The organism is Bradyrhizobium sp. USDA 4516, from assembly GCF_054055915.1.
In genome coordinates this window covers 845,614-1,072,226 of the sequence record NZ_JBSRXT010000001.1, presented here as the reverse complement: position 1 = coordinate 1,072,226, position 226,613 = coordinate 845,614, and the positions used below count along the sequence as shown (strand labels likewise).

Annotated in this window: 205 protein-coding genes, 1 tRNA gene, 9 pseudogenes and 2 riboswitches (2 of these 217 only partly in view); of the genes and pseudogenes, 117 read left to right on the top strand and 98 right to left on the bottom strand. The window is 63.5% G+C overall.

Annotated features, from left to right (window positions below):
- A protein-coding gene (locus tag ACVI1L_RS05070; RefSeq protein WP_026193258.1) for a cytochrome c1 crosses the window boundary here: on the top strand, positions 1-305 show its final stretch. It extends 1,768 nt beyond the left edge of the window; the window shows 305 of its 2,073 coding nt (coding positions 1,769-2,073); its start codon lies beyond the left edge, outside the window; it ends in the stop codon at positions 303-305.
- Positions 306-490: 185 nt separating this feature from the next.
- Positions 491-1,165, top strand: a complete 675-nt coding sequence (locus ACVI1L_RS05065) for a dienelactone hydrolase family protein (RefSeq protein ID WP_057017022.1) — start codon at positions 491-493, stop codon at positions 1,163-1,165.
- A 167-nt stretch (positions 1,166-1,332) separates the two neighbouring features.
- Here ACVI1L_RS05065 and ACVI1L_RS05060 read toward each other — a convergent pair whose 3' ends face one another.
- Positions 1,333-2,331, bottom strand: coding sequence for a VOC family protein (locus ACVI1L_RS05060; protein ID WP_456782432.1), 999 nt, complete (start codon positions 2,329-2,331; stop codon positions 1,333-1,335).
- Positions 2,332-2,687: 356 nt separating this feature from the next.
- Here ACVI1L_RS05060 and ACVI1L_RS05055 point away from each other — a divergent pair, with 356 nt between their 5' ends.
- Both ACVI1L_RS05055 and ACVI1L_RS05050 read left to right on the top strand, forming a co-directional pair.
- Positions 2,688-4,853: an anthranilate synthase component I gene (locus ACVI1L_RS05055; RefSeq protein WP_168855843.1), complete on the top strand. Its 2,166-nt coding sequence runs from the start codon at positions 2,688-2,690 to the stop codon at positions 4,851-4,853.
- A 115-nt stretch (positions 4,854-4,968) separates the two neighbouring features.
- On the top strand, positions 4,969-5,508 hold the full coding sequence (locus ACVI1L_RS05050; protein WP_018273383.1) for an adenine phosphoribosyltransferase: 540 nt from the start codon (positions 4,969-4,971) through the stop codon (positions 5,506-5,508).
- A 157-nt stretch (positions 5,509-5,665) separates the two neighbouring features.
- Here ACVI1L_RS05050 and ACVI1L_RS05045 read toward each other — a convergent pair whose 3' ends face one another.
- From ACVI1L_RS05045 to ACVI1L_RS05010, 8 genes are all read right to left on the bottom strand, one after another.
- Positions 5,666-6,334, bottom strand: coding sequence for a hypothetical protein (locus ACVI1L_RS05045; RefSeq protein ID WP_456782431.1), 669 nt, complete (start codon positions 6,332-6,334; stop codon positions 5,666-5,668).
- Between the two features lie 60 nt (positions 6,335-6,394).
- A complete protein-coding gene (locus ACVI1L_RS05040) occupies positions 6,395-7,138 on the bottom strand; it encodes a P-loop NTPase family protein (RefSeq protein ID WP_016839706.1) in 744 nt (247 codons plus the stop codon).
- A gap of 163 nt (positions 7,139-7,301) precedes the next feature.
- Positions 7,302-8,519, bottom strand: a complete 1,218-nt coding sequence (locus ACVI1L_RS05035) for a M48 family metalloprotease (protein WP_456782430.1) — start codon at positions 8,517-8,519, stop codon at positions 7,302-7,304.
- 167 nt (positions 8,520-8,686) lie between these two features.
- Positions 8,687-9,247 (bottom strand): LemA family protein, encoded by a 561-nt coding sequence (locus ACVI1L_RS05030; protein ID WP_016839704.1) that lies wholly within the window; start codon positions 9,245-9,247, stop codon positions 8,687-8,689.
- Positions 9,248-9,462: 215 nt separating this feature from the next.
- The gene (locus tag ACVI1L_RS05025) at positions 9,463-10,458 is read right to left on the bottom strand and encodes a small ribosomal subunit Rsm22 family protein (RefSeq protein ID WP_168855841.1); all 996 of its coding nucleotides are present in this window, start codon (positions 10,456-10,458) and stop codon (positions 9,463-9,465) included.
- 152 nt (positions 10,459-10,610) lie between these two features.
- Positions 10,611-14,075: a chromosome segregation protein SMC gene (gene smc, locus ACVI1L_RS05020; RefSeq protein ID WP_168855840.1), complete on the bottom strand. Its 3,465-nt coding sequence runs from the start codon at positions 14,073-14,075 to the stop codon at positions 10,611-10,613.
- 334 nt (positions 14,076-14,409) lie between these two features.
- On the bottom strand, positions 14,410-15,066 hold the full coding sequence (locus tag ACVI1L_RS05015) for a DsbA family protein (RefSeq protein ID WP_076830481.1): 657 nt from the start codon (positions 15,064-15,066) through the stop codon (positions 14,410-14,412).
- 121 nt (positions 15,067-15,187) lie between these two features.
- Positions 15,188-15,667 (bottom strand): DUF721 domain-containing protein, encoded by a 480-nt coding sequence (locus tag ACVI1L_RS05010; RefSeq protein WP_028334785.1) that lies wholly within the window; start codon positions 15,665-15,667, stop codon positions 15,188-15,190.
- Between the two features lie 142 nt (positions 15,668-15,809).
- Between ACVI1L_RS05010 and mutY the strand changes: the two genes are divergently transcribed.
- Complete coding sequence (gene mutY / locus ACVI1L_RS05005) at positions 15,810-16,901, top strand: A/G-specific adenine glycosylase (protein WP_456782429.1); 1,092 nt, start codon at positions 15,810-15,812, stop codon at positions 16,899-16,901.
- 147 nt (positions 16,902-17,048) lie between these two features.
- A complete protein-coding gene (locus tag ACVI1L_RS05000; protein ID WP_456782428.1) occupies positions 17,049-17,486 on the top strand; it encodes a PaaI family thioesterase in 438 nt (145 codons plus the stop codon).
- 132 nt (positions 17,487-17,618) lie between these two features.
- Here the strand turns inward: ACVI1L_RS05000 and ACVI1L_RS04995 are convergent, their stop codons facing one another.
- Positions 17,619-18,884, bottom strand: coding sequence for a flavin-dependent oxidoreductase (locus ACVI1L_RS04995; protein ID WP_076830300.1), 1,266 nt, complete (start codon positions 18,882-18,884; stop codon positions 17,619-17,621).
- A gap of 170 nt (positions 18,885-19,054) precedes the next feature.
- Between ACVI1L_RS04995 and ACVI1L_RS04990 the strand changes: the two are divergent.
- Positions 19,055-19,673 (top strand): annotated as a pseudogene (locus ACVI1L_RS04990) (glutathione S-transferase family protein).
- 165 nt (positions 19,674-19,838) lie between these two features.
- Here the strand turns inward: ACVI1L_RS04990 and ACVI1L_RS04985 are convergent.
- Positions 19,839-20,753 carry a LysR family transcriptional regulator gene (locus ACVI1L_RS04985; RefSeq protein WP_456782427.1) on the bottom strand — a complete coding sequence of 305 codons (915 nt, stop codon included), beginning with the start codon at positions 20,751-20,753 and terminating at the stop codon, positions 19,839-19,841.
- Between the two features lie 151 nt (positions 20,754-20,904).
- Here ACVI1L_RS04985 and ACVI1L_RS04980 point away from each other — a divergent pair, with 151 nt between their 5' ends.
- The gene (locus ACVI1L_RS04980) at positions 20,905-21,327 is read left to right on the top strand and encodes a nuclear transport factor 2 family protein (protein ID WP_057016996.1); all 423 of its coding nucleotides are present in this window, start codon (positions 20,905-20,907) and stop codon (positions 21,325-21,327) included.
- 76 nt (positions 21,328-21,403) lie between these two features.
- On the opposite strand, the gene ACVI1L_RS04975 is transcribed toward ACVI1L_RS04980, so the two are convergent.
- From ACVI1L_RS04975 to ACVI1L_RS04965, 3 genes are all read right to left on the bottom strand, one after another.
- Entirely contained in the window at positions 21,404-22,090 is a 687-nt protein-coding gene (locus tag ACVI1L_RS04975; protein WP_028334792.1) for a glutathione S-transferase family protein, read from the bottom strand.
- 136 nt (positions 22,091-22,226) lie between these two features.
- Positions 22,227-22,553 carry a hypothetical protein gene (locus ACVI1L_RS04970; RefSeq protein ID WP_057016997.1) on the bottom strand — a complete coding sequence of 109 codons (327 nt, stop codon included), beginning with the start codon at positions 22,551-22,553 and terminating at the stop codon, positions 22,227-22,229.
- Between the two features lie 187 nt (positions 22,554-22,740).
- A complete protein-coding gene (locus ACVI1L_RS04965; RefSeq protein ID WP_057016998.1) occupies positions 22,741-23,874 on the bottom strand; it encodes a site-specific DNA-methyltransferase in 1,134 nt (377 codons plus the stop codon).
- Positions 23,875-23,982: 108 nt separating this feature from the next.
- Here ACVI1L_RS04965 and ACVI1L_RS04960 point away from each other — a divergent pair, with 108 nt between their 5' ends.
- From ACVI1L_RS04960 to moaB, 3 genes are all read left to right on the top strand, one after another.
- Positions 23,983-24,186: a hypothetical protein gene (locus ACVI1L_RS04960; protein WP_156436184.1), complete on the top strand. Its 204-nt coding sequence runs from the start codon at positions 23,983-23,985 to the stop codon at positions 24,184-24,186.
- 70 nt (positions 24,187-24,256) lie between these two features.
- On the top strand, positions 24,257-25,195 hold the full coding sequence (gene ypfJ, locus ACVI1L_RS04955; protein WP_057016999.1) for a KPN_02809 family neutral zinc metallopeptidase: 939 nt from the start codon (positions 24,257-24,259) through the stop codon (positions 25,193-25,195).
- A gap of 184 nt (positions 25,196-25,379) precedes the next feature.
- The gene (moaB, locus tag ACVI1L_RS04950) at positions 25,380-25,943 is read left to right on the top strand and encodes a molybdenum cofactor biosynthesis protein B (protein WP_456782426.1); all 564 of its coding nucleotides are present in this window, start codon (positions 25,380-25,382) and stop codon (positions 25,941-25,943) included.
- Between the two features lie 114 nt (positions 25,944-26,057).
- Here moaB and ACVI1L_RS04945 read toward each other — a convergent pair whose 3' ends face one another.
- Positions 26,058-26,999 (bottom strand): bifunctional helix-turn-helix transcriptional regulator/GNAT family N-acetyltransferase, encoded by a 942-nt coding sequence (locus ACVI1L_RS04945; RefSeq protein ID WP_076830312.1) that lies wholly within the window; start codon positions 26,997-26,999, stop codon positions 26,058-26,060.
- Between the two features lie 45 nt (positions 27,000-27,044).
- Positions 27,045-27,614, bottom strand: a complete 570-nt coding sequence (locus ACVI1L_RS04940; RefSeq protein ID WP_168855837.1) for a glycosyltransferase family protein — start codon at positions 27,612-27,614, stop codon at positions 27,045-27,047.
- Positions 27,615-27,778: 164 nt separating this feature from the next.
- On the opposite strand from ACVI1L_RS04940, the gene ACVI1L_RS04935 reads away from it, so the two are divergent.
- From ACVI1L_RS04935 to ACVI1L_RS04920, 4 genes are all read left to right on the top strand, one after another.
- Positions 27,779-28,945 carry a PA0069 family radical SAM protein gene (locus ACVI1L_RS04935; protein WP_253625579.1) on the top strand — a complete coding sequence of 389 codons (1,167 nt, stop codon included), beginning with the start codon at positions 27,779-27,781 and terminating at the stop codon, positions 28,943-28,945.
- A gap of 116 nt (positions 28,946-29,061) precedes the next feature.
- Positions 29,062-29,508, top strand: a complete 447-nt coding sequence (locus tag ACVI1L_RS04930) for a VOC family protein (protein ID WP_057017003.1) — start codon at positions 29,062-29,064, stop codon at positions 29,506-29,508.
- Positions 29,509-29,602: 94 nt separating this feature from the next.
- Positions 29,603-30,379 carry a ribonuclease HII gene (locus ACVI1L_RS04925; RefSeq protein ID WP_076830319.1) on the top strand — a complete coding sequence of 259 codons (777 nt, stop codon included), beginning with the start codon at positions 29,603-29,605 and terminating at the stop codon, positions 30,377-30,379.
- A gap of 321 nt (positions 30,380-30,700) precedes the next feature.
- Entirely contained in the window at positions 30,701-32,209 is a 1,509-nt protein-coding gene (locus ACVI1L_RS04920; RefSeq protein WP_229192999.1) for a glycosyltransferase family 39 protein, read from the top strand.
- Positions 32,210-32,602: 393 nt separating this feature from the next.
- Here the strand turns inward: ACVI1L_RS04920 and ACVI1L_RS04915 are convergent, their stop codons facing one another.
- On the bottom strand, positions 32,603-33,631 hold the full coding sequence (locus tag ACVI1L_RS04915) for an IS110 family RNA-guided transposase (RefSeq protein ID WP_057016162.1): 1,029 nt from the start codon (positions 33,629-33,631) through the stop codon (positions 32,603-32,605).
- 158 nt (positions 33,632-33,789) lie between these two features.
- The gene (locus tag ACVI1L_RS04910) at positions 33,790-34,620 is read right to left on the bottom strand and encodes a uracil-DNA glycosylase (RefSeq protein ID WP_456782425.1); all 831 of its coding nucleotides are present in this window, start codon (positions 34,618-34,620) and stop codon (positions 33,790-33,792) included.
- 185 nt (positions 34,621-34,805) lie between these two features.
- Between ACVI1L_RS04910 and ACVI1L_RS04905 the strand changes: the two genes are divergently transcribed.
- From ACVI1L_RS04905 to ACVI1L_RS04880, 6 genes are all read left to right on the top strand, one after another.
- On the top strand, positions 34,806-36,464 hold the full coding sequence (locus tag ACVI1L_RS04905; RefSeq protein WP_253589323.1) for an electron transfer flavoprotein-ubiquinone oxidoreductase: 1,659 nt from the start codon (positions 34,806-34,808) through the stop codon (positions 36,462-36,464).
- A gap of 434 nt (positions 36,465-36,898) precedes the next feature.
- Positions 36,899-38,683, top strand: a complete 1,785-nt coding sequence (locus ACVI1L_RS04900; protein ID WP_456782424.1) for a tetratricopeptide repeat protein — start codon at positions 36,899-36,901, stop codon at positions 38,681-38,683.
- Between the two features lie 321 nt (positions 38,684-39,004).
- The gene (locus ACVI1L_RS04895; RefSeq protein WP_253589326.1) at positions 39,005-39,892 is read left to right on the top strand and encodes a 4-(cytidine 5'-diphospho)-2-C-methyl-D-erythritol kinase; all 888 of its coding nucleotides are present in this window, start codon (positions 39,005-39,007) and stop codon (positions 39,890-39,892) included.
- A gap of 445 nt (positions 39,893-40,337) precedes the next feature.
- Entirely contained in the window at positions 40,338-41,264 is a 927-nt protein-coding gene (locus tag ACVI1L_RS04890) for an SMP-30/gluconolactonase/LRE family protein (protein WP_057019121.1), read from the top strand.
- 146 nt (positions 41,265-41,410) lie between these two features.
- The gene (locus tag ACVI1L_RS04885) at positions 41,411-42,004 is read left to right on the top strand and encodes a GNAT family N-acetyltransferase (RefSeq protein WP_057019122.1); all 594 of its coding nucleotides are present in this window, start codon (positions 41,411-41,413) and stop codon (positions 42,002-42,004) included.
- Between the two features lie 28 nt (positions 42,005-42,032).
- Positions 42,033-43,676, top strand: a complete 1,644-nt coding sequence (locus ACVI1L_RS04880) for a GMC family oxidoreductase (RefSeq protein ID WP_057019123.1) — start codon at positions 42,033-42,035, stop codon at positions 43,674-43,676.
- Between the two features lie 171 nt (positions 43,677-43,847).
- Here the strand turns inward: ACVI1L_RS04880 and ACVI1L_RS04875 are convergent, their stop codons facing one another.
- Positions 43,848-45,350, bottom strand: coding sequence for a flavin-containing monooxygenase (locus tag ACVI1L_RS04875; protein WP_057019124.1), 1,503 nt, complete (start codon positions 45,348-45,350; stop codon positions 43,848-43,850).
- Between the two features lie 90 nt (positions 45,351-45,440).
- Entirely contained in the window at positions 45,441-46,283 is an 843-nt protein-coding gene (locus ACVI1L_RS04870; RefSeq protein ID WP_016847781.1) for an AAA family ATPase, read from the bottom strand.
- 365 nt (positions 46,284-46,648) lie between these two features.
- Between ACVI1L_RS04870 and ACVI1L_RS04865 the strand changes: the two genes are divergently transcribed.
- The 3 genes from ACVI1L_RS04865 to sseA all read left to right on the top strand — a co-directional run bounded on the left by ACVI1L_RS04865 (position 46,649) and on the right by sseA (position 49,327).
- Positions 46,649-47,824 (top strand): vWA domain-containing protein, encoded by a 1,176-nt coding sequence (locus ACVI1L_RS04865; RefSeq protein ID WP_016847779.1) that lies wholly within the window; start codon positions 46,649-46,651, stop codon positions 47,822-47,824.
- Between the two features lie 132 nt (positions 47,825-47,956).
- Positions 47,957-48,370: a rhodanese-like domain-containing protein gene (locus tag ACVI1L_RS04860; RefSeq protein WP_016847778.1), complete on the top strand. Its 414-nt coding sequence runs from the start codon at positions 47,957-47,959 to the stop codon at positions 48,368-48,370.
- Positions 48,371-48,469: 99 nt separating this feature from the next.
- Positions 48,470-49,327 (top strand): 3-mercaptopyruvate sulfurtransferase, encoded by an 858-nt coding sequence (sseA, locus tag ACVI1L_RS04855; RefSeq protein ID WP_253607152.1) that lies wholly within the window; start codon positions 48,470-48,472, stop codon positions 49,325-49,327.
- 17 nt (positions 49,328-49,344) lie between these two features.
- Here sseA and ACVI1L_RS04850 read toward each other — a convergent pair whose 3' ends face one another.
- Positions 49,345-50,190, bottom strand: a complete 846-nt coding sequence (locus ACVI1L_RS04850) for a hypothetical protein (RefSeq protein WP_456782423.1) — start codon at positions 50,188-50,190, stop codon at positions 49,345-49,347.
- A 329-nt stretch (positions 50,191-50,519) separates the two neighbouring features.
- On the opposite strand from ACVI1L_RS04850, the gene ACVI1L_RS04845 reads away from it, so the two are divergent.
- Together ACVI1L_RS04845 and ACVI1L_RS04840 are read left to right on the top strand one after the other, a co-directional pair.
- Positions 50,520-51,764: a L,D-transpeptidase gene (locus ACVI1L_RS04845; RefSeq protein WP_253625588.1), complete on the top strand. Its 1,245-nt coding sequence runs from the start codon at positions 50,520-50,522 to the stop codon at positions 51,762-51,764.
- Between the two features lie 102 nt (positions 51,765-51,866).
- Positions 51,867-52,610, top strand: coding sequence for a DUF4336 domain-containing protein (locus ACVI1L_RS04840; protein WP_456782422.1), 744 nt, complete (start codon positions 51,867-51,869; stop codon positions 52,608-52,610).
- Positions 52,611-52,628: 18 nt separating this feature from the next.
- Here ACVI1L_RS04840 and ACVI1L_RS04835 read toward each other — a convergent pair whose 3' ends face one another.
- Positions 52,629-53,591 carry a D-2-hydroxyacid dehydrogenase family protein gene (locus tag ACVI1L_RS04835; protein WP_456782421.1) on the bottom strand — a complete coding sequence of 321 codons (963 nt, stop codon included), beginning with the start codon at positions 53,589-53,591 and terminating at the stop codon, positions 52,629-52,631.
- 117 nt (positions 53,592-53,708) lie between these two features.
- On the bottom strand, positions 53,709-53,954 hold the full coding sequence (locus ACVI1L_RS04830; RefSeq protein WP_057019128.1) for a hypothetical protein: 246 nt from the start codon (positions 53,952-53,954) through the stop codon (positions 53,709-53,711).
- Between the two features lie 273 nt (positions 53,955-54,227).
- Between ACVI1L_RS04830 and ettA the strand changes: the two genes are divergently transcribed.
- The 3 genes from ettA (at position 54,228) to ACVI1L_RS04815 (ending at position 57,968) form a co-directional block, all read left to right on the top strand.
- Positions 54,228-55,877 (top strand): energy-dependent translational throttle protein EttA, encoded by a 1,650-nt coding sequence (gene ettA, locus ACVI1L_RS04825; protein ID WP_057019129.1) that lies wholly within the window; start codon positions 54,228-54,230, stop codon positions 55,875-55,877.
- A gap of 165 nt (positions 55,878-56,042) precedes the next feature.
- Positions 56,043-56,624: a TIGR00645 family protein gene (locus ACVI1L_RS04820; protein ID WP_057019130.1), complete on the top strand. Its 582-nt coding sequence runs from the start codon at positions 56,043-56,045 to the stop codon at positions 56,622-56,624.
- A gap of 99 nt (positions 56,625-56,723) precedes the next feature.
- The gene (locus ACVI1L_RS04815; protein WP_371852160.1) at positions 56,724-57,968 is read left to right on the top strand and encodes a lytic murein transglycosylase; all 1,245 of its coding nucleotides are present in this window, start codon (positions 56,724-56,726) and stop codon (positions 57,966-57,968) included.
- A 95-nt stretch (positions 57,969-58,063) separates the two neighbouring features.
- Here ACVI1L_RS04815 and ACVI1L_RS04810 read toward each other — a convergent pair whose 3' ends face one another.
- Both ACVI1L_RS04810 and ACVI1L_RS04805 read right to left on the bottom strand, forming a co-directional pair.
- Positions 58,064-58,348 carry a hypothetical protein gene (locus ACVI1L_RS04810; protein ID WP_016843728.1) on the bottom strand — a complete coding sequence of 95 codons (285 nt, stop codon included), beginning with the start codon at positions 58,346-58,348 and terminating at the stop codon, positions 58,064-58,066.
- 235 nt (positions 58,349-58,583) lie between these two features.
- A complete protein-coding gene (locus tag ACVI1L_RS04805; RefSeq protein ID WP_016843729.1) occupies positions 58,584-58,889 on the bottom strand; it encodes a hypothetical protein in 306 nt (101 codons plus the stop codon).
- 390 nt (positions 58,890-59,279) lie between these two features.
- Between ACVI1L_RS04805 and ACVI1L_RS04800 the strand changes: the two genes are divergently transcribed.
- Positions 59,280-59,552 (top strand): (2Fe-2S)-binding protein, encoded by a 273-nt coding sequence (locus tag ACVI1L_RS04800; protein WP_016843730.1) that lies wholly within the window; start codon positions 59,280-59,282, stop codon positions 59,550-59,552.
- 189 nt (positions 59,553-59,741) lie between these two features.
- Positions 59,742-60,230 carry a bacterioferritin gene (bfr, locus tag ACVI1L_RS04795; protein ID WP_076830360.1) on the top strand — a complete coding sequence of 163 codons (489 nt, stop codon included), beginning with the start codon at positions 59,742-59,744 and terminating at the stop codon, positions 60,228-60,230.
- A gap of 90 nt (positions 60,231-60,320) precedes the next feature.
- Here the strand turns inward: bfr and ACVI1L_RS04790 are convergent, their stop codons facing one another.
- The 5 genes from ACVI1L_RS04790 to ACVI1L_RS04770 all read right to left on the bottom strand — a co-directional run bounded on the left by ACVI1L_RS04790 (position 60,321) and on the right by ACVI1L_RS04770 (position 63,362).
- On the bottom strand, positions 60,321-60,731 hold the full coding sequence (locus ACVI1L_RS04790) for a hypothetical protein (protein WP_076830363.1): 411 nt from the start codon (positions 60,729-60,731) through the stop codon (positions 60,321-60,323).
- Positions 60,732-60,918: 187 nt separating this feature from the next.
- Entirely contained in the window at positions 60,919-61,272 is a 354-nt protein-coding gene (locus tag ACVI1L_RS04785) for a hypothetical protein (protein WP_229193198.1), read from the bottom strand.
- A 153-nt stretch (positions 61,273-61,425) separates the two neighbouring features.
- Entirely contained in the window at positions 61,426-61,773 is a 348-nt protein-coding gene (locus tag ACVI1L_RS04780) for an MmcQ/YjbR family DNA-binding protein (RefSeq protein ID WP_456782420.1), read from the bottom strand.
- Between the two features lie 17 nt (positions 61,774-61,790).
- Positions 61,791-62,849 (bottom strand): alpha/beta fold hydrolase, encoded by a 1,059-nt coding sequence (locus ACVI1L_RS04775; RefSeq protein WP_456782419.1) that lies wholly within the window; start codon positions 62,847-62,849, stop codon positions 61,791-61,793.
- 111 nt (positions 62,850-62,960) lie between these two features.
- The gene (locus tag ACVI1L_RS04770) at positions 62,961-63,362 is read right to left on the bottom strand and encodes a nuclear transport factor 2 family protein (protein ID WP_456782418.1); all 402 of its coding nucleotides are present in this window, start codon (positions 63,360-63,362) and stop codon (positions 62,961-62,963) included.
- A 140-nt stretch (positions 63,363-63,502) separates the two neighbouring features.
- On the opposite strand from ACVI1L_RS04770, the gene ACVI1L_RS04765 reads away from it, so the two are divergent.
- Positions 63,503-64,192 carry an ArsR/SmtB family transcription factor gene (locus tag ACVI1L_RS04765; protein WP_456782417.1) on the top strand — a complete coding sequence of 230 codons (690 nt, stop codon included), beginning with the start codon at positions 63,503-63,505 and terminating at the stop codon, positions 64,190-64,192.
- A gap of 15 nt (positions 64,193-64,207) precedes the next feature.
- Here the strand turns inward: ACVI1L_RS04765 and ACVI1L_RS04760 are convergent, their stop codons facing one another.
- Positions 64,208-64,453 (bottom strand): DUF2188 domain-containing protein, encoded by a 246-nt coding sequence (locus ACVI1L_RS04760; RefSeq protein WP_016840968.1) that lies wholly within the window; start codon positions 64,451-64,453, stop codon positions 64,208-64,210.
- A 119-nt stretch (positions 64,454-64,572) separates the two neighbouring features.
- Between ACVI1L_RS04760 and ACVI1L_RS04755 the strand changes: the two genes are divergently transcribed.
- Both ACVI1L_RS04755 and ACVI1L_RS04750 read left to right on the top strand, forming a co-directional pair.
- Positions 64,573-64,839 (top strand): DUF2277 domain-containing protein, encoded by a 267-nt coding sequence (locus tag ACVI1L_RS04755; protein WP_057019313.1) that lies wholly within the window; start codon positions 64,573-64,575, stop codon positions 64,837-64,839.
- Between the two features lie 85 nt (positions 64,840-64,924).
- Positions 64,925-65,149 carry a hypothetical protein gene (locus ACVI1L_RS04750; RefSeq protein ID WP_028334831.1) on the top strand — a complete coding sequence of 75 codons (225 nt, stop codon included), beginning with the start codon at positions 64,925-64,927 and terminating at the stop codon, positions 65,147-65,149.
- Positions 65,150-65,204: 55 nt separating this feature from the next.
- Here ACVI1L_RS04750 and ACVI1L_RS04745 read toward each other — a convergent pair whose 3' ends face one another.
- Positions 65,205-65,732, bottom strand: a complete 528-nt coding sequence (locus ACVI1L_RS04745; protein WP_057019139.1) for a collagen-like domain-containing protein — start codon at positions 65,730-65,732, stop codon at positions 65,205-65,207.
- Between the two features lie 130 nt (positions 65,733-65,862).
- On the opposite strand from ACVI1L_RS04745, the gene ACVI1L_RS04740 reads away from it, so the two are divergent.
- The gene (locus ACVI1L_RS04740; RefSeq protein ID WP_456782416.1) at positions 65,863-66,858 is read left to right on the top strand and encodes a hypothetical protein; all 996 of its coding nucleotides are present in this window, start codon (positions 65,863-65,865) and stop codon (positions 66,856-66,858) included.
- Positions 66,859-66,971: 113 nt separating this feature from the next.
- Here the strand turns inward: ACVI1L_RS04740 and ACVI1L_RS04735 are convergent, their stop codons facing one another.
- Complete coding sequence (locus ACVI1L_RS04735) at positions 66,972-67,232, bottom strand: helix-turn-helix domain-containing protein (RefSeq protein ID WP_456782415.1); 261 nt, start codon at positions 67,230-67,232, stop codon at positions 66,972-66,974.
- Positions 67,233-67,401: 169 nt separating this feature from the next.
- A complete protein-coding gene (locus tag ACVI1L_RS04730) occupies positions 67,402-68,169 on the bottom strand; it encodes an SDR family NAD(P)-dependent oxidoreductase (protein ID WP_057019141.1) in 768 nt (255 codons plus the stop codon).
- Between the two features lie 127 nt (positions 68,170-68,296).
- On the opposite strand from ACVI1L_RS04730, the gene ACVI1L_RS04725 reads away from it, so the two are divergent.
- Positions 68,297-68,770: a hypothetical protein gene (locus ACVI1L_RS04725; protein WP_456782414.1), complete on the top strand. Its 474-nt coding sequence runs from the start codon at positions 68,297-68,299 to the stop codon at positions 68,768-68,770.
- Positions 68,771-68,858: 88 nt separating this feature from the next.
- Here the strand turns inward: ACVI1L_RS04725 and ACVI1L_RS04720 are convergent, their stop codons facing one another.
- Positions 68,859-69,113, bottom strand: coding sequence for a hypothetical protein (locus ACVI1L_RS04720; RefSeq protein ID WP_225160034.1), 255 nt, complete (start codon positions 69,111-69,113; stop codon positions 68,859-68,861).
- Between the two features lie 272 nt (positions 69,114-69,385).
- On the opposite strand from ACVI1L_RS04720, the gene ACVI1L_RS04715 reads away from it, so the two are divergent.
- Entirely contained in the window at positions 69,386-69,826 is a 441-nt protein-coding gene (locus tag ACVI1L_RS04715; RefSeq protein ID WP_092087297.1) for a hypothetical protein, read from the top strand.
- 197 nt (positions 69,827-70,023) lie between these two features.
- Here ACVI1L_RS04715 and ACVI1L_RS04710 read toward each other — a convergent pair whose 3' ends face one another.
- From ACVI1L_RS04710 to ACVI1L_RS04695, 4 genes are all read right to left on the bottom strand, one after another.
- Positions 70,024-70,605 carry an NUDIX hydrolase gene (locus tag ACVI1L_RS04710; protein ID WP_057019145.1) on the bottom strand — a complete coding sequence of 194 codons (582 nt, stop codon included), beginning with the start codon at positions 70,603-70,605 and terminating at the stop codon, positions 70,024-70,026.
- Positions 70,606-70,624: 19 nt separating this feature from the next.
- The gene (locus ACVI1L_RS04705) at positions 70,625-71,074 is read right to left on the bottom strand and encodes a GNAT family acetyltransferase (RefSeq protein WP_035632483.1); all 450 of its coding nucleotides are present in this window, start codon (positions 71,072-71,074) and stop codon (positions 70,625-70,627) included.
- Positions 71,075-71,088: 14 nt separating this feature from the next.
- Positions 71,089-72,516, bottom strand: coding sequence for an FAD-binding oxidoreductase (locus tag ACVI1L_RS04700; protein ID WP_456782413.1), 1,428 nt, complete (start codon positions 72,514-72,516; stop codon positions 71,089-71,091).
- 134 nt (positions 72,517-72,650) lie between these two features.
- Positions 72,651-73,637, bottom strand: a complete 987-nt coding sequence (locus tag ACVI1L_RS04695; RefSeq protein WP_456782412.1) for an L-threonylcarbamoyladenylate synthase — start codon at positions 73,635-73,637, stop codon at positions 72,651-72,653.
- Between the two features lie 78 nt (positions 73,638-73,715).
- Between ACVI1L_RS04695 and ACVI1L_RS04690 the strand changes: the two genes are divergently transcribed.
- Positions 73,716-73,792 (top strand) — tRNA-Pro (locus tag ACVI1L_RS04690).
- 132 nt (positions 73,793-73,924) lie between these two features.
- Here the strand turns inward: ACVI1L_RS04690 and ACVI1L_RS04685 are convergent.
- Positions 73,925-74,341 (bottom strand): annotated as a pseudogene (locus ACVI1L_RS04685) (site-specific integrase); the annotation flags it as partial.
- Between the two features lie 72 nt (positions 74,342-74,413).
- Between ACVI1L_RS04685 and ACVI1L_RS04680 the strand changes: the two are divergent.
- A complete protein-coding gene (locus ACVI1L_RS04680; RefSeq protein ID WP_456782411.1) occupies positions 74,414-74,836 on the top strand; it encodes a hypothetical protein in 423 nt (140 codons plus the stop codon).
- A 354-nt stretch (positions 74,837-75,190) separates the two neighbouring features.
- Here ACVI1L_RS04680 and ACVI1L_RS04675 read toward each other — a convergent pair whose 3' ends face one another.
- The 4 genes from ACVI1L_RS04675 to gcvT all read right to left on the bottom strand — a co-directional run bounded on the left by ACVI1L_RS04675 (position 75,191) and on the right by gcvT (position 80,627).
- Positions 75,191-75,634 (bottom strand): hypothetical protein, encoded by a 444-nt coding sequence (locus ACVI1L_RS04675; protein WP_456782410.1) that lies wholly within the window; start codon positions 75,632-75,634, stop codon positions 75,191-75,193.
- Between the two features lie 559 nt (positions 75,635-76,193).
- Positions 76,194-79,073, bottom strand: a complete 2,880-nt coding sequence (gene gcvP / locus ACVI1L_RS04670) for an aminomethyl-transferring glycine dehydrogenase (protein WP_456782409.1) — start codon at positions 79,071-79,073, stop codon at positions 76,194-76,196.
- A 23-nt stretch (positions 79,074-79,096) separates the two neighbouring features.
- Positions 79,097-79,462: a glycine cleavage system protein GcvH gene (gene gcvH / locus ACVI1L_RS04665; protein ID WP_057018368.1), complete on the bottom strand. Its 366-nt coding sequence runs from the start codon at positions 79,460-79,462 to the stop codon at positions 79,097-79,099.
- 19 nt (positions 79,463-79,481) lie between these two features.
- Positions 79,482-80,627, bottom strand: coding sequence for a glycine cleavage system aminomethyltransferase GcvT (gene gcvT, locus ACVI1L_RS04660; protein ID WP_456782408.1), 1,146 nt, complete (start codon positions 80,625-80,627; stop codon positions 79,482-79,484).
- Positions 80,628-80,768: 141 nt separating this feature from the next.
- Positions 80,769-80,857: riboswitch (glycine riboswitch) on the bottom strand.
- 328 nt (positions 80,858-81,185) lie between these two features.
- Here gcvT and ACVI1L_RS04655 point away from each other — a divergent pair.
- The 6 genes from ACVI1L_RS04655 to ACVI1L_RS04630 all read left to right on the top strand — a co-directional run bounded on the left by ACVI1L_RS04655 (position 81,186) and on the right by ACVI1L_RS04630 (position 86,727).
- On the top strand, positions 81,186-82,373 hold the full coding sequence (locus tag ACVI1L_RS04655; RefSeq protein WP_456782407.1) for an ABC transporter substrate-binding protein: 1,188 nt from the start codon (positions 81,186-81,188) through the stop codon (positions 82,371-82,373).
- Between the two features lie 80 nt (positions 82,374-82,453).
- Positions 82,454-82,951 (top strand): MaoC/PaaZ C-terminal domain-containing protein, encoded by a 498-nt coding sequence (locus ACVI1L_RS04650; protein ID WP_456782406.1) that lies wholly within the window; start codon positions 82,454-82,456, stop codon positions 82,949-82,951.
- A gap of 216 nt (positions 82,952-83,167) precedes the next feature.
- Positions 83,168-83,836, top strand: coding sequence for a glutathione S-transferase family protein (locus ACVI1L_RS04645; RefSeq protein WP_456782405.1), 669 nt, complete (start codon positions 83,168-83,170; stop codon positions 83,834-83,836).
- Between the two features lie 417 nt (positions 83,837-84,253).
- Complete coding sequence (locus ACVI1L_RS04640; RefSeq protein WP_456782404.1) at positions 84,254-84,766, top strand: pyridoxamine 5'-phosphate oxidase family protein; 513 nt, start codon at positions 84,254-84,256, stop codon at positions 84,764-84,766.
- A 409-nt stretch (positions 84,767-85,175) separates the two neighbouring features.
- Positions 85,176-85,577 carry a cupin domain-containing protein gene (locus ACVI1L_RS04635; protein WP_456782403.1) on the top strand — a complete coding sequence of 134 codons (402 nt, stop codon included), beginning with the start codon at positions 85,176-85,178 and terminating at the stop codon, positions 85,575-85,577.
- Between the two features lie 109 nt (positions 85,578-85,686).
- Positions 85,687-86,727 (top strand): flavin reductase family protein, encoded by a 1,041-nt coding sequence (locus ACVI1L_RS04630; RefSeq protein ID WP_456782402.1) that lies wholly within the window; start codon positions 85,687-85,689, stop codon positions 86,725-86,727.
- A 73-nt stretch (positions 86,728-86,800) separates the two neighbouring features.
- Here the strand turns inward: ACVI1L_RS04630 and gcvA are convergent, their stop codons facing one another.
- The 4 genes from gcvA to ACVI1L_RS04610 form a co-directional block, all read right to left on the bottom strand.
- Positions 86,801-87,814 carry a transcriptional regulator GcvA gene (gcvA, locus tag ACVI1L_RS04625; RefSeq protein ID WP_456782401.1) on the bottom strand — a complete coding sequence of 338 codons (1,014 nt, stop codon included), beginning with the start codon at positions 87,812-87,814 and terminating at the stop codon, positions 86,801-86,803.
- A gap of 220 nt (positions 87,815-88,034) precedes the next feature.
- Positions 88,035-88,370 carry a carboxymuconolactone decarboxylase family protein gene (locus ACVI1L_RS04620; RefSeq protein WP_456782400.1) on the bottom strand — a complete coding sequence of 112 codons (336 nt, stop codon included), beginning with the start codon at positions 88,368-88,370 and terminating at the stop codon, positions 88,035-88,037.
- 30 nt (positions 88,371-88,400) lie between these two features.
- A complete protein-coding gene (glyA, locus tag ACVI1L_RS04615; RefSeq protein ID WP_456782399.1) occupies positions 88,401-89,675 on the bottom strand; it encodes a serine hydroxymethyltransferase in 1,275 nt (424 codons plus the stop codon).
- Between the two features lie 15 nt (positions 89,676-89,690).
- Positions 89,691-91,136: an L-serine ammonia-lyase gene (locus tag ACVI1L_RS04610; protein WP_456782398.1), complete on the bottom strand. Its 1,446-nt coding sequence runs from the start codon at positions 91,134-91,136 to the stop codon at positions 89,691-89,693.
- A gap of 115 nt (positions 91,137-91,251) precedes the next feature.
- Positions 91,252-91,337, bottom strand: a riboswitch (glycine riboswitch).
- Positions 91,338-91,960: 623 nt separating this feature from the next.
- Between ACVI1L_RS04610 and ACVI1L_RS04605 the strand changes: the two genes are divergently transcribed.
- The 5 genes from ACVI1L_RS04605 to ACVI1L_RS04585 are packed head-to-tail and all read left to right on the top strand — an operon-like array spanning position 91,961 to position 96,613.
- Positions 91,961-92,755, top strand: coding sequence for an ABC transporter ATP-binding protein (locus ACVI1L_RS04605; protein WP_456782397.1), 795 nt, complete (start codon positions 91,961-91,963; stop codon positions 92,753-92,755).
- Positions 92,752-93,465 (top strand): ABC transporter ATP-binding protein, encoded by a 714-nt coding sequence (locus tag ACVI1L_RS04600; RefSeq protein WP_038384532.1) that lies wholly within the window; start codon positions 92,752-92,754, stop codon positions 93,463-93,465. Before ACVI1L_RS04605 ends, ACVI1L_RS04600 begins: the two co-directional genes overlap by 4 nt.
- Positions 93,466-93,478: 13 nt before the next feature.
- Positions 93,479-94,357 carry a branched-chain amino acid ABC transporter permease gene (locus ACVI1L_RS04595; RefSeq protein ID WP_028339071.1) on the top strand — a complete coding sequence of 293 codons (879 nt, stop codon included), beginning with the start codon at positions 93,479-93,481 and terminating at the stop codon, positions 94,355-94,357.
- 2 nt (positions 94,358-94,359) lie between these two features.
- Positions 94,360-95,373, top strand: coding sequence for a branched-chain amino acid ABC transporter permease (locus ACVI1L_RS04590; protein WP_456782396.1), 1,014 nt, complete (start codon positions 94,360-94,362; stop codon positions 95,371-95,373).
- A 19-nt stretch (positions 95,374-95,392) separates the two neighbouring features.
- On the top strand, positions 95,393-96,613 hold the full coding sequence (locus ACVI1L_RS04585; RefSeq protein ID WP_456782395.1) for an ABC transporter substrate-binding protein: 1,221 nt from the start codon (positions 95,393-95,395) through the stop codon (positions 96,611-96,613).
- Between the two features lie 3 nt (positions 96,614-96,616).
- Here the strand turns inward: ACVI1L_RS04585 and ACVI1L_RS04580 are convergent, their stop codons facing one another.
- Positions 96,617-97,288, bottom strand: a complete 672-nt coding sequence (locus ACVI1L_RS04580) for a GlxA family transcriptional regulator (protein WP_456782394.1) — start codon at positions 97,286-97,288, stop codon at positions 96,617-96,619.
- A 375-nt stretch (positions 97,289-97,663) separates the two neighbouring features.
- On the opposite strand from ACVI1L_RS04580, the gene ACVI1L_RS04575 reads away from it, so the two are divergent.
- The 4 genes from ACVI1L_RS04575 to ACVI1L_RS04560 are packed head-to-tail and all read left to right on the top strand — an operon-like array spanning position 97,664 to position 100,604.
- Positions 97,664-98,122 (top strand): tautomerase family protein, encoded by a 459-nt coding sequence (locus ACVI1L_RS04575; RefSeq protein WP_456750660.1) that lies wholly within the window; start codon positions 97,664-97,666, stop codon positions 98,120-98,122.
- Positions 98,123-98,124: 2 nt separating this feature from the next.
- Positions 98,125-99,276, top strand: a complete 1,152-nt coding sequence (locus tag ACVI1L_RS04570) for a DSD1 family PLP-dependent enzyme (RefSeq protein ID WP_456782393.1) — start codon at positions 98,125-98,127, stop codon at positions 99,274-99,276.
- A gap of 41 nt (positions 99,277-99,317) precedes the next feature.
- A complete protein-coding gene (locus ACVI1L_RS04565; RefSeq protein ID WP_456782392.1) occupies positions 99,318-99,626 on the top strand; it encodes a DUF1330 domain-containing protein in 309 nt (102 codons plus the stop codon).
- A 21-nt stretch (positions 99,627-99,647) separates the two neighbouring features.
- Positions 99,648-100,604 (top strand): glutathione S-transferase C-terminal domain-containing protein, encoded by a 957-nt coding sequence (locus tag ACVI1L_RS04560; RefSeq protein ID WP_456782391.1) that lies wholly within the window; start codon positions 99,648-99,650, stop codon positions 100,602-100,604.
- A gap of 126 nt (positions 100,605-100,730) precedes the next feature.
- On the opposite strand, the gene ACVI1L_RS04555 is transcribed toward ACVI1L_RS04560, so the two are convergent.
- Complete coding sequence (locus tag ACVI1L_RS04555; RefSeq protein WP_456782390.1) at positions 100,731-101,588, bottom strand: LysR family transcriptional regulator; 858 nt, start codon at positions 101,586-101,588, stop codon at positions 100,731-100,733.
- A gap of 173 nt (positions 101,589-101,761) precedes the next feature.
- On the opposite strand from ACVI1L_RS04555, the pseudogene ACVI1L_RS04550 reads away from it, so the two are divergent.
- The 3 genes and pseudogenes from ACVI1L_RS04550 to ACVI1L_RS04540 form a co-directional block, all read left to right on the top strand.
- Positions 101,762-102,475 (top strand): annotated as a pseudogene (locus tag ACVI1L_RS04550) (IclR family transcriptional regulator); the annotation flags it as partial.
- A gap of 1,450 nt (positions 102,476-103,925) precedes the next feature.
- Positions 103,926-104,117: a hypothetical protein gene (locus ACVI1L_RS04545; RefSeq protein WP_456782389.1), complete on the top strand. Its 192-nt coding sequence runs from the start codon at positions 103,926-103,928 to the stop codon at positions 104,115-104,117.
- Between the two features lie 64 nt (positions 104,118-104,181).
- A pseudogene (locus tag ACVI1L_RS04540) lies at positions 104,182-105,219 on the top strand (IS1182 family transposase); the annotation flags it as partial.
- 292 nt (positions 105,220-105,511) lie between these two features.
- Here the strand turns inward: ACVI1L_RS04540 and ACVI1L_RS04535 are convergent.
- A complete protein-coding gene (locus tag ACVI1L_RS04535) occupies positions 105,512-105,742 on the bottom strand; it encodes a hypothetical protein (RefSeq protein WP_456782388.1) in 231 nt (76 codons plus the stop codon).
- Positions 105,743-106,208: 466 nt separating this feature from the next.
- Positions 106,209-107,786: a winged helix-turn-helix domain-containing protein gene (locus ACVI1L_RS04530; protein WP_253623534.1), complete on the bottom strand. Its 1,578-nt coding sequence runs from the start codon at positions 107,784-107,786 to the stop codon at positions 106,209-106,211.
- A gap of 273 nt (positions 107,787-108,059) precedes the next feature.
- Here ACVI1L_RS04530 and ACVI1L_RS04525 point away from each other — a divergent pair, with 273 nt between their 5' ends.
- The 3 genes from ACVI1L_RS04525 to ACVI1L_RS04515 are packed head-to-tail and all read left to right on the top strand — an operon-like array spanning position 108,060 to position 113,279.
- The gene (locus tag ACVI1L_RS04525; protein ID WP_310885755.1) at positions 108,060-109,673 is read left to right on the top strand and encodes a calcium-binding protein; all 1,614 of its coding nucleotides are present in this window, start codon (positions 108,060-108,062) and stop codon (positions 109,671-109,673) included.
- Between the two features lie 29 nt (positions 109,674-109,702).
- Positions 109,703-111,844: a type I secretion system permease/ATPase gene (locus ACVI1L_RS04520; protein ID WP_456782387.1), complete on the top strand. Its 2,142-nt coding sequence runs from the start codon at positions 109,703-109,705 to the stop codon at positions 111,842-111,844.
- Entirely contained in the window at positions 111,831-113,279 is a 1,449-nt protein-coding gene (locus ACVI1L_RS04515) for an HlyD family type I secretion periplasmic adaptor subunit (protein ID WP_456782386.1), read from the top strand. The genes ACVI1L_RS04520 and ACVI1L_RS04515 overlap by 14 nt, the downstream gene beginning before the upstream one ends.
- Positions 113,280-113,883: 604 nt before the next feature.
- On the opposite strand, the gene ACVI1L_RS04510 is transcribed toward ACVI1L_RS04515, so the two are convergent.
- The gene (locus tag ACVI1L_RS04510) at positions 113,884-114,714 is read right to left on the bottom strand and encodes a methyltransferase domain-containing protein (protein WP_456782385.1); all 831 of its coding nucleotides are present in this window, start codon (positions 114,712-114,714) and stop codon (positions 113,884-113,886) included.
- 353 nt (positions 114,715-115,067) lie between these two features.
- Between ACVI1L_RS04510 and ACVI1L_RS04505 the strand changes: the two genes are divergently transcribed.
- A complete protein-coding gene (locus ACVI1L_RS04505) occupies positions 115,068-116,003 on the top strand; it encodes a PAS domain S-box protein (RefSeq protein ID WP_233475395.1) in 936 nt (311 codons plus the stop codon).
- A gap of 130 nt (positions 116,004-116,133) precedes the next feature.
- Positions 116,134-117,477: pseudogene (locus ACVI1L_RS04500) on the top strand (transposase).
- Between the two features lie 94 nt (positions 117,478-117,571).
- Here ACVI1L_RS04500 and ACVI1L_RS04495 read toward each other — a convergent pair.
- Positions 117,572-118,669, bottom strand: coding sequence for a trypsin-like peptidase domain-containing protein (locus tag ACVI1L_RS04495; protein WP_456785508.1), 1,098 nt, complete (start codon positions 118,667-118,669; stop codon positions 117,572-117,574).
- A gap of 236 nt (positions 118,670-118,905) precedes the next feature.
- On the opposite strand from ACVI1L_RS04495, the gene groES reads away from it, so the two are divergent.
- The 7 genes from groES to rpoH all read left to right on the top strand — a co-directional run bounded on the left by groES (position 118,906) and on the right by rpoH (position 124,107).
- Positions 118,906-119,220: a co-chaperone GroES gene (groES, locus tag ACVI1L_RS04490; protein WP_076828150.1), complete on the top strand. Its 315-nt coding sequence runs from the start codon at positions 118,906-118,908 to the stop codon at positions 119,218-119,220.
- Between the two features lie 43 nt (positions 119,221-119,263).
- Complete coding sequence (groL, locus tag ACVI1L_RS04485) at positions 119,264-120,886, top strand: chaperonin GroEL (RefSeq protein WP_057018175.1); 1,623 nt, start codon at positions 119,264-119,266, stop codon at positions 120,884-120,886.
- A 201-nt stretch (positions 120,887-121,087) separates the two neighbouring features.
- Positions 121,088-121,414 carry a hypothetical protein gene (locus ACVI1L_RS04480; protein WP_246786760.1) on the top strand — a complete coding sequence of 109 codons (327 nt, stop codon included), beginning with the start codon at positions 121,088-121,090 and terminating at the stop codon, positions 121,412-121,414.
- 322 nt (positions 121,415-121,736) lie between these two features.
- Complete coding sequence (hspD, locus tag ACVI1L_RS04475) at positions 121,737-122,192, top strand: small heat shock protein HspD (protein WP_456782384.1); 456 nt, start codon at positions 121,737-121,739, stop codon at positions 122,190-122,192.
- A gap of 70 nt (positions 122,193-122,262) precedes the next feature.
- Positions 122,263-122,583 carry a hypothetical protein gene (locus ACVI1L_RS04470; protein WP_141341757.1) on the top strand — a complete coding sequence of 107 codons (321 nt, stop codon included), beginning with the start codon at positions 122,263-122,265 and terminating at the stop codon, positions 122,581-122,583.
- Between the two features lie 15 nt (positions 122,584-122,598).
- The gene (locus ACVI1L_RS04465; RefSeq protein ID WP_200844541.1) at positions 122,599-123,108 is read left to right on the top strand and encodes a hypothetical protein; all 510 of its coding nucleotides are present in this window, start codon (positions 122,599-122,601) and stop codon (positions 123,106-123,108) included.
- A gap of 78 nt (positions 123,109-123,186) precedes the next feature.
- Complete coding sequence (rpoH, locus tag ACVI1L_RS04460) at positions 123,187-124,107, top strand: RNA polymerase sigma factor RpoH (RefSeq protein WP_456782383.1); 921 nt, start codon at positions 123,187-123,189, stop codon at positions 124,105-124,107.
- Positions 124,108-125,036: 929 nt separating this feature from the next.
- Here rpoH and ACVI1L_RS04455 read toward each other — a convergent pair.
- From ACVI1L_RS04455 to ACVI1L_RS04445, 3 genes and pseudogenes are all read right to left on the bottom strand, one after another.
- The gene (locus ACVI1L_RS04455) at positions 125,037-125,324 is read right to left on the bottom strand and encodes a hypothetical protein (RefSeq protein WP_141341754.1); all 288 of its coding nucleotides are present in this window, start codon (positions 125,322-125,324) and stop codon (positions 125,037-125,039) included.
- 163 nt (positions 125,325-125,487) lie between these two features.
- Positions 125,488-125,619, bottom strand: a complete 132-nt coding sequence (locus ACVI1L_RS04450) for a hypothetical protein (RefSeq protein WP_456782382.1) — start codon at positions 125,617-125,619, stop codon at positions 125,488-125,490.
- Between the two features lie 43 nt (positions 125,620-125,662).
- A pseudogene (locus ACVI1L_RS04445) lies at positions 125,663-125,920 on the bottom strand (IS110 family transposase); the annotation flags it as partial.
- 685 nt (positions 125,921-126,605) lie between these two features.
- Between ACVI1L_RS04445 and ACVI1L_RS04440 the strand changes: the two are divergent.
- From ACVI1L_RS04440 to ACVI1L_RS04430, 3 genes are all read left to right on the top strand, one after another.
- Complete coding sequence (locus ACVI1L_RS04440; RefSeq protein ID WP_456782381.1) at positions 126,606-129,617, top strand: DUF5801 repeats-in-toxin domain-containing protein; 3,012 nt, start codon at positions 126,606-126,608, stop codon at positions 129,615-129,617.
- A gap of 88 nt (positions 129,618-129,705) precedes the next feature.
- Positions 129,706-131,622: a type I secretion system permease/ATPase gene (locus ACVI1L_RS04435; RefSeq protein ID WP_310885760.1), complete on the top strand. Its 1,917-nt coding sequence runs from the start codon at positions 129,706-129,708 to the stop codon at positions 131,620-131,622.
- An 8-nt stretch (positions 131,623-131,630) separates the two neighbouring features.
- Positions 131,631-132,941: an HlyD family type I secretion periplasmic adaptor subunit gene (locus tag ACVI1L_RS04430; RefSeq protein ID WP_456785507.1), complete on the top strand. Its 1,311-nt coding sequence runs from the start codon at positions 131,631-131,633 to the stop codon at positions 132,939-132,941.
- A 518-nt stretch (positions 132,942-133,459) separates the two neighbouring features.
- Here ACVI1L_RS04430 and ACVI1L_RS04425 read toward each other — a convergent pair.
- The 9 genes from ACVI1L_RS04425 to ACVI1L_RS04385 form a co-directional block, all read right to left on the bottom strand.
- Positions 133,460-133,663: a cold-shock protein gene (locus ACVI1L_RS04425; protein ID WP_038383590.1), complete on the bottom strand. Its 204-nt coding sequence runs from the start codon at positions 133,661-133,663 to the stop codon at positions 133,460-133,462.
- A 1,754-nt stretch (positions 133,664-135,417) separates the two neighbouring features.
- A complete protein-coding gene (locus ACVI1L_RS04420) occupies positions 135,418-135,567 on the bottom strand; it encodes a hypothetical protein (RefSeq protein ID WP_456782380.1) in 150 nt (49 codons plus the stop codon).
- Between the two features lie 964 nt (positions 135,568-136,531).
- Positions 136,532-136,786 (bottom strand): hypothetical protein, encoded by a 255-nt coding sequence (locus tag ACVI1L_RS04415; RefSeq protein ID WP_456782379.1) that lies wholly within the window; start codon positions 136,784-136,786, stop codon positions 136,532-136,534.
- Between the two features lie 47 nt (positions 136,787-136,833).
- Positions 136,834-137,031 (bottom strand): hypothetical protein, encoded by a 198-nt coding sequence (locus ACVI1L_RS04410; protein ID WP_456782378.1) that lies wholly within the window; start codon positions 137,029-137,031, stop codon positions 136,834-136,836.
- A gap of 117 nt (positions 137,032-137,148) precedes the next feature.
- Positions 137,149-137,352: a hypothetical protein gene (locus tag ACVI1L_RS04405; RefSeq protein WP_456782377.1), complete on the bottom strand. Its 204-nt coding sequence runs from the start codon at positions 137,350-137,352 to the stop codon at positions 137,149-137,151.
- 521 nt (positions 137,353-137,873) lie between these two features.
- A complete protein-coding gene (locus ACVI1L_RS04400; protein WP_456782376.1) occupies positions 137,874-138,119 on the bottom strand; it encodes a hypothetical protein in 246 nt (81 codons plus the stop codon).
- A 12-nt stretch (positions 138,120-138,131) separates the two neighbouring features.
- Positions 138,132-138,647 (bottom strand): inorganic diphosphatase, encoded by a 516-nt coding sequence (locus tag ACVI1L_RS04395; protein ID WP_456782375.1) that lies wholly within the window; start codon positions 138,645-138,647, stop codon positions 138,132-138,134.
- Positions 138,648-138,950: 303 nt separating this feature from the next.
- Complete coding sequence (locus ACVI1L_RS04390) at positions 138,951-139,142, bottom strand: hypothetical protein (protein ID WP_456782374.1); 192 nt, start codon at positions 139,140-139,142, stop codon at positions 138,951-138,953.
- Positions 139,143-140,727: 1,585 nt separating this feature from the next.
- Positions 140,728-140,859, bottom strand: coding sequence for a hypothetical protein (locus ACVI1L_RS04385; RefSeq protein ID WP_456782373.1), 132 nt, complete (start codon positions 140,857-140,859; stop codon positions 140,728-140,730).
- 660 nt (positions 140,860-141,519) lie between these two features.
- Here ACVI1L_RS04385 and ACVI1L_RS04380 point away from each other — a divergent pair.
- Entirely contained in the window at positions 141,520-141,702 is a 183-nt protein-coding gene (locus tag ACVI1L_RS04380; protein WP_456782372.1) for a hypothetical protein, read from the top strand.
- Between the two features lie 544 nt (positions 141,703-142,246).
- A complete protein-coding gene (locus ACVI1L_RS04375; protein ID WP_456782371.1) occupies positions 142,247-142,744 on the top strand; it encodes a hypothetical protein in 498 nt (165 codons plus the stop codon).
- A 24-nt stretch (positions 142,745-142,768) separates the two neighbouring features.
- Here the strand turns inward: ACVI1L_RS04375 and ACVI1L_RS04370 are convergent, their stop codons facing one another.
- Entirely contained in the window at positions 142,769-142,951 is a 183-nt protein-coding gene (locus ACVI1L_RS04370; protein ID WP_456782370.1) for a hypothetical protein, read from the bottom strand.
- 1,453 nt (positions 142,952-144,404) lie between these two features.
- Here ACVI1L_RS04370 and ACVI1L_RS04365 point away from each other — a divergent pair.
- Positions 144,405-144,821 carry a tyrosine-type recombinase/integrase gene (locus tag ACVI1L_RS04365; protein ID WP_456782369.1) on the top strand — a complete coding sequence of 139 codons (417 nt, stop codon included), beginning with the start codon at positions 144,405-144,407 and terminating at the stop codon, positions 144,819-144,821.
- A gap of 130 nt (positions 144,822-144,951) precedes the next feature.
- Here the strand turns inward: ACVI1L_RS04365 and ACVI1L_RS04360 are convergent, their stop codons facing one another.
- Positions 144,952-145,233, bottom strand: coding sequence for a hypothetical protein (locus ACVI1L_RS04360; protein ID WP_456782368.1), 282 nt, complete (start codon positions 145,231-145,233; stop codon positions 144,952-144,954).
- 99 nt (positions 145,234-145,332) lie between these two features.
- Complete coding sequence (locus tag ACVI1L_RS04355) at positions 145,333-147,165, bottom strand: outer membrane protein assembly factor BamB family protein (protein WP_456782367.1); 1,833 nt, start codon at positions 147,163-147,165, stop codon at positions 145,333-145,335.
- A gap of 313 nt (positions 147,166-147,478) precedes the next feature.
- Between ACVI1L_RS04355 and ACVI1L_RS04350 the strand changes: the two are divergent.
- The 5 genes and pseudogenes from ACVI1L_RS04350 to ACVI1L_RS04330 all read left to right on the top strand — a co-directional run.
- A pseudogene (locus ACVI1L_RS04350) lies at positions 147,479-148,375 on the top strand (ATP-binding cassette domain-containing protein); the annotation flags it as partial.
- A 73-nt stretch (positions 148,376-148,448) separates the two neighbouring features.
- A pseudogene (locus tag ACVI1L_RS04345) lies at positions 148,449-148,688 on the top strand (sugar ABC transporter ATP-binding protein); the annotation flags it as partial.
- 3 nt (positions 148,689-148,691) lie between these two features.
- Positions 148,692-149,006, top strand: a complete 315-nt coding sequence (locus ACVI1L_RS04340; protein WP_456785682.1) for a hypothetical protein — start codon at positions 148,692-148,694, stop codon at positions 149,004-149,006.
- A complete protein-coding gene (locus ACVI1L_RS04335; RefSeq protein WP_456782366.1) occupies positions 149,003-149,995 on the top strand; it encodes an ABC transporter permease in 993 nt (330 codons plus the stop codon). Before ACVI1L_RS04340 ends, ACVI1L_RS04335 begins: the two co-directional genes overlap by 4 nt.
- A 101-nt stretch (positions 149,996-150,096) precedes the next feature.
- The gene (locus ACVI1L_RS04330) at positions 150,097-151,248 is read left to right on the top strand and encodes a substrate-binding domain-containing protein (RefSeq protein WP_057018879.1); all 1,152 of its coding nucleotides are present in this window, start codon (positions 150,097-150,099) and stop codon (positions 151,246-151,248) included.
- An 80-nt stretch (positions 151,249-151,328) separates the two neighbouring features.
- Here ACVI1L_RS04330 and ACVI1L_RS04325 read toward each other — a convergent pair whose 3' ends face one another.
- Positions 151,329-152,123: a DeoR/GlpR family DNA-binding transcription regulator gene (locus ACVI1L_RS04325; RefSeq protein WP_057018878.1), complete on the bottom strand. Its 795-nt coding sequence runs from the start codon at positions 152,121-152,123 to the stop codon at positions 151,329-151,331.
- Positions 152,124-152,378: 255 nt separating this feature from the next.
- On the opposite strand from ACVI1L_RS04325, the gene deoC reads away from it, so the two are divergent.
- From deoC to ACVI1L_RS04285, 8 genes are all read left to right on the top strand, one after another.
- Positions 152,379-153,383: a deoxyribose-phosphate aldolase gene (gene deoC, locus ACVI1L_RS04320; protein WP_456782365.1), complete on the top strand. Its 1,005-nt coding sequence runs from the start codon at positions 152,379-152,381 to the stop codon at positions 153,381-153,383.
- Positions 153,384-153,393: 10 nt separating this feature from the next.
- Positions 153,394-155,781 carry an aldehyde dehydrogenase family protein gene (locus tag ACVI1L_RS04315; protein ID WP_456782364.1) on the top strand — a complete coding sequence of 796 codons (2,388 nt, stop codon included), beginning with the start codon at positions 153,394-153,396 and terminating at the stop codon, positions 155,779-155,781.
- A gap of 80 nt (positions 155,782-155,861) precedes the next feature.
- Positions 155,862-156,317, top strand: a complete 456-nt coding sequence (locus tag ACVI1L_RS04310; RefSeq protein ID WP_057018876.1) for an RbsD/FucU family protein — start codon at positions 155,862-155,864, stop codon at positions 156,315-156,317.
- Positions 156,318-156,321: 4 nt separating this feature from the next.
- On the top strand, positions 156,322-157,245 hold the full coding sequence (locus tag ACVI1L_RS04305) for a ribokinase (protein ID WP_456782363.1): 924 nt from the start codon (positions 156,322-156,324) through the stop codon (positions 157,243-157,245).
- Between the two features lie 7 nt (positions 157,246-157,252).
- A complete protein-coding gene (locus tag ACVI1L_RS04300; RefSeq protein WP_456782362.1) occupies positions 157,253-158,128 on the top strand; it encodes a carbohydrate ABC transporter permease in 876 nt (291 codons plus the stop codon).
- A complete protein-coding gene (locus tag ACVI1L_RS04295; protein WP_456782361.1) occupies positions 158,125-159,162 on the top strand; it encodes a carbohydrate ABC transporter permease in 1,038 nt (345 codons plus the stop codon). The genes ACVI1L_RS04300 and ACVI1L_RS04295 overlap by 4 nt, the downstream gene beginning before the upstream one ends.
- Before the next feature lie 49 nt (positions 159,163-159,211).
- A complete protein-coding gene (locus tag ACVI1L_RS04290) occupies positions 159,212-160,651 on the top strand; it encodes an extracellular solute-binding protein (RefSeq protein ID WP_233475792.1) in 1,440 nt (479 codons plus the stop codon).
- Between the two features lie 83 nt (positions 160,652-160,734).
- On the top strand, positions 160,735-161,826 hold the full coding sequence (locus ACVI1L_RS04285; RefSeq protein WP_057018871.1) for an ABC transporter ATP-binding protein: 1,092 nt from the start codon (positions 160,735-160,737) through the stop codon (positions 161,824-161,826).
- Positions 161,827-161,857: 31 nt separating this feature from the next.
- Here the strand turns inward: ACVI1L_RS04285 and ACVI1L_RS04280 are convergent, their stop codons facing one another.
- Complete coding sequence (locus ACVI1L_RS04280; RefSeq protein ID WP_456782360.1) at positions 161,858-162,856, bottom strand: helix-turn-helix transcriptional regulator; 999 nt, start codon at positions 162,854-162,856, stop codon at positions 161,858-161,860.
- Between the two features lie 538 nt (positions 162,857-163,394).
- Between ACVI1L_RS04280 and ACVI1L_RS04275 the strand changes: the two genes are divergently transcribed.
- From ACVI1L_RS04275 to serA, 3 genes are all read left to right on the top strand, one after another.
- Positions 163,395-163,691, top strand: a complete 297-nt coding sequence (locus ACVI1L_RS04275; protein WP_229192252.1) for a hypothetical protein — start codon at positions 163,395-163,397, stop codon at positions 163,689-163,691.
- A 188-nt stretch (positions 163,692-163,879) separates the two neighbouring features.
- Positions 163,880-164,215: a BA14K family protein gene (locus ACVI1L_RS04270; protein ID WP_229192251.1), complete on the top strand. Its 336-nt coding sequence runs from the start codon at positions 163,880-163,882 to the stop codon at positions 164,213-164,215.
- A 351-nt stretch (positions 164,216-164,566) separates the two neighbouring features.
- Positions 164,567-165,820, top strand: coding sequence for a phosphoglycerate dehydrogenase (serA, locus tag ACVI1L_RS04265; RefSeq protein ID WP_456782359.1), 1,254 nt, complete (start codon positions 164,567-164,569; stop codon positions 165,818-165,820).
- Between the two features lie 9 nt (positions 165,821-165,829).
- Here the strand turns inward: serA and ACVI1L_RS04260 are convergent.
- Positions 165,830-167,264 (bottom strand): annotated as a pseudogene (locus ACVI1L_RS04260) (helix-turn-helix domain-containing protein).
- A 145-nt stretch (positions 167,265-167,409) separates the two neighbouring features.
- Here ACVI1L_RS04260 and ACVI1L_RS04255 point away from each other — a divergent pair.
- Positions 167,410-169,047 (top strand): isocitrate lyase, encoded by a 1,638-nt coding sequence (locus ACVI1L_RS04255; RefSeq protein ID WP_057018867.1) that lies wholly within the window; start codon positions 167,410-167,412, stop codon positions 169,045-169,047.
- 220 nt (positions 169,048-169,267) lie between these two features.
- Entirely contained in the window at positions 169,268-169,795 is a 528-nt protein-coding gene (locus ACVI1L_RS04250; protein WP_456782358.1) for a DUF4269 domain-containing protein, read from the top strand.
- 22 nt (positions 169,796-169,817) lie between these two features.
- Here the strand turns inward: ACVI1L_RS04250 and ACVI1L_RS04245 are convergent, their stop codons facing one another.
- The 6 genes from ACVI1L_RS04245 to ACVI1L_RS04220 all read right to left on the bottom strand — a co-directional run bounded on the left by ACVI1L_RS04245 (position 169,818) and on the right by ACVI1L_RS04220 (position 177,412).
- Positions 169,818-171,038, bottom strand: coding sequence for a PepSY-associated TM helix domain-containing protein (locus tag ACVI1L_RS04245; protein ID WP_456782357.1), 1,221 nt, complete (start codon positions 171,036-171,038; stop codon positions 169,818-169,820).
- On the bottom strand, positions 171,038-173,368 hold the full coding sequence (locus tag ACVI1L_RS04240) for a TonB-dependent siderophore receptor (RefSeq protein ID WP_456785506.1): 2,331 nt from the start codon (positions 173,366-173,368) through the stop codon (positions 171,038-171,040). The genes ACVI1L_RS04245 and ACVI1L_RS04240 overlap by 1 nt, the downstream gene beginning before the upstream one ends.
- Before the next feature lie 280 nt (positions 173,369-173,648).
- Entirely contained in the window at positions 173,649-173,882 is a 234-nt protein-coding gene (locus ACVI1L_RS04235; protein WP_159109512.1) for a hypothetical protein, read from the bottom strand.
- A 208-nt stretch (positions 173,883-174,090) separates the two neighbouring features.
- Positions 174,091-175,017: an acyl-CoA thioesterase gene (locus tag ACVI1L_RS04230; RefSeq protein ID WP_141342413.1), complete on the bottom strand. Its 927-nt coding sequence runs from the start codon at positions 175,015-175,017 to the stop codon at positions 174,091-174,093.
- Between the two features lie 5 nt (positions 175,018-175,022).
- Positions 175,023-176,138 carry a hypothetical protein gene (locus ACVI1L_RS04225; RefSeq protein ID WP_456782356.1) on the bottom strand — a complete coding sequence of 372 codons (1,116 nt, stop codon included), beginning with the start codon at positions 176,136-176,138 and terminating at the stop codon, positions 175,023-175,025.
- A gap of 50 nt (positions 176,139-176,188) precedes the next feature.
- Positions 176,189-177,412 (bottom strand): ABC transporter substrate-binding protein, encoded by a 1,224-nt coding sequence (locus ACVI1L_RS04220; RefSeq protein ID WP_456782355.1) that lies wholly within the window; start codon positions 177,410-177,412, stop codon positions 176,189-176,191.
- A 202-nt stretch (positions 177,413-177,614) separates the two neighbouring features.
- Here ACVI1L_RS04220 and ACVI1L_RS04215 point away from each other — a divergent pair, with 202 nt between their 5' ends.
- From ACVI1L_RS04215 to ACVI1L_RS04175, 9 genes are all read left to right on the top strand, one after another.
- Positions 177,615-179,168 (top strand): acyl-CoA synthetase, encoded by a 1,554-nt coding sequence (locus ACVI1L_RS04215; protein WP_456782354.1) that lies wholly within the window; start codon positions 177,615-177,617, stop codon positions 179,166-179,168.
- Positions 179,138-180,235, top strand: a complete 1,098-nt coding sequence (locus ACVI1L_RS04210) for a phosphotransferase family protein (protein WP_456782353.1) — start codon at positions 179,138-179,140, stop codon at positions 180,233-180,235. The genes ACVI1L_RS04215 and ACVI1L_RS04210 overlap by 31 nt, the downstream gene beginning before the upstream one ends.
- Positions 180,232-180,741, top strand: a complete 510-nt coding sequence (locus ACVI1L_RS04205; RefSeq protein ID WP_057018857.1) for a hypothetical protein — start codon at positions 180,232-180,234, stop codon at positions 180,739-180,741. Before ACVI1L_RS04210 ends, ACVI1L_RS04205 begins: the two co-directional genes overlap by 4 nt.
- A gap of 186 nt (positions 180,742-180,927) precedes the next feature.
- Positions 180,928-182,187 (top strand): aromatic ring-hydroxylating oxygenase subunit alpha, encoded by a 1,260-nt coding sequence (locus tag ACVI1L_RS04200; protein WP_057018905.1) that lies wholly within the window; start codon positions 180,928-180,930, stop codon positions 182,185-182,187.
- Complete coding sequence (locus ACVI1L_RS04195; protein WP_168858853.1) at positions 182,187-182,684, top strand: aromatic-ring-hydroxylating dioxygenase subunit beta; 498 nt, start codon at positions 182,187-182,189, stop codon at positions 182,682-182,684. The genes ACVI1L_RS04200 and ACVI1L_RS04195 overlap by 1 nt, the downstream gene beginning before the upstream one ends.
- A gap of 13 nt (positions 182,685-182,697) precedes the next feature.
- Entirely contained in the window at positions 182,698-183,492 is a 795-nt protein-coding gene (locus tag ACVI1L_RS04190) for an enoyl-CoA hydratase/isomerase family protein (RefSeq protein WP_057018855.1), read from the top strand.
- A 1-nt stretch (position 183,493) separates the two neighbouring features.
- Positions 183,494-184,243, top strand: a complete 750-nt coding sequence (locus tag ACVI1L_RS04185; RefSeq protein ID WP_057018854.1) for an SDR family NAD(P)-dependent oxidoreductase — start codon at positions 183,494-183,496, stop codon at positions 184,241-184,243.
- Between the two features lies 1 nt (position 184,244).
- The gene (locus ACVI1L_RS04180; RefSeq protein ID WP_456782352.1) at positions 184,245-185,180 is read left to right on the top strand and encodes an alpha/beta hydrolase; all 936 of its coding nucleotides are present in this window, start codon (positions 184,245-184,247) and stop codon (positions 185,178-185,180) included.
- Positions 185,177-186,370: an acyl-CoA dehydrogenase family protein gene (locus ACVI1L_RS04175; protein ID WP_082653921.1), complete on the top strand. Its 1,194-nt coding sequence runs from the start codon at positions 185,177-185,179 to the stop codon at positions 186,368-186,370. Before ACVI1L_RS04180 ends, ACVI1L_RS04175 begins: the two co-directional genes overlap by 4 nt.
- Positions 186,371-186,554: 184 nt before the next feature.
- Here the strand turns inward: ACVI1L_RS04175 and ACVI1L_RS04170 are convergent, their stop codons facing one another.
- The 8 genes from ACVI1L_RS04170 to ACVI1L_RS04135 are packed head-to-tail and all read right to left on the bottom strand — an operon-like array spanning position 186,555 to position 195,315.
- Positions 186,555-187,301, bottom strand: coding sequence for an NAD(P)H-dependent oxidoreductase (locus tag ACVI1L_RS04170; protein ID WP_057018852.1), 747 nt, complete (start codon positions 187,299-187,301; stop codon positions 186,555-186,557).
- Between the two features lie 4 nt (positions 187,302-187,305).
- Entirely contained in the window at positions 187,306-188,466 is a 1,161-nt protein-coding gene (locus ACVI1L_RS04165; protein ID WP_057018851.1) for an ABC transporter substrate-binding protein, read from the bottom strand.
- Positions 188,467-188,500: 34 nt separating this feature from the next.
- A complete protein-coding gene (locus ACVI1L_RS04160) occupies positions 188,501-189,547 on the bottom strand; it encodes a branched-chain amino acid ABC transporter permease (protein WP_057018850.1) in 1,047 nt (348 codons plus the stop codon).
- The gene (locus ACVI1L_RS04155) at positions 189,547-190,419 is read right to left on the bottom strand and encodes a branched-chain amino acid ABC transporter permease (RefSeq protein ID WP_057018849.1); all 873 of its coding nucleotides are present in this window, start codon (positions 190,417-190,419) and stop codon (positions 189,547-189,549) included. Before ACVI1L_RS04155 ends, ACVI1L_RS04160 begins: the two co-directional genes overlap by 1 nt.
- On the bottom strand, positions 190,420-192,354 hold the full coding sequence (locus ACVI1L_RS04150; RefSeq protein WP_057018848.1) for an AMP-dependent synthetase/ligase: 1,935 nt from the start codon (positions 192,352-192,354) through the stop codon (positions 190,420-190,422).
- A complete protein-coding gene (locus tag ACVI1L_RS04145; RefSeq protein ID WP_057018903.1) occupies positions 192,354-193,148 on the bottom strand; it encodes an ABC transporter ATP-binding protein in 795 nt (264 codons plus the stop codon). The genes ACVI1L_RS04150 and ACVI1L_RS04145 overlap by 1 nt, the downstream gene beginning before the upstream one ends.
- Positions 193,145-193,999, bottom strand: coding sequence for an ABC transporter ATP-binding protein (locus tag ACVI1L_RS04140; RefSeq protein WP_057018847.1), 855 nt, complete (start codon positions 193,997-193,999; stop codon positions 193,145-193,147). Before ACVI1L_RS04140 ends, ACVI1L_RS04145 begins: the two co-directional genes overlap by 4 nt.
- 5 nt (positions 194,000-194,004) lie before the next feature.
- Positions 194,005-195,315, bottom strand: a complete 1,311-nt coding sequence (locus tag ACVI1L_RS04135) for a phytoene desaturase family protein (RefSeq protein WP_456782351.1) — start codon at positions 195,313-195,315, stop codon at positions 194,005-194,007.
- A gap of 248 nt (positions 195,316-195,563) precedes the next feature.
- Here ACVI1L_RS04135 and ACVI1L_RS04130 point away from each other — a divergent pair, with 248 nt between their 5' ends.
- The 4 genes from ACVI1L_RS04130 to ACVI1L_RS04115 all read left to right on the top strand — a co-directional run bounded on the left by ACVI1L_RS04130 (position 195,564) and on the right by ACVI1L_RS04115 (position 198,985).
- On the top strand, positions 195,564-196,199 hold the full coding sequence (locus tag ACVI1L_RS04130; protein ID WP_076829047.1) for a TetR/AcrR family transcriptional regulator: 636 nt from the start codon (positions 195,564-195,566) through the stop codon (positions 196,197-196,199).
- Between the two features lie 196 nt (positions 196,200-196,395).
- A complete protein-coding gene (locus tag ACVI1L_RS04125) occupies positions 196,396-196,884 on the top strand; it encodes a DUF417 family protein (protein ID WP_456782350.1) in 489 nt (162 codons plus the stop codon).
- A 524-nt stretch (positions 196,885-197,408) separates the two neighbouring features.
- A complete protein-coding gene (locus tag ACVI1L_RS04120) occupies positions 197,409-198,539 on the top strand; it encodes a serine hydrolase (RefSeq protein WP_456782349.1) in 1,131 nt (376 codons plus the stop codon).
- A gap of 131 nt (positions 198,540-198,670) precedes the next feature.
- Entirely contained in the window at positions 198,671-198,985 is a 315-nt protein-coding gene (locus tag ACVI1L_RS04115; RefSeq protein ID WP_456782348.1) for a hypothetical protein, read from the top strand.
- 65 nt (positions 198,986-199,050) lie between these two features.
- On the opposite strand, the gene glgA is transcribed toward ACVI1L_RS04115, so the two are convergent.
- The gene (gene glgA, locus ACVI1L_RS04110) at positions 199,051-200,505 is read right to left on the bottom strand and encodes a glycogen synthase GlgA (RefSeq protein ID WP_456782347.1); all 1,455 of its coding nucleotides are present in this window, start codon (positions 200,503-200,505) and stop codon (positions 199,051-199,053) included.
- Positions 200,502-201,764: a glucose-1-phosphate adenylyltransferase gene (gene glgC, locus ACVI1L_RS04105; protein ID WP_057018901.1), complete on the bottom strand. Its 1,263-nt coding sequence runs from the start codon at positions 201,762-201,764 to the stop codon at positions 200,502-200,504. Before glgC ends, glgA begins: the two co-directional genes overlap by 4 nt.
- A gap of 246 nt (positions 201,765-202,010) precedes the next feature.
- Here glgC and ACVI1L_RS04100 point away from each other — a divergent pair, with 246 nt between their 5' ends.
- Positions 202,011-203,243 carry a rhodanese-like domain-containing protein gene (locus ACVI1L_RS04100; protein ID WP_456782346.1) on the top strand — a complete coding sequence of 411 codons (1,233 nt, stop codon included), beginning with the start codon at positions 202,011-202,013 and terminating at the stop codon, positions 203,241-203,243.
- Positions 203,244-203,767: 524 nt separating this feature from the next.
- On the opposite strand, the gene ACVI1L_RS04095 is transcribed toward ACVI1L_RS04100, so the two are convergent.
- The 3 genes from ACVI1L_RS04095 to ACVI1L_RS04085 all read right to left on the bottom strand — a co-directional run bounded on the left by ACVI1L_RS04095 (position 203,768) and on the right by ACVI1L_RS04085 (position 208,010).
- Positions 203,768-204,652, bottom strand: a complete 885-nt coding sequence (locus ACVI1L_RS04095) for a hypothetical protein (RefSeq protein ID WP_456782345.1) — start codon at positions 204,650-204,652, stop codon at positions 203,768-203,770.
- Between the two features lie 614 nt (positions 204,653-205,266).
- Positions 205,267-206,565: a serine hydrolase domain-containing protein gene (locus ACVI1L_RS04090; RefSeq protein WP_233475833.1), complete on the bottom strand. Its 1,299-nt coding sequence runs from the start codon at positions 206,563-206,565 to the stop codon at positions 205,267-205,269.
- 107 nt (positions 206,566-206,672) lie between these two features.
- Positions 206,673-208,010 (bottom strand): aminotransferase-like domain-containing protein, encoded by a 1,338-nt coding sequence (locus ACVI1L_RS04085; protein WP_456782344.1) that lies wholly within the window; start codon positions 208,008-208,010, stop codon positions 206,673-206,675.
- 135 nt (positions 208,011-208,145) lie between these two features.
- On the opposite strand from ACVI1L_RS04085, the gene ACVI1L_RS04080 reads away from it, so the two are divergent.
- Positions 208,146-208,571, top strand: coding sequence for a DUF983 domain-containing protein (locus ACVI1L_RS04080; RefSeq protein ID WP_057018899.1), 426 nt, complete (start codon positions 208,146-208,148; stop codon positions 208,569-208,571).
- 325 nt (positions 208,572-208,896) lie between these two features.
- On the opposite strand, the gene ACVI1L_RS04075 is transcribed toward ACVI1L_RS04080, so the two are convergent.
- Positions 208,897-210,096 (bottom strand): multidrug effflux MFS transporter, encoded by a 1,200-nt coding sequence (locus ACVI1L_RS04075; protein ID WP_371852151.1) that lies wholly within the window; start codon positions 210,094-210,096, stop codon positions 208,897-208,899.
- Positions 210,097-210,426: 330 nt separating this feature from the next.
- Here ACVI1L_RS04075 and ACVI1L_RS04070 point away from each other — a divergent pair, with 330 nt between their 5' ends.
- Positions 210,427-211,761 (top strand): MFS transporter, encoded by a 1,335-nt coding sequence (locus ACVI1L_RS04070; RefSeq protein WP_253624209.1) that lies wholly within the window; start codon positions 210,427-210,429, stop codon positions 211,759-211,761.
- A 169-nt stretch (positions 211,762-211,930) separates the two neighbouring features.
- Here ACVI1L_RS04070 and ACVI1L_RS04065 read toward each other — a convergent pair whose 3' ends face one another.
- The 4 genes from ACVI1L_RS04065 to ACVI1L_RS04050 form a co-directional block, all read right to left on the bottom strand.
- Positions 211,931-212,563: an aspartate/glutamate racemase family protein gene (locus ACVI1L_RS04065; RefSeq protein ID WP_057018837.1), complete on the bottom strand. Its 633-nt coding sequence runs from the start codon at positions 212,561-212,563 to the stop codon at positions 211,931-211,933.
- A 158-nt stretch (positions 212,564-212,721) separates the two neighbouring features.
- Positions 212,722-213,732 carry an amino acid ABC transporter substrate-binding protein gene (locus ACVI1L_RS04060; protein ID WP_456782343.1) on the bottom strand — a complete coding sequence of 337 codons (1,011 nt, stop codon included), beginning with the start codon at positions 213,730-213,732 and terminating at the stop codon, positions 212,722-212,724.
- A gap of 85 nt (positions 213,733-213,817) precedes the next feature.
- The gene (locus tag ACVI1L_RS04055; protein WP_456782342.1) at positions 213,818-215,173 is read right to left on the bottom strand and encodes an aspartate aminotransferase family protein; all 1,356 of its coding nucleotides are present in this window, start codon (positions 215,171-215,173) and stop codon (positions 213,818-213,820) included.
- 5 nt (positions 215,174-215,178) lie between these two features.
- On the bottom strand, positions 215,179-216,054 hold the full coding sequence (locus tag ACVI1L_RS04050; RefSeq protein WP_057018834.1) for a MurR/RpiR family transcriptional regulator: 876 nt from the start codon (positions 216,052-216,054) through the stop codon (positions 215,179-215,181).
- Positions 216,055-216,232: 178 nt separating this feature from the next.
- Here ACVI1L_RS04050 and ACVI1L_RS04045 point away from each other — a divergent pair, with 178 nt between their 5' ends.
- The 3 genes from ACVI1L_RS04045 (at position 216,233) to ACVI1L_RS04035 (ending at position 219,404) form a co-directional block, all read left to right on the top strand.
- Positions 216,233-217,420: an amino acid ABC transporter permease gene (locus ACVI1L_RS04045; protein ID WP_456782341.1), complete on the top strand. Its 1,188-nt coding sequence runs from the start codon at positions 216,233-216,235 to the stop codon at positions 217,418-217,420.
- Position 217,421: 1 nt separating this feature from the next.
- Positions 217,422-218,543, top strand: coding sequence for an amino acid ABC transporter permease (locus tag ACVI1L_RS04040; RefSeq protein ID WP_057018832.1), 1,122 nt, complete (start codon positions 217,422-217,424; stop codon positions 218,541-218,543).
- Positions 218,544-218,897: 354 nt separating this feature from the next.
- Positions 218,898-219,404 (top strand): hypothetical protein, encoded by a 507-nt coding sequence (locus ACVI1L_RS04035; protein WP_456782340.1) that lies wholly within the window; start codon positions 218,898-218,900, stop codon positions 219,402-219,404.
- A gap of 214 nt (positions 219,405-219,618) precedes the next feature.
- On the opposite strand, the gene ACVI1L_RS04030 is transcribed toward ACVI1L_RS04035, so the two are convergent.
- Positions 219,619-220,050, bottom strand: coding sequence for a hypothetical protein (locus ACVI1L_RS04030; protein WP_456782339.1), 432 nt, complete (start codon positions 220,048-220,050; stop codon positions 219,619-219,621).
- 104 nt (positions 220,051-220,154) lie between these two features.
- The gene (locus ACVI1L_RS04025) at positions 220,155-220,655 is read right to left on the bottom strand and encodes a hypothetical protein (protein WP_456782338.1); all 501 of its coding nucleotides are present in this window, start codon (positions 220,653-220,655) and stop codon (positions 220,155-220,157) included.
- A gap of 169 nt (positions 220,656-220,824) precedes the next feature.
- On the opposite strand from ACVI1L_RS04025, the gene ACVI1L_RS04020 reads away from it, so the two are divergent.
- From ACVI1L_RS04020 to ACVI1L_RS04000, 5 genes are all read left to right on the top strand, one after another.
- Entirely contained in the window at positions 220,825-221,619 is a 795-nt protein-coding gene (locus ACVI1L_RS04020; protein ID WP_456782337.1) for a FadR/GntR family transcriptional regulator, read from the top strand.
- Positions 221,620-221,663: 44 nt separating this feature from the next.
- A complete protein-coding gene (locus ACVI1L_RS04015; RefSeq protein WP_057018897.1) occupies positions 221,664-223,082 on the top strand; it encodes an amidase family protein in 1,419 nt (472 codons plus the stop codon).
- Positions 223,083-223,105: 23 nt separating this feature from the next.
- Positions 223,106-224,551: an amidase family protein gene (locus tag ACVI1L_RS04010; protein WP_456782336.1), complete on the top strand. Its 1,446-nt coding sequence runs from the start codon at positions 223,106-223,108 to the stop codon at positions 224,549-224,551.
- Between the two features lie 234 nt (positions 224,552-224,785).
- A complete protein-coding gene (locus ACVI1L_RS04005; RefSeq protein ID WP_456782335.1) occupies positions 224,786-226,009 on the top strand; it encodes an ABC transporter substrate-binding protein in 1,224 nt (407 codons plus the stop codon).
- A gap of 244 nt (positions 226,010-226,253) precedes the next feature.
- Positions 226,254-226,613, top strand: partial view of a GFA family protein gene (locus ACVI1L_RS04000; protein ID WP_076829027.1) — the 5' portion only. It continues 66 nt past the right edge of the window; the window shows 360 of its 426 coding nt (coding positions 1-360); its start codon is at positions 226,254-226,256; its stop codon lies off the right edge, out of view.

The following is a 226,613-nucleotide window of genomic DNA, read 5'->3' as shown; positions in this document are numbered from 1 at the left end:
AGGGCTTCGAGGACAAGGCTCCGGCGGGCGTCACGATCCCGGAGGGCTCGTACTACAACAAGTACTTCCCCGGCCACGCCATCAAGATGCCGAAGCCGCTGTCCGACGGTCAGGTGACCTTCGACGACGGTTCGCCGGCGACGGTCAAGCAGTACGCGCATGACGTCACCACGTTCCTGATGTGGGCGGCCGAGCCGCACATGGAGGAGCGCAAGCGGATCGGCATGCAGGTGTTCTTCTTCCTGGTCGTCTTCGCCTTCCTGATGTACTTCACCAAGCGCAAGGTCTGGGCCAACGCCCACTGATCTCGGGTACGGTATAGCGAGTTTGAGAAAGCCCCCCTTCGGGGGCTTTTTTGTTTGCAATCTCTCCGTCATTCCGGGGTGACGGGGTAGCATCGAACCCGGAATGACAGTGTCGTCAATTGCGTCGGCCGCCGAGTGCGGACAAGATGCCGGCCAATCAGCCGGCAAACATTGCGGAGGAACTCATGGGTACCAGCATCAGCTTCAAGCGTCCGGACGGCAAGGATGCGTCGGGCTATCTCGCCAATGCGGCGCGCGGCAACGCACCCGGCGTCGTCGTGATCCAGGAATGGTGGGGCCTGTCGGACCAGATCAAGGGCCTGTGCGACCGCTTCGCGGTGGCCGGCTTCGATGCGCTGGCGCCCGATCTCTACAAGGGCAAGGTGGTGCCGTATCACGACACCGATGCCGCGGGCAAAGAGATGAACTCGCTCGACTTCATGGACGCCACCACGCAGACGGTGCGCGGCGCCGCGCAGTATCTCGCCAAGAACGGCGCCAAGGTCGGCCTGACCGGCTTCTGTCTCGGCGGCGCGGTGACCATCATCGGCTCGGTGCATGTGCCGGAACTAACTGCGGGCGTCGTGTTCTACGGCATTCCGCCGGAGCAGGCCGCCAAGCCCGCCGACGTCAGGATTCCGCTGCAGGCGCATTTCGCCAACAAGGACGATTGGTGCACGCCGGAGCTCGTCAGCAATTTCGAGAAGGCGATGAAGGCCGCCGGCAAATCGCTCGAGCTGTTCCGCTATGACGCCGAGCACGCCTTCGTCAACGAGCAGCGCCAGTCGGTGCACGACCGCGAGGCCGCCGAACTCGCCTGGGGCCGCGCCACGGACTTCTTCAAGAAGCACCTGGGGTAAGGCGATTGCCAAAACCACCGGCGTCGTCCCGGCGAAGGCCGGGACCCATACGCCGTGGCTTTTGCAATGGGCACGCTGGCAGTCATCTCGCCAAATAACTAGGCCCTGTGGTTATGGGTCCCTGCTCCCATGCGCAATTGCGCACTAGGCAGGGACGACGGCGAGATCTAACTCTCCGCCTTCACCCCGTCCCACCACGGGCAGGTGCCCGACATCAGCTTGAAATTACCTTCCATCACCTGCACCGGTGCGCGCTTGCCCTCGGCGGCGGCGCGCATCCGCATCTCGCGCGCGACGGCGCGGTCCTCCGGCGACAGCCAGACCCGCTCGTGGCCCCACAGGCTCGGGCCGTCATGCATCTCGAACGGTGTCCAGTTCACCGGATCGATCTCGCGGCCGCCCCAGCCGCACTCGACCATGAAGGCGGACGGCGATTTGGCGTAGAACGACGTCATCAGGTCGTTGGTGTGGCGGCCGAGCGTGACGTTGACGCGGTCTTCCTGCTGCGCGACGTCATAGGCTTGGCCGACATCGTCGAGCGAGAACAGCTCGACCATCAGATGATGCATGCCGTTCGTGCCGGTCTCGATCAGCGCCAGCGAGTGGTGGCGGGCATTGACGTGGAAGAAATAGGCGCGGAACGGTTTTTCGATGTAGTCGCTGAGGCCGAAGCCAAGCACGTCGACATAGAAGCTCATCACCGGCGCGATGTGCTCGACCGTCAGCACGGCGTGGCCGAGGCCGAGCGGCCCGGTGCGGAAGCCGGAGATCGAGCGGCCCGGCCTGAACGGCGTGTCGTCGATCTCGGCGCCATGAAACGCCTCGAGGCGGTTGCCGGCGGGATCCCGAAACGAGATCAGGCCGCGCACCCGCCTGCTATCTGCGAGCGCCAGCGGCTCTGATGTCACGGTGACGCCGGCGCGCTCCAGCCGTGCCGCCAGCGCATCGAGGGCCGCACTGTCAGCTACCTCCCAGCCGAAGAACCGGGTGCCTTCGCCCTGCGCGCGGTCGATCACGATGCGCTGCTTGCGGTCGTCCATCCGGAACGCGAGCAGCGAATTGCCGCGTTCGACCGCCTGCAGCCCGACGAGGCCAGTGCCGAACCGCCGCCAGTCGTCGAGCGCGTCGGAGCCGAAGCCGGCATATCCGAGACCCAAAATCGCCATCTGCGCCTCCGCCATCTGTCTGTTTTTTGGGCGGCCGACCAGCCGCCATTTCAGCAAATCCTACGCGGATTCCTGCCCCTTCAAACCCGAAAATGCCGCCCGAAAGGGCGTCCAGGATTGGGGCAGGGGTGCCGGGCCATCTCTTGACACGGCCCGCGCCGGGTGGTGAGTAACGGGCATGAGCACCGTTGCCTGCCCATCCCGTCGTTGGTGGCCCACCTTCTCATAGGTGGCCGGTGCGTTTTCTTTTTTCACAAACGTCGAAGGTCGCCATCGCAGTGCGACCGATGGTTAGTTTATTTGCCCTTCGTTTGTCCTGTGTGGCGCTCTCTCGGCAAGTCTCGTAAGAGGATCACATGAACAGGACAGTCTTCTCCCTGCCGGCTCGAAGCGAATATCTGACCAATGGCGGCCTTGCGGTCGCGCGCGTGGTCGAGCAGTTCACCGGCGGCGCCAACCGTCTCGACGATTTGATCGCGCTGCTGGACCGCCGCCGCGGCGTGGTGCTGTCCTCGGGCACGACGGTACCGGGCCGCTACGAGAGCTTTGACCTCGGCTTTGCCGATCCGCCGCTGGCGCTGGAGACGTCGGGCACCAACTTCTCGTTGCAGGCGCTGAACCCGCGCGGCGAGGTCCTGATCGCCTTCCTCGGCGACGTGCTGCGCGAGCCCTGCGTCGTGATCTCGGAGCGGACCCCAACGCGGCTCGCCGGCCATATCATCCGCGGCGCCGCGCCGGTCGAGGAAGACCAGCGCACGCGTCGCGCCAGCGTGATGTCGCTGGTGCGCGACATGGTGGCGGCGTTCACCTCCAATGCCGATCCGCTGCTCGGCCTGTTCGGCGCCTTCGCCTACGACCTCGTGTTCCAGATCGAGGACCTCGTGCGGAAGCGCGCCCGCGAGGCCGACCAGCGCGACATCGTGCTCTACGTGCCGGACCGTCTCTTGGCCTATGACCGCGCCACTGGCCGCGGCGTGGCGCTCACTTACGAGTTCGCGTGGAAGGGCAAATCCACCGCCGGCCTGCCGCAGGAGACCGCGCCGAGCCTCTATGCCAGGAACGGCCGGCAGGGCTTTGCCGATCACGCCCCGGGCGAGTACCAGGCGACTGTCGAGGTCGCGCGCGCGGCGTTTGCCCGCGGCGACCTGTTCGAGGCGGTGCCCGGGCAGCTGTTCGCCGAGCCCTGCGAGCGCTCGCCGGCGGAAGTGTTCCAGCGGCTCTGCCGCATCAATCCGTCACCCTATGGCGCGCTGATGAATCTCGGCGACGGTGAATTCTTGGTCTCCGCGTCGCCGGAGATGTTCGTGCGCTCCGACGGCCGCCGGGTCGAGACCTGCCCGATCTCGGGCACCATCGCGCGCGGCTCGGACTCGATCGGCGATGCCGAGCAGATCCGCAAGCTCCTGAACTCGGAGAAGGACGAGTTCGAGCTCAACATGTGCACCGACGTCGACCGCAACGACAAGGCGCGCGTCTGCGTGCCCGGCACCATCAAGGTGCTGGCGCGGCGTCAGATCGAAACCTACTCGAAGCTGTTCCACACCGTCGATCACGTCGAGGGTATGCTGCGGCCGGGCTTCGATTCGCTCGACGCCTTCCTGACCCACGCCTGGGCGGTCACCGTGACCGGCGCGCCGAAACTGTGGGCGATGCAATTCGTCGAGGATCACGAGCGGTCGCCGCGGCGCTGGTACGCCGGCGCGATCGGCTGCGTGAATTTCGACGGCAGCATCAACACCGGGCTCACCATCCGCACCATCCGCATGAAGGATGGACTTGCCGAGGTGCGCGTCGGCGCGACCTGCCTGTTCGATTCAGATCCCGCCGCCGAGGATCGTGAGTGCCAGGTCAAGGCGGCGGCGCTGTTCCAGGCGCTGCGCGGCGATCCGCCGAAGCCGCTGTCGGATTTCGCGCCCGACGCCACCGGCTCCGGCAAGAACGTGCTCTTGATCGATCACGACGACAGCTTCGTGCACATGCTGGCCGATTACTTCCGCCAGGTCGGCGCCACCGTCACCGTGGTCAGGCACGTCCATGCCCAGGACATGCTCAAGAAGAAGGGCTGGGACCTCCTGGTGCTGTCGCCCGGGCCGGGTCGGCCGGAGGATTTCGGCATCGCGAAAACCATCGACACCGCGCTCGAGAAGCAGCTGCCGATCTTCGGCGTCTGCCTCGGCGTGCAGGCGATCGGCGAGTATTTCGGCGGCCAGCTCGGCCAGCTCGGCCAGCCCGCACACGGCCGTCCCTCGCGCGTCCAGGTGCGCGGCGGCCGGCTGATGCGGAACCTGCCCAATGAGATCGTGATCGGCCGCTACCACTCGCTCTATGTCGAGCGCGACAGCGTGCCCGAGGTGCTGGCGGTGACCGCGACCACCGAAGACGGCGTCGCGATGGTGATCGAGCACAAGACCCTGCCGGTCGGCGGCGTGCAATTCCACCCGGAATCGCTGATGTCGCTCGGCAACGAGGTCGGCCTGCGCATTGTCGAGAATGCATTCCGGCTTAATGTGAGTAGCAAGTGAAGGCTAAGTTTAACCATCGTCATTCCGGGATGGTGCGTTAGCACCAGACCCGGAATCTCGAGATTCCAGGTTCGATGCTTCGCATCGCCCCGGAATGACCCTCAGAGCGAGACCAATGACCTTCGACCACGACATCAAGGCGACTGTTCGCACCATCCCGGACTACCCGAAGAAGGGCATCCTGTTTCGCGACATCACGACGCTGCTGGCGGATGCGAGGGCCTTCCGCCGCGCCGTCGACGAGCTGGTGCATCCCTGGGCGGGGGCGAAGGTCGACAAGGTCGCGGGCATCGAGGCCCGCGGCTTCATCCTCGGCGGCGCGGTGGCGCATCAGCTCTCCGCCGGCTTCGTGCCGATCCGCAAGAAGGGCAAGCTGCCGCACACCACGGTGCGGATTGCCTATTCGCTTGAATACGGCATCGACGAGATGGAGATGCATGCCGACGCCGTGCAGCCCGGCGAGCGCGTGATCCTGGTCGACGATCTGATCGCGACCGGCGGCACCGCGGAGGGCGCGGTGAAGCTGCTGCGCCAGATCGGCGCCAATGTGGTCGCCGCCTGCTTCATCGTCGACCTGCCCGACCTCGGCGGCGCGGCCAAGCTGCGCGCGATGGACGTTCCGGTGCGCACGCTGATGGCGTTCGAGGGGCATTGATCTCTTAGCCTCGCCCCGCGTGCGGGGAGAGGCCGGATCGCATCGAAGATGCGATCCGGGTGAGGGGACTCTCCGCGCACTCCAATCTCGGTCGAATTTGCGGAACCAGCCCCTCACCCCGACCCTCTCCCCGCAAGAGCGGGGCGAGGGAGCAGAGTCATCCCCGCTGCAGCAGCATGCTCAATTCGAGATCGCGGAACGTCGTGTAATTCCGCCGGATCCATTGATGCAGCTCGGTCGATGAATCCTTTTCCTGGCGCAGATAGCCGGTGAAGGAGAAGTTCAGCCGGTCGATATAGGTCTTCAGGAACACAGGCAGCGCGCGGAAGCGCAACACCCGGCTGGCGGTCATGACCGGCGGCAGCTCGCCGCGCACCACGAATTCGTTGTCGATGACGATCAGCGCGTTCGGCGGGATCGTGCCGAGCAGCTTCTGGTAGCCACGCACCGAGGCGCGGTCGGTATCGGCGACATACAGGATGACCGGCGCGACGCGACGGCGCAGCGCCTCCTTCATCAGCCCGATCTCGTCGCACATTTTGAAGAATTCGTCGAAGGCGTGGTAGCCGAGGTCGATCACCTTGCCGATGCCGTCATTGACGATGACGCGGTCCATCAGCTGCATCTTGCCGTAGGTGTCGATCACGTCCGCGGTTTCGGTGATTCGCGGCAGGTAGTCGAGCAGCGACGGCTCCTTCAGATTGATGTCGTAGCAGACCACGTCGCCGTTCTTGAGCAGCAGGAATTCGCCGAGCAGCCGCGCGATCAGCGTCTTGCCGACCTGCGGGCGGGGCGAGCAGATGATGTAAACGGGCGTGGACGACATCGCCCGCTATATCAGGCCAAATTTTCGCCTAATCCAGCCCCATCAAGGTCGAAGGTCCGACTATTTTTCGCCTTTGGCCGACTTGGCGCCGACGAGATCGGTCAGCTTGATCCGGTCGTACTCGCTCCAGACATTGGCGAGCCAGTGCCGGACGTAGCCGCGCAGCACGAAGGAGTAGTTGGCGGCGTCGTCGTTGATGCCCTTGTTGGCGACGAATTTCAGGAACGGAACCGAGGAGACCTCGACCTGCTCATAGGCCATTTCGTTGAGCTTCGGGATGGTCAGGTCCACGGCATCCTTGATGCGGTGGAAGTAGGAATTGTAGGTCGCCTGGTCCCACTGGAAGAACTGGGTGTCGTTGATGAAGTTCTTCACCAGGAAATATTTCGCGCCGCTCATGAAGTTGGCGGTTTCGGCGATCTCGTCCAGCGAAGCGATCGACGGGCCGAGGATATGGAACACGGCGAAGGTGATCTGGCCGGAACGCGCCGCGTCGAGGAAGCCGATATCGCGCAGCGAGGCCAGCGCGGGCGACAACAGGCCGGCGCGGACGTCGATCACGGTAACCGAGGGCCCCGAGTTCAGCGTGTCGAAGATCTTCATCTGGTCCGCGGTCGTCGTCATGTCGACGATCTCGGTGATGTCAGGATGGAAGCGCTTCAGCGTGCCGCGCGGCGATTCGGTGTCGAACGCCCGGGTCTGCACGTTATTGGCACTGAAATAGTCCAGGAGCGTCCGCGAGACGGTGGTCTTGCCGACCCCGCCCTTGTCGGCGCCCACCACGATCACAACCGGCTTTGCCATGGAAGTCCCTTAAAGCGCGCTCCCGATCGCGATGGCGATCGGCAAGTCCCCACACTGCTTTGGGCGCGAACATGGCAGAAACGAGGGAGAATTCAATTCCTTAAGGCGGCCACGATGGGTTTGGTGGGAATTTCCTTAATGGACTGAGTAGGCTAGGGCGCGATTAGCGGTGTCGTCCCCAAGGGCCCTGGAGAGGACCCAATGGTCCCTGCGTGGGGTTGTTGCCCGGCAGCGCCGGCGGATTGCTCTTCTGTGTCGGCGGCACATCGCCCCATGGGCCATGGGTCGCCGGCGGAGGCTGGTCGCCTGCCGCGGGCGGCTGATCCTGCGGCTCCGTCTCGTCCGACAGCGCCAGCGGTCCGGGATCGTGGCCGCCGGCGTATTTCACCAGGGCATCGACCCGGGACTTCACCGAAGGATGGGTGGCGAACAGGTCGGCAAACCCCTCGCGCGGATTGTCGACGCAGAGTTCCATCACCGCCGAGGTGGCGTCCGGCAGCTCGCCGCGGTTCTCGATCTTGCGCAGCGCCGAGATCATCGCGTCGGGGTTCTTGGTCAGCTCAACCGATCCGGCATCGGCGAGGAATTCGCGCGAGCGCGACAGTGCGAGCTTGACCACCTGCGACAGCAGCCAGGCCAGCAAGATCAGCGCGACCGCGATGATGATCACGATGATCGCGCCGCCGCCCGAGCCCTTGCTGTCGCGGTCCGAGGAGGATGACGAGGAGCGAGAGGATGAAGACGACCAGCCGCCTCCGCCGCCGCTCGAGTTCCACGACAGGTTCGTGAACAGGCGGAAGAACAGCTCGCCGAAGAAGCCGACCACGCCGGCGATGATCACCGCGATCACCATCAGCTGCACGTCGCCGTTTTTGATATGGGTGAGCTCGTGGCCGAGCACGGCCTCGATCTCCTTATCGTTCAGCGCCTTCAACAGGCCGGTGGTGACGGTGATAGCGTATTGACTCCGGTTCAGTCCGGTCGCGAACGCATTCAGCGCCGGGCTGTCCATCACCTTCAGCTTCGGCATCGGGATGCCGCGCGAGATGCAGAGATTTTCCAGGAGATTGTGGAGCCGCGGCTCTTGCTGCCGCGTCACGCTCTCGCCGCCGGTGACGGCATCGATCATCTTCTGGTGGAAGAAATAGGCGATCACGATCCAGGCCGCTGCCGCGATCGTCGCCCAGGGGAAGGCCGAGACCAGGTCGCGCGAGGCCCGCGTTAGGTAGTAGTCGACGGTGCGGCCGCTATCGATCATCACCTCCGCGACCAGCGCGCCGGCATAGACCAGCACGTAGATCAGCAGGAACAGGCCGGCAAGCAGCAGCATCGAACGAAACTTGTTCGATGCGATATGCGTGTAGAGACCATAGGCGGCCATGGTGCGCGTCCGCTCTCACTGTCATTCCGGGGCGCGCGGCACGCGCGAACCCCAATGCGCAATTGCGCTTTGTGGAATCTCGAGATTAGTGAGTGAGATGAGATTCCGGGTTCGATGCGTTGCATCGCCCCGGAATGACCGAAGGGGCGTCATCTCGAAGGAAGTAATCAGAACTTCACGCTCGGCGCCGCCTCGACCTCCGTGCGGCTGGCGCCGAGGTCGAAGAAATCCTTGCGGGTGAAGCCGAACATGCCGGCGAACAGCGCGGCCGGCATCTGCTGGATGCCGGTGTTGTATTCCTGGACCGCGTTGTTGAAGAAGCGGCGGCTGGCGGCGATCTTGTTCTCGAGATCGGAGAGCTCGGAGGCGAGCTGCTGGAAATTGGCGTTGGCCTTGAGGTCCGGATAGGCCTCCGACAGCGCGATCAGCCGGCCGAGCGCGCCGGAGAGCTGGTTTTCCGCCGCCGAGACCTGGGCCGGGCCCTGCGCCGACATCGCCGAATTGCGCGCCTTGATGACGTCGTCGAGCGTGCCGCGCTCATGCGCAGCATAGCCCTTCACGGTCTCGACCAGGTTTGGGATCAGGTCGTGACGCTGCTTGAGCTGCACGTCGATGTCGGCAAAGGCCTGTCCGACCCGCTGGCTGAGCGCTACGAGGCGGTTGTAGGCGCCGAATGCAAACAGCACGAGAAGCACGATGACGCCGATAACGATCCAGCTGGTCGACATGACGGGGCAGCTCCTGATGGACGAGACGGCGGCACCGTAGCCCAAGATCGGGGCGCAGGGCAGCCCGCCGCGGAAAGGTGGGCAAGCGTTAGTCGAAGGTTGGCCGACATCGGTTCAACATATTCCGTCGTCCCGGCGAAGGCCGGGACCCATGCGCCGCGGCCCGCGGTAGGGGCACAAGCGGCGACGGCTTCACTCACAACAAACTTCGGTGGTTATGGGTCCCGGCGAAGGCCGGGACGACGAGATACCGCATCGCCCCAGCGCCAGCGCCGGGCGCTTGCGTATTCGGCTCTGGCGCGGCGCGGGATCCGCGCAACCGATACGCCCTCGGGCGTGCACAGTTTCGCCGCGATCTCGACCTTGCCGACGTCCGGCTGCGCCAGCACGCGCGATGGCCTGTTCTCAACGCGCGCGCGGCTCAGCGCGACATAGGCGAAGCGCTCGTCCTCGAACGGGACGTCGGCGCCCTTGAGCTGCTTGTGCGCGCGGGAGCGCTGCAGGCGCTGCGAGAAGTGGCACCAATCGGGCGCGACCAGCGGACAGCCGCCGTCATGCGGGCAGGGGGCCACGACATGCGCGCCGGCAGCGATCAATCGCGCGCGGAGTGCGATGATCCGCGCGTAGCCGGCGGGCGTACCGGGCTCGACGACCAGTAGCGTATCGCTGGTCTTCGACCACAGCGCATCGGCCAGCGCCCCGCGCTCGGCATCGCCGAGTTCGCCGATCATGTAGCTGGCGACGACGAGGTCGGCGGGCTCGGCCTTGTCGAGCAGGGCGCGCGCCTCGCCGAGTTGATAGCTGGCGTCGTGCAGGCGAATGCTGCCGTGAAACAGCTCCTCGGCGAGCGTCCGCAACGCGCCGTTGGCATCAAGTAGGGTGAAGTCCCGCAGCGACGTGAACGCTTCCGCGGCGGCCCAGGTCACGGTCCCCGGACCGGCACCGACATCGAGCAGGCGCGCCGGCGCGAAGTCCGGCCTGATCTCCGTCAGGGCGTTGAGGCTCGCTGCGACGGCGGCATAGGTCGCCGGCATCCGCGCCAGCGCATAGGCCAGCGCATCGGTCTCGGTCCTGATCGTCGAGGAGCCGCCGCCCTCGCGATAGGTCTGCGAGATCACCGCCGCGCGGCCGGCGGCGTCGCTGCGCGACAGGCCTTCGAGCCTGGCGTTGAGGGCTGCGCGCAGTTCGGCGGGGAGATCGGGTGAGGTCATGTGACGGACTATCCCACGTCATTGCGAGCGGAGCGAAGCAATCCATAGCGCCGCGTGCTGAGGCATGGATTGCTTCGTCGCTATCGCTCCTCGCAATGACGATGCGGAGGCGCGGGTATCCAGAAAATGACGTCGACGCGTAGGTGCTACGCCTAAGCCACGTTCTGGTCGAGGATGTCCACCGCGCCCTGCAGGTCGACCGACACCAGCTGCGACACGCCGCGCTCGGCCATGGTGACACCGAACAGCCGGTTCATCCGCGCCATCGTGATCGGATTGTGCGTGATGATGATGAAGCGTGTCTCGGTCGAGCCGGTCATCTCGTTCAGCAGGGTGCAGAACCGTTCGACGTTGTGGTCGTCGAGCGGCGCGTCGACCTCGTCCAGCACGCAGATCGGCGACGGGTTGGTCAGAAACACCGCGAAGATCAGCGCGAGCGCCGTCAGCGCCTGCTCACCGCCCGAGAGCAGCGAGAGCGTCTGCGGCTTCTTGCCGGGCGGCTTGGCGATGATCTCGAGGCCGGCCTCGAGCGGATCGTCGCTCTCGATCAGATGCAGCGCGGCTTCGCCGCCGCCGAACAGCTCGGTGAACAGCCGCTTGAAGTGGTTGTTAACGGTCTCGAACGAGGTCAGCAGGCGCTCGCGCGCCTCGCGGTTGAGGCTCTGGATGCCCTGGCGCAGCCGCTTGATCGCTTCGACCAGATCGTCGCGTTCGGTGGTCAGCGCGGTGTGCTGGGTCTCGACTTCCTTGAGCTCTTCCTCGGCACGCAAATTGACGGCGCCGAGCCGCTCGCGGTCGCGGCGCAGCTTTTCGAGCTCTTCCTCGACCTGCGTGACCGGCGGCAGCTCCTGGCCGGGTTCGATCTCGGCCATGCCGACGACCGCGCTGGGCTCGACCTCGAGCATGTCGTGGATCTCGCGCTCGATGTCGGCGAGGCGGCGGCGGGTGCCTTCCATACGCTCCTCGGCGCGCGCGGTAGCTTCGCGGGATGAGGACAGCGCTTCGAGCGAGGCCTTGGCGAGGCGATCGGTTTCCGCCATCGCGGCTTCCGCGGTCGCCAGCGCGTCGGCGGCGATGCGGCGATCGCCCTCGGCGTGCTCGATCTCCGTGATCAGCGCGCTGCGCTTCTCGGCGAAGATTTCGGGCGCATTGGCGAGCTCCTCGCGCTCGGCCGACACTTCGGCGATGCGCGCCTCGACGGTCTCGACCTGCGAAGCGGCGCTGGTCTTGCGGTTCTGCCACTCGTTGCGCTCGGCAACGATCGCCTGCACGCGGCGGTCGGCGAGCTCGGCCTCGCGGGCCAGCGCCTGCGCCTCGGCGCGGACTAGTGCCGCGGCCCGGCGCTGGTTGTCGATCTCGGCGCGAACCGCGGCGAGCTGGGCCTCGGTCTCGACACCCGGCGGCAGTTCGGCGAGCGCGGCAGCCGCGCTCTCATATGCGGCTTCGGCCTCGGCGCGGTCGGCGGCGACGCGGCTGTGCGCCTCGGTCAGCGCCGATTTGCGTGCGGCGTGGCGGTTGATCTCGCGCTCGGTGGCGGCATGACGTTCGCGCGCGGCGTCGGCCTCGCGGCGGGCGGCGCGGACGGCTTCGCGCGAGGCGCCCTCGGCGGCGGACGCCGAGCGCAATTCCTCTTCAGCCGTCTCCAGCGCCTGGCGCTTGGTGGAGGCATCGATGCGGGCCTGTTCCAGCTCGTGCTCGATGTCGACAAGACGGGCGCGCTCGGCAAGACGGCGGGCGGCGCCGGTCGGGGCATGCGCGTCGGCGACGAAGCCGTCCCAGCGCCAGACGTCGCCTTCGAGCGACACCAGCCGCTGGCCGGTCTTCAGCTGCGACACCAGCGCCGCGCCGCGTTCCTTGGCGACGACGCCGATCTGGGCCAGGCGGCGCGCCAGTTCCGGCGGCGCCTGGACATGGTCGGCCAGCCGCTCGACGCCATCCGGCAGCGCCGGATCTTCGCCGGCCACGCCTATATTGGTCCAGCGCATCGGCGCCGAGGAATCCACCGGCGCATCGAGGTCGTCGCCAAGCACGGCGCCGATCGCCTTTTCATAGCCCTTGGCGACGGTGATGCCGTCGATGATCGGCGGCCACAGATTCTTGGTCTCGCTGGTGACGAGCTTGGAGATGGTGCGGGCTTCCGTCTCGAGCCGCTGCACGCGCTTCTCGGCTTCGGTGAGCGGATTGCGCGAGGCTTCCAGCGTCTGCCGCGCGGCGGCGTGATGCGCCTCGCTGGTCTGCACGGCGGCCTCGGACTCGGCAAGGGTCTGCTGCGCCATCTCCATGGCGGCGGCCAGCGCGTCGATGTCGCCGAGATTGCCGGTCTCCTGCGCGAGCCTGGATTCCTCGGCCTGGACGTTGGCGATCTCCTGATCGAGCCGCGCCAAGCGGTCGCGATGCGTGCGCACGCCGGCTTCGAGCTGATTGCGCTTGGCGGTGAGATCGGCGAGCTGCGTAGTCAGCTCGGAGAACTGGCGCTCGGTCGCGGCCAGGATCTCCTCGGCCTCAGCGACGCGCTCGTCGACGCCGGAGCGCTTCTCGACGCGCGACTTGATCTCTTCCTTCAGCTCTGCGTCTTCGGTGTCGAGCCGCTGCAGCGCGATGTCGGCATCGGAGGTCTGCTGCTGCTCGCGCGCGATGTCCTGGGCGAATTGGGTGAGACGGCGATCGAGCTCGCCGACGCGCTCCTTGGCGCGCTGCTCCTCGCGGTCGAGCATCTCGCGCGTGTTGGTCAGGCGCTGCAGGCCGGCGGCGGCGCGCGCTTCGGCATCGCGCAGCGCCGGCAATTCGGCGGCGCGGATCGCCTGGATGCGGGCGGATTCGGCCTGCTCGCGGGTGCGCTCGGCCATCTCGCGCACGGAGATATCATGGGTCTGCGCGGCGTCGTTGACGTCGGCATTGGCCTCGATCCAGCGCAGATGGAACAGCATCGCCTCGGACTTGCGCACCTTGGCCGCGACCTCGCGGTAGCGGATCGCCTGGCGCGCCTGCTTCTTCAGGCCTTCCATCTGACCGGTGAGCTGGCCGATCACGTCCTCGACGCGGGTGAGGTTGGTTTCGGCCGCCTTCAGCCGCAGTTCCGCCTCGTGGCGGCGGGCATGCAGACCCGCAACGCCAGCGGCGTCTTCCAGCACGCGACGGCGCTGCTCGGGCTTGGCCTGGATGATCTCGCCGATCTTGCCCTGGTGGACCAGCGCCGGCGAGCGCGCGCCGGTGGCGGCGTCGGCGAACAGAATCTGCACATCTCTTGCACGGACATCGCGGCCGTTGATGCGGTAGACCGAGCCGGCCTCGCGCTCGATGCGGCGGGAGATTTCCAGGAGCTGGCTGTCGTTCACCGCGGCCGGCGCCGAGCGATCGGAATTGTCGATCGTCATCACGACTTCGGCGTGGTTGCGCGCCGGACGGTTGCCGGAACCGGCGAAGATCACCGCGTCCATGTCGGCGGCGCGCAGCGACTTGTGCGAGGTCTCGCCCATCGCCCAGCGCAGCGCTTCGACGAGATTGGATTTGCCGCAGCCGTTCGGTCCGACGACGCCGGTCAGGCCCGGCTCGATCATGAAATCGGTGGGTTCAACGAACGACTTGAAACCGTGCAGGCGGAGGCGCGTGAGCTTCATGTACACAAATCTCGTTTGGCCGGGCGCGAATCTCCCTGCCGTGACAATACCATGGAAGGCAATGTCGGTGTGTGGGTGAGTTGCTGCGTGCAGCTCTCATGAGCGGCGACAATGGCGATGCGAGCGCGTCAGGGCAACCGCTTGAGCAAGCTTTTCCCAAGGGATTTGCAGGGTTTTATGGCCCTTGCATGTCCTCGATGATTCGCATCGCGCGAATCAGGTTTTCAACAACCAAATGATGCGACGGCGGCGTGCCGTGATCGCAAATCATCCACAATTATCGTGCCTCGACTCGAAAGCGAGCCACGAAGACGTCAGGTTCGCGGGCTCCCGATCAGCTCTTCAGCAGCGGATCGATGTGCTTGCTGAATTCCTCGAACGAGGTCTCGCCCTTCAGCATCTCGCCGTTGACGAAGAAGGTCGGCGTCGAGTTCACCTTCAGCACCTCGTTGGCGTATTTCTGGTCGGCCGCGATCTTGTCGAGCAGCTTCTGATCCTTCAGGCAGTCCTCGACCTGCTGCTGGGTGAGGCCGGCCTGCTTGCCGATCCGGGTCAGTGTCTCGGTGGTGTTCTTCACCACCCAGTCGTTCTGCTGGCGGAACAACAGGTCGATCACGGCAAAATACTTCGGCGCGTCGTCCTTGGCGATACAGCGCGCCAGCATCGAGCCGGCGGCGGCCTTGATGTCGAGCGGGAATTCGCGGAACACGTAGCGGACCTTGCCGGGGTCGATGTAGGTCGACTTGATCTTCGGGAACACGGTCTCGTTGAAATTGGCGCAGTGCGGGCAGGTCATCGAGGCGTATTCGATGATGGTTACCTTGGCGTCCTGCGGGCCGAGCCCCATGTCCGGCAGCGACTGCGGCTTGGCGACCTCGGCGGCGGTCTGCGCGAACGCGTCGGTGATCAGGCGCAGCGGCGACAGGCCGGCGAGGGCGGCGAGCCCGGTCAGCGAGAGAGCGGTGGTGAAAGCGCGGCGCGTGATGATCAAGGTCAGCTCCCGGATTGGCGCATTCACGCCACAATGAAGGGGTCCCGAAAAGAAGCCTTCGCTAGCTTGAAACGGCCATTGTGGCAATGCCGCGGTCTCGCGGCTGGCCCGCCGAAAAGCGTCAATTTCGCTTGATCGATGCACCCAAACGGGCCAGCGCCGCGCGCAGATCGTCGTCCTCGACGGCCGCAAGGTTGGCCGCCTCCCGGGCCACGGTTTTGGCGTCCGGCGGGCGCGGCCGTACCGGGCGGCTGCGGCGCGAGAGCGGCGCCTGTCGGATGGTCAGGCGGCCGACCGCATGCCAGCCGAAGAAGCGGTTCACCCGTTCCAGGATGACGTCGGAGGAGTGCTGGATCTCCAGCGCCATCGGCCCTTCGACCCGCAGCACCAGCGTCGCCGGCTCCTGCGGCTGTCCCTCCACCGGCCGCGGCCACTGCATCTTCAGCGGCTCGCAATAGGCCGCGATCCGCTCGCCCGCGATCTCGGTCCAGCGCGTCACCAATTCGCGCGCGGCAAAGCCCTGCTTGGCATAGGCGTCGGTGAAGACATCGCTGAGCAGGATCGACAGGGGCTTGGCGCTGATCGGGCCGGGTCTGGACATGGGAGGGTTATAGCAGTGGTGGTGATGTGGCTGAAACCGTGTTCATCATTGTGGCGGCGTTTTCCGTGCCGGGCGAAGAAAGACGTGGATGCCCGGGTCAAGCGCGGGCATGACATGGCGAGATGTGGCTTAAGATGCGTTCATGAGTTCTCGCGCTGCCGCCAAAATCAAATCGACCGATCAGCAGGCCGACCGCCCGGCGCGTCTGCTCGCCTGGTATGACCGGCATCGCCGGACGCTGCCGTGGCGCGCGGTGGCGGGGGAGCGGGCCGATCCGTATCGCGTCTGGCTGTCGGAGATCATGCTGCAGCAGACCACGGTACGGGCGGTCGGGCCCTATTTCGAGAAATTCGTGTCGCGCTGGCCCGACGTGACCGCGCTTGGGCGTGCCTCGCTCGACGACGTCCTGAGGATGTGGGCCGGGCTCGGCTATTATTCGCGGGCGCGCAATTTGCACGCCTGCGCGGTCGCGGTGATGGGCGACCACGGCGGGGTGTTTCCGGACACCGAGGAGGGCCTGCGCGCGCTGCCCGGCATCGGGCCGTACACCGCGGCCGCGATCGCCGCCATCGCCTTCGACCGCCGCACCATGCCGGTGGACGGCAACATCGAGCGCGTGGTCAGTCGGCTCTACGCCATCGAGGAGGCGCTGCCGCAGGCCAAGCCGCTGATCAAGGAGATGGCGGCGACATTGCTCGGCCCGTCCCGCGCCGGCGACAGTGCTCAGGCGCTGATGGATTTGGGCGCGACGATCTGCACGCCGAAGAAGCCGGCCTGCGCATTGTGTCCGCTGAATGACGACTGCGCGGCGCGCACGCGCGGCGATCAGGAAACGTTCCCGCGCAAGGCACCGAAGAAGAGCGGCATCTTGCGCCGCGGCGCGGCCTTCGTGGTGACGCGCGGCGGCGAGCTTCTGGTGCGCTCGCGCGCGGAGAAAGGCCTGCTCGGCGGCATGACCGAGGTGCCGGGATCGCAATGGCTGGCCGAGCAGGAGGACGCGGCGGCGCTGGCGCAGGCGCCGGACCTGAAGGGCGTCACGCGCTGGCACCGCAAGGCGGGCGTTGTCACCCACGTGTTCACGCACTTCCCGCTGGAGCTCGTCGTCTACACTGCCAGCGTGCCGCCGCGGAGCCGCGCGCCGGATGGCATGCGCTGGGTGCCGGTGGCGACGCTGGACGGCGAGGCGTTTCCGAACGTGATGCGCAAGATCATCGCGCATGGGCTCGATCTCTGACGATGCGATGAATCACATCATCGGCTCATTTTTTTGAGCATGATTTTTTCGGAAAACCGGTTCCCACTTTTCCGGATCATGCTCTGACCTGCTGACACCATGCTGGCAGCAGGGCTTCGCTATCACCTCCGGAAACCGGAGGCCGCCATGATCGTAACCGCACTCGACCGCATTCCGATGCCGCCCGTCGCAAAGCTACTGGGTTGGCACGTGGTCGACGCCCGTCCGCAGGAGGGCTGGATCAGGATCGTGTTCGACGGCAAGCCGGAGTTTTGCAATCCGGCCGGCTTTATCCAGGGCGGCATGCTCTCGGCGATGCTCGACGATACGATGGGGCCGGCGGTGTTCGTGATGACCGAGGGCCGGCTCTTCACCACGACCATCACGATGACCGTGAATTTCCTGGCGCCGGCAAAACCCGGGCCGATCACCGGCGAGGCGACGGTGACGCAACTCGGCAAGACCATCGCCTTCGTCGAGGGAAAGCTGAGCGCCGCCGACGGCGCACTGCTCGCGACCGCGAGCAGCAGCATCCGCCTGGTGGAGGCGGCGCGCGCTGCGATGAAGCCGCGCCTGCATTGGTAAGTCCGTCATGCTGAGGTGCGAGCGGAGCGAGTCTCGAAGCATGCACGGCCACCGGCCGGGCCGTGCACCCTTCGAGACGCCGCTTCGCGGCTCCTCAGGGTGACGGTGATATATAGTGCGCCGCGCTACAACTCAGCCTGCCCGCTGCACGATCGGCGGCTTGGCGTTCAGTCCCTCGACCTGGAAACCGGCGACGCGCTTGTAGTTGGCGGCGATGTCTTCCAGTTCCTGCTGCGACAGCACGTCGGTGACGACCTTGAAGCCGTCAGGCGCGCGCTCCTCGACCAGCTGCATCACCTGCTCCGGGCCGTTGCGGCGATTCAGCATCACGAGGTCCGTGGTCGCAGGCCGCCGCTCGGCCTCATAGGCCGCGAGTGCCGCCTGCGTCGGGCCATGCGCCAGAATCTCGCGCGTCAGCACGCGCGCATCCAGGATCGCCTGCGAGGCGCCGTTGGAGCCGATCGGATACATCGGATGCGCGGCATCGCCCATCAGCGTGACGCGGCCAAAGGTCCATTGCGGGATCGGATCGCGATCGACCAGCGGATATTCGTAGGCATGCGGACAGTTCCGGATCAGGCCGGGGACATCGAGCCAGTCGAAATTCCAGCTCTCGAACCACGGCAGGAACTCGTCGAGCTTTGCGGTCCGGTTGTAGTCCTCGCGGCGCCATTGATAGGTCGGCGGCATGTGTCGCTCGGCGACCCAGTTGATGTCGAACTTGCCGTCGGGGCCTGCCTCCTTCGAGATCGGGTAGCAGACGAATTTCAGGATCTCGTGGCCGGCCATGATCATGGTGCGGCCGGTCAGGAAGGCATCGCCGCGGGTGATGCCGCGCCACAGGATGCGGCCGTTCCAGATCGGCGGCCCCTCCTGCGGATAGAGCTTCTCGCGCACCGCCGAATGGATGCCGTCGGCGGCGATCAGCACCACGCCGTCATAGCTGCCGGCGGGCTTGCCGGTGGCGCGATCGATGAAATCGGCGCGGACGCCGTCGGCGGTCTCGGTCCAGCCGGTGAGGTGATGGCTGGTGAGAATGTTCGCAGCCCCCAGCCGTTCGGTCGCGGCATCGAGCAGCAGCTGTTGCAGCCGGCCGCGATGGATCGAGAATTGCGGCCATTTGTAGCCGGCCTCGAGCCCGCGCGGCTCGCTCCAGATCGGCTTGCCGTGCTTTGAGAAATAGGCGAGCTCGCGGGTGCGCACCGCTGAAGCGTCGAGCACATCGTGCAGGCCGAGCTCGATCAGTTCGCGCACCGCATGCGGCAGCACGTTGATGCCGACGCCGAGCGGCCGCAGCTCGGGCACGCTCTCGAAGACGCGGGCCGGCACGCCGATCTGGTGCAGGCTGAGCGCCAGCGTCAGCCCGCCAATTCCGCCACCTGCAATGAGCACAGTCATGAAAAATCCCCTCGATTGGCCATGGTCATCGCACGACGGCACCGCCGCGGGCAAGGTCCGCGGCGCGCGGGGTGGACGGCAAAGGGGGCTACCGCTAACCTCCGCGCCGTCAGAACAAGAACCAGAGCCGCGTTCGCAACGAACCGACAAGGCTCGGAGAGGACAGCAACATGCTCAAGCTCTATTTTGCTCCCGGCACCTGCGCGCTCGCGTCCCACATCGCGCTGGCCGAGGCCGGCGCGCCCTACACGACCGAGAAGATCGACTTCAAAGACCAACCAGCAGAACAGCCCGGAATACCTGAAGATCAATCCGAAGGGCCGCGTGCCTACTTTGGTGACCGATCGCGGCGTGCTGACCGAGACGCCGGCGATGCTGGCCTACATCGCGCAGACCTTTCCGCAGGCGAAGCTCGCGCCCGACGACGCCTTCGAATTCGCCAGGCTGCAGGCCTTCAACTCCTATCTGTGCTCGACGGTGCACATCTGCCACGCCCACAAGATGCGCGGTCCGCGCTGGGCGACACAGGAGACGTCGTTCGCCGACATGAAGGCGATGGTGCCGAAGACCATGGGCGCCTGCTTCAACCTGATCGAGCGCGACATGCTGAAGGGCCCGTGGGTGATGGGCGAGAATTACACCGTCAGTGACGCCTATCTCTACACGCTGACCCTGTGGCTCGACGGCGACGGCGTCGACATCGCAACGCTGCCCAAGGTGAAGGCGCATCGCGCGGCGATGGAGAGCCGCCCGGCGGTGCAGAAGGTGCTGGCGGAGCAGAGGGCGTAAGGCCCAAAAATTCGGTGTCGTCCCGGGCAAGCGCAGCGCGACCCGGGACCCATAACCACCAAGGATCGTTGTTACGCGACGTTGGGGCCGCAGCTCACTCTCACAACGCAACCCTGTGGTTATGGGTCCCGGCCTTCGCCGGGACGACGTGTGGAGAGAGCTGGGCTACACCTTCCCCGTCTCCAACTCGCGTCCGGTCTCCAGCATCAGCTTGCGCAGCCAGAGCGAGCCCGGATCCATCTGCGCCCTTGTCGGATAGAACATGTGCTGCTCGTCGATCCCTGGATCGAGCGGCGGCGTCACCGACATCAACGACAATTGCTTCGACAGCGCCGAGATCAGCCGGCGCGGCACAAAGGCGACGAGGTCGGTGCGCGCGGTGACGTGCAGCGCCTCGATATAACCCGGCACCACCAGCGCGATCCGCCGCTCGATGCCCTTGGCGCGCAGCCAGCTGTCGATCAGGTCCTCGTTCTGGCCGCGGATGATCACGGCGACATGGCGCGCGGCGAGGAAGGCCTCGCAATTCTTCAGCTTCGTGCCGACGCCGTGGCCGCGCCGCACCGCGAGTGCATCGCTGTCGGTGTAGAGCCGCTGGCGGTGAAAGCCCTTGAAGGAGTCGCCGATCGAGATCACGAGATCGATGGTGCGGGCGAATTCGGGCGTGAAGATCGCAGGTCCCCGCCACGGCACCACGTCGATGGTGACGTTCGGCGCGATCTGCGTCACCTTCTCCATCAGCGGCGGCATCAGGAGCTCGACCGCGAGGTCGGGCATCATCAGGCGAAAGTGCCGGTCGCTGCGCGCGGCGTCGAAATCGTCGGAGACGAACAGCGCGCGCACCTGGTCGAGCGCATGGGCCAGCGGCGAGCGCAATGCCTGCGCCCGCGGCGTCAGCTCCATCCGCGCGCCGGTGCGCACCAAAAGCGGATCGCCGATCAGGTCGCGCAGCCGCTGCAGCGCGTGGCTGGTCGCCGGTTGCGACAGATTGAGCCGCATCGCCGCGCGGCTGACATTGGCTTCGCGCAGCAGGGCGTCGAGCGCGACCAGCAGATTGAGGTCAAGCGAATTCAAATTCATCGAGTGAATATATATCATACTACCTATCGATTGGAAGAATGCGCGCAGGCGCCGCAGGATTGCGGGCAAGGCGTTTTTCACGAGAGCCGAAGACCGCATCGCGTGAGGAAACGCCTGAAATCAGGGTCTATCAATCGCAAGGAGACGCGCCATGAGCGCAGCCGACAACAAGAAACTGGTGCAGGAGATGTTCGTGATCGCAGGCAGTCCCGATCCTGCGGTGCGCGAGAACTCGCTGTTCATGGCAACGCTTGCCGACGACGCGATCTGGACCGTGACCGGGCAATATTCCTGGTCGCGTACGTTCACCGGCAAGCAGTCGATCATCAACGATCTGCACGGCCATGTCCGCTCGAAACTGGTCGAGCGCGGCCGCACCGTCGCCCATCGCATCATCGCCGACGGCGACATCGTCGTGATCGAGGCCAAGGGCGACAACCTCACCAAGCAAGGTCAGCGCTACGACAACGACTATTGCCTGGTGTTCCGTTTCGACGGTGGTCGGATCAAGGAGGTGCGGGAATATTGCGACTCGGTCCTGACCGAGAAGGCGCTCGGCGCGTTTCCGGCGTAGCGGTCCGCCGCTAACGGGCGGCACAAACGAAGACGGCGCCCATCCGGGCGCCCGTCTTGCCGTCGTGTGGATTGGCTTACGCCACCTTGGACTTGAGGTGGCCGAACATGATGTCGCGCGCCGCGTCGTCCATCTCGGCCTTGAAGGTGTGCTTGTCCTTCAGCGCGATCGCGCGCGCCGCCGCCGGCCGCGCCGAGATCTCGTCGACCAGCCGCTTGACGTTCGGATATTTGGCGTAGCCTTCCTCGCCGAGGATGAACGCCGCCATCCGCGCCCAGCCCCAGAACGCCATGTCGACGATCGTGTAGCTGTCGCCGACCATGTAGCGCTGTTTCGCCAGGTGATCGTCGAGGATCTTGTAATGGCGGTGCGCCTCGTACTGGTAGCGGTTGTTGGCGTAGTCGAGATCCTTCGGCGCGAAGTGCTTGAAGTGCACGGCCTGGCCGGAATAGGGGCCGAGGCCGGTCGCGATGAACATCAGCCAGGACAGCGTCGCGGCGCGATTGGCCGGCGTATTGGCGGGCAGGAACTTGCCGTGCTCCTCGGCGAGGTAGAGCAGGATCGCGTTCGAATCGAACACCAGCACGCCGTCATCGTCGATCGCCGGCACCTTGCCGTTCGGGTTGACCTTGAGGAATTCCGGCGCGAACTGCTCGCCCTTGCGGGTATCGACCGGGATCGCCTCGAACGGCAGGCCGGACTCTTCGAGGAACAGCGCGACCTTGTTCGGGTTCGGCGCACCATTGAAATAGAATTTGATCATGAAGGGACTCCCTTGGTTCTTGTAGCCGGCGAGATCGCGACGCGGCGGGGAAGGCCGCAGACCGGCTCCTCTTGCGCAAATTTCACGCCGCGGCGCAAGCGACGAGTTTGTGAATCAGGGTCGCGTGGCGCGCTGGTCAGCCGGCCCAGAAGAAGCCCAGGATACCCGCGACGACCAGCGCGATGCCCGCGACGTCCAGCGCGGCGGCGGAGCGGGTCGCAGCACGCAAATGGGAGACCTGCGCCGCGCGTTCTGATCCCCGCGCGTAGCCATGGACGATGATCTCTTCATTGAACTCGCCATGCGCCTCGAGGGCGAGCGTCAGGCCGACGCAGACGAGCAGGATGCCGAAAATGATCAGGCCGAAGAATCCGAGCAGGCCGATCAGCAGCATCGGAAACATGCCGAGCAGGAAGACCGGCAGCAGCGGCACCAGCAGCAGTGTCTCGGATTGTCTGCGCATCGGGCGACCAGTCGAAGCGGCAAGTGGTGGGACCGAGTCTAGTCCCGCCGTCGCGGCGCAACAAGGCGGGCCGCATTCAAGACGGCGTCATCTTTCCCAACGTGTCATTCCCCGGTGCGCAATTGCGCATCTGAGGGCGCCGGGAAGCGGCGAGCCCGGAATGACGAGGAAGATTAGTCGGCTTGCCTCAGCCCGCCGCCATCTCGGAGCGGATCTCGGCGCGCAGCTCGTCGATCAGCCGCAGGCCGCTCTTGGTCTCGACGTGCCAGAAGGTCCAGCCGTTGCAGGCGCCGGAGCCCTGCGCGACCGCGCCGATGCGGTGGATCGAGCCGACCTTGTCGCCGAGCATGATGGCGCCGTCGGCGCGCACCAGGGCGCCGTGGCGCTTCTTGGCGTCGACCAGCCTGGCGCCCGGCACGATCATGCCGCGTTCGATCAGTTCGGAGAACGCCACCCGCGGTGCCTCGCGCGCGGTCATGAACGGCGCCAGCGTTGCTTCCGGCAGCGGCTCGATCGCGGCGATGCGCGCCTCGGCGGCGGCGGCATAGGCCTTGTCGCGCTCGAAGCCGATATAGCTGCGGCCGAGGCGCTTGGCGACGGCGCCGGTGGTGCCGGTGCCGTTGAACGGATCGATCACGAGATCGCCGGGCTTCGAGGACGACAGCAACACGCGGGCGAGCAGCTGCTCGGGCTTCTGCGTCGGATGCACCTTCTTGCCGTCGCCGTCCTTGAGGCGCTCCTCGCCGGTGCACAGCGGGATCAGCCAGTCGGAGCGTGCCTGCACGTCCTCATTGGACGCCTTCAGCGCTTCGTAATTGAAGGTGTAGCCCTTGGCCTTCTCGTCGCGCGCGGCCCAGATCATGGTCTCGTGCGCATTGGTGAAGCGGCGGCCGCGGAAATTCGGCATCGGATTGGACTTGCGCCACACGATGTCGTTCAGGAGCCAGAAGCCGAGGTCCTGCATGATCGCGCCGACGCGGAAGATGTTGTGATAGGAGCCGATCACCCACAGCGTTGCCGACGGCTTCATCACGCGGCGGCAGGCCAGCAGCCAGGCGCGGGTGAAATCGTCGTAGGCAGCGAACGACGAGAACTTGTCCCAGTCGTCGTTGACGGCATCGACATGCGACTCATCGGGGCGCTTGAGGTCGCCCTTGAGCTGCAGATTGTAGGGAGGATCCGCGAAGACCAGGTCGACCGAGCCGGCCTGAAGCTTCGACAATTCGGCCACGCAATCGCCAATGACGATGTGGCTCGATGGGGCACTCTCAAATTTAGTGCGGGGCGCCCTTGCAGACGCCCCGCGACGCGACACTACCATGACTCAAGAACTCTGACTCAGGCGACGCTGTCGGCGACGCGGGACTAAACAACCGACTGACGTCACATTGACCCGGCAAAGTAAAAATCGACTTAATTGGAAATCTTCATGCAAAAGATTGCAGCATCTTTTGCGCGGCACGTCGCGATGCCACCGGCGTTGTGCTGCAACATCAGCGCGTTCGGCGAAAAAATTTGCGGATCATCAAACCGGCACGATTCGCGCGGTAAATTTGCGCTCATTGGCAACCGTTTGCACCGCAAGGGATGCGCCTCTTCCGGACTAGGCAATTATTGCCGGGCAGGATATTGATTAACAGAATGGAAATTTTAAGTTGGAGTGTCCCGCGTCGGGTCGCCGACTGGAATGAAGGGAAACCACCATGCGCTATGATGATTTCCGCCGCAGCGACGACATCGAAGATCGTCGCGATGAAGGCGGGATGGGCGGAGGGGGCGGTGGCGGCTTCGGCGTTCCGATGGGTGGTGGCGGGCTCGGCATCGGCACCATCATCGTGCTCGGCTTGCTCGGCTATGCCTTCGGCATCGACCCGCGCATCCTGATCGGCGGCGCCGAGATTCTCACCGGCGGCGGCCAGGCGCCGACCTACCAGACCGACCGGCAGTCGTCAGGCGGTCAGGCCAAGCGCGGCGCCCCGACCGACGAGATGGGCAGCATGATCGCCGGCATCCTGGGTGAGATCGACGATCGCTGGAGCGAGATCTTCAAGGCCAGCGGGCAGACCTACACCGGTCCGAAGATCGTGCTGTTCCGCAATGCCACGAATGGCGGCCGCTGCGGCATGGCGCAGTCGGCGATGGGACCGTTCTACTGCCCGCCGGACAAGACCATCTTCCTCGACACCGGCTTCTTCCGCGAGGTCGAAACGCGCTTCCGCGGCTGCTCGGGCAACGCCTGCAAGTTCACCGCGGCCTATATCATCGCGCATGAGGCCGGCCATCACATCCAGAACCTGCTCGGCATCATTCCGCGCGTGAATCGGCTGCAGCAGCAGGCCGGCAGCAAGGCCGAGGCCAACGCGCTGCAGGTCAAGGTCGAGCTGCAGGCCGATTGCCTTTCCGGCGTCTGGGTCAACCGCGAGGAGAAGAAGCGGCCGGGCTTCCTCGAGGCCGGCGACATCGACGCCGCGCTGACCACCGCGAACGCGATCGGCGACGACACGCTGCAGCGGCAGGCGACGGGCAGGGTGGTGCCTGATTCCTTCACCCACGGCTCCGCCGCGCAGCGCAAGGAGTGGTTCATGAGGGGCTACCAGCAGGGCACCGTGCAGGCCTGCAACACGTTCGGCGGTAGCTTGTAGCCGTGTGCCGGTAGCGTCATCCCCGGATGAGCGCGAACGCGCTCACTCGGGATATGTTCGCCTGTTGGCGAGCCCCGAAGGATGACGGAGCCCGTGGCCCATCCTGAGGTGCTCGCCCAGTGATGCAAGTGCACCGCGAGGCGAGCACCTCAGGATGTCGTCAGCGGGATGGAAAGAGGTGCAAATGTCCTCACTCGACGAATCCAAATCATTCATCCCGCTCAATATCGCGGTACTGACGATTTCCGACACCCGCTCGCTGGCGGATGACAAGTCGGGCACCACGCTGGCCGACCGTCTCACCGCGGCCGGCCACAAGCTCGCGGCGCGCGAGATCGTCACCGACGATGTCGAGGCGATCAGAGCCGTGATCCGGCGCTGGATCGCCGATCCCGCTGTCGATGCCGTCATCACCACCGGCGGCACCGGCTTCACCGGCCGCGACGTGACGCCGGAGGCGGTCGAGCCATTGTTCGAGAAGCGGATGGACGGCTTTTCGATCGTCTTCCACATGCTGAGCCACGCCAAGATCGGGGCGTCGACTGTCCAGAGCCGCGCCACCGCTGGCGTTGCGGGCGCGACCTTCATCTTCTGCCTGCCCGGCTCGCCCGGCGCCTGCCGCGACGGCTGGGACGGCATTTTGGCGGCGCAACTCGACTACCGCACGCGCCCCTGCAATTTCGTCGAGATCATGCCGCGGCTGGATGAACATCTGCGCCGCCCGAAGGCGAAAGGCGCGAGCGCTTAGCCTCCCTCATTCCGGGGCGTGCGAAGCGCGAACCCGGAATCCAGAGATTGTGGCGCGAGATGCCGGGTTCGATGCTGCGCATCGCCCCGGAATGACGCCGGAGGGTAAAGAGCCCTACAACTCCAGCTCCCAGGTCTCGCCGACTAGGTCGACGCCAAAGCTGTGGTGCTTTTCTTCCTTGACCCGCTCGAAGCCGGCACGGGCGTAGATGCCGCGCGCGGCGACCAGGATGCTCTGGGTCCACAGCGTCATCTTCTTGTAACCCTTCTCGCGCGCGGCGCGGATGCATTGCTCGACCAGTGCGCGGCCGACGCCGAGCCCGCGCGCCTTTTCTTCCACCAGCAGCAGGCGCAGCTTGGCGACCCCGTCGCCGCCGTCGACCAGGAAGACCGAGCCGACCGGCTCGCCGTCGACCTCCGCGATCCAGCAATGCTCGCGCGCCGGATCGAACGATCGCAGAAACTGCGCGCAGATCTCGGCCACCAACGCCTCGTAGCTAATGTCCCAGCCATACTCCTCCGCGTAGGCTTGTCCCTGCCGCGAGACGACCCAACCCATGTCGCCGACGCGATGGCTGCGCAGCAGGAAGCCGACCGGTTTCTCGGCCGGCGGCTCCAGCGATTGCTCGATCGTGCCCATGGCGCGCACCACCGCGGCGCGACGGTCGCCGTCCATCTGCTTCAATAGCGTCCCGACCTCGCTGCGCGAGCGGCAGTCGAGATCGGCGGCAGCAGTGCGGCCCTTGGCGGTGAGGGCCACCTCGTTGACGCGCTTGTCGGCCTTCGATGGCTTCCGCGTCACGATCTGGCGCCTTTGCAGCGCCGCCAGCGTGCGGCTGACGAAGCCGGCATCGAGGTCGAGATCGCGCACCAGATCGGTTGCGGTGCAATTTTCGCGGTGCGCGAGCTCGTAGATGATCCGCGCTTCCTGCAGCGTGAATGGTGAGTGCAACAGCTTCGGCTCGATGATGCCGAGCTTGCGGGTATAGAACCGGCTGAAGCCGCGGACCGCGGCGACCTGGCTCTCGAGCGTGGTGTCATGGAAGTTTGATTTCATCAAGCATATTATTTGACGGAATCAAATAATCCGCAAGCGCTTTGTTCAGGCCACCATGATCCGGCTCCGCAGCATGGTGCGGGAGGAACGGCCGAGCCGGCGCAGCAGGCGCGCCTCGGAGCGGCGGGCATCGGGCCGGTAGCCGCCGATCCGCTCGTAATGCTCGCGCGCGATCAAAAGGCCCTGTTCGGCCGAGGGCCCGGTGATCATCCGGGCAACGAATTTGAGGCCGTCGCGCAGGCCCGGGTCGGTGTAGGGTGCGCGGGCGTAGCGGAAGATGCCGGCGCGGTCCTTGCCGCTGGCCGCCACCATCTGGATGAACTGGGTGGTTTCCTCGATCCAGCCGGCATCGAGCACGGCGCCCGGATGCAGGAACATCAGCCAGGGCGACCGCGCCTGCCGCGCGCCTGCCGCAAGCGCGGCGGCGCGCGTGCCCTCGAAGCGCAGGAAGCGGCAGCCGGCGACGTCGGCGACGCGCTCCATCACATCGCTGTGGCTGCGGTCGACCAGCAGCACTTCGCGGATGACGCCCGCGGCCGCGCCCGGCACCAGCGCCGCCAAGGTTGCGACCGCGGTGCGCTCGACGCCGTCGGTTGGAATGATCACGCTCAGCATGATTTTGAGGCTTCGATGGCTCAAACGGTGGAGAAACTCCGGCCGTGTTATCACCTTGTCATATTCAAAGCAGCCTGTTCGCCTGCAGAATTTTGTAGCAAGGTTCTGTGGAATTTCTCCGTTCATGTTCTTGATTTGTTCTCGTGCTGTGTTAGCTTCAAAGCATGAGCCGAGCATCCTCTCATGCCCTCAAGCACCCGCCGGTAACGGCGCCCTCCGATAACCCGGCGGGTGCACCTTCCCCTTTTCCCGAGCTTGCGGTCGCGATCGAGCGCGAGCGGCGGCGCGGCCGCGGCGCGCAGTCCAACGCCAGCGGCCGCTACGAGGCAGAGGCGCGCGTTGCCTTCGACGACGGCTGGCAGAGCCTCGAGGACCTGCCGCCATTTGCGACCAGCGTGGCGCTCGACACCTCGCGCAAGGTGATCACCCGCAACGACTCGCCCGACATCGGCTTCGACCGTTCGATCAATCCCTATCGTGGCTGTGAGCATGGCTGCGTCTATTGCTTCGCGCGGCCGACCCACGCCTATCTCGGCCTGTCGCCGGGGCTGGACTTCGAATCGAAGCTGTTCGCCAAGCCGGACGCACCCGCGCTGCTCGAGAAGGAGCTGGCGGCACCGGACTACGAGGCGCGGATGATCGCGATCGGCACCAACACCGATCCCTATCAGCCGATCGAGCGCGACCGGAAGATCATGCGCGGCATCCTCGAGGTGCTGGAGCGCGCCGGCCATCCGGTCGGCATCGTCACCAAGTCGGCGCTGGTCACCCGCGACATCGACATCCTGGCACGTATGGCCAAGCGCAATCTCGCCAAGGTCGCGCTCTCGGTGACGACGCTCGACCCGAAACTCGCCCGCACCATGGAGCCGCGCGCCTCGACCCCGCCGAAGCGGCTCGAGGCGATCAAGCGGCTCACGGATGCCGGCATCCCGACCACGGTGATGGTCGCACCCGTGATCCCGGCGCTGAACGATTCCGAGATCGAGCGCATCCTCGATGCCGCCGCACATGCCGGCGCCAGGGAGGCGAGCTATGTGCTGCTGCGGCTGCCGCTCGAGGTGCGCGATCTGTTCCGCGAATGGCTGATGGCCAACTATCCCGATCGCTACCGTCACGTCTTCACGCTGATCCGCGACATGCGCGGTGGCCGCGACTACGACTCGCAATGGGGCACGCGGATGAAGGGCACCGGCCCGATGGCCTGGATGATCGGCCGCCGCTTCGAGATCGCCTGCGAAAAGCTCGGCCTCAACAAGCGGCGGACCAAGCTGACCACCGATCACTTCGCCAAGCCGAAGCGCAGCGGGCAACAGCTGAGCTTGTTTTAGGTGCCAGCAAGTGATGATCGTCATTGCGAGGAGCGAAGCGACGAAGCAATCCATGCATCCGAATATGTGGAACAATGGATTGCGTCGCTTCGCTCGCAACGACGGGAAAGGTAAACATGAGTAACGCCCCGACCGCACGCTTCACCGTCCTCACGCTGGGCGTCAGCGACATGCGCGCCAGCATCGGCTTTTATGAATCGCTCGGCTTCTCCAGGAAGATGCGCGCGACCGGCGAGGAGGTCGCCTTCTTTGAGACCGGCGGCACCGTGCTCGGCCTGTTCCCGTGGCATCTGCTCGCTGCCGATGCCGGGCTGCCGGATCAGCCACGGCCTTCAGCGTTCCGCGGCGTCGCGATCGCCTGGAACTGCAACGACGACGCCGAGGTCGATCGTGTGATGGCGTTCGCGCTGTCGAAAGGCGCCAGGCTGCTGAAACCCGCGCAGCCGACCAGCTATGGCGGCTATTGCGGTTATTTCGGCGATCCCGACGGCCACGCCTGGGAAGTGGTGCGCGCGCCGGGCTTTGAGGTTCGCGACGACCGCCGGGTGTCAATCCCCGATTAGAGCGCCGATCCCGATGAGGGTGGCGGATTGAATAACGGGGAAGGGCGCCAGGTTCCCGGTTGCGCCGCGGGCCGGGCTTGACCACGATCCCCGCATGATTCGGGACAAGTCCAATCGCACGTCAAAGACCGCGTCGAAGAAGAAGCCGGCCGAGCCGGCCAAGCCGGACAAGCGCGTCATCGTGGTGACGCGGCCGAGCTTTCGGCGCGAGCGCGCGCTGATCAAGCGCGGCGTCTGGCCGGTCGCCGGCTGCGACGAGGCCGGGCGCGGGCCGCTGGCGGGCCCGGTGGTCGCAGCCGCCGTGGTGCTGGACCCAAATCGGATACCCAAGGGCCTCGATGATTCGAAGCGGCTGACCGTCGAGCGCCGCGAGGAACTGTTCGAGGAAATCTGCGCGACAGCAGCGTTCTCGGTCGCGGTGGCGTCACGGGCGCGGATCGACCGCGACAACATCCTGCGCGCCTCGCTGTGGGCGCTGGCGCGCGCGGTGCATGCGCTGCCGGAAATGCCGAAGCATGTCTTCGTCGACGGCCGCGACAAGCTCGCCACGCCCTGCGACTGCGACGCCGTGATCGGCGGCGACGGCATCGTGGCCTCGATCGCGGCGGCCTCGATCATCGCCAAGGTGACGCGCGACCGCCTGATGTGCGCGCTGGCGCTGGATTGCCCCGGCTACGGCTTCGAGCAGCACAAGGGCTATGCCGTCCCCGAGCACCTCGAGGCGCTCGACCGGCTCGGCCCCAGCAGCCATCACCGTAGCTTCTTCGCTCCCGTCGTCGCGGCGCGGCTGAAGCATTTCCCGGTCCCGGCGGAGCCCGACCTGTTCACGGTGGACGCCGAAAGCGAAGCCGCGGCATCCGAAGCGGCGTAAAGCGCGGCGGCGCCGCACTCTCGGTGTCATCGCCCGGCTCGCCGCCTCCGCTAAAGCTTCGGCGCGCCAGGGGGCCCTGGCCTCGTCGAAGCCTTGGCGAAGACGGGACCGGGCGATCCAGTATTCCAGAGACCGTCGTGCTCAAGCCTGGCCGCCGCGGCGTACTGGATGACCGCCTTCGCGGGGCATGACAGCGATGTTTGACTTTGCACCGTGGACACATCCAGCCCGGTTGCCTCCATCGCCGCCGCCGTTTATCAAAAAACCTCGGGATCAGATGGCGCCGCTTGATACGGGTGGCTGGGGCATTTCAGGCGTTTCATGCGGTTTACCTCCCTGGTTGTCGAACTGATCCGCGCCCGGCCGCGCCTCGTGGTCTGGATCGTGGTGCTGGCGCAGGCCGCGATCTGGCTGTTCCTGCCGGCCATCTTCTACGGCAGTCCGCCCGGCAACCTCGCCACCATCCTCGCCTTCGGCCGCGAATATCAGGTCGGCACCGACATGGGGCCGCCGCTCGCGTTCTGGCTCGCCGACATCGCCTTCCGCGCCGTCGGGAATCACGTGTTCGGCGTCTATCTCCTGGCGCAGGTCTGCGAGATCGTCACCTTCATCGCCTTCTACGCCTTGGCGCGCTCCATCGTCGGTGGCCCGCAGGGCGTGCTGGCAGTGCTGCTGTCGATGACGGTCGTGGTGTTCTCCTCGCCAAGCGTCGAGTTCGGTCCGCTGATCCTGGCGCGCCCGCTCTGGGCGCTGCTGTTGCTGCATTCCTGGCAACTGATCGGGCAGAACCGGCGCAGCGCCTGGTTCGCCTGGTCGATCGATTGCGGCCTCCTGCTGCTGACGACGCCGGCGGCGATCGGCATGATCCTGCTCGTGACCGGCTTTGCGCTCGCAACCGAGCGCGGGCGGCGCATGCTCAAATCGGTCGATCCGATCTACGCGCTGCTCGTCATCATCGTGCTGGCGCTGCCCTACCTGATCTGGATGCTCCGCGCCGACGTCCTGGCGCTGCCGGCCTTGCCGGCACTCGCCGATCTCAAGGCGCGCGCGCTGCGCTGGGGCGTGGTGCTCGGCGGGCTGATCGTGGCGACCGCCGCGATCGCGCTGCTGGCGATCCTCAATTCGCGCTGGTTCGCCGGCAAGACCGAGGATGCCCCGATCATCAACCGCCCGCCGGTCAGTCCGCTGGCGCGGCAATTCGTGTATTTCTTCGCGTTCGCGCCGGCGATCGCGAGCAGCTTCGTCTCCGCGCTGTTCAATCTCGATCGCGCCTTCGGCGGCGCCGGAGTGGCGCTGTTGATGTCCGGGCTTGCCGTCGTGGTCGCGACCGGCGAACTGATCCCGCTCAGGCGGCAGCGGCTGCTGCGTTCGGTCTGGGCCTTGGCGGTCGCGGCGCCTGCAGCGCTCGCGCTGGCGGCGGCGCTGTTCCTTCCCTGGACCAGCACCACGGAGGCGTCCACCTCGCTGCCGGCAGCCGCGATGGGCCGCTTCTTCGATGACAGCTATGAGCGCCGCACCAACCAGCGCCTGCGCGCGGTGGCCGGCGATCCCGAACTTGCCAGCCTGATTGCGATGAACCGCCGCCGCCCGCATCTTTTGCTCGACGCCACGCCGCAGCGGACGCCGTGGCTGTCGGTCGCAAAATTCAACGAAACCGGCGGCGTCGTGGTGTGGCGCGCACAGGACACCGCCGGCACGCCGCCGCCCGACATCGCGCAGCGCTTCCCCGGCCTCGTGCCGGAAGTGCCGCGTTCGTTCGACCGGCTGGTCAACGGACGGCAGCCGGTGCTGCGGATCGGCTGGGCGATCGTGCGGCCGAAAGGGACGTGATTTGACGTGACGTGGAGCCGTAGCCCGGATGAAGCGGAGCGAAATCCGGGGCCGCTCTTTTACGCCACCTGATCCACCCGGATTGCGCGGAGCCTGTCATCGGGCGCGCGTCCGCGCGACCCGTTGGCTCCATCCGGGCTTCTGTAACGGGCCTTGGTTAGTCAATCCCTTTTCGCGTCATCCACTCGCCGGGCACTTGCTTCTGTACGGGATCGGCGCGAAGGCCGTCGCCTGATGGGGTGCATTGAGGAGCCGGCCGGCCAATCTACGGATTGCGTGGTCGTGAGCCACTTCCCGGATGGCGGCCTGACCGGATCCATCGTCCCAGCGGAGGGACTTCGCTCGGGGAGAGCCTGGTGTCGTGGCCCGCCCGGAACCGATTGCTGCTCCTGGCTAGATGGCCTTGGTCATCGGGTTGAACGGTTTGGTGTCGGCGAGCATGCGATGCAGGATCACGGCGAGCTTGCGAGCCAGCGCTACCTTGGCCTTGCGCATGCCTGCGCGCCGGGCGATCCGCATCGCCCAGCTCTTCAATGCCGAGCAATTCTTGACCGGCTTGGTCAGCATGACGTGAGCTGCCTGGTAGAGCGCCTCGCGCACGGAGGCATCCCCGATCTTGCTGATGCGGCCGGTGTAGTCGGTCTCACCGGACTGGTACTTCTTCGGGGTGAGCCCAAAGTGGGCTCCCGTGGCCTTCGAGGAGCGGAAGCGCTTCGGGTCGTCGATCGCCGCGGCATAGGTGAGCGCCACGATCGGACCAACGGACGGCGTTGTCATCAGGAGCTTGGCGGATGGATGCGTCCTGGCGAGCTTCTGGGTGTGCTTGTCCAGGCTCTTGAACTCCCGCAGCAGCACCGCATGGGCTTGGAGCAGCGCCGCCGCGACCAACTCCAGTCCGGGATGGCCGGTCACGAGCTCGCGGATGCGCCCGGCGAACGTGCGCTCGGTGGTCGCACCGACCTTCAGGCCAAAACCGCGAAGTATGCCGCGCAGGCTGTTCTCGACATCGCGAAGCTTGGATTGCAGCAGCTTGCGCGCCGTCAGGATGGCGCGGGTCTCCTGCGCCGCGACCGACTTGCAGTGCACCGGCCGGAACCAGCCGAGCCGCATCAACTGCGCGATCCGGCGGGCATCGTTGCGGTCCGTCTTCACCGGCATCGACTTGAAGGCTTCGCGAACGTGCCGCGTTTCCAGCAGCTCGACCGCAAGCCCTGCGTCTCGCAGACCCGCATACAGCCATTGCGACAAGGGGCCTGCCTCCAGCCCGATCCGTTCCAGTACCAGACCCAGCGACCGGAACCAGGCGATCAGCGCCGCCGGCTCGCTCGCAACCTTCGTCTCGCGCAAAATCTTGCCTGTCCCATCGACAAGGCAAACGCTCGAGCATTCCAAAGACACGTCAATTCCTGCATAGTGGTACATGGTCGTCCCTTAATGATGCTTGGAGCGGGCTTGCCCGACTCCGTTGAACACCATCAGTTTGAGGGACGACCGCCTTCCAACCAACAGGCCGCTCGCGAGCGCGCTTCCAAATTGCGCCGTAGCGAGCGGGCGGCCGGCCCGTTACCCCATCTACGAAGCTACGCGCTCGCCACCTGCAACACCTTCGCGATCGCGCGCAGATCCTGCCACGACAGCCGCTTGTACGACGGCGAGCGCAGCAGATAGGCGGGATGGAAGGTGGCGACGGCGCGGATCGTGCGGGTGCCGGTGTCGTAGTCGATCCATTTGCCGCGCGTGCGCATGATGCCCTCGCGCGTTCCGAGCAGCGCCTGCGTCGAGGGATTGCCGAGCGTCACCAGCACGTCGGGATTCACGAGTTCGACATGGCGCTGGATGAAGGGCAGGCACACCTGCGTCTCCTGCGGCGTCGGCGTACGGTTGCCGGGCGGCCGCCACGGGATCACGTTGGCGATATAGGCCTTGCTGCGGTCGAGCCCGATCGCCGCGATCATGCGGTCGAGCAGCTTGCCGGAACGGCCCACGAACGGCAGGCCCTCGATGTCCTCGTCGCGGCCCGGTGCCTCGCCGACGAACATCACGCGCGCCTGCGGGTTACCGTCGGCGAACACCAGCCTGGTCGCGGTGTGCTTGAGCGCGCAGCCGTCGAAATTCTCCATCAGCCTGCGCAGGGCTTCAAGCGTCGGCGCAGTCCGCGCAGCCTCGCGCGCGGAAGCGATCGCGGCATCCGGCGCCACGGTGATTTCGCTGCGCGGAACTGACGGCATCGGCGGCGGACGCAGCGGATTGAGTGCAACTGATGGGCGCGGCGCGGCTGGGGCGGGAACTGGCTCCGGCTCATCGAGCCGGTTGATCGGCGCATCGCCAAGCGCGCAATCGACCCCGGCCTCGAGGTAAAAGGCCAGCAATTGCTGCAGTGTAGGGGTGGGCTCGGGCGGCAGGGCCATCATGGGCGCAATCTAGAGCATCGACCAGAAAAGTGGAGGGCGGTTTTCGGAAAAGATTATTCTCTTGCGGTACCCGGGCCGTGCAAACCCATGGAAGCGCAATTCCATGGTTGTCCTTCCGCCAAAAATCGGAAACAACGACCCGTGAAAAGCTTAGAAGCGTTCTCAATGGGCTGAGATCAAAGATCATGAATGCTGAAGACCTTCCTCCGCGCGAGTCTATGGAATTCGACGTCGTCATCGTCGGCGCCGGCCCGTCGGGCCTGTCGGCCGCGATCCGGCTGAAGCAGCTCAATCCGGAGCTATCGATCGTCGTGGTGGAGAAGGGCTCCGAGGTCGGCGCGCACATCCTCTCGGGTGCGGTGATCGATCCGGCCGGGCTCGACAAGCTCGTGCCCGATTGGCGCGACGACGCCGATTGTCCGCTGAAGACGCAGGTCAAGGACGACCGCTTCTACTGGACGACGTCGCAAGGCTGGTTCCGCCTGCCGAACTTCATCATGCCGCCGCTGATGAACAATCATCACTGCTACATCGGCTCGCTCGGCAATGTCTGCCGCTGGCTGGCACCGAAGGCGGAAGCGCTCGGCGTCGAGATCTATCCGGGCTTTGCCGCGGCCGAAGTGCTTTATGACGACAAGGGCGCGGTGCGCGGCATCGCCACCGGCGACATGGGCATTGCCAGGGACGGCAGCCACAAGGATTCCTACACCCGCGGCATGGAGCTGCTCGGCAAATATACGCTGTTCGCCGAAGGCGCACGCGGCTCGCTGTCCAAGCAGCTGATCGCGAAGTTCAATCTCGATGCCAACTCCGAGCCGCCGAAGTTCGGCATCGGCCTCAAGGAGGTCTGGCAGATCGACCCGGCGAAGCACAAGAAGGGTCGGGTGCAGCACACGCTCGGCTGGCCGCTGAACGACAGGACCGGCGGCGGCTCGTTCCTCTATCATTACGACGACAACCGCGTCGCGGTCGGCTTCGTCGTGCATCTGAACTACAACGATCCCTATCTGTCGCCGTTCGACGAATTCCAGCGCTTCAAGACCCATCCCGATGTCCGCGAGCTGTTCGAGGGCGGCAAGCGGCTCGCCTATGGCGCGCGCGCCATCACCGAGGGCGGCTACCAGTCGGTGCCCCGGCTCTCGTTCCCGGGCGGCGCGTTGATTGGCTGCGCGGCGGGCTTCGTCAACGTGCCGCGCATCAAGGGCGTCCACAACGCGATGGGCTCCGGCATGCTCGCCGCCGAGCATGTCGCGGCCGCGCTCGGCGCCGGACGCGCCAATGACGAGCTCGTCGAGTACGAGAACGCCTGGCGCTCGTCGGCGATCGGCAAGGACCTGTTCAAGGTCCGCAATGCCAAGCCGTTGCTGTCGAAGTTCGGCAACATGCTCGGAACGGTGCTCTCCGGCTTCGACATGTGGTGCAACACGCTCGGCTTCTCGCTGTTCGGCACCCAGTCGCACGCCAAGCCGGACCGCAAGACGCTCGATCCGTCCAAGCAGCACCAGCCGATCGCCTATCCGAAGCCGGACGGCAAGATCTCGTTCGACAAGCTGTCGTCGGTGTTCCTGTCCAACACCAACCATGAGGAGGACCAGCCGGTCCATCTCAAGGTCGCCGACCTCAATCTGCAGAAGACCTCGGAACACGACGTGTTCGCCGGTCCGTCCAACCGCTATTGCCCGGCCGGCGTTTATGAATGGGTCGAGGAATCGACGGGTCCGCGCTTCCAGATCAACGCCCAGAACTGCGTCCACTGCAAAACCTGCGACGTGAAGGACCCCAACGGCAACATCACCTGGGTTCCGCCGGAGGGCGGCGGCGGTCCGAACTACGAGGCAATGTGAGGCCAGGGTGAGCTCGAGGCGGCCGACCACATTTGCGTGAGGCGGCTGCGCGAGTTGCCGCAACCTCCGCTTGGCCTCTCCGCGCGTGGAGCGGCCGGATTGCACCCCCGGTTACAACAGAAGGCGCGAAAAGGGGTGCCGTGGCACCCTTATCTCGCGCCTTTTTGCGTCCGCGCGCGAATATGCCCGGCCCGGTCACGATACCGCCATAGTGGAAGCGTCTTGCGGGGGCTGGCTGGATCGGCGGGCCTAAAGGCCTAATCTGCCAATTGATTCGTCATGGGTTGCCTTTGGGCGATCCTTGCGGATGAGCGCCAAAAGCGGCATTGTCCCCCGCCGTGATGCCGCCGCTTGGGTTCGCATTTTGAGACTGATCGCAAGATCTTGGCCATAAAATCCATCTTGGCGTAAATCCCTGGAGCAAGGCGACCGTGATGCTGTCCACCCGATTCCACCGCCTGACGATTGCCGTTTTCGCTGCCGCAGCCCTTGCCGTGCCTGCGCAGCTTGCAGCGCAAACGCCGGACCATCCGACCGACAATACCGCGCAATTCCCGTCCAAGAACGACCTGAAGTCGCTGACCACCGCCGGCAGCTATCTCGCCGCCCGCCACGCCAGCGTCGAGCGCGATGCGACCTCGGCCGCGACGTTCTACCGCTCGGCGCTGCGCACCGACCCGAAGAATTCCGAGCTGCTCGACCGCGCCTTCATCTCCTCGCTCGCCGACGGCGACATCGAGGAGGCGGTCAAGCTTGCCGACCGCATCCTGACCCAGGACAAGGCCAACCGCGTCGCGCGCCTGGTCGTCGGCGTGCGCGATCTCAAGCTGAAGAAATATGCCGCCGCGCAGTCCAACATCAACCAGTCGGTGCGCGGCCCGATCACCGATCTCGTCGCGACGCTGCTGTCGGCCTGGGCCGCCTATGGCGCCGGCGACAGCAAGGCCGCGGTTGCCTCGATCGACAAGCTGACCGGCCCCGAGTGGTACCCGATCTTCAAGGACCTGCATGCCGGCATGATCTATGAGCTGTCCGGCAAGGAGAAGGATGCCGGCGCCCGCTTCGAGCGCGTCTACAAGCTCGACGATTCGATGCTGCGCACGGTCGACGAATATGCGCGCTGGACCTCGCGCAACAAGGACGCGGCCGCCGCGACCGCGATGTACGAGGCCTTCGACAAGAAGCTGCCGCGTCACCCGCTGGTGCTGGAAGGCATCAAGGAGACCAAGGCCGGCAAGAAGCTGCCGCCGCTGGTCGAGTCGCCGCAGGCCGGCGCGGCCGAGGCGCTCTACGGCATCGGCGCGACGCTGACCCGCCGCGGCGGCGAGGACCTCGCGCTGGTCTATCTGCAGCTCGCGCTCTATCTGCAGCCCAACCATCCGCTGGCGCTGCTGTCGCTCGCCGATCTCTATGAATCGGTGAAGAAGCCGCAGATGGCGATCAAGGTCTATGAGCGGATGCCGGCGTCCTCGCCGCTCAAGCGCAACGCGCAGATCCAGCTCGCGACCAATCTCGATGCCGCCGACCGCAGCGACGAGGCGATCAAGATCCTCAAGGAAGTCACATCGGATCAGCCGAAGGACATCGAGGCGATCCTGGCGCTCGGCAATATCGAGCGCGGCCGCAAGAAGTTCGCCGACTGCGCCACCACCTATTCGCAGGCGATCGACGCACTGCCGGCCGGCGGCGACAAGAACGCCTGGGTCACCTATTACTATCGCGGCATCTGCGAGGAGCGCTCCAAGCAGTGGAACAAGGCCGAGGCCGACATGCGCAAGGCGCTCGAGCTGCAGCCCGAGCAGCCGCATGTGCTGAACTATCTCGGTTATTCCTGGATCGACCAGGGCATCAACCTCGACGAAGGCATGAAGATGATTAAGCGTGCCGTCGATCAGCGCCCCGACGACGGCTACATCGTGGACTCGCTCGGCTGGGCCTATTACCGGATCGGCAATTACGAGGAGGCGGTGAAGAACCTCGAGCGCGCGATCGATCTGAAGCCGGAAGATCCGACCATCAACGACCATCTCGGCGACGCTTACTGGCGCGTCGGCCGCACCCTGGAAGCCAAGTTCCAGTGGGCGCATGCCCGCGACCTCAAGCCCGAGCCGGAAGAGCTGCCGAAGATCCAGGCCAAGATCGACAACGGCCTGCCGGACGACACCTCCAACGCCGCCGCTGCCGAGAAGAAGAAGGACGACGACGGCAAGGGTGGCTGAGCGGCGGTCGTCGCGCTGCATCTTCATAAAATACCGTGATGCCCGGGCAAAAGCGCGAAGCGCGTCTTCGCGCAAGATGTCCCGGGCATTGACGTTTGCCCGTCATGGCCGGGCTTGACCCGGCCATCCATCCCTTCGAGAAATTCGTTCTTGGTTGATAGATGCCCGGGTCATAAGCGAGCGGAAGCGACGCCGTCCTTCAGACGGCTATGCCCGGGCATGACGAGTCATGGCGGAATTTCCATCCAAACAAAGGGATAGGATCGTACGGCGATTTACGCTAATCGCATCACGATGTTTGTTTTTTAGGGGTTTATCGCCGTGCCGGCGCTGATTGAAGAAGGGCGTGCCAAGGTCAACCTGACGCTGAAGGTTGTCGGGCGGCGCGTCGACGGGTTTCACGACTTGGAGAGCGTCGTCGCGTTTGCCGATTGCGCCGATCGCCTGATGCTCGAGCCGGGACCCGAGCTGTCGCTTTCGATGGCGGGGCCGCTGGCCGATGCCTGCGGCGACACCTCTGACAATCTGGTGCTGAAGGCCGCGCGGCTGCTCGGCGAGCGCGTCGCGGACCTCGAGGTCGGCCACTTCACGCTGGAGAAGGTGCTGCCGGTTGCGGCCGGCATCGGCGGCGGCTCGGCGGACGCCGCGGCGGCGCTGCGGCTGTTGGCGCGGCTCAATGAGCTCTCGCTCGACGATAGCCGGATCATGGAGGTCGCGCTGCAGACCGGCGCCGACGTGCCGGTGTGCGTCGCCTCGCGGGCCTGCGACATGACCGGCGTCGGCGAAGGCCTGCTGCCGCTCGACCTGCCGAAAATGCCGTGCGTGCTGGTCAATCCGCGCGTGCCGGTTGCGACCAGGGACGTCTTCAATGCGCTCGGCCTGCGCAATGGCGAGCTCCTGATCGGCGCCACCGACGTCGTGATGCAGGCGCCGTCATGGCCGGAAGCCGGCCGCGCGATCGACGATTGGATCGCGGCGCTGGAGCGCGGCACCAACGATCTCGAAGCCCCCGCGGCGCGTATTGAGCCCGTCATCAGTGACGTGCTGTCCGCGCTGCGTGAGACCCGGGGCGTTCGTCTGGTGCGCATGTCGGGCTCGGGCGCGACCTGCTTTGCCGTGTTCGGAACCGACGCCGACGCCGAGGCGGCCGGCGAACAACTTCGCGCCGGTCACCCCGGCTGGTGGGTGCATGCGGGCACGCTGAGCTAGCGCGCGCCCATTCTCTCTCCGTCATTCCGAGGCTCGCGCCAGGAGGCGCGCCCTCAGGCGCGCAATTGCGCACTGGGGAATGACGACGGAGAGGGTGCGACAAAACAACCCGACGGGCAACTCAGCAAAACCTGTCAATCCTCGCGCGCGAAAATATTTCGCTTTATCCGAAGCGCGAAGCTCGGACAGTGTCGCGAGAACGCGGAAGTTTGACTCACTGACCGTGCCACCTATTCGGTGTCGTCCCTGCCTAGTGCGCAATTGCGCACTAGGCAGGGACGACAGGGGCATTTGCGGCGCGCCCATCCCGCCCCAACGCCGGGCAGCCTTGCGGGGCCATTGCTTGGCAAGCCAAACCCCGTTTGCCATAACAGGACGAAACAACAACGTTGCGCGTGCGGGGCCGTTCGGAATCCGCCTGCAGCCAAAGAGCCGGGAGGATGCCATGGCCAATATCCGAGTTCTCGCCACCGATCTGGAGTTTCCCGAAGGTCCCGTCGTCATGCCCGACGGTTCGGTCGTGCTGGTCGAAATCCGCGGCCAGCGGCTGACGCGGGTCTATCCCGACGGGCGCAAGGAGATCGTCGCCAAGGTGCCGGGCGGCCCGAACGGCGCGGCGCTCGGTCCCGACGGCAAGATGTACATCTGCAACAATGGCGGCTTCTCCTGGATTCCGACCCGCAACATGATCATGCCGGGGCCGCAGCCCGAGGATTATCTCGGCGGCTCGATCCAGCGCGTCGATCTGCAATCCGGCAAGGTCGAGACCGTGGTGACTAAATGCGGCGAGCACGCGCTGCGCGGGCCGAATGACCTGGTGTTCGACAGGCAGGGTGGCCTGTGGTTCTCCGACCTCGGCAAGCGCCGCGCCCGCGACATGGATGTCGGCGCGTTCTATTATCTGAAGCCCGGCATGAACGAGATCGTCGAGGCCGTGCACGGCATCCTGCCAGCCAACGGCATCGGCCTGTCGCCGGACGAGAAGACCGTCTACATCGCGGAGACGCCGACCGCGCGGCTGTGGGCGTATGAAGTTTCCGAGCCCGGCACCGTCAAGCCGCGCGACGTGATCTATCGCGGCGAGCGCGGCAAGCCGATCGCCGGCCTCGGCGGCTACCAGATGTTCGACTCGCTCGCGGTCGAGGCATCGGGCAATGTCTGCGTCGCGACGCTGGTGTCGGGCTGCATCTCGGTGATCGCGCCCGACGGCACCGTGGTCGAGCAGGTGCCGACCGGCGACCGCGTCACCACCAACATCGCCTTCGGCGGCCCCGAGCTGAAGACCGCCTACATCACGCTGTCGGGCAAGGGCGAGCTGATCGCGATGGACTGGCCGCGGCCGGGATTGCCGCTGAATTTTCTGAATAGATGACGATTGCGGTTCGCGAAGCGCAATCGTCATTCCGGGATGGTGCGAAGCGCCAGACCCGGAATCTCGAGATTCCCCGATGCGCAATTGCGCATCTGAGATTCGATGCTGCGCATCGCCCCGGAATGACAAAGATGGAGAGATCTCGAATGCCCTGGCTTGAACCGGTCACCCTTCGCGGCGCGCATGCGCGGCTGGAGCCGTTGTCCCACGATCATCGCGACGGGCTGGTCGAGGCGGTGAAGGACGGCGAGCTGTCAAAGCTCTGGTACACCGCGATCCCGCAGCCGGAGAACATGGCCAAGGAGATCGACCGCCGGCTCGGCCTGCAAAAGGCCGGATCGATGCTGCCGTTCACGGTGTTCGACGCCGACGGCAAGATTTCCGGCATGACGACCTACATGAACGTCGACACGTCGAACCGTCGCGTTGAGATCGGCTCGACCTGGTACGCCAAGCGTGTGCAGCGCAGCGCGGTCAATACGCAGTGCAAACTGCTACTGCTGATCCATGCCTTCGAGAAGCTTGATTGCATCGCGGTCGAGTTCCGCACGCATTTCTTCAATCACCAGAGCCGGCGTGGCATCGAGCGGCTGGGTGCGAAGCAGGACGGCATTCTGCGCAGCCATCAGATCGCGCCCAACGGCACGTTGCGCGACACCGTGGTTTACAGCATCATCGCCAGCGAATGGCCGACGGTGAAGGCGCATCTGACCTATCAACTCAACGAAAAGCCGCGCTGACACGATAGTCGGCGCCAGAAACGAGACGATGGAAACGTTCGATTATGTGATCATCGGCGCAGGCTCCGCCGGGAGCGTGCTGACCAACCGCTTGAGTGAAGACGCAGGCACCAAGGTGTGCGTGCTCGAGGCGGGGCCGAGCGACTGGCATCCCTACATCCATCTGCCGGCCGGCTTCATCAAGACCTTCCATATGAAGAGCGTGAACTGGGCCTATCAGCAGGAGGTGGGTCCCTACACCGGCGGGCGCAGCATCTATGCGCCGCGCGGCAAGACGCTCGGCGGCTCGTCCTCGATCAACGGCCACATTTATAATCGCGGCCAGCGCCAGGATTTCGACACCTGGGCGCAGCTCGGCAATCGCGGCTGGGGCTATCCTGACGTGCTGCCCTATTTCCGGCGCATGGAGAGGCGGATCGGCGAGGGCGACGACACCTATCGCGGCCGCGACGGCAACCTCACCGTCACCACCATGGACTGGCAGGATCCACTCTGCGAGGCCTTCATGGCAGGCGCGGTCAGCCTCGGCATTCCGCGCAATCCTGATTACAACGGCCAGATACAGGAAGGCGTGTCGTACTGCCAGCGCACCATCCGAAACGGCCGCCGGGTCAGCGCCGCGACCGCGTTCCTGCATCCGGCGCGGCGGCGGCCCAATGTCGATGTGCGCACGCATGCGCATGTCACCGGCATCATCTTCGAGGGCAAGCGCGCGGTCGGCGTGCGCTACAACCGCGGCGGCAAGCACGGCGATCCCCTGGAGATCCGCGTCACCAAGGAGGTCATCCTCTCCGGCGGCGCCTACAACTCGCCGCAGCTGTTGCAGCTCTCCGGCGTCGGCGCGCCTGAGCTGTTGCAGGCGCACGGCATCGAGGTGCGCCACGCGCTGCCGGGCGTCGGCGAAGGTTTGCAGGATCATTACGCGCCGCGCTCGGTGGCGCGGGTCAAGAACATCAGGACCATCAACGAGCTTCGCCGCGGCTTCAGCCTGTGGGGCGAGGCGATCAAATGGGCGACGACGCGGCGCGGCCTGCTGTCGCTGTCGCCTACCATGGTCTACTGTTTCTGGCATTCCGGCGAGACCACCGAGAGCTCCGATCTGCAGCTCACCTTCACGCCGGCGAGCTACAAGGAAGGCGTGCAGGGCCAGCTCGAGGACGAGCCCGGCATGACGGTGGCGTCATGGCAGCAGCGGCCGGAGAGCCGCGGCTATGTCCGGATCCGCTCCGCCGATCCGTTCGCGCCGCCGATCATCCAGACCAACTACCTCGCCGAGGAGATCGACCGCCGCGTCGTCGTCGCCGGCATGAAGCTGGCGCGCCGGCTGCTCGCCTCCGAGCCGCTCAGTCCGTATTACGCCTATGAGGACTTTCCGGGCCCGAAGGTCACGAGCGACGACGAACTGCTCGCGGCCGCGACCGAGCGCGGCACCACCACCTTCCATCCCGGCTGCACCTGCCGGATGGGACCGGCGGACGCGCCGTGGGCGGTGGTCGACGACCAGCTTCGGGTCCATGGCATGGAGGGCCTGCGCGTGATCGACGCCTCGATCATGCCGCGGATGATCTCAGCCAATCTCAACGCCTCGACCTTGATGATCGCCGACAAGGCCTCCGACATGATCCGCGGCAAGGCACCCGAGGCGGCTGCGAAGCTGCCGGAGTATGCGTGACGGAATAGAGGCGTACGCGATGTTGCTTTTTGATCAGCGCGCTGTGTCTAACACCGTCATGCTGAGGAGGCCGCGAAGCGGCCGTCTCGAAGCACGACGGCCCGAGTGGGGCCGTGCATCCTTCGAGACGCGCTACGCGCTCCTCAGGATGACGGGACTAATATCAGGAGCTCAGCCGTAGACGAACGCCTTGTCCTTGAGGTCGATCGCCGGGAATTCGTCCTTCTCGGCCCAGTAATCCTGGTTGTGCTGCCACTCCGGCTTGTCGCCGCGCTTCGGCAAGAGGTGCATGCCGCGCATCATGTAGCCGGGGTTGAAGTTCTCCGGATCGATCCACGGCAGCAGCGGCATGTTGTGGTCTTCGGGGCGCAGTTCCGGCGTCACCTTGTTCGCGCCGGTCGCCTTCATGTGCTGCAGCAGGCGGCAGACGAAGTCGCCGACCAGATCGACGCGCAAGGTCCAGCTGGCGCGGAAATAGCCGAACACCCAGACGAGGTTCGGCACGCCGGTGAACATCATGCCGCGATAGGTCACGGTATCGGCGAAGTCGAGCGGCTTGCCGTCGATCTCGAAGTCGATGCCGCCGTTGGCGGAGAGGTGGAAGCCGGTCGCGGTGATAATGATGTCGGCCTCGAGCTGCTTGCCGGACTTGAGCAGGATGCCCGTCTCGGTGAAGCGGTCGATCTCGTCGGTGACGACCGACGCCTTGCCGCCCTTGATGGCGTGGAACAGGTCGGCATCCGGCACGAAGGCGATGCGCTGCCGCCACGGCCGGTAGCTCGGCGTGAAGTGGGTGGCAATGTCGTAGTCCTTGCCGAGGACGGCTTCGACCGCCGCCAGCAGGTCCTTCTTGGCGCCCTCGGGCTCGGCGAAGGTCCGCCTGGTGAAGGCGTCCTGCTCGAACAGTATCTTGCGGCGGGTGATCTCGTGGATCCAGTGCTCGTCGACCTGCAGCCTGCGCAGCTCCTCGGCGATCTCGATGGCGTTGCGGCCGGTGCGGAAATAGGTCGGCGAACGCTGCAGCATGGTGACATGGCCGGCATCCTTGGCCATCGCCGGGATCAGGGTCGCGGCGGTGGCGCCGGAGCCGATCACGACCACGCGCTTGCCCTTGTAGTCGAGGTCGTCGGGCCAGGTCTGCGGATGCACGACGGTGCCCTTGAACTTCGCCATGTCGGTCCATTCGGGCGTATAGCCCGCGTCGTGGCGATAATAACCCTGGCACATCCAGAAGAAGTTGGTGGTGAAGCGCAGCCGCTCGCCGGTGTCGATGCGCGTCGCATCGATGGTCCAGAGATTGGTTTCGTTCGACCACTTCGCCGCGGTGATGGTGTGGCGATAGCGGATGTGACGGGCGATGTCGTTCTCCTCGATCACCTCGCCCATGTACTTCAGGATCTCGGCCGCGGTCGCGATCGGCGCGCTGGTCCACGGCTTGAAGCGATAGCCGAAGGTGTGCAGGTCGCTGTCGGAGCGGATGCCGGGATAGCGGTGGGTGGACCAGGTACCGCCAAAAGTCTTCTGCGTCTCCAGCACCACGAAGCTGGTGCCGGGGCATTGCGTGGTGAGGTGGTAGGCGGCGCCGACGCCGGAGATGCCGGCGCCTGCGATCAGGACGTCGAAGTGCTCTGTCGTGACGGGCTCGGCGGCCCGGATCTGGGTTTGGACGTTCATCTTCCCTGGTCTTCTTGCTTGTTGGCTTGTTTGTTGAGCTGCAGAAGCAAAACGCCGGAGCCATCGCCCCGGCGTTTGCCGATATCGGAACTAGACTTCGCGGCGGCTGAGGAAAGCGAGCCGCTCGAACAGATGCACGTCCTGCTCGTTCTTGAGCAGCGCGCCATGCAGCGGCGGGATCAGCTTGCGCGGATCGCGCTCGCGCAGCATCTCGGGGGTGATGTCCTCGTTCAACAGCAGCTTGAGCCAGTCGAGCAGTTCCGAGGTCGAGGGCTTCTTCTTCAGGCCCGGCACCTCGCGGACTTCGAAGAAGATCCGCAGCGCCTCTTCCACCAGGCGCTTCTTGATACCGGGGAAATGCACGTCGACGATCTTGCCCATCGTCTCGTTGTCGGGGAACTTGATGTAGTGGAAGAAGCAGCGGCGCAGGAAGGCGTCCGGCAGTTCCTTCTCATTGTTCGACGTGATCATCACGATCGGGCGCAGCTTCGCCTTGATGGTCTCGCCGGTCTCGTAGACGTGGAATTCCATGCGGTCGAGTTCGAGCAGCAGATCGTTGGGGAATTCGATGTCGGCCTTGTCGATCTCGTCGATCAGCAGCACCGGGCGCTTCTCGTTGGTGAAGGCCTCCCACAGCTTGCCGCGCTTGATGTAGTTCTTGATGTCGGACACGCGGGCGTCGCCGAGCTGGCTGTCGCGCAGTCGCGAGACGGCATCGTATTCGTAGAGGCCCTGCTGCGCCTTGGTGGTCGACTTGATGTGCCAGGTCAAAAGCGGCGCGTCGATCGCCTTGGCGACTTCCTCGGCCAGTACGGTCTTGCCTGTGCCGGGCTCGCCCTTCACCAGCAGCGGGCGCTCGAGCACGATGGCGGCATTGACGGCGACCTTGAGGTCATCGGTGGCGACGTAGTCCTTGGTACCCGTGAATTTCATCTATCTGTTTGCCTTGCTTCGTTCGTCGGCGGCCCGGGCCCCCACACGAAACGACCGCTCTCGCAGCGGTCGCATGTCCTCTCCGATATCTTGTCCGGTACAATTCTAATTGAAAAAGCCGGGCGGTCTAGCGCGGATTCCGCAGCGCAGCGGTACCGATGTGGGCTTCCGCATGGAATGTCATGCATCATCTTTCCGCTCTGCGGAATGATCGCCGGCGTGGCGCGACCTTGCCGCGATGGCGCGGGCGCCGCCACGGACCGACGGCGGCGGAGGTAACCCGGTGAAAGTGGATGGCTGATCTCGGGATGAAGCACGGCCGGGGGCCCTTGACGCCACCGGCCCAGCGGGCGATCTAGGTGGGTATGTTCCTGCAGTTTTTCACATCGCTGCGCGACGCCCAGGTCCCCGTGACGCTACGGGAATATCTGACCTTGATGGAAGCGCTTGACGCCGATCTCGCCGAGCAGACGGTCGAGAACTTCTACTATTTGTCGCGCGCCGCGCTGGTGAAGGACGAACGCAATCTCGACAAGTTCGACCGCGTGTTCGGCACCGTGTTCAAGGGGCTCGAGAGCCTGCTCGACGCCATGGGCAAGGCGGAGATCCCCGAGGAGTGGCTGAAGAAGCTCGCGGAGAAATATCTCACCGAGGAAGAGAAGAAGCAGATCGAGGCCATGGGCTGGGACAAGCTCATGGAGACCCTGAAGAAGCGGCTCGAGGAACAGAAGGGCCGCCACCAGGGCGGCAGCAAGTGGATCGGCACCGCCGGCACCTCGCCGTTCGGCGCCCATGGCTATAATCCCGAGGGCGTGCGGATCGGGCAGGAGAAGAACCGCAACAACCGCGCCGTGAAGGTGTGGGACAAGCGCGAGTTCAAGGATCTCGACGGCAATGTCGAGCTCGGCATCCGCAACATCAAGGTGGCGCTGCGGCGGCTGCGCAAGTTCGCGCGCACCGGCGCGCCAGACGAGCTCGACCTCGACACCACGATCAAGGAGACCGCCAACCACGGCTATCTCGACGTGCACATGCGCCCCGAGCGGCGCAACGCGGTCAAGGTGCTGGTGTTCTTCGATATCGGCGGCTCGATGGATTCGCATATCGAGCAGGTCGAGGAACTGTTCTCGGCCGCCAAGAGCGAATTCAAGCACATGGAGTATTTCTACTTCCACAACTGCCTCTATGAAGGCGTCTGGAAGCAGAACAAGCGGCGCTTCACCGATCGCACGCCGACCTGGGACGTGCTGCACAAATATCCGCACGACTACAAGGTGGTGTTCGTGGGCGACGCCTCGATGTCGCCTTACGAGATCATGGTTCCCGGCGGCTCGGTCGAGCATGTCAATGAAGAGGCCGGCTCGGTCTGGCTCGATCGAATCATCCGCACCTATCCGCACGCGGTGTGGCTCAATCCGGTGGCGCAGAAGCACTGGGACTATTCGGAATCGACCACCATCATCCGCCGCCTGTTCTCCGAACGCATGTATCCGATCACGATCGAAGGTCTGGAGAACGCGATGCGGGAGTTGGTGCGGTAACCAATCCCGTCATTCCGGACGGTCCATGGGATCGATCCGGAATCTCGAGTTGATGAAATTCGATCGTCATTCCGGGTTCGATGCTGCCGCATCGCCCCAGAATGACGATCAAGAAAAGCCAGGGAGAGCCCCATGCCCCAGAACATCCACCGCGGCATCAAGGTGATGATCGACGAGGCCAATGCCGAGATCGAGACCATCAGCGCGGCCGACGCGATCACGCTGATCGGCAAGAACGACGTCGTCATCGTCGACATCCGCGATCCCCGCGAGATCGAGCGCGACGGCAAGATCCCCGGCGCGTTCTCCTGCACCCGCGGCATGCTGGAGTTCTGGATCGATCCGAACAGCCCCTATGCCAAGCCGATCTTCCAGGAAGACAAGAAGTTCATCTTCCACTGCGCCGGCGGCCTGCGCTCGGCGCTCGCCGCCAAGACCGCAAAGGACATGGGCCTGAAGCCGGTCGCGCATATGGGCGGCGGCTTTGCCGCCTGGCGCGAGGCCGGCGGGCCGATCGAGGCGTGGGAGCCGAAGAAGAAGGGCTAGGCAGGATGTCACACGCGGGCTTGACCCGCGTGTCCATCGCTTCAAGGCAAGATGGATTGCCGGATCAAGTCCGGCAATGACGATGGAGAAACACGCAAGATGACGATGACCGACGATCCGCTCGTTTCGACCGAATGGCTGGCTGCGCATCTCGGCGATGCCAACGTCAAGGTGCTCGACGCGACCTTCAAGCTGCCCGGCGTGCTGCCATTGCCGAAGGACGATTATCTCGCCGCGCATCTGCCGGGTGCTGTGTTCTTCGATGTCGACGCGGTGTCCGACCATGCCAATCCGCTGCCGCACATGTTTCCGAGCGCCGAGCAGTTCGGCCGCGACATCGGTGCGCTTGGCATCGGCAATGCCGACACCGTGGTGATCTACGATTCCGGCGGCTGGGTCGCGGCACCGCGCGCCTGGTGGATGTTCCTGTCCTATGGCCATCGCAACGTGCGCATTCTCAACGGCGGTTTGAAGAAGTGGCGCGCCGAGGGCAGGGCGGTCGAGAGCGGCGAGGTGAAGCCGAAGCCTGCGACCTTCAAGGCGAGCTACGATCCGCAGCGCGTGCGCAGCATCGAGCAGATGATCGCCAATGTCGAAAGCCGTGCCGAGCAGGTGATCGATGCGCGCGCCGCCGACCGCTTCGAAGGCCGCGCGCCGGAGCCGCGTCCGGGCATCCGCGCCGGCCACATCCCAGGCGCCCGCAACGTGCCCTACAACCAATTGTTCGATGCCGCGACCGGCGAGATGAAGCCGCTCGATGACCTGCGCAAGTCGTTCGCGGGCGCCGGCGTGAAGCTCGATGCGCCCATCGTCACGAGCTGCGGGTCCGGCGTCTCGGCCGGCGTGCTGACGCTTGCGCTCTACCGGCTCGGCGTCACCGAGAGCGCGCTCTATGACGGCTCGTGGTCGGAATGGGGGCAGGCGAGCGGCCCGCCGATCGCAACGGGGCCGGCCTGACAGGTCGTTCCTGCTTGCTAGCGCCGGTTGAGCGGCACCAGGGTCGGCTGGCCGAACGGATCGAGCTGCTGCTGCTGAACGACCTGCCGAACCGGCGGCGCGCGGACAATCCGCCGCCGCTCCTTGCGATGTGCCGGCTTGCTGACCGCGCTGCGCTCCGGCTTCTTCGCCTCAGCGGCCTTCGGCGCTACCGGCACTTCGACAACAACTTCGGGCCCGCCCAGCGTTGCGATCTTGGTCGCGGCCGCGATCGCCTCGGGTGATGGCGGCGGGGCGGGCTCCGGCGCTGCCATTGCGGGTGCCGGCGGCGGAAGCGCGGGCTCGCTGGGGGTAGGCGGATCGGCGACGGCGGCGACCTTGGCCTCCGTAGCTGCCGGTGCGGCTTCGGCGGCAGCGGGCGTCGGCTCCGATGCCGCCGAGGGATCTGCGGTCGGAGTCTGAGCCGCAGTGTCGGCGGATTGGGCCGGCGCCGGGGTCTCCGTGGCTTGGGCCTCCGGCTTCGGCGGAGCGGGTGGCACCGGATCATCCGCCGTCACGGCGGCGACCTTCTCCGGCTCGGCTGCAGGGGCGGCGATCTCAGCGGGAGCGGCCGGTTGTTCGGACGCGGCCGGCTCGGACGGGGCTGCCGGCGTATCGGTCGTCACCTTGTCGGCGGCGGGCGGATCGACCCGCACCATGGCAAGCACCGGCGGGGTCTCGGGCTGCTGCGCGAATTGCGGCTCGGGCGGCGGCGCCCGGCGGGCCGGAATGCTGGCGAACTCTTCATGCGCCGCGCGAAACAGCGCGGCTGCCCCTAACCCGAACACCAGAAGCGAAGTCGCCAGCACGATCGCGGCGAACAGAAAACGAAGGCCGGGGAGCATGGGCGCGGGTTCCCCCTTCTGCGGGAGGGTCTTCGATGTCGAGGGAACGCGGTGACCACACAAGAAAGCCGGCGTCGCGAGCGCGAATCAGGCCGATTCGAAGATATCGCAACGTCCCGGGACTGTTTGTTACAAAATGCGGGTGATTGATGACTTTGGCCACGTGGACAAACATTCCCGACCCGTGAGACATCTTTGCCGCAGCGTTGACGCGAAATCACAAAAGGCCCGGAATAGCCCGGGTTTCGCGGATTTGTCTTGAATGCGCCGCTATCTTCCTGCATTGGGCCGTTAACAGTCCGGTGTGGCTTGGGGACTATAACAGAGCAATGATGATCAACCGCATTCTGACGATTTGCGCTGCCGCGGCTCTCGGCGTGGCAGGAACCTCGCTTGCGCATGCGCAGCAGGGTTATCCGGCGCCCCAAGGCACCGCCTATTCGACGGCGCCCCAGCCCTACCCCCAGGGCAGCATGCCGGATTTCGACGCACTCAATGACGATGACGGGCAGGATTCGGCTGCATTGCCGCCGCCCGGCCCGGTGCTGTCGCCGAACGACCCGCGCTATGGCCGTCCGGCGAATGCGCCCGCCTATTCCGATCGTGGCGCGCCGACCGGCCCAGTGATGTCGCCGGACGATCCGCGCTATGGCCGCCCGATGAATGCTCCTCCGGTCTATTCCGACCGTGGCGCGCCGACTGGGCCGGTGATGTCGCCCGATGATCCCCGCTATGGCCGTCCGATGGGGCCGCCGCCGGTGATCTACGGCGATCGTGTGGGTGCGCAACAAGCCAATCGCGACAATGGCGTTCCGGCCGCCGGTGTTTCCTACGGCGACGACCGCGGCGGCATGCGTCCGCCCGAGGGCGTTACCGGAGCCGTGCCGCAGCAGCAGGCGCCGGTTGATGCCAACGGCAAGCCGGTGCAGATCGCGGCGCTGCCGCCGGACGAGCAGCCAGAAGACGCCCCGGCGCAACTGCCGCCGAAACTGCGTCGCCAGGAAGTGTCGTTCGCGACCAAGGAGCCGGCAGGCACGATCGTTGTCGATACGTCGAACACCTACCTCTATTACATCCTGGGCAACGGCCGGGCGATCCGTTACGGCGTCCGTGTCGGCCGCGACGGCTTCACCTGGACCGGCGTGCAGAAGATCACCCGTAAGGCCGAGTGGCCGGATTGGCATCCGCCGACCGAGATGATCGAGCGTCAGCCCTATCTGCCGCGCTTCATGGCCGGCGGACCCGGCAACCCGCTCGGCGCCCGCGCGATGTATCTCGGCTCGACCGTGTACCGTATTCACGGCACCAACCAGCCGTCGACCATCGGCAAGTTCGTCTCGTCGGGCTGCATCGGCATGCTGAACGAGGACGTCTCCGACCTGTTCGAGCGTGCCAAGGTCGGCACCCGCGTGGTTGTGCTGCCCGGTGGTCCGCCGCCGGGAACGGCGACGGCTTCTGCCGCGCCCGCGAACCCGATGGCTCCCTCTGCGGCCCAGGCTCAGGCGGCCGCGCCGCTGCCCGGCACGCAGCCGACCACGGTGCAGCCGCTGCCCGCACCGGTGACGGTGCGCTAGGCCAACCGGCAAGTTCATCATTGAAAAAGGCGCGCGAACAGCGCGCCTTTTTTTGTTGCAACAAGCCGCGCATTTCGACGTTGCAGCTTGGGAAGCAATGCGATGCAGGACGTCTGCGAGACCTATCCGCCGCTGAATGCGCCAAAGCCTGTCGCCGATGACGTATGGATGATCGATGGACCGATCATCCGGTTCGATCCGCGCTGGTTCAAGATGCCGTTTCCAACGCGCGCGACGATCGTTCGTCTGCCGGGTGGGCGGCTGTTCATTCACTCGCCGACACCATTGCTGGCCGAGCTCAAGGCCGCAATCGTTGAGCTGGGCGTACCGCGCTGGATCATCGGTCCGAACCGTCTGCATTACTGGTGGATTCCGCAATGGAATGCTGCCTATCCCGACGCGCGCATCTTCCTTGCGCCCGGGATCAAGCAACAGGCGGACAATCGGCTGACCTTCGAAGGCGAGCCACTGGAACGATCATCCGGCTATCCCTGGGATGAGTGGATCGCGACGCTGCCGGTGGCAGGCAGCTACATGACGGAGGTCGTGTTCTTCCATCTGCCGTCGCGGACATTGCTGCTGACGGACCTGATCGAGAATTTTGAGGCCGGACGAGTCCGCTCGCCGTTGATGCGGTTCCTGGTCTGGCTCGGCGGCGTGCGCGATCCCGACGGCAGCACGCCAACCGATCTGCGCTCGACCTTCCTGCAGGACAGGGACGCGATGAAGGCCGCCGTCGCCCGCATGATCGAATGGGATCCGGAGCGGATCATTCTCGCCCACGGGCGCTGGTACGACCGGGACGGCCGCGCCGAGCTCGAACGCGCGTTCCGCTGGCTCGGCTAGCCGCAGTGTATGCTGCTGTCAGGCCAGGCGCCGCGGCGACTCGTTGCCCTTGGTGAAGGCATCGATGCACTCGACCATCTGCTGATAGTGCGCCTGCAAGCTCTCGCGCGTCGCATAGCCGAGATGCGGCGTGATCACGACGTTGTCGAGCTTGCGCAGCGGATGATCCGACGGCAGCGGCTCGACCGAGAACACGTCGATGCCGGCGCCGGCGATCGTCTTGTCGCGCAGCGCCGCGAACAGGGCGTCCTCATCGACGATCGGCCCGCGCGCGGTGTTGACGAGATAGGCCGATGGCTTCATGCGGGCGAGATCGGCGGCGCCGACCAGTCCGCGCGAGCGCGGGCTCAGCACGACATGGATGGTGATGATGTCTGATGTCGCGAACAGCTCGTCCTTGCTGGCATAGCCGACGCCGGCCTCCTTGCACTTCTCGGGCGTCAGATTGGGACTCCAGGCGATGACGTTCATGCCGAACACCTTGGCCATGCCGGCGACCTTGCTGCCGAGCTTGCCGAGGCCGATGATGCCGAGCGTCTTGCCCTCGATCTCGGTACCGGCAAAGGTCTGCCAGGCCTCGCCGGCGTGCATGCGCGCATTCTCGCGGCCGATGCCGCGCGTCAGTTCCAGGATCAGGCCCATGGTCAGCGGCGCGGTGGGATCGCGGCTATATTGGGTGCCGCACAACACCACCTTGCGGTTCTTGGCGGCCTCCATGTCGATCGCCGCGTTGCGCATGCCTGACGTGATCAGGAGCTGCAGCCTGGGCAGCGCGTCGAGCAGGCTCTTCGGGAACGGGGTGCGCTCGCGCATCGCGCAGATGATCTCGAAATCCTTCAGCTTCGTCGCCGCTTCCGCCTCGCTCGCGAACGGCTTGTCGAACACGGTGACGTCGACCCGGTCCTTGACCTTCGGCCAGTCGGCCACCGAAAGCGCGATGTCAAAATAGTCGTCGAGGATTGCACAGCGGAGCCGCGTCATCGGGGAGGTCCATTCAGGGTGAGGACGACGGCGGGAGATCAACCGTCGGGATACCCGTCATGGTCGCGCGCAATCGGCAGGCGCGCAAGCGGCCGCGGTTTCAAAAAGCGGCGATTGTCACACGCGCGGCGACGGCTTCTTCGTGGCGCGGATATCGGCGAGCATCGAGCGGACCGCCGGCGACAGCGCCATCTGCTTGGCACGGCAGGCCGGACCCGGGCCGCGCATATAGTGCAGTTCCGGCCGGTAGGGATTGAAAGCCTTGGCGACGAAGGCGCGCCAAAAGGCGCGGAATTCGGCGAACAGCGTCGCCTCGCCTTTGGTCGTCGGGCGCGGAAGGGGTGCTGAAATGATGGTAGCCATGACGTGGCCTCAACTGTTTTGGCCGCGGTTCTGCCGCGAAAATCGCCGTTTTTCGACGTTGAGAACGAGTTTTGGCCTGATTTATTAAAAGATGGTTTCAATTGTCGTGATTCGGCGCACACATGACGTCGAGCCCGTAATCATCCGTGGTGAAGCCGCGAAACGTGGTGAACGGACGGAAAACAGAGGTCCCGCGGTTGCGCTTTCGGGGGCCGGCCGTTACATCGGCGGCAGCAAAATTTCCACAAATCGGATCAATTCCAGGGACAGCGGATGGCTCGCCAGTTCATCTATTTCATGCAGGGTCTGACCAAGGCGTACCCGACCCGCAAGGTGCTCGATAACATCCATCTGAGCTTCTACCCGGACGCCAAGATCGGCGTGCTCGGCGTCAACGGCTCGGGCAAGTCGACGCTGCTCAAGATCATGGCCGGCCTCGACAAGGAGTATAACGGCGAGGCCTGGGTCGCCGAGGGCGCCCGCGTCGGCTATCTCGAGCAGGAGCCGCACCTCGATCCGGCACTCAACGTTCGTGAGAACGTCATGCAGGGCGTCGCCAAGCAGAAGGCGATCCTCGACCGCTACAACGAGCTTGCGGTCAACTATTCGGACGAGACCGCCGACGAGATGACCAAGCTGCAGGACGAGATCGAGGCCCAGGGCCTGTGGGATCTCGACAGCAAGGTCGACCAGGCGATGGACGCGCTGCGCTGCCCGCCCGACGATGCCGATGTCACAAAACTGTCCGGCGGTGAACGCCGCCGCGTGGCGCTGTGCCGCCTGCTGCTCGACCAGCCGGAATTGCTGCTGCTGGACGAGCCGACCAACCATCTCGACGCCGAATCGGTGTCGTGGCTGGAAGGCCATCTGCGCAACTATCCCGGCGCGATCCTGATCGTGACCCACGACCGCTACTTCCTCGACAACGTCACGGGCTGGATCCTCGAACTCGACCGCGGCCGCGGCATCCCGTACGAGGGCAATTACTCGTCCTGGCTGGTGCAGAAGCAGAAGCGACTCGAGCAGGAAGGCCGCGAGGACGCCGCGCACCAGAAGACGCTGGCCCGCGAGCAGGAATGGGTGGCGTCCTCGCCGAAGGCGCGCCAGGCCAAGTCGAAGGCGCGCTACCAGCGCTATGAGGATCTGCTCAAGAAGGCGAGCGAGAAGCAGACCCAGACCGCGCAGATCATCATTCCGGTCGCCGAGCGGCTCGGCGCCAACGTCGTCGACTTCGAAGGTCTCAGCAAGGGATTTGGCGATCGCCTGCTGATCGACGATCTCACCTTCAAGCTGCCGCCCGGCGGCATCGTCGGCGTGATCGGTGCCAACGGCGCCGGCAAGACCACGCTGTTCAAGATGATCACCGAGCAGGAGACGCCGGACAAGGGCACCATCACGGTCGGCGAGACCGTGCATCTCGGCTATGTCGACCAGTCGCGCGACGCGCTCGAGGGCAACAAGACGGTGTGGGAGGAGATCTCCGGGGGCAACGAGCTGATCCTGCTCGGAAAGAAGGAAGTCAATTCGCGCGGCTACTGCTCGGCGTTCAACTTCAAGGGCGCTGACCAGCAGAAGAAGGTCGGCGCGTTGTCAGGCGGTGAGCGCAATCGCGTGCATCTCGCCAAGATGCTGAAGTCGGGCGCCAACGTGCTGCTGCTCGACGAACCGACCAACGACCTCGACGTCGACACGCTGCGCGCGCTGGAAGAGGCGCTCGAGGATTTCGCCGGTTGCGCCGTCATCATCAGCCATGACCGCTGGTTCCTCGACCGCATCGCGACCCACATCCTGGCCTTCGAGGGCGACAGCCATGTCGAATGGTTCGAGGGCAACTTCCAGGATTACGAAAAGGACAAAATGCGCCGGCTCGGCCAGGACAGCATCATTCCGCATCGCGTGAAGTACAAGAAGCTGACGCGCTGACCAGTATGAACGGTCGAACGCGGCATCTCGCCGCGCTCGACCGTTCTTCGTTGGCAGGATCGTGACGGCATCGCGGCGCAATGTGCGGCCAGTTGTCGCTTTTCAAGCGCGCGGGATTGCGTAGATAGAGCGCTCCGCAATTTTCAATCCTGCGAGCACTCCACCATGTCCGCACTTTCTGAGGCGCGCGCCCCCGCGAAGGGCCGGTCGCTGCGTCCCGTTCCCATGCTGATCTTCGGATCGCGCTGGCTGCAATTGCCACTCTATGTCGGCCTGATCATCGCCCAGGGCGTCTATGTCGTGCTGTTCCTCAAGGAACTATGGCACCTGTTCGCCCATGCCTTCGATTTCAGCGAGCAGCAGATCATGCTGGCCGTTCTCGGCCTGATCGACGTCGTCATGATCTCGAACCTGTTGGTGATGGTGATCGTTGGCGGCTACGAGACCTTCGTCTCGCGCCTCAATCTGCAGGGCCATCCGGACGAGCCGGAATGGCTGAGCCACGTCAATGCCAGCGTGCTGAAGATCAAGCTGGCGATGGCCATCATCGGCATCTCCTCGATCCATTTGCTGCGCACCTTCATCGAGGCCGGCGCGCTGTCGTCAGGCAAGGGCAACTACACCGAGACCGGCGTGATGTGGCAGACCATCATCCACTGCGTCTTCATCCTGTCGGCCATCGGCATCGCCATCGTCGACAAGCTGTCGAACGACTCGATCGAGGGCGCCAAGCAGGCCGCGCATTGAGCGCGGCCGCCAAGGTTCACAGCAATCCGGTGTCGTGGTAAGGCTCACGACACTGATATCGCGGGCGTTGGCCTGATGCCGCGCCCATTGGACCGCTGCGTGAACAGGTTGTTGGATTTGACATTCCTCCGCGCGCTTGCCCTCGGGCTCCTGCTCGCATCCGTCGTCTCACCCGCGCGCGCCGCCGATGCTGCGTTCACCCAGTTCATCGCCTCGCTGTGGCCGGAGGCCAAGGCCGCCGGCGTGTCGCGCGAGACCTTCGATCGCGAGACGCGCTCGCTCGAGCCCGACTACAAGCTGCCCGACCTGATCCTGCCCGGACGTCCAAAGACCGGCGCACCGGCGCAGGCCGAGTTCGTGCAGGTGCCGGCCGATTACATCAGGGAAGCCTCGATCGCGCGGCTCGCCGCTGAGGGGCAGCGGCTGTTGCAGAAGTATCGCTCCTCGCTTGATGCGATCGAGAAGCGGTTCGGCGTCCCGGCCACCGTCGTGCTGGCGATCTGGGGCCGCGAGACCGATTACGGGCGCTATTCGCTGCCCTACGACACGCTGCGCGTGGTGGCGACGCAGGCCTATGTCGGCCGTCGCAAGGATCAGTACCGCACCGAGTTCATCCTGGCGCTGAAGATCCTCGGCGAGGGCGCGGTGACGCGCAAGGAGATGCGCTCATCGTGGGCGGGAGCGACCGGCTACACCCAGTTTCTGCCGTCGGAATATTACAAGCACGGCGTCGATCTCGACGGCGACGGCCGCGTCGACATCTGGCATTCGGTGCCGGACGCGCTCGCCTCCGCCGCGCAGCAGCTGGTCAACAAGGGTTGGCAGCCCGGCGTGCGCTGGGCCTATGAGGTGCAGGCGCCGGCCAATGCCGACTGCACGATGGGCGTGCCTGAAGTGACGAAGCCGATCAGCCAGTGGCTGCGCGCCGGCTTCGTGCCGGTGCGCGGGCAGAAGCTCAGCGCCGCCGAGCAGGCGCAATCGGCGTCGCTGCTGCAGCCGGAAGGCAGCTACGGTCCGGCCTTCCTGACCACGCCGAACTACTTCGTGATCAAGGAATACAATTTCTCCGATCTCTACGTGCTGTTCGTCGGCCACCTCGCCGACCGCATGACGAGCCCGCAGCCATTCGCGACGCCATGGTCGGCGTCGAAGCAGCTGCGCTCCGCCGATGTCGAGGCGATGCAGCAGCAGCTGACGAAGATCGGTCTCTACAAGGACAAGCTCGACGGCAAGGCCGGGATGCAGACCCGCGCGGCGCTCGGCGCCTATCAGAAGCAGGCCGGGCTGAAGGTTGATTGCTGGCCGAGCGAGGCGGTGCTGCGCGCGATGAACGGGCAGCGCTGATCGGGTTGGCTCGCAAGGCCGCCTGTTGGCGTAAAAGCAAAAACCCGGCCGCGAGGCCGGGTTTTCGAATGTGATGCTGAAAACGTGTCGGTCGATCAGTCGCAAACCTGGATGCGACGGAAGCGCCAGCCGTAGCCGTCCCAGAAGCGCTCACGAACCATGCGGCACGGGGCCTCTTCGACGTAAACCGGCGCCGGTGCGACATAGACCGGCGCGGGGCGAGCGCCTGCGATCGCGCCGCCCAGCAGGGCGCCGCCGATCAGGCCGCCGGCAACTCCGGCTGCGACGGCGCCGCCGTCACCAGCCTTGGCAGCCGGAGCAACGGCCAGCGAACCGGCAATCGTGGTAACGGCGACAAGGGCAGCTAAAGTCTTCTTCATGTCTTTGGCTCTCCTGGAAGGTGGTGGCGTCGTGGTTCGGCGCCGGGTTGAGGTGACTCGCACGCTGATCTCGAACTGCTGTCTTGCTAAACAGCGCAGAACAGTCAACCGAAAGTAAACGTCCGCAGGCTGATCGCGCAGAAAAGCGGTTTTTTCTGGCCATCTGCAGCAGATGTCCCGGAGAAACAGTCGGTTTCCGGGACATTTGGTTCGATTTAATCGAGATGAACGGCGATCAATCGCAAACGCGGACGCTACGGACGCGCCAAGTGTAGCCGTCCCAGAAGCGCTGGCGCTGCCAGAAGCAGTCGGGGCCGTAACCGGGTTCGGCGACATAGGCCGGGCCAGGCGCGTAGTAGCCATAGCCGGGACCGTAATAGCGGTTCTGCGAAGCGATCGCGCCCCCGACGATGGCGCCACCGATCAATCCCGCAGCGACGCCGGCGGCGACACCACGTTGTGCCTGGGCGGGGGCGGGCACCGCCACAGTCGAAGCCGCCACAGCGGCAACGGCGCAAAGCGCCAGCAATGTCTTCTTCATGGCCTCACCTTTCTCGCGGCAGCGGGACAGCGTGCGTTGGCGATCTGTCTCACTGGAGGGTTCCATATTCAGCTTGAACGATCAATGAACGACGCCGCCGCATTCGCTACCAAATGCTTGCAGCTTTTGGCGTATCTTGCAACGCACAAGCCCGATAGCGCCGCGGCGAGGCGTGCGCTGGTGGGGGCCGGCAGCGAAGGAAGCGGTTTTTGGCCCGTCAGCCACTCGGCGGGTGTCGGATTCCTGACCTCCGACCGATTTAGACTCATTCCAATATGAATCCCGCATCAGTTTGGAATTGCTACAAAAACCGCTTTTTCCTTTTGCATCACGCGGGAGCCGGCAATATCCATATTGCCAAGCATCACCGTTGGACCCCGCCTTTCTCCGATGATTGTCTGTTCCTGTAACGTCCTTAGCGACCACGATGTCCGCAATGCCGTCAATGGCGGTGGGTCCGTGACTCGAAATGCCAAGCAGGTGTACGGCTGCCTCGGCTGCAGTGCCGAATGCGGCCGCTGCGCGCGCACCATCAAGGCGATCATCGACGAGGCGCTCGGTCCCTGCGCCAAGGCCTGCTGCTCCGGCTGCCCCCACAGCGGCCACCCGCACGCCGCCAACGAGGACGCCGAGCCGGCCGAATTCGCGCTCGCGGCCTGCTAACGCTTCTCGTTTCGACGCGCTTCCTGACGGCGAACCGGCTTCCGTTTCGCTGGAAGACGCTGCGCTAATCCTTCGAATCCGGTTATCCACGCGCTGCTTCTGCGAAGAGTTGCTCTTGCCGATAATCTGATTTAGAAGCGTTCTAAGTTTAGCGCCGGCCAAGGTTGGCCGCGACAGGTGGAGTGGATCATGCAAGGCGACCCGAAGGTCATCGATTATCTGAACAAGGGGCTGCGCAGCGAACTGACCGCCATCAATCAGTACTGGCTGCACTACCGGATGCTCAACAATTGGGGCCTCCTGGAGATGGCCAAGGTCTGGCGCAAGGAGTCCATCGAGGAGATGGAGCACGCCGACAAATTCGTCGATCGCATCCTGTTCCTCGACGGCTTCCCGAACCTGCAGGTGCTCGATCCCCTGAAGATCGGCCAGGACGTCAAGGAGATCATCGAATGTGACCTCGCCGCCGAGATCGGCGCGCGCACGCTCTACCAGGAGGCGGCGACCTACTGCCATGGCGTCAAGGACTATGTCAGCCGCGACCTGTTCGAGCAGCTGATGAAGGACGAGGAAGAGCACATCGACTTCCTCGAGACCCAGCTCGACCTGATCAAGCGCATCGGCCTTGAGCTCTACACCCAGAAGCACGTCGGTCATCTGAAGGGCGAGGATTCCTGACCGGCTGTCAGCCGCGCGCCGAGCGTCTGCCAAAATACGAGAGGCCGGCCTTGCGGGCGGCCTCTTTTGTTTTTGTAAACGAGCTATTCGTCAGTAGCACCGCGTGATGTTGATGGTGCGGTCGCCGCCGCGGCCGGGCACTGTGACGCTCTCGGTGGGGCAGCTCGACACATAGGGCCGATCCGACGGCACCACGGCCGGCGGATAGCGGTGCGCCCAATCCCACGGCACGTCCTGCGTGTAGGTGTAGCGGACGTCGCTCGAGACCGGCGCCGGGACCTCGGCGGCGAAAGGAACGCTCGCCGCGCCATCATAATATCCGCCCGCGTCCGGCAACACGATGCCGGGCACCCGCACATGATGGCGGAAAGCTGGATGATGCGAGGAGAACGTGCCGCGCGCTGCGGATCCGGATCTCGCATAGGTCTCGGTCGGGGAAGCAAGCAGCAGCGCTGCAATGCCAAGGGACGCCATCAGCGCCCCAGTTGTTCGATACGCCATTCTTCGAAGAGCCATGGCACGCACCAACTCGCGGTTACGGAGCATTTCTGCAGACGCTAGGCCGCGCCTCATGGCGCCCGCAAACTCATCCTTAATTATTGGTTAAAAAGTAAGGTTAATAGGGAGTAACTGTTTCAAATTGACGCGACCTCGCGCGCAGGCTTCCCGCGCAGGCGGCGGGCGCCGCTCAGACCGCATCCGCCGGAACGAAGCAGCTGATGATGATGCTGCCGCGGTGGTGCACGTACCACACCACGGCCTCGCCGACCGGGTTGCCGCGATCGCGGATCACGGCGCGCTCCGGCACCATCATCCACTCGCCCTCGATCGGCACCCAATAGGCGCCGCCCCGAACGTCGTAGCTGGTGCGATGGCCGTCGGAGATGTCGCAGCACGGCACGCCATTCGGCGCGATCACGCTCTTGAACCAGGCGCGGATATCGGGCGGCACGTTGTCGTATTGGCCGTTGTCGAACGCCAGTGCAGCGCCCACCATCATGGCGAGCCACGCAAGCACCGCGACATGCGTGAGCCTTCGCATTACCTTCCTCCGGCGAAAACTTCTACGTGACCCGCGCATAGCGTCACGCGAATCCGGGGTTTGCGCGATTAGGCACGAACCGCGCGCGGGATGCATGCTCAAAGAATCAGCGAATCCGCGTGTCTTGCTTGATGCAGTGCGGGATGGTTGCGCTCAGGTTGGTTGCTTCGTGCGCGCCTTCTTCGCGGCTTTCACCGCGATATTGTCACGCGCCATTTCGAGCACGCTGCGCAGCGTGATCTGATCCGCTTTCGCGAGGCGGACATTGGTGCTGCCGCTCTTGCCCCAGCCGCCCGGCACCGGCCGGAAGATCTCGGGCTCGGCCTCGATCACCATCGCCTGCTGCTCAGGTGTCAGCTTCACCATGCCCCAATCCTGGTCGGGATAGCCGAGGGTTGCGAAGATGCGCTTGCCGACGCGGAAATCGGTTGTGCCGTGATGCGCGCCTTCAACGACCTCGGGCAGGCTCAGCGCAATGCGGCGGAAGCGATCAGTGGACATTGCCCGGGCCTCGATCGCTACATCGTCGGCGCCGTCTGCAACAGTTCCTGCAATTGCCTGGCATAGAACTTCGCATCGCCGGTGGTGAGATGGCCGCGTGTCTCGCTGCTTGCCAGGATCAGATCAACCCTGCCGTTCTTGATCCGCTTCACTGCAGCTTCAGTGACGCCGGTCTCCGGCGGGTTGCGTTCATCGTCGGCGGCATTGATGGCACACAGGGTGGCCTCGATCTTCTCTAGTCCGGCGGAGGGATCGTAGTCGTGCGAGGCCTCCCATTGATAGATGTAGTCGTTGGCATCTGATGTGACCGGCAGCGCCAGCTGGTCGTCGACCAGCTTGTCGGCCTGCGCCGCGGTCGGCGCCAGCGTCTGGTAGCCGAGCGTGCCGCCGGCACTGGCGAAGCGATAGGCGGCGACGGCGTATTTCATCATCCGCGGCTGGCTGGTGTAGTTGCCGCCATTGTAGTCGGGATCGTTGCGGATCGTTTCCAGCATCGTCCGCCGCAGCATCCAGTTGCGTGCCCCCATCGCTGTCGGCTGCGAGGCCATCGGCACCAGCACGTCCATCATCCGCGGATAGCGCACGCCCCAGATCCAGGTGTGCATGCCGCCCATCGAGTTGCCGATTACGAGCCGCAGGTGCTTGATGCCGAGCCCTTCGGTGACGAGCCGATACTGCGCGTCCACCATGTCGTTGTAGTCGTATTTCGGAAAGCTCGTGCGCATCGCGTCCGACGGCTTCGACGATTTGCCGTGGCCGATGCCGTCGGGCATGATGATGTAGTATTTCGCCGCATCGAGCGGCTGGCCGGGGCCGAACAGCTGGCCGGCAAAGGTCGGCGTCAGCATGCTGGCCGCCGAGCCGCCGGAGCCGTGCAGCACCAGCACCGGCTGTCCGGTGGGCGCGCCGACCGTGGTGTAGTGCAGCCGCAGTTCCGGCATCACCTCGCCGCTGTGAAACTTGAAGTCCTTTGCGATCCACTCGCCATCCTGCGGCGTGGGATAGTCTGCAGCCATGGCCGGTACCGACATCGAGACAACAACAGCGGCCACAAAGGCCGCGCACCAACGGATCATTATGCTTCTTCCCACGCGCTGCGCATTTGTCCAGCCGCTTGCGTGCAAGCCTAGCATGACGGAAGGCGTCGTCCGATAGCGGCGCCGCGCCCCTGACGCAGAAGTGTCCGGTTAACTCGCCTTCAGCACGTTCAGCGCATACCATCCCCAATAGACGCGGTGACGCTGGATCAGGCCGTCATCGATCTCCATGACCTCGACCAGATCCATCTGATCGCCGTCCGGAGACTGCCGCGGATACTCCCAGGTGAGAAGGCGGCCGTCGCTGAAGAAACCCTGCTTGAAGCGCCGCCGTTGCGGCGGGTTGGTACGGAACACGCGCGTGATGAACTCGCGGAGCGCGTCGCGGCCGCGGACGATCCCGTCGTTGGTCTGCATCAAATGCTGGACCAGCTGGCTCTCGATCGAGGCGTCGGCTGCGTAGAGCGCGAGCGCCGCCTCGAGGTCCTTGTTGCCGAGCGCTTCATCCCAGAGCCTGTAGATGCGTTCCGCGTCGTTGCTGCCGGCTGTCATGATCGTTTCCCTTGTGTTTGGTCGACTGCCGCCCATTTGAACGGAAGAGGCCGCCGCGACGTTTCAGGAAAACCTGAAATGAGCTGCGCGGCACGGCGCATGCGGGTAGGACGTTTCGGCGCGATCCGGAGGACGATGCGGTGGGATCATCCGAGGCCTTGCAGACAGGATTTTCGCGGATCGCCGAGGCACTGGGCGATCCGGTCCGCGAGGCGATGGTCAGTGCGCTGGCCGACGGCAAGGCGCTGCCGGCGGGCGAGCTTGCTGCGGCTGCCGGCATTTCGCCGCAGGGCGCCAGCGCGCATTTGCAGAAGCTCGTCGACGCCCGCGTGCTGTCGGTGTGGGCACAGGGCAGGTTCAGATATTACCGGATCAGGGACGACGACGTCGCGGCGCTGATCGAGAACCTCGTCGATCTTGCGGCCAAGGCCACCGTCGGGCGGCGGCGTGCGATGCCGGCCGAGCAGCTCAGGCAATCGCGCACCTGCTACCACCACCTTGCGGGTCAGCTCGGCGTGCTGTTGTCGAATGCGCTGATCCGCCGCCGCCTGGTCGTGATCGACGGCCGCGATGGTCGGGTGACCGAGCAGGGGTTGGCCTGGTGCCGGGCCGAGGCAATCGATTTCGATCCGGCGCGGCAGCCGCATCTGCGGCTCTGCAACGACTGGACCGAGCGCGTGCCGCATCTCGCCGGTCCGTTTGCCAATGCCGTGCTGGCGCGGCTGATCGAGATGCGCGGCGTTGCGCCGCATCGGATTCCGCGCGCATTGCGGATCACCGACCGGGGGCGGGCGTTCTTCGACCGGCTTGGCGTCCAGGTTCCGTTCTGAAGGCGACGAGGTGATCTAGCGGCCGTCCTCGACCTCGGTCTCCGGGCGGTCGTTGCCGGATGCGGTTTCGGTCAACCATTTGCCGTCCGACGTCTCGTACTGGATCGCCTCGGTGCGGCCGGGGACGCGCTGCTCGTTGGCGGCGCGTCGGGCAGCGGCGAGTGCCGCGGCGTGGGTAGGAAATGGTTCCGAGAACACCCCGTTGACGGTATAGGCCCAGCCGCCGTCGTGCTGGACGACCTTGTAGATCACGTGGCTCATCCGGAACCTCGCTCCACCGTGGACGATGACACTGCCAGAATAGACCACGATGTCGTATTTTGCAGCAGCCGATCGTCCTTGAGAGAGCCGCCCCGTTGCCGCGGGCGAGGGAGACCGACATGTGCCGTAATATCAAGACGCTGTTCAACTTCGAGCCGCCCGCCACCGAGGACGAGATTCACGCCTCGGCGCTGCAGTTCGTGCGCAAACTGTCCGGCTTCAACAAGCCGTCGCAGTCCAATGAGGCCGCCTTCAACCTCGCCGTGACCGAGGTCTCGAATGCCGCGCGCAGGCTCCTGATCTCGTTGCAGACCACGGCACCGGCGCGCGATCGCGAGGTGGAGGCGGAGAAGGCGAGGGAGCGTTCGCGCCTGCGGTTTGGCTGAGGGCGGGGCGTACCGTGACGCAGGTCACGGTGCGGCGCCGCGCGTCCGGGCATCGGTGTCGTTCACCCGATCCCGGAGCGACGCCATGAAGCCTGCCCTGCTCACGTCCTGTTCGATTGCGTTCGCCGTGCTCTGGACCTGCGGCATGCTGTGGTCGAGCGGGACGATCGACCTTGCCAACGTCATCATCCTGTCGGCCTGCGGGGCGCTCGCGGGCGTTGCCTGGTATTACGCCATGCGCTGGGTCTTCCAGCTCATGCACCTCGCTCGCCCCTCCGATCCTCCGGCCAATCCGGGCGCGGAGCAGTAGGCATCGGGGCGACACGGACAGAGCTGGCCGTGTCGCCGCGCGAGGACAGGAAGGATTACTTCTTGTCCTTCTTGCGGTGCTTCTTCTTTTTCTTGTGATCGTCGTCCTCGTCGTCATCTTCCGCAAAGTCGATGGCGTCGACGTCAAGCGCGATCGCCTCCGCTGCCGCGCGCTCGGCGGCATCGCGCTCGGCGAACTCGGCGGCTTCACGCTCCTTGGTGCGCTTGTAGTCTTCCCAGGCGTCGAAGATCATGTGCAGCCACGGCATCACCTGTTCGATCGACGGCAATTGTCCGGGCGGGCCGGCTTCACCGCGCGGGCCGGCCGGTCCCTGCGGTCCCTGTGGGCCAGCTTCGCCGCGCGGACCCTGCACGCCCGCCTTGCCTTGCGCTCCCGGCTTGCCCTGGGGCCCCGCCTTCCCGACCAGTCCGGGCTTGCCCTGCGGACCCGGCTTGCCGCGCGCACCTTCCGGCCCCGGCCGCCCCGGATGTCCTTGCGGACCGGGCCGACCCGGCTCGCCCTGACGGCCCTGCGGCCCCTGCGCCCCTCGTGACCCCTGGCGGGAGATTGTCTCGTCAGCCACTGATATGCTCCGTCGCGATTTCAAGCCGCTTGTAACAGAGGTTGGATGACGGCTTCAATTCTGCCGGGCGCGGCTGATGCAAGCGATCAACAATCATAATTCGATGCGAAGATCGTGACGGGAGGACGCGTTGCGGATTCTGAACGACAGGCGCGGGGCAGTTGCAGGCGACGCAACAGGGACGCTGACGTTCGACATCGTGGTGACGCGGCACGATCTGCGCGACGAAGCGGCGTTTCGCAACACTGGCGTCCTCGATCTGTATGCCGAGCTGTTTCCTCCGAACGAGCGCGACGCCCCCGACGACATTGTGCGTTGGGTGTTGTCAGATGATGTCGGCGAGCGACGAGAGTTCAGCGTCGGTGATCAGCAGCTGTCATATTGCCTCGACTCGCGCTGCTTCATCCTGCGCGCGGAAGGGCGCGCGATCGGCCTCGGCTTCTTCACCTACGATCACGCAAGCGAGCTGATCTACTGCAACTATGTCGGCGTCGCGAAGGCGTGGCGCGGCGGCGGCCTGGCGGGCCGGTTCTATCGCGAGATGATCGAGATGCTCGACGCCTTGTTTCCGCGCAATATCGGCGTGGTGCTCGAGGTCGAGCCGTATGATCGCGATCGCCTGGCGGCGATCATCGGCGATCTCGAACTGACGGGCATGAGGCGGCTCGCAGCGGATCAACAGACCGAGATTCGCAGATTGCTGCGCGTCAACTGGTACGACAAGCTTGGCTATTGCTTCTTCTGCGACGCGCGCGGCATGCAGCCGCTTGAGTGTCGCTCGCCATGCCTCGATCCATCGCTATTGCCATCCGCTTGGGGCGGCGCGGAGGAAAATTATTGGTTGGCCTGGCAGTCGCGGACCGGCGCGTCCTCGGCGGAGGGCGAGCGCGCGGGTGAGCTCTGGCAAAGAGCCGTCGCTGCGATCTATGTCGAGATCCTCGCAAAATCGCTGGTCGACGACGATCCGAAGGGGCGGCGCGACTATTGGGACTATGCGACGGCGCTGGTCGCGCAGACGCTGCAACAGGCCGCGACGACCGAGGTGCGTCTCGCTCGCTGCCTTGATGCCGGCGGCAGCGAGCTGTTGTCGCGCTGGCGGCGGCTTTCGATCGACCTGCCGATCTAGCGTCGACGTGCCGCTCATGCGTGATGCGATCCGGTTGAATCGTCATCACGCTTAGCTCGTTGTCCAAGCACGATCTTCCCGGAAAGCCGCTTCGCGCGTTTCCGGATCTTGCTCTAGGCTGTGGCGTGCTCGCTCAGCGGCACGTCGATGCCGTCGGCCGAATATTCGCGGATCTTGTTCCGCAATGTCCGAACCGACAGCCCGAGCACGCGCGCGGCGCGGGTGCGGTTGCCGTCGCAGCGCGCAAGCGTTTGCAGCACGAGCTCGCGCTCGACTTCATCGACGGTCGCGCCGATCAGCAGTGGGACGATTTCATTTGGAGCCAGCGACGGCAGCAGAGCTTCCGGCGACGGTACGGTGGACGCGTAAGACATGAACTCCTCCCGATCAACGCCCGCTTCGTCGGTGAAGCGAAGACATCGAGAACCAACTACCCCGTAGATCAACGGTGTGCCGGTTTGGTTAACAAGCCCTTAACGCGCCCCTAACTCCCTGCTCTGTAAGCAAAATACCCAGAAATCGCCACGATTGCGGTTCCATCCGTCACAATGTGCGGTAGCCGCCATCGACCATCACGATCGATCCCGAGACATAGGCCGACAGGTCCGAGGCGAGGAAGATGGCGGGGCCGACGATGTCCTCCGGCTTGCCGGCGCGGCCGAGCGGGGTGTGGTCCATGAAGACCTTGACGAGGTCGGGATTGGTGGCGCGCACCTTCTCGTTCAACGGCGTCTCGATGAAGCCCGGCCCGATTGCATTGACGCGCACACCATCCTTGCCGAGTTCGGCGGCCAGCGCCTTGGTGAAGCCGAGCACGCCGTGCTTGGAGGCGGTATAGGCCGGCGAACTCGGCGTGCGCAGATGCACGAAGGACTGGATCGAGCCGATGTTGACGATGCGTCCCTTGTTCTTGCGCAGTGGCGCGAGGAACGAATGCGTCACGTTGAACACGCCGGTGAGATTGATCGAGATGATGTCTTCCCAATCCTTGATCACGGCCTCGTCGGTGCCGAGCATGCCGTTGCGGCGCGCGATGCCGGCATTGTTGACCAGGATCGAGACCGGCCCGGCCTTGTCGGCCACTTGCTTTGCCATCGCGACGCAGGCGTCGCGATTGGTCACGTCGAGCGCAAAGCTCTCCGCCTTGCCGCCGGCATTGCGGATCTCCCTGGCCGCTTCCGCCGCCGCATCGCCGTTCATGTCGAGCAGCACCACGCGCGCGCCCTCGCGGCCGTAGCCCAGTGCGATGGCGCGCCCGATGCCCGAGCCCGCACCGGTGATGACGGCGATGTGATTGTCGAGAAGGGCCATGGCGTTTCCTCGTTCTGATTTGTGAGCGTTGTCGACAACACTATTCAAAACTGCGCCAACCGAAACGCCAAGCCGCGTTTGCGCGTTGCTGTTATCCGGATTCGGATGACAGTTACGGACCGCGGACATGGACCCGCATATCAGACACTGGAAAGTTGCGATCGAGCGCTTTTGCGCGGCGCCGGATCCCGACTACCGCGAGATGGCCAAAATGGTCGCGGAGATCGCCGCGACCGACATCGACGAGACGCTGCGGCATGCGGCCGCACAGGTGCTGCCGAGCCTGCGCCAGGCGGCGATGAAATCGGCCGACCGCCGCACCAAAGCGATGGCGCTGCGCCGTCTCGGCATCGTCAACGACGCACTGCACATGCTGTCGGCACCGCGGTTTGGCCAGCGCGGCCTGGCGCCGAAGGCGCTGACGCAGGAGGAGCAGTACCGGCAATTGCTCGGCCTGCCGTTGGGCCGCCGCCTCGCTGCGACCGAAGTCCAGCAGGCTTTCAAACGCGCGGCCAAGACGGTGCATCCCGACGGCGGCGGCAACGGCGCGGCATTCCTCGAACTCGCCGCCGCGCGCGACGCCCTGATCAAGCATCACTGACGCTGGATCGCGTCATATCTGACAGCACAAGGACGGACGCCGCGCTGTTGCCGCGTGTCCGCCCTGTGCGTGATCGAATGGCGTTCGCTCAGAACGCGCAGGTGCCGTTGTTCAGGAGGCCGGTCTTGTAGCTGAACGCAGCGTCGAAGGTCGGCAGCTCCTCGCTGACGATGGAGAAGTTCGCCGGCCACGGCGTGGTCGGGATGCTCTGGTCCCAGATCTGGCAGAAGCCGGTGTCCTGCCAGCGGATCAGATGATAGGGCGTGGCGCTTGCCGGGCTTGCCGCAGCAAGCACGGACACGGTGGCGGCAATGGCGGCACAGGCAATCGCAAGACGACGCATGGGAAATCTCCGGTTTGAAAATGAATGCTCCGCGGGGCAATCCTGGAGCTCAGGGGCCGATCGCCCCGGACATGCAGTGAGTATTGCAACCCCGGGAACAGGTTCAACACCGGTCGTGCGAAAGCACCCGTCAACAAATCGGCCATCGCTGTGCCAAATTGCGCCTGTTTACGCGCTTGCTACAGTCGGAGCATCGCGATTCGCAGCCGTGTCACGACGCGAGCAAATCGACGAGAGCAAATCGACGTGAGTAAATCCTGGGGAGACCACACATGAAACCTTCATCCACCCTGCGTGCCGCGCTTGTCGCGCTGCTGGCGTTCACCGGCCTTGCGTTCTCTTCCGCGGCCCGCGCCGACAGCGGCTTCGTGACGCTCACGATCTACAAGGCCGGATGGATCATCGGTGGCTCCGGCGGCAGCGGCGTGTTGACCTTCCGCGGCCGCTCCTACCGGCTCTCCACCGGCGGCCTCGACTACGGGCTGGTGTTCGGCGGCTCCAAGACCGTGCTACGCGGCCGGGTCAGCAACATCAACCGTCCGTCCGACGTTGCCGGCGTCTACGGTGCGGCCGGCGCGGGGCTTGCCGTCGGACGCGGCGCGCGTGCGATCGTGCTGACCAATCAGAAGGGCGCGGTGTTGGAGTTGACCGGCCACCAGGTCGGCCTGATGGCCAACGCCGATCTGAGCGGGCTTGCGATCACAATGCGGTAGAGCATTTCGTTCGGTTTATCCCCGTCATCCTGAGGAGCGCGTCTTCGCGCGTCTCGAAGGATGCACGGCCCGGCTGGTGGCCGATTCATCCTTCGAGGCTCGCCGAAGTGGCTCGCACCTCCAGCGACAATGGCATAGCCATTGCGCGGGGATGACGGGGACAGCTAGTCTAAAGCGTTGAGTGCGCGAAGCCGCGTTCACCTGAACAGATGCAGCGCGGCGTATTGCAGCAGCATGATGGTCTTGGCGTCGACGATGCGGCCGTCGCTGATCATGGCGAGCGCGTCGTCGATCGCAAGCTCGAGCACCTCGATGTCCTCGCCCTCGTCGGCGAGCCCGCCGCCGTCACCGATGCGCATCGCGGCGTCGTATTCGGCGACGAAGCAATGCAGCTTCTCGGTCACGGCGCCCGGAGACGTGAAAGCCTCGAACACCTTGCGCACATGCGCGAGCCGGTAGCCGATCTCTTCCTCCGCTTCGGCGCGGATGCGTGCTTCCGGCTCGGCATCGTCGAGCATGCCGGCGGCAACCTCGATCAGCAGATCGTCATAACCGTTGGCGAAAGCGGGGAAGCGGAACTGGCGCACCAGCACGACGCAGCGGGTCGTCAGATTGTAGGGCAACAGCGCCGCGCCGTTGCCGCGATCGTAGACCTCGCGCACCTGGGTCTGCCATTCGCCGTTGGCGCGCCGGTAGTCGAACGTCGCGCTCTTCAGCTCGTAGCGGCGCTTCGAAAGCAGCTCGACGTGCTTGACGCGAACGCGGTCGGCGATGCTCATGCGTCGGTCCTCAGCCCTCTCACGGCGTCGCTTCGCGCCCGTCGAGCCATTTGGCCAGCATCACCGAGGTCGACTCGTCATAGCCGAGCGATTGGTAGAACGCGCCGGCCTTGGCGTTCTCCCGCCGCACCAGCAGTTGCAGCTTCGGCACGCCGGCGGCGCGCAGCCAGTCCTCGGCCGCCGCCATGATGGTGCGGCCAAGCCCCTTGCCCTGGCGGTTGGGATCGACCGCGACGTAATAGACCCAGCCGCGATGACCGTCGTGGCCGACCATCGCGGTCGCCACGATCGCATTGGCGTCGCGGCCTACCAGCACGGCTGAATTCGGTCCGCGCCGCGCCAGCGCGATGTCGGCAGCAGGATCGTTCCATGGCCGCGTCAGGCCGCAGGCCTGCCACAGCGCGACGACATCGGCGATGTCGTTATCGGTGATCTCTGCAATGGCGAGGGAGGCAGAGGAGGAGGGCATCGTCGCCTGCGCGGTCACAGCACCTTGCCCGGGTTCATGATGCCGAGCGGATCGAGCATCGCCTTGACCTGCCGCATCAGCTCGATCGCGACCTTGTCCTTGACGTCAGGCAATTCGTCGCGCTTGAGCACGCCGATGCCGTGCTCGGCCGAGATCGAGCCGCCCATCCGCAGCACGATCTCGAACACGACGGCATTCACGTCGTGCCAGCGCGCGAGGAAGTCGGCCGCATTGGCGCCGACCGGTTGGCTGACATTGTAGTGGATGTTGCCGTCGCCGAGATGGCCGAACGGCACCGGCCGCGAACCGGGGATCAGCTTCACCACCGCCGCATTGGCCTCTTCGATGAAGGCGGGCACGGCGGCGACCGGCACCGAGATGTCGTGCTTGATCGAGCCGCCTTCCGGCTTCTGCGCCGCCGACATCTCGTCGCGCAGTTTCCAGAACGCCTGGCGCTGGCTCAGATTGGCGGCGATGACAGCGTCATCGACGATGCCGTCCTCCATGCCCTGGGCCAGGATCGCCTCCAGCGTGTCGCGTGCATCGTCGCGCGACGACGACAATTCCATCAGCACGTACCAAGGGTGCTTGCTCTCAAGCGGATCGCGGATATCGATGCCGTGGCGGATCGAGAAGTCGACCGCGACGTCGGCGAGCAGCTCGAAGCTCGTCAACGCACCGGCCGCTTGATCGCGCGAGATCGACAGCAGCTTGAGTGCGGCCGCCGGTGAAGCCAAGCCGACATAGGCGGTCTCGACCGCACGCGGCCGCGGAAACAGCTTGAGCGTGGCCGCGGTAATGATGCCGAGCGTGCCTTCGGCGCCGATGAAGAGGTTGCGCAAATCGTAGCCGGTGTTGTCCTTTTTCAGCTTCGACAGCGCGTTCAGCACACGGCCGTCAGCCAGCACGACTTCGACCCCGAGCGCCATTTCGCGCGCCACGCCATAGGCAAGGGCTCCGGTGCCGCCGGCATTGGTCGAGAGGTTGCCGCCGATCGTGCAGCTGCCTTCTGCGCCGAGCGACAGCGGAAACAGCCGGTCGACCTCGGCTGCCTTTTGCTGCGCGATCTGCAGCACCACGCCGGCCTCGCAGGTCATGGTGTTGGATTCGACATCGATATCGCGGATCTTGTCGAGACGCCGCAGCGAGACCACGACCTCGCCATTGTGCGGCGTCTGGCCGCCGACCAGGCCGGTATTGCCGCCCTGCGGCACCAGCGCGATCCTCTGCTCGGTCGCAAGCTTGCAGATCGCAGCGACCTCGGCGGTCGAACCCGGGCGCAGCACCAGCGGCGAGCGGCCGTGGAACAGGTCGCGTTCCTCGGTGACGTAAGGCTTGATGTCGGCAGCATCGGTCACCGCATATTTCGCGCCGACGATGGCGCGGAATTTTTCAAGCAATTCGGGCGGAAGCGGCGGCACCGCTGATTGGACGATGTTCATTTTTTCTTGGTCTTTCACTCAGTCGGGGATCTTTGCCTAAGCATGCCCTTCGCGCAAACGCTTCGCGTTTGTCGCGAGGGAAAACCGGTTCCCGCTTGGCGACAACGCGGCCGTTCCGGTCCGGGTCATGCTTGTTACCGCCCAACGGCTGCGCGGCGCAGCCGGTCATTGATGGCTTCGCCCAATCCCTCCTCGGGAATCGGCGTCACCGCGATCGCATCCGCGTTTCTCTTGTCGAGAGTGCGAAGGTAGCCGAACAGATTGGCGGCGGCCTCGGCAAGATCGCCGCGCTCGGACAGGTTCATCTCCACCGAGGCGCATTCGCGCCGCGCGACCTTCGCCGGCCCGAACGACAGCAAGGCTTCGCCGACATGGACGTCGCTGGCATTGAGCCGGACCGGTGTCCGCGGCGCGTAGTGCGAGGCGAGCATGCCGGGGGCAACCGGCTGGGCGTCGCTTTCCGCGTCTTGCAGCGGCGACTGCAAGGGCTGGCCGAGCACGCGCTCGATCTCTGCGCGCGTCAGCCCGCCCGGTCGCAGCAGCACCGGATCGGAGAAGCAGCCGACGATGGTGGATTCGACGCCGACCTCGACCGGCCCGCCGTCGACGATCAGGTCGATGCGGCCCGCCAGATCGCCGTTCACATGCTCGGCGGTGGTCGGCGAGACATGGCCGGAGAGATTGGCCGACGGCGCTACCACGGCACCGCCGAAAGCCTTGATGATGTCGCGCGCCACCTTGTGGGCCGGGATGCGTATGGCGACCGTGTCGAGCCCGGCGGTCGCGAGTTCCGCAACTGGGCAGGACAGCGCCTTCGGCAGCACCAGGGTCAGGGGACCCGGCCAGAACGCGTCCGCCAATCGCAGGGCCTGCCCATTGAACAGGGCAATCCGGCGGGCGGCGCCCAGATCGGCGACATGGGCAATCAGGGGATTGAAGGCCGGCCGGCCCTTGGCCTCGTAAAGCCGGGCGATCGCTGAGGCGTTGCCAGCATCTGCGCCGAGGCCATAAACCGTCTCGGTCGGAAACGCCACCAGGCCGCCCTCGGCCAGGACCCCGGCGGCGGTCGCCGTGGCGGCGGCGCCGGCGGACAAAACGTGCGTTTTCAGACCTGTATCCACTGTGACTAGATTCCTCAATTGGGTGCCTTGTGGTCCCTTGCGGTCCCCGAAACCCGACGCTATAAGCCGGCCCTCAGTCGGAGTGTGGCTCAGCCCGGTAGAGCACTGCGTTCGGGACGCAGGGGTCGCAGGTTCGAATCCTGCCACTCCGACCAGATTTCCTTAGGTTTTTTGTTCTCATCGGTGACCGTTCCCGAGTCAACCACCGATTTGACCACCGAAACATACCGCGCTTTTTGGCCAATGGCTGCTGCCGCCCCGTGCAAATGATCGGGATGGTGATGGCCATAGGTATCCTGCAAGACCTCCGACGACATGCCGAGGAACCCGGCTGCCTCCCAGATCGGCACGCCGCGCTGCATCAGCCAGGTCGCCGCCGTGTGGCGCAACGTGTGCGGAGTGACTTTCCCGGGCAGCTTGGCCAGATCCACGGCAGATTTGAAGCCTTTCTTGACGGAAGCGACCGGCTTGCCGTTGAACTCGACGAAGCAGGTGCTGATCAGCTTCCGGTCTTTCCAACGACGCATATGAGCAAGCAGCCGGGGTGGAAGGGGAGCTGGCGTCTGACGCTTCTTGGTGGCTCGCTTCCCGATCGGCCTGCGATAGAAGATACCACGCTCCAGATCAACGTACGAGTGCCCAAGCTCGGGGTATGGCGATGCCGCTGCGATCGCGCCGGCCCTGGTGCCAGTGTAGAGGCCGATCAGGATAAATCTGGCAACGTGTCGCAGTGGCCGGCGGTCCGTCCATACCGGATCGCCCTTTGAGCTGCCGGCGTGGACCGTCTGCTTTTCGCGGTAGCGCCAACATTGCCAAATCAGGGCTGCCGCCTCCGTGCGCGTCAGCCACCGGTCGCGCGCCTCGCCTTTCGGCGGGAGGGATACGCGAACCGTACCCCGGTGAAAGCCCTCTTTTGCATGATGGTTGATCGCAGCACGAAAGGTCTCGAGGTCACGCCGCGCGCCGCCCTTGCTGCCGCGATGTTTGACGTAAGCCGCGCAGGTTTGCGCGTTGACCGCCGACAGCTTCTTGCCGCCCCAAAAATCGTTGAGCCGGTCGATCCTCGCTTCAATTTCAAACTGGTCGCCTGGCTCGCCAATGTCCGTCAAATAAATCGACAGCACGTCCGCACAATCGATATCGTCGATATCCCGTCGCGTGCGCTCGGGCTGATACTTCTTCGCAATATAGTTCGCTAGCGCTTGCTCTGCTTCCTGAGGTGGCTTTGTTCCAGACGTGCCCGCAAGGCATCCTGTGGCGATATGGCGGTCACCGTCCTTGATGATCCAGACCGCTCGGGCGACAACTTTTCCGTTGCGGTACCGTGCTCTTCGCTTGTAGAGCCGGGCTCCTTTACCTGGACGCGGCATAGACTCCTCATCCTTTCTATGTATCGAAGTGTTGTAAAATCTTTCCCTGCAATTCTCTCAATTACGAGTCTTCCGCGGGCGCCCTCTCTGCGCAGCCCAGAAGCCGTCATCGAACCGTCGGGAAATGCTATTGCTGCCGCAGTTGAGAGTCTGATGGGGGCATCTTGATCAATGCTGCCCCAATCAGGCAACCTCGTCTTCATATCGATGGTCTTGCGAACGAGGTTTAACGCTACCGGCAATTCCTGACGAACCTGCTTCGACTGGATCTGTAAGCCGCTTCGGTGCCTCTAGGGCATCCGAATTGTGACCGAAGACTTTCTTTTGAGTCGCAAACGTTCTGAAGCCTTTGCCCTGCCAGCCTGACCGAGTGACCCGTCGGATCTGACGCGGACTACGAGCCTGAACGGCATCCATGATGAACGTCCTGCGCTGCTCTCCCGTCGGCAGCTCAGCACCAATCTTGAGTAGATGTCGTTCCAATGCCCTGAAGTCCGAAGTGTCGGTCCTTGGAAGCTCAATAATCTTTCGCGGGCCACGAACCATGGCGATCCGAAGTCTCAGGTAAGAAGTGTCCTCGGACGCGTCATGGATCGTCGCAATGTTCTTGATAAATGGCTTGGGCATCGCAATCTCCTGTGTGCAAGGCGTGCAAATCCAGCGTGTGCACAGTGCGCACACGGGTTTTTCGGCTCTAAACGGCTGACGATTGTTTCAGTGATTAAGTGCAGTTCAGTCAATTTCTAGGCGCAGCTTTAAGTTCGTCTCCCCTAGTCAGGTGGCGACATCGAAGCCTCCTCTGGTCTTAGTCACATCGAATAGAACAAGACGGCTTTCGAGCCCGATTTCATGGAGGTACGGGCCAAAAGGCTACGTCGCAAATGCCTCATGATATGAGGAGCCCACCAACCGGCCTGAGTCATGAGGTTCGTATGATAACCGACCGAAACGCGCTGTCCGTTCATGGAATACGTCATCGACGTGAATGGACGTTTTCGACAGCTTATGCGGACAGGCGTCTGAGGCATCTTTCCATGTCAACGAACAATGTACTTCCCCTAGCATATTGCCCATAACACCTGGTTATTGGTTGTTGTTCGCCCGCGCATTGACCAACCACCGCATTTACAGCAATTTGCGAGTGAAGGAGAGAGGAGGGGCAAGTGCTGGGCCACTTCGCTCAGAATCAAATCACGGGCAATTGCTCGACAAGATCCTCAACCGGTAGGCACGAGCAGATTAAGACACGGTCGCCAAAGGCATTGTCAACGCGTCCAACCGGGCTCCAGTATTTGTCCACGCGTGAGCTGCCCGCTGGGAAGCAGCCCTCGGTACGCGTATAAGGCCGATGCCAAGCATCGTCGGCGATGTCGTGCACGGTGTGCGGCGCGTGGCGCAGCGGGGAGGCCTCGACCTCCCAGCGGCCCTTCTCGATCTCCGCGATCTCGCCCCGGATCGCGATCATGGCGTCGCAGAACCGGTCGATCTCGAACTTCGATTCCGATTCCGTCGGTTCGATCATCAGCGTGCCCGCCACCGGGAAGCTCATGGTCGGCGCGTGGAAGCCGTAGTCGATCAGGCGTTTTGCGATGTCGTCGACGGTGACGCCGCTGGTCGTCTTGAGCGGCCGCGGATCGACGATGCACTCATGCGCAACGCGGCCGCGCTCGTTGCGGTACAGCACCGGGAAGTGCGGCTGCAGCCGTGCGGCGATGTAGTTGGCGTTGAGGATCGCGATCTCGGTCGCCCGCGTCAGGCCTTCGCCCCCCATCATCAGGATGTAGATGTAGGAGATGGTCAGGATCGACGCCGAGCCAAACGGCGCGGCCGACACCGCGCCGATCGCATGCGCCGTCGCTCCATCGGTTGCGGGATGGCCCGGCAGATAGGGCGCAAGATGCGCCTTCACGCCGATCGGGCCCATGCCGGGGCCGCCGCCGCCATGCGGAATGCAGAAGGTCTTGTGCAAATTGAGATGGCTGACATCGGCGCCGTAATCGCCGGGCCGCGACAGTCCGACCTGCGCGTTCATGTTGGCGCCGTCGAGATAGACCTGGCCGCCATGGGCATGCACGATGTCGCAGATCTCGCGGATATGCTCCTCGAACACGCCGTGGGTCGACGGATAGGTGATCATGACCGCGGCAAGGTTGGCGGAGTGCTTCTCCGCCTTGGCGCGAAGATCATTAACGTCGACGTCGCCGCGCGCATCGCACGCGACGACCACGACCTCCATGCCGACCATCGCAGCCGAGGCCGGATTGGTGCCGTGCGCGGAGGAGGGGATCAGGCACACCTTGCGGTGCGGCTCGCCGCGCGCGAGGTGATAGCCGCGGATCGCCAGCAGCCCGGCATATTCGCCCTGCGCGCCGGAATTCGGCTGCAGCGAGACCGCGTCATAGCCGGTGACGTCGCACAGCCATTGCTCCAGCCGCTTGAACAGCGCGTGATAGCCCTTGGCCTGATCCGCCGGCGCGAACGGATGCAGATTGCCGAACGCCGGCCAGGTCAGCGGGATCATTTCGGTGGTGGCGTTGAGCTTCATCGTGCAGGAGCCGAGCGGGATCATCGCGCGGTCGAGCGCGAGGTCACGATCGCTGAGCTTGCGCATGTAGCGCAGCAGCTCGGTCTCGGAACGATGCGTATTGAACACCGGATGGCTGAGGAAGGCGCTGGTGCGCCGCAGCTCCTTCGGCAGCGCCTCGTGCGCACCGGCCTCGATCTCGGCATAGCTGAGCTTGCCGCCGAACACGCGCCACACCGCCTCGACCGTCTCCGGCGTCGAGGTCTCGTCGAGCGCGATGCCGAGCGTGGTCGCGCCGATGCGCAGATTGATCCGCTCCGCCTGCGCGCGGGTGACGAGCTCGATCTGCTTGCTACCTGCCTCGACGGTCACGGTATCGAAGAACGCTTCGCTGGTCGGCGCAAAGCCGAGCTTGCGCAGGCCGGCCGCGAGCACGGTGGCGCGGCGATGCACGCTGCGTGCGATATGGGTCAGGCCCTCGGGACCGTGATAGACCGCATACATCGAGGCGATCACGGCGAGCAGCACCTGCGCGGTGCAGATGTTCGAGGTCGCCTTCTCGCGGCGGATATGCTGCTCGCGGGTCTGCAGCGCGAGGCGATAGGCGGGCTGGCCACGCGAATCCACCGAGAGGCCGACGATGCGGCCGGGCAGCGAGCGCTTCAGCGTGTCGCGCACCGCCATATAGGCGGCGTGCGGTCCGCCATACCCCATCGGCACGCCGAACCGCTGCGCCGAACCGATCGCGATGTCGGCGCCGAGCTCGCCGGGCGAGGCGAGCAGCGTCAGCGACAGCAGGTCCGCCGCGACGATCGCAAGCGCGCCCTTGGCGCGCAGCGACGCGATGGCAGGCTTGAGGTCGCGTACCGCGCCCGACGTTCCCGGATATTGCAGCAGCGCGCCGAGCACATCGGCGTTGTCGAGCTCGGTCAGGGGATCGCCGACCACCAGCGCCCAGCCCAGCGGCGCGGCGCGCGTGCGCATCACCGCCACCGTCTGCGGATGCACCTCCTTGTCGACGAAGAACACCTTCGCCTTGACCTGCGAGTGGCGCTCGGCGAGCGCCATCGCTTCCGCCGCGGCGGTCGCCTCGTCGAGCAGCGAGGCGTTGGCGACGTCGAGCCCGGTGAGATCGCAGATCATGGTCTGGAAATTGAACAGGGCCTCGAGCCGGCCCTGGCTGATCTCCGGCTGGTACGGCGTATAGGCGGTGTACCAGGCCGGGTTCTCCAGAATGTTGCGCTGGATCACCGCGGGCAGGATGGTGCCCGAATAGCCCTGGCCGATCAGCGAGGTGAACACCTGGTTCTGCGCGGCGAGCTCGCTCATATGCGCGAGCGCCTCGGTCTCGCTCAGCGCCCGGCCGAGATCGAGCGGCGCCTTCTGCCGGATCGACGCCGGCAGCGTCTCGTTCATCAGCGCCTGCAGGCTCGCGGCGCCGACCGTCTCCAGCATCGCGTTGACGTCGCGCGGCGACGGTCCGATGTGGCGGCGGACGAAATCGGTGGCGGCTTCGTTGATCGGCTTGAAGGGCGCGTTCATGACGTGATCCTCGGAGTGATCCTTTAGGCGGTGTGCGCGGCGTAGGCGGCCTCGTCCATCAGGCCGCCGAGCTCGCCCTTGTCGGCAATCTTCAGCTTGAAGAACCAGGCCTTGCCGCCGGCGTCGGAATTGACCAGCGCGGGCTCGGCGGCGAGCGCGTCGTTGACCTCGACCACCTCGCCGGAGATCGGCGCGTAAACGTCGGAGGCGGCCTTGACGGATTCGACGACAGCGGCGGCCTCGGCCTTCTTCAGGCTGCGGCCGACCTTGGGCAGTTCGACGAACACGACGTCGCCGAGCTGCGACTGCGCATAGTCGGTGATCCCGATCGTGGCGACGTCGCCCTCGATGCGGAGCCATTCGTGGTCGGACGTGTACAGCGTCGTCATGGGGTCGATCCTTTGGCGTTCAGCGTTTGTAGGTATTGGGGACGAAGGGCGTAGCGGCGACTTTCAGCGGCAGCCGCTGGCCGCGCACTTCGGCGAAAACGGTGGTGCCGACGGCGGAAAGGGCCGTGGGCAGGTAGCCCATCGCAACCGGCGCATTGAGGCTCGGGCCGAAGCCGCCCGAGGTCACCTTGCCGATCTGCTCGGTCGAGCCGGCATCGGCGAACAGCGCGGCGCCTTCGCGCACCGGTGCGCGGCCGTCAGGCTTCAGGCCGACCCGTCGGCGCGCAGCGCCATCTGCGAATTGCGCGAGAATTTTGTCGGCGCCGGGGAAGCCGCCGGCGCGGGCGCCGCCGCTGCGGCGAACCTTCTGCACCGACCATTCCAGCGCGCCTTCGACCGGTGTCGTCGTGGTGTCGATGTCATGGCCATAGAGGCACAGCCCGGCTTCGAGCCGCAGGCTGTCGCGCGCGCCGAGCCCGATCGGCAACACGTCGGGATTGTCGAGCAGCGCGGTGACCAGGGCTTCCACCTTGTCTGCGGGCACGGAAATCTCAAAGCCGTCCTCGCCGGTATAGCCGGAGCGCGAGACGAAGCAGTCGACGTCACTGAGCCGGCGCGGACCGGCGTCCATGAATTTCATCGAACCGACATCTGCACAAAGTTTCGCCAGCACCGATTCGGCTTTCGGGCCCTGCAGCGCGATCAGCGCGCGGTCGGCCAGCGAGACGATCTCGCAGGCGTCGGAGAGATTCGCGCGCAGATGCGCCTCGTCCTCGGCCTTGCAAGCGGCGTTGACCACCAGGAACAGGTGATCGCCGAAATTCGCCACCATCAGGTCGTCGAGCAGGCCACCGTCATTGTTGGTGAATTGCGCGTAGCGCTGCCGTCCCGGCGCGATACCGACGATGTCCTGCGGCACCAGTTTTTCCAGCGCGAGCGCGGCATCCGCGACCTTGCCGGATTTGGCCTTCAGCACGAGCTGGCCCATGTGCGACACATCGAACAGACCGGCTTCCTTGCGGGTGTGCAGATGCTCCTTCAGCACGCCGGCCGCGTATTGCACCGGCATGTCATAGCCGGCGAACGGCACCATCTTGGCGCCGCGCGCCAGATGCAGCGCGTGCAGCGGGGTCTGTTTCAGCGGGGAGGTTTCGCGCGCAAGCATCACAGGGCCCTCGCGGTTCCCGCCGGGGACCTATTTCCCCTTGAGAAACCTGCAGAAAGCCCCATCTGTCGCTGTGCCTGAGAGTATTATCCCGTCGGCGGACGCATCGGGGCGAACCCCAGCGTCTCTTTCCAGATGTCAGACGTCACGCGGTCCTTTTGCCTGAGAGTTTCCGGGGCGGTTGCTCCTTCGGCGCCGGCGATAAGGCCGGTCTCTCCCGACGTGATTGCCAGTTGAAGCGCTCACGAAACATAGCCAAGCCGGACTTGTCAATCCAAGCACACTAAGTACCTGGCCATTCAACCGATCGCTGAAGACACGTTCTTCGCCGGAATGCTCACGCTGCACGAGCCGCTAAGTTCGCATGAAACCGCTTTCGGCAGGCCGTCTGAAGGATCATGCGGCTTGTCTCCATGTGAGCCTTGTTTCCCCATCGTTAGATCCGCTCACGTCAAGCGTCAGCCGATATCGAGCCGAGAGCGGCAACAAATCCTGTAGTGTTTCAAGGCTCACTCATCCCCGACCCGAACCTCTATCAATCGCGAGAGACCATTCAAAATGCCTGTCAACAAAAGCGCAGCCCCAACCAAGATCGGTGCGATATTCATGTTTTCTGGCGGCGTCGCCGAACTGGGCCAAGACTCGTTCGACGGAGCGGACGCCGCAATGCATTTCATCAATTCGCGTGATGTATCGTCTCGAAAGTTTGAATGGGTGAAGGCCGACGGATCATCACCCGAAGAAGCTGCCCAGCATGCTGAAAGAATGATTACTCAAGAGGGAGTGCGAGCGATCGTCGGTTGCTATGGGTCGAACCACAGCATCGAAGTGTCGAAAGTATGCGAGAAATACGGGGCGGTATTATGGACCCAAACCGCGTGGGCGGCATCTCTGTTCGCCCACAAGCCGAAATATACGTTTCGTACCAATACCTACGCTACTCCAGTCGAGGAAGCTGCTGTCGACTACGTTCTGCACGAGGTCACTCCGCTCCTGGCAAAGAAGAGCGACCTTCGGGTCATGGTAATCAACGAAGGGAGCGCGTATGGCGTGAGTTGTGGCGACGAGACCGTCAAGGCCCTGACTGCGAAGAACATCAAGCCAATACAGCGCTACACGTACGACGCAAGGTACGATGGGGCCGATCTCGATTTCGACAATATCGTCTGCCGGATCAAGGAACAAAATCCGGACGTCCTGTTTGCGAGTTCGTTCATTCGAGACTCTGTTGGAATTCTAGATGCGATGAAGAGGGCGGGCTATCGTCCGCCCGTTATTATGACCTCCTCCGCAGGATTTGGTCTGTACACTCTAAATCTGGCCGGCGAAATGACGGAAGGAATCTTGTCGGCAAATGCTCCTGCGCTCGTTGCGCCAGCCGCGCTGAATGAGACTGGCCGGCGTCTGCAGGTTGAGTACGTCAGCCGGCTAAAAGGGTTGACCGGAAGGCAGCCATCCGGATTCAACGCAATGTCTTTCTGTGCTGCGTACTCGCTACTGAACGATGTCATTCCAAAGATTCAAGGCGAGATGACCGCCGAGAGCATTCGTCACGCAGCAATGTCGCGGGATATTCCGCTCGGAACTTACCCCAATGGCTGGGGCCTCAAGTTTGATGCGGTCGGGCAAAATGAAAGGTGCCCGGTTTCAATTGACCAGTGGCAGAAGGGCTCATTGAACACTGTCTGGCCTCGGCAGATGGCTACTTCCATCGTCAACGGACTGCCGTTGCCTCCAGTACAGTAAGATCGGGCTGAAGAGGGGCGAGCTGTTTGCTCGCCCCCAGCGCCAGATAGCATCGCATTAGCCGTAAACCGAGATTGCAAATGCAGGTCGATCTCCAATCTTCTGATGAAGACCAGGCCGTTGGCCAATTGTTGACCTACGAGAGCTTTCGGGTCGGGCAGGTCATCGAGCTCGGTTGGATATCGGTGTCCGAAAGAGACATCGCAGACTTCGCAAGTCAATTCGACCCTCAGTCCTTTCACACTGATGAGGAAAGGGCCAGGCATTCCCCATACAAGGGCATCATCACAAGTGGCTGGCATACCGCTGGACTGTTCATGCGCCTCTACGTCGATCGCATTCTCAATCGAGCGTCATGCCTAGGCTCTCCAGGTGTGGATGACCTGCGATGGATCGCTCCAGTCAGAGCGGGGCAGAGGCTGCGCGGCGTCTTGACTGTCGAAAGACTGGAACCATCGAAAAGCCGGCCGGATCGGGGAACACTCTATCCGAGGTGTGAGCTGTTCGATGAAGACAAAGCCCTCGTGTTCTCGATGGTACTCAAGACCTTGTTGAAACGTTCACCGTCCGCTTCCTGACCGACCGGATCGGTGGTGCGCTGCTACTCAGTGGACTCGTCTCGACGATACCAATGGGCAGGAGTCACTCAGCTGATCTGGTCGCAATCTCCCTTGTGGCCAGGCGTATGAGGAGCCTCCTCAGTCATTTGGTGCTCGGAAACACGTTTAGGCCATCGGATGGCAATGGCACCTCCTTCGAACAACGGTCGCCGCTTAGAGCATGGAGAGCCTATCATGCTTAAACTCTACTACTCGCCCGGTAGCTGTTCGCTCGCGGCTCACATTGTGCTCGAGGAGATTGGTCAGCCCTACGAGCTGGAACTCGTGTCGGCAGCCGGAGAACACGAGGGGGAAATGACAGCCACAGCGAAGTGGAGGGCTGTAAATCCGAAAGCGCGGGTTCCGGTGCTTGCTGGGGTCCCCGGACAAATTGCGGGCAGTCCTGACGTGCTCACTGAAGTGCCGGCGATATTGTTCTATTTGGCGCGGTCCGATCCGGACGCCTGCCTGATGCCTCGGACATCAGCGGGCGAGGCGCGTTGCCTCGAATGGATGAACTATCTGTCCAGTAGCGTGCACGCTACAGCATATGCGCAGATCTGGCGTCCGTTGCGCTTCGTTTCTGACCAGCAGGCATTCGGGCCGTTGAAAGCCAAGGGCGTGGACAGTGTCCGCGACCAGTACTCCTACATTGAGTCTATCTTGACTGACGGAAGGGATTGGGCCGTGCCCGGGGGGTATTCCATCGCTGATGCTTATCTGCTGGTGTTTTACCGATGGGGAAGTCGAATAGGGCTCGACATGCGCAATTCTTTTCCCGGATGGACTGAGCTTGCCGAAAGAGTCAAAAGGCGTACCGCAGTTCAACGTGTGTTTCAGCGCGAGAGAATTAGCCTCTATTGAGCGTATAGCCCGCGGGGCGCGCTAGGCTCACGGGTGCCTGCTCGGAAACCTATGTCTTGCCTGGTTGGGTCAGACCACCGATTTGCACTGACCTGCCGATGAGGCGGACGTAAAAGAGCCCCGGCGGCAACTGCCGCCGCCGGGAAGTCTAGGGAGAGAACACCCACGTCACCTCAGTCAGATCGATCCAATGAGCGATCATCATTGCGGGTAGTCCGGTCATAGCCTCATTCGGCAATAAGTAACAAACGAGAACTGCTCACACGATCCTGCAGTCGAAGTCACTGCGCCTGGACTGTTAGCGCCAGTAACAGAAAAGGCGAGGGGTGTTCGCTGGCGCGCTGTTGTGTGTGCGATAGGTTTGCCGTTGAAGTAGCTTGTCGCACCCGTATGGAAATGCCTCAGTGGGTATCACGCATGGTTCGCGCTTTTACGATGTTGACGTTCACCGAGTCTGTGAAGGCCGCGCAGTCAATGAGAGGCTCTCGGGAGTTCTGCGCATCGCTGGAAGCAAAGTCGGAGAACAGGGTTATCGATGAGCGCAGCGGCTCGTTCATATCGGAATGCGACAGTTTTTTGTTGGGGACCGCGAACCGAGATGGATGGCCTCACGTTCAGCATCGAGGTGGCCCCAGAGGCTTCCTTCGAGTTTTGGGGCCGACGACACTAGCATTCGCGGATTACTCGGGTAATCGACAGTACATAACGGTTGGCAATCTGTCGGAAAACGATCGGCTCTTCATTTTCATAATCGACTACCGAGAACGCCGTCGGCTGAAACTCTGGGGGCGCGGTGTCGTCGTTGAGGACGACAGGATGCTACTTGCTCGCGTCGAAGTGCCGGGCTACGCCGCCAAGGCGGAGCGTGCTATTGTCGTGCACGTCGAAGCATGGGATTTCAATTGCGGTAAGCATTTTCCCGAACGCTAGATGCGATACGAATCGATAGGCACGCGCCCAGCGCTCAAAGACTGCTGTTGGGGCGCTCTGCTTATAGCGGGAGTGTCGAATTGCAGGGATCTACGCGCAACGGATTCTAGGCGTGCATCCCGACGTATCCCGGATCTCGAAGGCAACTCTGTCAGATAAACCACGGAGCGCTAAAGTCGGCCAATCGGTTGTTACATCACGTTGGCTTGAGCGACTTGGTTGACCTCGAGCCATCGTGACCTTGCGAGTTCTGCGCATTCAAACGTGAAAATGCTTCATCGCAAAGATCAGTATTGTTCGTTGGCAATGCCGCGGGATGAGTTGTAGTTCGCAATCAGGGTTTCTGCACGGCACGCCGCCGTTCTTCTCGTCAGCGACCGAGAAATGGAAACAAGATAAGGAGAACCAAATGAACTCGCGATTCGAGACCAAAGAACCAACGATTGGCGGATCAGTGTATGTCAAGCCGGCGGCGATCGATTGGAAGCCGTCTCAATTCGAAGGCATTCAGATCAAGGTGCTTTACGAGCGGCCTGAGGCCGGAGAGCTGACCTGTCTCCTCAAGTGGGAGCCTGGCGCGCGGTTACCATTTCATCAGCACCCCGAGCTCGAGCAAAGTTTTGTGCTCGAAGGGTCATTCTACGATCATGACGGCATTTGCCGCGCCGGGGAGTATGTATGGCGTCAGCCTGGCTCATACCACGAGACGCGAAGCGATGAGGGCTGCATTCTGCTCGCGGTGTACCGAAAGCCGAACGTGTTCGGTAACACAGCCGGATTTGGTGTCGAAGCCAAGACTGAGGCGAAATAGCGACCTGAGCCAGGAACGATTAGTCTGGAGGGTGCTTTCGCTGCATGGGCAGCGAAGGTGCCGCTAAGGAAGCCCCAGAAAGTCTTCGCCGGAAACCTCACGTTGGCGTATGACCAAACGCAACTACAAAATAATTCGTAAGGTCGAGGAAACTCCGAACATTCTTTCGATTTACCTCGCCGCCGAGGATGACACGGCGCTCGCGCCGTTTCGCAGCGGTCAGCGGCTTGTCTTTGACGTCCCCGGAATCGGGGAGCGAGAATATCTTTTGTCAGCCTTCTCGGCCAGGCCGAAGAGCTATCGCATTACGATCGCTCATGATGGCCGGCCGACCGTGCCAGATGCATACGCGCCGGACTACTGGTACCACCAAGTGGATCGCGGCGGCGTGGTGCGGGCTGACGGACCTACAGGAAGCTTCCAGCTACCTGAGCGTTTGGATCGTCCAATAGTCGTTGTTGCTTCGGGTGTAGGTGAATCCTTCGTTGCGGCAGTTGCCGAAGAGCTCGCCGTCCGGGCGCCGCGTCACCGCGCCAGCTTTTTTTACTCTACCATCAATTCGAATACGTTCGGCCTGAAGACCAAAGTTGAGTCGCTCAGGTCAGAGCTTAGCAATAGCCATTGGCGGAGCTGCTTCGTTGAACCGCTCGCGGACGATCGGCAAGGACGGGATTTCGATCTTTGCGGACCAATAAATGCTTCCCTCATCGCCGGCGCGCTTTCGGACCAAGGGAGCGATGTGTTTGTCTGTGGGCCGACGGAGTTCGTTAATTGGGCGGAAACCGAGCTAGCTTCGAATATGCGTGGCGTACACTCGATACAGATTCAATGGCTGGGAGAGGCCTGTAAACCGCGGCCGATTGTACCTGAAAAAAATGCCATTGACACACCGACAGCTTGCTACGTTCGGTTCACGCTTTCCGGGGTAACCGCAATCTGGACGAAGGAGCAGGGCACTTTGCTCGACTTGGCGGAAACGGTCGGGCTGGACGTGCCGTACTCGTGTCGAACGGGTGTGTGCGGTACGTGTGCCCAGAAAATCGCTGCTGGCGAGGTGCTGCCTATCCGCAAGACCCATGCAGAAACGTCGAGCGAAGAGCAACTCCTGTGCTCATGCATTCCTCTTACCGACCTCGAAATTGAGCTGTAATCCACCTCGGGCTGCTGACGAAGCATGTAAAAGCGCGCGAGGAAATGCTTACAGTGGCTTCGTGAGCCGATTTCTAGCGGTGAGATGTCGCCGTCTGCGAGATATTAACCCTCTTGGCTGTGCGCGCGCGATGCTTTGGCTGTCGCGACGCATCACGGGCAGATTCATTGCTGAACGCGGCTCCGCTCTTGATGTCAGCTTCTTCACTGGGCCTGAGCTGTCCCAGCATCCAGTCACGGAAGATCGCGATACTCTTTAGTTTTCGGCTTTCCGCACGCCATACCATAAAATAAGAGTACTCATCCGGTATCGCGCAATCGAAGAGGCGGACCAAGCGTCCGGAGCGAAGATCGTCGGCAACAAGGGTGCCCCTGGCGAGCGCAATGCCATGCCCTTCCGCTGCAGCCTCGAGCAAAAGAGCGGCGTCGGTGTACGATGTACCATGATGCGGCTCCCGCATATCCGCGCCCGCCGCGTTGAACCATGCTTCCCAGGGTTGGTGTGGATTGAGCAAGAGGTCTGCGTGCGCTAGCTCGGGCAGTGATCTGGGGTAGTTTCCGTCACGGTAATTCGGGCTGCAGACGGGAAAAATGAGCTCGCCGATCAACCTCTCCTGCTGCACGCCCGGCCAGCCTCCTGGACCATAGCGGATCGCCAGATCGACGCCGTCTGACGCGAGGTTGGCAAGTTCGGTTGTTGTCCGAAGTGCCAATTGAACACCAGGGTGATGAGTGTGAAACGAACCAATTCGGGGGATCAGCCATCGCGATGCGAATGCCGGTAGCAGGCTGATGGTCAGAACATCAGATCGGGCACGTTGTGCGCTTCCTTCGAACGCGCGTTCTAGCAGTCGGAGTCCTTGGCGGATTTGGTTAACAAGTATCTGCCCGCGCTCGGTGAGCACCATCTGCCTACCTTGTCGCTGAAACAGCTTCGTGCGCAGTTGCGCTTCAAGCGCCCTGATCTGATGGCTGATCGCTCCGTGGGTAATGTGTAGCTCCGCCGCAGCGCGGGTAAAGCTGAGATGACGAGCCGCAGCTTCGAACCCGCGCAGCAACTGCAGTGGCGGTATGTGCGAAGATGTCATGCGGGCTCCGGTCGTCCTGTCAATGACTTCAGATCCTGCGGTATGCTCTTGCTCTCGCTGAAGATTACGCAGGCATCCCGGCCCCGGCAATTGGTATTTTGGCGTCCAATCGGTCCGGACGTTCGTTCATGGCCAAGCCGTGGAGGCCGTCGCTACGTCGAACTTCCTGTTGACCAGGCAGTAGCGCACTTGCTCGTGTCCCGCTTTTGCAGCGGAGACGCTATGACGTCAGTTCGTCGAAAGCCGCGAGCGCCTTGCCCGCATAAACCGTAGCAGGGCCGCCGCCCATTTCGACCGAGACGGCGATTGCTTCGACAAGCTCTTCCCTAGTCGCGCCGTGCTTGATTGCGCTCTGCATGTGGAAGACGATGCAACCTTCGCATTTTACGCTGATCGAAATGGCGACGGCAATGAGCTCCTTGATCTTGGCCGGCAGAGCGCCATTCTTGTTGGCGGCAAGCATGACACTCTGGAAAGTCTGCATGACCTGCGGCGCAGCTTTGTAAAGGGCTGTCGCCTGGTCGCGGAGCTCTGCTGATAGCGTTTTCGCTTCCATTGTACCTGTCTCCCTCAATCGACCGGACGGTTAAATTGCGTGCGGATAAATCGGAAATGCCTGACTGAGTTCGCGCACACGTTTGGCAATCGATGTCTCCCCAATCAAAATCAGCGGATCTCTCGCGGCAATGTTCAGGGTTTTCAGGATCAATGATCCGATTTCCCGGAACTCCGTTTCCTTGAACCCCCGTGTGGTGACGGCGGGCGAGCCCAATCGGATCCCCGAGGTGATAGCCGGCTTCTGTGGATCAAAGGGGATTCCATTTTTGTTGCAAGTCAAGCCGACATGGCCAAGCGCCAGTTCGGCGGCCTTGCCCGTCACTCCAAGCGGGCGCAGGTCGACCAGAACGACATGGCTGTCGGTGCCGCCGGAAACGATCGCAAGACCGCCCTCGGCGAGCGAGGCGGCAAGGACCCGCGCGTTGGCAATCGTTTGCTTCGCATACGTCGTGAACGACGGCTGAAGCGCCTCTCCGAATGCCACAGCTTTTGCGGCTATGACGTGCATCAGTGGACCGCCTTGGGATCCTGGAAAGACTGCCGAATTTAGCTTCTTCGCGAGATCCTCGTCGTTGGTCAGAATGAGCCCGCCGCGTGGTCCGCGCAACGTCTTGTGCGTCGTCGAAGTCACGACATGTGCATGGGGAACCGGGCTCGGGTAGGCATTGGCAGCAACAAGGCCAGCAACGTGAGCCATATCGACCATCAGTTTCGCGCCAATTTCATCGGCGATCGTCCGAAACTGTGTGAAGTCAATCTCACGAGGATAGGCCGAACCGCCCGCAACAATTAGCTTTGGCCGATGTTGATGCGCCAGGCTGCGGACTTCATCCATATCGATCAGGTGGTCCGTCTCGCGTACTCCGTAAGGGATCGCCCGAAACCACTTACCTGAGATCGTGACGGCGGCACCGTGCGTGAGATGACCGCCATGCGCTAGAGAAAGGCCCATAAAGGTGTCGCCGGGCTCCAGAAGCGCCAGGAATGCAGCAAGGTTTGCTTGTGCTCCGGAGTGAGGTTGCACGTTGGCAAATCCTGCGCCGAAAAGTGCCTTCGCCCGTTCAATCGCAAGCAGCTCGACTTCGTCAACAAACTCGCAGCCTCCATAGTACCGGCGTGCGGGATATCCTTCAGCATACTTGTTGGTGAGCACGGACCCCTGAGCTGCGAGGACCGCTTCTGAAACGATGTTTTCGGATGCAATCAGCTCGATCTGACTCTGCTGGCGGCGCAGCTCTCGATCGATGGACGCGAACACGGGATCATCGAAACCTCGTCGCGTCATTTCCACGACATTATCCATGGCTACTTCCTTTGTTCAGCACTCGGGGACGTTAACGGCGAGGCCGCCTCGAGATGTCTCTCTGTACTTGTCGTGCATGTCGGCTCCGGTCTGACGCATCGTCTCGATGACATGATCAAGCGATACCTTGTGGGTGCCATCGCCGGCGAGAGCCAGCAGCGCTGCATTGATCGACTTGATTGCGCCGAATGCGTTGCGTTCGATGCACGGGATCTGAACGAGCCCTGCGACCGGGTCGCAGGTCATGCCGAGATGATGCTCCATTGCAATCTCAGCAGCATTTTCGATTTGTTCGTTGGTGCCACCTAGGGCGGCGGCAAGTCCTGCAGCCGCCATCGCGGCGGCCGAGCCGACCTCACCCTGACAACCAACTTCCGCGCCGGAGATGGAAGCGTTGTGTTTGATGATGCTGCCGATCGCGGTCGCAGTGAGAAGGAATCTGCGCATGCCATTCACATCGGATCCGTCGCAGAAGTCACGGTAATATCTGAGAACGGCGGGTAACACGCCGGCGGCGCCATTCGTCGGTGCCGTGACGACCCGACCACCGGAAGCGTTCTCCTCATTCACGGCAATGGCAAAGGCGGACACGTACTCGAACGCTTCGCTTGGGGAGCGTTGGTTGGCCAGCGCAGCAGACCGAAGTCTCTGAAACAGCTTCTTCGCTCGGCGCGGGACTTTCAAACTGCCGGGCAGGTCCCCATCTCGATCGAGGCCGCGATCGACACACGCCATCATCACTCGGATAAGGGTGTCTAGAAGTTCAACGATGGAAGGCTCGTCCCGGCGTGCCAGCTCGTTGACGAACGCAACGTCAGCTATGGTGCAGAAATTGGCGCGGCATATTGCCAGGAGCTCATCCGCCGACCGGAAATCGAAGCCGAATGCAAAGGTCTGCACCTTTGATGCGCCGCTGTCTCCGTCGCGTTCGACAAATCCCCCTCCAACGGAGTACCAGACCTCTGAGGCGATGATTTCGCGGCGTATATCGAAGGCTTGCAGCAACAGCGCATTGGGGTGACGGTCGTAGACCGTTTGCCTGTCAAAGACGATGTCGCGTGCTTCGATGAATTCGATTGCAGTATCATTGGGAAGAACAACGCTGCCACTCGATCGTATCTCGGCCAAGATCGAGTCGGTCTCATCCGGCTCCAGCTGGTCGGGCGAGTGTCCGGAGAGCCCGAGCAAAATCGCAGCGTCCGTTCGATGGCCTTTACCAGTCCAGGCCAGCGATCCGAAGGCGGTAACGGCTATTCTGCTGGTCCTTTGTTGCCGCTCTGCGCCTAGGCCTCTCACGAAAGAGGACGCGATCTTCATCGGTCCGATCGTATGTGAGGAAGACGGACCGACCCCAACCTTGAACAAGTCACCCAGCCCGATGGGCAACATGATTTGCTCGCCGCGTTGCGCAGCCCGCTCGAGCAGGGTGGTTATTGCTGTTGTTAACGCAGATACCGACATGAAGCACCTCTAGCCATCGATCAAATCGATCGAGCTGTTGAAGCGCCCCATCTGTCTTTTTGGCCTGAGAGTGTTATCCCTTCGGCGGATGCTGACCGCATCACTTTCCAGATGTAGATCCGACACGGTCCTTTTGCCTGAGAGTTTCCGGGGCGGTTGCTCCTTCGGCGCCGGGTATCCGGCCTCTCCCGTGGTCAGATAGACTTAGTTACTTCTCTAAAACTCCAAACACTGATGATTGAAAAATAGCTGCCGAGTGGGCTGTATCGCAGTCGCCTGGATCGAGCAAGGGCGCGCCGTTCTGTCGTCCGTGAAAACGGTTCACCGCTTGGTCGAATACTGTTCGTTTGCGTTCACCGTAGGCAAATACTTAGTTTGCCGAGCCTCTCATCGGTGAAGCAACACGTCAAGCGGCGGCGATGTTGCGCACGATGTTTGATTTCGTCCGGGCTTCGATGCGAATCCCGGTCCTCGTTATAGACCCGAAGAATTGTGAACTAGCAGGCTGCTCAATGACCTGCAGAACTGAGAGGGTTGAAACGTCGTGTGCGGCTGTCAATGATCATAATTTGCGATGTCTGCCCGCTTGCTCCGTGATGCTGCTTCAACTTGGCAGTCGCGGACGCCCGGTTCGTTTGCTCCGGGCAATGCGGTGCATGTCTGCAGAGCGTTTGGTTCAGTTCGGCGAGCGCTTTCCAGGCTGACGCGACTCTTCGCCGCCGTTTCACGGAACTGCTGATGATATGTCGCATCGAGATCGATAGGGGATTCGTGTGTTCGGGTTGAATAGCCGAGATGCCATCGCTGAAGTCGGGAAAGAAGAAGTGTCCCGATCAACGGACCAATCACGCTCCTCATTTCTCGCGGTTCGCGACGTCAGCGTCGTGTTCGGCGGCATCATCGCACTGAACGGCGTGTCGTTCGACATGCGCCATGGACAGATCCTCGGGCTGATCGGGCCGAACGGCGCCGGCAAGACGACGCTGTTCAATTGCCTGTCGCGGCTCTATCAGCCGTCGTCGGGCGACATCCTGATGGAAGGCAAGAGCATCCTGTCGCGCCCGCCGCACCGGATCGCCGAGATCGGCATCGGCCGCACCTTCCAGAACGTCGCGCTGTTCCCCAACCTGTCCGTGATCGACAATGTGCGCGTCGGCGCGCATGCGCGCACCTCGAGCGACATCGTCAGCGACTCGCTGCGCCTCGCCTGGGTCCGCCGCGGCGAGACCGACATGAACAAGAAGGTGCACGACATCCTTGGCTATCTCGATCTCGAGGACGTCGCCCACACCGTGGTCTCGGGACTTCCGTTCGGCACCCAGAAGCGCGTCGAACTGGCGCGCGCCCTGGCCGCGGATCCGAAGATCCTGCTGCTCGACGAGCCGGCCGGCGGCCTCAATCACGAAGAAGTCTATGTGCTCGGCGACCTGATCCGCAAAATCCGCGACGACCGCAAGATCACCGTGCTGCTGGTCGAGCATCACATGGGTCTCGTGATGTCGATCGCCGACCACGTCGTCGCGCTCAATTTCGGCCGCAAGCTTGCCGAAGGCACGCCGGCCCAGGTCCAGGCCGACCCTGATGTCATCAAGGCCTATCTGGGGAGCAAGGACCAATGACCACGATGCTCAACGTCAAGGACCTGCGCGCCTATTACGGCCAGGTTCAGGCCCTGCACGGCCTCTCCTTTTCGCTCAACGAGGGCTCGCTGACCACCCTGCTCGGCGCCAACGGCGCCGGCAAGACCACCACACTGCGGGCGATCTGCAACATGGTGCGCTCCACCGGCGCGATCGAGTTCGAGGGCAAGCCGATCGGCACGCGCTCGACCGAAAACGTGGTCCGCCTCGGCATCGCCCACGTGCCGCAGGGCCGCGGCACCTTCACCAACATGACGGTGGAGGAAAACCTGCAGCTCGGCGCCATCAGCCGCCCGGACAAGAAGGCGATCGGCGCCGACATCGAACGGATGTACGAGCATTTCCCGGTGCTGAAGCAGCGCTACACCCAGCAGGCCGGCACGCTGTCCGGCGGCGAGCAGCAGATGCTCGCGGTGGCGCGCGCGCTGATGCTGCGGCCGCGCCTGATGCTGCTCGACGAGCCGTCGTTCGGCCTCGCGCCGCTGATCGTGCGCGACCTGTTCCGCATCCTCGGCAAGATCAATCGCGAGGAAAAGGTGACCATCCTGGTGGTCGAGCAGAATGCGCAGCTCGCGCTTGAGCTCGCCGACCAGGCCTACGTGATCGAAACCGGACGGATCGTGATGTCGGGCAATGCCAAGGACATCGCGAACAACGAAGACGTCCGCAAATCCTATCTCGGCTACTGAGGGAGCTGGCACAATGGAGCTTTTTGCCAACCAGGTCCTGGCCGGCATCGCCACCGGCGCGATCTATGCCTGCATGGCGCTCGCGGTGGTCATGATCTACCAGGCCATCGACCATCTGAATTTCGCCCAGGGCGAAATGGCGATGTTCTCGACCTTCGTGTCCTGGCAGCTGATGCAATGGGGCGTGCCGTATTGGGGCGCCTTCGTGCTCACCGTCGCCTTTTCGTTCGCCGCCGGCATCGTCATCGAGCGGTTGCTGTTCAAGCCGCTGGCGAAGGCGCCGATCCTGACCAACGTCGCCGGCTTCATCGCGCTCTACGCGATCATCAACTCGGTCGCCGGCCTGATCTGGGACTTCACCATCAAGCAGTATCCGACGCCGTTCGGTTCCTCACCGTTCCTCGGCAGCCAGCTGATCTCGACCCATCAGGCCGGCATGATCGGCATCACGCTGTTGATGCTGCTCCTGCTGTTCTTCTTCTTCCGCTTCACCCGGGTCGGTCTTGCGATGCGCGCCGCCGCATCGCTGCCGGAATCGGCCCGGCTGGTCGGCATCAACACCTCGTGGATGATCGCGCTGGGCTGGGGCATGGCCGCCTCGATCGGCTCGATCGCCGGCATGATGATCGCACCTGTGGTGTTCCTCGAGCCTAACATGATGCTCGGCGTGCTGATCTATGGATTTGCCGCAGCCGTGCTCGGCGGCCTGTCGAGCCCGTTCGGCGCCGTCATGGGTGGCTTCCTGGTCGGCGTCTTCGAGAACCTCGTCGGCACCTACATCCCCGGCGTCGGCAATGAACTGAAACTTCCGATCGCGCTTGCGCTGATCATCGTCGTCCTGGTCGTGAAACCGGCAGGCCTGTTCGGCCGCGCCATCGTGAAGCGAGTTTGATCATGAGCGCCGCTGAAGAAGTCGAAGTCGTCACCGAAGGCCAGGCCGTCGAGGCCGTTCCCAAGCGCGCCATGACGCTGGGCTACGGCACCTCGCTCGTCGTGCTCGCCGCGCTGATCCTGATCCCGCTGTTCGTCAAGAACTTCATCATCTTCCAGATGACGATGCTTCTGATCTACGGCCTTGCGGTGCTGGCGCTCAACATCCTGACCGGCGGCTCCGGCCAGTTCTCGCTCGGCCAGAGCGCGTTCTACGCCGTCGGCGCCTACACCTCGGCGATCCTGATGGAGCATGCGGGCATGAACTATGCCCTCACGCTGCCGATCGCCGGCATCGTCTGCTTCGGCTTCGGCTTCCTGTTCGGCCAGCCGGCGCTGCGGCTTTCCGGCGTCTATCTGGCGCTCGCGACCTTTGCGCTCGCCACCGCGATGCCGCAGCTTCTGAAGCTGGGCTATTTCGAGCACTGGACCGGCGGCGTGCAGGGTCTCGTGGTCACCAAGCCGGATGCGCCGTTCGGCCTGCCGATGGGGCAGGACATGTGGCTGTATTACTTCACGCTGGTGGTCACGATCGCGATCTATATCGCTTCGGTGAACCTGCTGCGCTCGCGCTCCGGCCGCGCCTTCATGGCGATCCGCGACAACGAGATCGCGGCCTCCGCGATGGGCGTCGACGTCGCGCTGTACAAGACGCTGGCGTTCGGCGTCTCGGCCGGCATCACCGGCGTTGCCGGCGGTCTCGGTGCCATCGCGGTGCAGTTCGTGGCGCCCGACGGCTACACCATCCAGCTCGCGATCTCGCTGTTCCTCGGCATGGTGGTCGGTGGCGTCGGCTGGCTGCCCGGCTCGATCGTGGGCTCTGCCTTCATCATCTTCGTGCCCAACATCGCCGAAGGTATTTCGAAGGGCCTTTCGGGCGCCGTGTTCGGCGTGCTGCTGTTCCTGTTCGTATTCCTGGCGCCGAACGGCACACGCGACTTGCTCAATATGATCCGAAGATCTGTTGGGGAAAAATGATGAGACTGGAGGAGAAAACATGCATTTGAAGTTTCAACGGAGCATTTGGATCGGGCTTGTCATCGCTCTAGGCGCATCTAACGCGTCAGCTCAAAAAAGCTACGATGCCGGCGCAACCGATACAGAGATCAAGGTCGGCAACATCATGCCGTATTCGGGGCCCGCATCGGCCTTTGGCGTGATCGGCAAAACTGAAGAGGCTTATTTCAACAAGATCAATGCTGAGGGGGGAATCAATGGTCGCAAGATCAATTTCATCTCCTATGACGATGGCTACAGCCCGCCCAAAGCTGTGGAGCAGGCAAGGAAGCTCGTCGAGAACGATGAGGTGCTCCTAATCTTCAATCCCCTAGGTACGGCATCGAACTCGGCGATCCAGAAGTTCATGAACGCCAAGAAAGTTCCGCAGCTGTTCGTCGCCACCGGCGCAACGAAGTGGAACGACCCTGCGGGCTTCCCCTGGACCATGGGCTGGCATCCCTCCTATCAGAGCGAAGCCCGCGTTTACGCGAAGTATTTGCTGAAGAACAAGCCCGACGCCAAAATCGGCGTACTGTATCAGAACGATGATTTCGGCAAGGACCTCCTAAGGTGGCTGAAGGATGGACTCGGAGCGAAGTCATCGATGATTATCGCTGAATCAAGCTACGAAATTACAGAGCCTACGATCGATAGCCATATCGTCAAACTGAAGGCATCCGGGGCCGATGTGCTCTTGTCATTCACCACGCCCAAGTTTGCAGCGCAGGCGATCAAGAAACTTGCCGAGATCAATTGGAAGCCAGTTCATATCGTCGCGAACGTTTCGAATTCGGTCGGAGGTGTTATTCAGCCCGCAGGTGTTGAGAATGCGCAAGGGGTTCTCTCCGCCGCCTATCTTAAGGATGGCAGCGATCCGCAATGGCGTGACGATCCGGGGATGAGCAGATTCGTTGCCTTCTTGAAGGATTACTATCCGTCGGGAAACAAGCTCGACAACAATGTCGTGTATGGCTACGCCGTAGCACAGACGCTCGTTAAAGTGTTGCAGATGTGTGGGAACAACCTTACTCGGGAAAATGTAATGAAGCAGGCCGCAAGCCTCCGAGACTTTATCCCAGACGCACTGTTGCCTGGAATCAAGATCAACACGTCATCGACCGATTTCGCCCCGATCAAGCAACTGCAGATAATTCGGTTCGAGGGCGACAGATGGGTCCTGTTCGGCGACACCCTGAGCGGCAGTGCCGACGAGAAATAGCGGTTATGCTCGAAACAGGCTCGGCGATCTTCCCGTGTGGCGGCGGATCAGGCGATAGAGCGCCGAGCTATCCTCGAATCCAACTCGCTCAGCAACACTTTCCAGCGATAAGCGCGTCGTCTGCAGCAGGTGAAGCGCCGCATCGACACGGATTTTCTGCGCGAACTTCATCGGCGACATTCCCGTTGCGAGAGCTAACCGGCGGTTCAGCGTGCGGGTCGTGGTGCCCGTTTGCAGGGCCAGGTCCTGGAGTGTGAAAGGCATCGCCAAGCGGCGACGCACATAGGCGTCGACCTTGCGCGCAATTGGATCCTGAGCGGCCAGAAAGGCCGGGATGACGTAGCGCGCCTGTGATGCGCGTTGATCGACGACGATATGCCGCGCCGCGTCCTCCGCAAGAGCGGGGCCGGCGAAACGCGAGACGAGACCAAACATCAGGTCGATGTGAGCGAAAGCTGCGCCGGACGTCCACACCCGGGTATCTTCCGTCAGCATAGAGTCGGAATCAGCAAGGCTTTTCGGAAAGAGCGATTTCAACTTTGGTGTCAGCCACCAGGTCGTCGTGCAACGCCTGCCGTCGAGCAGTCCTGCCTGGCCCAGCAGAAAAAACCCCGGTACAAGATGCTGCAACCGTCGTGCCGCCTCGCCACGCAGCGCGCAGCCAATTTGCTGCATGGGTGGCATCCGGCGCGGCAATCCTCTCATCCACTGCGGCGTCGGTTCCGGCGCCGATGCCCAGCACGATAACGAGGTCTCTGGGTTTTGACCTGCGTAGGGATTGTGCGGGCAAGCTCACGCCACCCCGTAGCTTGGCAACCGAGCCATCGCTGACAACCGCACGCCACTCAAAGACCGGCTCGTCAGCTAGCCGATTGACCGTATCCAGTACGTCGAGCGTGACCCCGAGTGCCGCCGGACTGGAGCCTTCCAGGATCAGGATATCAATTCTGACCATTTGGCAAAACCTGCATGATTATTGTCAGATGTGCCACTGTAAAACGAACGCCGCGTTTTGCAAGATCAACCATCAGCTACTAATGGGAGATCCATATGCCTCTTCTGTATGTCACGCTTACGCCGGGTGTTTTCAACGCCGCTGCTAAGCAGAAACTGGTCAAGGCCCTGACCGAGGCGGCTTTCATCGCCGAGTCGGTGCCCGACCTACCTGCTTCTCGTGCCAGGGGCATGATCCTGTTGCAGGAGCTGCCAGCGGGACAGTTCTACTCAAACAGCGAGCCGGCCGATGGAAAGCTTGGAGGCGTCTTCATCAACTACCAGCTTCCTGCCGGCGTGCTCGACGGGGCACGGAAGACGAAATTCGCTCAAGCTCTCAACGACGCGGTGGATATAGCTCTGGGCAAGGACAGACCTTATCCCGTCTTCACATCGGCGGTTATTCACGAGGTGACGGAAGGGCAGTGGGCGCAGAACGGCAAGATCCTCCGCTTGCCTGACAACGTATCGATCACCAAATTCGAGCATCTGGTCAGCATGATCGAGGGAGCTTAGTCATGACGAACGGCTCGACGGCCATGGATCAGGCGAAAGCCCTAATTGGTCGCGTTGGCTCGCGCTATCAATTGCCGACGCCCGCTCTCATCGTTGACGTCGAGGCGCTCGAACATAACATTGAGCGCATGGCACAGCGGGCCAAGAAAGCGGGGCTGGCGCTCAGGCCGCATTCGAAAACCCACAAGTCGGCAGCGATCGCGCGACTCCAAATCGCTGCCGGCGCGATGGGCGTCTGCTGTGCAAAGCTGGGTGAGGCCGAAGCATTGGCGAATGCGGGTCTTCGCAAATTGCTCGTCACATCGCCAGTGGTGGGTGCCGATACGACCGATCGTGCCATTGCGCTCGCAGGGACAGATGCGGACCTCATGCTCGTGGTCGATCACGAGCAGCAGGTTGAAGCTCTGGGGTCGGCCGCAGCCAAGGCCGACCGAACCTTGTCCGTGCTGATCGACGTCGACGTTGCGATGGCGCGCACAGGGGTCGCGACGCCCCCTGCGGCTATAGCGCTCGCGGGGAAGATCGCTAGCTACCCATCGCTTCGGTTGGTGGGCGTGCAAGGATACGGCGGCATCTGGCAGCATATCGTTGGCGAAGGGGAGCGGCGAAAAGCCGTGGCGACCGGTATGGATCGTCTCAGTGCGATTGTCTACGAGCTGCGGGAATTGGGGTATCGCGTCCCGCTCGTAACTGGTGGTGGCACGGGGACGTTTGCGGCCGACGCCGCGTTAAAAGTACTGAACGATGTCCAGCCGGGGTCATATATCTTTATGGACAATCAGTATCGCGACGCGCTCGGCCAGGATGACGATGGCGGATTCAAGCAGAGCCTGTTCGTACAAGGGCGTGTCGTCAGCATCAATGCGGAGAAGTGGGTCACCGTCGATGCCGGCCTCAAGGCCTTTGCGACCGATGGCCCGGTTCCCCGTGTCGCTGATCAGCGTTTCGCGAATGATGGCTATTTCTACTATGGAGACGAACACGGTGGAGTAATGCGTCCTGTCGGAGGAAATGGGATCGAGCTCGGAGAGCGGATCGAGCTCACCCCACCCCATTGCGATCCGACGGTCGACCGGTACTCGGTCTATCACTTCGTCCGTGGCGATACGCTTGTAGATATCGTTGACATCGAGGCTGCGCGCCGATCGCAGTAGTCGCGCGTTTTCAATTGTTAGCTGGTTACAAGGAGCAGGCGATGCCTAAGGGTTACTGGATAGCGCAGCTTCAGGTGAAGGATGAAACTGCCTACGATGAGTATCGCCGGCGGAACCTCGTGGCATTCGCCAAGTTCGGCGCCAAATTTGTCGTCAGGGGTGGGTCCTTCGAACGCGTGATGGGGGTGGGGCGCCAGCACAACGTGGTCATAGAATTTCCTAGTCACGAAGCCGCGCTCGCCTGCTATCTATCGCCCGAATATCAGGACGCTCTGCCATATCTGAAGAATGGGTGCGACGCCGATTTCCTCATCATTGCTGGCTATGAAGGAGCTCAGCCCGGTCGTTGATACAAACTCAAAGCTACATCGATGAAGTTGATGATGGATGGCGAGTGGAAAGGCGATATAGCGGCTCCGCCAAAGATGGTAAGTGCGGGCATGGTACACGATGGAAGGTTTCGCCGATCCCTTTCTAAAGGACCATCGTTAGATTATCCGGTCGAGCCTGGGAGATACCGTCTGTATGTCTCTTATGCATGTCCTTTTGCCCATCGCGCACTAGTGGTGCATGCCTTAAAAAGACTCCAGGGTCTGGTGCCAATTTCGTTACTACACCCGATCTGGGATCGACCAGAAGGTTGGACGTTTGACGCCAGCTTAGTGGGAGGCAATGCGGTCGCCAGCGACCTCCAATTCCTACACGAAGCCTACAGTGCGACTGACCCGGGCTACACCGGCAAGGTGACCGTCCCGGTACTATGGGATACGAGAACGCGAACTATAGTCAACAACGAGTCGATCGAAATTGCGAAGATGCTGTGCGAGGCGTTCGACCCTCTTGGTGCTGATTGTAAATTCGACCTGTATCCTCGGTCGCTGAGGCCACAAATTGATGAACTGAATGCAAGAATAGGCAACAATCTCTCAAAAGGAGTGTACGCCGTCGGGCAAGCGGAGAACCAAGCCGCCTATGAAACTGCAATGGATCGGCTGTTCGGATTTCTCGACGAGATGGAAGAGCTCGTTGGCGGTGGTCGGCCGTTTCTGCTTGCAGATCAGCCGACGCTGTCCGATGTCTTGATCTTTACTCCTTTGGTCCGCTTTGACTGCGTATACAACCCGCTTTTCCGTGCCAGTCGTCGGCGGCTCGTAGACTATCGTGCCCTCGCCGCGTTAACTAAGCGGATCTATCAACTCCCCGGTGTCGAAAAGACGGTACGGTTCGATCATATTCTGACCCATTATTATGACGGTGACTGGGGAGTCGCTAGTCGACGCGGTATCACGCCGGAAGCGCCGATAGTTGATTTCCGGTCAGCGCTTTAATCTATGTTCGAGCTGAGCGGGCGGCGTACTCCACGTCCAGAACTGCCGGTCGATTTTCTTCGCGTTTCTCAATATTGTTGACTACTCCGTGCGCTTCCGGTCAGCGCGCTTGGAGGTCGACCGAGGTCAAAACGTTGGCGCTCGATGCTCGCGGAACGTCGCCGTAATCGTTCGCAAAGCTCCCCGCGATTGCGGATCTGTCAAAGCCGAATGTAAGACAATTGCGGTTGATGGGAGCGACGGTAGTTGCAACTTTTCACCAACCTCGACTAGGCCGATCGGCGCGACCCGATGGGCCAACGCGGCGACAGCTAATCCGGCAGAGGCTGCCGCTGTGACTGCAGCTGTACCGCCACCCAGAAATACTTCAACCCAACTCACGCCAGCGGAATCCAAGGCTCGCGTGGCGATATTTCGAACACCGCATGATGCTGCCAATGAGGCCAAGCGAAGCGCGTCCCCCTCCTTGTGCGCAAAGGTTGGTGTGGCAAACCAACCAAAGCGCTCTTGAGACAGGACTTCTCCATCGCGTCGCTCGTTCTCACGACGGACGATTGCGGCATCGAGAGTGCCGCGCTCGAACGCATCCAGCAGATTTCGTGATGCATCGATCTGTACCTCGATCAGCAATGCGGGATCATAGGCGTGAAGCCGTGCCAAAAGCACCGGCAGCTCTGGCCCAGCGACCTGATCGGCGATACCCAGCGTGAAGCGGCGAGACATCGTCGTGAGCCCAGCGATCGCTCGCTGATGAGCGGCTAGGAAATCGCGCGCAACCCCAAGAAACGCGGCGCCGCGAGCAGAGAGACGGACGAGCCGAGGTGTCCGCTCGATCAGCTTTTCTCCCAAACGATTCTCGAGCCGTTTGAGCTTTACGCTGATGGCCGCCTGCGACGTGTCGAGCGCCTCTGCAGCCCGAGTAAAGCTTTGCAAGTCCGCGACCAGAACGAACGCGTGCACCGCGTCGACATCAAGCGTAATCATGGCATACATATCATCGTGTTATGTCTGATATATTTAGCCACGCTATTTCAATATAGTCAATCGGGAGGTAGGTTTTCGAGCAAGCGGCACAGCCCAAGTTCGGCACCCGATGCCCGCGCTAAGGCTCTTTGAATGAGCCAATTTCGCATCAGCAGCATTCAACAAGGGGATGAAACGATGGAGCTTATCGTCTGACCGATCTTGCGATCCGCATCGGCTTGCCGCCGTCAACGGCGCATCGACTGCTGACGACGCTGGAGAACCGCAGGTTCGTGCAGTTCGACCGCGAGGAGTCCAAATGGCACATCGGCGCGCAAAGCTTCGTGGTCGGCTCGACCTTCACGCGCTGGCGGAATTTTTCTGCCCGGGCACTACCTTATCTCCGCAAGCTGCGCGACCAGACTAGGGAAACGGCCAATCTTGCGGTGGTCAACGATGAATCGATCATCATCGTATCCCGGATCGAAAGCCGGGAGATCATGCGCTCGCTGACCAAGGTCGGCGGACGTGTCGCGCTGATTGCTTCGGGCGTGGGGAAGGCGGTGCTGGCCGCGTATTCCGATGCCGACGTCAACGCGATCATCCGCCGTCGTGGCATGCCGCGCTTGACGGAAAAGTCGATCGTTCGACCTGGCGAGCTGTTCAGGGAGTTGGAGATCGTACGTAACCAGGGTTATGCAGTGGATGATGAAGAGGCGCGGCTTGGCCTGCGCTGCGTGGCCGCGGTCGTCTTCAACATTTACAGCGAACCATTTGCCGCGGTCTCGGTCTCGGGGATGGCGGATCGGCTGACGGATGATCGCTTGCCGGAGATGGGCGCGACCGTGCATCAGATCGCAGCGGAGCTCTCGGCAGAGCTTCGTGGGAACCCCCGTACGCAACCTTAATAGGCGCGCGTGGACGAAGGATCACTTGCTTTTGGCAGAAGCGGGTCTGCACAAGCGTCGGCTATTCCGTCCAACGTCGGCAGAGTGAAAACAGCGCGGAAGACCGGGAAGACCGCCCGGGATCAAACTTCCTTTTGCTTCCATGGGCAAGGCGCACGCCGCGCCTGCGTCGGCTTCGCGAATGGAACTGGCGGGGCAGGGGCGGTTGCGCGGCAGCGGCTCCAACACTGGCCATAGCCCGCAGAAGTGCTGGGGGCTGTTCGCTCCCACTGTGGCGGCGCGCGCGCCTTCACCCACGGCAGAACTTGCTTGAAAATTGCCGGTACGTAATTTCCTTTCCGCTACCGCAAATGTTGTCGCACGTTTCGTTGAAAGCGCTTCTCGAAAAACTGGGATGGTCATTTTCAATAGAAAGCATCATGCGGTTGCCGCTGGCGGACGAGTTGTATGGATTGAAGCAAGGTCGCGTTTCACTAGACGCGCATGCTTTTATCGTCTCATGCAAATCGCTACATGTTCTGGCGTCGATTTTCGAGGTGATCTTCGAGCGATGAACTGACAGAGTGCCTCTTCGAAAACTCCCAGCTAGCCGATAACCCTGCTTATTGCCGATCTTGAAGGTCGCCGTGTCGGTTCGAGCGTTTGTATGGAGGACCGTTAGCTCACACCAATAACAATCTTCTACAACATTTTTGACCGTTATTTTTGAACCCCGTTCGACAACGAGTCGAACGTCCCGCGAAGGGCAACCGTTACCGCCGCAGGAATCGGAAATTGGCAAGAGAGTGTAGCTTCTAGTTTTGACCGGCTCGCCGAAATAGAGAACACCCCCTGCAGTCGAACAGAAGAGGCGCTCGCCGTTGCGGAACAGGCACTGCGTGTATTCATGTTCGGGTGTTTCTGAAATTGTGTAGGTCGAATGTGTCGTACGGAGCGTATTGTTGGTTTCATTCTCAGCGGATTTCGCAGACTGCAGCATTAGAAGAAGCCATATAACGGCTCCGATCATCAAACACAGTGCTGAATCGGTTCTTCGCATGTACCCAAGCGCTCGTGGCTAAAAGCTAGCTGACACCTACCCCCATATCTTCTTGACCTCTTGGCCAGTGTAAAGGGCCGGGTTCTTACGGGGGGCGATTGTGACCTGGTTCACAAATGCGCGGGTGAATGGCTGCTAGATCGTGTTTCGCTGGGGGATTTAAGGGGCCCAGTGACAGGCGCCGCCGGGACACGATATTTCGAGCCCGACGGCGTAGTTTTTTCAAGGGCATTGAAGCGGCCTTGGGAGCGCAACGATGAACGCGCGTGTCACAAAACCTTGGCGGACAAGTGCCAAGCTCCCGGAGCTGGGATTTCATGGCCCAGACTGGAATGCGTGGCGATCGCCGCGCGAGCGAACATACTCCGCTCGCGCGGAGTTCAGCATCAATCTCCAATTGGAGGGAAACGCATGTTCGACGCCGAAACGACCACGCTGCTAAGAGCGGTGCTAGAGGAAGTTTGCGAGAATATTTCCGTCTTTGAAACCGGCGCTAGGACGCACGTTGCTTCCAAGATCCTCGAAGCCGCAGCAAACGGTCGACTCTCAATAGATGACTTGAAGGCAGCGGGTTACAACGCCCTGAACACGCCTACGATGTGACGCTGAGTTTCGTCCTTGTCGGCGACGCTGTGTGGTGCTGAGTCTCTTTCGGTGAGACGCTGATCTGTTCAGTGAAGCGAGCGTTGCCATCGACGGATCAAAGTTCAAGGCTGTCAATGCACGGGACAAGAACTTCACCGAAGCCAAGACGAAGAGGCGTCTCGAGCGGATCGATGAGAGCTGGCCCGCTATCTCTCGCAGCTTGAAACCGCCGATCGGCATGGCGACGCGGTGCCGGAGGCGAAGGTTGAGCGGTTGAAGGGCAAGAGCGAGAAGCTCAAGGAAGAGATCGTCCGACTCAACGCGATCAACGCCGAGATGATGAAGAGCGAGGACAAGCAGATCTCACTGTCCGATCCTGACGCACGCTCGATGGCGACAAGCGGCAAGGACACCGGCATCGTTGGCTACAATGTGCAGATTGCCGTTGATACGCAGCATCATCTCATTGTGGCTCACGATGTGATCAACGTGGGCAGCGACCGTCACCAACTCTCTAACATGGCCGGGCAGGCTCGTGCCGAGATGGCGGTCGAGACGCTCGAGGTTGTTGCGGATCGCGGCTACTACGACGGCGAAGAACTTCGCGCCTGTGAGCAGGCTGGGCGTCACGGTCACATTGCCGAAACCGCTGACCTCAGGGGCGAAAGCCGCCGGCCGTTTTGGCAAGCAGGACTTCGTCTATGTTGCGGCCGAGGACATCTATCGCTGCCCTGCTGGAGAACGGCCCACCTACCGCTTTGCCGGCCAAGAGGATGGTAAGATGCTGCGCCGTTATTGGACGACGGCTTGCCAAGGCTGCGCGCTCAAAGCTCAGTGCACGACTGGCCCCGAGCGGCGCATCGCGCGTTGGGAGCACGAGGCGGTGCTGGAGAAGGTTCAGCGGCGGCTCGACCAAGACCCCAACAAGATGACCTTACGCCGTCAAACGGCCGAGCATCCGTTCGGGACCATAAAGGCCTGGATGGGTGCGACGCACTTCCTGATGCAAAGACGACACAAGGTTGCGACCGAGATGGCGCTGAATGTACTCGCCTACAATATGAAACGTGTCATAGCGATTCTGGGTTGCCGAACACTGCTGGAGGTGATGCAGACGTAAGGGATATTGTACGCCAGATCGGCGACCTTCAGGTTCAGAAGCCTCGCGTCGCCATCGGACCGCCCAAATCGAGCCGATGCCGGACTTCCGACCTGCCCAAAAGAGGTTCTCACACAGCCTGGGACCACAGCTGACCGCCTGTATGACTATCGGGACCGTCGGCTCTTCGTGGTGAACCGGAAGTCACACGGCTTGGTCGCCGCGGGCGGCTTTTGACTCGGAGCGGACTCGTTGGCCTCCGTGGCTGGATCTTCGGCACAGTGGATGGCCTAAACGCGGCTTTGCCCATCGGTCAGCGTATGATCGGCTTGCGATACACGTCCTTCGTAGCGATTTTGCCACCTTCGAACGTGTAGTGCTCGATACCGTGTTGCTCCCGGCGCTCGCCGGTTGAGCGTACAATCTCGCCAACGCCGAATGTCATGAAGGAAACGACGGGATGATAGACGATCTCATGGAAGCGGCTTGTCGCGAAAAAGGTCTTCTTCTCCTCGAGGTGCTTGAGGATGGCCTCACGCCCCACGAGTACAACTTCCGGCGAAACCCCATCGTGATATCGCCAGACGAACTCCGGCTCTGTAAAGCGCCTCCATATCGTGTTTGAACAACGCGCGAGCAAACTCTTCAAACAGCGCGTCGCGCTCAGCAGGTGTTGGGATCTCCATAGGCTCATCCGATTTGTGGCCGGCGATTACTTCAAACTAGAACATCAGGACGGGGCTCTCCAGCGCTATGACTATCCTCTCAACCGGCTACCGGCCTCTCGGCTCTTGCTCCCGCGCAGCGGGCTGGAGCGCAGCGACTTTGTGTCGTGGCCCATCGCTTCCGTTGGCGCGTCGCAAGGAGATGTCCGGTGCCGTGGGTAAACCGGAAGCACCCGGGCGGTGGTCGAAACGGCGCTTTTGACCCATCTGAGACATTGCGGCTGGCGGGGAGGGGTTTGGTCGGTCATCCTGATTTGTGGTACTTGAGCCCAGGAAGAGCACAAGCTAACTCAAGCCGGCCCGGCGGAAGGCTTCCAGATAGTGCTCGCGGTCGGCCTCGTATTTGAACGGCAAGTTCTTCCCGATCCAGGCTAGGGAGAAATCGGGCTGTCTGCGGAGCAGTTCCTGCAATGCAGCCGTGGCGATTTCGCCTCGTCCGGCCATCGCAGCCGCCGCAGTCAGCATGCGGTAGCCGGAGACATGATCGGTGCGAAGCCGAATGCTGGCTCCGGCCAGGCGCATCGCCTCCTCGTAATTTCGTCCGACCAACTGGGCATGGGCGGCGATGCCGTTGTAGATCGCCGCAAATGGATCGCGCGGGCTGAGGCGCAACGCCTTCGTGGTGGCGACGCCGGCTTCCTCCCAGTGGCCGCTGAACGTCAGCGCCAGGCCGTACACGCTAAGTGCCAGCGCAAAGCTTGGATTGAGCTTCAGCGCCAGCTCAAACTCGCCAAGCGCTTCATCGAAACGTCGCAGCAGCACATGAACGCAACCCAGCGCATGATGCGCCCAGGGATCCTCGCTGTCGGCGCGGACTGCCGCCAGCGCCGCGCGTTCGGCAATCGGCACCGACGTCGCCATCTCGCTCCAGCCATTGTAGGCGCAAAAGGTGTGGCTGGCGGACAGAACGGCAAGCGCTTGTCCGTAGTACGGATCGATCGCAATAGCCTTCTCCAGCAGCTCCTGGGCTTTGACATAGTCGGCTGGCGTGATCCGCCAGAAATGCGACATCGCCCGCATCACCAGACCCCAGGCGTCCATGCTGTCCGGGGTCTTGCGTTTGGAGTGAAAATGCTCCGCCGCATAGAGCTGCGGCTCGATCGACGCAACGATCGCCTCGGTGATCTCGTCCTGCACGGCAAACACATCGGCGAGGCTGCGATCGTAACGCTCCGCCCACAGGTGGCTGCCGGTGGCGACGTCGTTGAGCTGCGCGGTGATGCGCACGCGATCGCCTTCCTTGCGCACGCTGCCTTCGATGACATAACCGACGCCGAGGGTCGCCCCGACCTCTTTGATGTTGACGGACTTGCCCTTGTAGGCAAACGACGAGTTGCGCGCGATCACGAAGAACCAGCGCAGCTTCGAGAGCGCGGTAATGAGGTCCTCGCTGATGCCGTCGGAGAAATAATCCTGGTCCGGATCGTCGCTCATGTTGGCAAAAGGCAGCACGGCGATGGCGGGACGGTCAGGCAGAGGTAATGCCGCAATTCGCTCGCTGGATTCGTTCAAGTCCGGCTCCGCGCAAAGCTCTCCGAGCTCGTCGTCCATCGGCGGCGTGCGCACTTCGCCGACGAAGCGCAGACCCTTGCGCGAAATGGTGCGGATCAGCTTCTGCTGCTGGCCGCTGTCGCCGACCGCCTTGCGCACGGCATAGACGCGGCTGGTCAGCGTCGCATCCGAGGTGACGCGGCCGCCCCACACCGAAGCAACCAGATCGTCCTTGGTGACGACGCGATCGCGATTCTCGATCAGGTAGAGCAGAAGGTCGTAGACCTGGGGCTCGACTGCAATCAGTTCAGACCTGAGCCGCAGCTCGCGGGCGCTGGTATCAAGCACGTAATCGGCGAAATGAAACTGCATGCTCGTATCCTGGACCGGACTGCCGCAACGGCCTGTCGCGATTTGGACCGCATCGACCGTGGTTGCAACCGTCTTTGGTGCGCCGCGGCGCGTGTTTGCCGCGTCCGGCTGGGGGCTCAGGCGATCACGGCCCGATCACAATAGCACAATCAGGAAATCAGCAGGGCTTCTTCAGGCAAATCACGGCGTTCTCAAGACCGGCTTCAAGCCTGTCATCCTCTTCGCGGCTAAGTATCGGTCAAGGGGCATGAAACCTCTGGAAGGATGACGACCATGGCTATCAAAGCTGGCTTTTCTCCGACCACCGGCCTGCTGTCGGTGTTCGACGACAATCTCAACAACTCGATCACCGTGAGTCGCTCCGCGGCCGGAACGATCCTCGTGAATGGCGGCGCGGTCCCGGTCACGGGGGGCACCTCGACGGTCGCTAACACCTCCTTGATCCAGGTGTTCGGCACCGGCGGCAACGACACAATCGCGCTGGACGAGGCCAACGGTGCACTCCCGGCAGCTCAGCTGTTCGGCGGCGCCGGCAACGACGTCATCACCGGCGGCTCCGGCAACGATCGGCTGTTCGGCGGCGCGGGCGACGACACCCTGATCGGCAAGGGCGGCAACGACCTGCTGTTCGGCGGCGGAGGCAGCGACACGCTGGTTGGCGGCGCGGGCGACGACCAGATGTTCGGCGGCGCCGGCAACGATCTCATGGTTTGGAATCCGGGCGATGGCACCGACCTGATGGAAGGTGGCGACGGCATCGACACCGCCCAGGTCAACGGCGGCAACGGCGCCGAAAACTTCATCCTCACCGCCAACGGCTCCCGCGTACGATTCGATCGCATCAGCCCGGCGCCGTTCTCGCTCGATATCGGCACCACCGAGAACATCGTGCTCAACATGAATGGCGGCGACGACGTCTTCACCGCCGGAAACGGCCTTTCCAGCTTGATCAAGCTAACCGTAGACGGCGGTGCGGGCAACGACTCCATCACCGGTGGCGACGGCAACGACACGCTGCTCGGCGGTGACGGCAACGACACCATCATCGGCGGCCGCGGCAACGATCAGCTGTTCGGCGGCGCGGGCGACGACACCTTCGTCTGGAATCCGGGTGACGGCAGCGACAAAGTCGACGGCGGTGACGGCAACGACACCCTGGTGTTCAACGGCGCCAATGTGACCGAGAACATGACCGTCTCGGCCAAGGGCAGCGGCGCCACCCTAACCCGCGACGTCGGCACGGTCTCGATGAACCTCGCCGGCATCGAGACCATCGATGTCAATGCGCTAGCTGGTGCGGACACCATCACCGTCAACGACCTGACCGGCACCAGCGTCAGTCAGGTCAACATCGACCTCGGCGGTAATGACGCGCAGCCGGACACGGTTGTGCTCAATGCGACCAACGGTGACGACGCGATCAATGTCACGGAAAGCAACGGCGTCATCACGGTGACGGGACTTGCGACGGACGTGACCATCTCCAATGTCGGCGCCGGCGACCGTCTCGTCATCAACGGCCTCGGCGGCGACGATGTGATCTCGGCTTCCGGACTGCGCAACGGCATCCTGCTCACTGCCAATGGCGGCGGCGGCGACGATGTCCTGATCGGCGGGAACGGCAGCGAGATCCTCAGTGGCGGCGCGGACGATGACATTCTGCTCGGCGGCAGCCCGCAGAATGTCCTCGATGGCGGTGCGGGACACAACGTCGTGATCCCGGGCGCGGCGCCAGGCCTCGCGCATACGGCGGCGGCAAGCGCGAGCCTGCTCGGCCAGTTCATGGCGTCGAGCTTCGTCTCGGCGGGAGCGGATCACGGCGCGATGCCCGTCGCCGAGCCGCCGTTGAGCCAGCAGCCGCAGCTCGCTCAGCCGCACGCCGCCTGAGGCCGACGGCGTCGTCCTGGAGAACAACCATGAGCATCGAAACCAATGGTGCGAGACCGACCGACCCGGGTCTCGAAATCCTCGTAACGCTGCTGCATCTCCAGGGCATTGCGGCCGATGCCGGACAGATCGGGCATCGGCTGGGAACGGACAGGATCGGCGCAGCGGATATGCTCCGCTGCGCCAGGGATCTCGGCCTCAAGGCCCGTGCCTACCGAACCGATTGGTCACGGCTCGGCAGCACGCCCTTGCCCGCCATCGCGTCCCTGCGCGATGGCGGATTCCTTCTCCTTGCCAAGGCAGATGCGGACCGGGTGCTGGTGCAGTCGCCGCTTGCGCCTCGGCCAGCATTGATGTCACGGGACGAACTCCTCGCCATCTGGGATGGGCAGCTGATCCTGATGACCCGACGTGCCGGATTGTCCGACATGGCGCGGCGATTCGACATCAGCTGGTTCGTCGCCGCGATCCAGAAATACCGGCATCTGCTGGGTGAAGTGCTGGTTGCCTCATTCTTCCTGCAACTGCTCGGCCTGGCTTCGCCGCTGTTCTTCCAGGTGGTCATCGACAAGGTGCTGGTGCATCGATCGCTGAGCACGCTCGATGTCCTCGTGCTCGGGCTGGTGACGATCTCGGCTTTCGAGACCGTGCTGGGAATTCTGAGGACCTATTTGTTCGCGCACACCACCAACCGCATCGACGTCGAACTCGGCGCACGGCTGTTTCGGCAATTGCTGGCTTTGCCGATGGCCTATTTTCAGGCGCGTCGCGTCGGCGATTCGGTCGCCAGAGTTCGCGAGCTGGAAAACATCCGGAGCTTCCTCACCAGTTCGGCGCTGACGCTGCTCATCGACCTATTCTTCACCTTCGTCTTCGTCGGCGTGATGTTCTTCTACTCGCCGCTGCTCAGCTGGATCGTGCTGGGCTCGTTCCCATTCTATATCGCGATCTCCGCCGGAGCGACGCCGCTGTTCCGGCAGCGGCTGGACGAGAAATTCCGCCGCGGCGCCGAGAACCAGGCCTTCCTGGTCGAGAGCGTCACCGGGATCGAGACGGTCAAGGCCATGGCGGTCGAGCCGCAGATGCAGCGGCGCTGGGAAGAGCAGCTGGCGGGCTATGTGGCTGCGAGTTTCCGGGTCCTGAGCCTCGGCAACAGTGTAAGCCAGACGGTGCAGCTCGTCAGCAAACTCGTCACCGCAAGTATCCTCTACTGTGGCGCAAGGCTCGTGATCGACGGTAGCCTTTCCGTGGGCGAGCTGGTCGCCTTCAATATCCTCGCCGGCAGGGTGAGTACGCCGGTGCTGCGTCTTGCTCAGCTCTGGCAGGATTTCCACCAGACGCGCCTGTCGATCGCACGGCTCGGTGATATTCTTAACACCGCCGCCGAGCCGACCTATTCGGCGGCGCGGGCGCGGCTGCCGGCGATTCGGGGGGACATCAAGTTCGACCACGTCTCGTTCCGCTATCGCGTGGACGGGCAGGAAGTCCTGCGCGACGTCTCGTTCGAGGTGCCGGCAGGCCAGATCGTCGGCGTTGTCGGACCTTCCGGGTCCGGCAAGAGCACGTTCGCCAAGCTGGTCCAGCGGCTTTACGTTCCGGAACGCGGACGCGTGCTGGTCGACGGAATGGATCTCGCGATGGCCGAGCCCACCTGGCTGCGCCGCCAGATCGGCGTCGTGCTGCAGGAAAACATGCTGTTCAACCGCTCGGTGCGCGACAACATCGCGCTTGCCGATCCGGCGATGCCGATGGAGCGCGTGATCGCGGCGGCGCGGCTTGCAGGCGCGCATGAATTCATCCTCGAACTCGCAGAAGGCTATGACACCATGGTGGGCGAACGCGGTTCGACTCTATCCGGCGGCCAGCGCCAGCGGATCGCCATTGCGCGGGCCCTCGTCACCGACCCGCGCATCCTGATCTTCGACGAAGCGACCAGCGCGCTGGACTATGAGAGCGAACGAATCATTCAACAGAACATGAAGGATATCGCCAACGGGCGGACCGTGCTGGTGATCGCGCACCGGCTGTCGACCGTGCGGACGGCGGACCGCATCGTGACGCTCGATCGCGGCCGCCTGGTCGAGGATGGCAGCCACGACACATTGATCAAGACCGGCGGCCGCTATGCGTCGCTGCATCGGCTGCAGGGAGGATTCCATGAGGTCGGCTGAACTCGCGGCGCCTAAACCGTCAACGCAACACGTGATCGCGTTCCGCAGTCCGCGAGGGAGGCGCCGCGAAGAGCTGGCGTTTCTCCCCGCCGCGCTTGAAATCGTGGAGACGCCGCCATCGCCGCTCGGTCGCACGATCGGCAGTACGATCGTCGTCTTGTTCTGCCTGGCTCTGGCTTGGGCCTGGTGGGGCACGATCGATATCGTCGCGTCGGCCACGGGAAAAGTCCTTCCCAGCAGTCGCGTCAAGATCATCCAGCCGTTCGAGACCGCCGTCGTGCGCTCCATTCGGGTACAGGACGGCCAGGTGGTCAGGGCCGGCGATGTCCTGATCGAGCTCGATCCGACCGCGAACGAGGCGGAGCGAGATCATCTGCGCAACGACCTCCTTGCCGAGCGGCTCAATATCGAACGTTTGCGCGCGGCGCTTTCGGAGAATCCAGCGGCCGATTTCATGCCGTCGGCCGGCGTAGATCCGGAGCTGATCAACACGCAGCGGCAGCTGCTGCTCAATCAGGTGACGGAGCATCGCGCCAAGATCGCCGCGCTCGCGCGACAGCAAGCTCAGAAGGAAGCCGAACTGGCCACGACAGGGGCGACGATCCACAAGCTGGAGACCATCATTCCGGTCATTCAATCACGCGTCGATATCCGCAAGATGCTTGTGGAGAAGGAACTGGGCTCGAAGCTGACCTATTTCGAGGTGTTCCAGCTCCTGGTCGAGCAGCAGGAGGAACTTGTGGTTCAGACCAGTCGCTTGCACGAGACGGAAGCGGCCATCGCAGCGATTCGCGAGACGCGCAGCCAAGTGGCAGCGGAGTATCGGCACACGATCTCCGACGACCTCGCCAAGGTCGAACAGAAAGCGAGCGGGCTCACCCAGGACCTGATCAAGGCCGAGCAAAGAACGAAGCTGCAGCAGTTGACGGCGCCGGTGGACGGCGTGGTGCAGCAGCTTGCGGTTCACACCGTTGGCGGCGTAGTGACGCCGGCGCAGCAGCTGCTTGTGGTGGTGCCGAGCGAGAGCCGGCTCGAGATCGAGGCCATGGTGTCGAACGGCGATATCGGCTTCATCCATGCCGGACAACAAGCCGAAATCAAGGTCGATACTTTCAATTTCACCCGCTACGGCCTGTTGCATGGCGAGGTGCTGTCGGTGTCACAGGACGCCGTGATCCGCGACCGCCCGCAGGATCGCGCCGGCGATCGGGCGCTGGGTACGGCACGCGAGAGCAGCGAGCCGAAAGGCCAGGAACTGAACTACAGCGCGCGAATCTCGCTCGATTCTACCCAAATGCAGATCGACGACAGAATGGTCAATCTGTCGCCCGGCATGGCCGTCACGGTGGAGATCAAGACGGGATCGCGGACCATCCTGAGCTATCTGTTGTCGCCGCTCCGCCGCTATCGGCAGGAAACTTTGCGGGAGCGCTAGTAGGCAGGGTAATGTTCGCACTGATTTCGGCAAGGCCGTTCAAACGCTGGAATAGCTCGATCTGGTGTTGTCGGCGGCGCGGTTTGGCTAGACCAACCGGCTGATGCACGCGCTCGGCGAACCGCGGGCGTGACGACGGCCTGCTGGAGCATGATGAGGTCGGGTTGAATCGGTCTCTCGACCGCCGCGCTGCACTCCTTGCGACGGGAGCCCACCGACTTCGCTATGACCTTTCAACCTGATCGCATCGCGCTCTACGCACGCACTCATAAATCCGGGATCTCCGCCCTTGAGGCAGAGCAGACTCGCAGCCCTGACCGAATGGGCTCGTCTTGTGGCCCTGGCCGTGTGAAAACGTCGATGCTTTTCTAAGATTCCCTGGTCATTGTGTGGGGGGAAGCTGATGAGGCGCTTCGTGAAGCAGGCGGATCGTGGGCAGTGGACGCTACCGACCTTTCTTAGAATGCCCCAATGTCCGCAGCCGGGAGGGAAGCCGACCAAAGTCGAGCGGGGCGTCGTGGTCGGCTTTTGACCATCCCGGACGTCGGCCCCAACCCGCAAGCGCCAGCGAAACCTTCATTTGAACATCGGCTATGTCCGACCACTATGCTCCCTTCACCGCACTGCCGAGGTGTGCCTTTATCGGAAACTTTAACCCATCATCGGCGACATGAGACGCCAGCGCGTCTTCTACCTCGCTGACCAAGACCCTACGGGTTTCATCCGAGACTTTGGCCACATGGCCTGAGAGCGGCGATCCGCGCACATAGTCCTGCACGAACCGCGAAACTGACGGAAAACGAACGGTTCCTGCAGCCGACTCAATCGTTATGTCGCTGAAACCTTCCGCAGCCACAAGCGCGCGTAGCTGTTTGGCATCGGCGAGCGCAAAAGGAGCGCGCATTATGCTCGCCGCCTCAGTGCTGACGTGCCGCGAAAGCGCACCGGCTAAGGCGCTGAACCCAGGACTGTATTGGATGTCCTGCCACACCATAAAGCCGAGGCGGCCGCCAGGTACCAGCACGCGATACATCTCGCGCAGTGCGGCGGGTCGATCTGGAAAGAACTGGAGTCCCAATTGGCAGTACACGACATCGAATGTCCCCGCAGGCAGAGGCATGTTCGTCGCGCTGGCCTCTTGCCACGTGATCGGTGCGCTTGTGGTCGGGCGGGCAGCTGCGATTGAGGCGGCGACCGCCAGCATACCGGGATTCAGGTCGAGACCGGTCACGCTCCCGGCGGGGCCTACTCGCTGTGCGGCGAGCCGCGCCACCACGCCGGTACCGCATGCGACGTCCAATACGCGCTCACCTGCTCGCGGGTCTGCGAGTGCAACTACGAGCGGTGCCCAAGGTGCGAAGACAGCCGGAACAAGGGCGTCCTCGTATGTCTCAGCGGCATTTCCAGCTACTTGCCATTGTCCTTGGTCAAGCATGGCCTATCCTTGATAGCCACGTCCCCCGCTCGCTTCCGTGTGAAGCTAGCACATCGAGGGGGACAGCAGTCGCGGCCCTTTAGCGCACGTGAACATCGCAAAGTGCTCGATCTGAGGCGTGTACTCATAAACGTTGGCTTGCGGTCATAAAGCGGAAGTCGCCCGGTCTGACCGCCAAGGGCGGCTTTTGACCCAGCGGAAACGTCGCAGCTCTTTGCATTTGGTGTTATGATTGGGCACCAACGGCGGTGCAGCATCTGGGTTTCGGGGAGCGGCCATTGGGGCCTAAAAACGAGTCGGGATTTCAACTCAAGCCGTTGGCCAGCGAGCGGGCTCTGGAGCGCGCTGAGCGATTGGCCAATCTTCTGGCCTCCATCGTCGAGTCCAGCGACGATGGAATTGTGAGCAAGAATCTAGATGGCATTATTACAAGTTGGAACAAGGCGGCCGAGCGCATTTTCGGTTACTCGGCCACGGAGGCTATTGGTCAGCCCATTACACTCGTGATTCCGCAAGACCGGCTCAGCGAAGAACGGGAGATTTTAACCCGCATCCGACGAGGTGAGCGCATCGACCATTTCGAGACTGTCCGGCGACGTCGGGATGGTAGCTCAATCATCGTTTCGCTAACTGTTTCTCCTGTCAAAGACGCCCACGGCAACATCGTCGGCGCATCAAAAATTGCTAGAGATATTACCCAGCAGAAGCGAACTCAGGAGCAGATTAGCATTCTGGCTCGCGAGGCGGAGCATCGAAGCAAGAACATCCTTTCTAACGTACAGGCAATTATCAACCTTTCTCAGTCCGACACCTCCGAGGGCCTCAAGGAAGTGATCAGCGGGCGCATCCAAGCGATGGCAAATGTTCACTCGCTGTTTGTTGAAACGCGGTGGATAGGAGCCGAAGTCTCGGCGATCGCCAAGCAGGAGTTTGCCCCTTACCTCGAAGAGAGTCACCAGAAGCGGATTGTGATGGAGGGGCTGCAGACGGTGTTAGAACCCATCGCTGCGCAGGCGATTGCTGTTGTCCTGCATGAGTTAGCAACCAATGCTATCAAGTATGGAGCGCTATCCAACACAAGAGGCCGGATAGAATTGGCCTGGTCGCGCGCCGAGGATGGACAGCTGGTGCTCCGCTGGACCGAACTGGGCGGACCGAGGGTAAAGGCGCCCCAACGCAAGGGATTTGGTAGTCGGCTCATCGAAGGGACGATCAATCCACTTGGCGGGAAGGTGCTGTTTGACTGGCGCGCGGAAGGGCTGGTTTGCGAAATCGCCGTTCCGACGTGAGATGCCAATCGAGCTTCGCTGCTCTCGCCGCCACAACTTTTGCTTATGGCCGATTCCGTTGAAAAATGGCGGCTGTTGCGACGCAGAGGTATCAGTGATTCAGTCTGTCTAATTGGCAGGACTGAAGATCATGATGGGACATCGGCAACTCGACCAGGCTGCGTTGTTCTATGAGTTCTCGCTCGAAAGACATATCCTCGCCGACCACTTGCTCCGGTCGATCGACAGGTTTGTCAACCTTGAACGGGTCAGGCAGGAGCTGGCGCCTTTCTACAGCAGCATCGGCCGACCTTCGATCGATCCCGAGCTGATGATCCGGATACTCTTGATCGGTTACTGCTTCGGGATCCGATCGGAGCGGCGGCTGTGCGATGAGGTCCACCTCAATCTGGCCTATCGGTGGTTCTGCCGGCTCGGTCTGGATGGGGCGGTGCCGGATCACTCGACATTCTCCAAGAACAGGCATGGCCGCTTCCGGGAGAGCGACCTCTTCCGTCACGTGTTCGAGAGCGTCTTGTGCCGCTGCATCGAGGAGCGACTGGTCGGCGGTGAAGGATTTGCAGTTGATGCGAGCCTGATCAAGGCCGATGCCAATCGGCAGAAGGGGATCGAAGGCGATAAGGGACTTCTGCCGGATGCTGCCGGTCGAGCAATCGATGAGCGTCTGGCTATGCCGCTTTCGGAGCCGCGACCGAGGTTACCCCGAAGTTCGTATCGCCCTCCGACCCGGCGGCGCGCTGGACGGGGGCGCACGGCGGCCAAGCGTTTTTCGCCTATTCGACGAACTACCTGATCGACATCGAGAATGCGATCATCGTCGATGTTGAGGCAACGACGGCAATCCGGCAGGCGGAGGTATTGGCCGCTAAGCGCATGATTGAGCGCTCGCTGGAGCGGTTTGATCTCTATCCGAGCCGGCTCCTCGGCGACAGCGGCTATGGCTCGGCCGAGATGCTCGCCTGGCTGGTCTATGAGCACGGCATCGAGCCGCACGTTACAGTCTTCGACAAGTCGGCCCGCACAGATGGGATCTTCTCGCTCGACGACTTCACCTATGACCATGCTGGGGACATCTATCGTTGCCCTGGTGGCAAAGTTCTTACCACGACGGGAACGTTGGTGAATGATGGTGCCACCATGCTTTACCTCGCCAGCAAGCGCGATTGTGATCGATGCGCATTGAAGGCTCGGTGTTGCCCCAAGCAGGCTTCACGGAGAGTGCCGCGCTCGATCTACGAGGGCGCTCGCGACATGGCGCGCCAGATCGCGAGATCGTGGGAGGGAGGCGCCTCGCGCCGGCTCCGCAAGAAAATCGAGATGTTGTTCGCGCACCTCAAGCGCATTCTCAAGCTCGACCGTTTGCGTTTACGAGGTCCAAACGGCGCGCGCGACGAGTTCATCCTAGCAGCCACCGCCCACAAACCTTCGAAAGATGGCCAAGCTGATCCCGATGCCCACCCGGAGGCTCGCATAGGGTCGGTAGAGCAGTTCGGCCACGTCGCGGCGGAGCTACTAAAACGAAATACTGCCAGCCTTTTTCAACGGAATCGACCATATGCAGACATTCGTCACCCCGGCCCGCGCCCTCTCGGCTTGGGCTCGGCCAACGGTGCGACCTCGACCGTGGCGCTCTCTGTGGCGCGCTCTCGCTCAATAGTCAGCCGCACTTGCTGACCGACCGCGGTCAGCCCGATGAGGTTGCGCATTTGCGTGGCGCTGCGGATCGGGATTTCGTTGGCCTTCAGAATGATGTCGCCGCGGCGAAGGCCCGCGCGCTCTGCGGGCGAGCCGGGGCTGACCTCCTTGACACGGGCACCCTGCGTCACACCCGCAGCGGGCGCCTCGAGATCCTCCAGCGCAACGCCGATGCGGCCACGCTCGACCCGCCCTGTCTGCGCGAGCTGCTCCATCACCTTGCGGGCCATGTTGATGGGTACCGCAAAGCCAATTCCCACATTGCCGCCTCCCGGAGAGATGATCGCCGTGTTGATGCCAACGAGTTCGCCGCGCAGATTGATCAAGCCGCCACCGGAGTTGCCGGGGTTGATCGCAGCATCAGTCTGGATGAAATCTTCATAGCCGTGCTTACCAAGGCCGGTGCGCCCGAGCGCGCTGACAAGGCCTGACGTGACGGTCTGGCCCAGGCCGAAGGGATTGCCCACCGCAATGACGAAGTCGCCGACCTGAAGCGCGTCGCTGTCGCCCAGCGCGATGGCTTTCAACCCGACGGGCCCCTTGACCTGTAGTAGCGCGATATCGGTCGGCGCATCGCGGCCGACCACGCGACCGGCAAACTTTCGGCCATCCTTGGTTCTGATCTGCACCGCGGTCGCGTTGGCAACAACGTGGTTTGCCGTCAATACATAGCCGCGCTGGGCGTCGACAATCACGCCCGATCCGGTGGCGTTGATTTCCTTCTCCAGCTGCTTCGGAACGTCGAAGAACTCCCGGAAAAGCGGATCCTGGTACAGCGGATTGTCCTCGCGCACGCGTCCCTGCACCGAGATGTTGACGACGCTCGGCGTCACCTCCTTGACCAACGGCGCAAGGGTTGGCACGCGGCCGGTGTTAACGTCTGGAATTTGGGCGAGAACTGGCGGTCCGGAAAGGGTTAATGCCAGCGTCGAGCCGAGCCCGAGTCGCGCAAGCCCACGCAAGTATCGCATCATTTCTCTCCGGTAGCACACGCGTTTATCCCCCGTCCTCCGGGGGCGGTGGCGGCGATTAACTGGTTGGCTCAAGTCGACTGTTCAAGAGCCCTCAGTGCATCGTTCGGATGAGCCGCCAAAATTTTCGTAGAAGCTCTTGAACGGATTTTGTCCGTTACCTAAGTCGCTTCCGCCCGGGGGCCGGTTTCCGGACCCGGATTTTTGACATCGCTGACCTAATCAGGAGGATGTGCATGCATTTCCGTCCATTGCACGACCGCGTGCTCGTGCGCCGCATTGATGCCGAAGAAAAGACCGCTGGCGGCATCATCATTCCCGACACCGCAAAGGAGAAACCGCAGGAAGGCGAAATCGTGGCCGCGGGCCCTGGCGGTCGGAATGAGCAAGGACAATTGGTGCCGCTCGACGTTGGTCCCGGCGACCGCGTGCTTTTCGGCAAGTGGTCTGGCACCGAAGTGAAAATCGACGGCCAGGACTACCTCATCATGAAGGAAAGCGATCTTCTGGGCGTGGTCGACAAAGCCGGCTCGCTCAAGAAGGCCGCTTGAGCAAGCTGGAAGCTGACAGTCATTCGAGAAAGGAGCAGATAATATGGCTGCCAAAGACGTGAAATTCTCAACTGAGGCCCGCGAGCGGATGCTGCGCGGCGTCGATACGCTCGCCAATGCGGTCAAGGTGACGCTTGGTCCCAAGGGACGCAACGTCGTCATCGAAAAATCCTTCGGCGCCCCGCGCATCACCAAGGATGGCGTCACTGTTGCCAAGGAAATCGAGCTCGAAGACAAGTTCGAGAACATGGGCGCACAGATGGTGCGCGAAGTCGCCTCGAAGACAAACGACCTCGCCGGTGACGGTACCACGACGGCGACCGTGCTAGCCCAAGCCATCGTCAAGGAAGGCGCAAAATCGGTCGCCGCCGGCATGAACCCGATGGACCTCAAGCGCGGTATCGATCTAGCGGTTGAAGTCATCGTCAAGGACCTACAGGTGCATGCCAAGAAGGTCACCTCCAACGAGGAAATCGCGCAGATCGGCACCATTTCCGCCAACGGCGACACCGAGATCGGCCGTTTCCTTGCCGATGCCATGCAGAAGGTCGGCAATGAGGGCGTGATCACCGTCGAGGAAGCCAAGAGCCTCGATACCGAGCTCGAAGTGGTCGAAGGCATGCAGTTCGATCGCGGTTATGTCTCGCCCTACTTCGTGACCAACGCAGAGAAGATGCGGGTCGAGCTCGAGGATCCCTACATCTTGATCCACGAGAAAAAGCTCTCCGGGCTCCAGACCATGCTGCCGCTGCTGGAGGCGGTGGTGCAGTCGGGCAAGCCACTGCTCATCGTCGCCGAGGACGTCGAGGGCGAAGCACTCGCGACTCTTGTCGTCAATCGGCTCCGCGGTGGCTTGAAAGTGGCAGCCGTCAAGGCGCCCGGGTTCGGCGACCGCCGCAAGGCCATGCTCGAGGACATTGCGATCCTCAGCGGCGGAACGGCGATATCGGAGGATCTCGGAATCAAGCTCGAGAACGTAACCCTCAACATGCTCGGGCGCGCCACGAAGGTCGTCATCGACAAGGAGAACACGACCATCGTCAACGGCGCAGGCGCCAAGAAGGACATCGAGGCCCGCGTCACCCAGATCAAGGCGCAGATCGAGGAGACTACCTCCGACTACGATCGCGAGAAACTCCAGGAGCGTTTGGCGAAACTCGCTGGCGGCGTCGCCGTGATCCGCGTCGGCGGTGCCACCGAGGTCGAAGTCAAGGAGAAAAAGGATCGCGTCGACGATGCAATGCACGCAACGCGCGCCGCGGTCGAGGAGGGTATCCTGCCCGGAGGCGGCGTGGCGCTCCTGCGCGCGTTGAAGGCGCTCGATGGTCTCAAAGCTTCTAATGCAGATCAGAAGGCCGGCATCGATATCGTGCGTCGCGCCATCCAGGTTCCTGCCCGGCAGATCGTCCAGAACGCCGGTGAAGACGGCTCGCTCGTCGTCGGCAAGCTGCTCGAGAACGCCGACTACAATTGGGGCTTCAACGCAGCCACGGGAGAGTACCAGGACATGGTCAAAGCGGGCGTGATCGATCCTGCCAAGGTCGTCCGCACCGCGCTGCAGGACGCGGCTTCAGTCGCCGCCTTGCTCATCACGACGGAGGCCCTGGTGGCCGACAAGCCGAAGAAGGCGGAGACGGCGCCTGCCGCGCCGTCCATGGACTTCTGATCAACCCTGAGCCCGGTCGGCGACGGCCGGGCTCATCCGATCCACCACGAGAAAGCAACGGTAGCACCAAGGAGCTTCAGATGAGCAGGCGCATGCAATCTCCACCACCCAACGGCGGGGCGGCTGCAATGCATTGGCTCATGTTCGCCCTCAGCCTTCTCACCATCGCTTGGATCGGCTTGCCGAAATTAGGAGGATGAGATGACAGGAAATGATACCCTTTCCGCTCGTGCTGAGACTTCAGCCCGCCGGGCCCGAATGATGATTGCGGGCGCGTTCGCTTATGCGGCAATGCTGCTCCCGGCGGGTGCCTGGGGCCTGGACGGTCCCCCAAGGCAGATCCCCGAGCGCGCGAACCACCTTCTGCCGCTTCCGCCCATCCCCTATCTGGATTCGATGCAGTGGATGAGCTGGAAACCGAGCCCGCCGCTGTTCAAGATGGACACGCTGCTATTGCCAGACAGCAATGAACCCAATGTCCTTCGTCTTCCGTCCGACCTGGAAGGGACTGCACCCCAGGTGAGCTAATGCTCCACGCGCGGCCCGTCTATGGGTCACGCAGCTTCCCTGGCGCTCGAGGACGGCGAACCTGCGCCTCAACCGCGCTGTCCGAATTGCGGGCCCGGGTGCATAACTCGCTTGTTAACGAAACGTACGTCAGGTCAGGTTACTGGGGACCAAAAGCCCTAAAAAATTTTTGGCCCCCTCTTGAAACCAAAAGCGACTTTGCTAATTTTTTTGTCGCCACCGAACGGTGGTGTCCGGGCGCCTCAGGGGTCCGGCCGTTGAGACGGGCACCGGTCGTGTCCGGTGCCGCTCGTAACCATCTTGCTCTTTGGAGGATTTGGCTATGCGCACTTATGATTTCTCGCCCCTTTGGCGTTCGACCATTGGCTTCGATCGCCTTTTTGACCTCGCGGAAATGGCCCAGCGGGCCGGCGAGGACAACTATCCGCCCTACAATATCGAACGGCTGTCTGAGGACCGCTACCAGATTTCGTTGGCGGTTGCAGGTTTTGCGCCCAACGAGATCGCGATCACGGCCGAACAGAACGTGATCACCATTGAGGGCAGCAAGTCGGAGAAGGCTGAGCGCGATTATCTCTATCGCGGCATCTCCACCCGCAGCTTCAAGCGGCAGTTCAACCTGGCGGATTACGTTCAGGTCAAGAGCGCCGCATTCGACAACGGCTTACTCAAGATCGAGCTGGTCCGGGAAATTCCGGAAGCCATGAAGCCGCGCCGTATCGCAATCAACGGCGTATCGGCCGACAATGTCCAGAAATTGGAAGCGAAGGCAGCCTAAGCAGGCTCCGACCGGCGCCGCGCGAGGCTTCGCGCGGCTGCCGCTCGTCGTCAATGCAAAGGAGGATACCATGCGGCCGACGACCGCTGACGACAACGTGTTTGACTTCAACGCGCTCCTGCATCCCGGCACCGCTTTCGAACATCCCAGGGATGTCGTGTGCCACGCCGGCCTGACGACGGCCGAGAAGCGGGCAATTCTGGCATCCTGGGCGTCCGACGCATCGGCGATAACATCATGCCCGTCGCTCCGCTCGCCCGCCGGACTGAAGAAGCCCGTATCGATCGACGAAATCCTCGAGGCCCTGTGCGAACTCGACGGCGGACCCCGGAATCCTCCGGGTGGAAAGCCTTGTCGGTTGCGCTCAACCGAGCGTGCCTTGGCCGCCTGAGCCGGAAGGGGACGAATGATGATCGAGGGAAATCTTGAACGCCTGCGTGCCCATTGCGCCAATATTCGGCGCTACCGCAGGCTCCTCGAGACGCGGCTGTCGGACCTGGAGCGAGCGTATATCGCACGCCGGATGAGCGAAGAGCAGCGTTCCGTGGAGGCTCTTTTGCACGAGACGTTTCCCGATCGCCTCTCGCTGCAGACGGATCGCCGACGAACAACGAACCTGGAGATGGCCGGGCTGCTGCATCCAGCCGAGGCGTTCGCTCATCCAATGGACGTTGTCGAAGATTTCGACCTCACATCGTACGAGAAACGGGCCATTCTATCGCTTTGGGCCGCGGATGCTTGCGCCGTGAAAGACGATCCAGAATTGAACCAGACAATCGATGGAGCCGTGAGCTTCGACGACATCGTGGATGCCCTGTGCCTTCTGGAGTCCGATTCGGATCGAAGGACCGATGGTTCCAACCGAAAAGGCCGACGTTTTGGCAGCCATGAGGCGGACGATAGTCCCGCCCTGTAGACCGATGCTTTTGTTGTTCTGCCGCGACTCTGATGAGCGCGGCAGAGGCGAGAATTTGTTGAGCGCTGCGAGGGGGAAATGTCTCAAACTGTCTCTCAGAAATTGCCGTCGCTCGGCACCGGGCTGACGAAGTATTTAACGGAAATTAGACAATTTCCGATCCTCACTCAGGAGGAAGAGAACACCCTTGGTCGGCGATGGCGAAACCACGGCGATCGTGAAGCAGCTTATCGCCTGGTGACAAGCCACCTGCGTCTCGTTGCGAAAATCGCCATGCGATATCGAGGTTATGGGCTACCTGTTGCCGATATCATTTCAGAGGGCAATGTCGGCCTGATGCAGGCCGTGCGGCGATTCGATCCGGAGCGGGGCATCCGCCTGTCCACCTATGCCATGTGGTGGATCAAGGCAACGATCCAGGATTTTGTTCTTCGCTCCTGGTCGCTGGTGAAGATCACGGCGGACGCTGCCCAGAAGAAGTTATTCTTCAAACTGAGGCAATCGAAGAGTGCGATCGCTGCCTTGGAGGACGGGGATCTGAGGCCAGAACGGGTCAAGACGATCGCCACTCACCTCAAGGTACCCGAACGTGAAGTCGTGAATATGGACCGTCGCCTGCGTGGCGACCTGTCCCTGAATTTACGACACAACGATGCCGGCGACGTCGGCGATGCCCTCGAACGACTGGTAGATCCGTCGCCTACTCATGACGTGACGTTGGCCGAGCACCAGGAACTGGCTCAACGGCGCCAAGCATTGACAGCAGCCATTGAGAAGCTAAGCCCCCGTGAAAGGCATATCTTCACAGCACGCTATTTGAGTGAAGATCCCCCGAAGCTCGAAGCGCTCGCCTTGGAGTACGAAATATCGCGCGAGCGTGTCCGCCAAATCGAGCAACGGTCATTTGAAAAGGTACAGTCCGCGATGCTGGCAGCCTGTCTGAAAAGTCCAGACAACATTCGAAGGAACGGTAAGCACACTTTCGGCTCAGGCGCTTGACTGTACGATGCTAACGCCATTCATTCTTTGTCTGATGGCGCGAACAGCATGGCCGCGGCAGGAGCCAACTGCGCGGCACGACATATCTCCGCATTTGAAACTGCTCGCCTGCGTTCAACGTCATTAACTACAAAGGCATCAGAAGACGCGTGTGCTGACGCCAGCTCGTTCGCCGAAGACACGGAGATTCGCGACGCCGCCTGAAGCGCTCCCACGCATTTCAAAAATAGGGATTCGGGGCGCACCGTGGTGGGGCTCCCTCTTCTAGGTGCTTGGTAAGCGCCCGACGCAGAAATTTCTGCATCGAACCCAGAATTTTTCTTAGACCCCTCTTGAAGCCCAACTCGTTTTTTCTAACCAAGGTCCCAGCCGTGGCCCGTGGTCCCGCCTGATAGACGCCGATAGTGTGAGAAACAGCGGTACTGACAAAGGTCATGCCGGACGCAGCAACAATGCTCAGTCGTCGCTCGGAAAATCCAACTCATCCCTCAAGCAGAGAGAGCATGAGCAGTGCTCTGAAGCCGTAGATTGCTAAATCGTTTGGATCATACCAAGCCGTTCCCGCAAACCGGCGCAAACTACGCGGTCCCTGATATTCGGAGTTGGCGGAGAAGCATCAGGGACTTGCGCTCCGCGCTGGCGTATTCCCTGTCGTGAATAGCGGAAATGGTCCAGCCCGACACCACTGTTGGTCGGCTGCGCTCCGCGGCAACATTAGCTTTGAGATGGGATATGATCGGTGGGCGAAGTCGTGCGCCCCAATGCGCTGTAATATTCCTGCTGAAAATTAGAAAAAAGCGGCCCGGCCTTGGGGTAGCTCTGGGGTGGGCCGGGCCGTCAGGACATGCCGAAGTGTGAGTTTCCGGCCGCACCATGAGCGGTTCCGATTCGGGCAGCAAGAGGGCGCGCAATTCGATGTCGAGGGGCGATCATTTTGCCAACTCTGCCAGATTTAGTATTTCGGCGACGATTTTACGCCGCTCCGATGTGTCGTTTGATCGATTGAACTTATCTTCCAGCACTTGGAAGGTTGTTCTGATCAGCGTGTCATCGAGCACGACCGGCAATTTATCCACGGCATCAAATCCGGCAGCAGCTGCCTCCTCAAACCCAGCCACGAATGCCTTCTTAAAGGCCTCGCGATCGTGCAGAAGATGCACGATCTTCGGCTCAATGGACGCGCTGAAGGCATGTCCGAAAACAAGAAACATACTCATGCCGCCACCGCCGTTTCAGCCTCGAGCGACGCAAAGAACACGCGGGGAGTTCCAGCGAATGGTACGACGACTGATCCGGGCATTACGAAGGTGCGATCTCGACCTTGGGGATAGGGGTCAACCAGGCCGAGATCGCGCTGCCTCGCCGCTGCTGACATCGCGATCATTGTTCGCCTTCATGGCCGCGTTCTGGCCGGATGGTGGCGCGATCTTGGTTGTCCGCGATGTTCACCGTGTCGGCATTGTCGTCGGGAGCCTCGCGGCGATCCGTCATCGCCTCGACGGCTTCGATCACATGCCGTCTTACTACCCGGTCACGGATGGAGCGAAAGGCTCTGCCGCTTGACGTAGGGCTTCACATAGGCCTGAGCCATCAACCGCACCGCATGCCCCATCGTCTGCAGCTCGCGTGACCAATGGTGCAATGACGCGCAAGCCTCGATCCCCACCAGTCATGGCGGCAGCTTCTGGAAAAATGCCAGGACGTGCCGGCGCTTCAACTGTCGGCGTATGACCACCTGGCCGGCTGCATCAACGCCGTGCACTTGGAAGACCGACTTCGCGATATCCAGACCGATCGTCGAAATTGACTGCATAGGCTGCTAGTCCGAATCGTGGGAACCTCAAACGGCGCCCACTCCTTGGCACTCTCGTGCCTGTGGAGGAGCCGTCCAGCGTTAGGAGCTGACCTTCCGGCCCAGCTTCCAGAGCACTTCTTGCATGATCATCGTGCCGGCTTATCGCGCGCTGTTGGCAGCATCCCCGCCGTGTCCACACGTAAAGGGCGATATTGTCATTGTCCTATCAAAATAGGTGTGCGGGATGCGCGTTACCCCATAGGTGGTACTGCTTCTTCACCCTTTACCTTGAATTTTCTCACTCCTTTACTGGCAAAGTTCCATTCGGAGGCATGGCCTCGAAATTTGTTGGACGGTGTTTGCTTCTCCACTTGCGTTCGCAGCAGTTTGCAGCAGATCGAGGGAGAATAGCATGCAAAAGCATCCGATCATTCGATTGCAGGTACTTCTCTCCGCGACTGATTATTCAGGCAGCATCGGAGGGGCGTACGCGAAATAGCGACAAAGCTTCCGCTGCGCCCCATCTTAACGGACTTCCAGAAACTGACGTCCCCTCCCGGCGAGCGCCACAGATCGCCGAAGAGCTGACGCTTGGATTGCGCATTGTTTTGCAGCGAAACCGTTGGGCGATTGCGAGCCCGGGCGGCGACCGCCTGTTCCGAAGAAGGTACGAATGAGCGCCGCCTTTCGAAGGGAGGAAATCATGGCACCAGTATTGACCATCAATGGCAATCTCATCATCGACGAAGCCGCGAGCTTGCAGACCAGCGGCACTGACAATGACACGGGTGTTCAGGCGGGGCCCGACAACGAAGTTGCCTGGTCTTTCCTGCTTACGAACATGAGCGCGGCTCTCAAGAGCAGTCTGGGCATTGCGGCTGGCTCCGCCGGCGAAGAGTCGGGTGATACGAGCGCGGTGTTTCCGCAAGCTGCGGCACGGACGATCGGCAGTGCCGGTACCGATTTCATCCAGCTCGGCACGACCACCGTCACCGACCTGCAATTCTCGAACTCCACGGGGGGGACGCTCACCAACGGCACGCTGACCCAGATTTTCGCCACCGGCGACGGAGCGCAGATCTTCCTCTACACCGATTCCAACAGCCACATCCTGCTCGGGCGCGAGGGCCAGTTCAACGGCACGACCTGGATTTCCAACTCGAACGGCACCGTCGCCTTCGCTATCGTGCTGGACGAGACCATCACCTCCGGCAACGTGACAGGCGGCAACGTCTGGACCATCCAGTACGAGGCGCTGAAGCACACCAATACCAGCGGGATCGACGACGCCGATACGCTTAATCTTTCCGGCCTCGTCGATGTGAAGGCCTTCTTCACCACGACGACGACGGTCGGCTTCGGCGATTTCAGCCACGTGCCCTCCGGACAGGACGACTGGGCGGCAATCGAGCAGACTGCCACCGCGGCGGCGGACACCAGCGATCCCGACATGATCGTCACCGGGCTGGCGCCGGGCACAACCGTCAATGTCAGCACGACAGGCCTGGGCAATGGTCCGCAGGCAGTCGGCCCCGGAGGAGGGGTGCGTGTCGACGTCGTCAATCACATGACCTATCCCGACTTCCCCTTGACCAATCCGGACGTGCACGATCTGTCGAAGATCAGTTACAGCACCACGGGGAGCAACCCGGGACATGTCGGCTCGGTGACGGAGGCGAGCTTTTCGCTGACCCAGGTGAACCCCGGGAACGCGAACACCACTGTTAAGGTGCACATATATGCGTTCAACGAAACGAGTGACCTTCAGGGCGCCAATCTGGTCTCGACTGCCAGCGTGGGCATCGGCGGCCTGACCGGCAGCGACCAGACGCTGGTCCCGATCCTCGGCAGTACGATCAAGGTGTATTCCGACCTTGCGAAGACCCAGCTAGTCACATCAGGCATCACCATTACGGCTGCGGGCGATGGATCGTACTTCATCGATGGCCTGAAGACGAACTACACCGTCGACTTTCAGGTCGCGCAATCCAGCCACATGGACCGCTTCGTCGTCGGCAACGCCCAGCCGACCAGCGGCAATGGATCCAATGTCACCTTCGACGTTGGAAATTTCGCGTTCAGCGTCTCGAACTCGACGAGCGACACTGCGCATACCGGCGTCGGCGGCAACCTGTTGTTCGAGGACGACGGTCCGACCCTGCTGGCGAACGGCACCGCCACGGCGTTGCAACTCGACGAGAGTTATCTCGCGGCCGGCTCCGCCCCCAATGCAGCGAACACCACCACGTCCGGCAGCTTCAGCGGCCTGTTCACACCCAATTACGGCGCCGACGGGGCTGGAGCCGTCGGCGGCTACACGCTCGGCGTCAAGTCCGCCAACGTCGATTCCGGGCTGGTCGATTCGGTGTCGGGACAGGCTGTTCTGCTCAGTATTGCGAGTGCCAACGACCCCAGCCACAACATCGTCACCGGGGACGTTATCGGCAAGACGAGCTCAGGTGGTGATCTCGTTTTCGGTGTTCACGTCGATTCGGCAGGAATCGTCACGTTCTCGGAGTTTCGGGCCGTCAAGGAAGCGACCGCCGACACCACCAGCACTGATGGGGCGGTCGGCGACAGTTCCGAAGCCAGCGCCAGCATGGCCGCGGACCTGATCACGCTCTCGGCCACTGCCACCGACAAGGACGGTGACACGAGCGCCGCCGCGGCGGCTAACATCGGAAACAAGTTCCAGCTGCTCGACGATGGTCCAAGCCTCAGCGGGGTGCAGAGCCTCTCCGGGCAGGACGCCCAGCATCCGGCCGTCGGCTTCACTGCCGGCTCCTCGGGATCGGACTCGTTCACGTCACCCGACGGCGCCGACGGGGCCAAGGTCACGATCGATGCCGCCGCTGCCATCACCGGGCTCACGCAGTCATACAACACCGATCATACAGTCCTGACCTACAAGGATTCCGGCGGCAACGGTGTCTACCAGCTGAGCGTAACCGACACAGGTTACACCTTCACGGTGCTGCAGACGATCGCCAACCCGCCGGAGACGCTCAACTTCAGCGCCATCAAGTCGGGGAGCCCGGTCGAGACGCTCAATGTCAGCACGAGCGGCGGCCACAACATCGTCTTCAACGGACTGCTGTTCCCCGCCGCCGATACAGGTGCCCTCGGACTGCAAACCCAGGCCCAGTTGCTGACCGCGGATCTCGGCACCTCGAACCCGGCCGACGACCTCAACCCCGACAATATCGGATTCGGAGTGAAGAACGGGCAGGCGTCGCAGATCAACATGAACGAGGGCTTCTTCTTCAATGAAGGCAGCGGCCTCAACCTCAAGAATCTGGCCTTCGACGTGGCGGGAATCGGCAACGTCACCAGCATCAAGGCGGAGTATTGGCTGTTCAACTCCGCCGGCGATTTGATCGACTACGAGAACCCAACCATCAGCGGTCTCAAGCAAGGCAACGTCCACGTCACCGTTGCGGACTTGGGCAATACTATCGTGCCCGGCAGCAATCACGATGCCGCCGGAGAAACATTCTCGACCGGCTACATCCGGTTCTTCTTCACGCCGGTCGACACCAATGCGGGTGTCCGCATCATCAACTTCACCACCCAGGTGGCCGCCCCGGTGAACGATCAGGACATCCAGTTCCGGATCGTCAACACCGACGCCGATGGCGATACGGCCAAGGCCACCTTCAACGTGCTGGTGGACAACCCGGACTCGACGACCGTGAGCCACTGGCCGTTGGCCTAGTTACGTCGCGCGGAGACGCATCCGACATGGATGCGCCTCCGCGCCAAAGTCTCTTGAGGTCGAGAGCCCCTAGGAATCGATACGCGTGTTGGACATTCTCTCGGAGTGCTGGTCTCAAGTCGCCGCCAACGCGCAAGCCTGGTTCGGCCCGGCTCTCGACGGGCCGCGCGATTTCATGCTCCGCGCGGCGCTGCCTATCGTGGCGGCAATCATCCTTCTCCGGCTGGCGCGAAGGCGGCGGGGGCGCGCGCGGCCTGCTCCCGCCGGCGATCACGACGGGTCACCGACCGCACACGATCTTCCGTCGCTGCTCCGGGCCTGCCGGGGCGTGCTGATCGGCATCGGCTTGATCACGGCCATGCTGAACGTGCTATATCTCACCAGTTCATTCTTCATGCTGGAAGTCTATGACCGCGTGGTGCCGAGCCACAGCGTGCCGACGCTCGTCGGCCTCGTCGTCCTGGCCTGCGGCCTCTACCTCTTCCATGCATTCCTTGACATCTTGCGCGGGCGCATCCTGATCCGCATCGGCGACTGGCTCGATCGCGCATTCTCGGAGCGGGCTTATGACATTGTTGCCCGCTGGCCGCTGCGGGCGCGCATCAGCGGCGACGGGCTGCAGCCGATGCGCGACCTCGATCAGGTCCGCAGCTATCTCTCGGGGCTCGGGCCGACCGCGTTGTTCGACCTGCCGTGGATCCCGTTCTATCTCACAATCTGTTACCTGTTCCACCCGCTGCTGGGGCTCACCGCGTTGATCGGCGCGCTGCTGCTCGTTTTGCTGACGCTGGTCACCGATCGGCTGACGCGTGCGCACGCCAGGGACATCACCGGGCGGGTAGCACAGCGCAATGCCCTGGCCGAGGCCAGCCGCCGCAATGCCGAGGTGTTGCACGCCATGGGCATGCGTGGGCGCCTCGCCGCGCGTTGGGCGGCGGCCAACGACGGTTACATGGCCAGCCAGAGGCGCGCCGCCGACATCGCCGGCGGCTTCGGCTCCGCCTCCAAGGTGCTGCGCATGGCCTTGCAATCGGCGGTGCTCGGCGTCGGTGGCTATCTGGTCATCCGACAGGAGGCGAGTGGCGGGATCATCATTGCCGGCGCCATCCTCACGTCGCGCGCGCTCGCTCCGGTCGAGCTCGCCATCGCGCACTGGAAAAGCCTGGTCGCCGCCCGGCAGAGCTGGAAACGTCTGCAGCAATACTGGGCGCAGCTCCCGGACGAGTCGGAGAAGACTCCGCTGCCGCCGCCGTGCAAGGGCCTCGCGGTCGAGACCATCTCCGTGGCGCCGCCAGGCGATCGGCGCGCGGTGGTGCTCGAGGTTTCCTTCACGCTAAAGCCCGGACAAGGGCTAGGGATTGTCGGCCCGAGTGCGTCGGGTAAATCATCGCTGGTGCGCGCCATCGTCGGTGTGTGGACACCGGCAAGCGGCAAGGTGCGGCTCGACGGTGCCGCCCTCGAACAATGGAATTCGGAAGCACTCGGCAGGCACATCGGTTATCTGCCACAGGATGTCGAGCTGTTTGCCGGCACGGTGGCCCAGAACATCGCCCGATTTGATCCCGAACCCGACGTGCCGGCGACCATCGCCGCCGCGACAGCGGCCGGTGTGCATGAGACAATCCTGCAACTGCCTGATGGCTACGACACGCAGATCGGCGAGGCTGGAGCGGCGCTCTCGGCCGGGCAGCGCCAGCGCATCGCGCTCGCCCGTGCGCTATACCGCGATCCGTTCCTGGTGGTTCTCGATGAGCCCAACTCCAACCTGGACATGGAGGGCGACCAGGCCCTGACGCAAGCCATCATGGGCGTGCGCGCACGCGGCGGCATTGTCATCGTCGTCGCGCACCGAACCAGCGCGCTTTCCGGCGTCGACCAGTTGATGGTGATGTCGCAGGGACGTGTGCAGGCGCTCGGGCCGAAGGATGCGCTGCTGGCCAAGATGATGCAGCCGCGGCCGGCTCCGGTACCGCTCAAGGTCGTGAGCGAGGGAGCGAGCCCATGAACGAGCCCATGAACCGCGACCCGGTCAACGTCGTGCCGCTCTCGATCCGCCGGCACCTCGGCGCGGGACTGGTGGGTGTCATCCTTCTCGCCGGCGCCGTCGGCGGCTGGGCTGCCACGACGGAACTCGCGGGCGCCGTCATCGGCGCAGGTACGCTGGTGGTCGACAGCTACAGCAAGAAGGTGCAGCACCCGACCGGCGGCGTGGTGGGCGAACTCAATGTCCGAGAGGGCTCGAGGGTGAAGGCTGGAGACGTGCTGCTGCGCCTCGACGAGACGGTGACGCGGGCCAACCTTCTGGTCATTCTCAAGAGCCTCGACGAGCTAGCGGCGCGCCAGGCCCGGCTCGAGGCGGAGCGCGACGACCAAAAGCGCGTCGACTTTCCGGCGGACCTTATCGCGCGTATCTCCGACACGGATGTGGCGCGCGTGCTCGTCGGCGAGCACAAGCTGTTCGAGCTGCGCGGCACCGCCCGAGCAGGCAAGAAGGCCCAGCTCAACGAGCGCATCGGCCAATTGCGAGAGCAGATCGGTGGTTTGGAAGAGCAGATCGCCGCGAAAGACGGCGAGACGAGGTTTGTCGACCAGGAGCTCGTCGGCGTGGGCGATCTGTGGCGCAAGAACCTGGTCCAGATCACGCGCGTGACCACACTTGAGCGCGATGCGGTGCGCCTGCACGGCGAACGCGGCGCTCTGGTCGCCTCCATCGCCGAAGCGAGGGGCCGGATCACCGAGACCGCGCTGCAAATCATTCAGGTCGATCAGGATCTCCGCACCGAGGTGGGAAAGGAGCTTGCCGAGATTCGCGCGAAGACCTCGGAACTGGTCGAGAAGCGGGTGGCCGCCGAGGATCAGCTCAAGCGCATCGATATCCGGGCGCCGCAGGACGGCACCGTGCAGCAGCTCGCGCTGCACACGATAGGCGGCGTCGTCACCGCCGGCGAGCCGATCATGCTGATCGTCCCCGCCCACGACCTGCTGGTCGTCGAAGTGCGCATCGCCCCGCATGAGATCGATCGCGTATCGGTCGGCCAGCCGGTGCTGCTGCGCTTCACCGCCTTCAACCAGCGGACCACGCCGCAGCTCAACGGTGAAGTGAACCACGTGTCTGCTGATGTCACGAACGACCAAAAGACTGGAACCAGCTTCTATGTCACCCGCATTGCGGTGACGGAGGCGGAGATGGCCCGCCTCGGCGACGTGAAGCTGATCGCGGGCATGCCAGTCGAAGCCTTTATTCAGACCGGGCAGCGCACAGTGATGTCTTACCTCTTCAAGCCGTTCTCCGATCAGCTGATGCGCGCTTGGCGCGAGCGCTAGCGGCTCACGAACTCTGCTTCACCTCGACCGGCTTTCGCGCGAACTGCGGAAATGTCTCGGCCACGACCGGTCCACCCAGCCGCTAGGAATAGCAGTCGCCGACGAAGAATGGCTGCTCTCGCTGCTCAAACAGTTTGCGTACGACCTGCGCCATCTCGTCAGCCGGCAGACCCTGCCGGGTTATGAACTCGTGATCAGTCACGATTCGAGCGACGCTGAGTGACCGAACTTCAAACCCGTCCCTCTTGACGGGCTCACCGCGCGACTTCGCTGGCGCGGCCTCATTGCGCGTTCGGAGGACAGCCGATCGTCAGCTTGATGTGGTCCGAACTGCCAAATTTTGCGTTTTAGGGGCGTGTTATCCGAAATGAAATCAATGTCTTGTGCGGGCGGGGCTGCCCATGCGCACTAATGGGAGAGAAGGGTGCGCATCCCCGAGTCGTGAAATGGGTACGGCAACTTTTAGTAGAGGCTTCCGATTTCTGCGCAGATCGGTTGTTCGCATTGGAGTGAGGGTCTTAGCCCATCATAACCTTGTCGGCCCGGCTACGTCCGGTTCTTCGATCAACCCCGAGTTCGAAAGTAACACGATCACCTGGCCTAGGTGTTACTCCAGGCAGAAGGGACGTGACATGGAAGAAGATATCTTCCCCACCGGTATCCGGCTTTATGAATCCGAAGCCTTTGTCTTCCTTAAACAGCTTGACCATGCCCTTGGGCATTTCACTATTTCTCCGCTCAAAGACCGCATAATCGCACCTTCCTGTTAACGAGTTGCTTAGGCTGCGAACAGCAAGTGGTTAACGCGTCCGTAGGAATCCGGGGAAAGCGGCAAGCTCGGCATCCTCGCTGAGGCCCGTTTCTCCTGCCGATGTTTTTGTTCCACGCGCGGAAAGTAATAGAGGTTGCTGAGGGGCGGCGGATATCGAGAGAGAGCACTCGAAAAATTGTAGCAGGCGATGCGTGCCAGCCCGCACGATCTGCTGATGTGGCTTTGGTTGATCTGGCGTGGGCTCTTGCAGTTCCTTCCACGGGCCTGCGCTGCAGGCAATGCGCCAAGTTGCTCGCCTGCATCCGGGTTATGTAGTTACCTTCCAATTCATTGCCGCGCCGCTTATCTTGGGCGTTTGACGAGGCGCGCCCAGTCGCTGGAGCAGCTTGAGCGTTGGCCGGAAAAGCGACCGTGGATGCGGCCTGACGGTTATGTGCTTCTCGTCGAAGGTATCCGCCTGGCAGCCATCGAGTGACACCGCGATCCTAACCGAACCGGACAGCGGAAATCCTCTTTTTGAAGATTTAGCAAGTCAACCGCCTTCGGCGTCAGAGTTGCGACGCTCGCCAGTTGTTCGGATTGCGAAATATGGTCCTGCGTCAAAGAAATAGCTCCATCGGAATTCCCAGAGGATCTAGCTCTCGGGCCCAGGCCACGAAAGCATATCCGACGGTTGGAGCGCGGCGCACTCCAGTCTGCGAAGCGGTCAAACTCGCGGGAGCCCCGCGCCAATGCAGCTAAGGCCAGCAATCAGCAGCACGCCTGCGCACGCCTCCAGGATGATAGAACGACGCAGACTTGCATACAAGGCGAGCATAGATCCAAAGATCGTGGTCACGATACCGAATTCCAGGATCATCGATTCAAATCGCTGAACGTTGAAATTGGCTTTTGACGAAGAGAGAATTAAATATCTCAGAGACTGCCACGCCGGGCGCGCTCATCGTTTTTCGGCTTAACGTTAAGGTCGCGACCCGTGGACGGATGCGCCGCCGAGCCCGCGAACGCCGGCTTGCTCAATAAGGGAGGGAGGCCCGAGCGAGAAACCTCGACCGACGCGGACGAGGCTTAATTCCAACGCAAAAGCAGGGTCCGCTCTTTTGAAACCAAAGCCGCGACGCGAAATGACGGACGCCAGGGCGTGCCTCGATCAATCGGGCCGTCGTACGCTGAGAAGCCGCTAGAAGTCGCGATGAGTGGGCGCCAGCGAACCGCTCTAGCGCGGTTGGTCAGGGATTTCTTGCCACGTCTTCGAGTGCTCTGAAATCCACTTCGCGGCGTCGCGCTCAGTAGTAAAACCCTTGATGACTTCCGTTTCGCCATCGGGCCACAGAATGTCGATCCTCCAGCCGGGGCCGGGATTTTTGCAAGCCATGAAAGCTGGTCGCTGCTCGATCATTCGTTGACTATGCGCCGACGGTGGCTAGCTACAAGCCAGTGATCCTGCCACACCTCCATCTTTTTTGCTCTGCGACCCTTAGTTCTCACGCCGATCCTTTCGTGGTCGTGAGTCAAGAAGATCCGGCAGCGGTGACAATTGGGGTCGCGGTTCGGAACTTGGCTCTGTGGTTGCTTCGCCCTGGACATTGGTCCGGCGCCGGCGGCTAATCACAAGGCCAATCAAGCCGACCGATATCAGCGCGGTCCCTGCGATTATCAGCCAATGCGGCAATTGCAATGAGAGCAGCAAGGCCTTTGCCATTTTCACTCCAGGACAGCGTACTCAAATGCCACGCCCTCGGGGGAGTTTTCCTCGAACCATTTCTCGGCGGCCTCGATCGAGGCGAAGACCTTGATATGGTCCTCGTCGCCGATTTTCTTGGCCGTGTCCGTGTAGATCCAGACAGCTTTCATCGCATCAACTCAAACATTCCTTGACCTCGGTCAACCGCAGCTTGGTGTCCGCCGGCATCTGTCCCAGCAGCATATGCCTCGTGCCGACCGCGACCCGATCGGGTCAGATGTCGTCCTGCTCTGCGTGATAAGTCTTCATGTCCGCGGCAAACCGGTGGGCGACCTCGGGCGGGATTTCCAGGAGCTTTCGGTTGATCGGCAGGCATTGGCATGAAACTACAACAACACTGCCAAGCTTAAAATACCCGCAGCCGGCGTAGATGCTATGGTTCATCTTCCAAACGGATTACTGCGGCGGAGGCATGCAGAAGCTACCGCTCTTCCAGCCGCCATGTTGACAGATGGGCAATGGCTGAAATCTTATTGGTCCGCATCGCCGGGGCGAGTGCAAGGATAGGTTTGACCGACGTCTTGCGCGCCAGGCTGCCACCCATGCGCTAACGCTCGCGGGATCGCGGGGCGCTGCAGCGAGCGGTGTAATCGCGCATATGAAGAACTATCCGACCAAAATCACGCTCGGAAAAATGCGAGAAACCGACGCAACTCGCATCATCGTTACTGCCAAGAGTTTCGGCGCTCTCACAATGTCCCGCTAGACGCATGATAGCACGACGGGATGCGTCTATCCGATCTCGAGCCGCGGTTCAATTGCACGGCCTTGAAAGGCAGGGCTCGATCATTCGATCGCTCGACGTGCCGCCCGAAATGGATCCTAATTAGCTGCGCCGGCAGACTGCGCTGGTGTACGTCGCCCGGCAATTACGCCGTAGTCAGTGCCCAAAGAACAACCACAGCAGGATGATCACAGGAATTGGCACGCCCAAAAGCCAAAGCAAAACGCCTCGTCCCATCTCGCTTCCCTCCCTTGTTTATTCACGCCAATGGCAACTCCGGAGACGCGGCCATGTTCCTAGCCCACCGATCGCGTCGCCCTTGCCGCCGCGCAGAGGGCGGGTGGCGGTAGTCATCCCTCAATGATGAGGCGATCCAGGAACGCATTGCAAGCCCGCTCGGCTTCAGCGAACGAGCTGAAGGGAGATCCGAACACTTGAGCCGCCGACATATTCAGAAAGTCAGGGCGATATGACGCAACAAAGCCCGGCTCTTCGTGCAATCCAGGTCCGCTCCGGCTCTCGTTGCTGATGACGAATGAATAGTCGCCGCTGCTTGCGATCCATATCTCCAGTTCAGTATCGACTCGGCGAAAGTGCAGGGCCATATCACCCTTCACAAATTTGGTCCTTCCGTGATCGTCGACATGGACGCTCAACCTGCTTTTGTGCAGTTGGCCGCTTCGGCCTCCCGCGCCAGCCGTTCGGCTTTTAGGCGCTCTCGATTATCGTGGATCGCTTTTTGCGCTTTGGCGTAATCCGTCATGGCTTCCGTCGGCCTGACAGTTTTGAATGCTTTGTTTGCTTCGCGCTCCGCAGCCGTCGGCGCCCGTCGGTCTCGGTCTTTAATCACGGTTGACCTCCCATTTGGGCTGACTAATCAACGCGCGGAGCTAGTCTTCGATCCTTCAACGAACTTGAGGCTGCGATCATTTTCGGTTTCTGTCGCGGCGCACCTTCTGAAACTCCCTTAGATGCGCTTGCGGTTGGCCGGATCGTCAGGGCTGGCTGCGGGGTCGATTGCATCGGCGATTCGCGTTACGCGCTGCCCCGGGCTGTGTCCGTTCGGCGCGTAACGCGCGGGCGATACAGCTAGCCCGAACTCGACGAGCCGGTGGATGGCCGCGGCGACGACGGTCCGACCTTTATGCAGGCCGTCCGGATCGAGCCGCATTCCGTTTTCGGCAGCCAGGGCCTGTAGCCTTTTGATGTGAGCCGCGGAGCCGGTGGCGAAGAGCAGGGCGGCGCCGAAATGCTTGGCGTCGGCAATCTGAACTTGCAGGCCCCCATCTGCTGATGCGCCCCACGCGCCACCGGAGCCAGGGCCCCCGCCACGATCGACATGTTGCCGGCGAGCTCGCAGCCGCGCCGAAGATCACCTGCGGCGGTGATCGTTTGAGCTTGGGTCGCGCCGCCTGCAGGGACGCGGTAGCATTCCAGCAGCGCGGCGGCGCGATGCATATGCAGCTTGCCGGCCCAATTCTTCGCGATTGCTGGATGCTGCAGGATCTTCGTCTGCAGCGCGGCGCCATAGACCTTTGGCCTTCTTAATGCGGTCGGCCTTGGCCGCGGCCTCGACCTCTGCAAGAAACGAAATGCCAAGTTCCTTATGGATCGCATCGCCTTATCGGGCCGAATACCCGGGACTGAAAGAAGCTCGAGTACGCTGTCCGGGACTGTCTTTTCGAAGCTTTTCTAGACTCGGATGCGTGGCGGTCCGATGCAGCTTGGTAATAATGTCCGCGATCGCATCGCCGACCCCGGGATTTCGGTGAGCCGCTGCTGCGCGACGAGGCTATCCAAAGGCTCCGTGAGTGCAGCCAAGCTATCCGCAGCCCGTGAATATGCTCTGGCGCGATGGGGATGGCCGTTTCGCAGCGCTGTGCGGTGCGCATATTCCCGCAGGAGCCCGGCGACCGTCCGCGCGTCTGCCTTTGGCATTGAACCGATCCTTTATCTGGCCAGGCGTCGGATGATCTTGGCGGCGTGCTTCGGTCCGCGCCAGCCGAGGAACTTGACCTCCTTGTTCTCAAGCGCGTTGATGGCGCGAAAGAACTCCTCGAGATCGTCGCGTGCGCGAGAAGGAAGATCCCGAATGTCCTCGAGGTCTGCTTCCGGCGGCAAGGTGGTCCGGCCCGGCGAAGACCTGGTCGTTTCGTTCCTTGTTGCCACCAGATTTCTGTTCGAGCTCCAAGACTCCAACAGGCCTGCATTGAGCACTACACCCGGATAGGTCCTGGTATCATGGATGATCAGCACGTCCAATGGGTCGCCGTGCGGCGCCTTCGTCGAAGGAATGAAGCCCCAGTCATAGGGATAGCTCAGGCCTGCCATCAGGGGCTTGGCCAGGGTGAAGACGCCAAGCTTCGGGTCAAGATCGAGCTTGCACGTACTGCCACGTGGGGTCTCGTCGACGGCGAACGCGTGCTCGTCGTCAGCCCACGTCGACAGAGCCATGAACTCAGCCATCTCGCGCTCCCTTTGCTGCGCCGACGAGGTCTGCCTCGTGCGCACCTCGGGCGCCCTGCGGCTTCAACAATTCCGCGATCCCGAAGGGCGCGAGGATGCCGTAGCAGCCTGCGAGCGCCAATTCCTTGCGCTTGTTGCGGCAGGATATCGGCGGTGCGATCGGTCATCCCTGGCCTTCAGGGGGTTTCCAGCGTGCCAGATAGGTCGTGCGCGGTCGCGTCCCCTGCTCTTCCAGCAAAACGTAATGCAGTCCGTCACCTCGCAGGCGCGACACCTCGGAGTCGAGATTTATCTTATGATCGATCAGAGGCCGGGTTTGCGAGTCGCCAGTCGCTCCGCCAGAATCTCAGCTTGTTCTTTTGTCAGATTCTCGGCGAATGCCCCGTCCTTTTCTATCTGGGCTGGTCCTTTGAGCTCGCTGTCGTAGACCATCCAACCATTGCCACCTTGCCGAACGAGGAAGCGACCTCGCATCGGGCGTCCAATAAATTCCATCTGCAACCACCATCTGCGAATTCCAATCGAGCAATAGACTTACAGGATAGCATCGCCAGCATTGAACCATGTGAATCGGCTCCATCGACTTTAGTCGAGACGTTCTCGCCGGCCTGGGTCATGCGACTGGGTGCCGTTTGGGGACCCTCGCGGGAACAAATTAGGAGAGTCTAAGTTTATTGGGCGACTGGCTGGACCCTTGGTCCGGTGGTTTTGAGGGAAACGGCCGCTCGGCCCCAGTTTGACGCTGGGGCCGTTTCTTTTGGTCGAGTAGAGGCGCGACGACTGAGGCGGCCTTACTCTCTGCTGTCTCGATGAGCCTTGATCTCCACGCGCGCACTAGCGCTATCCTGGACGGACCGTCGCAGCTGGCCTCAGCGTGTGCCCCCTCGCTGGGACCATTCTTTGTCAGTGAGTTGCTCGCGCGCTCGAACTGAGAAGTAGCGGTGTCTCAGCTTGAATTTCGCAGGCCAAGAGCCGCTTCAAGGCGCTCTCGAATAACGCCTGCGTTTGCTCGAACATTTCGAGCAATTCCCGAGCCTCGTTATAACTCGTGTCCCTCGCAATACGCTCCGTCGCGCTCGACGCGCAGACGGTAGCCATCGTACTTGATCTCGTGGAACCACCCCGGGCCACAACTTTCCAACGGTCGGCAGGCAGAACTCGAATGTGGGCATGACCGGCACATGGGTATGTGATGCTGTTTTTGCGAATCCGCAGCAGAGGCCCCGATGTGGCGCTTCTCCGGGGCCTCGCCTTGTGCGGTAGGGGTTCTCGGCCTGGAGAGGACCGAGGAGTTAATACAAACTCCCATCGACGACGGCGTCAAGTCTCGGGAAAACGCGGAAATTGTCTCGCCGGGATTCACATGGTTTATTTTCGGACCGGAGCGTCGTTTGGGATGATCCGAGCAACAGGGCAGCTAATTTTCATTTCGTATTTTTTCAGCCCTAGAACGACGACCGTTGCTTCTTGGCGAACAGCGGCTCGGCGATCCAGCTTGGCCCCAGCATGATCCGGATGCTGGGTCTCTTTTATGAGTAGGAACGAAGCGCAAGCATTGGGTCGCCCCGTTCAGCGCCTCACCGCTACAGGCACTGAGACGCCCAGCTGCACACTGGCCCCAGCTTCACCGCTGGGGCCCTTTCTTATTACGCCGTCCAGATAGGACACTTGCTGGGGCCGTTTTCTGTTAGAGGCCACCAACTGGGACAGCCTACACAGGCCTAATTTTCGTTTTCAGCTTACGATCGATCAGCATCTCGGCCCGGCGCTTTGCCAGTTCTGCCAATCGTGTGCGCACGGTGTGGTGGGTCGTTTCTCCGCCGATCTCAATGATGATCTCGGACTGATCATCATATAGGCGTTTTACCTCGAACGTGACGCCCCTGTGGGTGAAGGTGCTTGGCATATGCAGGGGATAGCAAATCGATGTGCGGTCCTTGTACCGGAATGCTACGGGAAATTGTCCCGGTGTAGGAATGGAGCCATGCAAGGCCACTTGCGGAGGTGGCCTTAATCTCCCGCGTCGCTGGTTAGCGGACTTCCTAGGCCGAGGCCTTCATGGTCCGCTCGACCTCATCAGCTAGCTCCGGTGGTGTGCCGCCAGCTTGGCAAACAGGTCTTTCCTTGTCGGATTGGTCGCCAGCTTGCTGATCAGCTCGCACTCCTCCGCTTCGACGCGAAGCTTCTCTAAGTGCGCCTGCATGTCCTTCATTTTGGGCTCCCGATGCCGAGATGTTATCACGGTTCCGGCCGACAGTATCTTGGAGAAAGTGGCAATTGCATAAGGGCGTGCTAACGTTGGTTCGTTGGGTCCGCACCCGACCATCCCACTGGCCTCAGCGCCGGCCTTAAGGCCCCCAAAGGTGCTGGGGCCTTTTCTATGGCTGCTAGGAACGAACGTAGCCGAAGCTTGTTCGTCTTTCATCCGAATGCTGCTCTCACCATCCCCCGACCAAACCGCATTCGGACAGTGTGCGTGGAAAGCCGATGGCCCCAGCGTGCTCCCAAGCGCTGGGGCCGTCTCTTCACTTCAGGACACCAAATGCCGGCGCACTTCTCCGGGCTCCATGTTGAGCGCTAGGACGTGTTCTGCGGCGAGCTGTCGCTGATGAGGCTAACAACCCATCCTTCCGGGATGATTAGGAACAGGCAAGCGCGAGGGCGGTTATCGGCAGGTCCGCATGCTTTCCCCCCGAGGCATCGGACACCATGGAGCCACGAACCCCAGCGACGCGACCGGCGCGCTGGGGTTTCTCTGACCCCGATCACGCGAACAGGTCTTTGCCGGCCTGCGGCGTACTCCACGTTCAGCCCAATACTCAGCCGACGTCGCCTTGTCCTGTTAGATCATAAAAGGCATCTGGATCTAGGGGTGCAGAAGAAAAAGCAGGCGCTGGCGAAGCCTCTCGCGATCAAGCTGTACTTCGCGCATTACCGCAAGCTCGGCTTCAATCTTGCTCGTGTCCTCATTCAGCCGCCTACATTCGATGAGCTGCGCTTCTTTTTCCGCCAGCCGCCTTTCTCCTTCGACTGTCGCGAATTCAATCTGCCTTAACTCGTCAATGATCGGCTCTTTGTACATCTCGATGCGATGGCTGAACCGTGTGTCATGCTCGTTTGTCTTGCAATCTCCAAACGGCTCAACAACGTTTCAAGTTCCTAATGAGCCTTGCGATAGCGGGAACGACCGCAAGCGCTGCACTTGAGGTGCGCCGAGTTTTCAGCCCAGTCCCAATCCAGGCAGATCGGCGAGCTTCAGCCGGCCGTTGTGCTGGCACCCGACGCAGAACATGAGCACCGTCTTCCGCCGTTGCGATCGACGGGGCCGGACAGTAGCGGAGATGACGAGCGGGCTTGCGGCGCCAGGGCATGCGCCAATGATCGCGAATATCTCGCGCCGAGTGAAGCCGCTAGAGTTCGCGACCGCGATGCGCAGTTATCGCTAGCGATTGGTCAAGTGGCGGCGTCCTTTTCAGTTGAGGGGCCGCCTAGCTTTTTCATGATCCATTCCATGGCTGGATTAGGATAGCGAGATTCCGTCGAATTGACATCCATTCGAGTGGCTGGGTTGAACGTCAGTTCATAGAACGCCGAAATCGATGGCCTCGATGGCTTTTGAAGGGGCGGTCTTGGGCGACGCCAAGGCGCAGTATCACCTGAGCGACGAGAAGCAGATCGTCGCATGGTCCGTTGCGTTCGATCTCATATTGCTTGCTGGTAACCCGGTCGCCGCCTCAGCGCTGAATCGAGGAGGGCGATCACCGCAGGCCACTGATCCGGCTTTGGAAGCCATCGCAAAACACCAGCAGGCGGACGCGGACCACAATGCAGCCATCACGGCGACCGAAGCCACCGAATATCGCTCTGAGGCCTATTGGCAGGCCGACGACCATCAAGGAGCATGTTGCCATGCGGAGGCCGATGCAGCTTGGGATCTGGCCAGGACAATTCCGACGACATTGGCCGGCGTTGCTGCGGTCGTGAACCAGTGCGAAGACAAGGGCGAGGAGTGGCCCAACAGTGACTGCATCGGCAGGGAGGGCCGGCATTATCAGCTACGGCAGACGATGGCCGCTGCAGCCGTCAACTTAGCCTAGCGTGAAGGCGAGGTGCCCGCCGGTTCACGCCGGCGGGTTTTCTCCTGGCGCAATTTCCATTGCTTCGGGTGGTCGACGGTGGCGCGCGCTATGTTCGGCCATGGCTTTCACCGCCTCATCTTCGTCGGCGCAAAAGGCGATGCTTCGCCGATCGGCAAACACGAGCCACTGACGAAGGCCAACTTCCCTGATGACGTACTCGGTCATTTTCGAGCGTCCTGCAGCGAGTGGACTACATCTTATGCAAGCGACGTTGCTGTTCCATTAATCAGAATCCGGCTGGGGTGACGCCGCCGGGCTCGAAATGTTTTGTCGCGGCGGTGGGATTTCAGCTGGCCCCGATAGTCGCTGCTTCGTGGGCTGAAGGGTTAAATCAGCAGCTTCTTGCTCAGCCTTTGTATGCCCAGCGGGCGGTTCAATCGGGCTTTCGGACCAGTGCCTTTCAGGTGCTCCCGTTAGAACCGGCTGCTTACGCCTGGCTGCCCACCGCTGTTCGCATTTTCTTTCAACGTCCAGAGGGACAGTACTCATGCCTCCACCTCGGTCTCGGATCTGCCCCGGTGCTGCGCGTCAACTTACAACTTGTGCAAAAGCTCCTATTGATCTGCCGCAAGTCCCAGGAAAAGACGCCGCCGGTGAGCCCCCCGCGGGGAGGCCGTTCTTCATGACTCTCTAGGAAGCGCAGCGCGGCTTCAGATTGACCGACCGCAGGAAAGTGTCCAGCCCGCTCTGGCTGCAGTTCTTAACTTCGCCAAGCTGTTTCTCCGCTTCGGGGCGGGTAACTGGCGAACTGCTTCCGCTACTCGCATTCGGCTTTGATTTGTACTTGGTGTCCGCAGGATCATGCCAATGTCGAGAAATGATCTTGGCCGGCGCCTTCAATCGATCGGTCGGACGGGGCGCGACAGCTATTGGGGGTGCTGCTGGGGCAGCGATCGTTGCCGAAGCTGAAGCACCCGTTGTGACCGCAGCAACCTCGTTTGCTGGCACGACTTCGTTCTCGACGGCAGCCACATCTGTCGCGGGTGCGGGCTTCAGCGGTAGACGGTCGCTCTTACTCGAGGTCTCCGCCACCGGGTAGGCAATTGGATGTGCTGGCGCGGGATTTCTCCCCAAGGCTGCAACAGCGCCCATTCCTACCAGGCCAATTACTCCGACGGCTACGACCCTAATCCACACCTGATTGATCCTCGACCAACCCAGCGAACCAGAGACTTCCGCCGAAGTTTGCCCAGAATAAGGCTCTAAGCCATTGGTTTGACAGACGGACTTCTTTTCTCCTGGGTCAACCCGGAGCGGCGTGACCTCGGCGCGCCGCCCGCGCTGGAGTGGTTCTCATTTGTGGGCTGACTGGTGAGCTGCTCGAGGGGGCGAAAACTAAAGATTGTTATTTCAATACCTTAGATTGGAGGTGATCGGCTGTTGCCGGTTCTGGAGTACGTGAACCGGTACGAAGAGCCTTCCCTGAGGACCGGCGGTCACCATCCATGGAAGACGGCCGAGTGCGATCAGTTCGAGAAGTGTCATGCCGTCGGCACCAGGGCAAGGCTGGCCTATGAGCTGCTCCTGCAGACCGGCCAGCCACGCTGTGACCTGGTCCGGATGAGGCGGCAGTATATCCGCGGCGGGATGATGGCGATGGGCCGCAAGAAGACTGGGGGTGCCGTTCAACGTCGAAGTCGTGCCACGCCTTCAGGCGGCGATCGACGCAATGCCGGCGAGTGACCATCTGACCTTCCTGGTCACGGCCCAGGACAAGCCGTTTACCGCTGCCGGTTTCGGGAACTACTTCCGCGATACCTGTCACGAGGCATTGCCGGAGCGGTGCACGTCACATGGTCTCCGAAAGGCCGCAGCGACCTATCTGGCCGAGCTCGGCTTTAGCGACCATCAATTGATGGCGTGGTTCGGCTGGTCGTCGATATCGCAGGCACAAGTCTACACGCGAGCGGCAAACCGAAAGAAGATGGCGCGTGAGGGGGCGAAGCTCATTTCAGGAACAGGCACTGGCACACCTTCTGACCCGGTGAGCCAGAATCAATCTCGACCTATTGAGAAGACTGGAGCGGTAAAGTGAACTGGCGATTCCGGCAGGATTCGAACCTGGAACCCGCGGAATAGAAATCCGCTACTCGTTGTTCGGAAGTAAACTTCGCCAACCACCGATTGACCACCGAAATACCGTGAACGAACAGCGATAAAAGTGGTCAATCCGGATCGAGCTTCGTTGTTTTTGTTGATTTTTTCGGTCGCTGATTACGTTCGGGACGCAGGGGTCGCAGGTTCGAATCCTGCCACTCCGACCATTCTTTCAAGCACTTATAGTTTCTGTGTTTTTCGTGCGCAACGACATGCGCATCGATTTGAAGCGCGGCTGCCATGTCGGTCGATTTCGGGACGCTGGTCCCTCCTATCGGCGATTCGGGATCATTGGAGCGCGCGAGGGAAGCGGCCCCTGACGTGAAATTGCGTAGCACGTCACCAAGCACCACACGGTCTCCCTTCGGATCTCTCGGCTGATCCTGTCCGACATCAAAGCACGAATAGGCCGCCGCGAGTAGTGCTCAGCTTGCCGGCGCAGCTACCTGTCAGGGGTTGCCGACCTCAAAGGCCAGCAGAACGTTGCCGGGCAGGCCGCTCCATTGCGCGTAGCCGGAATTGACGTACAGCATGCCGTCGACGACGACCGGGCCGGGTCCGTCCATGGCGCCGCCATGGGCCGCAACTCCGTTGACCGTGGTGTAGTCGCGGGCGGTGTCGATCTCCCACAGCAGCCGTGCGTCATCGGTCGCGTAGGCGCGCAGGAAGCCGCTCACGCCGCCCGAGAAGACGACGCCGGGAATGGCGGTGACCGCCGCGGAGAGCGCGGGACTGCACTGCGGGCGGTCGCCACAGGCCACCGGCGCGACCTGCATCGCGATCTTCCCGGTCGCAAGATCGAGCCCGAACAGGCCGCCACCTTCGCTTGAATTCAGACGTCGCGTGCCGTCCCTTAGAAATCGTACGTCCGAATTGGCGACATAGATTCGGTCCTGGTCGGCGGCGGAACCCCACTCGGTTCCGCCCAACGCGCCGCCCTTGCCGATCCGCGTCTGCCACAGGATCTTGCCCTCATGGTCGGGATCGAGCGCGTGGACCACGCCGGATTTCTGGCCGATCACCAGCACGCGCTGTCCGTTACGCAGGCTCACCAGGATCGGCGATTGGCCGAAGTCATGGTCGGGGCCGCGGTCTTCCGGACAATTGCTCTGATCGGTGCCGAAGCACGCAACGACGAAGCTGTCCTTCGGGGTGGCCTGCTGATGCCACAGCATTCGGCCGGTCGTGAGATCGAACGCGAGGATGGCATCGCTGGTGTCGGTTGCCGGGTCGGCATAGCTGTTCGAGGTCGCGATATAGAGCGACTGGCGCTGCACATCGATCGTCGGAGCGGACCAGACCGACGCGCCGGCCGGACCGAACAGCTGGGTCCCGAGGGCGTTCGCCCGCGTCGGATGCGGTGCCTCGGGGATCGTGTAGGCCTTCCAGATCTGCGCGCCGGTCTCGGCCTTCAGCGCAACGACGCTGCCGCGAAACGTACAGCACTGGTAGGTGGGGCGAGATCCGATGGCCTCCTCGATCGATGAAACCCCGACATAGACGGCGCCGGAATAGAACACTGGCGCACCGGTTATCCGGGCCGCCACATGATCGTCGACCTTGCTCTTCCAGATCAGCTTGCCGGTCGCGGCATTCAGGGCGTAGACGTTGGCGCGCACATCACCAAAGAAGATGGCAGGCTGGCCGTTGTCCAGCGGGGCAAAGCTGATGGCCGTCCGCACCGGCGCCTCGGTCGGAAACGCCCAGCGCGTGCAGCCGCTTTTGGCGTCGAGGGCGTGGACCTTGCGGTCGCCGCCACCGACGAACAGCAAGCCGCCGACGACGGCCGGCTGCGCGTTGGCGTTCGACGTGTCAGGAAATCCGAACGCCCATTTCAGACGCAGCCGCGGGACCTGGTCTTGCGCGAGGCCGGCCATTGCCGCCGGCTGAAACCGGCTGTTGTTGATATCCGTGCCCCAACCGTTCCACCGCGGCCCATCGATCGGCTGCGGAAAGCCGGTCTCGTTCTGCGCGCATTGGCCTGCGCTCTCGGTTGGCACGAGCGACGCGGCCTTTCCGGTGACGAGTGAGGCGATCGCCGCCCGCTCGTCGCTGGTCAGTCCCTGCGCGAAGGATGCCATCGGGCCCGTGGTGATCGCACCAAGCACCTCGTCGAACGATCTGGATTGCAGCGCGGTGCGGCTCGGCGCGCGAACAGCCGCGTTGCTGCTGTCGTGACATTGCGCACAGCGTTGCGCGTAGAGATCGGCACCGGCTTGCTGCGCCGCGGCGGGCAGGCAAGACGAGATCAGGGCGATGGCAATCGCAGCACTCAGTTTCATCGTGATTCACCGGAGTTGGTTTTTGATGAAGAGAGCAATTGCAGCTTAGCACAACCTTCCGGCTGCCATCGTGCTTGGCGGAGGCCGGCCGCACGTATGGCGGTGCAGGATCCGATCGCCGCCTTCAATTCGAGCGCCCGCTGGCGCGATCTCCCATTGACAGGTCGGCCGATGTGATAGAATTATAACAAGATAAGTTGCAAAAATAACAATATGTCACCATCGTACCAGCGCCGCGCGCGGTCGACGGGAGGAAAATTTGGAATTGTCCGGTTCGATCGCAGCCGAGCCTCGGCCGTCGACGGCGCTGTTGATGGTCGGTGGCATCAACAGACGCTTCGGCGGCGTGCGGGCGTTGCGCGACGTCAACCTCGAGGTCCGGGCCGGCGAGGTGCACGCGCTGCTGGGCGAGAACGGGGCCGGCAAGTCCACGCTGATCAAGATCCTTAGTGGTGTCCACGCGGCCGACAGCGGCACGATCGAGATCGCCGGCAAACCAGCTACGTTCGACAGTCCGGCTAGATCGCGCGAGGCAGGCATCGCCGTCGTCTATCAGGACCTCAGTCTCGTCGAGTCGCTGAGCGTCGCCGACAATCTGTTGCTCGGCCGCGAGCCGCGTACGCGGTTCGGCTTTGTCCGCAAGCGCGAACTGATGGCCAGGGCCGGGGCGTTCCTGAGCGAGCTCGGCATTCCCCTCGATACCAAGGCAGCAGTCGGCTCGCTGCCGTTCGCCTACCGCCAGATGACCGAGATCGCCAAGGCACTGATGGGCGAGGTGCGCCTGTTGATCCTCGATGAACCGACATCGTCCCTGACTTCGGATGAAGTTCGTATCCTGTTCGACGCGATCGGCAAGGCGACGCGCCGCGGCGTCGGCGTGATCTATGTGACGCATCGGCTCAACGAGGTGTTCGAGATCTCGCAGCGTGTCACGGTGCTCCGCGACGGCGCCAATGCCGGCACGTTCGTCACCGCCGAGACCGACATGAAGCGGCTGGTGAACTCCATCATCGGCACCGATCGATTGGCGCCCGCGGCGTCGCGCGCTGAACCTGCAGTTGCGCGTTCATTCGATCCGTCGCCGGTTCTGTCGCTGTCGCGCGTGTCGAACGATCGCCTGTCGGCCGTCGAACTGTCCGTGATGAAGGGTGAGATCCACGGCCTTGCCGGATTGATCGGCAGCGGACGCACCGAGATTCTGGAGACCATCTTCGGCCTTCGGCCGGTCGACAGCGGCACATGCCAGATCGACGGTCGGCCATGGCTGCCGAGGAGCCCGGCCGATGCCGATCGACCATGGCGTCGCGCTGGTGCCGGAAGACCGGCATCTGCAGGGCCTGGTGCTGGATCATTCGATCGAGCGCAACATCACCTTGCCGCGGATTCCGCATTTCTCGCGCTGGGGCTTCATGCAGCAGCGCGCCGCCGCCCGGCGTGCCGACGCTGCGGTGGCGAGGCTGTCGGTGAAGGCGCAAGGCGCTTCGAGCCTGGTCAGGACATTGTCCGGCGGCAACCAGCAGAAGGTCGTGTTCGGAAAATGGAATGATCCGCGGCCGCGCGTTCTGCTGCTCGACGAGCCGACGGTCGGCGTCGACGTCGGCGCGCGCGAGGAGATCTACGGCGTGATCCGCAATGCCGCTCGCGACGGCACCGGCGTCCTGGTGGTCTCGTCGGACCTCGTCGAACTGATCGAGCTCTGCGACCGCATCTCCGTGATCGTCGATGGACGCGTGGCGCGAACGCTGCTGCGCGGGGAGATCGATGATGCCGAAGAGCTCCATCATCTGCTGCAGATCTACCAGGCTTCCGAACAAGGCGTATTGCAAGAGCTGCCCGCATGACCGAACTGACCGCGCCCAACCTCGTCGCCTCGTCGACCCGATCCGATCGACGCCGCAAGCTGCTGCAGAATCTGCTGCGGGGTGAGCGGCCCTACATGCTGTACATCGCCTTCGTGGTGCTGCTGGTCGTGTTCAGCCTGTCCTCGCCCTGGTTCCTGTCGGTCGACAATTTCCTGAACATCGGACGCCAGACCACGCTGGTCTCGATCATCCCGGTCGGCATGACCTTTGTAATCATCGCGCGCCAGATCGATCTGTCGGTCGCATCGACATTGGCGCTGTCGGGCATGGCCGCGGCGCTCGCGATGAGTCAGATCAACAATAGCTGGATCGTAGGCGCTGTTGCCGGGCTCGGCACCGGCGCGCTGGTCGGGCTGCTCAACGGCATCCTGACCACGCAGCTCTCGATCCCGTCGTTCCTGGTGACGCTGGGTTCACTGAGCATGGCGCGCGGTTTGGCGATGATGGTAACCAATACCAAGCCTGTCATCATCACCAACGAGACGTACTTTGCGATCTTCGGCGAAGGCTCGTTCCTGGGCATACCGGTTCCGATCGCCTGGACGCTGGTGGCGATGATCGTCGGCATCCTGCTGCTGCACTATAACGTGTTCGGCCGCCGCATCTATGCGGTCGGCGGCAATCCGACCGCGGCGCTGTATTCCGGTATCAACACCAAATGGGTAACGACCGCGGCCTTTGTGCTGACCGGCGCGCTCGCCGGGCTTGCGGCGCTGGTGCTGTCCGCGCGCTCGCACGCCGCGCGGCCCGACGTCGTGCAGGGCATGGAGCTCGACGTCATCGCCGCCGTGATCCTCGGTGGTTGCAGCCTGTTCGGCGGGCGCGGCTACATCCTGGGGACGCTGTTCGGCAGCCTCATCATCGGCACACTCAACAACGGCCTCGTGCTGCTCGGCGTCAGCTCGCCGCTGCAGCTCGTCATCAAGGGAGCGATCATCGTGGCCGCGGTCGCCTTCACGAAACGCTAGAGCACGACGGTGCAGCGCATGGGCCGCAAGGTCAGGCGTTGCAAGGGTAGGGGCAAGGTCGCCGGCCTCCGGTCAATCGGCGACCAAAACGGGAGGAAACAATGAAGCCGATCTTGCGACAAACCCTGCCGCTGACCGCGTTGATCGCGGCGACGGCCATTTCGATCGCCGCCTCGGCTCGCGCCGAAGTGCCTGCAACCTGCGTCAAGGGCGTCGATCTCGCGACGCTTGGACCGAAATCGATCGTCGGTCAGGGGCCGCACGGCGAGAAGGCCGCCTCGCCCGAAGTGCTGGCGCTGTCGGACGCCGATGCCGCCAAGATCAGGGAGAAGCATTTCAAGGTCGGCATCTCCATGCAGACCGTCAATCTCGACTGGGCGCAACTGCAGATCCAGGGCATCACCGATACGCTGAAGAAGTACGGTGTGACCGTCACCGGCGTCGCGTCCGCCGAATATCAGGTCGACAAGCAGATCGCCGATATCGAGAACACCATCCAGCAGCATCCGGATGGCATCATCTCGATCCCGGTCGATTTCACGGCGACCGCACCGACCTACAAGAAGATCGCCAAGGCCGGCATCAAGCTCGTGCTGATGGACAGCATCCCGACCGGCCTGAAGCATCCGGAGGAATATGCCTCCATGATCTCGGCGGACAGCCAGGGCAACGGCCTGATCGCGGCCCAGATCCTGGCGTCCTGCGTCGCGCAGGGCGGCACCATCGGCCTCGTCAATTTCGGCGTCGATTATTTCAGCACCAACGAGCGCACCAAGGGCGTCCGTGAGTGGATGCAGAAGAATCGTCCCGACATCAAGATGAAGCAGGTCGACTTCACCGACCCGCCGAAGGTGTCGCAGATCGCGGGCGACTTCCTCACCGGCAATCCGGATATCAAGGGCCTGTTCGCGGTCTGGGACCAGCCGGCGCTCGATACGCTGAGCTCGATGCGCGCGCAGGGCATCGACATTCCGGTCGCCACCGTCGATCTCGGCCTGCAATCGGCGATCGAGATCGCCAAGGGTGGCCCGCTGAAGGCGACCGGATCGCAGCGCCCCTATGACCAGGGTGTCGCCGAAGCGATGGCCATGATGAACGCGCTGCTCGGCAAGGAAACGCCGGGCTGGATCGGTGTGCAGTCGCTGCCGGTGACGCAGTCCAACGTGTTGGAATCCTACAAGACGGTGTTCAAGAAGGAGCCGCCGCCGGAGCTGACCGACGCCTGCAACAAGGCGAAGCCTGCCTGCAACTGAGCCGCAGGAGTGCGATGCGTGGTCCCGCGAGCCCGCGCATCGTGAGCAGCCTGATCCGGGCGTGCCAGCCCCCGCTCGGATCAGGTTGCGCTGGTCACGTACTCGACGGGAAGGCTACGGAAGTGCTTGCGCATGTCCGCTGACGCCGCGCCGCCGACGATGATGCGCGAGAACGCGCCGATATCGGAGAAGAACGCCGACTTGAGGCTGCCCAGCTTGCTGGCGTCGATCACCAGGATGCTTTCCATCGCGGTCTCGATGACGGCCTGCTTGACGGCGACCTCGTGAAAATTCGAGCAGCTCGCGCCGCGGGTCCAGTGCACGCCGCCCGCGGAGATGAAGGCCTTGTTGATGCCGAGCCGCCGCAGATAGGATAGGCCGTCGTCCGACGCAAAGGACTGCGACGACGGATGGTAGAGGCCGCCCATCAGCATCACCTGCGTGGCCGGCCGTCGCGTGACGATCGACGCCACGTTCATCGAATAGCAGATCACCGAAAGCGGCAGGTCCTCCGGTAGGCAGTCCGCCAGCGACTGCATCGTCGTGCCGCAATCGATGAAGATCGTATCGCCTTCCTTGATCGAGGCCGCGGCAGACCGGCAGGCCAGGCGCTTGTCCTGGGTGTGCTGATCGATCTCCTGCTCGAACGTGTACTTGACCCCGGTCGGCGACGCCGCATTGACGACGTACCCGCCGAGCAGCGCCAGCGCGGCGTCCGGTCCGGCGAGATCGCGCCGGACCGTCATTTCGGAAACCTTGAGGAGCTCGGCGGCGTCCTTCAGATGCAGCGTGCCGCTCGATTCGACGGCGCGGCGCAGCCTCTGCAGGCGCTGCACGCGCGTCTCGCTTGGTCGTGCGTTCGATGTTTCAGCCATTTTGATCGCCGGGCTTGCTTATCCGATTGACAATGATCTTACAATGTTGTGAGTTTATCAACGTCGATTTGTTACAATAATAACATCCAGTCCGGCGGGCTGATCGAGGGTCGGGGACGATGTTCCTCAGGCAGTCGGCAAACCCCGCGGCAAGGTCAGGGGAGGATCACATGTTGCGATCGACACATTCAGTCTATCTGGCGATCTCGTCGATTCGCTAGGACGCACGGCGCCTCCATGACGCAGAGCGTCTTCATGCAGAATCCGTCCCCACTGGCCGCGCAGCCGCCTTCCCCGGGCGGCGAGCATCCGCTGCCGCGCAACGGCGGCCGCACGCTCGAGATGGATTGGGTCGACGAGATCAGGATCAATCTGTCGGCCGCCGAACGCCGCGTTGCGAGCCTGCCGGGCCGGCGCACGGTCAAGAAGGACGCGCAGGCGGCGTGGCTTCTCAAGGCGATCACCTGCATCGACCTGACGACGCTCAATGGCGACGATACGACCGAACGGGTGAAGCGCCTCTGCGCCAAGGCCAAAGCGCCGGTGCGCGGCGACCTTCTCGAGCGGCTCGGCTTTGCCGGCCGTGAGCTGCATACCGGCGCGGTCTGTGTCTACCATCGGTTCGTGGCGACGGCCGTCGAAGCGCTCAGCGGATCGGACATCCCGGTCGCCGCGGTCTCGACCGGATTTCCCGCAGGCCTCGTGCCGCACGATCTGAAGCTGAAGGAGATCGAAGCGTCGGTCCGCGACGGCGCACAGGAGATCGACATCGTCATCACGCGCGAGCATGTGCTGACCGGCGATTGGCGGGCGCTTTACGCCGAGGTGCAGGATTTCCGCGCCGCCTGCGGCGACGCGCATCTGAAGACGATCCTGGCCACCGGCGATCTCAAGACGCTGCGCAATGTCGCCAAGGCGTCGATGGTCTGCATGATGGCCGGCGCCGATTTCATCAAGACCTCCACCGGCAAGGAAGGCGTCAACGCGACGCTGCCGGTGACGCTCGCGATGCTGCGGATGATCCGCGTCTATCAGGAGCGTACCGGCTACCAGATCGGCTTCAAGCCGGCCGGCGGAATCTCGACGGCAAAGGACGTGCTCAACTATCAGTTCCTGATGAAGGAGGAACTGGGCCGCGACTGGCTCGAGCCGGACCTGTTCCGTATCGGCGCCTCCAGCCTGCTCGCCGATATCGAGCGGCAGCTCGAGCATCACGTGACCGGCCACTACTCGGCTTTCAACCGCCACCCCGTGGGATGAGACTCCAGCGATGAGCGTCGCAAGCTATTTCGAGACCATGGAGTATGGCCCCGCGCCGGAGGCGGACGGCGAGGCACGCGCCTGGCTGGCGCGGCATGGCGCCACCTTCGGGCATTTCATCGCCGGCAAGTTCACGGCGCCGCATGCCGGCAAACGCCTCACGACGACCGAGCCCGCCACCGGCAAGACGCTGGCGCGCATCGCGCAGGGCGCCGCCGCCGATATCGAGGCGGCGGTCAGCGCCGCGCGCACCGCGCAGACAGCGTGGGCGAAGCTTGGCGGCCACGGCCGCGCCCGTCATCTCTATGCGTTGGCGCGCATGCTGCAGCGTCACGCCCGGCTGTTCGCCGTGCTGGAGGCGATCGACAACGGCAAGCCGATCCGGGAAACCCGCGATCTCGACGTGCCGCTCGCTGCGCGCCATTTCCTCTATCACGCCGGCTGGGCGCAGCTGCAGGAGCGCGAATTCACCGATCAGGTGCCGGTTGGCGTGATCGGGCAGATCGTTCCGTGGAATTTTCCGCTGCTGATGCTGGCGTGGAAGATCGCGCCGGCGCTGGCCGCGGGCAATACGGTGGTGCTGAAGCCGGCGGAGTTCACCTCGCTCACCGCGCTGCTGTTCGCCGAACTTTCGGCCGAAGCCGGCCTGCCGCCGGGCGTGCTGAACGTCGTGACCGGCGACGGTGCCACCGGCGCGCTGCTGGTCGAAAGTCCCGGCGTCGACAAGATCGCGTTCACCGGCTCGACCGAGGTCGGACGGCTGATCCGCCAGTCGACCGCGGGCACCGGCAAATCGCTGACGCTCGAGCTCGGCGGCAAGTCGCCGTTCATCGTGTTCGACGATGCCGATATCGACGGCGCGGTGGAAGGCGTGGTGGATGCCATCTGGTTCAACCAGGGCCAGGTCTGCTGCGCCGGTTCGCGGCTGCTGCTGCAGGAGGGGATCGCGGAGACTCTCCGCCGGCGCCTGATCCGCCGCATGGAGACGCTTCGCGTCGGCATGCCGCTTGACAAGGCGATCGACATGGGCGCGGTGGTCGCACCGGTACAACTCGAACGGATCAAGTCGCTGGTCGAGACCGGAGTGAAGGAGGGTGCCGAGAAATATCAGGCTTCCGGTGCGATCCCGGCGGAAGGATGTTTCTATCCGCCGACCTTGCTCTGGAACGTGCATCCATCCTCGACGGTTGCGACCGAAGAAATCTTCGGCCCTGTTCTGGTGGCGATGACGTTCCGCACCCCTGACGAGGCCGTGATGCTCGCCAACAACACGCGCTACGGCCTTGCCGCCAGCGTGTGGAGCGAGACGATCGGTCTGGCGCTCGATATCGCGCCGAAGCTCTTGGCCGGCGTGGTCTGGGTCAACGCCACCAATCTGTTCGACGCCAGCGTCGGTTTCGGCGGCTATCGCGAGTCCGGCTTCGGCCGCGAGGGCGGCCGTGAAGGCATGTATGAGTATCTCAAGCCGAAGGCCTGGAGCGGGCGCAAGGCGCGGGCCAAGGCATCGCCGCTGCCGACGGCTTTTGGCGCCAGCGCAGGATTCGATGTGCCGCCGATCGATCGGACGGCAAAACTGTTCGTCGGCGGCAAGCAGGTGCGCCCGGACGGCAATTATTCGCGTCCGGTGCTGTCGCCGAAGGGCCGGCGCCTGGGCGAAGCAGGCGAGGGCAATCGCAAGGATATCCGCAATGCGGTGGCCGCGGCGCGCTCCGCCGAGTCCTGGGCGCGGGCGACGGCGCATAATCGCGCCCAGATCCTCTATTACCTTGCCGAGAATCTTTCCGCGCGCGGCGACGAATTCGCCCGGCGCATCGCCGAGATGACCGGCGTGTCGGCTGCGAAGGCGCGCACGGAAGTCGATGCGAGCATCGAGCGGTTGTTCAGCTATGGCGCCTGGGCCGACAAATTCGAAGGATCCGTCCACGCGCCGCCGCTGCGCGGCGTGGCGCTCGCGATGCATGAGCCGATCGGGGTGGTCGGCGTCGCCTGTCCCGACGAGGCGCCGCTGCTCGCCTTCATCAGCCTGGTGGCGCCGCTGGTTGCGATGGGCAACCGGGTCGTCGCCGTGCCGAGCGAGCGGCATCCGCTCGCCGCGACCGACTTCTACCAGGTGCTCGAGACCTCGGACGTGCCGGGCGGCGTGGTCAACATCGTCACCGGCGATCACAGCGAACTGGTCAAGGTGCTTGCCGAGCACGACGATGTCGACGCGCTCTGGGCATTCGGATCGCAGGACGCCTCAGCGGCCGCCGAGCGGCTGTCGACCGGCAATCTCAAGCGGACTCTGGTCGATCATGGCCTCGCGCTCGATTGGTACGACAAGGCCGCGAGCGAGGGCCCGATCCTGCTCCGCCATGCCGTGCAGGTGAAGAACATCTGGATTCCGTACGGTGACTAAAGGCGTCACGCTACGGTGATACGGATGGGGATCCGAACCGTCAGACTTCGGCGAGTTTGAACACGAGGGAGGGACGCAACATGCTCAAGGGCATCGATCCACTGCTCAATGCCGACGTGCTCTATGCCCTGCGGGCGATGGGGCATGGTGATCGTCTGGTGGTGTGCGACACCAATTTTCCGGCCGACTCGATCGCGCGCCAGACGGTTCTCGGCCGGTTGCTGCGCATCGACAATGTCAACGCGGCCAGGGCGGTTGAGGCGATCCTCTCGGTGATGCCGCTCGACACCTTCGTCGACGATGCGGCCAGCCGCATGGAGATTGTCGGCCAGGCTCAGGAAGTGCCACCCGTGCAGCGCGAGGTGCAGACCGCGATCGATCGCGCGGAGGGACGGTCCTGGCCGCTGGTCGGCGTCGAGCGCCACGCTTTCTATGAGAAGGCCAAGACGGCCTATTGCGTGATCGCGACGGGCGAGCGGCGCTTCTATGGCTGCTTCCTGTTCAGCAAGGGCGTGATCGGGCCGGACGGGGAGTGACGAGATGAGCAAGAGTGGCGTCGCCGTCCTCGGCGTCTTCGTCGTCGACTTGGCGTTCCGCGCCGACAACATGCCGGCGATCGGCGAGACGATCGCCGGATCGGGATTCGCGATGGGGCCTGGCGGCAAGGGATCCAACCAGGCTGTCGCGGCCGCGCGGGCCGGCGCCGGCGTGAGCTTCATCTCGCGGATCGGCAGCGACGCCTTCGGCGAGCTTGCGATCAGGACCTGGGAGGCCGAGGGAATCCGGCCGCGCGTGGCGAGGACCGCGGATGCGCCGACCGGCGCGGCGTTTATCTATGTCCATGAGACGCGCGGCGACAACGCCATCATCGTGGTGCCGGGTGCAGCGGGCGGTATCGGCTCGGCCGATGTCGACGCGGTGGCGGACGCGATCCGCGACAGCCGTGTGTTCGTGACGCAGCTCGAGCAGCCGGTCGATGCAGCGCGGCGCGGGCTCGAGATCGCGCGCACCGCCGGCAGCATCACCGTGTTCAATCCGGCGCCGGCCATCCAATTTGACGATGGTCTGTTTGCGCTGTGCGATTATGTCGTTCCCAACGAGACCGAGGCCGAAGCGCTCACCGGGATCGCGGTGGGCGACCTCGCCGGCGCCCGCCGCGCTGGCGACGCCCTGTTGGCCAAAGGCGCCGGGACGGCGCTGATCACCCTCGGCGAGCGCGGCGCGCTATTCCATGCGCGGGATCGCTCGCTGCACGTGCCGCCCTTCGCGGCCGGCAAGGTCGTCGAAACCACCGGGGCGGGCGATGCATTCGTCGGCGGCTTCGCGGCGGCGCTCGCGGACGGCGTCGATCCGCTCGAGGCCGCGCGGTTCGGTTCGGCCACGGCGGGAATCTCGGTGACCCGGCCGGGCACCGCGCCCGCGATGCCGCGGCGCGTGGAGATCGAAGCGCTGCTGAGGGGATGATGCTGCGATGATGCGGAATGATCCGATCAAGCATGTCTTCATCTGGCCGGCGGTGCTCGTCGTGCTGGCGATCTCGATCTTTCCGCTGATCTATTCGCTGACCACGAGCTTCCTCAGCTACCGCCTGATTCCGCCGATCCCGCCGCGCGTCGTCTGGCTTGGCAATTATGCGGCGTTGTTGCAGGAGCCGCGGTTCTGGGATGCGCTCTTCACCACGACGCTGATTGCGCTGATCGCGGTCGGGTTGCAATACGCGATCGGGTTCGGCGTCGCGCTGGCGCTGAATGCGCGGGTGCCGGGCGAGCGGCTGTTCCGCGTCGCCCTGCTGCTGCCGATGCTGCTGGCGCCCGTCGCGGTCGCGCTGGTGGCGCGCATGATCTTCAATCCGACGATGGGACCGCTCAATCAGTTCCTGTCGAAGTTCGGCCTGGTCAACCTGCCGTTCCTTACCAATGGACATTGGGCACTCGCCTGCATCATCGCGGTCGAGGTCTGGCAGTGGACCCCGTTCGTCATCCTGATGATGCTGGCCGGGCTGCAAACGCTTCCCGAAGATGTCTACGAGGCCGCCGAGCTCGAGAATGCCAGCGCCTGGCAGCAGTTCTGGGGCATCACCTTTCCGATGATGCTGCCGATCTCGGCCGCCGTCGTCTTCATCCGCCTGATCGAGAGCTATAAGATCATGGACACGGTGTTCGTGATGACCGGCGGCGGGCCGGGCGTCGACACCGAGACGCTGACGCTGTTCGCCTATCAGGAAGGTTTCAAGAAGTTCAATCTCGGCTACACATCGGCGCTCAGCTTCCTGTTCCTGATCGCGATCACGATCATCGGCGTGACTTATCTGGCGCTGCTGCGGCCGCATCTGGGGAAGCGCCGATGAGCGGCCAGGGCTTGACGGGACTGTCGCCATGGCGCCGCCGCCTGGTCGCGGCCGGCGTTCTCATCTGGTGCCTGATCACGGTGTTTCCGCTCTATTGGGTGGTGGTGACCGCATTCAAGACGCCGCCCGGCGTCGTCGGCGGGCCGACCTATCTGCCGTTCATCGACTTCACGCCGACCTTGCAGCCCTTCATCGATCTCTATCAGGGCATCCGCGGCGAGTTCTTCCGGACCTTCCTGAACTCGACCATCGTTGGCCTATCCGCGGCAGCGATCGCCACGGCGATTGGCGCGATGGCGGCCTATGCGCTGGTGCGCTTCGAATTCAAGGTCCGCTTCGGCGCGGGCCTCGCGTTCTTCCTGCTCGCGCTCGGCGGCTACCTGCTGTTCAACACGACGTTCGGGTTCACCCGCCCGCAGGCCCTGTTGCTGGCCTTTCCGATCGCGCTGATCGTGGCCGTCGCCGCCAACCGCCTGCCGCTGCCCGGACCGATCCTCGGCAATGAGGACATCCTGTTCTGGTTCGTCAGCCAGCGCATGTTCCCGCCCATCGTCACCGCCTTCGCGCTGTATCTGCTCTACAGCGAGATCGGGCGGCTGGGCTTCCAGCTGATCGACAGCTTTGTCGGCTTGACGCTGTGCTACGTCGCCTTCTCGCTGCCGATCGTCGTCTGGCTGATGCGCGACTTCTTCGAGGCTGTGCCGATCGAGGTCGAGGAGGCGGCGGTGGTCGACAATGTGCCGAGCTGGCGCATCTTCTTCGGCATCGTGGTGCCGATGTCGATGAACGGGCTGCTGGCGACGTTCATGATCACGCTGGCCTTCGTCTGGAACGAGTTTCTGTTCGCGCTGTTCCTGACCAATTCCAGATGGCAGACGCTGCCGATCCTGGTGGCGGGACAGAACAGCCAGCGCGGCGACGAATGGTGGGCGATATCGGCTGCGGCGCTCGTCGCCATCGTTCCCATGATGATCATGGCGGGCCTGCTCAGCCGGATGATGCGGTCGGGCCTGCTGCTCGGGGCCATCAAATAGCAAAAAACCTTGTAGGGAGGACTAGACGATGTTGCGACGGACGTTCCTGATGCTGACCACCTCGCTCGCGATGGCCTGTGCCGCGAGCCAGGCGAATGCTGCCTGCAGCCCGGACTATACCGGCGTCACCCTGACGGTGGCGTCGCAGACCGGGCCGTATATCGCCTCCGCGCTCAAGCTCGGCGCGGACGAATGGGCGAAGAAGACCTGCGGCAAGGTCAATGTCGTGGAGTTTCCATGGTCCGAGCTCTATCCGAAGATCGCGACGTCGCTCACCGCATCGGACGCGACGTTCGACCTCGTCAGCTTCGCGCCGGCCTGGCTGCCGGATTTCGTGCCCTATCTCAGCGAGATGCCGAAGGAGATGCAGTCCGGCAAGGACTGGGACGATATCGAGCCGGCCTATCGCGAACGGCTGATGGTGTGGGAAGGCAAGATCTACTCGCAGTCGATGGATGGCGACGTCCACACCTATACCTACCGCACCGACCTGTTCAGCGATCCCAAGGAGAAGGACGCCTTCAAGGCCAAATACGGCTACGACCTCGCGCCGCCGAAGACCTGGAAGCAGTATCTCGACATTGCCGAGTTCTTCCAGCGGCCAGACAAGGGGCTGTGGGGAACGGCGGAAGCCTTCCGCCGCGGCGGTCAGCAGTTCTGGTTCTTCTTCAGCCATGCGGCGGCCTACACCAACAATCCGAACTATCCGGGCGCGATGTTCTTCGATCCCGAGACGATGGACGCGCAGATCAACAATCCGGGCTGGGTGAAGGGGCTCGAGGAATACATCAGGGCATCGAAGCTCGGGCCGCCCAACGCGCTGAATTTCTCGTTCGGCGAGGTGAACGCTGCCGTGGCCGGCGGCCAGGTAGCGGAATCGATCGGCTGGGGCGACACCGGCGTCATCGCCGCCGACCCGAAGCAGTCGAAGATCTCGGGCAAGGTCGGTTCGGCGATGCTACCCGGTTCGGACGAGATCTGGAACGCCAAGACCAAGAAGTGGGACAAGTTCCCGAGCGTGCTTCCGGGCCCGTTCATGGCATTCGGCGGCTGGCAGATCGCGGTGCCGAAGGCCGGCAAGAACCAGAAGGCGGCGTGGGATTTCGTCAAGACACTGACAAGTCCTGAAGTGTCGGGCCAGGCGGCGATCACCGGCGGCAGCGGCGTCAATCCCTATCGCAAATCGCACACGGCCAATCTGCAACTGTGGAGCAAGATCTTCTCGCCGGAAGAGGCCAAGGAATATCTCGGCGCGCAATCCGACTCCATCAATGCCAAGAACGTCGCGCTCGACATGCGTCTGCCCGGCTACTTCTCTTACACCGAGGTGGTCGAGATCGAGCTCGGCAAGGCGCTGGCCGGCCAGACCACGCCGCAGGCGGCGCTCGACGCGATGGCCAAGGAGTGGAATCGGCTGACCGACGAGTTCGGCCGGGCCAAGCAGCTCGCGGCCTATCGCGCGGCGATGGGTCTTCCGCCGAAGAACTAGCTTTCCAGCGAGACGTCCCGGATGATGCGCGAGCGTCGTCCGGGACTTTACTTGCCGTCGACGAAGGGACGGAAAGGGATTCCATGGCGCACGTCGAGATCGAGAACGTCAGCAAGGCATACGGACCCTACAAGATCATTGAAGGGCTCGACCTCAACGTGGCCGACGAGGAGTTTGTCGTGCTTGTCGGCCCGTCCGGCTGCGGCAAGACGACGACGTTGCGCATGATCGCAGGACTGGAGGCGGTGACGAGCGGAACCATCCGCATCGGCAATCGCGACGTGACGCAATTGCGTCCCGGCCTGCGCAATTGCGCGATGGTGTTCCAGAACTACGCGCTCTACCCGCATATGACGGTCGGAGAGAACATCGGCTACGGCATGAAGGTGCGGGGCGAATCGCGCGCCAGCATCGAGAAGGCCGTCAATGACGTGGCACGCGTGCTTGACCTCGAACAATATCTGCAGCGCCGGCCCAAACAGCTCTCGGGCGGGCAGCGCCAGCGCGTGGCGATCGGCCGCGCCATCGTGCGCAGCCCGGATGTGTTTCTGTTCGACGAGCCATTGTCCAATCTCGACGCCAAGCTCCGCATCGAGATGCGGACCGAGATCAAGGCGCTGCACCGCCGTCTCGCCAAGACGATCGTCTATGTCACGCACGACCAGGTCGAAGCCATGACCATGGCCGACCGCGTCGTGGTGATGAACCGCGGCCGCATCGAGCAGGCGGCCGATCCGATCACGATCTACGAGAAGCCCAGCAATCTCTTCGTCGCCGGTTTCATGGGCGCGCCCAGCATGAATTTCATCCATGGCGAGCTCGCCGCCCGCGACGGCGCGCTCATTTTCACCGAGCCGTCGGGCACGGCGTTGAGAGTGCCGAAGTCACGCGAGGCGGCCTATGCCGGCAGCGTCGGCAAGCCCGTGGTGCTCGGCGTCCGGCCCGATCATGTGTTGCGGCAAGACGCGCCGGCGGGCTCTTCGATCCGGATCCTTGTGAAAGACGTGGAGCCGCTCGGGCCGCACACGCTGGTGATCGGGACGGTCGGCCCATTCGCATTCACGGCGCAAATGCCGGTCGGCGTCGCCGCGGAGCCGGATCATGTCATCGACGTCGCGCTCGATCTTGAGCGAACGCACTTGTTCGACAAGGTGTCTGGGACGGCTATTTGCTGATCCGCCGCAGCCTGGCTCGACAACCGCCTGCCTAGCTTAAGAAACCTCGCGCGCGCCGGACCGTATCGGACGGATACAGGCCGAAGGCCGAGCGGTACACCGCAGCGAAACGGCCCATATGCGTAATGCCCCACTTCAGGGCAACTTCGCTGACCGGGAGCATGTTCTCCGGTCGCGACAGTTCGTCGTGGATGGCCTCCAGCCGAATTTGCCGCAAATAGGCGACCGGCGTCGTGCCGTGAATTTTGCGGAAGCCCAATTGCAGCAACCGGCTGCTGACCCCAACCGTTGCGGCAATATCCGAGATCGTCAGCGGCAGATGCGGATTGGCCCGCATATACTCGACCGCACGCCTGATGTAGCGCGGCGGCGCATCCCGCGGGTGGCGGCTCAACCGGTCCGTCAACCGATGAGGAACGTTCTCAAGGATGAGCTGTATGGCTGCTTCCGATAGCAGCGCGCTGGCTTTCGGAGAGCGTACCAGGATCCCGTCATACAGACCGGTGGTGCTCGTGCGGACAAGCTGAAGAAGGGTCTGTCCAACGCCGGTCGACAAGTCGACGATCGGCGTCAGATTGAGATCTTCCAGCGCTGTGCTCCCGAACGTCGCCGACAGCACCTTGGTAACTGCGCTCGTATGCAAGGTGAGCGTGACGCTTGAGTATCGTCCATCGACCGCTTCGACCCGCTGCGCTTGCATCGTCGGAAGGGGCACGATGGCGATCTCGGAGGGGGTCCGCTGGATACTCTTTCCTGCGATGAGCATTTCGGCCTGGCCGGCATTCAGCAGGCTTATTGCAAGCTCTCCGGCAGATTTCTCGTAAGAATAGCGCCAATCCCAACCGGCCGACAGATCGGCCCGCACGACGTCAAGTTCCGCGCCGATGGCTATGTCCGCATGCCAGCGAAACGATTCGTCAGGCCGCGGCGAGGAATGCGCATTGATCCCGTGGGGGTGGAGCATTTCAAGGAGTTCTTCGAACGAAGATCCCGATCGCGTGGGAGGTGCAGCGAGTACGTCTTCGACCATCAAATCCCAACCATCGGATGATTGCTGTTTCGCGGATTGCCCGATCCATCAGACCGGTTTTCCGCTGTTCAGGGCGTCCGCCACACGCATAGACCGCATCACCACACTAGCACAGCTTTGGTGATTTCGGGTCGCGTGCCCTTTCTCACAATTTCTTCAATATCCGAATAGCGAACAGAATATCCAGGTCGCGCAATCGAGCCGCGAAAGCTGACATTTGATCTCATCCGCTCGCCGGCATCGCGCGAACGTTCCGATTCAATCCGCCGCGCCAACGTTCGAGAGCACCAGCGGATGCACAGCATTCGCGATCGACTGCTCTAGCCACAATCCGAACGCCTGCATCCGGAATGCGACGTCGTCCATGGACTCGTAGCCCATTTGGCCTAAATCGTCACGACCAACTCAAACGGGTTATGAAAGCATGCTTACAAGGATTACTTGCGTACTCGCGCTTACAGTTCTTTCGTCCATGCCTGCGCTGGCCGATGGTTGCGCAGATCACGTCCAGAGCACCGGCGTTCCCATGGTAACGGGCATGACGCACAAGACCTGGATGATCTTCCCGTCGGTCAATCCCGGTGCCGCCCTCGACAAGGTGTCCCGCGCCGTTCTGGCGGAGGGCTTTGTCGGTGTGAACGTCGACAAGAAACTCGGCACGCTGACCACCCAGCAGGACACCACCGGATCCGGCCGCCCACAAACGCTGCAAGTCGTCGTCCGCAAGGACGGCAAAGGCAGCCGCGTCGATGCGATCTTCAGCTTGCCGCCGGGACAGTTGGCTCCAGGTGTCGGCGATAACCTCTGCCGCGTCGTGAACGCGGCCGGCCAATGAACTTCGCCCATCTGTGAAGCGGGCTGACGCGCGAATTGTAACCGGCCGCGCGTGTCCGGGTGTCGTCCGGTCCGGAACCAGACGAGTTCATCCAAGTCGAGGGAATCGGGACGCAGGTGCCGGCCTGCGCCCACAGCAATGAAGCAGGAGATATGATGCGCAGGGCTCGCTTTGTGAAAGTTGTTTTGATGGCGACCACCGGTGCCGTGGTGTTTTCGGCCTCCGCCATTTCGGCTCCGTTGCAGCACGGTACCGGCGTTGCGGCGGCAGTGCCGTCGTTGACCGAGAAGGTTTGGTGCCGTTACGGGCAGTGCTATGACAATGGCGGCGGCGCTGCCGTCGGCGGACTGGTCGGTGGCCTCATCGGCGGCGTCATCGCGGCCGGCGCAGCCAACGCCGCCGCGCAGCAGGAAGCTGCCGCCGCCCAGCAGCACGCGGCGTCCTGCGCCCAGCGCTATCGCTCGTACGATGCGGCGTCGAATACGTTCCAGGCAAAGGACGGCCGGCGGTATCCCTGCCAGTGAGACTGCCGCAGGCTTGCGGCGCCGGAACGGGGAGGAAGCGAACCCGCCGCTCCAGACAATAGCCCTCGGCGCCACGCTGAGCACGAATGGAGCTCCGGCCCGTGAGCCGGAGCAGGCGTTCGAGCGCCCCAGGAGCCGCAAACGCGGCTTCTGCCGGCGAATTGGCCAGGATCTTTGACTGAACGGGTTCCCGCTCCGCGCCTGGATGCGCGGATCGAGAGGCTTCATCGGGAATCGCAGAGCGGGCAGCCCACGGCGGCTTCTGACGCGACCGTTTTCTATGCTATCACGCGATCCGTCGAAACTGCGCTCGTGGCAGGATCTGCCCGAACCTTACGAATCCGGATCTCGATGATGCTGTCGCTTCCCAAGACCAAAATACGCGCGCTGCTGCTGGAGGGCGTGAACGAATCCGCGGCCCGGATGTTTGAGGCGAACGGCTATACCGAGCTGCAGCGTCTGCCCAAGGCGCTGGGACCAAAAGAACTCAGGCAGGCGCTGTCGGGCATCCACATGCTGGGAATTCGCTCGCGGACCCAGTTGACCGCGGACATCCTGGAGGCCGCCGACCGATTGCTCGTTGTCGGCTGCTTTTCGGTCGGCACCAATCAGGTGGATCTCGACGCCGCGCGGAAGCTGGGAATCCCCGTCTTCAACGCGCCATACTCCAACACCCGCAGTGTGGCGGAGCTGACCATCGCCGAGATCGTGATGCTGTTCCGCCGGATCTTTCCGCGTTCGGTCTCCGCACATGCCGGCGGCTGGGACAAGTCCGCCGAAGGCAGCCGCGAGGTGCGCGGCAAGACGCTCGGCATCGTCGGCTACGGCAACATCGGCTCGCAGCTGTCGAACCTCGCCGAAGCCATGGGCATGCGCGTGATCTATTTTGATCAGACCGACAAGCTCCGCCATGGCAATACCGAGCCCGCCGAATCGCTCGACGCGTTGCTCGCAGCCAGCGACGTCGTATCGCTGCATGTGCCGGAGACGCCGGCCACCGCCAACATGATCGGCGCCGCCCAGCTCCAGCTGATGAAGCCTGAGGCCTATCTGATCAACAACTCGCGCGGCACCGTGGTCGATCTCGATGCGCTGGCGAGCGCACTGCGTGGGGGCCGGCTGGCGGGTGCCGCGGTCGACGTGTTTCCGGTCGAGCCGGTGTCGAACGAGGCGCGCTTTGTCTCGCCGCTGCAAGGTCTTCCCAACGTCATCCTCACGCCGCATGTCGGCGGTTCGACGGAAGAGGCGCAGGATCGGATCGGCGGCGAAGTTGCACGCAAGCTGATCGATTATTCCGATGTCGGGTCGACCTTCGGCGCGGTCAATTTTCCGCAGGTGCAATTGCCGGCGCGACCGACCGGCACCCGTTTCATCCATGTTCATCGCAACGTTCCCGGCGTCATGCGCCAGGTCAACGACGCGGTCTCCCGGCACGGGATCAACATCCTGGCGCAATATCTGCAGACCGATCCGGAAGTCGGCTATGTCGTGCTCGAGACCGACGTTGTCGGCGGCGAGGGCGAGGGATTGCTGGCCGATTTGAGAGCGATTGACGGCACGATCCGCGTGCGGGTGCTGTATGACGCGAACCGGCCGCAGGGGTGATCGACTTCGTCAATCCGCCGAGAACCCGAACGGCACGCTCGAGGTCCTGAAATCGTCCGGAAGAATCTCGCGTCCGATCGGCGGCGCCGACCGCGCCGCGCATCTCGGCCGATGGCAGACCCGGCATGCGACGCCGATCGGCGTCGGCTCGTCGGCATTCGGTCCCTGTCCGTCGCGTGTGTAGATCAACTGGCCCGCATGTTCGGCGGCGCAGCCGATCGCGATCGCGCGCTCGACGCGGATGGCGCCGAACGCGCCGCCGCCGGCGGTCACGGTGCGGGCGATCGAAAAGAACCGCTGTCCGTCGGGCAGTTCCAGCCATTGGGTGACGATCTGGCGCGGCGTCTTGAAGATGTCGTGCACTGACCATAGCGGACATGCACCGCCGTGCTTTGCAAACGGGAAAGCCGGCGCCGTCAAGCAGCTTGGAAATGTTGCCGGCCGGATCGACCCGGATCAGGAAGAACGGGACCTTTTCGAGACCCGGCCGTTGCAGGGTCGTGACGCGGTGCGCGACCTGCTCGAAGCTGGTGCCGAATTGACGCGCCAGCGCCTCCAGATCGTAGCGGCGGGCCTCGACCGCTTTCGCGAACACCGAATACGGCATGATGAGTGCGGCGGCGGCGTAGGCCGCAAGCGCACGGCGCGCCAGCAGCTCGGCGCTTTTGGTCGTGAACTTGCCGGCTTCGACGGCGGCGCCGATCTCGTTTTCCAGTTCCAGATAGGCAAGTTGCTTGGCCAGCTGAAAATTGAGCCCCGCGGTATCGAGCGAGTCCTCGAGCAGCAATTGTCTGCGATGAAGGTCCAGTCGCCTGATCGAACCCAGCATGACGTTCGGCGGCAGATAGCGGACCTGGAGTTTATGTCGCTCCCGAAGCCGCTCGATAAATCCGGCGGGCCCGGCAGGTTCGTGGACGAGCCGCTCGGCGGCATCGTCGAGGCTGGCAAAATTGTTGCGGCGCGCGGCGAGAAAACGTCGGACCTCCGCAACGGGATCGTTGGCGTCAAAGTTCTCCTGGCCCGGTGAAGCGATCGCCATGTCCGGAGCCCTGCGCTCCGCAAGCGCCAGCTGCTCTTCGCGATAGGCGGTGTAGAGGCGCAGGAACGCCTCGGTCATTCCGGGATAGCTGACCGCGAGGTCGCTGACCTCGAGCGCGGGGATGTCGATGTCGGCAAACATCGGCTCCTTCAAGACGGACTGCATGCGGGCGGTGTGATCGGCACCGCCATCGCCAGCGAGATCAGCCAGATCGATCTTGTAGGTGCGGGCAAGCCGCAGCAGCATGTCGGCCGTCACCGGGCGCTGATTGCGTTCCAGCAGCGCCACATAGGGGGCCGAGATTTCGAGATCGGCGGCCATGTCGGCCTGGGTCAGCCCGAGGTCGCGCCGCAGCCGGCGTAGCCGCGGGCCCATGAAAACGGAACGGGCGCTTGAGGTTACCATCGCCTTATCCAAGGTTTGTAAGATTCTTACAACAATACATCGGTTTCTTGTAAGTTATGACAAGTTTTCCGCGCCAGGTCTAGCTCCCGATGACGCCGCGCGTCACAAATGGTGCAGTTATTTCGTCACCGAAGGGATCACGGACATGAACTTCCAACCGCGCGGGATCAGCGACCGGGCCATCCAGGGACCGGCTTCGTATCAGAGCGAGATCGAGGCGGCCGAAGCGCTGCTCAAGGGCAAGGACACCTGGAACGGCGTCACCGCCGAAGCCGTGGCGCGGATGCGCCTGCAGAACCGCTTCAAGACCGGTCTGGATGTCGCCCGTTACACGGCTGCGCTGATGCGCGCCGACATGGCGGCCTATGACGCCGACAGCACCAAGTACACCCAGTCGCTCGGCTGCTGGCACGGCTTCATCGCCCAGCAGAAGCTGATCTCGGTCAAGAAGCACTTCGGCAATACCGACCGCCGCTATCTGTATCTTTCCGGCTGGATGATCGCGGCGCTGCGCTCCGAGTTCGGCCCGCTGCCGGATCAGTCGATGCACGAGAAGACCTCGGTGCCGGCCCTGATCGAAGAGCTCTACACCTTCCTGCGTCAGGCGGATTCGCGTGAGTTGAACGATATCTTCCGCGCGCTCGATGCGGCCCGCAAGGAAGGCGACAAGGCCAAGGAAAAGGCGCTGATCGAGAAGATCGACAACTTCCAGACCCACGTCGTGCCGGTCATCGCCGACATCGACGCCGGCTTCGGCAATGCCGAGGCGACCTATCTGCTCGCCAAGAAGATGATCGAGGCGGGCGCCTGCGCCCTGCAGATCGAGAACCAGGTCTCCGACGAGAAGCAGTGCGGCCACCAGGACGGCAAGGTGACCGTGCCGCACGAGGTGTTCATCGCGAAGATCCGCGCCTGCCGCCATGCGTTCCTCGAGCTCGGCGTCGAAGACGGCATCATCGTGACCCGCACCGACTCGCTCGGCGCCGGCCTGACCCAGCAGATCGCCGTGAGCCACAAGCCCGGCGACATCGGCGACCAGTACAACAGCTTCCTTGATTGCGAGGAAGTGACGGCCGCCAACGCACGCAACGGCGACGTGATCATCAACCAGAACGGCAAGATGATGCGTCCGAAGCGTCTGCCCAGCAACCTCTACCAGTTCCGTCCCGGCACCGGTGCAGATCGCTGCGTGCTCGACTGCATCACCTCGCTGCAGAACGGCGCCGACCTCTTGTGGATCGAGACCGAGAAGCCGCATATCGAGCAGATCGCCAGCATGGTCGATCGCATCCGCAAGGTCATTCCGAATGCGAAGCTGGCCTACAACAACTCGCCGTCGTTCAACTGGACCCTCAACTTCCGTTGGCAGGTCTATGACGCGATGAAGGAAGCCGGCCAGGACGTCAGCAAGTATAACCGCGCCGAGCTGATGAAGGCGGAGTACGACGACACGCCGCTGGCGAAGGAAGCCGACGAGCGCATCCGTACCTTCCAGGCGGATTCGGCCAAGCGCGCCGGCATCTTCCATCATCTGATCACGCTGCCGACCTATCACACGGCTGCGCTGTCGACCGACAATCTCGCGAGGGAGTATTTCGGCGAGCAGGGCATGCTTGGATACGTCAAGAACGTGCAGCGCGCGGAGATCCGTCAGGGCATCGCCTGCGTCAAGCATCAGAACATGGCGGGCTCCGACATCGGCGACGATCACAAGGAGTACTTCGCCGGTGAGGCTGCCCTCAAGGCGGGTGGCGCCCACAACACGATGAACCAGTTCGGCTGATCGATCGAACGGATCATTCCGACATCGGCTGGACAGGCTGGCGCGCGAGCAGCCTTGCCTGTCCGCCTTGGCGGGGCGATTTTCGACCACGGTAACGCGGTCGAGATCGCCCCGCGACTTTTTTAGGCCCGCTTCCCCTCGAGCCCGCCATTTGCAGAGGTTCGCGCGTTCCACGCCCGTGTGGTAATGCGTCGCTGCGATCTTGAGGGCATGCCACGCGATGACTGTCGGGCACTACGCATCCGCCGTCACCAGCTCCGCCGTGATGGAACTGCTGAAGCCGTTCGATCCCCGTATCGTCGGAACGCTGCCGCTCGGCCTCGCCGTGCCCGGCAGCGACATCGATATCGTCTGCCATGCGTCCGACCCGAACGCATTCGCGGACATCGTTTGGGCTCACTATCAAGCGTGCGATGATTTCGTCCTCTTCCGGTGGACCTCGGGAACGCGGCCGGTGATTGCGCGCTTTGTGTGCGATGGCTGGCCGTTCGAACTGTACGGTGATCTGCGTCCGGTGGAGCAACAACGAGGCTGGATCCATTTCGAGGTCGAACGGCGGCTGCTTGCGCTTGATGATGGAGGGCTGCGGCGAGCCGTCAGGGAATTGAGGGCGGGCGGTCTCAAGACCGAGCCTGCGTTCGCTACCGTGCTCGGGATATCGGGCGATCCCTATCGTGGATTGCTTGAGCTCGCGGCCGAAACGGACGCCGAGTTACGTGTCCGGCTCGCGGCGTGCGATTTCGGCTGAGCGACAAATTGATAGAACGGCTTCATTCGCCCGGAACGAGGTGGCCGACCGGCTGCCGCGCGAGCCGCCGGTGCCTGCGACGGGACAGATAAAGCAGCAGGCCGGTCACGGCGAATAGCGGCATCATGGCGGCGGCCAGCATGAAGGCGAGCTTGCCGGGCCATGCCAGGATGGCGCCGCGGTGGATGTCGAGCACGCTGGCGAGGACGCGTTCGCCAAACGTCTTGTCGGCGTAGCGATCCGATGAGACGACGCGGCCGGTGAGGGCATCGATACGGAATTCGTCACGCACGACCTCGCGCGACGAGTCCCGCGGCCATGACCGCACGCGCACGGCCGTGCCCTCGCCGGCCGGCATGGTCAGGAGGACCCTTCCGTAACTGTTGTTCTCCTGCTGCAGGAACGCCGACCAGACGTGATCGAAGGCAAGCGGCTTTGCCTCGGCGTTGGTTTCGGTCTTGGCTTCACCCTTGCTCTCTGCAGCCGCGCCGCCGCGCGGCGGTTTGGGCTGCATCGCGTTCGCCGCGGCTGTGGCCTGAGGCCGCGCGAACAGCCAGTTGGCGCCGGCCTTGTACCACTCGAACGAGTACCACAGGCCGGTCAGCGTCATCACCAGATAGACCGGCAGCACCCAGGTCCCGATCACGGCGTGCAGCGAGCGATGCAGGCCGCGGCCGCGCAGTCCCAAATTCGGCTTCAGCCACATCTTGACGCTGCGCGCACGACGCGGCCAGCGCAGCACGAGGCCGGTGATCAGCATCACGATCAGGCAGATCGCGGCTGAGCCGGTGATCTTGCGGCCGATGCCATTGCCGTCGCCCGGCAACAGCAGCCAGCGGTGCAGCTTGCGGACGGTTGCGAAAAAGTCCTCGCCGCGCGGCGAGCCGAGCACGTGCCCATCATAGGGGTCGACATAGACCGAGGACGGCCGCGTGCCGCCTTCGCTGCGAGCAAAACGGATGCGGGCCGCGGCCGATGGATCGCTCGACATCGTCACGGCCGAGACCTTGCCGAAATCGCCCGCCGCCGCCAGCCGCGCGATCAACTCGTCCGGCGTGAGCCGCCGGGCTGCACTGGCCTCGACGTGCATCATCCGACTGTTCAGGCTGGCCTCGATCTCATCCTCAAAGGCCATCGTCGCGCCGGTGAGGCCGAGCACGGCCCACAGCAGCGCCAGCACGAGGCCAACCAGGGAATGGACCTGCAGCAGTGCAGCCTTGATTGGGCGCCAAACGTCACTCATCAGAATTTCACCGTCGCCGAGAGCGAGAAGCGCCGCGCGTCGCCCATCGCGACCGTCAGGATGCTGTTGGCCGAAGGGTAGTAGACCGTGTCGAACAGGTTCTTGACGTTGAACTGGTAGATGACCGGGAACGACTGGACCTTGGTCTCGTAGGTCGCAAACACGTCAGCGACCGTGTAGGCCGGCAGCACGAAGCTGTTCGCGGCATCGCCCGGCCGGTCGCCGACATAGCGCGCGCCGCCGCCGAGGCGAAGCCGGCCGGGCAGGGTGGTGCCGAAATCATAGACGAGGTAGAGCGATGCGGTGTTCAGCGCGACGTTCTGCAGGGCCTTGCCGGCGAGCGTCGGGTCCTCGGTTACGCGTGCGTCGGTATAGCCATAGCTGCCGATCATGCTCCAATTGTCAGTCAGCCTGCCGGTGACGTCGAGTTCGACGCCGCGCGAGCGAACCTTGCCTGCCGTACGGTACTCGACGATACCAGTCGTGGCGTTGAGCTGCGAAACCAGCACGTTCTTCTTGTCGATGTCGTAGAGCGCAAGTGTGCCGGAGATCTGTTTGTTGAAGTCGAACTTGACGCCGGTCTCCCACTGGGTGCCCTCTTCGGGCGCGATGTTGGACCCGATCACGACGCCGCCGGTAAGCGGCGCGATGGTCGAGGTGGGTTTCAGCGATTGCGTGTAGCTCGCATAAAGCGAGACCTGGTCGGTGAGCTTGAAGATGGCGCCGCCGAGCGGCAGCACCTTGTCGGCCGAGACATTGGTATTGGTGATGAACGGGCGGCCCTTGCCGGCGAGCTGGTCGTAATCCATGTATCGTACGCCGCCGACCAGCGCGAAGCGCTCGGTCAGATGCAGCGTGTCCTGGAAGAACAGCGACCACTGGCCGAGCTTGTCGGTCTGCGCGCTATCGGCGGCGGACACCGTCGTCCCCGGCGTGATCAGCCCATAGATCGGATTGTAGAAGTTGAAGCTCGGCGTCGCCTGCCGGATCAGGTCGTCGCGGTAGATCGTGCGGTACTGGCCGTCACCGCCGAACAGCACCTCGTTGCGAATGTTGCCGAGCCAGACATTGCCCTGCAGATAGGAGGTGCCGTAGCTGGCATTGCTGAGCGAGCCCCATGTGCCGTCATTGCTGCGGGTCTCGACGCCGGTCTTGGCGTTGACGCCGGTGATGCGGAGCTGGTTGGCGCTGAAGGTCTCGGTGTTGTAGCTGTAGGCCGCGAACAGCTTCCAGTCCTGGTTCAGCCGGTGCTCGACCGACGCCTGCATCAGGTCGGAGGTGCCCCACATGTTGTTGAAGGGCTCGTCGAGCCGGCGCGTCGCCGGGATCGCCAGCGGCGCCTTGGTCACGGAATCGAATGCGGTGCCGCGGTCGAACGGCGTGATGAATTCGCGGTGCTCGTAGTTGAGCTGGACGGTGGTGTTCTCGCCGTACCAGGCCAGCGACGGTGCGACCAGCATTTCGCGATGGCGCCCGAAATTGCGCCAGTAATCCTCGCTCACGCCATAGCCGATAAAGCGATAGGCGAGTCCGCCATCGCCGATCGGGCCGGTGATGTCGATGGTGCCGTCGGCTCCGGTTCTGGAGTTGGCATAGGTCGAGCCGAGCAGGGTCACCGAACCATGCTGGTAGAGCTCGGGGCGCTTGCTGATCGTGTTGACGATGCCGCCGGGATCCATGATGCCGTACAGCAGCGACGCCGGGCCCTTCAGCACCTCGACGCTTTCGACCGCTGCGTTGAGGCTGCGGCCCTGCACCAGCGGCATGCCGTTGCGCATGATCGAGCCGTCGCGGTTGTCGCCGAAGCCGCGGCGCATCACCGCATCCTGGGTGCCGGCCAGCGTATTGGCCTGGGTGACGCCGCTGACATTGGCGAGCGCATCGTCGAGGTTGCGCGGCAGCTGATCCTTCAGCACCTGCTCGGGCACAACGTTGACCGTCTGCGAGGTGTCCAGCGGCGAGGCGCCGCTGCGCAGCGTGGTTGGGCTTGGCATCGCGCGGTAGTGCAGCTTGGCTTCGTTGAGCGCCGCGGCGGCAGCTGCCGCGCGCTCCGACGGTGTCGGCGGCGCCGGTTGGGCATTCCGGCTGCGCTGCCGTGCCGCGGCGGCCGCCAGCGTTCGCTGCGCCGGCTTTGCCGCGGCGGCCGGCTTGCGCTTCGGCGTCGGTTGGTCGACCGAAACAGGCGGCAACGGGACGCTCGATTGGGCGTTTGCCTGCGTCGCCACGGAGGCGACATCGGCGAGCAGGAATGCTGCGCCGATCAGCAGATGGGTGCGGCCCTTGTCGGCGGCATTTCGACGGTCGCCGACAACCCGGCCATCAGCATTCACAGGCACTCTTGGACTTCCGATTCACGCGAACTCGTTCACGGCGCGCCTCTAGCAGTCGGCGTGCGCGAAAAGAACCGGAGCAGACTTGAATCTCTCTAACCGGAATGGATTTGAATCATTCTAAGACACGACAGGGCTCGCGCGTGTGCGCGAGCCCTGAACCTCGTGACCTGCTTGTCGCGTCTGCGCGTCAAATGGCCGTGCGATCGTCGCCTAAGGCTGCAGCCGTCGTCCTGTCACATCTCAGGTGTACGGTTTGCCGTAGGCCGCGCGATGCGCCTCACGACAACGCCAGGCTGACCGGCGTCTTGCCGACCACTCCCGTGCTCACGCCGTCGCGGGCCATGGATTCGATCGTGCCCCAGTTCTCGCGAAAGATCCGCGCCGCCTCGTTGGCGCTTTCCGCCTGGATCGTCAGACTGCACGCGCGCCTCGTGCCGTTGCTGGCGAGCTGGAAGTAGAGAACATATCCAGACGATTCCGCACTCCGTGCGGCCAGCGGTGCCTGCTGCATGTAGGTTTTCCCCAAAGTGTTTTTGTTGCGCCACCCGCAGGCAGGATTTGACAGGGATGCGGCACAGTCGTGGTCGCGATCGAGCTAAGCTGAACGTTTGTTCATTTTGTTGGCCGGTGTTGCCAGGATTCAACACCGGGTGGAACTTGCTGTAGCTCGTCACTGCAACTAAGCCGCGATCGCGGCATCAGCTCAACCGTCGTGGCGTCTACGCATCGCCCTCTGGATGGACCATCAGCGTCTCTTGGATCGCGGTGGCGAGCATCGCGCCGTCACGGTCGTGGACGCGCGCGATCGACAGCCCGCGGCCGCCATCCGCGCATGGGCTCTCGGTTTCGACATGCATCCAGGCGTCAGGCGAAAATACGCGATGAAACCAGATGCAATGGTTGAGGCTCGACAGATAGAGTGGCGCGCGCGACTGCAGATCGCCGAGATGGCCGCCGACGCTGGAGAAGTTGAGCCACCAGTCCGAGAGATAGGCGAACACCGCGGCCTGGGCGCGAGAAGCAGTGGTGAGCGGCTGCCTGGATCTGATCCAGAAGCGCAGGCGCGGCTCTGCCGTCGCGGCCGAGAGCTGACGTTCGATCTCGGGGATGCGGAAATCCATGCTGGGCTTGATGTGCTGGGAATAAGGACCGAGCGGTCGCAACTGCGCCATCAGCCCGTCGGGGATCATGGTCAGATCTGGCAGGCTTTCCGGATCCTCTGAGGGGGTGAATGGCGCTGCGTGCCGCGGACCCGATTGCGCTGCGCAGAACGTGGCCTGCGCGCTCAGGACCGTGCGCCCGTTGCCCTGGCTGCCCACGACGTGGCGTGAGGAGAACCGCTTACCGTCCTGCAGGACCTGCGCGTCGAACGTGATGCGGCGGCCGGGATCGGCACCGCGCAGGAACAGGAGCTGCAGCATCGCGGCGGGACGATCTTCGGGCGCGCTGAGGGTCGCGGCCATCATCGCCTGGCCAAGGATCTGGCCGCCATAGGACCGGCCATTGAGATTGCCGTCGCCGAAGCGGCTGCGATAGCGGAGCGGGGCGATCGTCTCGAGCGAGACCAGCGCCTCGGCTGCCTGATTGTCCCATTGATCGCAAGTGAATTCGCTGCCTTCCGCGACGCGCTTGCGTTGCCCGTCCATTCCGATCACATCGCTGGGAATTTCTGTGGTCCGGGATAGAGCGGATAGCCGGCGGCGACACCGTATTCGCTGATGCCAAATCCGGTCTCGTTGCCGCTCTTGAGCCGGACGACATGATCCGACAGCGTCCGTGCGATGGCGCGCGTCGCCGCATCGTCGAGGTTCCAGATGTCGTGCCCGGCATGGCTCTCGCCGCGGTCGTCGCCATGGGTCCAGCCTTGCAGGCCGCCATACATGCCGGCCTTCAGATAGAATCGCGTCGGCAGTCCATGCATCCTGACGCGGCGCGGCTCGCCGCGATCGAATGTGAAGGTGAAGTCGGCCGACGCGATGGTCTGACCGAGCGGATCGTCAGCCCACTCGATCTTGTGCTCCAGCGAGGTCACCTCGCGATGCGACACCGATCCGTCGGCTTCGCGGTGGAACTCGGTGCCCGAGAGGTAATGCGGCTTGCCCGGCGCGCGCTCCTTGATGAAGATCGATAGCGCCGACTCCGGGAACTGGAACATCGACCAGGTCCAGAAGAAATTGCGATGGGTCGCGACCGGCGGCCTGGTCTCGTCGGTGCGCATCTCGGATCGCAGGCCCCAGGAGCGGTCGCGCTGCCCCCACCACAGCTCGGGCTCGATCTCGTAACGCTTGCCGTCGGCGACGATCCAGCCGCGCCAGCGGCCGAATTGCGAGACGCGCGCGAGGTCTTCCTCGACGACACCGTTGCGCTCGCGAAAATTCTGCTTCTCCTGCGCCGCCGGAAAGCTCGCCTTGAATTCGAGCGCGAAGCTGATGCCGGACGGATTGTCGGCGAGCGAGATCCTATGCAGGCTGTTACCCTCGACGATCTCGATCCTGAGCCCGCCGACTTCCGTCTCCAGCGGACGGGTCCCGAGCCGGCGCGAGGCACGGAAATTGTGCTGACGCCGGCCGATGGTGATGCCGGCAAAGCCGTCGATCACGTTGCGGTTCGGGTAATAGCCGAGCCCGATGTCGATCAGCAGTTCGCTGCCGTCGATCGGATGCGCGGTGTACCAGTAGCGTTCGGTGAACCTTGCATCGCCGCCGCCTGCCTTGGCAAACGGCTGCGGCGTCTGGTGGCCGATGAGATCGTCCTGGGCTGTCAGCATTGTTCTTGTCCTTGTGTTTGAGCCGGTTCGGTCGGATGGGTAGCGCGGGATCAGTCCTTGGCCGGGCCGGCGCCCACGATGTCGCCGAACAGCGCCCAGGTCTTGCCGTCGAAGCGGGCGAAACGGCGCTCGGTAATCGCTGCGTAGTCCTGCGGCGTGGTCTGGATCGTGATGCCCGGGAGCAGCATCGGCAGCTCGATGCCGCTGAGACTGGTGGCCTGCTTCAGCACGTTCTCGCGCGTGAGATTGTCGCCGCAGCGCTGCAGGATGATGGCGCCGAGCTGGGCGGTGGTGTAGCCGGTCACCGCGATCACGTCGTTCGGGTCCATCCCCGGCATATATTTCGCGGCGAAGGCGAGATAGTCGGTCATGCCCTTGTCATTGGCCCAGGCCGGATCGTTCGGCGTCTTGTAGGAAGTCGTGGTCAGGATGCCGGTGGAGGCCTCGATGCCTGCCGGCACCAGCACGCCGGCGATCGAATTCGCGGTCGAGCCGAGGAAGATCAGCGGTTTCCAGCCGAGCTCGTGGATCTTGCGGATCGCCATCGAGGCGAACTTGTTCTGCGCGGCGATCAGGATGGTGTCGGCGCCCGATGCCTTCAGGTTCACGATCTGGGAGTCGATGGTGGGCTCGGTCGACTGATACATCGCCTCCTTGACGATCATCGTCTCGGCCATGGCACCGAGCCCTTCCTTCAGGCCAAGGACAAAGTCCTTGCCGATGTCGTCGGCCTGCAGCAGCACGCCGATCCTGGCGTCCGGCTTCTCGCGCAGGACGTAACGCGCGATGATCCGCGACTCGTTGACATAGGTCGGCGAGTAAGGCGTTGTCCAGGGAAACTGCTTTGGATCGTTCCACCGCGTACCGCCGCTCTGCACCAGCAGATGCGGAACGCCGTTGCTGTTGAGATATTTCTGGATCGCGGCGTTGGTCGGCGTGCCGAACGGCGCCATGATCGCGAGCACCTTGTCGTTCTCGACCAGCGCGCGCGTCACTTCGACGGTCTTGGGCGGGCTATAGGCGTCGTCGCGGGTCAGGAAGTTGATGTGGCGGCCATTGATGCCGCCTTTCTCGTTCAGCATCGTGAAATAGGCGAGCATGGTTTTCGGGAAGCTCGCATAGATCGATGCCGGTCCGCTGTAGGGCGCGTTGGCGCCGAGCAGGATCTCGCTGTCACTGACCCCCGGGCCATAGGCCTTCTGGGCATTCGCCGTTCCGAGCGCGCCGGTGAGCGCGAACGCCCACACCGCAAGCGTGACGATTGGCTTCCGCATCTTCCCCTCCCATGACGCCCTCTTTTGCGGGGCTGGTTGATCCGGCGATGGAAGCCTTGAAAGGCTTTACCCCTCGCATCGGCTATGCAATAATAGACCGTCTGTCCGGATTATCAACTGGAATCTACGGACGGCGTATCGGCCTCATGCGTGACGGAAACATCCGCAGGCGTGCGCGGCCGCATGACGGTGTGGAGGAAACATGAAGCTGACGCAGGCGCTGATCGCGGCGGTGCAATTGCGCAAGGACGCACCCGGCACCATCCACGCCGGACGGTCGCGGAGCTGGAAGGAGATCGGCCATCGCGTCGCCTGTGCCGCGGGCGGGCTGCGACGGCTCGGCGTCGATGCCGGCGATCGCGTCGCCATCCTCGCGCACAACAGCGACCTCTATATCGAGGCGCTCTATGCCATCGCCTGGGCCGGTGCGGTCGCGGTGCCGCTCAACACGCGCTGGGCGGTCGCCGAGAACGCCTATGCGATTGACGATTCCACGCCAAAACTGTTGCTGGTCGACAAGGCCTTCGCCGAGATTGCGTCCGCGCTGCGCGGCGCAAAATCACTCAGCGCAATGGTCTATCTCGATGAGGGGCAAGTGCCCGACGGTATGCAAAGCTATGACGAGCTCATAGCGCATGCGCCGATCGAGGACGCCTCCGGCGCCTACAACGATCTCGCGGGCATCTTCTACACCGGCGGTACCACCGGGTTTCCCAAGGGCGTGATGCTGTCACATGCCAACATCATCTATGAATCGCTGGTCTGGATCTATGCGCTCCGGTTCCGTGAAGATACCCGGTATCTGCACTCGGCCGGCATGTTCCATCTGGCCGGCACCTCGCCGATGATCGCGCTGACCCTGGTCGGTGGCACGCACGTGACCATCGCGAAATTCGAGCCCGAGCTCGCGATGAAGACCATCGCCGAGCACAAGGTGGATTACTGCCTGTTTGTGCCGACCATGCTCAACATGATGCTCAACCATCCATCCTTCGGCACATATGATCTGAGCAGCGTCAAGGATTGCGAATATGGCGCCTCGCCGATGCCCGACGCGCTGCTGGTCAAGCTGATGCGCGTGCTGCCGAGCTGGCGCTTTCACCAGGGCTACGGCATGACCGAAAGCGCAGCGCTGGCGACCATCCTGCCGTGGGAGTATCACGCGCTGGAAGGGCCGCTGGCGGGCAAGCGCAAATCGGCGGGGCGGGCAGCGCCAGGCGTTGAAATCCGCATCATCGATCCCGCGGGCAATGAGGTGCCGCGCGGGACGGTGGGCGAGATCGCGATCCGCGGCGCCGGCGTGATGCTCGGCTATTGGCGCAAGCCTGAGGAAAGCGCGCGCGTGCTGCGCAACGGATGGCTGCACACCGGCGACGGCGCCTGGATGGACGAGGACGGGTTTGTCTATATCGTCGACCGACTGAAGGACATGATCGTCTCGGGCGGCGAGAACGTCTATTCCGGCGAGGTGGAGAACGCCATCTTCCAGCACGAGCACGTCAAGGAATGCGCCGTAATCGCGGTGCCCGATCCGCAATGGGGCGAAGCGGTGCACGCCATTGTGGTGCCGAAGGACGGCAGGAGTCTCGATTCCGAAATGGTGATCGCGCACTGCCGCACCTTGATCGCCGGTTACAAGTGCCCGCGTTCTGTCGATATCCGCCTCGAGCCATTGCCGCTGACCGGCTCCGGCAAGATCATGAAGTCGGCGCTGCGCGAGGAGAAGTGGCAAGGCTATACGAGGTCGGTCAATTGATGCAGGAGACTGCGAAACGATCCGATGATGCACCGGCCGCGCCGGAGCCTGTTCGCCCGGTCGCGGTGGATGACGATACAGTGCGGGCCGCACTGGCGCAGCATTTGTCGCGGATATCCGGGACCCGGACGGAGATTGTCGGCTTCGGCCGCAAATCATCGGGTTTCTCCTGGATCACCTATGCGTTCGTGGCCCGCACTGCGGCTGAAGGCGACCGCAAACTGATCCTGCGCGTCGGTCCACCGAGCGGGCTGTTTGCGCCTTACTCGGTGCTGCCCCAGGTTTATGCGCTGCAGTCGCTGGCCGGCAGCGGCGTACCGGTGCCGGCGTTGGTGTCATCAGAACAGGATGGCGCCGAGATCGGCTTTCCGTTCTTCATCTGCGTGCATGTCGAGGGCGACGTGCCGGCGCCCTGGGCGGCGAGCGAACTCGATCCGGACCACAAGCGCGCGGTCGCCCGGCAGTTCATCGAGATCCTCGCGTCGCTGCACCGGGTCGACGCGGATGCGACGCCATTCGCATCGCGGCATCACAGCGGAGAACGTGCCGAAGTCCGCGCCATCGCCGGCTGGCGCGCCTCGCTGGCGCGGCCGACGGCGCGTTACTATCCGCTGCTCGACTGGGGTGGACGCTGGCTGCAGGACAACTGTCCGCGGCCGCCGCGCCGGACCATCGTGCACGGCGACTACCGGATCGGGAACTTCATCGAGCACAACGGGCGGATCACAGCCATCCTCGATTGGGAGCTCACGCACCTGGGCGATCCGCATGAAGATCTGGCCTGGGCGATGCTGCCGACCTTCAACGCCAGGAGCCGCAAGCTCTATGGCGTGCTCGAGCGCACGGAGGTGATCGATCTCTATCAGCGCGCCTCCGGCATTCCGGTCTCGGACAAGAGCCTCGCCTTCTACGAGGCCTATGCGCTGTATCAGGCGGCCGCGATCCAGATGTGCGCGGTGCGCGCCTTCGAGGTCGATCGCTTCAACGACATGCGGCTTGCCGTGATGGCAAGCCAGATGCCCTCGATCGTGCGGGCCTTCGAGCGCGCATTGGAGGCCGCGGCATGAGCGCGTCATTCGAACGGCTGATCGACGGCATCATCGATGCACTGCAAAGCCATGTCGTGCCGAACAGCAATGACGATTTCGTTCGCGGGCAGGTGTTCTCTGCAGTCTACGCGCTGAACGGGCTGAAGCTCGCAGCCGACTGGAAGGCCGGGCCGCTGCTCGAGCAAGTGCGTCTGCAGGACGATACTTTCGCGACGGTCGAGCGACTGGCCGGCAGCATGACGCATCCGGAGGTTCCTTCGACGCCGCGCATCCAGGGCGGCCCGTCCGACGTTGCCGCGATCGAGGCATTGCGCGACGATGGCGACCGGCGGCTGGGGCAACTTCTGCTCTGGGCGAGCGGGGAGCACGCACGGGCGGCTAGTCCCAATGCTGCGACCGAGATCGAGCGCCTGCTGCGGCGGGCGATTTGCGACCAGCTCAAGATCGAGCTTGCGACGACGCCGAAGTCGATGCTGCAGCAGATCGCGGGTCGCGAGCGCGACGGTGGTGCGGCGCAGGGCTAGCGTGGTTTCGTCGCCGACCGCCGCCGGGATGCATCGTTGCACGCCTTCCGCGACCAGCGGCGACGCTCACGAAGAAGCTTGCCGGTCCATGGCGCTCATGCTATTAATTCACCGAACGGTCGTTCGGATTATTATTGAATGGCCGATAGACATCCGCGGCAAGCGGCCGGCGAGGGAGACGGAGCGATGAACATGATGACCGGCGTCCCGCCATGGGAACGGCTGATCCGGCCCGACCGGGTGCACGGATCGCTCTACACCGACCCTGACATCTTCGAGGCCGAGCTCAAGAACATCTGGTACCGCACCTGGGTCTATGTCGGGCATGAGAGCGAGGTGCCGAACGCCAACGACTACGTCGTCAAGTCGATCGGCCCGCAATCCGTGATCATGACGCGCGACGAGCAGGGCAAGGTCAATCTGCTGCTCAATCGCTGCTCGCATCGCGGCAACCAGATCTGCTCCTATGAGCGCGGCAATGCCCGCTCGTTCACCTGTCCGTTCCACTCCTGGACTTTTGCCAATGACGGCCGCCTGGTCGGTTATGCCTTCCCCGACGGCTATGAGGGGCAGGACAAGTCGCAGCTTGCGCTCGGGCGGGTGACGCGCGTCGAGTCTTACCGCGGCTTCGTGTTCGGCTCGTTCGCGGCCGATGGCCCGACGTTGAAGGAGCATCTCGGCGGCGCCGCCGAGACCATCGATCGCCTGGTGCGCACCTCGCCGGAGAACGAGGTCGAGATCACGGCGGGCTTCCTCAAGCATCGCGTCAAGGCGAACTGGAAGTTCATCCTGGAGAACGAGTGCGACGGCTATCACCCGGCCTTCGTGCACACCTCGATCTTCGGCGTCGCCGACAGCATGATCGGCAAACTCTATGGCGGAGCCTCGACCGCGCTGACGCGCGACTACGGCAACGGCCATACCGAGATCGACCTGCGGCCCGAGTTCCGCAAGCGCGACGCGCCGATGAGCTGGTTCGGCACCAGCGAGGACCGGTTGCCGGACTACACGGCGCGCATGAAGGCCGCCCATGGCGACACCGCCGCGCGGGAGATCATGATCGACGGCACGCCGCATGTGATGATCTTCCCGAACCTGTTCATCGCCGAGATCCAGATGTTCGTGATCCAGCCGCTCGGCGTCGACGACAGCGTGCAGCACGTCACCGCGTTGCAGTTCAAGGGCGCGCCCGATCTGAACCGAAGGCTGCGCCAGCAGACCATGGGCTCGGTCGGCCCAGCCGGCTTCCTGCTGGCGGACGATTCCGAAATGTACGAGCGCTGCCATCGCGGCGTGCTGGCGCGCAATCCCGAGTGGATCTTCCTCGGCCGCGGCGAGAAGCGCGAGCGGCAGGACGAACTCGGCTTCACGGTCGGCCACGTCACCGACGAGGTGCCGTCGCGCGGCATCTGGACCCATTATCGCAAGTTGATGGAGCCTAGCTGATGCTGTCGCGCGAGAGCAGCGCCACGTTGATGAGCGCCATCACCGCCTTCCTTTATCGCGAGGCGCGGCTGCAGGACGAGCATCAATACGAGGCCTGGGAAAAGCTCTGGACCGACGACGGCGTCTATTGGGTGCCGGCCAACGGCGCCGACATCGACCCGGAACGGCAGATGTCGATCATCTACGACAACCGCTCGCGGATCGCGCTGCGCGTCCGGCAGCTGATGACCGGCAAGCACTTCACCCAGACGCCGCAGTCGAATTTGCGCCGGCTGATCTCCAATATCGAATTGATGGATGACCAGCCTGATGATGGCGACATCGCGGTCGCCAGCAACAGCCTCATCTTCGAATCGAGCCTGCGTGACGACACGCTGTGGGCGGCGCGCAATGAATACCGGCTGCGCCATGTCGATGGCGAATTGCGGATGGCCGCCAAGAAGGTCATCCTCGTCAACAACGACAAGGCGATCTACACGCTCTCGTTCCTGGTCTAGAGGAAAACGCGCCATGATCGACAAGGGCCCCGTTCTGCTCGATATCACCGACGGCATCGCGCGGCTGCGGCTCAACCGCCCCGATGCGGCCAACGGCATGAGCGTCGAGCTGCTCCGCGCGCTGTGTGACGCCATCATGGTCTGTCATGGTCATTCCGATCTGCGCGTCGTGCTGCTGAGCGGCGAGGGTACCAATTTCTGCGCCGGTGGCGACGTCCGCGCCTTTGCCTCCAAGGGCGAGAAGCTGCCGGACTATATCCGTCAGGCGACGGCGTATCTGCAGAATGCGGTGACTGGATTGCTGCGGCTGGAGGCGCCGGTCATATCATCGGTGCAGGGCTTTGCGGCGGGCGGCGGCGGCTTCGGCCTGGTCTGCGCTTCCGATATCGTGATCGCGGCGGAATCGGCAAAGTTCCTCGCCGGCGCGACGCGGGTGGCGATGGCGCCGGATGCCGGCGTCTCCGTTACGCTGTCGCGGCTGGTCGGCCTGCGGCGGGCGATGTCGATCCTGTTGACTAACCCGGTGATCCCGGCTGCCGAAGCGTTGCAGATCGGCATCGTCACCAGGGTCGTGCCCGATGCCGAGCTCGCCGATGCATCGCTCGCGCTGGCCCGCGAGCTTGCGGCCGGCGCGCCGAAGGCGCTGGCGGCGACCAAGCGGCTGATCTGGGCCGGCACCGGCACCAGCATCGAGCAGTGCCTGTCGGAAGAGGCGCGCACCGTCGCCGAACTCTCGGGGATGGCCGATGCACGCGAAGGCCTCGCCGCGGTGATCGAGCGGCGCCAGCCTGTATTCACGGGGCGCTGAGGTGGCGAGCTTGCCATTCGGACGTCTCGATGGCCGCCGCGCCTTCGTCTCCGGCGGCGCGCGGGGCATCGGTGCTGCGATCGCGCGCAGCTTTGCCGGCGCGGGCGCCAGGGTTGTGATCGCCGATCTCGATGTCGCCGCGGCCTCGGAGCTGGCGCGCGAGACCGGCGCCGGCGTTGCAGGATTAGACGTCAGCGATGCCACGGCAGTGCAGGCTGTGATGGCGCAGGACGGCCCATTCGACATTGTCGTCAACAATGCCGGCATCGATCAGCATGCCTTCTTCACCGATACCACGGCGGAGGATTGGGCGCGGCTGATCGCGGTCAATCTCACCTCGGTCTTGGCCTGCACCCACGCCGCGTTGCCGGCGATGCAGGCGGCGGGCTTTGGCCGCATCATCAACGTTACCTCGGAAGCGGCGCGGCTCGGCTCAAAGGGCGGCGCGGTCTACTCCGCGGCCAAGGGCGGCGTGATCTCGTTCACCCGGAGCATCGCGCGGGAGAATGCACGCTATGGCATCACTGCGAACGCGATCGCGCCGGGACCGATCCGCACGCCGATGCTGGAGCAGGCGGTGGCAAAGGGCGGCGACAGAATCCTGCAGGCAATGACCGGCGCAACGCTGCTCGGCCGCCTCGGCGAGCCGGAGGAGGTCGCGGCTGCCGCGCTGTTCCTGGCTTCCGACCAGGCCGCCTATATCACCGGAGAGACGCTCGGCGTTTCCGGCGGCATGGGCATCGGCGGCTGAAATGGGCAGCGCGGACGACGATATCGCAATCACGCCGGTCGATCGCGCGATCGAGCGTTTGCGCGCGATCTATCGCGGCTGGACCCGCGATACATCGGCGGCGCAGATGCGCGACGACTGGGACGCCGCCTTTGCCGGCTGCTCGGTGCCGGTGACGCGCCAACCGGTCGCCGCCGGCGGGGTCGACGGCGAATGGCTCGTGCCGACGGGCGCATCGCGCGACAAGGTGATCCTCTATTTTCACGGCGGCGGTTTCCGTATCGGCTCGGTCGCGTCGCATCGCGACCTGGCCGCACGGATCGCCGATGCATCCGGCTGCCGCGTGCTCTCGATCAATTACCGGCTTGCCCCGGAGCATCGTTTCCCCGCGGCACTCGAGGATGCGCTGATTGCCTATCGATATCTGCGCGATCAGGGGCTGCATCCGGCGGATATCGCCTTCGCCGGGGATTCGGCCGGCGGCAATCTCGTGCTGTGCGCGATGCTGGCGGCGCGCGACCGTGGCTTGCCGCTGCCCGCCGCCGCCGCGCTGATGTCGCCCTGGACCGATCTTACCGCGAGCGGCGCGAGCTATCAGAGCAGGGCCGAGGCCGATCCGATCCACCAGCGCGCGATGATCCTGGCGCTGGCGAAGAACTACCTTGGCAAGGACGGCAATGTCCGCGATCCGCTGGCCTCGCCGCTTTATGCCGATCTCACCCGTCTGCCGCCGCTGCTGGTGCAGGTCGGCGACCGCGAGACCGTGCGCGACGATGCGACGGAACTGGCCGCCCGGGCGCAGGCTGCCGGTGTCGACGTCAAGCTCCAGGTGTGGGACGGCATGATCCACGTCTTCCAGATGTTCCCGGAGATTTCGCAGGCGCGCGAGGCGATCGCATCGCTGGCAGCTTTTTTGCGCAACCATCTTCACATCGGCCATGAGAGGGCGCCACAATGAACGTCATGACGTCGGATCCGCGCCAGCTCACTGAGGCCGAGTTCCACTTTTCGGAGCAGCCCAATCTGCCCGAGGAGCTGCGCATGCTGCGCGAGCAGGTGCGCCGCTTCGTCGAGAAGGAAGTAGTGCCGCATGCCGAGGCGTGGGAGCGCGACGGCAAGATCCCGCGCGAGATCTATCGCCGCATGGGCGCGCTCGGCTTTCTCGGCATGCGCCACGCGGTCGACCATGGCGGCACCGACATGGGGCCGCTGGCCTCGATGGTATTCGCCGAGGAGTTGGGGCGCTCCAGCTTCGGCGGTTTCACCTCGTCGATCCTCGTGCATACCGACATGTCGGCGGTGCACATCTCCTTGCGCGGTACGCCGGAACAGAAGCAGAAGTATTTGCCGGCGATTATCCGCGGCGAGACGGTCTGCTCGATCGCGGTGACCGAGCCCGATGCGGGCTCCGACGTCGCAGGCCTCAAGACGCGGGCGCGGCGCGACGGCGACAGCTGGGTGATCAACGGCGCAAAGATGTTCATCACCAACGCGGTCTATGGCGACATCCTGATCGTCGCCGCGCGGACCGACCCGCATGCCAAGGGCAGCCGCGGCATCTCGCTGTTCATCGTCGAGCGCAACACGCCGGGCATCACGGCGACCAAGCTCGACAAGCATGGCTGGCTCTGCTCGGACACCGCCGAGATCGCGTTCCAGGACGTGCGCGTGCCGGCGGAAAACCTGCTCGGCGAGGAGAACAAGGGCTTCTATGGCATCATGGAGACCTTCCAGAACGAGCGCATCTGCATCGGCGGCATCTGCGCGGGCGAATCCGCCAAGGCGATCGAGCTGACGACGAATTACGTGAAGACGCGGCAGGCATTCGGCGGCCCGCTCTGGAATCAGCAGGGCGTGCGGCTGAAGCTCGCCCAGCTTGCCGCGAAGGCGGCGGCGGCGCGGGCGCTGGCCTATCAGGCCGCCGAACTCGCGACGGCCGGGCAGGATTGCCTGCGTGAGGTCTCGATGGTGAAGGCGCTGTCGCCCGAGGTGCTGCACGAGGTCGTGCATGGCTGCCTGCAACTGCACGGCGGCTCAGGCTTCATGCGCGGCACCCCGATCGAGCGCATGGTGCGCGACGCGCGGGTGCTGACGATCGGCGGCGGCGCCACCGAGGTGATGCTGGAGGAAGTGGCGAAAAGGATGTGACGCCGGCGCTCTTTCTTACCTCGCCCCGCTTGCGGGGAGAGGTCGGATCGCATCGTGAGATGCGATCCGGGTGAGGGGGAGTCTCCACGAGCGTTTCTGGCAGCGCGTCTGCGGATGCGGCCCCTCACCCCAACCCTCTCCCCGTAAGAACGGGGCGAGGGAGCAGACCTACGTCCGGGTCATGTCATTTCTGGGCACGAGCGCCCTGGCCGACAGTCTGCGCCGCAATGCCCGGCTTCAGCCGCCAGTCCTCGCCAAAATCCGCGAGCGGGTGGAAGAACAGCGGCTCGGTGGTCTCGAGCCGCCGCAGCCGTTCGGCATAGTCGTTGAGATAGCGGTGCCGCGTGGCCTCGTCGACGAAGTTCACTGAATACGACACGAACGGCGGCAGCACCTTGCAGCCCGCATAGGCCAGCATGCCGTTCTGGATCGGCCACAGCACCACATCGAGCGCACCGACCAGCCCGTCGGGCGCGCACATGCCGGGATAGGCGGCGGTCGAGGTCACGACCATGGCGCGGCGGCCGGCAAGGCCGCCGGTGTCGTAGCGGCGGCCGCTGCCGTAAATTGCGCCGTTGACGAACACGCGGTCGATCCAGCCTTTCATGATGGCGGGGACCGAGAACCACCACAGCGGAAACTGCAAGATCAGGAGGTCGCACCACAGCAGCTTCTCGATCTCGGCGGCGATGTCGCCGCTGAGCGCCCCGTGCTGCAGATTGTATTTCTGCTCGCGGTCATATTGCAGCCGGTCGGGAAACCGCCGCGCGCCAAAGTCTTCGGCGGTCGCTACCGGGTTGAACCGCATGGCGTAGAGATCGGAGATCCTGACCGTATGCCCGAGCGCGGTCAGTTCCGCCACCGACCGCGCCAGCAGTGCAGCGTTGAACGACTGCGTCTCCTGATGGGCAAAGACGATCAGGACCTTCATCTCTCTAGTTCACCGGCTTGAAGCTGAGCGTCGCGGCATCGGCCTGCATGATCTGCAGCTTCTGGTTGGAGAAGCGGACGCCGGGACCGAAGCTGATCGGCGCCATCACGCCGGTCTCGACATTCCTGGTCTTCTCCAGTTCCGAGATGGTGCAGGCCCAGGTCGGCTGCTTGCCACAGCGCTCGATCGCCGCGATCAAGACCTTCGCGGCGGCATAGCCGGTCATGGTGTAGCGGTTGATGCCCTTGAACTCGGCCTCCGACACCAGCGGCTTGGCCTTCTCGAGAAACGCCTTGCCCGCCGCGCCGGCGAACGGCTCGACATAATCAACGGCGTAGATGCCGTCGCCGGCCGGGCCCATCAGCTTCAGTACCGGCTCGATGCGGCCGGGCCAGAAGATGCCGGTCACCGGCTTGATGTTCAATTTCTCGAGCTCCTTTGTCATCGCGATGTTCTCGGCGATGATGCCGCCGGCCAAAAACACCTCGGCGCCGGCATCTTTCAGCTGCAGCATGTCGGACGAGAAGTCCTGCTGGCCCTTCTTGTAGTTGCCGCTGTAGACGACGTTCAGCTTCTTGGCCTTGACCACGGAATCGAAGCCGTCGCGCACGGTGATGCCGTAATCGTCGTCCTGGGTGATCAGGCCCCATTTCTTGCCGGGGTTCCTGTCGGCGAGGAAGTTGACGAGGTGGATGATGCCCTCCTCGTAGGATTGCCCGACCACGAACACGTTCTTGCGCGCCGGCTCCCACAGGAATTTGACCGGCGCGACGTCGATCACGGTCGGGATACCGGACTTCTCCAGCACCGGCATCACGGCGATCGACTGGCCCGAACCGGAGATGCCCAGCATCGCGAAGACCTTGTCGACGTCGATCACCTTCTTGACGCCCTGGATGGTTCGCGCGGTAACGTAGCCGTCGTCCTCCAGCACATATTTGATCTTGCGGCCGTTGATGCCGCCGGCGGCGTTGGCTTCGGCGATCGCGATCTTGTGGCCGATCGAGGCGGCGACGCCCAGCAGCGCCGGCGGGCCGGTCAGCGGCTCCACGTCGCCGATCAGGATCTCGCTGTCGGTGATGCCGGGATCGGCGGCAGTAGCCGGGCCGGTCGTGAGACAGGCCGTGGTGAGCAGCAGCGCAACTGCTGCCAGGTGTCTGATCATTGTCTCCTCCTCATGGTGTTGCGTCTTTTTTTGATTAGTAGCGCAGCGGCCAGTGCACCCAGGCCCGCCTGATGTCGTGCCAGGCGCCGACCAGCCCCCGCGGCTGGAAGCGCAGGAACAGGATGATGACGAGGCCGTAGAGCATGCTCTTCAGCTCCTGCGCGCCGGTCGTGAAGGTCGCGTCCATCTGCGCGCTGAACAGGCTGAAGACGAGCCGCGTCGCCTCCGGCAGCAGCACGATCAGGATGGTGCCGAGCACCGCGCCGAGCGCCGAGCCGAGTCCACCGACGATCAGGATCGCCAGCGCCTCGATCGAGAGCAGGAACGGAAAGCCCTCGACGCTGACGAAGGAGAGATAGATGCCGTACAGCGCGCCGGCGATGCCGGTGATGAACGCCGAGGTGACGAAGGCGAACAGCTTGTAGGCATGCAGGTTGATGCCCATGACGCGCGCCGCCGTGTCGTTGTCCCTGATCGCGACGAAGGCGCGGCCGACCCGGCTGCGGCGGATGTTGAGGGTGGCGAACAGCGTCAGTGCCGCGATGCCGAGGCAGAGATAGGTGAAGGCCGCGTCGCCGTCGAAGCTGATGCCGAGGATCTCGGGCCGCTGCACCTGAATGCCGCGTGCGCCGTTGGTGAGCCAGCGCATCTCCAGGATCACGGTGTTGATGATGAAGGAGAAGGCGAGCGTGGTGATGGCGAGGTAAAGTCCCTTGAGCCGAAGCGACGGCGCACCGACGATCAGGCTCGCCAGCGCCGGCACCACGCCGGCGCCGAAGAAGCCGACCAGCGGCGGCATGTGGTACTTCGAGACCAGCACCGCATAGGCATAGGCACCGGTGACGAGGAAACCGACATGGCCGAGCGAGATCAGGCCGGTGTAGCCGGTCAGGATGTTGAGTCCGAGCGCACCGGTGACCGTGATCAGGATGATCATCAGGAACGATAGCGCGTAGGAGTTCAGCACAAAAGGAGCGGTGATCAGCGCCAGCAGCAGCACGGCCGACCATAGCCACACCGGCGGGGAATCGATCAGCGCAACCAGTTCGCCGTAGCTCTGCTTGTAATCGCCGGTGCGCATCACACCCTCTCGATGTCGCGTTCGCCGAAGATGCCGAACGGGCGGATCATCAGCACGATGATGATCATGGCAAAGCCCGCGACCTCCTTCATGCCGGAGCCGATATAGCCGCCGGCCAGGTTTTCGGTGATGCCGATCAGGAGGCCGCCGAGGCCGGAGCCGAGCACGGCGTCGAGGCCGCCGAGGATGGTGGCCGGAAACGCCTTCAGCCCGAGCTGGAACATCGCCGGCGATAGATCATAAGACAGCGCGAAGAACACGCCGCCGATGCCGGCGATCACCGAAGACGCGGCCCAGGCCAGCGCATGAACTCTTGTTGCGCTGATGCCCATCAACAGCGCCGTGCGATCGTCGGCTGCGACCGCGCGCATCGCAACCCCGACCTTGCTGTAACGGAAGAACGCCCAGATCGCGGCGAGCAGAAGAAGCAGCGTCGCGATGACCGCAATCTGCCCGGTACGCACGCCGATGCCGCCGAGATGCACGATGCCGCGGCCCATGCCGATGTCGAGGCCGTGCGGGTAGGCGTCCCAGATGAAGTTGATGGCGGAGCGCAGGATCACGGCGAGCCCGATCGTGACCATCACGGTCGCGAATACCGGCTCGCCCAGCATCGGCCGCATCACGAGGCGCTCGATGATCAGGCCGAGCAGGACAGCGGCGAGAATCGCGCCCACCGCGACGACCAATACATTGCCGCTGACCGTGGTCGAGATCGTCCAGGCGATATAGGCGGTGATCATCGTCATCTCGCCCTGTGCGAAATTGACCAGTCCGGTGGATTTGTAGATCACCGCAAAGCCCATCGCGATCAGCCCGTAGATCGCGCCGATCGCGAGCCCCGAGATCAGCAGCTGGACGAGATACTGCATTCAGCCCTCCGCCCGGTAGATGATGGCGAGCTCGCGGGCGAACTTCTTCTCGATCATGGCGCGGCGTACCTTCTGGGTGGCGGTCAGCTCGCCGTCGTCATGGTCGAGCTCCTTTTCCAGGACGGCGAACCGCCTGATGTTCTCGACCCGGGCGAACCGCTTATTGGTCTCGTTGACGACGCGCCCGACCAGCTCATTCACTTCGGGAAGCTGCGACAGCGATTTGTAGTTGGTGTAGGCGAGCGCCCGTTCGCGCGCCCAGCGGCCGACATTGTCGTAATCGACCTGGATGATGGCGCCGAGATACTTCCTGGCCTCGCCGACCACGATCGCTTCCTTGATGAATTCGGAATCCTTCAGCGCGTTCTCGATCTCGGACGGCGCGATGTTCTTGCCGCCAGCGGTGATGATGATCGCCTTCTTGCGGTCGACCACGGCGATCTCGCCATTGTCGAGGACATCGATGATGTCGCCGGTGCGCAGCCAGCCGCCGGGCTCCAGCGAGGCGGTCGAGGCCTTCTCGTCGAGGAAGTAGCCCTTGAAGACGCCGGGGTTGCGCAGCAGGATCTCGCCGTCGGTGTCGCACTTCCATTCGGTCTGCGGCAGCGGCACGCCGCAGCCGCCGATCCGGTGATGGCTTGCGGTCTGGATGAAGGCGACGCCGCCACTTTCGGTGAGGCCATAGCCCTGCGACACCGGACGGCCGATGATGTCGAAGAAGCGCAGCGTCTCCGGCGAGATCGAGGCGCCGGCGCACAGCCGGTGCCGGCTGTAGGCGAAGCCGAGATGGCGCTGCAAATTGCGGAACATCAGGAGATAGAGCAGCCCGTAGGCGGCGCGGTCGAGCACATTGGCCTTGCCGGCCTGTCGACGGTCGGACAGCGTGCGGCCCCAGGCGAGGCAGGCCCTGGTGAAGCTCTGGCGCAGGCGACCGCTCTCGCCGAGGCGGAACAGAAAGCCCTGCTGCAGCTTCTCGTAGATGCGGGGAACGCCGACGAAGAAGGTCGGTGCGATCTCGCGGATGTTGATCGCGACGGTGTCGATCGATTCGGCAAAGGAGACGGTGCCGCCGAGCACGAGATGGGTCACCGTGCCGTAGCAGCGCTCTGCGACATGGCACAGCGGCAAATAGCTTACCGCCTCGAACGGCTTGTCGGCAATGCCGACGGTCCTGGCGTAGGCATAGGCGGCGTAGACGAGATTGCGATGGGTCAGCATCGCGCCCTTGGGCGGACCTGTCGTGCCCGAGGTGTAGACGAGGATGCAGACGTCGTCGGGCGCGCCCTGACTGATCAGGCGGTCGAGCGTCGCGTCGGCCTCCGGATTCTGCTGGGCGTAGGCCTTGCCGCGCTCGCACAATGCGGCGAACGACGTCAGTTCCGTTTGCCGGTAATGCCGCAGGCCCTTCATGTCGACGCAGACGATGGCCTCGAGGTCCGGCAGGCCGCCATTATTGGCCATCGCGTCGAGCACCTTGTCGGTCTGCTCCTGGTCGCCGGTGACGACGATGCGGGCGCCCGAATGCTTGACGATATATTGCAGCTCGACCCAGGGATTGGTCGGATAGATGCCGACCGCCACCGCGCCGATCATCTGCGCACCAAGATCGGCGTAAAACCATTCCGGCGTGTTCTCGCCGGCGATGGCGATCCGGTCGCCCGGCTTGATGCCGAGCGAGAGCAGGCCGAGCGCCACCGCGCGCGCGGTGTCGTAATAGTGCCGCCAGGAATAGGGATTCCAGATGCCGTAATCCTTCTCGCGCAGCGCCAGCGCCTCGCCGTGCATGGCGGCGCGCTGCCGTAGCAATTGCGGGATGGTGATGGCGGCGTCCGCAAGCGTAGCCTGCAACGCGTCGATGCCGGCTGCGGGCACACTGCGTGCGGCGCTGGCTGGCAGCGGCGGATGAGCGGTGCGCAGGCTGTCCAGCGTCGACATCACGCGCCTGCCTTTGTCATCGCGTCAGTGCGCTGACCGCCGAGATAGGCCTCCGCGACTGCCGGATCGCGCCTGATCGCACCAGGTGCGCCTTCGGCGATCTTGCGGCCGAAATTCAGCACATGGACCCGGTCAGAGATGTCCATCACGATGCGCATCTCGTGCTCGATCATCACGACGGTGATGCCGAGCTCGTCGCGGATGTCGAGCACGAAGCGCGCGATGTCCTCGGTCTCCTCCTGGTTCATGCCGGAGACCATCTCGTCGAGCAGCAACAGCTTCGGCTCGCAGGCGAGCGCGCGGGCGAGCTCGACGCGCTTTTGTTGGCCATAGGACAGTGTGCCGACCACGGCGTCCCTGATATGCTCGATCTCGAGGAATTCGATGATGTGCTCGACGCGCTGCCGTGCCGCGATTTCCTCCTTGCGGGTACGCCCGTAGAACCACACCGCATCAAGCACGGTCGAGCGCAGATGGGTGTGGCGGCCGGTCAGGATGTTCTCGACCACGGTGCCGTGCTTGAACAGCGCCAGATTCTGGAAGGTGCGGCCGATACCGACGGCGGCAAATTTCCACGGCGAGATCGTCGAGAGGTCGATGCCGTCGAACGTGATGCGGCCACCGCTCGGCCGCAGCACGCCCGAGATCATGTTGAACAGCGTGGTCTTGCCGGCGCCGTTCGGACCGATCACGCTGCAGATCTCGCCCGGCGCGACGCGCAGGCTGACATCGGCGACCGCCTGCAGGCCGCCGAAGCGTTTTGACAGCTTCTCGACCGTGAGCAGCGCGGTCACGACAGCCACCGCTTGCGACGCTTGTAATGCTTGACGTCGCGCAGGCTCTTGCGGCCGGCGGTGGAGACGCCGAGATAGAATTCCTGGACGTCCTCATTGGCGGTGAGCTTCGCCGCCGTGCCGTCGAGCACGACGCGGCCGGTCTCCAGGATGTAGCCGTAATCGGCGATGTCGAGTGCGCGCTGCGCGTTCTGCTCGACCAGCAGCACCGTCATCTTCAGTTCGTCGCGCAGCCGGACGATCACCTCATAGATGCGGTCGATGATCAGCGGCGCGAGGCCGAGCGACGGCTCGTCGAGCGCCAGCAGCACGGGATCGGTCATCAACGCGCGGCCGATCGCGAGCATCTGTTGCTCGCCGCCGGACATGTAGCCGGCGATCTGGTCGCGCCGCTCATATAGTCGTGGAAACAGCGTAAACACCTTGTCGCGGCGCTCGCGCGCCTCGGCGCTGGTCCTGGTGTAGCCGCCCATTTGCAGGTTCTCGTCGATGGTGAGTGCCGCGAACACGCGGCGGCCCTCCGGCACCTGCACGATGCCGCGGCGGACCAGTTCGTCCGGCGCAAGGCGATGCACCTCGTCATTGCGGAAGCGGATGCTGCCGTTCTCGATCACGCCTTCCTCGGTATAGAGGATGCCGGACATCGCCTTCAGCAGCGTCGATTTGCCGGCGCCGTTGGAGCCGAGCAGGGCGACGATGTTGCCCTCGGGCACCGCGATCGAGACGTCGCGGATCGCCTCGATCGCATTGTCGTAGACGATCCGGATGTTGCGGAATTCAAGCAAGCCATCCTGCGCCGGTGCGGCCTGCGGCGCTGCTTGCGGCATCGGATGCGGGATGGTCGTCGGCATCGCGTTCAGACCCCGCCTGCTGACCGGCGAGGGCGCGCGGCGAGGATCGCATCGGTGACGAGCTTGGCGGTCTCGGCGCAGGCTTGCGTGCCGCCATTGCCATATTGCTTCACCGCGTCGCCGACGCACCACAGGCCCTCGATACCGGTCTCGCGCGGCAAATCGTAGCCGGCGCAACTCCGTTGTGCCGGCCAGTCGTCGCGCATCACCCGGATCGACAGGATTTTTGCCTGGTCGAAATTCGCGAACTGCTCGCGCAGATCCTCGAGCGCGAGCTGGACTTCTGCATCGGAGTCAAAGTCACCGAGCGCGGGTACCGGCACGGCATAGGCGACATAGAGGTGCCAGCCGGGCGGCGCCAATTCCGGACAGGTAGCGGAGAGGTTGGCCATGTTGCAGAGCCGGCGCGTCTTGCCTAAGGTGACGATGCCGGGATGACCGATCAGCGGCTCGCGGCTCGCGACATTGATGACGATGTTGGCGGCCGGGCGAAGGTCGTTCTTCACCCTGGTGATATAATCCGCCGGGAACGCCTCGCTGCCGGCGAGCGCGACGGTGGCCTTCGGTCCCGCATTGCTGATCACGAGATCGGTGTCGATCCGCACCCGCTCGCCGTTCCTGAGCACGGTGACGCCTTCGACCTTGCCGTTCGCGGTGTGGATCGTGGTCGCCGGTGTTTCGAGCCAGATGTCGCCATTGCGCCTGACGGCATTGCCTAGACTGTTCCAGACGCCGATCGTGCCCTGCGGGCAGAAGCCGAATTTCTTGAAGGCGCCCTTGCTGGTGAAATAGGTGAGGAAGGCGCGGGCCGGCAGCTCGGCGGCGTTGCAGGCGAAGATCGCCGCGCAAAGATTGCGGAACAGCGCGTGCACGGTGGCGTTGCTGGTGTAGCCCTTCAGCCAGTCCTCGGTCGATTGTCGCCCGTCGGGCAGGTTGCCGGAGCGGGCGTCGGCGAATTTCTCCAGGATGCGCGAGGCCTGCTTGGTCAGTTGCCCGAGCAGCAGAGACCAGCCGCCGCGGCCGACATCGATCACCTTGCCGTCGATGAAGAACGAGCTCGCGGGCTCCGGCGCGCGGATGTCGAGCGGGGCGCCGACGGTGTGGAAGGTTTCCTCGAACACGCCACCGAACTCGATCGCGATCGCGCCGATATTGACCTTGAAGCCGTCGATCTCCTCGGTCGAGGCGCGTCCGCCGAGCCGGTCCTTGTCGTCGACGACGAGCGTATGCAGCCCGCCATGGGCGAGGCGCGCCGCGGCGCACAGCCCGCCGGCGCCGGCTCCGATCACGACAGCATCGATCCTCTGAGAATCCACGCGCAACCTCCCGCGATGCCGCCGGGTTGCTCCCGGCGTGCGCAATCCGCTTGCTTGATGGAAGGCAGTCTAATATAATCCGACCGGTCGTTCAAATTATTTTTTGACGCAGGTCGCTCGTCGCACGGGCGATGGAAGAGTCTGGTGGATGGTGCCCGCAAAGGGGAGGAGAGCGTGGGGCGGCGGTAGTATAGAGAGAGGCAGTCGCCCGATTCCGGCGGCGCCGATGGTGCATGAGAGAGACGGCAATGGCGCGGACGCGCTCAGAGAATTACGACGAGATTCAGCGGAACATTCTCACCACTGCCTGCGGCCTGTTCGCGCGGCAGGGCTACATGCGTGCCTCGATCGCCGACCTTGCGGATGCCTGCAAGCTGTCGCGCGGCGCGCTGTACCATTATTTCGATTCCAAGGAAGCGATCCTGTTCGCGATCCTCGACGCCCATATCCGCGAGATGATCGCGGACGTCGAAGCCGCGATGGCCGAAAAGGCGACGACGCTGGAGCAGTTCCGCGCCGCGATCCAGGCCATCGTCGCGCTGAATGCGCGTTCGAGCGACGAGCAGCGCGTGATCCTCAACGACCTCTCGTTCCTCGGCGAGACCGAGCAGGATGCGATCAAGGCGCTGGAGCGCCAACTCGTCGACACGGTCTCGGATCTTCTGGTCAAGCTCGACAAGGAAGGCAAGATCGTCAAGCGGACCAAGAAGATCTACAGCATGATGCTGTTCGGCATCCTGAACTTCAGCCACACCTGGTACGATCCGAAGGGCGGGATCGATCCAGGGGAGTTCGCCGACATGGTGGTGGATCTGTTCCTGTACGGCTTCACCATGCCGGTGCCGGCAAAGAACGCCGCGCGGCCGCTGCGCCAGCGCGCGTGAGGCCGACGCGGCGCGCACTGCGGCTTCACGCCGAAGACATCTCTCGCAGCGATTATTCCTCATCTCGTCTGCACATCATCGTGAAGGCCGAGACGTTGTCCCGCGCGTAACGCACGCGCGGCGCGCCGCGTAGTTTTGCCACGAACGCCGCAACAGCGGCCGATGGTGGCTCCGCAGCGAGGGAAGAAACAACCACATGAATCTGTCGTTCAACATCGCCGAACAAGGCGAGGGGTCTTATGGAGCGCTCGCGATCCTGCGCTGGGTCATGGTCGTGATCTTCGTGTCGTTCGGCATGCAGAAATTCACGCTGCAGTCGGCGCAAGGCATCGCGCAGTTCATCAGCAACAGCCCGTTCATCTCGTGGCTGTCGGTGTTCGGTCTCCGGGGCGAGGCCTATGTGCTCGGGGTGGCCGAGTTCGGCATTGCGGCGCTGCTCGTCGCGGGCGCGTTCAGCCCGCTTCTCTCGGCGATCGGCTCGTTGATGGGCGTCTTCACCTTCGCGGTGACGTGGTCGTTCTTCTTCACGACGCCGGGGGTGGTCAAATGGAGCCTGTCGACCGATCCGATGGCCTGGAACCTGGCCGGCGAGTTCCTGTTCAAGGACATCGTGCTTCTGTGCGTCTGCCTCGTGCTGCTATTGGCGTCGTTGCCGCGGTCGATCGTCCGCTCGCGCGCCAAATAGGTGTCGCGCCGCGCATCGATGGTTGACCAATGGTTAAACAGTCATCGCGCGCATCCGGCATCTGGAACAGGACAAAACGTCGCGGACGACCGTGTCTTGAAAATCGAATCCGATCGGCTTATGCAACCTTCGATTGACGAATTGTTGCTAGGAAGAAACGTCCCCGGTTGGGAGCGGAATGTGACGAAGTCAGAAATATCCTTGGCCCGATCGGCAAGCGCCGATCTTGCCGTTTCGTCGAAGCCCACTCCCGTCATTTTCAAACGTCCCGCATTTTTTAGTTCGATTGCAGTTCCCGCACCGTGGCTGGAGTGGGAGGGCGGTCGCGATCGCGGCTTCCGGAAGTGACCACCGGAACAGCGATCGGGCCGCCCCGTCCCCAGCCGGGCGGGTAACGGCGCAAGACGCGCAATCGTGAATTCGGACGCTTGGGTTCCACCGCTAGGATCGTGATGTCGCCATCTATCGATGGTGAACAGATTGTCTGCAGGTCGCATCGCAACATCGTGCCGATTTCGTTCTTCATGAGACAATGGCTCACCGTCCGGATCGCGGCCGTCCTGTTCGTGGTCGCTGGTAGCGTGCTTGGGGGAGCGCGCGCGGATTCCGACATGGACGCGCAGATCAGGGACATCGTCACGACGGAACTCGCGCCGACCGCGACCGCGACCGACCCGGGCGGCCTCGCCGCGGCGGTCTATGCCGGGGGCCGGGTCGCGTTCTTCAACTACGGTTTCGCTGATGACTCAGCGAAGCGGCCGGTCACCCCGGACACGCTGTTCAACCTTGCCTCGTTGCGCAAGCTGTTCGAGGCGACGCTGGTCGCGCTCGGCACCGAGCGCGGCGAATTGCGGCTGGACGATCCGGTCGGCAAGTATCTGCCCGAGCTCAACGGCGACTACGTCAGCCGCGTCACCATCGGCGAACTCGTCAATCATACGTCGGGGCTGCTGCTGCCGACCGATCATCCGCCATGGCCGGTCGGGACCTTCAGCCGTGATCAGTTCATCGCGATGCTCAACGCGTGGACGCCGCCGGCAGGAGAGCAGCCGGGCAAGCAGCGCATCTACAGCCATGCCGGCTATGTCCTGCTGCAGCTGGTGCTGGAGCGGCGCTATGAGATGCCGATCGCGACGTTGATCGGGAGCCGCATCCTCAATCCGCTCGGAATGACGTCGACCTTCGTTCCGGACCGCAGCGAGGACAACCGCGCGAGGATGGCGCCCGAGCTGATGCAGCGCGTGGTTCAGGGCTACTCCCACGACGGCACGGCGATCGGTCCGCCGGGCAATCAGCAGCGCTATTACGATTTTCCAGGCACCGGCCAGATGTTCTCATCGGCGCGCGATCTCGGCATATTGCTGGGCGCCTGCCTCGACGGCGCGGTGATCGATCCCGAATTGCGCGCAGCGTTGCAGATGACCGAGCGGGAGAGTTTTCGCGTCGACGAAAAGTTCGGCCAGGCGATGGCATGGGAGCATGTGCGGCTGGACGGCATCACCGTGATCGACAAGCCGGGCGGTCTCAATAACGCCTCAGCCTATGTCGGCCTGGTGCCGGCGCGCAGGCTCGGCATCGTGCTGCTCGCCAATCGCGGCGACTATCCGCACGAGATCGCGCGCTACAGGATCTTGCCGGCCCTCGCGCGACTTTAATCGCAGGACGTGCCAGTCCAATGACACGGCCTGCGCGGCAGGGCAGAGGATGCATGCAAAAATCGCGATGGCGCGGAACCGTGATGAGCTGTATAAGCCGGTAGCTTCTTCTCCATTTTGAAGAGGCTGATATGACCGATCTGTATCCTGATTTGCACAGTTGGCTTTCGCAACAGCCCCATGGGTTGCGAACCTTCAGGACCTTCCAGCAAAAACTCGAGATTCTGAGCAAGGACGACCCGGAGCAACGCGGCGTTTGCCGGCTGCTGAGCGGACTCGTCGGCAACTACGTCGAAACCTTCGACGAGGAGCCGCTGCCGGTCGCGGTCGCCGACCGCGCCTATGGCCGGCTGCTCGATCTCGTCGCAAGCCTTGATCTCAAGGGAAATCCCGACCGGCGCCTCGCCGACATCAACCGCATCGCGTCCTGCGATCTGCTGAACTGATCTCAGCGCAAGACGCTTCGCGTTTTGTCGCGGAAAAACCGGTTGGCACTTTTCCGGATCGTGCTCTAGCGCCGCGTCGTCGCGAGCTCGCGATAGAGCGCGGCGTAGCGGCCGGCGCGATTGTGCCAGGAGACATCGCTGGCCATGCCGGCCTGCTGCAGCCGGCGCCATGTCACCTTGTCGTTGAACAGCAGGTTTGCCTTGCGCAAGCCGTGGGCGAGCGCATCCGAGGTGACGGGTGCGAACTTGACGCCGGTCGGCGCATCGCCGGTGATCGCGACTTCGTCGAAGTCGAGCACGGTGTCGGCAAGGCCGCCGACATTGGCGACAACAGGGACCGCGCCGTAGCGCAGCGCGCACAGCTGGGTGAGGCCGCACGGCTCGAAGCGCGACGGCACCGCGAGCGCGTCCGCGCCGGCCTGGATCAGATGCGCCAGCGCCTCGTCGTAGCCGATCACGACCGCGATCCGTCCGGGATTGTCGCGCGCCAGCGCGGCGTAGCGATCCTGCAGGTCGCGATCGCCGCTGCCGAGCAGCGCAAGCTGAATGCCTTCGCCGAGCAGCGTCGGAATGTTCTCGAGCAGCAGGTCGAGGCCCTTCTGCCATGACAGCCGGCTGATGACGCCGAGCAGCATCGCATCCGGCGTGGGATCAAGCCCGAAGCGCCGCTGCAGCGCCGCCTTGTTCACCGCGCGCTCCGCCGGCTGCTCGGCGCTGAAGCGTGCCGCGATGTCGGGATCGGTGGCCGGATTCCACACCGATATGTCGATGCCGTTGAGGATGCCGCTCAGCACATCGGCGCGTTCGCGCAGGAGGCCGCCGAGCCCCATGCCGCCCTCGTCGCTTTGAATCTCCCGCGCATAGGTCGGCGACACCGTGGTGATGCGGTCGGCGAATTGCAGGCCGGCCTTCAACAGGCTGATGGTGCCGTAATATTCGACGCCATGGAGCGCGTAGGATTCGCCCGGCAGGCCGAACGCGGCAAGCATGTCCGGCGAGAACTGGCCCTGATAGGCGAGGTTGTGCACGGTCATCACCGTGCCGGGCCGCGGTTGCCCGGCATAATGCAGGAGGGCGGGTGCGAGGCCCGCCTGCCAGTCATGCGCATGCACGATGTCGGGGACGAAGGAGGTGATCGCGCCCTGGCCGATCTCCGCCGCCATCCGCGACAGCGCGGCAAAGCGGATGCCGTTGTCCGGCCAGTCGCGTCCGTCCGGGCCGACATAGGGATTGCCGGGCCGCGCATAGAGATGCGGCGCGTCGAGCGCGAACAGATCGAGGCCATCATGCGTGCCGCCCAGCACGCGGATCGGCCCGCCGTAGAATTCCGGCCAGTGCAGCAGCGTCTCCGCCGCGGCCAGCGCCTTGAGCACGTCGGGATAGCCGGGCACCAGCGTCCGCGTCGTGACGCCGTGTTGCTTCAGCGCAGCCGGCAGCGCGCCGACCACGTCGGCAAGGCCGCCGGTCTTGACGATCGGGTAGACTTCAGAGGCGACTGCGAGGACGCGGATGGGCGTCATGTCCCCAGCCTGTCGATCATCGACTGCGTGATCAGCGTGATGCCGCTCTCGGTGGTGCGGAAGCGCTTGCCGTCGAATTCGGGATCCTCGCCGACCACGAGCCCTTCCGGAATCCTCACCCCGCGATCGATCACGACGTTTCGGAGCCGTGCTCCGCGGCCGACATTGACATAGGGCATGATCACCGCATTCTCGATATTGGCGTAGGAATTGACGTGCACGCCGGTGAACAGTAGGGAGCGGCGCAGCGACGCGCCCGAGATGATGCAGGCACCCGAGACCAGTGAGGTCACCGCTTGGCCGCGTCGTCCGTCCTCGTCATGCACGAACTTGGCAGGCGGGGTGATCTCGGCATAGGTCCAGATCGGCCATGATCGATCGTAGAGGTCGAGCTCGGGCACCACGTCGGTGAGATCGATATTGGCGCCCCAATAGGCATCGACGGTGCCGGCATCGCGCCAGTAGGAGCGGGGATCGTCGCCGGAGCGGACGCAGGAATCGTTGAACTGATGCGCGATCGCCCGGCCGTGCTTCACGATATAGGGGATGATGTCCTTGCCGAAATCGTGAGCCGAGTTCGGGTCAACGGCATCGCGGCGCAACTCGTCGAACAGGAATTCCGAATTGAAGACATAGATGCCCATGCTGGCCAGCGACTTGTCGGGCTTGCCGGGCATCGGTGGCGGATCGGCGGGTTTCTCGAGGAAGGACTGGATCAGGCCGGTCTCGTCGATATGCATGATGCCGAAGGCGCTGGATTCAGCCCGCGGCATTTCAAGGCAGCCGACCGTGACATCGGCGCCGCTTTCGACATGCTGCTTCAGCATGATCTCATAATCCATCTTGTAGACGTGGTCGCCGGCGAGCACCAGGATGTACTTGGTGCCGTGCGCTTCGAGGATGTCGATGTTCTGGTAGACCGCGTCGGCCGTGCCGACATACCACATCGTTTCGGAGACGCGCTGGCTTGCGGGCAGGATGTCGAAACTCTCGTTTCGCTCCGGCCGGAAGAAGTTCCAGCCGCCTTGCAGATGCCGGATCAGGCTGTGCGCCTTGTACTGGGTCGCCACCGCGATGCGGCGGATGCCCGAATTCACCGCATTGGATAGCGCGAAATCGATGATGCGTGACTTGCCGCCGAAATAGACCGCGGGCTTGGCGCGTTTGTCGGTGAGCTCCTGAAGTCTGCTGCCGCGTCCGCCGGCCAGCACGAAGGCGAGGGCGTGACGCGACAAGGGTTCATTTCCGACGGATCTCATGGTCATCCTCCCAGAACTTCAGGCTGGCCCCGCTACCTTCTCTTGTCCGGAAGGCCTGATCGGGCGCCAACGGGGCGATTGGGAACGTAGCAAGTGCATCCCGGTTGAGCAAAGCGGGATGGCGGGCTTTCGTTCCCCGGACCCCCGCTCGTGAAGATCGGGGTTGCGGGCCGGTTAAAGCTATTGACGAGACGTGATTTCGGCCTAGAGCAAGCCTGCCGTTTTCTTCTGTCAGGCCAGCATTCCATGACACTTGCTTCCGTCACGCCCCAGGACATCCGCGCAACGCTGCTGCTGCGCCGGGAGATCGCGTTGCTCGACGTCAGGCATGAGGCGGAATTCGCCACCGGCCATCCGCTGTTTGCCGCCAACATGGCGGCCGGCCGGATCGCGCTCGAAGCCGAGCTGCGATTGCCGCGCAAGGACGTGCCGATCGTTCTTTATGACAATGGCGAGGGGCTGGTCGCTGCCGCCGTGGAGCAGTTGATGGCGCTGGGCTACGGCAATGTCGCCGCGCTCGCCGGCGGCTTAGGAGGCTGGAAGGCGGCCGGTTACGAGGTGTTCGAGGATGTCAATTCCTACGCCAAGGCGTTCGGCGAGTTGGTCGAGTCGCGCAGGCACACGCCGTCGCTGAGTGCCGACGAGGTCGCCGCGTTGATTTCGGACAAGGCCAACATCGCGATCCTCGATGTCCGTCGCTTCGACGAATATGCCACCATGAACATCCCGGGCTCGATCAGCGTGCCCGGCGCCGAGCTGGTGCTGCGCGCAAGCGGCGCGGCGCCGGATCCCGACACCACCATCATCGTCAACTGCGCCGGCCGCACCCGCTCGATCATCGGCACGCAGTCGCTGATCAATGCCGGACTGCCCAACAAGGTGCGGGCGCTGCGCAACGGCACGATCGGCTGGACGCTGGCGAAGCACGATCTCGAGCACGGCGCCAGCAAGCGCGGCGGCATCGGTCCGTTCGAGGGCGCTGGCGACAATGCGCGCGACGTCGCCTATCGCGCCGGCGTCCGTCACATCGGGATCGATGAACTCGCCGCGCTGGACGAGGACGCGCACCGTACGCTGTATCGCTTCGACGTGCGCGATGCCGAGGATTACGCGGCCGGTCACCTTGCCGGCTTCCGTCACTATGCCGGCGGCCAACTGGTGCAGGAAATCGACATGGCCGCTCCCGTGCGCGGCGCGCGCATCGTGCTGAGCGACGACAAAAGCATCCGCGCCGACATGACGGCGTCCTGGCTCGCGCAGATGGGCTGGGAGGTCTATGTGCTCGACGGCGGCTATGACGGCCGGCTCGAAGTCGGCCCGCCGCGCATCGTGCCGCGGCCCGATCCCGCGCACTGCTACCGGCGACCCTATGAGGGCACCGGCGTCGCGGAGCAGGCGATGCAGGCCTATCTCGATTGGGAGTACGGCCTCGTCGAGCAGCTGCGCCGCGACGGCACGCACGGGTTCTATGTGATCTAGCGGATGACGTGGTGACGGCGGGGCGACCGCATCGGTGCCGAGACGCAGGGGCGCACTGCCAAAATATCGAAAACAACCCCATGCAAAGGAGCCGGTGGCTGCCGGCGGACACGGCAACTTGACTCGTCGGGCAAATCAGTGGTACTTTTCCATTATTCAGAAATCGTGCCGGCATGGTCGTCCCTGCTAAAGCAGGGACCCATAACCACAAATGCCAATTGCTGGGCGATGCTGGAACGACGAATTCCTTCAACAAGGTCCGCCGCGGAGTATGGGTCCCTGCTCCCGTGCGCAATTGCGCACTAGGCAGGGACGACGTGTTGGAGGGAGCCGCGGGCTCTCATCTCTCCGGTGCCATACCCCGCACAGGCATCCAGTACGGCGCGGCCTTTAAGCACGAACGCCGTGAGGAGTCGGATCGCATCTATCGATGCGACCCGACCTAACAGCGAGCTTCGCTCGTCTCGACCCCGCAAGCCGGGGAGATACACCGAGTTTGCTGCGAAGCGTAACCAAGCCCGTCGCTACTTCGGCAGCGCGATCGGCGTCAGCTTGAACGGACCGGGGTCCTTGCCCTTGTTGTCGCCGATCACGTAGGACAGCTTGCCCTCGGCGACCCAGCCGACATCGCCGACCTGCGTCACCGAGACCGGCTCGGCGAGGCCATCCTTGATGGTGTCGATGGTAGCCTCGCTGCCCTTCACCGTGACCTTGTCGAGCTTGCCGTTGCCCTCGATCAGCAGGAAGCCGCCGCCATGCGCCCGCAACGCGTCGGCGTGGTCGAGCGGCCGCGACGGCTTCAGCTCGGTCACGGCGCCGGCGTTGCCGTCCTTCATCTCGATCTTGAACAGTTTTGCCGGAATGAAGGTCGTGACATAAAGATTGCCGTCGGCGCCGATCGCGATGCCGTCGAGCCCGACGCCGTCCTTGGCGGGCGCGAGCTGCGGATCGGTCGCGAACGTCGCCAGCGCCGTGCCGCCCGCCTTCAGGCTGTAGACGAACGGCGCAAAGGAATCGCTCACATAGGCGGTGCCGTCGGCACCGACCACGATGTCGTTGCAGAACGATTTCGGATCGCTCAAGGCAAAGCTGCCCTTCGGCGCGCCGCTCTTGAGATCGAAGGTTTTCAGCCAGGCGCCCTTGGTGTCGCTCGGCCCCGCCACGCCCATAGCGCTGATGTCGTTGGAGCAAACATAGAGCGTGCCGCTCTTCTCGTCGGCGAGCACGCCCAGCGTCGAGCGGCTGTCGGCGGCGCCCGGCTTGACCAGCTGCTCGGCCTTGCCGCCCGAGATCTTCGTCACGCCGCCATGGTTGAAGCTGCCGACGTAGAGCGTCCCGTCGGAAGTCGAGGTCACGCTCTCCGGAAAACTCTTGTCGGGAACGCCGACCGCAGCTGTTTCGGCGCGCACTGCGCCGGCCGCACCGAGCGCAAGGATGATGGCCGCTAGCGATGCGCGGCGGATCTCGAGCAGTTTTCCCCGTTGCGCGCGGACGTCCCGCGGCGCCCTTGTTCTTTATCATGATCGCGTTTCCTCGATGAACCTGGTTGGACCAGGCAGGATTTTCTTGGCGATCGTCTCCGGTCGATGGTTGTTGTCTGCAGGGTTCCCGACCGGATTGTTCACCCGCCTGCCTTGTCGTCGCGATATATACGATAGTATATAGCGTGAGGGAAGCAGCGGAGAGGAAGCTGCGACGGCTGGAGAGCGCGTCATGGAACGGGAATTGGCGTTGCGCCATCAATGCGTGTGCTGCGGTGGCATTATCGATGGATCGTCGACGACGATGCGATCGGCCTCAATGCACGGGTCGGCCTGTTTACGGACGGGTGTGCGTTCGTCTGCGACGAATGCACCGCGAGCCTGATCGCGGCCGCAGCACGGCGCAGGCAGGAACCGGTTCGGCGCAAGTCGTAAGGCGGGAAGGTTTCCGCGTCATTGCGAGGAGCGTAAGCGACGAAGCAATCCATCTATCCCATGCGGAGACATGGATTCTTCGCTGCGCTCGCAATGACGGTGGGAACTCAATCCGGGCTGAACGCGTCGTAGACCAGCTTGCGGAACGCGGGCGTAATGCGCTGGCGCTCGTTCTGGGTCTGCTCGAGCATGATGTAGATCATGTCGAGCTTCGGATCGACGCCGAAATAGGTGCCGCTGCCGCTGTCCCATTTCAACTCGCCGATCGAGCCGGGCGGTGGTGGCTTGGCAATGCCGGGATCGGTGCGCACGGCGATGCCGTAGCCATAGCCGAAGCCGTCGCCGGGAAAGTACCAGTAGTCGCGGCCGACACCGGAGCCCGGCCCGATATGGTCCGTCGTCATGGTCTTGAAGGCTGCGGGGTTGAGATAGCGCTTGCCGTCCAGCTCGCCGCCGTTGAGCAGCATCTGCGCGAAGCGCGCATAATCGAGGATGGTCGATACCAGGCCGCCGCCGCCGGATTCCCATTCCGGATGCGCGCGCCGGTCGTTCTCGCCCTCGATCAGGATGGTGTCCGAGGGCAGCGGCTCGGCGAGCCTTGTCCGTTCGGTCTCCGCATCGAGCACGTATCTGGTGTCGTTCATCTTCAGGGGATCGAACAGGCGCTCCTTCTCGAACTGATAGAGCGTCTTGCCCGAGACGATCTCGATCACCCGGCCGAGCACGTCGGTGGAATGGCCGTAGCGCCACAGCGTGCCGGGCTGTCGCGACAGCGGCAGCTTGGCCAGCCGCGCCACGAATTCCTCGTTGTCGAACTTGCCGTCGAACAGATGTCCTGCGCGGTAGATCTTCTGGATCCAGTCGGCACCGATATATTCGTAGGTGATGCCCGAAGTGTGCCGCATGACATCTTCAATGGTCACCGGCCGGATCGGCGGCACCAGCTCAACCTTGGCCGGATCGTTTCCACCGTCCGGTTCGATGGCGACCTTCACGTCGGCGAAGGCCGGGATGTATTTCGACAGCGGATCCTGCGGCGACAACTTGCCCTCGTCGACCAGCATCATCGCGGCGGTGTTGGTGATCGGCTTGGTCATCGAATGCAGCGCGAACATCGTGTCGGGCCGCATCGGCGATTTGGTCGTGACGTCGCGATAGCCGAAGGTCTTCAGGTAGACCGGCTTGCCGTGCTGCTGGATCAGGATGACCGCGCCCGGAATCTTTCCTGTCGCAACCTCGTTATCAAAGAATGCGGTGATGCGTTCGAGTTTTTCCGGCACCGGGGCAGGGGCATCGGAGGCGCGCGCCGCGCCTGATATGACAACTGCAAGACAACCGATCGCGGTCACTGCTCCGCGAAGCGACAGCACAGCACGGTGGACTGCCCGATCATACCCGCACGACATTGAAAAGCCTGCCCCTGCCTGATGCCCTGAGCGCAGAGTTTTAGCGGCGCGCGCTCCCGCGCACCATAATCATTTTGGGGCGAGTTTATTCCCGGCGATCGCCGGAATTATACGATTTGGGTAGCGCCGACGGGCGTGCGCACCGCATTCGACAACACCTGCAGCGCCTGGCTCAGTTCGGCGCGGTTGCGTGCCGCACCCAGCGACACGCGCAGGCCGCGCGGCGCGGCATCGCCTGCCGCAAAGGCGTCTTCGCCGACCACGGCGAGACCGTTGCGCATCAGATGCGACAACAGGTCGGTGCCGTCGAAATGTTTCGGCAGCGGCATCCAGAGATGGTGGCTCGCCGGCCGCGCCGCATAGCTGACGCCTTTGAGGAAGCGGGCCGCGAGCTGTTGGCGCGCCGCGGCCTCGTTGCGGATGGCGCGGATGATGTCGGCGGCGACGCCGGAACGCAGCCATTGCGTGACCAGCGCGACCATCAGCGACGGCGGCATCTGCATGGTGGCCTGCATGCCGGCGCGCATGCGCTGCTCGGCGGCGGCATCGGGCGCCAGGAGATAGGCGACGCGCAGGGCGGGCGCGATGCATTTTGCGATGCTCGCGCCGTAGTAGGTGCGCTCCGGAATGAGCGTAGCGATCGGCGCCATTTGCGGTTCGAGCGGCCCGTAGACGTCGTCTTCGATCAGGACGCAGCCGCGCTTGCTGATGATATCGGCGATCGCCTTGCGTCTGATCGCGCTCATCGTCGCCGTGGTCGGGTTTTGCTGCGTCGGCACCAGATAGACCGCCTTCGGCTTGTGCTTGCGGCAGGCCTCGTCGAGCGCCTCGGGCCGCGCGCCCTCGGCGTCCATCGCAACCCCGACCAGGCGGACGTCGAGCCGCGCCGCCGCGGCCTTGATGCCGGGAAAGGTCAACGCCTCCGTCACCACGACATCGCCCGGCGATGTCAGCGCCAACAGCGTGTTGAAGATGATCGCTTGCGAACCCGGATAGATCACGATGCGGTCGGCCGAGGCCTGCGGCACCCGCGGCGCGAGCCACGCGGCGCCGGCCTCGCGCTCTTCATTGGTGCCGCCCGGACGCGTGTAGCCGAGATAGGCGGAGAACCCGGCCTCGGAGCGAATGGTCGCAAGTCCCTGCGCAATGCGCAGGTCGAGATTGGCCTCGACCGGCTGCGGCGGCAGGTTCATCGACAGGTCGATGTTGACGGGCGCGGGCAGGTCGGAGGTGGCGCGCGCGGTGGTCTCCGAGACGAACGTACCCTGGCCGACACGGGCGTCGAGCAGTCCGCGCCGCCGCGCCTCGCCATAGGCGCGAGTCACCGTGGTCAGATCGATATCGAGCGCTGACGCCAGCGCGCGATGGGTCGGCAGCCGCTGGCCGCGCACCAGCCGGCCGCTCGCGATGTCGGCGGCCAGCGCATCGACGATGCGCAGAAACATCGGGCCGTGCCATTCCGAAACTGTAGGGATCCAATCCATGCAATTCGACGCTTTGTCTTTGATTGTAGGTGCTAGAATGCATATTGTATGGATCATCCAGATCAGGTCAAGGACGACGGCGAAAGGAAAACGACGATGACCGAGACGGTTTCCCTGCCAAAGGCGATGTGGCGCGGCTTCACCATGAAGTGCCCGAACTGCGGGCGTGGCCATCTGTTCGGCCGCTTCCTCAAGGTCGCCGATCACTGTGAAGTCTGCAGCGAGGACTTCACCCCGCAGCGCGCGGACGATTTCCCGGCCTATCTCGTGATCGTCGTGGTCGGCCACGTCGTGGTGCCGGCGCTGCTGTGGCTCGAGATGAACTACGCGCCGCCGGCCTGGCTGCAACTGGCGATCTGGCTGCCCTTCACGCTGTTCAGCGCGCTCGCGCTGCTGCAGCCGACCAAGGGCGCGATCGTGGGCCTGCAGTGGCAACTGGGGATGGAGGGATTCGCGGCGACGCGGCGTGCGGTGGCGCCCGCCCGGGCGCAAAGCAGCGTCGGACGGACTCGCGAAGCCTGACGCGATCTCAGAATCGTAGCCCGGATAAGCGAAGCGATATCCGGGAGCAGTGGTCCCGCATATCGCTCCGCTCATGCGGGCTACAGTGATGATGTAACCAATCAGAATTGTAGCCCGGATGAGCGAAGCGACATCCGGGAACAGCAGCCCCGCATATCGCTGTGCTCATGCGGGCTACAGTGATGTAACCAGTCAGAATTGTACCCCGGATGGAGCCAACGGGTCGCGCGAACGCGCGCCCGATGACAGGGTCAGCGTAATCCGGGGTTCGTGCCGCAGGTAAAAGCGTCCCGGATTTCGCTGCGCTTCATCCGGGCTACGAAGATCAAATCGGATGATGATGCGGCCGGAACATCCGGCCCTTCTCCGTCACCAAGACGACGGCGAGCGCGGCCAGCGTGCAGAGGAAGAAGCCGGTCGCGAACGGCGCCAGCGTGCCGTCGTAATCCTGGCCGATCGTGGTGCCGACGCCGATCCCGAGGAGCGTCGTGATCGTGCCGTACAGCGAGGAGGCGGTGCCGGCGATCTTGCCCTGCGGCTCCATCGCGAGCGCGGTGAAATTCGCCATCATCAGCCCGAACGCGAACATCATCAGGCCCGACAGCACCATGAACAGCGGCAGCGACAGCGTGTCGGTCTTCACCGCCAGCAGCAGGGCGCCTGCGACGACGGCAAAGCCGGTCAGCGCGGCGTGCGAGATCACGCGCATTCCGATGCGGCCGACGATACGCGAATTGAGGAAGCCGGCGATCGCGACGCCGACCGCGCAGGCCGCAAAGGCGACCGGGAAGTAATGCCCGAGCTTGAAGATCTCGGTGAAGATCTGCTGCGAGGAGAACACGAAGGCAAACAGCGAGCCCTGCACGCCGCCGGCGGCGAGCGCGTAGCCGAGCGTCTGGCGATTGGTGACGGTCTGGCGAAACGCGGATAGCACTTCCGGGATCGCCAGCGACTTGCGCAATTCCAGCGGCAGCGTCTCCGGCATCCGCATCGCGCTCCAGGCCAGCGCGATCACGCCGTAGATCATCAGCAGCACGAAGATGCCGCGCCAGTGCGTCAGCAGCATCACCGCCTGGCCGAATGACGGCGCGATCACGGGGACTGCGATGAACACCATCATCGCCAGCGACATCACGCTCGCCATCTGGCGTCCAGCGTAGCAGTCGCGCACGATCGAGGTCGCGATCACGCGGGTCGCCGCAGTGCCGAGCCCTTGCAGCGCGCGCGCCAACAGCAGCGTCTCAAACGAGGGCGCCATGATCGCGAGCAGGCCGGCGATGGTGTAGACGGTCATGCCGCCGAGCAGCACCGGGCGGCGGCCGAAGCGGTCCGATAGCGGGCCCATCACGAACTGGCCGACGCCGAAGCCGACCAGGAAGATCGACAGCACCATCTGCGGACGGTTGGCATCGGCGATCTGGAACGCGGAGCGGATGTTCGGCAGCGCCGGCAGCATCATGTCCATCGCCAACGGGTTCAGCGCCATGATCGAGGCGATGACGACGACGAATTCCGGAAAGCCCATCGGGCGGTGGCCTGAGGAAACCCAGGCATCGGCATTAATGTCAGACACTTAGCAACCTCTTGGCAATCCTCGCATCGTAGCGATCGTGTTGCGATGCACAATCGGCGTTTCGGGATAGCTGCCCGCCGATCGCGGTCGAGGTAGCGGGGTCGGGAACCGGGGCCAAAAGCACAATTCGCCGAATATCGTTGCGCCTGCAACTATTTTGCTCGTGTGGTGCGGAAACCTCTGCTAATCCCGGGCCCAGCATCCGTGCGGGGCAGGCGCATCGCCGCCGACCACGCCCGCGCGGCCAAGAACAGGTTCAAGAACGGGTTTTGGGGAGGCGACATGTCCATCGAACTGTCCGCGCGCTCGCGCGGCGCTGAACTGTCGGATGAGGAGCGCAAGGTCCTCACTGCAACGCTCGTCGGCACCACTATCGAGTGGTACGACTTCTTCGTCTACGCCCAGGCGGCGGGCCTGGTGTTCGGCGCGCTGTTCTTCGCGCCGATGAACGCGAACAATCCGCTGCTGGCGCAGATCGTCTCGTTCGCGACGCTCGGCCTCTCATTCCTGTTCCGCCCGTTAGGCGCCATCGTCTGCGGCCATCTCGGCGACCGCTTCGGGCGCAAGAACATGCTGGTCGTCACGCTGCTGTTGATGGGGGCGGCGACCGCGCTGGTCGGCCTGCTGCCGACCTACGCGCAGATCGGTGCCTGGGCGCCGGCACTCCTTATTCTCCTGCGCATCCTGCAAGGCTTCTCGGCCGGCGGCGAGTGGGGCGGCGCGGCGCTGATGGCGGTGGAATCGGCGCCCGTCGACAAGCGCAGCTTCTTCGGCTCGTTCCCGCAGATCGGCACGCCGCTCGGCATGATCCTGGCGACAGGCGTGCTGTGGGTGCTCACCGCGACGCTTGGCAAGCAGGCGATGATCGAATGGGGCTGGCGAATTCCGTTCCTGCTGTCGATCGTGCTGATCGTCGTCGGCATCGTGATCCGCCGCACGGTCGAAGAGTCTCCGGTGTTCCAGGCGATGCAGCGGCGGCACAAGGAATCCTCTGCACCGCTGCGCGACCTGATGCGCAATCACAGCAAGGAGATCCTGCGCACCGCGTTGATCTTCATGGCCAACAATGCAGCCGGCTACATCCTGATCGCGTTCATCATCAGCTACGGCGCCAACACGCTGAAGATGCCGTCGGAGCAGCTGCTGCTGATCGGCACGCTCGCGGCGGTGAGCTGGTTCATCTTCACGCTGCTCGGCGGTATCCTCGGCGACAAAATGGGCCGCGTGCGCTGCTTCCAGATCGGCTACACCCTGATGGTGCTGTGGGCGGTGCCGATGTGGTTCCTGATCGACAGCAAGAACCTCTTGCTGTTCTTCGTCAGCGCGGTCGGGCTCACCATCGCGCTCGGCCTGTCCTATGGCCCGCAGGCGGCGCTCTATGCCGAGCTGTTTCCGGCCAAGGTGCGCTATTCCGGCGTCTCGATCGGCTATGCGCTCGGCGCCATCTTCGGCGGCGCCTTCGCGCCGATGATCGCGCAATGGATCATCGGCACCTACGGCCAGTCCTGGCGCGTCGGCGTCTACATCGCGGTGCTGTCGCTGATCTCGCTCATCACGGTGTCGACGATTAGGGATCCGCAAGGCGTCGATCTGAACGTGCACGACGCGGGGGCGTGAGCCGCGACCTTGTGTCATTGCGAGGAGCTCGCGACAAAACTGCGAAGCAATTTTGCGCTGAAGCGACGAAGCAATCCATCGATCCGCGTATGCGGTGAAATGGATTGCTTCGCGGAGCCTGTCATCCGGCGGCGCTTCGCGCCGACCGGGTGGCTCGCAATGACGGAGATCAAACCCCCAGCATCGCCTTTAGCTTCAGCACCGCGCTATCAGGTGTCGTCAGCACCTCGCGGCCGGTGACTTCGGCGACGCGCTCGGCCGCCGGCGCCATGCTGTACTGCGCGAGCGCGATCAGGTCGCAGTTGCGCAGCTCCTTGGACGCCTCGACGACGATGCGGTCATGCTCGGCGCGGTCGCCGCGGTCGAGCGCTGCCAGCGCGCCATCGGCAAGTTTCGGCACCAGCGTGACCTGTGGCGGAAATTCCGGCGGCATCGACACCAGCGTCGGCGGGAAGGTCGAGAGCAGGCCGATCCGCTTGCCCTTCGCCACCGCCTGCTCGATCATCGCCTCGTTCGGCTTCAGCACCGGCATCGGCGCGTGCGCGCGCGCCACCGCCTCGATGCACGGCCCGAACGCCGAGCAGGTGAACAGGATGCCATTGGCGCCGGTGCTTGCCGCATAGCGGCCCATGGTCAGAAATCGCTCGGTCATGCGCTCGTCAAGCTTGCCGTCGCGCGCGAGGTCCGCCGACAGGCTATCGTCGAGCAGGTTCATCAGCCGCGCCTCCGGCCAATGCCGTGCGAACGATGCTTCGATCGGCACGATCGAGTGTTTCAGGGCGTGAATCAGGGTGATGCGCATCGATGTTTCTTGCTCTCCCTCTCCCCGCTCTTTCGCGGGGAGAGGGTTGGGGTGAGGGGCTCTATCGTCGTAACAGGTGAGAGGACGGTATGCGGAGGCGCCCCCTCACCCGGATTGCTTCGCAATCCGACCTCGCAGGCGGGGCGAGGTAACTTCGGTCACTTGAACGGAATCGCGTACATCAACCCGCCCTTGCTCCAGGTGGCGTTGAGACCGCGCTCGAGCTTCAAGGGGCTGGCCTTGCCGACATTGCGCTCGAAGATTTCGCCGTAATTGCCGCCGGCCTTGATCGCGGCGAGCAGCCATTTGTTGTCGAGGCCGAGGCGCGAGCCGAGATCGCCAGACGCGCCGAGCAGGCGCTGGATCGCCGGGATTTGCGACTTCGCCATCTCGTCGGTATTGGCCTGGGTGACGCCGAGCTCTTCGGCCTCGATCAGGCCGTAATGCAGCCAGGTGATGATGTCGCTCCAGACCTCGTCGCCGTTGCGGGTGAACGGGCCGAGCGGCTCCTTGCTGATGGTCTGCGGCAGCACGACGTAGTCATCGGCCTTCGGGGCTGCGGTCGCGACCGCGCCGGCGAGCGCGGAAGCATCCTGGGTCATGGCATCGCAGCGGCCGCCGAAGAAGGTCTGGTACATGGTGTCGACGCGGTCGAACACCAGCGGCTTCCAGTCGATGCCGTTGGCGCGGCCGTAGTCGCCGAGCGTCACTTCATGCGTGGTGCCCTGGGCGACGCACACGGTTGCGCCCTTGAGGTCCTTCAGCTCCTTCACGCCGAGGTCCTTCTTCACGACAAAGCCCTGACCGTCGTAGAAATTGACCGGTCCCTGCCGCAGCCCAAGCGTAGTGCCGCGCAGAAAAGTCTGCGTCGAGTTGCGGTAGAGCACGTCGATCTCGCCCGACTGCAGCGCGGTGAAGCGGTTCTGCGCGGTCAGCGCGACGTAGCGCACCTTGGCGGGATCGCCGAGCACGCCGGCGGCAAGCGCACGGCAATAGTCGACGTCGAGGCCCTTGAAGTTGCCTTGCGAATCCGGCGCCGAGAATCCGGCAAAGCCGGTCGAGACGCCGCACACCAACGTGCCGCGCTGCTTGACGGTGTCGAGCGTCGCCGCGCTCGCGCCCGCGATGCCCGCGGCGAGAACGGTTAGAGTGATGATAACCCTCAGCATGCTTTCCTCCTCCTAACGTTTGAGCATGATCCCTGCGCGAACGCTTCGCGTTTGTCGCGGGAAAACCGGTGCCCGTTTTTCCGGATCATGCTCCGTGACCGATATCCTTCAGCGCGCTGTCTACCGCAGCGCCTAGCCGTTCGACGATCATGTCGATGTCGCCGGAAGTAGCGATATAGGGCGGGGCGAGCAGCACGTGATCGCCGCGCTGGCCGTCGGCGGTGCCGCCCGACGGATAGCAGCCGAGCCCGCCGGCGAAGGCCGCGGACTTGATCCGCTGATGCAGCTTCAGCTTGGGATCGAACGGCTGCCGCGTGGCACGGTCGGCGACCAGCTCGATACCCCAGAACAGGCCGCGGCCCCTGATGTCGCCGACATGGCGATGATTGCCGAACCGTTCGGTGAGCCGCTGCTCGAACTGGCGGCCGCGCTCCTTGACCTGGTCGAGCAGCTTCTCCTCAGCGATCACCTTCTGCACTTCGAGCGCGGCGGCGCAGGCGAGCGGATGCGCCAGATAGGTGTGGCCGTGCTGGAACGCGCCGGAGCCGTCGCGCACCGTGTCGACGATCGTGCCGCTGGCAAGCATCGCGCCGATCGGCTGATAGCCGCCGCCGAGCCCCTTGGCGATCGCCTGGATGTCGGGCGAGATGCCTTCCTGCTCCCAGGCGTGCAGCGTGCCGGTGCGGCCCATGCCGCACATCACCTCGTCGAGGATCAACAGCGCGCCGTGGCGGTTGCAGATCTCGCGCACTGCCTTGAAGTAACCCTCCGGCGCTGGCACGCAGCCGGCGGTGGCGCCGACCACGGGCTCGGCGATGAACGCCGCGACTGTATCGGGGCCGAGCCGCTGGAATTCGGCTTCGAGCTCGGCGGCAAGGCGCGCCACGAATGCCGCCTCCGATTCATCGTCGCGCTTCTCGTGATAGGCGAAGGCCGGCGTGACATGGCTGAACGAGGGCGACAGCAGCGGCGCGTAGGGCTCGCGACGCCAGGCATTGCCGCCGGCCGACAGCGCGCCGAGCGTATTGCCGTGATAGCTCTGGCGGCGCGCGATGAAGCGGGCACGCTTCGGCTCGCCGCGCTCGATGAAATATTGCCGCGCCAGCTTGATCGAGGCCTCGATCGCCTCCGATCCGCCGCTGACGAAATAGACATAGCCGAGGCCGCCGGGCTCGTGGCCGACCAGCCGCTCGGCGAGCTCTTCCGCGGGCTCGGAGGAGAAGAAGCCGGTATGGGCATAGGCGATCTTCGAAGCCTGCTTGGCGATCGCGGCCAGGATGCGCGGATGCTGATGGCCGAGGCAGGACACCGCGGCGCCGCCGGAGGAATCGAGAATGCGGTGGCCATCCTCCGCGATCAGCCAGACGCCGTCGCCGCCGACCGCTTTCGGCGGGGTCTCGCGCAGGCCGCGATGCATCACGCGGCTCTTGTTGGCTGCCATGACACTCATCCTTTCTCGACAAAATATTGCGACATCTCGGCAAGCCGGCCCTCGGTCTCCTCCAGCTTGCGTTTTGCGCTCGCGCCGCCCAGCGTGAAAGCGACGGCCGCCAGCGACTGGGCGACTGCGATCGCGCCGGTCAGGCTCGGGAAGAAGCCGGGGGAGGAGGCGGCCTCGAACAGCAGCAGATGATCGGCGCCTTCGGCCATCGGAGCTGTGATGGTGTCGGCGATCGCGATCAGCGCGGCGCGCGCCTGATGCGCCGCGCGCGCCGTCTCGACGCTGACCAGGGTGTAGGGCGCAAAGCCGATCACGACCACGGCGTCGCCTGAGCGGAAGGCGCCGTGGTCGAGATCGAACGGGCCGGAGCCGCCGACCAATTGCACGGCATCGGGGCGGAACAGGCGAAGCTGATAGGTCAGCAGTTCCGCGACGCTTCGGCAACTGCGAAACCCCGATATCCAGATCCTGTCAGCGGAGTGCAGCGCACGCGCGGCTTCCGCGATCGCGCTCGCTGAAATCCGCGCAAGGCCCGCGGCCTCGGCCTCCAATTTGTCGTGCACCAGTTTGACATCGGCATTCGGCCCGGCGCGGCGGCTCCTGGCGCGGCCGGAGAACGGCGAGCCCTGCGCCGGCCGGCGCGCCTCGGTGAGTGCGGCGCGCAATTCGTCCCAGCCGGAATAGCCGAGCGCCTTGGCAAGACGGGTGAATGAGGCAGGATCGGCGCCGGCGACGGAAGCGAGCTCGCGCATCGAGCGGGTGGTGGCGTCGTAATCATTGGCGGCGACGAACCGGCCGACCTCCTGCAAGCGCATCGGCAGCGACGGCAGTGCGCTGCACAATTCGTTCAGGGGCGATGGTTTCGGCTGGGCCTGGGCCATGAAACATATGTTGCACAAATATTAAATTGGTGCAACATATGACGCGCGCAGGATTTGAGGTTGACGCGTCTTCTTCACGCGAACCGGGTATCCATCCCGGATCAAGTCCGGGACAGGCTTCGCTCGAAAACGCTCTTGCGCATGGCAGAAGATCGCTTCTCACTGGGGTCCTTGTGCTGTGACGACATCGACGCCGAAACGCCCTCCCGCCCGGCCCTGGCGGCTTTCGCTCAGCGATCCCCGCGTCGCAGGCCTGTTCTGGCAGGTCCTGGTGGTCGCCATCGCGGTCGCCGTCGTCGCCTGGCTGTGGTCCAACGCGGTCCATAACCTCTCGGTGCGGCGCATCTCGACCGGCTTTGCCTTCCTCGGCCGTGAAGCCGGCATGCCGATCGCCGACAGCTGGATCGACTACACGCCAAAGAACACTTACCTGCGCGCCTTCATCGTCGGCGTCGTCAACACGCTGCGCGTCGCGGTCATCGGCATCGTGCTGGCGACCGTGATCGGCACGCTGGTCGGTATCGCGCGGCTGTCGTCGAACTGGCTGCTGGCGCGGCTCGCCGCCGTCTATGTCGAGGTGCTGCGCGACCTGCCGCTGCTGTTGCAACTCCTGTTCTGGTACGTGCTGATGCAGGGCCTGCCGGCGGCGCGCCAGGCGTGGAAGCCGGTCGACGGGGTCTATCTGTCCAACCGCGGCCTGGTGCTGCCGTCGGTGCCGCTGCATGAGGCCAATGGCTGGACGCTCGCTGCGCTGGTCGCCGGCGTGATCGTCTTCCTCATCGTCAGGCGCCGCCTGATCGCGCAGCAGATGCTCGATGGCAAGGCGCGGCCGGCCTGGCCCTACGCGCTCGGCCTCATCATCGCGCTGCCGGCGCTGGTGTCGTGGCTTCTGGGTGCGAGCTGGAGCGTCATGCTGCCCGAGTTGCGCGGCTTCAACTTCGTCGGCGGGCTGACCCTGGCGCCGGAATATTTCGCGCTGCTGATCGCGCTGGTCACGTATACTTCGGCGTTCATCGCCGAGATCGTGCGCAGCGGCATCCAGGCGGTGCCGCGCGGCCAGTCGGACGCCGCCAAGGCGCTCGGGCTGAAGCGCAGCTTCGTGCTGCAACACATCGTGCTGCCGCAGGCGCTGCGCGTCATCATCCCGCCGATGACCAGCCAGTATCTGAACCTGACCAAGAATTCGTCGCTTGCGGTCGCGGTCGGCTACCAGGACATCGTCTCGATCGCCAACACCACGCTGAACCAGACCGGGCAGGCGATCGAGTCGATCGCGCTGATCATGATGGTGTTCCTCACCATCAGCCTCGGCATCAGCCTGTTCATGAACTGGTACAACGCGCGGATCGCGCTGGTGGAGCGCTGACATGAGCTCGGTCGCACATCTCCCGCAGGATCCGCTGCCGATCGGCCGGCGCCGCGCGCAGCGCACGCTCGGCGGCCAGATCGTGGCCTGGCTGCGCGCCAACCTGTTCGCGTCCGTGACGTCGAGCATCATGACGCTGCTGCTGCTGTTCGTGCTCGGCAAGGCGTGCATCGGCCTCTGGCAATGGGGCATCGCCAACGCGGTCTGGATCGTCTCGGGCAACGACACCAGCGCCTGCCGCGCGCTGCGCGGCGTCGGTGCCTGCTGGGCGGTGATCCCCGAGAAGTACCGCTTCATCCTGTTCGGCACCTATCCGTTCAGCGAGCAGTGGCGGCCGGCGCTCGCGGTCGTGATCTTCATTGCGCTGTTCGTGGTCTCGAGCCGCCGCAGCTTCTGGCGCAAGGAGCTGTTCCTGCTGTGGGCTGCGGCCTTGATCGCGATCGGGTGCCTGATGTGGGGCGGCTTTCTCGGCATGTCCTTTGTCACGCAGGACCGCTGGGGCGGGCTGCCGGTGACGCTGATCCTGGCGACTTTTGGATTGGCGTTCGGCTTCCCGCTCGGAATCCTGGTCGCGCTCGGCCGCCGCTCCAAGCTGCCGGCGATCCGCTCGCTCTGCGTGCTCTATGTCGAGCTGATCCGCGGCGTGCCGCTGATCAGCCTGTTGTTCATGGCGAGCGTCATGTTTCCGCTGTTCATGCCCGACGGCGTCAACATCGACAAACTGCTGCGCGCCCAGATCGCTTTCATCCTCTATGCCGGCGCCTATCTTGCGGAAGTGGTGCGCGGCGGTCTGCAGGCGGTGCCGCGCGGACAATATGAGGCCGCCGACGCGCTCGGGCTGTCCTACTGGGAGAAGAACGCGCTGATCGTGCTGCCGCAGGCGATCCGCCACGTCATCCCGCCGCTGGTCAACACCTTCATCGCCTTCTTCAAGGACACCAGCCTGGTCCTGATCATCGGCATCTTCGATCTCTTGACCACCGCCAAGACCGCGATCGTCGATCCGGCCTGGCAGGCCTTCAGCGTCGAGGTCTATGTGTTCGTCGGCGTGATCTACTTCGTGTTCTGCTTTGCGATGTCGCGCTACAGCCGCGGCCTCGAGGCGCAGCGCGCGCACGGCTGAGCGATCCGGATTCTCCGTCGCTGCCTCCCTCACATGCTGCATTTTTCGGTGCCGGCCTGTTCGCATCCGCAGCCGTGTGCTTTGATTTCTGGAGCGGCCTGTTCTGGCTTTAACGATGCGGCAACCAAGACTTGGCCGATGGTTGGCGCAAAGGCGCGGCTGGCACAGAGTGCACTAGGCGATGTTCCGCCCGTAACTTATCTTGAGCGCCATTGGATTCGCGAGCGCGCGCGATGACAGAAATCATTGTTCGCGCGGGCATCGTTCGATCTGGACTGAACGCAAATGCTGCCGTTGATTTGTTGATTTGGTTCGGCCCGGACAGGGCGTTACCTTGATTTTTGCCGTACGCCAATGGCCGAAGACAACGCCTCCTATCCCGAGAGTACCCGAAACCAGGTCCACGATGCCCTGCAAGGGTTTTCGACCGATGAGCTTCGCCAACTCCTGGCGGAGATCGAACAACTCCTGAATGTTGAAGCCAAGCCTCGCCGACCGAGACTGCGACTGGCGGGAGGCACATACGTGAACGAGTATACCGCGCGCGCAAACATCGACCACTATCTGGATCTGCTGAAGCGCCCGGACGTTCCAACCAACACGAGATCGATGCTCAACAAGCGGCTGCTTGAGGAAGACAAGCTCGGCCGCCGACACGAGCAACTGGAGTTTGCCGAAAGCAGGGCCGCAGCGTGCCGGGATCGCGCAGATCGCCAGCGGCGTCTGGCGGAATCGTTTGCCCCTGGATCGGTTGACCGGGAGCAGGCCGAAAGGCTGCTGGTCAATTTCGAGGCGCTCGCGCAGTTCGTGGAGGGCTTTTGTCGCCAGATGCGCCACACCGTGAGCCATAGTCCGCTTTAAGCGAGACGCCGCCTCGGTTCCGCGGGCTCCTCGTCATCACCATCGTCCAGCGTCCGGTCGCCCTTTGACCGCGTAGGCGCTTTGCCTCGGGGCGATGCCAAGCGACCGGGGGGTACGCTGTTCGTCGGCGTGATCTACTTCGTGTTCTGCTTTGCGATGTCGCGTTACAGCCGCGGCCTCGAGGCGCAGCGCCTGTCGAATTGAGGAGGCGTGATCATTCTTGGCAACAGCGCGGAAAGTCCCTGCCGCACCCGAGTTGCTCGCGCTGCTGTTTCCAAGCCGTAAAGCCCAGCCTCAAATGGCAGTCCTCGTAGAAATACGCTGAATTCGCCTGCCGTCCGCCAAACCGGCGCAGTTTCGGTCCCGGCACTGTCCACGGCAGCGGACGACCACTGGCCTCCCGGCGCGCCACCAACTCGTCGTAGTATTGGACGTCGGACGGCTGAACTGAGGGCTGCAATTCATTGCGCAGATAATGCCCGCGTTGCCAGTTGTCGGCCACGCGCTTCATGAGATGCCATTTGCGCCGATAGCCGGAACTGAGTTGCGCCGGCTCCTCGTTGGCGAGCCCCAATGCCGCGATGAAAAGTATTGCGCGGCCGTGCCGAGGTCCGCAGTTCGGCTGCTCGAAGATCCATTCGATCACGCTATCCCGATCGTCGCTGTTGTGATCCCAGCTGTCGACGATGACGTGCCAGGTGTCGGGCGTCTGATCCTTGATCCAGAGCAGGACGTCGTCGGGCTCGGTACTCAGCGCCGCATGCGGACACGGCCAATATTGCGACTTGAGTTCTTCGTCCGGCGCAGCCGCTTTTTTCTGGCCTCTTCCTGCTGTTGCGCCACGGCCTGCATGGCGTGAACGGCATGCCGACGCTGCCGCATCCGCTTTGCCGTCGCGGCGTCCAGCGGTCGCAAGAGGTAATCGACGTGAGCCTCGCTCTCGGGCTCGGGAGGCAGGAAGTAGACGGAAAGCGCTGCATCCAGGCGGACGATCGCGGCCGCAGGCAGCAACTGTATGGTGTCGCAGTACGACCCGATGGTCGTGTCGCGCATCCCGATGCGCGCAGCGCGCGCTTCCAGCTCGACATCCGCGAGGAAGTAGTCCCACGACAGCCCCTCGAATGGCCGGGTCGCAAGGCCTTGAAACGTAATGCGGCTCTGGATGGCGCTTCGGTGGAGCGCAAGGTTTTCGTCGGACAGTCCCACGCCGCCACCGGATTGAGCCTGATCTCGAACTTCGTCGCCTGTCATACCGGCCTCATTGGAATTTGCCGTGGCATTCTAGGCATCAGATGTTGATCGATCCCGAGTCCGCAGCGTCGATTTCTGCGTTTCTGGAACGGGACTATTGACCGATGTAGCCCGGGCGGCCGGCGGAAACGTCTTGCCATACCGTGCCCGACCTATTTATGATTATAAAATGGATAAATCGGCTCTCCCGTCCCTCGACCCTTCGCGCCGCGCCTCGATCAAGCGCAAGCGCTCGGACGCGGTCGCCGACCTGATCCGCTGCCACATCTTCCAGGCCGGCTTGCAGCCGAGCGACCGGCTGCCGCAGGAGGGCGAGCTGATCGAGATGTTCGGCTGCAGCCGCTCGACCATCCGCGAGGCGCTCAAGTCCCTGGAGGTGCAGGGGCTGGTGCAGAACACCACCGGTCCCGGCGGCGGCGCGCGGGTGGCGCCGGTGTCGATCAACCGGATCGTCGGCCTGCTCAGCAACTACTTCTACTTCCAGTCGGTCTCTACCGCGCAAATCTACCAGATCCGCCGGCTGATCGAGCCGGAGCTCGCCTTCAGCGTGGTCGGCCACCTCACGGCGGAGCATTTCGCCGCACTGGAAAAGGCGATCGCGGTCCAGGAGCATCATCCCCGTGGCGATGCCGATTGGGAACATCATCGTCACGCCGAGATCGATTTCCACGACATCCTGATCGAGGCCTGTCCCAACCCGCTGCTCGGCCTGGTGTGCCGGTTCGTCAACGAGGCCATCAGGCATCTGATCGGCAAGCTCGGCGTGCAGGAATTCGCATCCAGCTTCACCTGCGAGAATATCGAGTTTCACAAGCGTCTGATGGCCGCGTTCCGCTCCGGCAATGCCGCGCGCGCCCGGCGCGTGATGCTCGATCATGTGCTGAGCGCCGAAGCGGTGGTCGTTCCCGCGGAAGACCGGCGCATCGATCTGCCCGTGTTTCATCAGCCGTTGCGGCTCGATTGAACCGCATCGGCGGACTGCTGCATCACGCCCTGGAGAAAACGACAATGGACACGCGGCGCGAGAATGAGTTGTGGAGCTGGTCGGCCGTCGATCTGGCGCGTGCGATCGCGACGCGCGCGATTTCCAGCCGGGAAGCCGTGCGATCCAGCCTCGATCGCATCGCCGAGGTCAATCCGGCATTGAACGCCATTGTCGCTGTGCTCGCCGATGAAGCGCTGGCCGCCGCGGACGCGGCGGACGAAGCGGTGAAGTCAGGCGCGGAGCTCGGCGTGCTGCACGGCGTGCCGGTCACGATCAAGGTCAATGTCGACCAGCGCGGCTGCGCCACCACCAATGGCGTCGTGGCCTTCCGCGACGTGATCGCCACCGAGGACAGCCCGGTGGTCGCGAATCTTCGCAAGGCGGGCGCGGTCATTGTCGGGCGCACCAACACGCCGGCCTTTTCGCACCGCTGGTTCACCAACAACGATCTGCACGGCGCGACCTACAATCCGTGGAGCCATCGGCTGACGCCGGGCGGCTCCAGCGGCGGCGCCGCATCGGCCGTCGCCTCCGGGATGGGCGCGATCGCGCATGGCAATGATTTCGGCGGCTCGATCCGCTATCCGGCTTACGCCTGCGGCGTCGCCGGTCTGCGTCCGACGCCGGGGCGGATTCCGGCGTTCAATCCGTCGGCAACCAGCGATCGTCCGATCACCGCGCAGATGATGTCGGTGCAGGGGCCGCTGGCCCGCTCGGTCGCCGATCTCGGGCTCGGCCTTGCCGCGATGGCCCAGGCGGACGCGCGCGACGGCACATGGCTGCCGGTGCCCCTGCAAGGTGCGCCGCTCAAGCGTCCGATCGGTGTCGCGGTCGCGCCCGCGCCGTTCGGCGACGAGGCGCCGGAGGTGAGCGCGGCGGTGCGCGCTGCCGGGCGCTGGCTCGCGGAGGCCGGCTTTGCCGTGGAGGAGACCGTGCCGCCGCGGCTCGCGGAGGCGGCCGATCTCTGGCATCGCCTCGTCATCAATGAGGAGCGGCGCGTGCTGGCGCCGATGATCCGCAAGTTCGGCGACGATCGGAGCCGCTACAATCTCGAGTGCCATATCGCCTACGCGCCCGAGCTCGACGGCGATCAGGTGCTCGCCTGCTTCGAGCAGCGGCTGGCGATCGTGCGGGCCTGGCAGCTGTTCCAGGAGCGCTATCCCGTCATCATCCTGCCGGTCTCGGCGCAACTGCCGTTCCGTTTCGATCAGGATCAGGAAGACGCGGCGGTGGTCCGCGCGCTGCTCGACGCGCAGCGGCCGCTGCTTGCGGTGCCCGCGCTCGGCTTTCCGTCGGTCGTCGTACCGACCGGGACCGCCGAGGGCGTGCCGGTCGGCGTGCAGGTGATCGCCGGCCGCTTCCGGGAAGACGTCTGTCTCGCAGTGGCCGAGCTGATCGAGGCGCGTGCATCAAAGCTGACGCCGATCGACCCGCGAGACTGAACCAACAACAAGCGCTGACCATCATGGGAGAACATCACGTGACGAATGCACCGATCTGGCACTGGTCCGCCGTCGACACGGCCGCGGCGATCCGAAACAACCAAGTGACGTCGGAGGAGGTGGTTCGCGCCCATCTCGACCGCATGCAGGACGCCAATCCGGCGCTCAACGCCGTCGTGGTCGATCTCGGCGCGTCTGCGATGCAGGCGGCGAAGGCCGCGGACGAGGCGCTGGCCGCGAGCAAGCGCGGAGGCGGCGCCGTCGGGCCGCTGCACGGCGTGCCGGTCACGATCAAGATCAACATCGACGTCGAGGGCCAGGCCAATTCGAACGGCGTGGTGGCATTCAAGGACAACATCGCGCCGGGCGACTCGCCGGTGACGGCCAATCTCAAGAAGGCCGGCGCCGTCATCATCGGCCTCACCAACACGCCGGAATTCTCGCTGCGCGGCTTCACCGACAACCCGCTGCATGGCCTGACGCGCAATCCCTGGAATGCCGACGTGACCTGCGGCGGATCGTCGGGCGGCGCCGGCGCGTCGATCGCGGCCGGCATCGGCACCATCGCGCATGGCAACGACATCGGCGGCTCGCTGCGCTGGCCGGCGCATTGCAACGGAATCGCCACCATCAAGCCGACCCAGGGCCGCATCCCGGCGTTCAATCCGAGCGCGACCGCGGAGCGGCCGCTGATGGCGCAGTTCATGTCGTCGCAAGGGCCGCTGGCGCGCCACGTCGCCGACGTGCGCCTCGGCCTCGAGGTGATGGCGAAGCGCGACCCACGCGATCCCTGGTACGTGCCGGCGCCGCTGACGGGGCCGAAGCCGGCCGGGCCGATCAAGGTCGCGCTCGCAAAGATCCCCGAGGACATGGCGACCGATCGCAGCGTGATTGCGCTTCAGCGCAAGGCGGCGGATCATCTCGCCGATGCCGGCTATGCGGTCAGCGAGGTCGAGGTCCCCGACCTCAACAAGGTCTGGCAGCTCTGGTGCGACCTGATCATGACTGAGGTTCGCGTGTTGCAGCAGGACCAGATGCTGGCGACCACCAGCGCCGACTTCCAGAAGACGTTCCGCGGCTTCATGGCGCTGGCCAACCCGCTCGACCAGGCCGGCTACATGAAGGCGATCGCCGAGCGCTCGCGCCATATCCGGAACTGGATGACGTTCCTCGAGCAGTATCCGCTGGTGCTGATGCCGACCACCGTGCGCAAGACGCCGGAGGTCAACGCCGATCTCGGCGGCGATCAGCGCGTCAAGGATTTGTTCTGGAACGACCTGCGCTTCATTTCGTCGATGAACGTTCTGGGGCTGCCGGCGGCCGTGGTGCCGGTGGGTCTCGATGAGGGATTGCCGGTCGGCGTCCAGATCGTCGGCTCGCGCTATCGCGAGGACATGTGTCTCGACGCCGCCGAGGCGATCGAACGCAAGGCCGGCGTTCTGGCACGGCAATTGTGGCAGCAGCGCTGAGGCGATCCCGACGCCACCACGCATTATCCATTCGCATGATTCAGCGCACGCCGCGGCGAAATTTCGTCGCGGCGTTCGTACGATCGGAAACGCGAGCGTGCTGGCAGTCGAGCTGTGTTCCTTCTCCCGGAATTTCTGAGCGGAATCGCAGAGCGCCATGCCGGCGACGGGGTTGTCGGCGATCCCTGATTGCTTCAGGAGATCGTCCGAAACGTCGAAACGCCTGGGAACGAAATGTCCATCACGAAACGCTCGCATGTCCTGGTCGCAATTGCCGTGTGTCTCTCATTTGCGGCCGGCGCTGCCCGAGCGGAGGATGGCGTGCTGCGGGTCGGCATCATCACCGACATGAGCGGGCAATATTCCGACGGCAATGGCCCGGGATCGGTGATCGCGGCGCAGATGGCCGCGGAGGAAATCGGTGGCACGGTCGCCGGACGCAAGATCGAGATCATTTCGGCGGATCACCAGAACAAGCCTGATGTGGCGACCGGCATCGTGCGCAACTGGATCGACAACAAGGGTGTCGACGTGATCGCCGAAGGCGTCAATTCCGCGGTGGCGCTCGCGATCCAGACCGTGACGCGCGAACGCAAGAAGCTGTTTCTGATCTCGGGCTCGGGCTCGGGCTCGTCCGATCTCACCGGCAAGCAATGCTCGCCGACGAGCGTGCAGTGGACTTACGACACCTATGCCTCCTCGAACGCGACGGCGAAGGCCGTGGTTGCGCGCGGCGGCACGCCCTGGTTCTTCCTGACGGCGGATTATGCGTTCGGCCAGGCGCTGGAGCGCGATGCCAGCAAGGCCGTGACATCGGCCGGCGGCAAGGTGCTGGGCGCGGTCCGCCATCCCTTCGATACCGCCGATTTCTCGTCGTTCCTGCTGCAGGCCCAGTCCTCCGGCGCCAAGATCCTGGCGCTTGCCAATGCCGGTTCCGACTTCCGCAACGCGGTGTCGCAGGCCGACGAGTTCAATATCCGCGCCAGCATGCAGGTCGTCGCGCTGCAGGTGACGCTCACCGACGTGCCCGCGCTTGGCCTCGCGCATGCGCACGATCTGCTGTTCACCGATTCCTTCTATTGGGATCGCACGCCGGAGACGCGCGTGTTCGCCCAGGAGTTCTTCAAGCGGCACGGGGCGATGCCGACCGCTTACCAGGCCGGCGTCAACTCGGCGCTCCGGCACTATTTCAAGGCGGTCGCCGCGACCAACTCGGTCGATTCGGAGACCGTGATCGCGCAGATGCGCAAGATCCCGGTCAATGATTTCTTTGCCCAGAACGGCCTCGTGCGCGAGGACGGCCGGATGGTGCACGACATGTATCTGATGCGCATCAAGAAGCCGGAAGAGTCCAAGAGCAAATGGGACCTCTACGAGTATCTCGCGACGGTGCCGGGCGACCAGGCCTTCCGTCCGCTCGATGAGGGCGGCTGCCCCTACGTTGCCAAGTCGCACTAGCCCTGTCAGAAATTTGCATCGAGCCCTCGCGTGAGTTTTTCTCCTATCATGCGCGAGTTTTGATCGGTTGTCCGGCGCCGATCCTGACGATACGTTCGGATTGAGATCAGTCTTAGTTGGCAGATCATGCTCCTGCGCGGTTCCGCGCGAACTGCGGGCTTGCTGCGCGTTGACGTCGCTGAGACCTTCTCGTCCGCCCGGCTAGACCGGGCGCAGAGGCGATCTGGACAGGAGACGCAGCAACATGACGGGCGACATGGGTGTTCGGGCTGGCCAGTGCCATTGCGGCGCGGTGCGTTTCGAGGTGACGCTCAGCGACGGCTTCAATTCGATCCGCCGCTGCACCTGCTCTTACTGCCGGATGCGGGGCGCCGTCGTTGCCATGGCCGAAATGGGCGGGATCAAGATCCTGCACGGCGAGGATGCGCTAACAAGCTACCGCTTCCATACCGGATCGGTGCAGCACTTCTTCTGTTCGCGCTGCGGGATCTACACCCATCATCAACGGCGATCGAACCAGAACCTGTATGCCGTCAACGTGGCCTGCCTGGATGGTGTAAGCCCGTTCGACTTCCCCGAGGTGCCTGTGATGGACGGCGTCAAT

Excerpts from the sequence above, each read along its gene's own strand:
- ACVI1L_RS04205 (WP_057018857.1), top strand. The coding sequence starts at position 180,232 with ATGAGCGCGTCATTCGAACGGCTGATCGACGGCATCATCGATGCACTG.
- ACVI1L_RS04750 (WP_028334831.1), top strand. The coding sequence starts at position 64,925 with ATGAAGCCTGCCCTGCTCACGTCCTGTTCGATTGCGTTCGCCGTGCTC.
- ACVI1L_RS04995 (WP_076830300.1), bottom strand. The coding sequence starts at position 18,884 with ATGACTGTGCTCATTGCAGGTGGCGGAATTGGCGGGCTGACGCTGGCG.
- ACVI1L_RS04170 (WP_057018852.1), bottom strand. The coding sequence starts at position 187,301 with ATGAAGGTCCTGATCGTCTTTGCCCATCAGGAGACGCAGTCGTTCAAC.
- ACVI1L_RS04790 (WP_076830363.1), bottom strand. The coding sequence starts at position 60,731 with ATGGCGTATCGAACAACTGGGGCGCTGATGGCGTCCCTTGGCATTGCA.
- ACVI1L_RS04585 (WP_456782395.1), top strand. The coding sequence starts at position 95,393 with ATGCATTTGAAGTTTCAACGGAGCATTTGGATCGGGCTTGTCATCGCT.
- ACVI1L_RS04390 (WP_456782374.1), bottom strand. The coding sequence starts at position 139,142 with ATGGAATTTATTGGACGCCCGATGCGAGGTCGCTTCCTCGTTCGGCAA.
- ACVI1L_RS04655 (WP_456782407.1), top strand. The coding sequence starts at position 81,186 with ATGCCTGTCAACAAAAGCGCAGCCCCAACCAAGATCGGTGCGATATTC.
- ACVI1L_RS05050 (WP_018273383.1), top strand. The coding sequence starts at position 4,969 with ATGACCTTCGACCACGACATCAAGGCGACTGTTCGCACCATCCCGGAC.
- ACVI1L_RS04150 (WP_057018848.1), bottom strand. The coding sequence starts at position 192,354 with ATGTCGACGCTGGACAGCCTGCGCACCGCTCATCCGCCGCTGCCAGCC.
- ACVI1L_RS04305 (WP_456782363.1), top strand. The coding sequence starts at position 156,322 with ATGAGCAAGAGTGGCGTCGCCGTCCTCGGCGTCTTCGTCGTCGACTTG.
- ACVI1L_RS04770 (WP_456782418.1), bottom strand. The coding sequence starts at position 63,362 with ATGACAGCCGGCAGCAACGACGCGGAACGCATCTACAGGCTCTGGGAT.
- ACVI1L_RS04220 (WP_456782355.1), bottom strand. The coding sequence starts at position 177,412 with ATGCGGAAGCCAATCGTCACGCTTGCGGTGTGGGCGTTCGCGCTCACC.
- ACVI1L_RS04120 (WP_456782349.1), top strand. The coding sequence starts at position 197,409 with ATGAGACAATGGCTCACCGTCCGGATCGCGGCCGTCCTGTTCGTGGTC.
- ACVI1L_RS04025 (WP_456782338.1), bottom strand. The coding sequence starts at position 220,655 with ATGACAGGCGACGAAGTTCGAGATCAGGCTCAATCCGGTGGCGGCGTG.
- ACVI1L_RS04010 (WP_456782336.1), top strand. The coding sequence starts at position 223,106 with ATGGGAGAACATCACGTGACGAATGCACCGATCTGGCACTGGTCCGCC.
- ACVI1L_RS04070 (WP_253624209.1), top strand. The coding sequence starts at position 210,427 with ATGTCCATCGAACTGTCCGCGCGCTCGCGCGGCGCTGAACTGTCGGAT.
- sseA (WP_253607152.1), top strand. The coding sequence starts at position 48,470 with ATGACGATGACCGACGATCCGCTCGTTTCGACCGAATGGCTGGCTGCG.
- ACVI1L_RS05040 (WP_016839706.1), bottom strand. The coding sequence starts at position 7,138 with ATGGCAAAGCCGGTTGTGATCGTGGTGGGCGCCGACAAGGGCGGGGTC.
- ACVI1L_RS04930 (WP_057017003.1), top strand. The coding sequence starts at position 29,062 with ATGAGTAACGCCCCGACCGCACGCTTCACCGTCCTCACGCTGGGCGTC.
- ACVI1L_RS04515 (WP_456782386.1), top strand. The coding sequence starts at position 111,831 with ATGAGGTCGGCTGAACTCGCGGCGCCTAAACCGTCAACGCAACACGTG.
- ACVI1L_RS04880 (WP_057019123.1), top strand. The coding sequence starts at position 42,033 with ATGGAAACGTTCGATTATGTGATCATCGGCGCAGGCTCCGCCGGGAGC.
- ACVI1L_RS04300 (WP_456782362.1), top strand. The coding sequence starts at position 157,253 with ATGATGCGGAATGATCCGATCAAGCATGTCTTCATCTGGCCGGCGGTG.
- ACVI1L_RS04100 (WP_456782346.1), top strand. The coding sequence starts at position 202,011 with ATGACACTTGCTTCCGTCACGCCCCAGGACATCCGCGCAACGCTGCTG.
- ACVI1L_RS04845 (WP_253625588.1), top strand. The coding sequence starts at position 50,520 with ATGATGATCAACCGCATTCTGACGATTTGCGCTGCCGCGGCTCTCGGC.
- serA (WP_456782359.1), top strand. The coding sequence starts at position 164,567 with ATGATGCTGTCGCTTCCCAAGACCAAAATACGCGCGCTGCTGCTGGAG.
- ACVI1L_RS04960 (WP_156436184.1), top strand. The coding sequence starts at position 23,983 with ATGCAAAAGATTGCAGCATCTTTTGCGCGGCACGTCGCGATGCCACCG.
- ACVI1L_RS05010 (WP_028334785.1), bottom strand. The coding sequence starts at position 15,667 with ATGTCCAGACCCGGCCCGATCAGCGCCAAGCCCCTGTCGATCCTGCTC.
- ACVI1L_RS04005 (WP_456782335.1), top strand. The coding sequence starts at position 224,786 with ATGTCCATCACGAAACGCTCGCATGTCCTGGTCGCAATTGCCGTGTGT.
- ACVI1L_RS04775 (WP_456782419.1), bottom strand. The coding sequence starts at position 62,849 with ATGATCCGTTGGTGCGCGGCCTTTGTGGCCGCTGTTGTTGTCTCGATG.
- ACVI1L_RS04635 (WP_456782403.1), top strand. The coding sequence starts at position 85,176 with ATGAACTCGCGATTCGAGACCAAAGAACCAACGATTGGCGGATCAGTG.
- ACVI1L_RS04980 (WP_057016996.1), top strand. The coding sequence starts at position 20,905 with ATGAGCGCAGCCGACAACAAGAAACTGGTGCAGGAGATGTTCGTGATC.
- ACVI1L_RS04325 (WP_057018878.1), bottom strand. The coding sequence starts at position 152,123 with ATGGCTGAAACATCGAACGCACGACCAAGCGAGACGCGCGTGCAGCGC.
- glgC (WP_057018901.1), bottom strand. The coding sequence starts at position 201,764 with ATGAGATCCGTCGGAAATGAACCCTTGTCGCGTCACGCCCTCGCCTTC.
- gcvP (WP_456782409.1), bottom strand. The coding sequence starts at position 79,073 with ATGAACGCGCCCTTCAAGCCGATCAACGAAGCCGCCACCGATTTCGTC.
- ACVI1L_RS04290 (WP_233475792.1), top strand. The coding sequence starts at position 159,212 with ATGCTGACCACCTCGCTCGCGATGGCCTGTGCCGCGAGCCAGGCGAAT.
- ACVI1L_RS04555 (WP_456782390.1), bottom strand. The coding sequence starts at position 101,588 with ATGATTACGCTTGATGTCGACGCGGTGCACGCGTTCGTTCTGGTCGCG.
- ACVI1L_RS04610 (WP_456782398.1), bottom strand. The coding sequence starts at position 91,136 with ATGTCGGTATCTGCGTTAACAACAGCAATAACCACCCTGCTCGAGCGG.
- ACVI1L_RS04820 (WP_057019130.1), top strand. The coding sequence starts at position 56,043 with ATGTCCGCACTTTCTGAGGCGCGCGCCCCCGCGAAGGGCCGGTCGCTG.
- ACVI1L_RS04235 (WP_159109512.1), bottom strand. The coding sequence starts at position 173,882 with ATGCAGCAGGCACCGCTGGCCGCACGGAGTGCGGAATCGTCTGGATAT.
- ACVI1L_RS05045 (WP_456782431.1), bottom strand. The coding sequence starts at position 6,334 with ATGTCGTCCACGCCCGTTTACATCATCTGCTCGCCCCGCCCGCAGGTC.
- ypfJ (WP_057016999.1), top strand. The coding sequence starts at position 24,257 with ATGCGCTATGATGATTTCCGCCGCAGCGACGACATCGAAGATCGTCGC.
- ACVI1L_RS04630 (WP_456782402.1), top strand. The coding sequence starts at position 85,687 with ATGACCAAACGCAACTACAAAATAATTCGTAAGGTCGAGGAAACTCCG.
- ACVI1L_RS04900 (WP_456782424.1), top strand. The coding sequence starts at position 36,899 with ATGCTGTCCACCCGATTCCACCGCCTGACGATTGCCGTTTTCGCTGCC.
- ACVI1L_RS04890 (WP_057019121.1), top strand. The coding sequence starts at position 40,338 with ATGGCCAATATCCGAGTTCTCGCCACCGATCTGGAGTTTCCCGAAGGT.
- ACVI1L_RS04645 (WP_456782405.1), top strand. The coding sequence starts at position 83,168 with ATGCTTAAACTCTACTACTCGCCCGGTAGCTGTTCGCTCGCGGCTCAC.
- ACVI1L_RS04965 (WP_057016998.1), bottom strand. The coding sequence starts at position 23,874 with ATGGTAGTGTCGCGTCGCGGGGCGTCTGCAAGGGCGCCCCGCACTAAA.
- ACVI1L_RS04065 (WP_057018837.1), bottom strand. The coding sequence starts at position 212,563 with ATGCGCATCACCCTGATTCACGCCCTGAAACACTCGATCGTGCCGATC.
- ACVI1L_RS04520 (WP_456782387.1), top strand. The coding sequence starts at position 109,703 with ATGAGCATCGAAACCAATGGTGCGAGACCGACCGACCCGGGTCTCGAA.
- ACVI1L_RS04885 (WP_057019122.1), top strand. The coding sequence starts at position 41,411 with ATGCCCTGGCTTGAACCGGTCACCCTTCGCGGCGCGCATGCGCGGCTG.
- deoC (WP_456782365.1), top strand. The coding sequence starts at position 152,379 with ATGCAGAATCCGTCCCCACTGGCCGCGCAGCCGCCTTCCCCGGGCGGC.
- ACVI1L_RS04495 (WP_456785508.1), bottom strand. The coding sequence starts at position 118,669 with ATGCGATACTTGCGTGGGCTTGCGCGACTCGGGCTCGGCTCGACGCTG.
- smc (WP_168855840.1), bottom strand. The coding sequence starts at position 14,075 with ATGAAGCTCACGCGCCTCCGCCTGCACGGTTTCAAGTCGTTCGTTGAA.
- ACVI1L_RS04195 (WP_168858853.1), top strand. The coding sequence starts at position 182,187 with ATGCTGTCGCGCGAGAGCAGCGCCACGTTGATGAGCGCCATCACCGCC.
- ACVI1L_RS04510 (WP_456782385.1), bottom strand. The coding sequence starts at position 114,714 with ATGCTTGACCAAGGACAATGGCAAGTAGCTGGAAATGCCGCTGAGACA.
- ACVI1L_RS04455 (WP_141341754.1), bottom strand. The coding sequence starts at position 125,324 with ATGAGTATGTTTCTTGTTTTCGGACATGCCTTCAGCGCGTCCATTGAG.
- gcvT (WP_456782408.1), bottom strand. The coding sequence starts at position 80,627 with ATGCTTGCGCGCGAAACCTCCCCGCTGAAACAGACCCCGCTGCACGCG.
- ACVI1L_RS04280 (WP_456782360.1), bottom strand. The coding sequence starts at position 162,856 with ATGGTCGAAGACGTACTCGCTGCACCTCCCACGCGATCGGGATCTTCG.
- ACVI1L_RS04595 (WP_028339071.1), top strand. The coding sequence starts at position 93,479 with ATGGAGCTTTTTGCCAACCAGGTCCTGGCCGGCATCGCCACCGGCGCG.
- ACVI1L_RS04975 (WP_028334792.1), bottom strand. The coding sequence starts at position 22,090 with ATGATCAAATTCTATTTCAATGGTGCGCCGAACCCGAACAAGGTCGCG.
- ACVI1L_RS05055 (WP_168855843.1), top strand. The coding sequence starts at position 2,688 with ATGAACAGGACAGTCTTCTCCCTGCCGGCTCGAAGCGAATATCTGACC.
- ACVI1L_RS04430 (WP_456785507.1), top strand. The coding sequence starts at position 131,631 with ATGAACCGCGACCCGGTCAACGTCGTGCCGCTCTCGATCCGCCGGCAC.
- gcvH (WP_057018368.1), bottom strand. The coding sequence starts at position 79,462 with ATGACGACGCTGTACACGTCCGACCACGAATGGCTCCGCATCGAGGGC.
- ACVI1L_RS04875 (WP_057019124.1), bottom strand. The coding sequence starts at position 45,350 with ATGAACGTCCAAACCCAGATCCGGGCCGCCGAGCCCGTCACGACAGAG.
- ACVI1L_RS04560 (WP_456782391.1), top strand. The coding sequence starts at position 99,648 with ATGAAGTTGATGATGGATGGCGAGTGGAAAGGCGATATAGCGGCTCCG.
- ACVI1L_RS04925 (WP_076830319.1), top strand. The coding sequence starts at position 29,603 with ATGATTCGGGACAAGTCCAATCGCACGTCAAAGACCGCGTCGAAGAAG.
- ACVI1L_RS04335 (WP_456782366.1), top strand. The coding sequence starts at position 149,003 with ATGACCGAACTGACCGCGCCCAACCTCGTCGCCTCGTCGACCCGATCC.
- ACVI1L_RS04840 (WP_456782422.1), top strand. The coding sequence starts at position 51,867 with ATGCAGGACGTCTGCGAGACCTATCCGCCGCTGAATGCGCCAAAGCCT.
- ACVI1L_RS04200 (WP_057018905.1), top strand. The coding sequence starts at position 180,928 with ATGAACATGATGACCGGCGTCCCGCCATGGGAACGGCTGATCCGGCCC.
- ettA (WP_057019129.1), top strand. The coding sequence starts at position 54,228 with ATGGCTCGCCAGTTCATCTATTTCATGCAGGGTCTGACCAAGGCGTAC.
- ACVI1L_RS04780 (WP_456782420.1), bottom strand. The coding sequence starts at position 61,773 with ATGTCCACTGATCGCTTCCGCCGCATTGCGCTGAGCCTGCCCGAGGTC.
- ACVI1L_RS04755 (WP_057019313.1), top strand. The coding sequence starts at position 64,573 with ATGTGCCGTAATATCAAGACGCTGTTCAACTTCGAGCCGCCCGCCACC.
- ACVI1L_RS04190 (WP_057018855.1), top strand. The coding sequence starts at position 182,698 with ATGATCGACAAGGGCCCCGTTCTGCTCGATATCACCGACGGCATCGCG.
- moaB (WP_456782426.1), top strand. The coding sequence starts at position 25,380 with ATGTCCTCACTCGACGAATCCAAATCATTCATCCCGCTCAATATCGCG.
- ACVI1L_RS04945 (WP_076830312.1), bottom strand. The coding sequence starts at position 26,999 with ATGAAATCAAACTTCCATGACACCACGCTCGAGAGCCAGGTCGCCGCG.
- ACVI1L_RS04160 (WP_057018850.1), bottom strand. The coding sequence starts at position 189,547 with ATGCGCACCGGCGATTACAAGCAGAGCTACGGCGAACTGGTTGCGCTG.
- ACVI1L_RS04115 (WP_456782348.1), top strand. The coding sequence starts at position 198,671 with ATGACCGATCTGTATCCTGATTTGCACAGTTGGCTTTCGCAACAGCCC.
- ACVI1L_RS04420 (WP_456782380.1), bottom strand. The coding sequence starts at position 135,567 with ATGAAAGCTGTCTGGATCTACACGGACACGGCCAAGAAAATCGGCGAC.
- ACVI1L_RS04830 (WP_057019128.1), bottom strand. The coding sequence starts at position 53,954 with ATGGCTACCATCATTTCAGCACCCCTTCCGCGCCCGACGACCAAAGGC.
- ACVI1L_RS04860 (WP_016847778.1), top strand. The coding sequence starts at position 47,957 with ATGCCCCAGAACATCCACCGCGGCATCAAGGTGATGATCGACGAGGCC.
- ACVI1L_RS04710 (WP_057019145.1), bottom strand. The coding sequence starts at position 70,605 with ATGAGCATCGCCGACCGCGTTCGCGTCAAGCACGTCGAGCTGCTTTCG.
- ACVI1L_RS04225 (WP_456782356.1), bottom strand. The coding sequence starts at position 176,138 with ATGCTGACAGCCCAGGACGATCTCATCGGCCACCAGACGCCGCAGCCG.
- ACVI1L_RS04415 (WP_456782379.1), bottom strand. The coding sequence starts at position 136,786 with ATGGCCCTGCACTTTCGCCGAGTCGATACTGAACTGGAGATATGGATC.
- ACVI1L_RS04080 (WP_057018899.1), top strand. The coding sequence starts at position 208,146 with ATGACCGAGACGGTTTCCCTGCCAAAGGCGATGTGGCGCGGCTTCACC.
- ACVI1L_RS04600 (WP_038384532.1), top strand. The coding sequence starts at position 92,752 with ATGACCACGATGCTCAACGTCAAGGACCTGCGCGCCTATTACGGCCAG.
- ACVI1L_RS04760 (WP_016840968.1), bottom strand. The coding sequence starts at position 64,453 with ATGAGCCACGTGATCTACAAGGTCGTCCAGCACGACGGCGGCTGGGCC.
- ACVI1L_RS04050 (WP_057018834.1), bottom strand. The coding sequence starts at position 216,054 with ATGGCCCAGGCCCAGCCGAAACCATCGCCCCTGAACGAATTGTGCAGC.
- ACVI1L_RS04230 (WP_141342413.1), bottom strand. The coding sequence starts at position 175,017 with ATGGACGGGCAACGCAAGCGCGTCGCGGAAGGCAGCGAATTCACTTGC.
- ACVI1L_RS04385 (WP_456782373.1), bottom strand. The coding sequence starts at position 140,859 with ATGAAGGACATGCAGGCGCACTTAGAGAAGCTTCGCGTCGAAGCGGAG.
- ACVI1L_RS04090 (WP_233475833.1), bottom strand. The coding sequence starts at position 206,565 with ATGTCGTGCGGGTATGATCGGGCAGTCCACCGTGCTGTGCTGTCGCTT.
- ACVI1L_RS04330 (WP_057018879.1), top strand. The coding sequence starts at position 150,097 with ATGAAGCCGATCTTGCGACAAACCCTGCCGCTGACCGCGTTGATCGCG.
- ACVI1L_RS04870 (WP_016847781.1), bottom strand. The coding sequence starts at position 46,283 with ATGAAATTCACGGGTACCAAGGACTACGTCGCCACCGATGACCTCAAG.
- ACVI1L_RS04805 (WP_016843729.1), bottom strand. The coding sequence starts at position 58,889 with ATGAAGAAGACATTGCTGGCGCTTTGCGCCGTTGCCGCTGTGGCGGCT.
- ACVI1L_RS04180 (WP_456782352.1), top strand. The coding sequence starts at position 184,245 with ATGGGCAGCGCGGACGACGATATCGCAATCACGCCGGTCGATCGCGCG.
- ACVI1L_RS04715 (WP_092087297.1), top strand. The coding sequence starts at position 69,386 with ATGAAACCTTCATCCACCCTGCGTGCCGCGCTTGTCGCGCTGCTGGCG.
- ACVI1L_RS04705 (WP_035632483.1), bottom strand. The coding sequence starts at position 71,074 with ATGCCCTCCTCCTCTGCCTCCCTCGCCATTGCAGAGATCACCGATAAC.
- ACVI1L_RS04270 (WP_229192251.1), top strand. The coding sequence starts at position 163,880 with ATGGCGACCACCGGTGCCGTGGTGTTTTCGGCCTCCGCCATTTCGGCT.
- ACVI1L_RS04545 (WP_456782389.1), top strand. The coding sequence starts at position 103,926 with ATGTTCGACGCCGAAACGACCACGCTGCTAAGAGCGGTGCTAGAGGAA.
- groES (WP_076828150.1), top strand. The coding sequence starts at position 118,906 with ATGCATTTCCGTCCATTGCACGACCGCGTGCTCGTGCGCCGCATTGAT.
- ACVI1L_RS04910 (WP_456782425.1), bottom strand. The coding sequence starts at position 34,620 with ATGATGGCCCTGCCGCCCGAGCCCACCCCTACACTGCAGCAATTGCTG.
- ACVI1L_RS04395 (WP_456782375.1), bottom strand. The coding sequence starts at position 138,647 with ATGGCTGAGTTCATGGCTCTGTCGACGTGGGCTGACGACGAGCACGCG.
- ACVI1L_RS05030 (WP_016839704.1), bottom strand. The coding sequence starts at position 9,247 with ATGTCGACCAGCTGGATCGTTATCGGCGTCATCGTGCTTCTCGTGCTG.
- ACVI1L_RS05025 (WP_168855841.1), bottom strand. The coding sequence starts at position 10,458 with ATGACCTCACCCGATCTCCCCGCCGAACTGCGCGCAGCCCTCAACGCC.
- ACVI1L_RS04055 (WP_456782342.1), bottom strand. The coding sequence starts at position 215,173 with ATGGCAGCCAACAAGAGCCGCGTGATGCATCGCGGCCTGCGCGAGACC.
- ACVI1L_RS04425 (WP_038383590.1), bottom strand. The coding sequence starts at position 133,663 with ATGCCCAAGGGCATGGTCAAGCTGTTTAAGGAAGACAAAGGCTTCGGA.
- ACVI1L_RS04530 (WP_253623534.1), bottom strand. The coding sequence starts at position 107,786 with ATGCAGTTTCATTTCGCCGATTACGTGCTTGATACCAGCGCCCGCGAG.
- ACVI1L_RS04985 (WP_456782427.1), bottom strand. The coding sequence starts at position 20,753 with ATGAATTTGAATTCGCTTGACCTCAATCTGCTGGTCGCGCTCGACGCC.
- ACVI1L_RS04785 (WP_229193198.1), bottom strand. The coding sequence starts at position 61,272 with ATGCGAAGGCTCACGCATGTCGCGGTGCTTGCGTGGCTCGCCATGATG.
- ACVI1L_RS05035 (WP_456782430.1), bottom strand. The coding sequence starts at position 8,519 with ATGGCCGCCTATGGTCTCTACACGCATATCGCATCGAACAAGTTTCGT.
- ACVI1L_RS04800 (WP_016843730.1), top strand. The coding sequence starts at position 59,280 with ATGATTGTCTGTTCCTGTAACGTCCTTAGCGACCACGATGTCCGCAAT.
- groL (WP_057018175.1), top strand. The coding sequence starts at position 119,264 with ATGGCTGCCAAAGACGTGAAATTCTCAACTGAGGCCCGCGAGCGGATG.
- ACVI1L_RS05000 (WP_456782428.1), top strand. The coding sequence starts at position 17,049 with ATGATCGTAACCGCACTCGACCGCATTCCGATGCCGCCCGTCGCAAAG.
- ACVI1L_RS04175 (WP_082653921.1), top strand. The coding sequence starts at position 185,177 with ATGAACGTCATGACGTCGGATCCGCGCCAGCTCACTGAGGCCGAGTTC.
- ACVI1L_RS04470 (WP_141341757.1), top strand. The coding sequence starts at position 122,263 with ATGCGGCCGACGACCGCTGACGACAACGTGTTTGACTTCAACGCGCTC.
- ACVI1L_RS04675 (WP_456782410.1), bottom strand. The coding sequence starts at position 75,634 with ATGCCCAAGCCATTTATCAAGAACATTGCGACGATCCATGACGCGTCC.
- ACVI1L_RS04015 (WP_057018897.1), top strand. The coding sequence starts at position 221,664 with ATGGACACGCGGCGCGAGAATGAGTTGTGGAGCTGGTCGGCCGTCGAT.
- ACVI1L_RS04575 (WP_456750660.1), top strand. The coding sequence starts at position 97,664 with ATGCCTCTTCTGTATGTCACGCTTACGCCGGGTGTTTTCAACGCCGCT.
- ACVI1L_RS04400 (WP_456782376.1), bottom strand. The coding sequence starts at position 138,119 with ATGCCAAAGGCAGACGCGCGGACGGTCGCCGGGCTCCTGCGGGAATAT.
- ACVI1L_RS04165 (WP_057018851.1), bottom strand. The coding sequence starts at position 188,466 with ATGATCAGACACCTGGCAGCAGTTGCGCTGCTGCTCACCACGGCCTGT.
- ACVI1L_RS04850 (WP_456782423.1), bottom strand. The coding sequence starts at position 50,190 with ATGCTCCCCGGCCTTCGTTTTCTGTTCGCCGCGATCGTGCTGGCGACT.
- ACVI1L_RS04970 (WP_057016997.1), bottom strand. The coding sequence starts at position 22,553 with ATGCGCAGACAATCCGAGACACTGCTGCTGGTGCCGCTGCTGCCGGTC.
- ACVI1L_RS04285 (WP_057018871.1), top strand. The coding sequence starts at position 160,735 with ATGGCGCACGTCGAGATCGAGAACGTCAGCAAGGCATACGGACCCTAC.
- ACVI1L_RS04920 (WP_229192999.1), top strand. The coding sequence starts at position 30,701 with ATGCGGTTTACCTCCCTGGTTGTCGAACTGATCCGCGCCCGGCCGCGC.
- ACVI1L_RS04580 (WP_456782394.1), bottom strand. The coding sequence starts at position 97,288 with ATGCAGCAAATTGGCTGCGCGCTGCGTGGCGAGGCGGCACGACGGTTG.
- ACVI1L_RS04640 (WP_456782404.1), top strand. The coding sequence starts at position 84,254 with ATGGTTCGCGCTTTTACGATGTTGACGTTCACCGAGTCTGTGAAGGCC.
- bfr (WP_076830360.1), top strand. The coding sequence starts at position 59,742 with ATGCAAGGCGACCCGAAGGTCATCGATTATCTGAACAAGGGGCTGCGC.
- ACVI1L_RS04140 (WP_057018847.1), bottom strand. The coding sequence starts at position 193,999 with ATGCCGACGACCATCCCGCATCCGATGCCGCAAGCAGCGCCGCAGGCC.
- glyA (WP_456782399.1), bottom strand. The coding sequence starts at position 89,675 with ATGGATAATGTCGTGGAAATGACGCGACGAGGTTTCGATGATCCCGTG.
- ACVI1L_RS04915 (WP_057016162.1), bottom strand. The coding sequence starts at position 33,631 with ATGTACCACTATGCAGGAATTGACGTGTCTTTGGAATGCTCGAGCGTT.
- ACVI1L_RS04310 (WP_057018876.1), top strand. The coding sequence starts at position 155,862 with ATGCTCAAGGGCATCGATCCACTGCTCAATGCCGACGTGCTCTATGCC.
- ACVI1L_RS04125 (WP_456782350.1), top strand. The coding sequence starts at position 196,396 with ATGAATCTGTCGTTCAACATCGCCGAACAAGGCGAGGGGTCTTATGGA.
- ACVI1L_RS04405 (WP_456782377.1), bottom strand. The coding sequence starts at position 137,352 with ATGCGGCTCGATCCGGACGGCCTGCATAAAGGTCGGACCGTCGTCGCC.
- ACVI1L_RS04315 (WP_456782364.1), top strand. The coding sequence starts at position 153,394 with ATGAGCGTCGCAAGCTATTTCGAGACCATGGAGTATGGCCCCGCGCCG.
- gcvA (WP_456782401.1), bottom strand. The coding sequence starts at position 87,814 with ATGACATCTTCGCACATACCGCCACTGCAGTTGCTGCGCGGGTTCGAA.
- ACVI1L_RS04370 (WP_456782370.1), bottom strand. The coding sequence starts at position 142,951 with ATGACCGAGTACGTCATCAGGGAAGTTGGCCTTCGTCAGTGGCTCGTG.
- ACVI1L_RS04480 (WP_246786760.1), top strand. The coding sequence starts at position 121,088 with ATGACAGGAAATGATACCCTTTCCGCTCGTGCTGAGACTTCAGCCCGC.
- ACVI1L_RS04905 (WP_253589323.1), top strand. The coding sequence starts at position 34,806 with ATGAATGCTGAAGACCTTCCTCCGCGCGAGTCTATGGAATTCGACGTC.
- ACVI1L_RS04215 (WP_456782354.1), top strand. The coding sequence starts at position 177,615 with ATGAAGCTGACGCAGGCGCTGATCGCGGCGGTGCAATTGCGCAAGGAC.
- glgA (WP_456782347.1), bottom strand. The coding sequence starts at position 200,505 with ATGACGCCCATCCGCGTCCTCGCAGTCGCCTCTGAAGTCTACCCGATC.
- ACVI1L_RS04835 (WP_456782421.1), bottom strand. The coding sequence starts at position 53,591 with ATGACGCGGCTCCGCTGTGCAATCCTCGACGACTATTTTGACATCGCG.
- ACVI1L_RS04085 (WP_456782344.1), bottom strand. The coding sequence starts at position 208,010 with ATGTTTCTGCGCATCGTCGATGCGCTGGCCGCCGACATCGCGAGCGGC.
- ACVI1L_RS04355 (WP_456782367.1), bottom strand. The coding sequence starts at position 147,165 with ATGAAACTGAGTGCTGCGATTGCCATCGCCCTGATCTCGTCTTGCCTG.
- ACVI1L_RS04075 (WP_371852151.1), bottom strand. The coding sequence starts at position 210,096 with ATGGGCTTTCCGGAATTCGTCGTCGTCATCGCCTCGATCATGGCGCTG.
- rpoH (WP_456782383.1), top strand. The coding sequence starts at position 123,187 with ATGTCTCAAACTGTCTCTCAGAAATTGCCGTCGCTCGGCACCGGGCTG.
- ACVI1L_RS05065 (WP_057017022.1), top strand. The coding sequence starts at position 491 with ATGGGTACCAGCATCAGCTTCAAGCGTCCGGACGGCAAGGATGCGTCG.
- ACVI1L_RS04865 (WP_016847779.1), top strand. The coding sequence starts at position 46,649 with ATGTTCCTGCAGTTTTTCACATCGCTGCGCGACGCCCAGGTCCCCGTG.
- ACVI1L_RS04375 (WP_456782371.1), top strand. The coding sequence starts at position 142,247 with ATGGCCTCGATGGCTTTTGAAGGGGCGGTCTTGGGCGACGCCAAGGCG.
- ACVI1L_RS04040 (WP_057018832.1), top strand. The coding sequence starts at position 217,422 with ATGAGCTCGGTCGCACATCTCCCGCAGGATCCGCTGCCGATCGGCCGG.
- ACVI1L_RS04245 (WP_456782357.1), bottom strand. The coding sequence starts at position 171,038 with ATGAGTGACGTTTGGCGCCCAATCAAGGCTGCACTGCTGCAGGTCCAT.
- ACVI1L_RS04650 (WP_456782406.1), top strand. The coding sequence starts at position 82,454 with ATGCAGGTCGATCTCCAATCTTCTGATGAAGACCAGGCCGTTGGCCAA.
- ACVI1L_RS04720 (WP_225160034.1), bottom strand. The coding sequence starts at position 69,113 with ATGCGTCGTCTTGCGATTGCCTGTGCCGCCATTGCCGCCACCGTGTCC.
- ACVI1L_RS04275 (WP_229192252.1), top strand. The coding sequence starts at position 163,395 with ATGACGCACAAGACCTGGATGATCTTCCCGTCGGTCAATCCCGGTGCC.
- ACVI1L_RS04440 (WP_456782381.1), top strand. The coding sequence starts at position 126,606 with ATGGCACCAGTATTGACCATCAATGGCAATCTCATCATCGACGAAGCC.
- ACVI1L_RS04735 (WP_456782415.1), bottom strand. The coding sequence starts at position 67,232 with ATGTCTTACGCGTCCACCGTACCGTCGCCGGAAGCTCTGCTGCCGTCG.
- ACVI1L_RS04465 (WP_200844541.1), top strand. The coding sequence starts at position 122,599 with ATGATGATCGAGGGAAATCTTGAACGCCTGCGTGCCCATTGCGCCAAT.
- ACVI1L_RS04570 (WP_456782393.1), top strand. The coding sequence starts at position 98,125 with ATGACGAACGGCTCGACGGCCATGGATCAGGCGAAAGCCCTAATTGGT.
- mutY (WP_456782429.1), top strand. The coding sequence starts at position 15,810 with ATGAGTTCTCGCGCTGCCGCCAAAATCAAATCGACCGATCAGCAGGCC.
- ACVI1L_RS04250 (WP_456782358.1), top strand. The coding sequence starts at position 169,268 with ATGACTGTCGGGCACTACGCATCCGCCGTCACCAGCTCCGCCGTGATG.
- ACVI1L_RS05060 (WP_456782432.1), bottom strand. The coding sequence starts at position 2,331 with ATGGCGATTTTGGGTCTCGGATATGCCGGCTTCGGCTCCGACGCGCTC.
- ACVI1L_RS04255 (WP_057018867.1), top strand. The coding sequence starts at position 167,410 with ATGAACTTCCAACCGCGCGGGATCAGCGACCGGGCCATCCAGGGACCG.
- ACVI1L_RS04810 (WP_016843728.1), bottom strand. The coding sequence starts at position 58,348 with ATGAAGAAGACTTTAGCTGCCCTTGTCGCCGTTACCACGATTGCCGGT.
- ACVI1L_RS04525 (WP_310885755.1), top strand. The coding sequence starts at position 108,060 with ATGGCTATCAAAGCTGGCTTTTCTCCGACCACCGGCCTGCTGTCGGTG.
- ACVI1L_RS04940 (WP_168855837.1), bottom strand. The coding sequence starts at position 27,614 with ATGCTGAGCGTGATCATTCCAACCGACGGCGTCGAGCGCACCGCGGTC.
- ACVI1L_RS04060 (WP_456782343.1), bottom strand. The coding sequence starts at position 213,732 with ATGCTGAGGGTTATCATCACTCTAACCGTTCTCGCCGCGGGCATCGCG.
- ACVI1L_RS04590 (WP_456782396.1), top strand. The coding sequence starts at position 94,360 with ATGAGCGCCGCTGAAGAAGTCGAAGTCGTCACCGAAGGCCAGGCCGTC.
- ACVI1L_RS04700 (WP_456782413.1), bottom strand. The coding sequence starts at position 72,516 with ATGAACATCGTCCAATCAGCGGTGCCGCCGCTTCCGCCCGAATTGCTT.
- ACVI1L_RS04035 (WP_456782340.1), top strand. The coding sequence starts at position 218,898 with ATGGCCGAAGACAACGCCTCCTATCCCGAGAGTACCCGAAACCAGGTC.
- ACVI1L_RS04155 (WP_057018849.1), bottom strand. The coding sequence starts at position 190,419 with ATGCAGTATCTCGTCCAGCTGCTGATCTCGGGGCTCGCGATCGGCGCG.
- ACVI1L_RS04730 (WP_057019141.1), bottom strand. The coding sequence starts at position 68,169 with ATGGCCCTTCTCGACAATCACATCGCCGTCATCACCGGTGCGGGCTCG.
- ACVI1L_RS04565 (WP_456782392.1), top strand. The coding sequence starts at position 99,318 with ATGCCTAAGGGTTACTGGATAGCGCAGCTTCAGGTGAAGGATGAAACT.
- ACVI1L_RS04725 (WP_456782414.1), top strand. The coding sequence starts at position 68,297 with ATGGACCCGCATATCAGACACTGGAAAGTTGCGATCGAGCGCTTTTGC.
- ACVI1L_RS04935 (WP_253625579.1), top strand. The coding sequence starts at position 27,779 with ATGAGCCGAGCATCCTCTCATGCCCTCAAGCACCCGCCGGTAACGGCG.
- ACVI1L_RS04620 (WP_456782400.1), bottom strand. The coding sequence starts at position 88,370 with ATGGAAGCGAAAACGCTATCAGCAGAGCTCCGCGACCAGGCGACAGCC.
- ACVI1L_RS04130 (WP_076829047.1), top strand. The coding sequence starts at position 195,564 with ATGGCGCGGACGCGCTCAGAGAATTACGACGAGATTCAGCGGAACATT.
- ACVI1L_RS04295 (WP_456782361.1), top strand. The coding sequence starts at position 158,125 with ATGAGCGGCCAGGGCTTGACGGGACTGTCGCCATGGCGCCGCCGCCTG.
- hspD (WP_456782384.1), top strand. The coding sequence starts at position 121,737 with ATGCGCACTTATGATTTCTCGCCCCTTTGGCGTTCGACCATTGGCTTC.
- ACVI1L_RS04020 (WP_456782337.1), top strand. The coding sequence starts at position 220,825 with ATGGATAAATCGGCTCTCCCGTCCCTCGACCCTTCGCGCCGCGCCTCG.